The organism is Streptosporangium canum, assembly GCF_900113865.1.
Lineage (GTDB): Bacteria > Actinomycetota > Actinomycetes > Streptosporangiales > Streptosporangiaceae > Streptosporangium > Streptosporangium canum.
On sequence record NZ_FOQY01000003.1, the window covers coordinates 1 to 227921 of the forward strand.

The 227921-nt window shown below is 70.9% G+C and carries 213 protein-coding genes, 1 tRNA gene, 3 pseudogenes and 2 riboswitches (1 of these 219 running past the window's edge); of the genes and pseudogenes, 87 read left to right on the plus strand and 130 right to left on the minus strand.

Annotated elements, in window-relative coordinates:
- Positions 1 to 519: 519 nt before the first annotated feature.
- On the plus strand, positions 520 to 1572 hold the full coding sequence (locus BM085_RS04615; RefSeq protein ID WP_093885784.1) for an AI-2E family transporter: 1053 nt from the start codon (positions 520 to 522) through the stop codon (positions 1570 to 1572).
- Here the strand turns inward: BM085_RS04615 and BM085_RS04620 are convergent.
- Positions 1535 to 2152, minus strand: a complete 618-nt coding sequence (locus BM085_RS04620; RefSeq protein WP_093885785.1) for a LuxR C-terminal-related transcriptional regulator — start codon at positions 2150 to 2152, stop codon at positions 1535 to 1537. The genes BM085_RS04615 and BM085_RS04620 overlap by 38 nt on opposite strands.
- Positions 2149 to 3243 carry a sensor histidine kinase gene (locus tag BM085_RS04625; protein WP_093885786.1) on the minus strand — a complete coding sequence of 365 codons (1095 nt, stop codon included), beginning with the start codon at positions 3241 to 3243 and terminating at the stop codon, positions 2149 to 2151. The genes BM085_RS04620 and BM085_RS04625 overlap by 4 nt, the downstream gene beginning before the upstream one ends.
- A gap of 140 nt (positions 3244 to 3383) precedes the next feature.
- Between BM085_RS04625 and BM085_RS04630 the strand changes: the two genes are divergently transcribed.
- From BM085_RS04630 to BM085_RS04640, 3 genes are all read left to right on the plus strand, one after another.
- Positions 3384 to 4379 (plus strand): ABC transporter permease, encoded by a 996-nt coding sequence (locus BM085_RS04630; protein WP_093885787.1) that lies wholly within the window; start codon positions 3384 to 3386, stop codon positions 4377 to 4379.
- Entirely contained in the window at positions 4376 to 5086 is a 711-nt protein-coding gene (locus BM085_RS04635; RefSeq protein WP_093885788.1) for an ABC transporter ATP-binding protein, read from the plus strand. Before BM085_RS04630 ends, BM085_RS04635 begins: the two co-directional genes overlap by 4 nt.
- Before the next feature lie 136 nt (positions 5087 to 5222).
- Positions 5223 to 5933 carry a DUF6597 domain-containing transcriptional factor gene (locus BM085_RS04640; protein ID WP_093885789.1) on the plus strand — a complete coding sequence of 237 codons (711 nt, stop codon included), beginning with the start codon at positions 5223 to 5225 and terminating at the stop codon, positions 5931 to 5933.
- A 178-nt stretch (positions 5934 to 6111) separates the two neighbouring features.
- On the opposite strand, the gene BM085_RS04645 is transcribed toward BM085_RS04640, so the two are convergent.
- Together BM085_RS04645 and BM085_RS04650 are read right to left on the minus strand one after the other, a co-directional pair.
- On the minus strand, positions 6112 to 6954 hold the full coding sequence (locus tag BM085_RS04645; RefSeq protein WP_245789128.1) for a PhzF family phenazine biosynthesis protein: 843 nt from the start codon (positions 6952 to 6954) through the stop codon (positions 6112 to 6114).
- Between the two features lie 200 nt (positions 6955 to 7154).
- On the minus strand, positions 7155 to 8504 hold the full coding sequence (locus BM085_RS04650; protein WP_093885790.1) for a hypothetical protein: 1350 nt from the start codon (positions 8502 to 8504) through the stop codon (positions 7155 to 7157).
- A gap of 125 nt (positions 8505 to 8629) precedes the next feature.
- Between BM085_RS04650 and BM085_RS04655 the strand changes: the two genes are divergently transcribed.
- A complete protein-coding gene (locus BM085_RS04655; protein ID WP_093885791.1) occupies positions 8630 to 8881 on the plus strand; it encodes a lipopolysaccharide assembly protein LapA domain-containing protein in 252 nt (83 codons plus the stop codon).
- Here the strand turns inward: BM085_RS04655 and BM085_RS04660 are convergent.
- A complete protein-coding gene (locus BM085_RS04660) occupies positions 8838 to 10037 on the minus strand; it encodes an MFS transporter (protein ID WP_093885792.1) in 1200 nt (399 codons plus the stop codon). The genes BM085_RS04655 and BM085_RS04660 overlap by 44 nt on opposite strands.
- A gap of 50 nt (positions 10038 to 10087) precedes the next feature.
- On the opposite strand from BM085_RS04660, the gene BM085_RS04665 reads away from it, so the two are divergent.
- From BM085_RS04665 to narI, 4 genes are all read left to right on the plus strand, one after another.
- Complete coding sequence (locus tag BM085_RS04665; RefSeq protein WP_093885793.1) at positions 10088 to 13633, plus strand: nitrate reductase subunit alpha; 3546 nt, start codon at positions 10088 to 10090, stop codon at positions 13631 to 13633.
- A gap of 43 nt (positions 13634 to 13676) precedes the next feature.
- Complete coding sequence (gene narH / locus BM085_RS04670; protein ID WP_245789161.1) at positions 13677 to 15296, plus strand: nitrate reductase subunit beta; 1620 nt, start codon at positions 13677 to 13679, stop codon at positions 15294 to 15296.
- Positions 15293 to 15871 carry a nitrate reductase molybdenum cofactor assembly chaperone gene (gene narJ, locus BM085_RS04675; protein WP_093885795.1) on the plus strand — a complete coding sequence of 193 codons (579 nt, stop codon included), beginning with the start codon at positions 15293 to 15295 and terminating at the stop codon, positions 15869 to 15871. Before narH ends, narJ begins: the two co-directional genes overlap by 4 nt.
- Before the next feature lie 76 nt (positions 15872 to 15947).
- The gene (narI, locus tag BM085_RS04680) at positions 15948 to 16673 is read left to right on the plus strand and encodes a respiratory nitrate reductase subunit gamma (protein WP_093885796.1); all 726 of its coding nucleotides are present in this window, start codon (positions 15948 to 15950) and stop codon (positions 16671 to 16673) included.
- A gap of 47 nt (positions 16674 to 16720) precedes the next feature.
- Here the strand turns inward: narI and BM085_RS04685 are convergent, their stop codons facing one another.
- From BM085_RS04685 to BM085_RS04710, 5 genes are all read right to left on the minus strand, one after another.
- Complete coding sequence (locus BM085_RS04685; protein WP_093885797.1) at positions 16721 to 17611, minus strand: glycoside hydrolase family 19 protein; 891 nt, start codon at positions 17609 to 17611, stop codon at positions 16721 to 16723.
- 104 nt (positions 17612 to 17715) lie between these two features.
- Positions 17716 to 19503, minus strand: coding sequence for a chitinase (locus BM085_RS04690; protein WP_093885798.1), 1788 nt, complete (start codon positions 19501 to 19503; stop codon positions 17716 to 17718).
- Positions 19504 to 19585: 82 nt separating this feature from the next.
- Positions 19586 to 21271, minus strand: coding sequence for a fibronectin type III domain-containing protein (locus tag BM085_RS04695; protein WP_093886141.1), 1686 nt, complete (start codon positions 21269 to 21271; stop codon positions 19586 to 19588).
- An 8-nt stretch (positions 21272 to 21279) separates the two neighbouring features.
- A complete protein-coding gene (locus BM085_RS04700; RefSeq protein ID WP_143120803.1) occupies positions 21280 to 22857 on the minus strand; it encodes a chitinase in 1578 nt (525 codons plus the stop codon).
- An 872-nt stretch (positions 22858 to 23729) separates the two neighbouring features.
- Positions 23730 to 24401 (minus strand): nitroreductase family protein, encoded by a 672-nt coding sequence (locus BM085_RS04710; RefSeq protein ID WP_218158615.1) that lies wholly within the window; start codon positions 24399 to 24401, stop codon positions 23730 to 23732.
- 128 nt (positions 24402 to 24529) lie between these two features.
- On the opposite strand from BM085_RS04710, the gene BM085_RS04715 reads away from it, so the two are divergent.
- Together BM085_RS04715 and leuE are read left to right on the plus strand one after the other, a co-directional pair.
- Entirely contained in the window at positions 24530 to 25027 is a 498-nt protein-coding gene (locus tag BM085_RS04715) for an Lrp/AsnC family transcriptional regulator (RefSeq protein WP_093885801.1), read from the plus strand.
- 118 nt (positions 25028 to 25145) lie between these two features.
- The gene (gene leuE, locus BM085_RS04720; RefSeq protein WP_093885802.1) at positions 25146 to 25796 is read left to right on the plus strand and encodes a leucine efflux protein LeuE; all 651 of its coding nucleotides are present in this window, start codon (positions 25146 to 25148) and stop codon (positions 25794 to 25796) included.
- Between the two features lie 56 nt (positions 25797 to 25852).
- Here the strand turns inward: leuE and BM085_RS04725 are convergent, their stop codons facing one another.
- Positions 25853 to 26197, minus strand: coding sequence for a luciferase domain-containing protein (locus tag BM085_RS04725; protein WP_093885803.1), 345 nt, complete (start codon positions 26195 to 26197; stop codon positions 25853 to 25855).
- Positions 26198 to 26513: 316 nt separating this feature from the next.
- On the opposite strand from BM085_RS04725, the gene BM085_RS04730 reads away from it, so the two are divergent.
- Positions 26514 to 27155 carry a VC0807 family protein gene (locus BM085_RS04730; RefSeq protein WP_093885804.1) on the plus strand — a complete coding sequence of 214 codons (642 nt, stop codon included), beginning with the start codon at positions 26514 to 26516 and terminating at the stop codon, positions 27153 to 27155.
- 161 nt (positions 27156 to 27316) lie between these two features.
- Here BM085_RS04730 and BM085_RS04735 read toward each other — a convergent pair whose 3' ends face one another.
- Together BM085_RS04735 and BM085_RS04740 are read right to left on the minus strand one after the other, a co-directional pair.
- On the minus strand, positions 27317 to 28207 hold the full coding sequence (locus tag BM085_RS04735) for a hypothetical protein (RefSeq protein ID WP_143120804.1): 891 nt from the start codon (positions 28205 to 28207) through the stop codon (positions 27317 to 27319).
- The gene (locus tag BM085_RS04740; protein WP_093885806.1) at positions 28200 to 28523 is read right to left on the minus strand and encodes a hypothetical protein; all 324 of its coding nucleotides are present in this window, start codon (positions 28521 to 28523) and stop codon (positions 28200 to 28202) included. Before BM085_RS04740 ends, BM085_RS04735 begins: the two co-directional genes overlap by 8 nt.
- A gap of 192 nt (positions 28524 to 28715) precedes the next feature.
- Here BM085_RS04740 and BM085_RS04745 point away from each other — a divergent pair, with 192 nt between their 5' ends.
- Entirely contained in the window at positions 28716 to 29189 is a 474-nt protein-coding gene (locus BM085_RS04745; RefSeq protein WP_093885807.1) for a TspO/MBR family protein, read from the plus strand.
- On the opposite strand, the gene BM085_RS04750 is transcribed toward BM085_RS04745, so the two are convergent.
- Together BM085_RS04750 and BM085_RS04755 are read right to left on the minus strand one after the other, a co-directional pair.
- Positions 29157 to 29837: a response regulator gene (locus tag BM085_RS04750; RefSeq protein ID WP_093885808.1), complete on the minus strand. Its 681-nt coding sequence runs from the start codon at positions 29835 to 29837 to the stop codon at positions 29157 to 29159. The two genes, BM085_RS04745 and BM085_RS04750, sit on opposite strands and share 33 nt — an antisense overlap.
- Complete coding sequence (locus BM085_RS04755; protein WP_245789162.1) at positions 29834 to 31018, minus strand: sensor histidine kinase; 1185 nt, start codon at positions 31016 to 31018, stop codon at positions 29834 to 29836. Before BM085_RS04755 ends, BM085_RS04750 begins: the two co-directional genes overlap by 4 nt.
- A gap of 257 nt (positions 31019 to 31275) precedes the next feature.
- On the opposite strand from BM085_RS04755, the gene BM085_RS04760 reads away from it, so the two are divergent.
- Positions 31276 to 31905, plus strand: coding sequence for a DedA family protein (locus tag BM085_RS04760; protein ID WP_093885810.1), 630 nt, complete (start codon positions 31276 to 31278; stop codon positions 31903 to 31905).
- A gap of 12 nt (positions 31906 to 31917) precedes the next feature.
- Here BM085_RS04760 and BM085_RS04765 read toward each other — a convergent pair whose 3' ends face one another.
- On the minus strand, positions 31918 to 32319 hold the full coding sequence (locus BM085_RS04765; protein ID WP_093885811.1) for a lipocalin-like domain-containing protein: 402 nt from the start codon (positions 32317 to 32319) through the stop codon (positions 31918 to 31920).
- 212 nt (positions 32320 to 32531) lie between these two features.
- Between BM085_RS04765 and BM085_RS04770 the strand changes: the two genes are divergently transcribed.
- Genes BM085_RS04770 through BM085_RS04785 form a run of 4 tightly spaced genes read left to right on the plus strand, consistent with a single transcriptional unit; the run spans position 32532 to position 36252 of the window.
- Complete coding sequence (locus tag BM085_RS04770; protein ID WP_093885812.1) at positions 32532 to 33362, plus strand: DMT family transporter; 831 nt, start codon at positions 32532 to 32534, stop codon at positions 33360 to 33362.
- A 55-nt stretch (positions 33363 to 33417) separates the two neighbouring features.
- Positions 33418 to 34626 carry a glycosyltransferase gene (locus BM085_RS04775; protein ID WP_093885813.1) on the plus strand — a complete coding sequence of 403 codons (1209 nt, stop codon included), beginning with the start codon at positions 33418 to 33420 and terminating at the stop codon, positions 34624 to 34626.
- Entirely contained in the window at positions 34623 to 35354 is a 732-nt protein-coding gene (locus tag BM085_RS04780; RefSeq protein WP_093885814.1) for a DUF998 domain-containing protein, read from the plus strand. The genes BM085_RS04775 and BM085_RS04780 overlap by 4 nt, the downstream gene beginning before the upstream one ends.
- Entirely contained in the window at positions 35320 to 36252 is a 933-nt protein-coding gene (locus BM085_RS04785; protein ID WP_093885815.1) for an acyl-ACP desaturase, read from the plus strand. The genes BM085_RS04780 and BM085_RS04785 overlap by 35 nt, the downstream gene beginning before the upstream one ends.
- Positions 36253 to 36375: 123 nt before the next feature.
- On the opposite strand, the gene BM085_RS04790 is transcribed toward BM085_RS04785, so the two are convergent.
- The 6 genes from BM085_RS04790 to BM085_RS04815 all read right to left on the minus strand — a co-directional run bounded on the left by BM085_RS04790 (position 36376) and on the right by BM085_RS04815 (position 42792).
- Positions 36376 to 37143, minus strand: coding sequence for a sulfite exporter TauE/SafE family protein (locus BM085_RS04790; RefSeq protein ID WP_093885816.1), 768 nt, complete (start codon positions 37141 to 37143; stop codon positions 36376 to 36378).
- Positions 37140 to 37745, minus strand: a complete 606-nt coding sequence (locus tag BM085_RS04795; protein WP_093885817.1) for a rhodanese-like domain-containing protein — start codon at positions 37743 to 37745, stop codon at positions 37140 to 37142. Before BM085_RS04795 ends, BM085_RS04790 begins: the two co-directional genes overlap by 4 nt.
- A 229-nt stretch (positions 37746 to 37974) precedes the next feature.
- Positions 37975 to 39315 carry an MBL fold metallo-hydrolase gene (locus BM085_RS04800; RefSeq protein ID WP_093885818.1) on the minus strand — a complete coding sequence of 447 codons (1341 nt, stop codon included), beginning with the start codon at positions 39313 to 39315 and terminating at the stop codon, positions 37975 to 37977.
- A 324-nt stretch (positions 39316 to 39639) separates the two neighbouring features.
- Entirely contained in the window at positions 39640 to 39909 is a 270-nt protein-coding gene (locus tag BM085_RS04805) for a metal-sensitive transcriptional regulator (RefSeq protein WP_093886142.1), read from the minus strand.
- 119 nt (positions 39910 to 40028) lie between these two features.
- Positions 40029 to 41246: an MFS transporter gene (locus BM085_RS04810; protein WP_093885819.1), complete on the minus strand. Its 1218-nt coding sequence runs from the start codon at positions 41244 to 41246 to the stop codon at positions 40029 to 40031.
- 310 nt (positions 41247 to 41556) lie between these two features.
- Positions 41557 to 42792, minus strand: coding sequence for an NAD(P)/FAD-dependent oxidoreductase (locus tag BM085_RS04815; protein ID WP_093885820.1), 1236 nt, complete (start codon positions 42790 to 42792; stop codon positions 41557 to 41559).
- A 76-nt stretch (positions 42793 to 42868) separates the two neighbouring features.
- On the opposite strand from BM085_RS04815, the gene BM085_RS04820 reads away from it, so the two are divergent.
- From BM085_RS04820 to BM085_RS04845, 6 genes are all read left to right on the plus strand, one after another.
- Entirely contained in the window at positions 42869 to 43552 is a 684-nt protein-coding gene (locus BM085_RS04820; RefSeq protein ID WP_093885821.1) for a pentapeptide repeat-containing protein, read from the plus strand.
- Positions 43553 to 43968: 416 nt separating this feature from the next.
- Positions 43969 to 44619, plus strand: coding sequence for a hypothetical protein (locus BM085_RS04825; protein WP_143120805.1), 651 nt, complete (start codon positions 43969 to 43971; stop codon positions 44617 to 44619).
- Between the two features lie 320 nt (positions 44620 to 44939).
- Positions 44940 to 47879, plus strand: coding sequence for a PEP/pyruvate-binding domain-containing protein (locus BM085_RS04830; RefSeq protein WP_093885823.1), 2940 nt, complete (start codon positions 44940 to 44942; stop codon positions 47877 to 47879).
- Between the two features lie 536 nt (positions 47880 to 48415).
- Positions 48416 to 50149, plus strand: a complete 1734-nt coding sequence (locus BM085_RS04835) for a choice-of-anchor P family protein (protein WP_093885824.1) — start codon at positions 48416 to 48418, stop codon at positions 50147 to 50149.
- 229 nt (positions 50150 to 50378) lie between these two features.
- Positions 50379 to 51320, plus strand: coding sequence for a carbohydrate kinase family protein (locus BM085_RS04840; protein ID WP_093885825.1), 942 nt, complete (start codon positions 50379 to 50381; stop codon positions 51318 to 51320).
- 193 nt (positions 51321 to 51513) lie between these two features.
- On the plus strand, positions 51514 to 53385 hold the full coding sequence (locus BM085_RS04845) for a propionyl-CoA synthetase (protein ID WP_093885826.1): 1872 nt from the start codon (positions 51514 to 51516) through the stop codon (positions 53383 to 53385).
- A gap of 31 nt (positions 53386 to 53416) precedes the next feature.
- Here BM085_RS04845 and BM085_RS04850 read toward each other — a convergent pair whose 3' ends face one another.
- The 3 genes from BM085_RS04850 to BM085_RS04865 form a co-directional block, all read right to left on the minus strand.
- A complete protein-coding gene (locus tag BM085_RS04850) occupies positions 53417 to 54628 on the minus strand; it encodes a cation:proton antiporter (RefSeq protein WP_093885827.1) in 1212 nt (403 codons plus the stop codon).
- A gap of 564 nt (positions 54629 to 55192) precedes the next feature.
- Positions 55193 to 56314 (minus strand): N-acetylglucosamine kinase, encoded by a 1122-nt coding sequence (locus BM085_RS04860; protein ID WP_093885829.1) that lies wholly within the window; start codon positions 56312 to 56314, stop codon positions 55193 to 55195.
- 2 nt (positions 56315 to 56316) lie between these two features.
- Positions 56317 to 57318 (minus strand): alpha/beta hydrolase, encoded by a 1002-nt coding sequence (locus tag BM085_RS04865; protein WP_093885830.1) that lies wholly within the window; start codon positions 57316 to 57318, stop codon positions 56317 to 56319.
- A gap of 55 nt (positions 57319 to 57373) precedes the next feature.
- On the opposite strand from BM085_RS04865, the gene BM085_RS04870 reads away from it, so the two are divergent.
- Positions 57374 to 57922 (plus strand): RNA polymerase sigma factor, encoded by a 549-nt coding sequence (locus tag BM085_RS04870; protein WP_093885831.1) that lies wholly within the window; start codon positions 57374 to 57376, stop codon positions 57920 to 57922.
- A complete protein-coding gene (locus BM085_RS04875) occupies positions 57919 to 58875 on the plus strand; it encodes a hypothetical protein (protein ID WP_093885832.1) in 957 nt (318 codons plus the stop codon). The genes BM085_RS04870 and BM085_RS04875 overlap by 4 nt, the downstream gene beginning before the upstream one ends.
- Before the next feature lie 65 nt (positions 58876 to 58940).
- On the opposite strand, the gene BM085_RS04880 is transcribed toward BM085_RS04875, so the two are convergent.
- The 6 genes from BM085_RS04880 to BM085_RS04905 all read right to left on the minus strand — a co-directional run bounded on the left by BM085_RS04880 (position 58941) and on the right by BM085_RS04905 (position 66077).
- Positions 58941 to 60335 (minus strand): NAD(P)/FAD-dependent oxidoreductase, encoded by a 1395-nt coding sequence (locus tag BM085_RS04880; protein WP_093885833.1) that lies wholly within the window; start codon positions 60333 to 60335, stop codon positions 58941 to 58943.
- A 175-nt stretch (positions 60336 to 60510) separates the two neighbouring features.
- Positions 60511 to 61344, minus strand: coding sequence for an ABC transporter permease (locus tag BM085_RS04885; protein WP_093885834.1), 834 nt, complete (start codon positions 61342 to 61344; stop codon positions 60511 to 60513).
- Positions 61341 to 62192, minus strand: coding sequence for an ABC transporter permease (locus BM085_RS04890; RefSeq protein ID WP_093885835.1), 852 nt, complete (start codon positions 62190 to 62192; stop codon positions 61341 to 61343). The genes BM085_RS04885 and BM085_RS04890 overlap by 4 nt, the downstream gene beginning before the upstream one ends.
- 6 nt (positions 62193 to 62198) lie before the next feature.
- Positions 62199 to 63440 carry an ABC transporter substrate-binding protein gene (locus BM085_RS04895; RefSeq protein ID WP_177244955.1) on the minus strand — a complete coding sequence of 414 codons (1242 nt, stop codon included), beginning with the start codon at positions 63438 to 63440 and terminating at the stop codon, positions 62199 to 62201.
- An 8-nt stretch (positions 63441 to 63448) separates the two neighbouring features.
- Positions 63449 to 64594 (minus strand): ABC transporter ATP-binding protein, encoded by a 1146-nt coding sequence (locus BM085_RS04900; RefSeq protein WP_093885837.1) that lies wholly within the window; start codon positions 64592 to 64594, stop codon positions 63449 to 63451.
- 25 nt (positions 64595 to 64619) lie between these two features.
- Positions 64620 to 66077 carry a gamma-aminobutyraldehyde dehydrogenase gene (locus tag BM085_RS04905; RefSeq protein WP_012888613.1) on the minus strand — a complete coding sequence of 486 codons (1458 nt, stop codon included), beginning with the start codon at positions 66075 to 66077 and terminating at the stop codon, positions 64620 to 64622.
- A gap of 194 nt (positions 66078 to 66271) precedes the next feature.
- On the opposite strand from BM085_RS04905, the gene BM085_RS04910 reads away from it, so the two are divergent.
- The gene (locus BM085_RS04910) at positions 66272 to 66766 is read left to right on the plus strand and encodes an Lrp/AsnC family transcriptional regulator (protein ID WP_093885839.1); all 495 of its coding nucleotides are present in this window, start codon (positions 66272 to 66274) and stop codon (positions 66764 to 66766) included.
- Between the two features lie 66 nt (positions 66767 to 66832).
- Here BM085_RS04910 and BM085_RS46715 read toward each other — a convergent pair whose 3' ends face one another.
- Positions 66833 to 67294 carry a DivIVA domain-containing protein gene (locus tag BM085_RS46715; protein WP_281249818.1) on the minus strand — a complete coding sequence of 154 codons (462 nt, stop codon included), beginning with the start codon at positions 67292 to 67294 and terminating at the stop codon, positions 66833 to 66835.
- A gap of 255 nt (positions 67295 to 67549) precedes the next feature.
- A pseudogene (locus BM085_RS47325) lies at positions 67550 to 67789 on the minus strand (DivIVA domain-containing protein); the annotation flags it as partial.
- Between the two features lie 53 nt (positions 67790 to 67842).
- On the opposite strand from BM085_RS47325, the gene BM085_RS04920 reads away from it, so the two are divergent.
- The 6 genes from BM085_RS04920 (at position 67843) to BM085_RS04945 (ending at position 72603) form a co-directional block, all read left to right on the plus strand.
- Complete coding sequence (locus BM085_RS04920) at positions 67843 to 68538, plus strand: ABC transporter ATP-binding protein (RefSeq protein ID WP_245789130.1); 696 nt, start codon at positions 67843 to 67845, stop codon at positions 68536 to 68538.
- A 156-nt stretch (positions 68539 to 68694) separates the two neighbouring features.
- Entirely contained in the window at positions 68695 to 69366 is a 672-nt protein-coding gene (locus BM085_RS04925) for a hypothetical protein (RefSeq protein ID WP_093885842.1), read from the plus strand.
- A gap of 207 nt (positions 69367 to 69573) precedes the next feature.
- On the plus strand, positions 69574 to 70677 hold the full coding sequence (locus BM085_RS04930; protein WP_093885843.1) for a hypothetical protein: 1104 nt from the start codon (positions 69574 to 69576) through the stop codon (positions 70675 to 70677).
- Between the two features lie 193 nt (positions 70678 to 70870).
- Entirely contained in the window at positions 70871 to 71218 is a 348-nt protein-coding gene (locus tag BM085_RS04935; protein ID WP_093885844.1) for a YbaB/EbfC family nucleoid-associated protein, read from the plus strand.
- A 6-nt stretch (positions 71219 to 71224) separates the two neighbouring features.
- The gene (locus BM085_RS42700; protein WP_143120807.1) at positions 71225 to 71515 is read left to right on the plus strand and encodes a hypothetical protein; all 291 of its coding nucleotides are present in this window, start codon (positions 71225 to 71227) and stop codon (positions 71513 to 71515) included.
- Between the two features lie 2 nt (positions 71516 to 71517).
- Positions 71518 to 72603: a hypothetical protein gene (locus BM085_RS04945; protein ID WP_143120808.1), complete on the plus strand. Its 1086-nt coding sequence runs from the start codon at positions 71518 to 71520 to the stop codon at positions 72601 to 72603.
- A gap of 370 nt (positions 72604 to 72973) precedes the next feature.
- Here the strand turns inward: BM085_RS04945 and BM085_RS04950 are convergent, their stop codons facing one another.
- Both BM085_RS04950 and rlmN read right to left on the minus strand, forming a co-directional pair.
- A complete protein-coding gene (locus tag BM085_RS04950; RefSeq protein ID WP_093885847.1) occupies positions 72974 to 74248 on the minus strand; it encodes an ATP-binding protein in 1275 nt (424 codons plus the stop codon).
- Positions 74249 to 74433: 185 nt separating this feature from the next.
- Positions 74434 to 75558, minus strand: a complete 1125-nt coding sequence (gene rlmN / locus BM085_RS04955; protein ID WP_093886143.1) for a dual-specificity RNA methyltransferase RlmN — start codon at positions 75556 to 75558, stop codon at positions 74434 to 74436.
- Between the two features lie 64 nt (positions 75559 to 75622).
- Between rlmN and BM085_RS04960 the strand changes: the two genes are divergently transcribed.
- Positions 75623 to 76705: a suppressor of fused domain protein gene (locus BM085_RS04960; RefSeq protein ID WP_093885848.1), complete on the plus strand. Its 1083-nt coding sequence runs from the start codon at positions 75623 to 75625 to the stop codon at positions 76703 to 76705.
- 4 nt (positions 76706 to 76709) lie between these two features.
- Here BM085_RS04960 and BM085_RS04965 read toward each other — a convergent pair whose 3' ends face one another.
- The 6 genes from BM085_RS04965 to BM085_RS04990 all read right to left on the minus strand — a co-directional run bounded on the left by BM085_RS04965 (position 76710) and on the right by BM085_RS04990 (position 81896).
- Positions 76710 to 77534, minus strand: a complete 825-nt coding sequence (locus tag BM085_RS04965; RefSeq protein WP_245789131.1) for a phosphatidate cytidylyltransferase — start codon at positions 77532 to 77534, stop codon at positions 76710 to 76712.
- Between the two features lie 70 nt (positions 77535 to 77604).
- On the minus strand, positions 77605 to 78162 hold the full coding sequence (gene frr / locus BM085_RS04970) for a ribosome recycling factor (RefSeq protein ID WP_093885850.1): 558 nt from the start codon (positions 78160 to 78162) through the stop codon (positions 77605 to 77607).
- Between the two features lie 99 nt (positions 78163 to 78261).
- Positions 78262 to 78960, minus strand: a complete 699-nt coding sequence (gene pyrH / locus BM085_RS04975; RefSeq protein ID WP_218158617.1) for a UMP kinase — start codon at positions 78958 to 78960, stop codon at positions 78262 to 78264.
- 124 nt (positions 78961 to 79084) lie between these two features.
- Entirely contained in the window at positions 79085 to 79918 is an 834-nt protein-coding gene (gene tsf, locus BM085_RS04980) for a translation elongation factor Ts (protein ID WP_093885852.1), read from the minus strand.
- Positions 79919 to 80061: 143 nt separating this feature from the next.
- Entirely contained in the window at positions 80062 to 81018 is a 957-nt protein-coding gene (rpsB, locus tag BM085_RS04985; RefSeq protein WP_093885853.1) for a 30S ribosomal protein S2, read from the minus strand.
- Between the two features lie 278 nt (positions 81019 to 81296).
- On the minus strand, positions 81297 to 81896 hold the full coding sequence (locus BM085_RS04990; RefSeq protein ID WP_093885854.1) for an ArsR/SmtB family transcription factor: 600 nt from the start codon (positions 81894 to 81896) through the stop codon (positions 81297 to 81299).
- Between the two features lie 103 nt (positions 81897 to 81999).
- On the opposite strand from BM085_RS04990, the gene BM085_RS04995 reads away from it, so the two are divergent.
- A complete protein-coding gene (locus BM085_RS04995; RefSeq protein ID WP_093885855.1) occupies positions 82000 to 83241 on the plus strand; it encodes an MFS transporter in 1242 nt (413 codons plus the stop codon).
- Here the strand turns inward: BM085_RS04995 and BM085_RS05000 are convergent.
- Entirely contained in the window at positions 83180 to 84541 is a 1362-nt protein-coding gene (locus BM085_RS05000; RefSeq protein WP_245789132.1) for an APC family permease, read from the minus strand. The genes BM085_RS04995 and BM085_RS05000 overlap by 62 nt on opposite strands.
- 257 nt (positions 84542 to 84798) lie before the next feature.
- Here BM085_RS05000 and BM085_RS05005 point away from each other — a divergent pair, with 257 nt between their 5' ends.
- The gene (locus BM085_RS05005) at positions 84799 to 85476 is read left to right on the plus strand and encodes a murein hydrolase activator EnvC family protein (protein ID WP_245789133.1); all 678 of its coding nucleotides are present in this window, start codon (positions 84799 to 84801) and stop codon (positions 85474 to 85476) included.
- Between the two features lie 217 nt (positions 85477 to 85693).
- On the opposite strand, the gene dprA is transcribed toward BM085_RS05005, so the two are convergent.
- The 12 genes from dprA to rpsP form a co-directional block, all read right to left on the minus strand.
- Positions 85694 to 86884, minus strand: a complete 1191-nt coding sequence (dprA, locus tag BM085_RS05010; protein WP_093885857.1) for a DNA-processing protein DprA — start codon at positions 86882 to 86884, stop codon at positions 85694 to 85696.
- Positions 86881 to 88464 carry a YifB family Mg chelatase-like AAA ATPase gene (locus BM085_RS05015; RefSeq protein ID WP_093885858.1) on the minus strand — a complete coding sequence of 528 codons (1584 nt, stop codon included), beginning with the start codon at positions 88462 to 88464 and terminating at the stop codon, positions 86881 to 86883. Before BM085_RS05015 ends, dprA begins: the two co-directional genes overlap by 4 nt.
- Before the next feature lie 51 nt (positions 88465 to 88515).
- Positions 88516 to 88869, minus strand: a complete 354-nt coding sequence (locus BM085_RS05020; RefSeq protein WP_012888570.1) for a YraN family protein — start codon at positions 88867 to 88869, stop codon at positions 88516 to 88518.
- A 109-nt stretch (positions 88870 to 88978) separates the two neighbouring features.
- On the minus strand, positions 88979 to 89302 hold the full coding sequence (locus BM085_RS05025) for a DUF2469 domain-containing protein (RefSeq protein WP_012888569.1): 324 nt from the start codon (positions 89300 to 89302) through the stop codon (positions 88979 to 88981).
- Between the two features lie 39 nt (positions 89303 to 89341).
- Positions 89342 to 90028, minus strand: coding sequence for a ribonuclease HII (locus BM085_RS05030; RefSeq protein WP_093885859.1), 687 nt, complete (start codon positions 90026 to 90028; stop codon positions 89342 to 89344).
- Positions 90029 to 90102: 74 nt separating this feature from the next.
- Positions 90103 to 90741, minus strand: a complete 639-nt coding sequence (gene lepB / locus BM085_RS05035) for a signal peptidase I (RefSeq protein ID WP_093885860.1) — start codon at positions 90739 to 90741, stop codon at positions 90103 to 90105.
- Between the two features lie 9 nt (positions 90742 to 90750).
- Positions 90751 to 91635, minus strand: coding sequence for a signal peptidase I (gene lepB / locus BM085_RS05040; RefSeq protein WP_093885861.1), 885 nt, complete (start codon positions 91633 to 91635; stop codon positions 90751 to 90753).
- Between the two features lie 155 nt (positions 91636 to 91790).
- Complete coding sequence (gene rplS, locus BM085_RS05045) at positions 91791 to 92144, minus strand: 50S ribosomal protein L19 (RefSeq protein ID WP_031158865.1); 354 nt, start codon at positions 92142 to 92144, stop codon at positions 91791 to 91793.
- Positions 92145 to 92412: 268 nt separating this feature from the next.
- Positions 92413 to 93180 (minus strand): tRNA (guanosine(37)-N1)-methyltransferase TrmD, encoded by a 768-nt coding sequence (gene trmD / locus BM085_RS05050; protein WP_093885862.1) that lies wholly within the window; start codon positions 93178 to 93180, stop codon positions 92413 to 92415.
- A 1-nt stretch (position 93181) separates the two neighbouring features.
- Positions 93182 to 93697 carry a ribosome maturation factor RimM gene (gene rimM / locus BM085_RS05055; protein ID WP_031158869.1) on the minus strand — a complete coding sequence of 172 codons (516 nt, stop codon included), beginning with the start codon at positions 93695 to 93697 and terminating at the stop codon, positions 93182 to 93184.
- Between the two features lie 91 nt (positions 93698 to 93788).
- Positions 93789 to 94031 (minus strand): RNA-binding protein, encoded by a 243-nt coding sequence (locus BM085_RS05060; protein ID WP_012888562.1) that lies wholly within the window; start codon positions 94029 to 94031, stop codon positions 93789 to 93791.
- Position 94032: 1 nt separating this feature from the next.
- Entirely contained in the window at positions 94033 to 94494 is a 462-nt protein-coding gene (gene rpsP, locus BM085_RS05065) for a 30S ribosomal protein S16 (protein WP_093885863.1), read from the minus strand.
- Between the two features lie 269 nt (positions 94495 to 94763).
- Here rpsP and BM085_RS05070 point away from each other — a divergent pair, with 269 nt between their 5' ends.
- Positions 94764 to 95672, plus strand: coding sequence for a hypothetical protein (locus BM085_RS05070; RefSeq protein WP_143120809.1), 909 nt, complete (start codon positions 94764 to 94766; stop codon positions 95670 to 95672).
- Between the two features lie 293 nt (positions 95673 to 95965).
- On the opposite strand, the gene ffh is transcribed toward BM085_RS05070, so the two are convergent.
- The 5 genes from ffh to BM085_RS05095 form a co-directional block, all read right to left on the minus strand.
- Positions 95966 to 97516, minus strand: coding sequence for a signal recognition particle protein (ffh, locus tag BM085_RS05075; RefSeq protein ID WP_093885865.1), 1551 nt, complete (start codon positions 97514 to 97516; stop codon positions 95966 to 95968).
- A 118-nt stretch (positions 97517 to 97634) separates the two neighbouring features.
- Positions 97635 to 98228, minus strand: a complete 594-nt coding sequence (locus BM085_RS05080) for a GTP-binding protein (protein ID WP_231509359.1) — start codon at positions 98226 to 98228, stop codon at positions 97635 to 97637.
- On the minus strand, positions 98209 to 98565 hold the full coding sequence (locus BM085_RS05085; RefSeq protein WP_231509361.1) for a DUF742 domain-containing protein: 357 nt from the start codon (positions 98563 to 98565) through the stop codon (positions 98209 to 98211). Before BM085_RS05085 ends, BM085_RS05080 begins: the two co-directional genes overlap by 20 nt.
- Before the next feature lie 126 nt (positions 98566 to 98691).
- Positions 98692 to 99105: a roadblock/LC7 domain-containing protein gene (locus BM085_RS05090; protein ID WP_197048434.1), complete on the minus strand. Its 414-nt coding sequence runs from the start codon at positions 99103 to 99105 to the stop codon at positions 98692 to 98694.
- Between the two features lie 43 nt (positions 99106 to 99148).
- Positions 99149 to 102307 carry a sensor histidine kinase gene (locus BM085_RS05095; RefSeq protein ID WP_177244958.1) on the minus strand — a complete coding sequence of 1053 codons (3159 nt, stop codon included), beginning with the start codon at positions 102305 to 102307 and terminating at the stop codon, positions 99149 to 99151.
- A 494-nt stretch (positions 102308 to 102801) separates the two neighbouring features.
- Here BM085_RS05095 and BM085_RS05100 point away from each other — a divergent pair, with 494 nt between their 5' ends.
- From BM085_RS05100 to BM085_RS05120, 5 genes are read left to right on the plus strand one after another with little or no spacing between them, the layout of a single operon-like run.
- On the plus strand, positions 102802 to 103785 hold the full coding sequence (locus tag BM085_RS05100; protein WP_093885868.1) for an ABC transporter substrate-binding protein: 984 nt from the start codon (positions 102802 to 102804) through the stop codon (positions 103783 to 103785).
- Positions 103782 to 104570 carry an ABC transporter permease gene (locus tag BM085_RS05105; RefSeq protein ID WP_093885869.1) on the plus strand — a complete coding sequence of 263 codons (789 nt, stop codon included), beginning with the start codon at positions 103782 to 103784 and terminating at the stop codon, positions 104568 to 104570. The genes BM085_RS05100 and BM085_RS05105 overlap by 4 nt, the downstream gene beginning before the upstream one ends.
- Positions 104570 to 105361, plus strand: a complete 792-nt coding sequence (locus BM085_RS05110) for an ABC transporter permease (RefSeq protein ID WP_093885870.1) — start codon at positions 104570 to 104572, stop codon at positions 105359 to 105361. Before BM085_RS05105 ends, BM085_RS05110 begins: the two co-directional genes overlap by 1 nt.
- Positions 105362 to 105370: 9 nt before the next feature.
- Positions 105371 to 106156, plus strand: a complete 786-nt coding sequence (locus tag BM085_RS05115; protein WP_093885871.1) for an ABC transporter ATP-binding protein — start codon at positions 105371 to 105373, stop codon at positions 106154 to 106156.
- 31 nt (positions 106157 to 106187) lie between these two features.
- Positions 106188 to 107192 carry a methyltransferase gene (locus BM085_RS05120; protein WP_093885872.1) on the plus strand — a complete coding sequence of 335 codons (1005 nt, stop codon included), beginning with the start codon at positions 106188 to 106190 and terminating at the stop codon, positions 107190 to 107192.
- A 66-nt stretch (positions 107193 to 107258) separates the two neighbouring features.
- Here BM085_RS05120 and BM085_RS05125 read toward each other — a convergent pair whose 3' ends face one another.
- Positions 107259 to 107549, minus strand: coding sequence for a Rossmann-fold NAD(P)-binding domain-containing protein (locus BM085_RS05125; protein WP_143120810.1), 291 nt, complete (start codon positions 107547 to 107549; stop codon positions 107259 to 107261).
- A 255-nt stretch (positions 107550 to 107804) separates the two neighbouring features.
- Here BM085_RS05125 and BM085_RS05130 point away from each other — a divergent pair, with 255 nt between their 5' ends.
- The 3 genes from BM085_RS05130 to BM085_RS05140 are packed head-to-tail and all read left to right on the plus strand — an operon-like array spanning position 107805 to position 110063.
- Positions 107805 to 108770, plus strand: a complete 966-nt coding sequence (locus tag BM085_RS05130) for an ABC transporter substrate-binding protein (RefSeq protein ID WP_093885874.1) — start codon at positions 107805 to 107807, stop codon at positions 108768 to 108770.
- A gap of 49 nt (positions 108771 to 108819) precedes the next feature.
- Positions 108820 to 109590 (plus strand): ABC transporter permease, encoded by a 771-nt coding sequence (locus tag BM085_RS05135; protein ID WP_093885875.1) that lies wholly within the window; start codon positions 108820 to 108822, stop codon positions 109588 to 109590.
- The gene (locus BM085_RS05140) at positions 109587 to 110063 is read left to right on the plus strand and encodes an ABC transporter permease (protein WP_093885876.1); all 477 of its coding nucleotides are present in this window, start codon (positions 109587 to 109589) and stop codon (positions 110061 to 110063) included. The genes BM085_RS05135 and BM085_RS05140 overlap by 4 nt, the downstream gene beginning before the upstream one ends.
- A 110-nt stretch (positions 110064 to 110173) precedes the next feature.
- Here the strand turns inward: BM085_RS05140 and BM085_RS05145 are convergent, their stop codons facing one another.
- The 6 genes from BM085_RS05145 to BM085_RS05170 form a co-directional block, all read right to left on the minus strand.
- Positions 110174 to 110713 carry a GTP-binding protein gene (locus BM085_RS05145; RefSeq protein WP_012888545.1) on the minus strand — a complete coding sequence of 180 codons (540 nt, stop codon included), beginning with the start codon at positions 110711 to 110713 and terminating at the stop codon, positions 110174 to 110176.
- Positions 110714 to 110720: 7 nt separating this feature from the next.
- Positions 110721 to 111002 (minus strand): DUF742 domain-containing protein, encoded by a 282-nt coding sequence (locus BM085_RS05150; protein WP_031158898.1) that lies wholly within the window; start codon positions 111000 to 111002, stop codon positions 110721 to 110723.
- A 129-nt stretch (positions 111003 to 111131) separates the two neighbouring features.
- Positions 111132 to 111554: a roadblock/LC7 domain-containing protein gene (locus tag BM085_RS05155; RefSeq protein ID WP_012888544.1), complete on the minus strand. Its 423-nt coding sequence runs from the start codon at positions 111552 to 111554 to the stop codon at positions 111132 to 111134.
- Positions 111551 to 114433, minus strand: coding sequence for a nitrate- and nitrite sensing domain-containing protein (locus tag BM085_RS05160; RefSeq protein WP_218158618.1), 2883 nt, complete (start codon positions 114431 to 114433; stop codon positions 111551 to 111553). Before BM085_RS05160 ends, BM085_RS05155 begins: the two co-directional genes overlap by 4 nt.
- Before the next feature lie 195 nt (positions 114434 to 114628).
- Positions 114629 to 116035, minus strand: coding sequence for an aminobutyraldehyde dehydrogenase (locus tag BM085_RS05165; protein ID WP_093885879.1), 1407 nt, complete (start codon positions 116033 to 116035; stop codon positions 114629 to 114631).
- 34 nt (positions 116036 to 116069) lie between these two features.
- Positions 116070 to 117341 (minus strand): glycosyltransferase, encoded by a 1272-nt coding sequence (locus BM085_RS05170; protein WP_093885880.1) that lies wholly within the window; start codon positions 117339 to 117341, stop codon positions 116070 to 116072.
- 126 nt (positions 117342 to 117467) lie between these two features.
- Between BM085_RS05170 and BM085_RS05175 the strand changes: the two genes are divergently transcribed.
- Entirely contained in the window at positions 117468 to 118076 is a 609-nt protein-coding gene (locus BM085_RS05175) for a TetR/AcrR family transcriptional regulator (protein ID WP_093885881.1), read from the plus strand.
- Here BM085_RS05175 and BM085_RS47330 read toward each other — a convergent pair.
- The 4 genes from BM085_RS47330 to BM085_RS05195 are packed head-to-tail and all read right to left on the minus strand — an operon-like array spanning position 118070 to position 122292.
- Entirely contained in the window at positions 118070 to 119527 is a 1458-nt protein-coding gene (locus BM085_RS47330) for an ATP-binding cassette domain-containing protein (RefSeq protein ID WP_093885882.1), read from the minus strand. The two genes, BM085_RS05175 and BM085_RS47330, sit on opposite strands and share 7 nt — an antisense overlap.
- Positions 119527 to 120300 (minus strand): ABC transporter permease, encoded by a 774-nt coding sequence (locus BM085_RS05185; RefSeq protein WP_093886145.1) that lies wholly within the window; start codon positions 120298 to 120300, stop codon positions 119527 to 119529. Before BM085_RS05185 ends, BM085_RS47330 begins: the two co-directional genes overlap by 1 nt.
- Complete coding sequence (locus BM085_RS05190; RefSeq protein WP_218158619.1) at positions 120293 to 121168, minus strand: ABC transporter permease; 876 nt, start codon at positions 121166 to 121168, stop codon at positions 120293 to 120295. Before BM085_RS05190 ends, BM085_RS05185 begins: the two co-directional genes overlap by 8 nt.
- Positions 121165 to 122292, minus strand: a complete 1128-nt coding sequence (locus BM085_RS05195) for a polyamine ABC transporter substrate-binding protein (protein ID WP_093885884.1) — start codon at positions 122290 to 122292, stop codon at positions 121165 to 121167. Before BM085_RS05195 ends, BM085_RS05190 begins: the two co-directional genes overlap by 4 nt.
- Positions 122293 to 122435: 143 nt before the next feature.
- On the opposite strand from BM085_RS05195, the gene BM085_RS05200 reads away from it, so the two are divergent.
- Positions 122436 to 123590 (plus strand): aminoglycoside phosphotransferase, encoded by a 1155-nt coding sequence (locus BM085_RS05200; RefSeq protein ID WP_143120812.1) that lies wholly within the window; start codon positions 122436 to 122438, stop codon positions 123588 to 123590.
- Positions 123591 to 123705: 115 nt separating this feature from the next.
- Positions 123706 to 124674 (plus strand): SIS domain-containing protein, encoded by a 969-nt coding sequence (locus tag BM085_RS05205; RefSeq protein WP_093885886.1) that lies wholly within the window; start codon positions 123706 to 123708, stop codon positions 124672 to 124674.
- Between the two features lie 45 nt (positions 124675 to 124719).
- Here BM085_RS05205 and BM085_RS05210 read toward each other — a convergent pair whose 3' ends face one another.
- Positions 124720 to 125043, minus strand: coding sequence for a DUF742 domain-containing protein (locus tag BM085_RS05210; RefSeq protein ID WP_218158633.1), 324 nt, complete (start codon positions 125041 to 125043; stop codon positions 124720 to 124722).
- 150 nt (positions 125044 to 125193) lie between these two features.
- Positions 125194 to 127893 carry a sensor histidine kinase gene (locus BM085_RS05215; RefSeq protein ID WP_245789134.1) on the minus strand — a complete coding sequence of 900 codons (2700 nt, stop codon included), beginning with the start codon at positions 127891 to 127893 and terminating at the stop codon, positions 125194 to 125196.
- A 374-nt stretch (positions 127894 to 128267) separates the two neighbouring features.
- Here BM085_RS05215 and BM085_RS05220 point away from each other — a divergent pair, with 374 nt between their 5' ends.
- The 5 genes from BM085_RS05220 to BM085_RS05240 all read left to right on the plus strand — a co-directional run bounded on the left by BM085_RS05220 (position 128268) and on the right by BM085_RS05240 (position 135909).
- Complete coding sequence (locus BM085_RS05220; RefSeq protein WP_093885889.1) at positions 128268 to 129347, plus strand: quaternary amine ABC transporter ATP-binding protein; 1080 nt, start codon at positions 128268 to 128270, stop codon at positions 129345 to 129347.
- Positions 129344 to 131290, plus strand: coding sequence for an ABC transporter permease (locus BM085_RS05225; RefSeq protein ID WP_093885890.1), 1947 nt, complete (start codon positions 129344 to 129346; stop codon positions 131288 to 131290). The genes BM085_RS05220 and BM085_RS05225 overlap by 4 nt, the downstream gene beginning before the upstream one ends.
- A 13-nt stretch (positions 131291 to 131303) precedes the next feature.
- A complete protein-coding gene (locus tag BM085_RS05230) occupies positions 131304 to 132296 on the plus strand; it encodes an ABC transporter substrate-binding protein (RefSeq protein ID WP_093885891.1) in 993 nt (330 codons plus the stop codon).
- A gap of 16 nt (positions 132297 to 132312) precedes the next feature.
- Positions 132313 to 133239, plus strand: coding sequence for an ABC transporter substrate-binding protein (locus BM085_RS05235; RefSeq protein WP_093885892.1), 927 nt, complete (start codon positions 132313 to 132315; stop codon positions 133237 to 133239).
- Between the two features lie 204 nt (positions 133240 to 133443).
- A complete protein-coding gene (locus tag BM085_RS05240; protein WP_093885893.1) occupies positions 133444 to 135909 on the plus strand; it encodes an excinuclease ABC subunit UvrA in 2466 nt (821 codons plus the stop codon).
- A gap of 148 nt (positions 135910 to 136057) precedes the next feature.
- Here the strand turns inward: BM085_RS05240 and BM085_RS05245 are convergent, their stop codons facing one another.
- The 7 genes from BM085_RS05245 to BM085_RS05275 form a co-directional block, all read right to left on the minus strand.
- On the minus strand, positions 136058 to 136645 hold the full coding sequence (locus BM085_RS05245; protein ID WP_093885894.1) for a GTP-binding protein: 588 nt from the start codon (positions 136643 to 136645) through the stop codon (positions 136058 to 136060).
- Positions 136626 to 136988, minus strand: a complete 363-nt coding sequence (locus tag BM085_RS05250; protein ID WP_031158931.1) for a DUF742 domain-containing protein — start codon at positions 136986 to 136988, stop codon at positions 136626 to 136628. The genes BM085_RS05245 and BM085_RS05250 overlap by 20 nt, the downstream gene beginning before the upstream one ends.
- 27 nt (positions 136989 to 137015) lie before the next feature.
- Positions 137016 to 137438 (minus strand): roadblock/LC7 domain-containing protein, encoded by a 423-nt coding sequence (locus tag BM085_RS05255; protein WP_093885895.1) that lies wholly within the window; start codon positions 137436 to 137438, stop codon positions 137016 to 137018.
- Positions 137435 to 140287 carry a nitrate- and nitrite sensing domain-containing protein gene (locus BM085_RS05260; protein WP_177244960.1) on the minus strand — a complete coding sequence of 951 codons (2853 nt, stop codon included), beginning with the start codon at positions 140285 to 140287 and terminating at the stop codon, positions 137435 to 137437. The genes BM085_RS05255 and BM085_RS05260 overlap by 4 nt, the downstream gene beginning before the upstream one ends.
- A 221-nt stretch (positions 140288 to 140508) precedes the next feature.
- Positions 140509 to 142794 (minus strand): [protein-PII] uridylyltransferase, encoded by a 2286-nt coding sequence (locus tag BM085_RS05265; protein WP_093885897.1) that lies wholly within the window; start codon positions 142792 to 142794, stop codon positions 140509 to 140511.
- A 3-nt stretch (positions 142795 to 142797) separates the two neighbouring features.
- A complete protein-coding gene (locus tag BM085_RS05270) occupies positions 142798 to 143136 on the minus strand; it encodes a P-II family nitrogen regulator (RefSeq protein WP_012888521.1) in 339 nt (112 codons plus the stop codon).
- Positions 143133 to 144452 (minus strand): ammonium transporter, encoded by a 1320-nt coding sequence (locus tag BM085_RS05275; RefSeq protein ID WP_093885898.1) that lies wholly within the window; start codon positions 144450 to 144452, stop codon positions 143133 to 143135. Before BM085_RS05275 ends, BM085_RS05270 begins: the two co-directional genes overlap by 4 nt.
- 263 nt (positions 144453 to 144715) lie before the next feature.
- Between BM085_RS05275 and BM085_RS05280 the strand changes: the two genes are divergently transcribed.
- Positions 144716 to 145645, plus strand: a complete 930-nt coding sequence (locus BM085_RS05280) for an ABC transporter substrate-binding protein (RefSeq protein ID WP_093885899.1) — start codon at positions 144716 to 144718, stop codon at positions 145643 to 145645.
- A 173-nt stretch (positions 145646 to 145818) separates the two neighbouring features.
- The gene (locus BM085_RS05285) at positions 145819 to 146343 is read left to right on the plus strand and encodes an RICIN domain-containing protein (RefSeq protein ID WP_093885900.1); all 525 of its coding nucleotides are present in this window, start codon (positions 145819 to 145821) and stop codon (positions 146341 to 146343) included.
- Positions 146344 to 146363: 20 nt separating this feature from the next.
- Here the strand turns inward: BM085_RS05285 and BM085_RS05290 are convergent, their stop codons facing one another.
- From BM085_RS05290 to BM085_RS05310, 5 genes are all read right to left on the minus strand, one after another.
- Positions 146364 to 147302: a sigma-70 family RNA polymerase sigma factor gene (locus BM085_RS05290; protein ID WP_012888517.1), complete on the minus strand. Its 939-nt coding sequence runs from the start codon at positions 147300 to 147302 to the stop codon at positions 146364 to 146366.
- 213 nt (positions 147303 to 147515) lie between these two features.
- On the minus strand, positions 147516 to 148664 hold the full coding sequence (hutI, locus tag BM085_RS05295) for an imidazolonepropionase (RefSeq protein ID WP_093885901.1): 1149 nt from the start codon (positions 148662 to 148664) through the stop codon (positions 147516 to 147518).
- Positions 148665 to 148696: 32 nt separating this feature from the next.
- The gene (locus tag BM085_RS05300) at positions 148697 to 150055 is read right to left on the minus strand and encodes a formimidoylglutamate deiminase (protein ID WP_218158621.1); all 1359 of its coding nucleotides are present in this window, start codon (positions 150053 to 150055) and stop codon (positions 148697 to 148699) included.
- Entirely contained in the window at positions 150043 to 151206 is a 1164-nt protein-coding gene (locus tag BM085_RS05305; protein WP_093886147.1) for an allantoate amidohydrolase, read from the minus strand. Before BM085_RS05305 ends, BM085_RS05300 begins: the two co-directional genes overlap by 13 nt.
- Before the next feature lie 60 nt (positions 151207 to 151266).
- Positions 151267 to 151953: an SDR family oxidoreductase gene (locus BM085_RS05310; RefSeq protein ID WP_093885902.1), complete on the minus strand. Its 687-nt coding sequence runs from the start codon at positions 151951 to 151953 to the stop codon at positions 151267 to 151269.
- A 135-nt stretch (positions 151954 to 152088) separates the two neighbouring features.
- Here BM085_RS05310 and BM085_RS05315 point away from each other — a divergent pair, with 135 nt between their 5' ends.
- From BM085_RS05315 to BM085_RS05325, 3 genes and pseudogenes are all read left to right on the plus strand, one after another.
- On the plus strand, positions 152089 to 152619 hold the full coding sequence (locus tag BM085_RS05315; RefSeq protein WP_093885903.1) for a PadR family transcriptional regulator: 531 nt from the start codon (positions 152089 to 152091) through the stop codon (positions 152617 to 152619).
- A 112-nt stretch (positions 152620 to 152731) separates the two neighbouring features.
- A complete protein-coding gene (locus BM085_RS05320; RefSeq protein ID WP_177244961.1) occupies positions 152732 to 153691 on the plus strand; it encodes an ATP-binding cassette domain-containing protein in 960 nt (319 codons plus the stop codon).
- A gap of 31 nt (positions 153692 to 153722) precedes the next feature.
- Positions 153723 to 154358 (plus strand): annotated as a pseudogene (locus BM085_RS05325) (ABC transporter permease); the annotation flags it as partial.
- Here the strand turns inward: BM085_RS05325 and BM085_RS05330 are convergent.
- The 5 genes from BM085_RS05330 to BM085_RS05350 form a co-directional block, all read right to left on the minus strand.
- The gene (locus BM085_RS05330) at positions 154316 to 155290 is read right to left on the minus strand and encodes a MurR/RpiR family transcriptional regulator (RefSeq protein WP_245789135.1); all 975 of its coding nucleotides are present in this window, start codon (positions 155288 to 155290) and stop codon (positions 154316 to 154318) included. The pseudogene BM085_RS05325 and the gene BM085_RS05330 sit on opposite strands and share 43 nt — an antisense overlap.
- A gap of 105 nt (positions 155291 to 155395) precedes the next feature.
- Positions 155396 to 157051: a urocanate hydratase gene (gene hutU, locus BM085_RS05335; RefSeq protein WP_093885905.1), complete on the minus strand. Its 1656-nt coding sequence runs from the start codon at positions 157049 to 157051 to the stop codon at positions 155396 to 155398.
- A gap of 340 nt (positions 157052 to 157391) precedes the next feature.
- Positions 157392 to 159125, minus strand: coding sequence for an ABC transporter ATP-binding protein (locus BM085_RS05340; protein ID WP_218158622.1), 1734 nt, complete (start codon positions 159123 to 159125; stop codon positions 157392 to 157394).
- 476 nt (positions 159126 to 159601) lie between these two features.
- On the minus strand, positions 159602 to 160816 hold the full coding sequence (locus BM085_RS05345) for a beta-ketoacyl-[acyl-carrier-protein] synthase family protein (protein WP_093885907.1): 1215 nt from the start codon (positions 160814 to 160816) through the stop codon (positions 159602 to 159604).
- Positions 160813 to 161061 carry an acyl carrier protein gene (locus tag BM085_RS05350; RefSeq protein WP_031158965.1) on the minus strand — a complete coding sequence of 83 codons (249 nt, stop codon included), beginning with the start codon at positions 161059 to 161061 and terminating at the stop codon, positions 160813 to 160815. The genes BM085_RS05345 and BM085_RS05350 overlap by 4 nt, the downstream gene beginning before the upstream one ends.
- Before the next feature lie 137 nt (positions 161062 to 161198).
- Here BM085_RS05350 and BM085_RS44190 point away from each other — a divergent pair, with 137 nt between their 5' ends.
- Complete coding sequence (locus BM085_RS44190; RefSeq protein ID WP_177244962.1) at positions 161199 to 161348, plus strand: hypothetical protein; 150 nt, start codon at positions 161199 to 161201, stop codon at positions 161346 to 161348.
- A 112-nt stretch (positions 161349 to 161460) separates the two neighbouring features.
- Here the strand turns inward: BM085_RS44190 and BM085_RS44195 are convergent, their stop codons facing one another.
- On the minus strand, positions 161461 to 161658 hold the full coding sequence (locus tag BM085_RS44195; RefSeq protein ID WP_093885908.1) for a CsbD family protein: 198 nt from the start codon (positions 161656 to 161658) through the stop codon (positions 161461 to 161463).
- Between the two features lie 200 nt (positions 161659 to 161858).
- On the opposite strand from BM085_RS44195, the gene BM085_RS05360 reads away from it, so the two are divergent.
- A complete protein-coding gene (locus BM085_RS05360) occupies positions 161859 to 162110 on the plus strand; it encodes a hypothetical protein (RefSeq protein ID WP_093885909.1) in 252 nt (83 codons plus the stop codon).
- A gap of 43 nt (positions 162111 to 162153) precedes the next feature.
- On the opposite strand, the gene BM085_RS05365 is transcribed toward BM085_RS05360, so the two are convergent.
- From BM085_RS05365 to BM085_RS05385, 5 genes are read right to left on the minus strand one after another with little or no spacing between them, the layout of a single operon-like run.
- Entirely contained in the window at positions 162154 to 162396 is a 243-nt protein-coding gene (locus tag BM085_RS05365; RefSeq protein ID WP_093885910.1) for a hypothetical protein, read from the minus strand.
- A 54-nt stretch (positions 162397 to 162450) separates the two neighbouring features.
- Positions 162451 to 163149, minus strand: a complete 699-nt coding sequence (locus BM085_RS05370) for a nucleotidyl transferase AbiEii/AbiGii toxin family protein (protein ID WP_245789136.1) — start codon at positions 163147 to 163149, stop codon at positions 162451 to 162453.
- A complete protein-coding gene (locus BM085_RS05375; RefSeq protein WP_093885912.1) occupies positions 163149 to 163469 on the minus strand; it encodes a hypothetical protein in 321 nt (106 codons plus the stop codon). The genes BM085_RS05370 and BM085_RS05375 overlap by 1 nt, the downstream gene beginning before the upstream one ends.
- A 22-nt stretch (positions 163470 to 163491) precedes the next feature.
- Positions 163492 to 164244, minus strand: a complete 753-nt coding sequence (locus BM085_RS05380) for a hypothetical protein (RefSeq protein WP_242675944.1) — start codon at positions 164242 to 164244, stop codon at positions 163492 to 163494.
- 39 nt (positions 164245 to 164283) lie between these two features.
- Positions 164284 to 165024: a FadR/GntR family transcriptional regulator gene (locus BM085_RS05385; protein ID WP_386439427.1), complete on the minus strand. Its 741-nt coding sequence runs from the start codon at positions 165022 to 165024 to the stop codon at positions 164284 to 164286.
- Between the two features lie 65 nt (positions 165025 to 165089).
- On the opposite strand from BM085_RS05385, the gene BM085_RS05390 reads away from it, so the two are divergent.
- From BM085_RS05390 to BM085_RS05425, 8 genes are all read left to right on the plus strand, one after another.
- Complete coding sequence (locus tag BM085_RS05390) at positions 165090 to 166433, plus strand: glutamine synthetase family protein (protein ID WP_093885914.1); 1344 nt, start codon at positions 165090 to 165092, stop codon at positions 166431 to 166433.
- Positions 166434 to 166435: 2 nt separating this feature from the next.
- Positions 166436 to 167782 (plus strand): aldehyde dehydrogenase family protein, encoded by a 1347-nt coding sequence (locus BM085_RS05395; RefSeq protein WP_093885915.1) that lies wholly within the window; start codon positions 166436 to 166438, stop codon positions 167780 to 167782.
- A gap of 5 nt (positions 167783 to 167787) precedes the next feature.
- On the plus strand, positions 167788 to 168552 hold the full coding sequence (locus BM085_RS05400) for a 3-oxoacyl-ACP reductase (protein WP_093885916.1): 765 nt from the start codon (positions 167788 to 167790) through the stop codon (positions 168550 to 168552).
- 138 nt (positions 168553 to 168690) lie between these two features.
- Complete coding sequence (locus BM085_RS05405) at positions 168691 to 169386, plus strand: gamma-glutamyl-gamma-aminobutyrate hydrolase family protein (protein WP_093885917.1); 696 nt, start codon at positions 168691 to 168693, stop codon at positions 169384 to 169386.
- Positions 169387 to 169618: 232 nt separating this feature from the next.
- Positions 169619 to 169717: riboswitch (glycine riboswitch) on the plus strand.
- Positions 169718 to 169812: riboswitch (glycine riboswitch) on the plus strand.
- Between the two features lie 33 nt (positions 169813 to 169845).
- The gene (gcvT, locus tag BM085_RS05410) at positions 169846 to 170934 is read left to right on the plus strand and encodes a glycine cleavage system aminomethyltransferase GcvT (protein WP_093885918.1); all 1089 of its coding nucleotides are present in this window, start codon (positions 169846 to 169848) and stop codon (positions 170932 to 170934) included.
- A complete protein-coding gene (gene gcvH, locus BM085_RS05415; RefSeq protein WP_093885919.1) occupies positions 170931 to 171320 on the plus strand; it encodes a glycine cleavage system protein GcvH in 390 nt (129 codons plus the stop codon). Before gcvT ends, gcvH begins: the two co-directional genes overlap by 4 nt.
- 79 nt (positions 171321 to 171399) lie before the next feature.
- Positions 171400 to 172776: an L-serine ammonia-lyase gene (locus tag BM085_RS05420; protein ID WP_093885920.1), complete on the plus strand. Its 1377-nt coding sequence runs from the start codon at positions 171400 to 171402 to the stop codon at positions 172774 to 172776.
- A gap of 105 nt (positions 172777 to 172881) precedes the next feature.
- Positions 172882 to 174570 carry a hypothetical protein gene (locus tag BM085_RS05425; RefSeq protein ID WP_093885921.1) on the plus strand — a complete coding sequence of 563 codons (1689 nt, stop codon included), beginning with the start codon at positions 172882 to 172884 and terminating at the stop codon, positions 174568 to 174570.
- 185 nt (positions 174571 to 174755) lie between these two features.
- Here the strand turns inward: BM085_RS05425 and BM085_RS05430 are convergent, their stop codons facing one another.
- A complete protein-coding gene (locus BM085_RS05430; protein WP_093885922.1) occupies positions 174756 to 175373 on the minus strand; it encodes a DUF6286 domain-containing protein in 618 nt (205 codons plus the stop codon).
- Between the two features lie 151 nt (positions 175374 to 175524).
- Here BM085_RS05430 and BM085_RS05435 point away from each other — a divergent pair, with 151 nt between their 5' ends.
- Positions 175525 to 176718 carry an amino acid deaminase/aldolase gene (locus BM085_RS05435; RefSeq protein WP_093885923.1) on the plus strand — a complete coding sequence of 398 codons (1194 nt, stop codon included), beginning with the start codon at positions 175525 to 175527 and terminating at the stop codon, positions 176716 to 176718.
- A gap of 64 nt (positions 176719 to 176782) precedes the next feature.
- On the opposite strand, the gene BM085_RS05440 is transcribed toward BM085_RS05435, so the two are convergent.
- Positions 176783 to 177121, minus strand: a complete 339-nt coding sequence (locus BM085_RS05440) for a DUF3618 domain-containing protein (protein WP_093885924.1) — start codon at positions 177119 to 177121, stop codon at positions 176783 to 176785.
- A gap of 111 nt (positions 177122 to 177232) precedes the next feature.
- On the opposite strand from BM085_RS05440, the gene bcp reads away from it, so the two are divergent.
- The 3 genes and pseudogenes from bcp to BM085_RS05455 all read left to right on the plus strand — a co-directional run bounded on the left by bcp (position 177233) and on the right by BM085_RS05455 (position 178313).
- Positions 177233 to 177697: a thioredoxin-dependent thiol peroxidase gene (bcp, locus tag BM085_RS05445; RefSeq protein ID WP_093885925.1), complete on the plus strand. Its 465-nt coding sequence runs from the start codon at positions 177233 to 177235 to the stop codon at positions 177695 to 177697.
- 371 nt (positions 177698 to 178068) lie between these two features.
- Positions 178069 to 178209, plus strand: a pseudogene (locus BM085_RS47335) (HNH endonuclease); the annotation flags it as partial.
- Positions 178210 to 178237: 28 nt separating this feature from the next.
- Positions 178238 to 178313: transfer RNA gene (locus BM085_RS05455), tRNA-Leu, on the plus strand.
- Positions 178314 to 178641: 328 nt separating this feature from the next.
- Here BM085_RS05455 and BM085_RS05460 read toward each other — a convergent pair.
- Complete coding sequence (locus BM085_RS05460) at positions 178642 to 179385, minus strand: SAM-dependent methyltransferase (protein ID WP_093885926.1); 744 nt, start codon at positions 179383 to 179385, stop codon at positions 178642 to 178644.
- A 448-nt stretch (positions 179386 to 179833) separates the two neighbouring features.
- Here BM085_RS05460 and BM085_RS05465 point away from each other — a divergent pair, with 448 nt between their 5' ends.
- The 4 genes from BM085_RS05465 (at position 179834) to BM085_RS05480 (ending at position 185629) form a co-directional block, all read left to right on the plus strand.
- On the plus strand, positions 179834 to 181030 hold the full coding sequence (locus tag BM085_RS05465) for a sensor histidine kinase (RefSeq protein WP_245789138.1): 1197 nt from the start codon (positions 179834 to 179836) through the stop codon (positions 181028 to 181030).
- A 304-nt stretch (positions 181031 to 181334) separates the two neighbouring features.
- Positions 181335 to 181988: a response regulator gene (locus BM085_RS05470; protein WP_245789139.1), complete on the plus strand. Its 654-nt coding sequence runs from the start codon at positions 181335 to 181337 to the stop codon at positions 181986 to 181988.
- Positions 181989 to 182340: 352 nt separating this feature from the next.
- A complete protein-coding gene (locus BM085_RS05475; RefSeq protein WP_093885928.1) occupies positions 182341 to 183111 on the plus strand; it encodes an ABC transporter ATP-binding protein in 771 nt (256 codons plus the stop codon).
- A gap of 1 nt (position 183112) precedes the next feature.
- Complete coding sequence (locus tag BM085_RS05480; RefSeq protein WP_093885929.1) at positions 183113 to 185629, plus strand: ABC transporter permease; 2517 nt, start codon at positions 183113 to 183115, stop codon at positions 185627 to 185629.
- A gap of 147 nt (positions 185630 to 185776) precedes the next feature.
- Here BM085_RS05480 and BM085_RS05485 read toward each other — a convergent pair whose 3' ends face one another.
- The 3 genes from BM085_RS05485 to BM085_RS05495 form a co-directional block, all read right to left on the minus strand.
- Positions 185777 to 186046: a hypothetical protein gene (locus BM085_RS05485; RefSeq protein WP_031159003.1), complete on the minus strand. Its 270-nt coding sequence runs from the start codon at positions 186044 to 186046 to the stop codon at positions 185777 to 185779.
- Positions 186043 to 186783 (minus strand): toxin glutamine deamidase domain-containing protein, encoded by a 741-nt coding sequence (locus BM085_RS05490; protein WP_245789165.1) that lies wholly within the window; start codon positions 186781 to 186783, stop codon positions 186043 to 186045. Before BM085_RS05490 ends, BM085_RS05485 begins: the two co-directional genes overlap by 4 nt.
- 84 nt (positions 186784 to 186867) lie before the next feature.
- Positions 186868 to 187344: a MarR family winged helix-turn-helix transcriptional regulator gene (locus tag BM085_RS05495; RefSeq protein ID WP_031159006.1), complete on the minus strand. Its 477-nt coding sequence runs from the start codon at positions 187342 to 187344 to the stop codon at positions 186868 to 186870.
- An 82-nt stretch (positions 187345 to 187426) separates the two neighbouring features.
- On the opposite strand from BM085_RS05495, the gene BM085_RS05500 reads away from it, so the two are divergent.
- A complete protein-coding gene (locus tag BM085_RS05500) occupies positions 187427 to 187993 on the plus strand; it encodes an NADPH-dependent FMN reductase (RefSeq protein ID WP_093885931.1) in 567 nt (188 codons plus the stop codon).
- Between the two features lie 55 nt (positions 187994 to 188048).
- Here BM085_RS05500 and BM085_RS05505 read toward each other — a convergent pair whose 3' ends face one another.
- From BM085_RS05505 to BM085_RS05530, 6 genes are all read right to left on the minus strand, one after another.
- The gene (locus BM085_RS05505) at positions 188049 to 189737 is read right to left on the minus strand and encodes a molybdopterin-dependent oxidoreductase (RefSeq protein ID WP_093885932.1); all 1689 of its coding nucleotides are present in this window, start codon (positions 189735 to 189737) and stop codon (positions 188049 to 188051) included.
- Between the two features lie 215 nt (positions 189738 to 189952).
- Complete coding sequence (locus BM085_RS05510) at positions 189953 to 190591, minus strand: XTP/dITP diphosphatase (protein WP_093885933.1); 639 nt, start codon at positions 190589 to 190591, stop codon at positions 189953 to 189955.
- Positions 190588 to 191304, minus strand: coding sequence for a ribonuclease PH (gene rph, locus BM085_RS05515; RefSeq protein ID WP_093886150.1), 717 nt, complete (start codon positions 191302 to 191304; stop codon positions 190588 to 190590). Before rph ends, BM085_RS05510 begins: the two co-directional genes overlap by 4 nt.
- Before the next feature lie 5 nt (positions 191305 to 191309).
- The gene (locus BM085_RS05520; protein WP_093885934.1) at positions 191310 to 192062 is read right to left on the minus strand and encodes an MBL fold metallo-hydrolase; all 753 of its coding nucleotides are present in this window, start codon (positions 192060 to 192062) and stop codon (positions 191310 to 191312) included.
- Between the two features lie 222 nt (positions 192063 to 192284).
- Positions 192285 to 193106 (minus strand): glutamate racemase, encoded by an 822-nt coding sequence (gene murI, locus BM085_RS05525; RefSeq protein WP_093885935.1) that lies wholly within the window; start codon positions 193104 to 193106, stop codon positions 192285 to 192287.
- 68 nt (positions 193107 to 193174) lie between these two features.
- Positions 193175 to 193966, minus strand: coding sequence for a thioesterase family protein (locus BM085_RS05530; protein ID WP_093885936.1), 792 nt, complete (start codon positions 193964 to 193966; stop codon positions 193175 to 193177).
- 152 nt (positions 193967 to 194118) lie between these two features.
- Here BM085_RS05530 and BM085_RS05535 point away from each other — a divergent pair, with 152 nt between their 5' ends.
- Positions 194119 to 194454, plus strand: a complete 336-nt coding sequence (locus BM085_RS05535) for a hypothetical protein (RefSeq protein WP_093885937.1) — start codon at positions 194119 to 194121, stop codon at positions 194452 to 194454.
- Positions 194455 to 194557: 103 nt separating this feature from the next.
- Positions 194558 to 196402 carry a DUF3352 domain-containing protein gene (locus BM085_RS05540; protein ID WP_093885938.1) on the plus strand — a complete coding sequence of 615 codons (1845 nt, stop codon included), beginning with the start codon at positions 194558 to 194560 and terminating at the stop codon, positions 196400 to 196402.
- Between the two features lie 124 nt (positions 196403 to 196526).
- Here the strand turns inward: BM085_RS05540 and BM085_RS05545 are convergent, their stop codons facing one another.
- From BM085_RS05545 to clpS, 6 genes are all read right to left on the minus strand, one after another.
- Entirely contained in the window at positions 196527 to 197474 is a 948-nt protein-coding gene (locus BM085_RS05545) for a PLP-dependent cysteine synthase family protein (RefSeq protein WP_031159022.1), read from the minus strand.
- A gap of 84 nt (positions 197475 to 197558) precedes the next feature.
- Positions 197559 to 197837 (minus strand): MoaD/ThiS family protein, encoded by a 279-nt coding sequence (locus BM085_RS05550; protein ID WP_012888463.1) that lies wholly within the window; start codon positions 197835 to 197837, stop codon positions 197559 to 197561.
- 85 nt (positions 197838 to 197922) lie between these two features.
- Complete coding sequence (locus BM085_RS44200; protein ID WP_177244963.1) at positions 197923 to 198060, minus strand: hypothetical protein; 138 nt, start codon at positions 198058 to 198060, stop codon at positions 197923 to 197925.
- 62 nt (positions 198061 to 198122) lie between these two features.
- On the minus strand, positions 198123 to 198539 hold the full coding sequence (locus BM085_RS05560; protein ID WP_093885940.1) for a M67 family metallopeptidase: 417 nt from the start codon (positions 198537 to 198539) through the stop codon (positions 198123 to 198125).
- Positions 198540 to 198548: 9 nt separating this feature from the next.
- The gene (locus tag BM085_RS05565) at positions 198549 to 199073 is read right to left on the minus strand and encodes a DUF2017 domain-containing protein (RefSeq protein ID WP_093885941.1); all 525 of its coding nucleotides are present in this window, start codon (positions 199071 to 199073) and stop codon (positions 198549 to 198551) included.
- A 96-nt stretch (positions 199074 to 199169) separates the two neighbouring features.
- Entirely contained in the window at positions 199170 to 199439 is a 270-nt protein-coding gene (gene clpS, locus BM085_RS05570) for an ATP-dependent Clp protease adapter ClpS (RefSeq protein ID WP_031159029.1), read from the minus strand.
- Positions 199440 to 199503: 64 nt separating this feature from the next.
- Here clpS and BM085_RS05575 point away from each other — a divergent pair, with 64 nt between their 5' ends.
- The 3 genes from BM085_RS05575 to BM085_RS05585 all read left to right on the plus strand — a co-directional run bounded on the left by BM085_RS05575 (position 199504) and on the right by BM085_RS05585 (position 202202).
- Complete coding sequence (locus BM085_RS05575; RefSeq protein WP_245789140.1) at positions 199504 to 200787, plus strand: nicotinate phosphoribosyltransferase; 1284 nt, start codon at positions 199504 to 199506, stop codon at positions 200785 to 200787.
- Positions 200788 to 200792: 5 nt separating this feature from the next.
- A complete protein-coding gene (locus tag BM085_RS05580; protein ID WP_093885943.1) occupies positions 200793 to 201365 on the plus strand; it encodes an isochorismatase family protein in 573 nt (190 codons plus the stop codon).
- A 294-nt stretch (positions 201366 to 201659) separates the two neighbouring features.
- Positions 201660 to 202202: a hypothetical protein gene (locus BM085_RS05585; protein WP_093885944.1), complete on the plus strand. Its 543-nt coding sequence runs from the start codon at positions 201660 to 201662 to the stop codon at positions 202200 to 202202.
- A gap of 114 nt (positions 202203 to 202316) precedes the next feature.
- Here the strand turns inward: BM085_RS05585 and BM085_RS05590 are convergent, their stop codons facing one another.
- Positions 202317 to 203633, minus strand: a complete 1317-nt coding sequence (locus BM085_RS05590; RefSeq protein ID WP_093885945.1) for an MFS transporter — start codon at positions 203631 to 203633, stop codon at positions 202317 to 202319.
- Entirely contained in the window at positions 203630 to 204889 is a 1260-nt protein-coding gene (locus BM085_RS05595) for an aminotransferase class V-fold PLP-dependent enzyme (RefSeq protein WP_093885946.1), read from the minus strand. Before BM085_RS05595 ends, BM085_RS05590 begins: the two co-directional genes overlap by 4 nt.
- Between BM085_RS05595 and BM085_RS05600 the strand changes: the two genes are divergently transcribed.
- Positions 204888 to 206279 (plus strand): aminotransferase-like domain-containing protein, encoded by a 1392-nt coding sequence (locus BM085_RS05600; protein ID WP_093885947.1) that lies wholly within the window; start codon positions 204888 to 204890, stop codon positions 206277 to 206279. The two genes, BM085_RS05595 and BM085_RS05600, sit on opposite strands and share 2 nt — an antisense overlap.
- A 146-nt stretch (positions 206280 to 206425) precedes the next feature.
- On the opposite strand, the gene BM085_RS05605 is transcribed toward BM085_RS05600, so the two are convergent.
- From BM085_RS05605 to BM085_RS05630, 6 genes are all read right to left on the minus strand, one after another.
- Positions 206426 to 208180, minus strand: coding sequence for a DEAD/DEAH box helicase (locus tag BM085_RS05605; protein ID WP_177244964.1), 1755 nt, complete (start codon positions 208178 to 208180; stop codon positions 206426 to 206428).
- A gap of 218 nt (positions 208181 to 208398) precedes the next feature.
- Complete coding sequence (locus BM085_RS05610) at positions 208399 to 209184, minus strand: hypothetical protein (protein ID WP_093885948.1); 786 nt, start codon at positions 209182 to 209184, stop codon at positions 208399 to 208401.
- Between the two features lie 99 nt (positions 209185 to 209283).
- On the minus strand, positions 209284 to 210672 hold the full coding sequence (locus BM085_RS05615; RefSeq protein WP_093885949.1) for an MFS transporter: 1389 nt from the start codon (positions 210670 to 210672) through the stop codon (positions 209284 to 209286).
- Positions 210669 to 211505 (minus strand): zinc metalloprotease, encoded by an 837-nt coding sequence (locus tag BM085_RS05620; protein ID WP_245789141.1) that lies wholly within the window; start codon positions 211503 to 211505, stop codon positions 210669 to 210671. Before BM085_RS05620 ends, BM085_RS05615 begins: the two co-directional genes overlap by 4 nt.
- A gap of 180 nt (positions 211506 to 211685) precedes the next feature.
- On the minus strand, positions 211686 to 211940 hold the full coding sequence (locus BM085_RS05625; protein ID WP_031159042.1) for a DUF3039 domain-containing protein: 255 nt from the start codon (positions 211938 to 211940) through the stop codon (positions 211686 to 211688).
- A 10-nt stretch (positions 211941 to 211950) separates the two neighbouring features.
- Positions 211951 to 212442, minus strand: coding sequence for a hypothetical protein (locus tag BM085_RS05630; protein ID WP_143120813.1), 492 nt, complete (start codon positions 212440 to 212442; stop codon positions 211951 to 211953).
- A gap of 192 nt (positions 212443 to 212634) precedes the next feature.
- Between BM085_RS05630 and BM085_RS05635 the strand changes: the two genes are divergently transcribed.
- Positions 212635 to 214053: a cellulase family glycosylhydrolase gene (locus BM085_RS05635; protein WP_093885952.1), complete on the plus strand. Its 1419-nt coding sequence runs from the start codon at positions 212635 to 212637 to the stop codon at positions 214051 to 214053.
- A 55-nt stretch (positions 214054 to 214108) separates the two neighbouring features.
- Here the strand turns inward: BM085_RS05635 and BM085_RS05640 are convergent, their stop codons facing one another.
- Positions 214109 to 215701, minus strand: coding sequence for a DHA2 family efflux MFS transporter permease subunit (locus BM085_RS05640; RefSeq protein ID WP_093885953.1), 1593 nt, complete (start codon positions 215699 to 215701; stop codon positions 214109 to 214111).
- Positions 215702 to 215851: 150 nt separating this feature from the next.
- Here BM085_RS05640 and BM085_RS05645 point away from each other — a divergent pair, with 150 nt between their 5' ends.
- A complete protein-coding gene (locus BM085_RS05645) occupies positions 215852 to 216478 on the plus strand; it encodes a TetR family transcriptional regulator (protein ID WP_177244965.1) in 627 nt (208 codons plus the stop codon).
- 4 nt (positions 216479 to 216482) lie between these two features.
- On the opposite strand, the gene BM085_RS05650 is transcribed toward BM085_RS05645, so the two are convergent.
- From BM085_RS05650 to BM085_RS05675, 6 genes are all read right to left on the minus strand, one after another.
- The gene (locus tag BM085_RS05650; protein WP_093885955.1) at positions 216483 to 217061 is read right to left on the minus strand and encodes a YqgE/AlgH family protein; all 579 of its coding nucleotides are present in this window, start codon (positions 217059 to 217061) and stop codon (positions 216483 to 216485) included.
- 346 nt (positions 217062 to 217407) lie between these two features.
- On the minus strand, positions 217408 to 218820 hold the full coding sequence (locus BM085_RS05655) for an NAD-dependent malic enzyme (RefSeq protein WP_093885956.1): 1413 nt from the start codon (positions 218818 to 218820) through the stop codon (positions 217408 to 217410).
- A gap of 82 nt (positions 218821 to 218902) precedes the next feature.
- Positions 218903 to 219532 carry a cytidylate kinase-like family protein gene (locus tag BM085_RS05660; RefSeq protein WP_093885957.1) on the minus strand — a complete coding sequence of 210 codons (630 nt, stop codon included), beginning with the start codon at positions 219530 to 219532 and terminating at the stop codon, positions 218903 to 218905.
- A gap of 49 nt (positions 219533 to 219581) precedes the next feature.
- Positions 219582 to 220514 carry a tetratricopeptide repeat protein gene (locus tag BM085_RS05665; protein ID WP_093885958.1) on the minus strand — a complete coding sequence of 311 codons (933 nt, stop codon included), beginning with the start codon at positions 220512 to 220514 and terminating at the stop codon, positions 219582 to 219584.
- A gap of 46 nt (positions 220515 to 220560) precedes the next feature.
- Positions 220561 to 222228 (minus strand): coenzyme B12-dependent isobutyryl-CoA mutase large subunit, encoded by a 1668-nt coding sequence (gene icmA / locus BM085_RS05670; protein ID WP_093885959.1) that lies wholly within the window; start codon positions 222226 to 222228, stop codon positions 220561 to 220563.
- A gap of 215 nt (positions 222229 to 222443) precedes the next feature.
- A complete protein-coding gene (locus tag BM085_RS05675) occupies positions 222444 to 222977 on the minus strand; it encodes a MarR family winged helix-turn-helix transcriptional regulator (RefSeq protein ID WP_086572774.1) in 534 nt (177 codons plus the stop codon).
- 282 nt (positions 222978 to 223259) lie between these two features.
- Between BM085_RS05675 and BM085_RS05685 the strand changes: the two genes are divergently transcribed.
- Together BM085_RS05685 and BM085_RS05690 are read left to right on the plus strand one after the other, a co-directional pair.
- Positions 223260 to 224720, plus strand: coding sequence for a hypothetical protein (locus tag BM085_RS05685; protein ID WP_245789142.1), 1461 nt, complete (start codon positions 223260 to 223262; stop codon positions 224718 to 224720).
- A gap of 55 nt (positions 224721 to 224775) precedes the next feature.
- A complete protein-coding gene (locus BM085_RS05690; RefSeq protein WP_093885961.1) occupies positions 224776 to 225450 on the plus strand; it encodes a DUF4230 domain-containing protein in 675 nt (224 codons plus the stop codon).
- 484 nt (positions 225451 to 225934) lie between these two features.
- Here the strand turns inward: BM085_RS05690 and meaB are convergent, their stop codons facing one another.
- Positions 225935 to 226873 carry a methylmalonyl Co-A mutase-associated GTPase MeaB gene (gene meaB / locus BM085_RS05695; protein ID WP_093886153.1) on the minus strand — a complete coding sequence of 313 codons (939 nt, stop codon included), beginning with the start codon at positions 226871 to 226873 and terminating at the stop codon, positions 225935 to 225937.
- Between the two features lie 47 nt (positions 226874 to 226920).
- A protein-coding gene (locus BM085_RS05700; protein WP_093885962.1) for an acetyl-CoA C-acetyltransferase crosses the window boundary here: on the minus strand, positions 226921 to 227921 show its 3' portion. Its footprint extends 187 nt past the window's final position; the window shows 1001 of its 1188 coding nt (coding positions 188-1188); its start codon lies off the right edge, out of view; the stop codon is at positions 226921 to 226923.

Consider the following 227921-nt stretch of genomic DNA (forward strand, 5'->3'; position numbering starts at 1 on the left):
TTTCCCGACTGAAAGCACCCGGACTCTCATCCGGATGTATCAACCAAAGGAATCCGTCCCCCACCAGAGATGGGTTGGACGGGGTTGTGCTTCATGCACTGGCTTTTAACACACTGTTGAGTTCTCAAGAAACGGACGCGTTCTCCGTCGCCGTGACCGTGGTCCCGGCTTCAGGGCGTTCCATTCCGTATCTCTATCTTACCAGATCCGCCCGGTCCGTGTCAAACTGTCGCTTTTCGCTTCAGCCGATCCGAACCCGCCGAATCCGTTAGGATATCGACCGCCCCGTTTCCGGAGCAACCCTTCTAACTTACTCCGACATCCGGCTCTTGTCGAATCGGATCCTGCCGAGACGCACGCGTCCCAGTAGGGGGATGTGATCAGAAGGGGTTCCCGGGGCCTTGGCGATCTCCGCCAACCCCCTCGGGCCTGTGAACTCTATGTACGCCGTCCCATCCCGTCAAATCGATGGCTCCGTGGCGGGGGACGTGTTTACGTCCTGGTGGGTAGGGACTCGATATGACGGACCAAAGATCGGTACCCCGGGCCCTCATCGTGCTGCTCTGCACCGCAGGTGCCGTGGTCACGCTGGCCGGCATCAGAGAGGTCGGGTCGATCGTCGGCCCCGTGCTCCTGGCCCTGGTGCTCGTCCTGGCGGTCTCCCCCGTCCGGACCTGGCTGCAGAGACGCGGCGCCCCCGGATGGACGCTGGTCGCGGTCCCACTGGCCCTGGTGCTGCTCCTGCTGTTCGGCATGGTGGCCATCCTGACCGTCGCGGTCGCGGAGACGGCGAACCTCGCCTCGACCTACGGTTCGGAGTTCAACCGGCTCGTCGCCGGGCTGCAGAACCTCGCGACGAGGTTCGGCGTCGGCACCGACCAGGTGAACCAGACGATCAAATCGTTCGACCTGGGCAAGGTCCTCACACTCGTCCAGGGATTCGCCAGCGGGCTGCTCGGCGTGTTCACCAGCCTGATCCTCATCGTCGTCCTGCTGCTGGCCATGTGCCTGGACGCGCAGCCCCTCTCCCGGGTCCTCGCCGCCGGCGCCGCCTCCCGCCCCCTGCTCGTCCGGGCGCTCAGCGACTTCGCCCACAAGACCCGCCGCTATCTCATCGTCTCGACCGTCTTCGGCCTCATCTGCTCCGTGCTGGACGTGGCCGCGCTGTGGATGCTCGGCGTGCCGCTGCCCCTGCTCTGGGGCGTGCTGGCACTGATCACCAACTACATCCCGAACCTGGGGTTCATCCTCGGGCTCATCCCGCCCGCCCTGCTCGGCCTGCTCGAAGGCGGGCCCAAGACCATGCTCCTCGTGATCGCCTCCTACCTGGCGATCAACTTCGTGGTCCAGTCGCTGATCCAGCCCAAGTTCCTCGGCGACGCCGTGGGCCTGTCCACGACCATGACGCTGCTCTCCCTCCTGGTGTGGGCGTTCGTGCTCGGCCCACTGGGCGCGCTGCTCGCCATCCCGCTCAGCCTGCTGGCCCGCGCGCTGCTGATCGACAGCGATCCCGACGGCCAATGGGCAGCGGCTCTCATCTCCGGAGAAGTCCCCGCCGACGAGCGACCTTGACCGCTCCGGTGCGGTTGTCCACCTCCAGCTTCGCGTAGATGTGCACCAGGTGGCTCTTCACCGTGGCCTCGCTGATGAACAGCTCGCGGGCGATCTGCCGGTTCGACAGGCCGTCGGCGACCAGCAGGACGATCTCCACCTCCCGCGGGGAGAGCGACGCCCGCGGTGACCGCATCCTGGTGACCAGCCTGGCCGCCACCGGTGGAGCGAGGATGGTCTCCCCCCGGGCCACCGCCCGGATGGCGTCGAGCAGGTCGTCGGTGGGGGCGTCCTTCAGCAGGTAGCCCGCGGCCCCGGCCTCGATGGCGGCGAAGATGTCGCCGTCGGTGTCATAGGTGGTCAGCACCAGGACCCGGGGTGGACGCGGCAGGCCGCCGATCAGCCGGGTGCTCTCCGCGCCGGACATCCCGGCCCCCAGGCGCAGGTCCATCAGCACGACGTCCGCACCGGGTGCCAGCCGTACCGCTTCCTCGCCGGTGGCGGCCTCGCCGGTCACGGCCATGTCGCCGGCCTGGTCGAAGACCGCGCGCAGGCCCTTGCGGACGACGGGGTGGTCGTCGACGAGCAGCAGGCGGATCACGGCACGGGGAGGGTGACGGCCAGCGCCGTACCGAGGCCGGGGGCGGACTCGACGGTGACGGCGCCGCCGAGTTCGGCGGCGCGGTCGCGGATGAAGCCGAGGCCGTTGCCCGATCGGGTCAGCGGGTCGAAACCGCGCCCGTCGTCCACGATGTCCATCGCCACCTCGTCCTCCATGTAGGTCAGTGTGAGCGCGGCCCTGGCCGCCTCCGCGTGCCGGGAGACGTTCGCGAGCCCGCCCTGGGCGATCCTCAGCAGTGCGACCTCGGCCCGGCGGGGCAGCGTGTACGGCTCACCGTCGAGCTGGAAGGCGGCTCCCTCCCGGGAGCAGAGGCGGCGCAGCGCCTCCTCCAGGGAGCCGTCCAGGCCCGGGGGGGTGAGGGCGTGGACGAAGCGGCGGGCCTCGGCGAGGTTGTCCTCGGCCGCGCGCATCGCCTCCTCCACGTATCCGGCCGGGTCCGGCGGGGCGGCGCGGAGCAGCAGGACGATGCTGGACAGCCCCTGGGCGAGGGTGTCGTGGATCTCCCTGGCCAGCCGCTGGCGCTCGGCGAGCACCCCGGCCTCGTGCTGGGTCTCGGCCAGCTCGGCACGTGTGCGGGTGAGCTCGTCGATGAGGCTCCGGCGGCGCTCGCTCTCCCGGTACAGGGCCGCGTAGCCCGTGACCATGAGGACCGCCGCCATCGCGCCGATGGCCGGGCCGACCACCTGGGCGGGGTTGAGCGCGGGGCCGTGCGCGGCGAGCGTGCCGACGGTGACCGCGGTGACGGCGATCACGGCGGGGACGCCGGCGCGCGGCGGCAGCAGGTGCATGCAGAGGAAGAACAGCGGGAACGCCAGCCAGACGAAGTCCGTGGTGAGCACGCCGAGCAGCGTCCAGACCACGACGACGGCGGCCAGCCAGACCAGCGACGCCGTACGGCGCCGGCCGAGGGTGAGGCCGGCCGTGTAGACGGCTCCGAGCAGAGCGCCCCCGGACAGTGCCGCCCATGAGCCGGACACGCGGGTCAGGCCGATCGCGAGCAGCACGTAGAACACGCCGTGCAGGCCGGCCCTGAGCGTCCGCATCGCGGGCACCTCGAATTCCCCTCCCATATGTCCAGGTTAAGAGGGGTGTGAGGGGTGCTCGTATCCATCCTTCGGTTGATTCACGGGCCGACCGGAGTCGCGATGCCCCGGGTGGGCCGGACCGGAGAGCCTGGCGGAAGTCACCAGGCAACCGACCGGAGATCCACTTGTTCATCGCACTGAGAGACATCCGTTTCGCCAGAGGACGGTTCGCCCTCATGGGGTCCGTCGTGGCGCTCATCACCTTGCTGGTCGTCCTGCTGTCCGGGCTCACCGCCGGACTCGCCGGGGAGAACATCTCCGCCGTCGAGAACCTGAGAGGCGACCGGATCGCGTTCGGCAGCGAGAAGATCTCCTTCTCCGGCAGCACGGTCACCGCCGCGCAGTGGAAGGGCCTGGGCGGGCAGCCGCTGGGGATCACGCAGACCCGGCTCACCCATGACGGCACGGACCAGGCGGTCGCGGTCTTCGGCTCGGAGTCCCTGGGTCCGGTCCGGCAGGCAGACGGCGAGCTGGCCGTCTCACCGGACCTCGGCCTGGCCGTCGGGGACACCGCGACGATCGGCGGCCGGCCGTACCGGGTCACCGCGCTCGGCCCGGACGACTCCTACGGGCACACGCCCGTGGTGTGGTCCACGCTCACGGACTGGCAGCGCATCGCGCACGCCGGGGCGGACACCGCGACCGTGGCCGTGCTGAGCGGCGACGCCTCCGGGCCCGTGCCGGGCACCTACCCCGTCACCAAGGAGGAGTCGCTGGCCGGGATCGGCTCCTACACCTCGGAGAACGGCTCGCTGACGATGATGCGTGGACTGCTGTTCGCCATCTCGGCGCTGGTCATCGGGGCGTTCTTCACCGTGTGGACCGTCCAGCGCCAGGGCGACATCGCCATCATGAAGGCCCTCGGCGCGTCGAGCGGCTATCTGATGCGCGACGCCCTGTCCCAGGCGCTGATCGTGCTGGCGGCCGGTGGCGGGATCGGCGGGGCCGCCGGGCTCGGGGCCGGGGCGCTCGCCGGACGGGTCATGCCGTTCACGGTGGACGTCTCGACGACGTTCGTGCCGGTGCTTGCCATGATCGCCCTCGGTATGGCGGGGGCCGTGCTCGCCGTCCGCCGCATCACCTCCGTCGACCCGCTGATCGCCCTGGGGAGCGCCCGATGAGCCTGGAACTGACTGACCTGCGCCTGACCTACGCCGACGGCGACAGCACGCTGGTCGCGCTCGACGACGTGTCGCTGACCGTCGGGCCCGGTGAGCTGGTCGCGGTGGTCGGCCCCTCGGGGTCCGGCAAGTCCAGCCTGCTGGCGGTCGCCGGGACCCTGCTGCGGCCCGACTCCGGCCGGGTGCTCATCGGCGGGACCGACGCCTCGCGGCTCGGTGACAGGGAACGTACGGCGCTGCGCAGGCAGCGGATCGGCATCGTCTTCCAGCAGGCCAACCTGATCTCCTCGCTCACCGCGCTCGAACAGTTGCAGGTCATGGACCACATGCGGGGCGGGCGGTCCGGCAAGGCCGCGGACCTGCTGCGGGCGGTGGGGCTGGACGGCAAGGAGAACCGGCGGCCGCACCAGCTCTCCGGGGGCGAGCGGCAGCGGGTCAACATCGCCCGCGCGCTGATGAGCGATCCGGCCGTGCTGCTGGTCGACGAGCCCACCTCCGCCCTGGACCACGCGCGCGGCACGGAGGTGATGCGACTGCTGGCGGAGCTGACCGGGGAACGCGCCGTGGCGACGCTGCTGGTCACCCACGACGTCGCGCAGATCGGCCACGCGCATCGGGTGACGGAGATGGATGACGGCCGGCTGTCGGAGCGGCCGCCCGGTCTCACACCGGGGGTCCCGGCGACGTCACGGTCGGGAGGCCGGTAGCGCGCCGGCGCGCCGACGCGACGTCACGGCATGACGTCACGGCATTACGCCATTGCGGCGTCGCGGCGTCGCGGCCGGGGGACGGTGGCGCGCCGGTCGCGCACCGCCGGGTCCCGGCCGGTCATAGCCTGGGAGGATGTATCGAGAGTGGGCTCCGGATCTGGCGATCGCCGGGCGAGTGACCTGCCTCTGGACGTCGACGGCGACCTCGGCGGGGACGAAGCTGGTGCTTCCCGACGGTTCCGTCGATCTGATCTGGGGGCCGGACGGGCCGCGGGTCGCCGGCCCCGACACAGGGCCGCAGCCCGTACGGATGTCCCCCGGTGACCGCTACGTCGGGATCCGCTTCCGGCCGGGCGCGGTGGGCGAGGTGTTCGGTGTGCCGGTCGAGGCCCTGCGTGACCTGCGGGTGCCGCTGGCCGAGCTGGGCGTGCTGCCGGAGCTGACGGCCGGCACCATGCGGAATGCCCCGGGTGTGCTGCCGGGGCTGACGGCCGGCACCATGCAGGAGGCCCTGGCCGTACGGCTGCGCGCGACGCCCGCGCCCGACCCGGCCGCGCCGGCGATCGCGGCGGCGCTGGGAGCCGGGAAGAGCGTCGCGGAGGTGGCCTGGGATCTCGGGCTCGGCGAGCGGCAGCTCCACCGGCGATCACTGCGGGCCTTCGGGTACGGGCCCAAGGTGCTGCAGCGGGTGGTCCGGTTCCAGCGGGCGCTGCGACTGGCCCGGCGCGGGACCGCGCTGGCCGAGGTGGCTGCGGCCAGTGGATACGCCGACCAGGCGCACCTGGCCAACGAGGTCAGGCGGCTGGCCGGGGTCCCCCTGGGCCGGCTCCTGGGCCGGACGTGACGGAGATCCGGCGGGGCCCGCGGTCCACGGCCGTCTCAATCGCCTGACCGCGGAGGCGCCGGGGGCAGCCGGGCCGGATCGATGCCGGGCCCGATCAGCGTGGCCCGATCAGCGTGGCCCGGTCGCCGCCGGGCCCGATCAGTGCGGACCCGCCGCCCCGTCGGGCCCGGCGCGGGACCTACATCGCGACGGCTCCGCCGCTCACCCTGGTGCGCCCGTCGGCCTCGGCGATGGAGACCTTCAGCTCGCTGGGCTGTCCCATGTCGACGCCCTGGATGATCGTGAACTCGTCCGAGCCGGTCCCCAGGATCCGGAGGTAACCGCCGAAGGCGGCGGCCGCGGCACCGGTGGCCGGGTCTTCGACGACGCCGCCGATCGGGAAGGGGTTGCGCGAGTGGAAGCGCCCGTCGCTCTCCCGCCAGAACAGGTTCACCGTCGTCCAGCCCTCGCGCGTCATGATCGAGCGCAGGCCGTCGAAGTCGTAGTCGAGGTCCGCGAGGCGCTCGCGGGATCCGGCGGCGAGCATGAGGTGATCGTTCCCGGCGAAGGCGACGTGCGGCGGGAACGCCTTGTCCAGGTCGTCGCGGGACCAGCCGAGCGCCGCGAGCGTCTCGTCCAGCACCGGCTCGGCGACCGGCGTGGAACGCGTGGGCACGCTGGTGAGCGTGGCGCGCAGCGTCTCTCCGTCGATGAAGGTGTCCACGGCGATCTCGCCGGCGTTGGTGTCGAACGTCAGCCGTCCGATCCCGATCCGCTCGGCCAGGGCGACCGAGGTGGCGATCGTGGCGTGGCCGCAGAACGCCACCTCCGCCGAGGGCGCGAAGTAGCGGACGCGGAAGGTGCGGCTCTCGTCGTCACGGCTGGTGACGAAGGCGGTCTCGGAGTAGCCGACCTCCGCTGCGACGGCGAGCATCTCGGCGTCGGAGAGCCCCGAGGCGTCGAGGACGACGCCGGCGGGGTTGCCGCCCTGGGGGTCGTGGGTGAAAGCGGTGTAGCGCAAGATTTCCACGTTGTTCGTCACAGTTCTGAACTTATCCGGCGCGACCCGCCCACGCTCGGAACGGCCGCCCTCACCGGCAGCGCCCTCACTCCGGCCCGTCACGGGGAGGAGATGAGGCGGGAGGCGCGGGCGTAGGAGCGGCGCTTCTCCACCGTCGGGACGTGCTCCTCGAACCAGCGGGCCAAGGGTGACGGATCACCCCTGGGGGACGCACCGGATTTTCACGCGGAGGCGGGGAGGGGGACGCGCGGCCCGGCGTCCGGCGGCTCGACGGGGGTCGTGAAGGCGCGGCGGCCCCAGGGCATGGCCAGGGCCAGGATCGGCAGGAGCACGATGGAGCACTGGGCCCAGACCGAGTGCAGCGCCCACCAGGTGTTGGTGTCGAACTGGGTCATGTAGAGGTAGCCGTATCCGGCCCAGAGCGAGACGCCGATGATGGCGGGCCAGGCGAAGCGGGTGGGGCGGGCCACCAGGAACGGCATGAACCACAGCAGGTACTGCGCGCCGAGGCGGGGCGTGACGACCATGAAGGCGAGCAGCAGGGCCGTGGTGAGGTCCACCGGGTCGGCGCGTCGCCAGAGGAAGGCCACCACCAGCATCGTGACGTAGATCAGTCGCGTGCCGAACGTGGCGATCTCGGGGCTGAGCGTCCAGTCGCCGCCGACCATGATCGCGCTGTAGCCCCATTCCCCGACGATCGGCCGGATGTCCTGGATCACATGGATGACCTCGGGGATCTGGCTCAGCGAGGTGCCGGCGAAGACGGGCAGCGTGACCAGGAAGAAGACCGGGGCGACGCCGGTGGCGACGAACGCGACGGCGCGGGCGCGGAAGGTCGGCAGCAGCAGGAGCATGCCGGGGATCAGCCAGATCGGCCAGCTCTTGGCGCACAGGGCCAGGCCCATCAGCAGGCCGGCGAGCAGCGCGCGGCGGAGGGTGGCCCGCTCGCCGGGCGCCAGGGCCTGCCGTACGGCGCCGCCGAGGCCGAGGGCCGACACGCGCTGCCGTACCAGGGCGACCGGGTCGTTCGTGATGCCCGGGCGGTCGGGGGCGCCGGGACCGCGGGCGACCACGAACGCGGCCACGCCGAAGGCCAGCGCGACCGGCTCGACCTGGCCGTGGACCGCGGCGACGAGCATGGCCAGCGGGTTGCAGGCGTACTGGAAGGCGCGCAGCGACGCCTTGGACCCGCCGGCGAGCTTGCCGACCAGGGGGATCAGCGCGATGTCGGCCACCACGGTGACCAGCCGGCCGCCGATCTCCCACGGGATGCCCAGCCAGAGCAGCAGGCCGTACACGTAGGGGATGGTCGGCAGGAAGTGCCAGCCGCCCTCGCTGCCGAGCACGGGGTCCTCACGGTTCAGGATCGCCTCGCCTGCGGGCTTGAAGCTCTCCATGAAGTCGACCGGCTGCCAGGTGTCGATCGCCGAGGTGACCATGATGAGCACCCGGAAGCCGATGCCGACCGCCAGCACGACAAGGAGTGAGGGCCGCCACCCCCTCCACTGGGCGACCAGGGCGAGCACGACACCTGAGACGAGGACGAGCCCCGTGAGAATTGCGTAATCCATGACAGGTAACAGATTGCCGGAACCCACGACCAACCACCCACCCGGTCGTCAAAACGAGACCAGTCTCTCAGCATTTGTAGCATAGAGTGTTTGAATAGTTGCATTTAGTGACATTGGAGGCAGATATGACGCAACCACTAGATGAGGGGCCCAGGTCGTTCGGCGGGCGGCTGGCGGCGATGCCGCCGCGGGTCTGGGTCGCCCTGGTCCTGGCCGCGCTCGGCGTGGTCTTCGTCGCGCAGAACCGGGAGCGCGTCCGGATCCAGTGGCTGATGCTCACCGTGACCTCACCGCTCTGGATCGCGCTGCTGGCCGTCCTGCTGGTCGGCGTGATCATCGGGCTACTGCTCCGCCGCCGGTCGTCGAAGCGGAGGTGAACGCCTTGCGGGTGTAGAGCAGCGCGGCCAGGGCCGTCGCGGCGAGCAGGACGTAGCCGATCACGTAGGCGCCGGTGGCGGAGTAGACGACGCCCATGACCAGCGGCGGGAAGTAGCCGCCCAGGCCGCCGGCCGCGCCCACCAGGCCGGTGACGGTGCCCACCCTGGACGGCTCCACGAGCCGGGCGACCAGGGCGAACACGCCGCCGGTGCCGAGGCCGAGGAAGAGCGCCATCAGCACGAAGCAGGCACCGGCGGGGATCTCCGGCGGCGGGTCGAAGGCCAGGACCAGCGCCATGACCGCGGTCCCGGCGAACGACACCAGCAGCACCCTGGCCGGACCCACCTTGTCGGACAGCACCCCGCCCAGCGGCCGGGCCGCGACGGCGGCGATCGAGAAGCCCGCGTCACGCAGGCCCGCCCCGGTCTGGCTGAAGCCGTAGACGTTCTGCAGCAGGGCGGGCAGGTAGGTGGAGAAGGCGACGAATCCACCGAAGGCGACGGCGTAGAGGAACGCGCACTGCCAGGTGGCCTTGATCTTCACGGCCTCGCGCATGCGGGGCAGCGCCGGAGCGGTGGACGGCTTCCAGGCGGGCGAGTTCCGGCTGAACAGCAGCATGACGACGGCCATCACAGCCAGGGCGGCGGCCATCATCACGTGGGTCTGCATCCGGCCGGCGGACTCGACCAGGCGGGGGGTGAGGAACGCCGAAAGCGCCGTGCCGCCCATGCCCGCGCCGAAGACGCCGGTGGCGAAGCCGCGGCGCTCGGGCGCGTACCAGGCGTTGACGAAGGGGATGCCCACCGCGAACGAGGTGCCTCCGACGCCGAGCAGGAAGCCCCAGAACAGCAGCCATCCGTAGGAGTCCACCCAGCCCACGAAGAGGACCGGCACGATGGTGACGGCGCAGACGATCGCGAACATCAGCCGGCCGCCGAGCCTGTCGGCGAGCATTCCGATCGGTATCCGGCCGAGGGAGCCGACCAGCACCGGGATGGCGACCAGCAGGGAGGTCTGGGTCGGCGACAGACCGAGCTGCCTGCTGTAGCTCCCCGCGAGCGGGCCGATCAGGTTCCACGCCCAGAAGGTGATCGCGAACGCGGCCGTGGCGAGCGCCAGGTTGACCGCCTGCCCTTTGCGAAGTTCATCCGACATATATACCGCCCAGAGCCGTAAATATTAACCGTGTGTGATGAACTGGATACATGGCGTCCGATGCCGAGAATCTACTCCTCAAGACAGGCCGGTTCTTCAGGCGGGTTCCGGCGAACGACGATCCGCGAACGCTGTATCTGGTGGGGGGCCGCGAGGGCGACTCCTTCTACCGGGACCGCTGGAGCCACGACAAGGTGGTCCGTTCGACGCACGGGGTGAACTGCACCGGTTCGTGCTCGTGGAAGGTCTACGTCAAAGACGGGATCATCACCTGGGAGACCCAGCAGACCGACTATCCCAGCGTGGGGCCGGACCGCCCCGAGTACGAACCGCGCGGCTGCCCCCGGGGCGCGGCCTTCTCCTGGTACACCTACTCGCCCACCCGGGTCCGCTACCCCTACGCGCGCGGGGTGCTGGTGGAGATGTACCGGCAGGCCAGGCGCGGCGGCCTCGATCCGGTCGCCGCCTGGGCGGAGATCACCACCGACCCCGAGCGCCGCCGCCGCTACCAGTCGGCGCGCGGCAAGGGCGGGCTGGTCCGCATCGGCTGGCCCGAGGCGACCGAGATGATCGCGGCCGCGCACGTGCACACCATCAAGACCTACGGCCCGGACCGGGTCGCCGGCTTCTCCCCCATCCCGGCCATGTCGATCGTCTCCCACGCGGTCGGCTCGCGGTTCGTGTCGCTGATCGGCGGGACCATGCTGTCGTTCTACGACTGGTACGCCGACCTGCCCGTCGCCTCCCCGCAGGTCTTCGGCGACCAGACCGACGTGCCGGAGTCGGCCGACTGGTGGGACGCCGCCTACCTGGTGCTGTGGGGCGCGAACGTCCCGGTCACCAGGACCCCGGACGCGCACTACATGGCCGAGGCCCGCTACCGGGGGCAGAAGGTCGTCGTGGTCTCGCCCGACTACAGCGACGCGGCCAAGTTCGCCGACGAGTGGCTCGCGATCCGGCCGGGCACCGACGGCGCGCTGGCCATGGCGATGGGCCACGTGCTGCTGAAGGAGTTCTTCGTCGACCGGCAGGTGCCCTACTTCACCGACTACGTCAAGCGCTTCACCGACCTGCCGTTCCTGGTGCGGCTGCGCGAGCGCGACGGCGTCCACGTGCCGGACAAGTTCCTCACCGCGGCCGACCTGGGCGACACCGGCGAGGGCGCGGAGTGGAAGACGGTCCTGATGGGCCCCGACGGCGAGCCGGTCGTGCCCAACGGCTCGCTCGGCTTCCGCTGGACCGACTCGGGCAAGGGCCGCTGGAACCTCAGACTGGACGTCGACCCGCTGCTGACCCTGTACGGCGGGCGGTCGGCCACGGTCGACCTGCCCCGTTTCGACGACGGAGCGGGCGCCGTCCGCCGGGGCGTGCCGGTGCGGCAGGTGGGCGAGCACCTGGTGACCACGGTCTTCGACCTGATGCTCGCCCAGTACGGCGTCGCCAGGGACGGCCTGCCCGGCACGTGGCCGAGCGGCTACGACGACCCGGCCGAGCCGTACACGCCCGCCTGGCAGGAGCCGATCACCTCGGTCCCGGCCGGCAGGGCGGTGCGGATAGCACGGGAGATGGCGGAGACGGCCGCGAAGACGGAGGGCCGCTTCATGATCGTGCTCGGCGCGGGGACCACCCAGTGGTTCCACGGCGACACGATCTACCGGGCGTTCCTGTCGCTGCTGCTGCTCACCGGCTGCCAGGGCGTCAACGGCGGCGGCTGGGCGCACTACGTCGGCCAGGAGAAGTGCCGGCCGCTGGCCGGCTGGGCGCAGCTGGCGGGCGGGCTCGACTGGTCCCGGCCGCCGAGGCAGACGCCGGGCACGCCGTACTGGTACCTCCACACCGACCAGTGGCGCTACGACCGGTTCGACGCCGGGGAGCTGTGCTCTCCGCTGGGGCCGGGCGCGTTCAACGGCCTGCACACCGCCGACCTGGTGGCGCGGGCGGTGCGCAGCGGCTGGATGCCGATGGCGCCCGCCTTCGACCGCAACCCGCTGGAGCTGGGCGAGGCCGAGGACCCGGTGGAGTTCACCCGCCGGGAGCTGCGGGAGGGCAGGCTGAGGTTCGCCGCCGAGGCCCCGGACGATCCGCGCAACTGGCCGCGGGTGCTCACCGTGTGGCGCTCGAACCTGCTCGGCTCGTCGGCCAAGGGCAACGAGTACTTCCTGCACCACCTGCTGGGCGCCGGCTCCAACCTGCCGCAGCCCGACCCGGACGCCCCGCGGGGCAAGCTCGACCTGCTGCTGTCGCTGGACTTCCGGATGACGTCCACGACGCTGTTCTCCGACATCGTGCTGCCGGCCGCGACCTGGTACGAGAAGCACGACCTGTCCTCCACCGACATGCACCCGTTCGTGCACGCCTTCAACCCGGCGATCGACCCGCCCTGGGAAACCAGGACCGACTTCGACGCCTTCCACGCCATCGCGGCCCGCTTCTCGGAACTGGCCGCCGAGCACCTGGGGGTGTGCCGGGACGTGGTGGTCGTCACCCCCCAGCACGACACGCCGGGAGAGACCGCGCAGCCCGGCGGCCGGGAACCGGACGGGCCGGTCGTGCCGGACCTGGCCGTGGTGGAGCGCGACTACGGCGCCGTCGCCGGGAAGATGGCCACGCTCGGACCGCTCGCCGAGAAGCTGGGGCTGCCGGTCAAGGGAGTGGTGTTCAGGCCCGACGCCGAGGTGGAGTGGCTCGGGCACAGCAACGGGCTGGCCCACAACGGGAGCACCCGGGGGCGGCCGCTGCTGGACACCGAGGCCAAGGCGTGCGAGGCGGTCCTGGCGCTGTCGGGCGTCAGCAACGGGCGGCTGGCCCTGCAGGGCTTCGCCCAGCTCGCCGAGCGCACCGGGACGGACCTGTCGGAGCTGGCCCACGGCGGCCACCGGATCGTGTTCTCCGACACCCAGGCCAGGCCGGTCCACGTGGCCTCCAGCCCCGAGTGGTCGGGCAAGGAGGCGCACGACCGGCGCTACTCGCCCTTCACCATCAACGTCGAGAACGGCAAGCCCTGGCACACGCTCACCGGGCGCATGCACTTCTTCCTCGACCACGACTGGATGCACGAGTACGGCGAGGCGCTGCCGGTCTACCGCCCGCCGCTGGACATCGCGGCCCTGTTCGGCGAGGACGGGCAGGTGCAGGGCGGGATCGTCGTCCGCTACCTCACCCCGCACTCCAAGTGGTCGATCCACTCCGAGTACCAGGACAACCTGATCATGCTGTCCCTGTCGCGGGGCGGCCCGACCGTCTGGATGTCGGTCGAGGACGCCTCGGCGATCGGGGTGGCCGACAACGACTGGGTCGAGGCGGTCAACCGCAACGGCGTGGTCGTGGCCCGGGCGATCGTGTCGCACCGGATGCCCGCCGGGACGGTGTACGTCTACCACGCCCAGGACCGCGTGGTGGACGTGCCGCTCTCGGAGCGGACGGGCCGGCGCGGCGGCATCCACAACTCGCTGACCCGGGTGCTGATCAAACCGACCCACATGATCGGCGCGTACGGGCAGCTCTCGTTCGCGTTCAACTACCTCGGCCCCACCGGGAACCAGCGCGACGAGATCACCGTCATCCGCCGGCGCTCCCAGGAGGTGCGTTACCAGTGACCAGGCGGCGAACGAGGGAGGTGGGCGAGCGGTGACCAGAGTCATGGCCCAGATCGCCATGGTGATGAACCTCGACAAGTGCATCGGCTGCCACACCTGCTCCGTCACCTGCAAGCAGGCGTGGACCAACCGGAGCGGCGTGGAGTACGTCTGGTTCAACAACGTCGAGACGCGGCCGGGACTGGGCTACCCGCGCCGCTACCAGGACCAGGAGAAGTGGAAGGGCGGCTGGGAGCTCGACCGGAAGGGGCGGCTGACGCTCAAGTCCGGCGGGCGGCTGCGCAGGCTGCTGAGCATCTTCGCCAACCCGATCATGCCGTCCATCCAGGACTACTACGAGCCGTGGACCTACGACTACGAGAACCTGACCTCGGCGCCGCTGTCGGCGGACACCCCGGTGGCCCCGCCGCGCTCGCTGATCAGCAACGAGCCGATGGCCGTGCGATGGAGCGCGAACTGGGACGACGACCTCGGCGGCGGCCCCGCGCTGGCCTCGCGGGACCCGGTGGTGGAGCGGATCGGCGACCGGGTGCGGCTCGACTTCGAGAACGCCTTCATGTTCTACCTCCCCCGGATCTGCGAGCACTGCATCAACCCGGCGTGCGTCGCGGCGTGTCCCTCCGGGGCGATGTACAAGCGCTCGGAGGACGGGATCGTCCTGGTGGACCAGGACCGGTGCCGGGGCTGGCGGATGTGCGTCACCGGCTGCCCGTACAAGAAGGTCTACTTCAACCACAAGACCGGCAAGGCCGAGAAGTGCACCTTCTGCTACCCCCGCGTGGAGGTCGGCCTGCCGACGGTCTGCTCGGAGACGTGCGTGGGGCGGCTGCGCTATCTCGGGGTGATCCTCTACGACGCCGACCGGGTCACCGAGGCCGCCTCCGTGCCCGACGACCGCGACCTGTACGAGGCGCAGCTCTCGCTGTTCCTCGACCCCCGGGATCCGGAGGTGGCCGAGGCCGCGGCGCGGTCGGGCATCCCCGACGACTGGATGGCGGCGGCCAGGAGATCGCCGGTCCACGATCTGATCATGAAGTACCGGATCGCGCTGCCGCTGCATCCGGAGTACCGGACGATGCCGATGGTCTGGTACGTGCCGCCGCTGTCCCCCGTGGTGGACGCGCTGGCCGGCAGCGGGCACGACGGTGAGGACGCCGGGAACCTGTTCGGCGCGATCGAGACCCTGCGCATCCCGGTGGAGTATCTGGCCGAGCTCTTCACCGCCGGGGACCCGGCGCCGGTGACGGCCTCGCTGCGGCGGCTGGCCGCGATGCGCGCCCACATGCGCCGGATCAACCTCGGTGAGGAGCCCGACCCGTCGATCGGCGCGCGCGCCGGACTGACCGGCGACGACATCGACGGCATGTACCGGCTGCTGGCGCTGGCCAGGTACGACGAGCGGTACGTGATCCCGACGGCCTACGCCGCCCAGCCCGGATCGGTCGAGGAGATCGGCTGCAGCCTCGACTACGACGGCGGCCCCGGCATGACGGGCCCGTTCGGCGAGGCCTCGGGGCAGCCGGTGCCGGTGGCGATCGAGACCTTCCACTCGCTCAAGCAGCGCCAGACGAGCGAGGACGTCACCCACGAGCGCGTCAACCTCCTCAACTGGGACGGGAAGGGCGTGCCCAAGGGCATGTTCCCGGAGAAGGAGGACCGGTGAGCGGCCGTCCGGCCGGCCACGGCACGGACCGCGTGGTGTGGCAGGCCGCCGCGCACCTGCTCGCCTACCCGGAGGAGGCGTTCTGGGCACGGCTGCCGCTGATCCGCGAGGCGGCGGGCGGCAGTTTCGGACCGTTCCTGGACCACCTCGCGCGGGCGGACCGGGGCGAACTCGCCGCGCACTACGTGGAGACCTTCGACTTCAAGCGCCGCTGCTGCCTCTACCTGACCTACTACACCGACGGGGACACGCGACGGCGGGGCGAGTCGCTGGCCGCGCTGAAGGCCCGCTACCGGGCCGGCGGGTGGGAGCTCTGCGGGGACGAGCTGCCCGACTACCTGCCCGTGATGCTGGAGTTCGCCGCGCTGGATGCCGGCGGGGCGGAGATCCTGCGGGAGAACCGGGCCGGCCTGGAGCTGCTCCGGCTGGCCCTGCACGCGTACGCCTCGCCGTACGGGTCGGTGATCGACGCCGTGTGCGCCACGCTGCCGCCGCTCGGCGGGGCCGAGCGGGCGCTGGTGGCCCGGCTGTCCGGTCAGGGGCCGCCGGCGGAGTCGGTGGGGGTCTACAGGTGAGCGGGCCGACGGGAGATCCGCGGACGGGCGGGTCCGGGCGAGGACCGCGGGTGAGCGGGCCGGTGGGGAGTCGCGGGTGAGCTGGACCGAGATCGCCTTCTGGGTGGTCGCGCCGTACCTGACGCTGGTGATCCTGGTCGGCGGGCTGATGTGGCGCCACCGCTACGACAAGTTCGGCTGGACCACCCGGTCCTCGGAGCTGTACGAGAGCCGGCTGCTGCGGATCGGCAGCCCGCTGTTCCACTTCGGGCTGCTGTTCGTGATCCTCGGCCATCTGTTCGGGCTGGTGATCCCGGAGAGCTGGACCGGCGCGATCGGGATGAGCGAGTCGCTTTACCACGTGATCGCGCTGGTCGTGGGGGGTGTCGCCGGGGTGTGCACGCTGGCCGGGATCGCCCTGCTGATCTACCGCCGCCGCACCCGGGGCCCGGTCTTCATGGCGACCACGAGGAACGACAAGATGATGTACGTCGTGCTGGTCGCCGCGATCCTCGCCGGGCTGATGACCACGCTGCTCAGCGCCGCGTTCCAGGCACACGACTACCGCCAGACGGTCTCCCCGTGGTTTCGCGGGGTCTTCGTCCTGCAACCCGACGCCGGGGCCATGATCCGGGCGCCGTGGACCTTCAAGCTGCACACCCTGGTCGGCATGCTGCTGATCGCGCTGTTCCCCTTCACCCGCCTGGTCCACGCCTTCGCCGCCCCGGTGGGCTACCTGTTCCGCCCCTACGTCGTCTACCGCAGCCGCGGCGCGGGCGACCGCCCGGCCGTACGGGCGCCCCGCCCGGGATGGGACCGGTGACCCCGGACGGCTCCGGAGCGGAGCCGGCACCGTCCGGGATCACGCGCTCAGCAGCTCAGGTTGCCGCCGGGGGTGGTGCCCAGGATCTGGACGAACCTCTGGTAGGCGTTGACGCGGCTCTGCACCTGCGCCGGGTTCCTGCCGCCGCACTCCAGGCTGCCGTTGATGCTGCGGATCGTCTCACCGAAGCCGTAGCCGTTGACCATGGCGTTGTGCGCGGTCATCGTGCCCGGCCCGTTCTGGCTCATCCAGTACCAGACGCCGGTCTTCCACGCCACCGCCGGATCGGTCTGCACCAGGTTCGGGTTGTTGAGCAGGTTGATGCCGAGCGCGTCGCCGGCCGCCTTGTAGTTGAAGTTCCAGCTCAGCTGGATCGGGCCGCGGCCGTAGTAGGCGGCCTGGCCCGCGGGGCAGCCGTACGGCTGGCCGGCGTCGCAGTAGTGCGGGTAGTTGGCGGTGTTCTGCTCCACGATGTGGACCAGGCCGCCGGTCTCGTGGTTGACGTTGGCCAGGAAGGCCGCCGCCTCCTGTCGCCTGACGGTGTCGCTGCCCGTCCTCGCGAAGGCGGGGTAGGCGCTCAGGGCTGCGACCAGGCCGTTGTAGGTGTAGAAGGAGTTGCGGCTCGGGAACATCTGGTTGAACTGCGCCTCGCTCACCACGAAGGCTCCGGGGTTCGGCGGGGTCGTGGGGGTCGTGCCGCCGCAGGTCCCCTGGTCCGCCCAGACCGCGGCGGTGCCCGGCGTCTCGTTCTGGGTCCACCACTTCGCCGACCAGTTGTGGCCGTTGTGGGAGGCGACGGCGCCGCCGGTGTAGACCGCCCCGGAGCTCCACGGGGTGGCGCAGGCCGCGGCGGAGGCGGAGGACATCGGCGCGACGACCGCCAGCACCCCCGCCACCGCCAGGGCGGCGAGAGCCGCCATGACGTGTTTTCCGAACATCTGATCCCTCCTTCGTGCGGCACGGGCCGCACCGGATCGGCGACGGAACCGGCTGGTGGGGACCTCGCCGCCGGGAGTCCGTCTCTCCCGGCGGCGAGGGGCTCTCAGCCCAGGCCGTTGAGGTAGGCCCGGTGGCTGCGGGAGAACTCGAAGGAGTTGTACTTGTCCCAGTTGATCGACCAGGTCATCAGGCCGCGCAGGTTCGGGTAGACGCCGCGCGGCTTGTACGGCCCGCAGTTGGTCCCCTTCGCCAGGCAGTCGAAGGCCTTCTGGACCTCGGCCACCGTGGTGAAGCCGTTGCCCGCGTAGGCCGCGGCGGGCAGGCCGATGGCGACCTGGTCCGGGCGCAGGGCGGGGAAGACGTTGTTCGGGTTCCCCGCGATCGGGAAGCCCGCCAGCAGCATGTCCGTCATGGCCACGTGGAAGTCGTGGGTGCCCATGGTGTGGTACTGGTTGTCCAGCCCGGTGATCGGCCCGGAGTTGTAGTCCTGGACGTGGAGCAGGGTCAGGTCGTTGCGCATCGCGTGGATGACGGGCAGGTAGGACCCGGCCCGCTGGTCGGCCGAGCCGTTCGCGCCGGGACCGTAGAACTGGTAGCCGAGCTGGACGAAGAAGGTCTCCGGGGCCATGGTCAGCACGAACTTGGCGCCGTACCTGGCCTTGAGGGTCTTCAGCGCGGAGATCAGGTTGACGATGACCGGGGTGGTCGGGGCGGCGAGGTTGGTGTCGCCCTGGTTGAGGTAGAGCGAGTGGCCCTCGAAGTCGATGTCGAGCCCGTCGAGGCCGTACCTGTCGATGATGGCGCTCACCGACTGGACGAACGTGTCGCGCGCGGCCGCGGTGGTGAGCTGGACCTGGCCGTTCTGGCCGCCGATCGAGATCAGCACCTTTTTGCCGAGCGCCTGCTTGGCCCGGATCGCCGCGATGAAGTCGGCCTCCGGCTCGACGCCGGGGCACTCGGCGACCGGGCACTGCTGGAAGCGGATGTCACCGGAGGTCACCGAGGTCGGCTCGCCGAAGGCGAGGTTGATGACGTTCCACTCGTTCGGCACGTCGGCCATCCGGATGTAGCCGGAGCCGTTGGCGAAGGAGGCGTGCAGGTAGCCGACCAGCACCCGCTTGGGCAGGCTGCCCGGCTGGTCGCCGCCGACCGTGGCGGAGACCTGAGCGGACCTGGCCGACTCGCCGGTCGGGTTGACGGCGCTCACCTGGTAGGTGTGCGTGCCCGCGCCGGGGGTGTCGGTGTAGGCGGTGGTGGCCGGCGAGCCCACCTTGGCGCCGTCGCGGTAGACGTTGTAGCCGGTCGCGTTCGAGGAGGGGTTCCAGCTCAGCGCCACGTTCGCGCCGCCGGCCGTGGCGGTCAGGCCGGTCGGCGCGGCCGGGGGCTGCCCCTGTCCGGCCTCGCCGTCGAGCACGAAGTCGTCGGCCTGGTAGGCGCCCTGGCCGTACCAGCCGTTGACGTAGATCGTCACCGAGGTGGTCGAGGCGCCGGTGGTGAAGGTCCTGGAGAGCTGGGAGTAGGCCGACGGCGAGGAGGTCCACGTGCTCTGGTCGGTCGTGCCGGTGCCGAGCACGCCCAGGAAGACGTAGCCGCCCCGCACCCACGCCGACAGCGAGTAGGAGGAGGACGGCTTGACGCTGACGGTCTGCTGGCAGCGCGCGGTGTCACTGCCGGCCGGCGTGGCCTGCAGCGCCTTCGAGCCGCCGTGCACCGGCGACGACACCGCCGTGGCGCCCGCCGACGCCGAACACGTCCAGCCGGCCAGGTCGCTCTCGAATCCGGGGTTCGTCGCGATGTTTGCGGCGTGGGCGGGCGACGCGGCCAGCATCGTCCCGCTCAGCACCAGTACGGCCGCCGCCGCAAGTTTTCTGAGATTCAATCGATGGTTCATGACCTGCCTCGTGCGGCTGGGTGGGGGGGGTGTCACGGGGGTACGGCCCGCACCCCGGGGGCGGGAATGCGGGCCGTACGGTCTAGAAACCTGCGGTGATCTTGGTGAACTCCCAGTCGGCCTGGGCGATGCCGCTGCAGTTCTCCTGGACGCCGCCGCCGGGGCAGGGGCGGTCACGGTTGACCGACCAGAACGCGAATCGGGTCAGGCCCTTGGACTTGGCCCAGTCGCGGATCTGGGTCCACTGCGCCGGGGAGGTCTGCTCCTGCTGGTCGGACAGGCCGTTCATGCCGGAGATGCCCATCCGGGCGTAGGCCTGCGCGTCGGTCCAGCCGTTGGCCGACTTCAGCGCGTTCTTCAGGCCCTCGGAGGCGTTGATCGTGCTCTGGTACATGTTGGCGCCGCCGCCGAAGTCGAACGGCATGATCGTGTAGTTGTCGATCGGCACGGCGAGCGCCTTGGCCTGGTTGATCAGGCGGATGCCGGGGGCCGTCGGGCCGCTGGTCGAGGTGCCGAAGGTGACGACGACCTTGACGTTCGGGTTGTTGGCCTTGACGATCTTCAGGCCGTTGAGGATCCGGTCCTGCACGGTGTAGTTCTCGAACTCGTCGGTGTTCTCGATGTCGAAGTCGACCACCGCCGGGCCGACGGCGTTGATGACCTGCTGCACGGCGCCGGCGAAGGCCGCCGGGGTGGAGCAGTTCGGGCCGAGCTTGTTGCCCTGCCAGCCGCCGAAGGAGATCTGCACGCTGCCGCCCGCGGCCTTGATCTGGTTGATGGCCGCCTGGTCGGCGCCGCCGGTCAGCGGGCGCTGCCCGTCCCAGGCCGGGTTGCAGCCGCCGCTGGACAGGATGAACGCCATGGTGAAGGACTTGATGCCGGTCGCGTTCATCACCGTGACCGGGCTGGGCGGGTTGCCCCAGCCGGTGTAGAGGTAGGGCGCGCCGTCCATCTTGCCGCCGGGGCTCGGGCAGCCGGTGGTGGTGCCGGTGACCTGGGCGCTGGAGGCGGACTCGCCGACGGAGTTGTAGGCCCTGACCGTGTAGGTGTGCGCCTCGCACGTGCCCAGGCCGGAGACGGTGGCGGTGGTGCCGGTGACCTGGGCGCGCTGGGTGGCGCCCTCGTAGACGCGGTAGCCGGTCACGGTGCCGGACGACGCGCCCCACGACAGGGAGATGCCGCCGTCGGTCGTGCCGGTGACCGACGGGGCGCCGGGCTGGCCGGGCGTGCCGCTGCCGGTGGTGGTGCCGGTGACCGGGCCGCTGACGCCGGAGAGGTTCCCGGCGGCGTCACGGGCGCGGACGGTGTAGGTGTAGGCGGTCGAGGGGGTCAGCCCGGAGTCGGTGTGGGAGGTGCCGGTGGCGGTGGTCACCAGGGTCGTGCCCCGGTAGACGTTGTAGCCGGTGACGCCGACGTTGTCGGTGGAGGCGTCCCACGCCAGCGAGACGGTCGACGAGCTCGTGCCGGTCACGCGGAGGTTGCCGGGCACGCTGGGCGCCGTGGTGTCACCGCCGCCGGTGGCGACCTTCCACAGGGCCGGGACGTTGGACGGCTCCCAGCCGGGCAGGGAGGTGTGGCCCTGGATGCATTCGTAGTCGACGCCGTTGTAGGTCACCTGGGCGCCGGTGGCGTAGGCCGTCCACGCCTGCCACTGGGGGGCGGCGAACATGGCGGCCGCCTGGGGGGCGGCGTTCGCGACGGCGGTGAGCCCGGTGAAGGTCATCGCCAGGGCGGCGAGCACGGCGAAGGCCATGCGACGTAATCTCATGAGCATTCCTAGGGGAGAGTCGCGAGATGCGGCTTGACGGTCCTGGAGAAGTTCCAGTTGTTCGAGGCGTCCCAGTTGATCGACCAGGTCATCGCGCCCCGGATCTCGGGGTAGGCGCGCGGCGGAACGAAGCTGCCGCAGCCGGTCCGGGTGGCCAGGCAGGTCAGCGCCTGGTTGACCAGCGAGGGGGCGACGACGCCGCCGCCGGCCGCGCCGGGTCCGGCGGGCAGGCCGAGCGCCACCTGGTCGGGGCGGAGGCCGTTCTCCAGCTGGATGCAGGCCAGCGCGGTCATGAAGTTGACCGTGCCCTGCGAGTAGGCGGCCATCTGGTCGCAGCCGAGCATCGAACCGGAGTTGTAGAACTGGGTGTGGACGACCGTGAGGATGTCCTTGATGTTCAGCGCGAGCTTGAAGTACTCCGCGCCGGTGGACTGCATGTCGATGGTCTGCGGGGCCATCGTGATGATGAGTCCGGCGCCCGCCTTGGCGCGCAGCGCCCGCAGCGCCTGGCCCATGTAGGTGGAGTTGAGGCCGTTCTCCAGGTCGATGTCCACGCCGTCGAAGCCGTAGCTCTGCATCAGGGCGTAGACGGTGTCGGCGAACTTCGTCGCCGCGGCGGCGCTGGCCACCTGCACCCGGCCGAGCTCGCCGCCGACCGAGAGGATGACCTTCTTGCCGCGCGAGTGGAGCGTCTGCACGTCGGCCTTGAACTGGGCGTCGGTGTAGCCGCCGAGGGAGGACGACAGGCCGGGGTCGACGCTGAAGACGACCTCACCGGGGGTGGCGGTGGACTCGCCGAAGGCGACCGCGACCAGGTCGTACTCGTTGGGGACCGCCGACAGCTTGAGCTCGACGGCGGGGTTGTCGAAGTTGTGCCAGTAGCCGGTGAGGAAGTGCTTGGGCAGCTGGCTGACGGGGCAGCCGGTGGTGGTGGCGCTCGCCGGGTCGCTCTTGGGACCCTCACCCGCGGAGTTGTAGGCCGCGACCGTGTAGGTGTGCGCCTCGCACACCCCCAGACCGGAGACGGTGGCGGTGGTGCCGGTGACCTGGGCGCGCTGGGTGGTGCCCTCGTAGACCCGGTAACCGGTCACCGTGCCGCTCGACGCCCCCCACGACAGCGCGACACTGTTCGCGCCACCCGTCGCCGACACCGCACCGGGCCTGCCGGGCGCGGTCTCACCGCTCCCACCGCCGCAGTCGGCGCCGTTGAGCTTGCAGCCCGCCGGTACGGCGGCCGCCCCGCCGGGGGTGCCGAGGAAGCCGAAGCTCACGCTGCCGCCCGCCGGGACACCGCCGTTCCACCCGACGTTGGTGAAGGTGAAGTGCTGGCCGCTGCGGGCCAGCGTGGCGTCCCAGAAGGACCCGACGTTGATCCCCGCCGGGAGGTCGAACTCGACCTTCCAGCCGGTCAGGGCCGTGGTGGAGTCGTTCTTGATCGTGTATTTGCCCTCGAAGCCGGAACCCCAGTCGCCGACCTTGACGAAGGTGGCGGAGGCCGAGGCGGCCTGGGCGGGGACCGCGACCATCATCGCCATGACGAGGGCCGCCAAGGCGACAAGAGATCGAGCGATGACGCGAAATTTCACGTTGACCTCATGAATTCGGTGGGGGGTGGCCGTACGGCCCACGCCCCCTGGGGGGGTGCTCCTCGGGGAGAGCGAGGAGGCGGGGCGCGAGCCGTACGGCGGGCAGGGCGCGGTCCCGGCCCCGCAGGAAGGGCGGGACCGCGCCGTGGATCAGCGCGGACCGTCGCCCGGCGCGGGTGGCGAGGGCGCCGTCACCGGCGGCCCCCGGGGCCTCCGCCCCGAGCGGGTCGCCTGGTCTATGGGTTCGGCTCTCCCGCCGACGGGCCCGGGAGCGTCGCGGATGTACCGCCGGCCGTTGTCGCGGGTGTGGCGGCGGCCGTTGTCGCCGGTGTGACGGCGGGACGGGACGGCGCTCGCGTCAGGGCGGCGGCGGAGCCGTTGGCGGCCGGGTGGTCGCCCTCGCTCCCGGACCTCCGGTCAGAGGTCCCGGCGGTGGCCGTGACAGCGGCGGCGTCGGCGCTGCCGGGCGGGGAGGCCCCGGAGGGAAGGCTTGCCGGCGCAGTCAGGAAGGGTAAAGGAAGGGCACGCCGCATGATCGCTCCCATGAGGGGGGAACCTGGGGGGTGTAGGACGTCCGGGTAATCGGACCTTCATGCAGTGAAGACTGCCGTCGTCGAGTTTCCGCAGCTTAAAATCTGACCGGCCGGAGGCGGGCGGGCCATGCGACCTCCTCTTCGGCATTTCTTTTAGGAAAGTTTCCTAAGAGTTGTCGTGATCGTAGCCTTGACAGACTTCCCCCACAAGGCCCAAAAGCTTCGCATTTCAACGATCCAGCTAGGCACGTTCCAACCCTCGTGCGCGACCGGAGGCGCGGGTGGCCGGGATCGGGGACGGAGGTCTCGCCCGGCCCGCCGCGCGAGACCTCCGCCGCGTCAGGCCATGGCCTCGGACAGGGGTTTGCGGACCAGGTCGGGGACCTCGGCGTCGGCGGCCGCGTACCCGATCGGGAACAGGATGTAGGGGCGCTCGTTGCCCGGACGCCCGCAGATGCCGGTCAGGAACGCCATCGGGTTCGGGGTGTGGGTGAGCGTGGACAGGCCCATCGCGTGCAGGGCGGCGATGAAGAAGCCGCAGGCGATGCCGACGCTCTCGTTGACGTAGTAGTGCTTGACCCTGGTGCCGTCGGGGCGCACGCCGTACTTCTCCGCGAAGCAGACCACCAGCCACGGCACCGTTTCGAGGTAGTCCTTGTCGGAGCCCGTCTCCAGGTGGGCCAGGGCCGAACGCCACTCCGGGGTCAGCCGCCCGCCCTCGTAGTTCTGCCGCTCCTCGACCTCGGCCGCCTCCCTGATCCGCCTCCTGGTCTCCGGGTCGCCGATCACGACGAACTTCCACGGCTGCTGGTGGGCCCCCGAGGGCGCGGTGTTCGCCGTCCTGACGGCCAGCTCGACGCACTCGCGCGGCACCGGCTCGTCGCTGAAGAACCGCACGCTCCGGCGCCGGTCCATGTGCTCGTAGAACTCCCGGCCCCGCGTCACCATCTCCGCCTCGGGATAGCGCACGGGCCGGTACGGGATGAATGGATGGGAATGTTCCCGTGCCACGTTTGCCTCCATTGTTGGCATATATGCAGGCGTAGTCTGAATTGCGGCTACAGACGAGGCAACACCGTGGTCGATCCACTGTCAGATTGACAGCGCCGGATACGGCCCGCACTCCGGAGGTGGACAGATTGGCAGCGCGGAGAGACGGGCTGGACGAGCTCGACCGCAAGGTGCTCCATCTGATCAGGGAACGTCCGCGGACCGGCCTGCTGGAGATCGCCCGCCTCCTCGGCGTCGCCCGGGGCACCGTCCAGGCCCGCCTGGACCGGATGGTCGCCGACGGCGTGATCACCGACTTCGGCCCCAACCTCTCCCCGCGCGCCCTCGGCTACCCGGTGCAGGCCTTCACCACCCTTGAGGTGGAGCAGATCACCCGCCCCGACATCTCCGCCGCCCTGACCGCGATCCCCGAAGTCCTCGAAGCCCACATCGTCACCGGCCCCGGCGACGTCTGGTGCCGCATCGCCGGACGCGACCACGAGCACATCCAGCAGGTCATCGACCAGACCCTGGCCATCCCCGGAGTACGGCGGAGCAGCACGGTGATCACCCTGTCCACCGTGGTCGCGCACCGGGTCCAGCCCCTGGCCGACGCCCCTCGGGCCGCCGATCGCCGATCGCCGTGAGCCGGTCCGGGGGGCGGGGTGAACCGCCCCCGACGGGGCGTCCGGGCCCGGCAGAGCGGCGGGCGCCTTCCGGGGAGTACGGTGATACGGATCCCGTACCGCCCCCTGGAGCACCGCTATGTTCTTCGGCATCACCGATATATGGACCTATGTCCTCGGCGCCTTCTTCATCATCCTGCTGCCCGGCCCGAACTCCCTCTACGTGCTCGCCACCGCCGCGCAGCGCGGCGTGCGGCAGGGATACCGCGGGGCGGCGGGGGTCTTCCTCGGCGACACCGTCCTGATGGTGCTCGCCGCCGCCGGGGCCGCCTCGCTGCTGCGCTCGACCCCGGTCCTGTTCAACGTCGTCAAGTACGCCGGAGCGGCCTACCTGGCGTGGATCGGGTTCCAGATGCTGCGGGGGGCCTGGCGCTCCTGGCGGGCGGCCGGGACCGCGGAGGCCGTCGCCGCGCCGGAGACGACCCTGGAGGACCCGTTCCGCAAGGCCCTGGTGATCAGCCTGATGAACCCGAAGGCGATCCTGTTCTTCATCTCGTTCTTCATCCAGTTCGTGGACCCCGCCTACGGCACGCCCGTGCTGCCGTTCCTGATCCTGGGCGCGATCTGTCAGCTTTTCAGCGTGCTGTACCTGTCGGTACTGATCTTCGGCGGGACCTTCCTGGCCGGCCAGTTCCGGGCGCGCCGCAAGCTGTCGGCCGGGCTCACCTCGGGGGTGGGCGCGCTGTTCATCGGCTTCGGCGCGAGGCTGGCCACCGCGACGCTCGGCTGACCTTGATCGCGACGCCGGCTACCGCGACGCCTGATTGACCTTGATCGCGACGCCAGCTACCGCGACGCCTGATTGACCTTGATCGCGACGCTGACGAGCGAGAGGAACAGGTCGGCGTCGGCCTTGCCCTCGATCGTCATGGTCACCCACCCGGCGTCCCTGCCGGGGGTGACCCGCCGGCAGTCGGTGAGCACCCGGGCCCACCGGTCGATCACGGCGGTGGTGAGCAGCAGCTCCACGGTGTGATCGCCCGGCATCCGGACGATCTCCCGGCCGCCGGACCGGAACCCGAGCCCCCTGCGGGTGCGTTTCAGTGCCAGATCGGGCCAGCGGATGAGCTGGGCCGCCACATTCGCGACACCCTCGGTCGACCGGTCGGACGTGTGCGCGCGCACTGCCATATTCGAATCGTCGCGGACCGGACGCCATCGGGAAAGCTCCCGTTTCCGAACCGTTACGGGCAGGCCGTTCTTCCGGGCGGGACGGCCGTCCCCCGGCCTCCCGGACCGCCCCTCCTCTCGAACGGCGGCGGGCGGGTCATGCGACATCGGAAGGTTATAGAGAAGGCATGCATTCGGTTCGGGTACGGTAAGTGGCCCGTGCACACCGGAACCACCTTCCTGTGAGCATGTATGACAAACCCGATATGTCTGGCAGCCCCCTGTCGGGGTAGGCGCGGAGCACAGCGCCGGTCATTCCACCGTCCCGTGGAGCATCATGAGCCATGCACCCGTCGTCCTCCCCCGTCTCACCGCTCTGGCCCGGCAGGCGGTGCCGAAGATCCTGGAGGGCGTCGTCGCCCCCCTCGCCGTCTTCTACGCCGCGCTGGCCGTCCTCGGTCTCACGGGCGCCCTGATCGCGGCGGTGAGCTGGGTGTACGTGGGGGTGGGGTGGCGGCTGGTCCGGCGGGTCCCGGTGCCCGGGACGATGATCCTCGCCGCCATCGCGATCACCGTGCGGGCGCTGCTGGGGCTGTGGAGCGGGAGCGCGGTGATCTACTTCCTCCAGCCCGAGCTGGGCACGATCTGCATCAGCATGGTCTTCCTGGCCTCGGTGCGGCTCAACCGCCCGCTGGTGCAGAAGCTCACCCTCGACTACATCCATCTGCCCACGGCGGTGCTGAAGCACGAGCGGGTCCGCCGGTTCTTCGCCCGGATCACCCTGCTGTGGGCCTTCGTCCTGCTGGCCAACTCCGCGGTGAGCATCTGGCTCCTGCTGCACCAGTCGATCGGCACCTATCTGCTGGTCCGCACCTCGGTCGTCGCGCTGATCAGCGGCCTGGCGGTGGCCGTCTCCCTCTACGCCTTCCGCCGCGTCCTGCGCCGCCTGCACCACGACCCGGCTCCCGCCCCCGCCTAGAAGTCCACTATGGCCTGGGCGAGGTTGGCCGCGCCGGTCAGGTGCGGGGCGCCGATGGCGAGGTCGGGGAGGGCGGCCGCGTTACGGGGGGCCGACCACGCGGCTGCCATCTCCGCGAACCGGACATCGGGCCCGTCAACGCCACTGTGCCGAGGCCCTGCCTAGATCCCGAGGACTGTGCGGATGACGTCGCGATCTTTCTCCTTCTCCGCCTGGGAAAGCAGTTCGTAGGGGCGGCGCTGTTCCTCGCTGGCCCAGGAACCGTTGCGGGCGAGCCACTTGTCGTGCACTACCGAACTCGCCTCCTCCATGAACCGCTCGCTCCGGACGTTCACGCCGCTCGCACGTGCCTCGTCGACGAGCTGGACGCCGATGCGCGCGGACTCCCGGTTCTCGCGCTGCCAGTCGGCGGGCAGGGAGCGGTAGCGGGTGTTGGCGATGTCGACCTGATCGGTGCTGTGCTTCTTGATCCAGGCTGAGTCCGTGGTGGTCTTCACCCTGGGTTCGTAGGTGTTGCCGGAAAGCTTGCGTGGCGCACGCCATCTGTCGTGGAAGCGGCTGGCGATCTTGTCGACCCTGCGGTTGGTCAAGGTCGTGGACATGCTGCGCATCAGTGCGCCGATGCGAGCGATGATCTCACGCAATCTGAACGAGAATCTGGCGGCCAGCATTCTCAGCCTGGGCAGGAGCTGGGGCGCGTGTACGGCGGCTGCGACGGCGAGCAGTCCCAACCCGGCCAGCGATCCGCCGACCCAGACCAGTACGCCTCTGGTGGACCGCAGGGTGCCGGCGGTGACCGACAGGCGGTGGGCGAGGTCGTCAGCGGTGGCGGCGGTTCCGTCGCGGCCGGTCACGTGGGCGTTCGCCGCGTCGGCGGCCGGACCGCTGTTCGCCGAGGCGAGCCGGAGGACTTGCCTGCTCTCGGTGGCGAGTGCCTGGTGACGTGCGGCGGCCCCGTCCAGTTCGGTGATGTGCCGATCGATGGCGTCCAGGTCAGGCAGGGGCGGGACACCCAGCAACGCCAACCCGCTTGCTACGGCCTGCTCAGTCACGCGTGCCCGCCGTCGCGCGTGAGCTGTCGATGAGCTCGCCGTTGGCGAGTTCGGTTCCCGTGTTGACCACCGCCATGGCGATCTGTCCGGCTCCGGCGTGATCGAGCGAGTCGGCGAGCTGTTCGCACGAGGCGTGGAGACTTGCCGTGAGCTCGCGGTAGCCGGCGGCGAATTCTTCGTACGGCAATGGCGCCTCGCCGGCGAAGCTCAGCCCATTGACATACGCCGTATGTTCGCCGGCCAGTCTGCTCATCGCCCTGCCGGAGGAGTCACGCCCGTCCGCGTCGATCGTGATTCCGGTTGTGCTCCCGGTCATCCCGCGATCCTCTTGAGAACATCCCAGTTCGTTGAAGGGGCACCGCCTTTCAGCATGATCGCAGCGAGTGTAGACGAGCGAGGGGTCACAGTCGATGGCGGGTGGTAGTGAGCGGCCGATCCCCCGCAGCGGGATCGGCCGGACGGAAACCGCTGGGCGGTAGGGACACGAAGAGGAGGGCAGGGAGGTGTCATGGTCATCGCACAACAACCGAAACGCTGGGCGGGGCTTCCGGTCTTCGCCGTCGCGCTCGTCCTGGTGGCAGTGGTCGGATCGCTGTCGGCGGTCAACGCCGGCGGCGAGTACCTGGCGCTGGAGCGCCCGCCGTGGGCGCCGCCGCAGTGGCTGTTCGGCCCGGCCTGGACGGTGCTCTACATCATGATCGCCGTCTCCGGCTGGCTCGCGTGGTCGGCACGGGGCTGGACGCCCGCGCTCGGCGTCTACGCCGCCCAGCTCGTCCTCAACGCGGCCTGGACCCCGCTGTTCTTCGGCGCCGGCCGGTACGGCCTGGCCTTCGCCGAGATCGTCGTGCTGTGGGCGGCGATCGCGGCCACCATCGTCCTGTTCCGGCGGATCAGCCGGGTGGCCGCCTGGCTCCTGGTGCCCTACCTGCTCTGGGTCACCTACGCGGCCTCACTGAACTTCGCCATCTGGCGGCTCAACTGAGTCGAGCAGCCCGGCCTCGTGGGCGAGGATCGCGACCTGGACCCGGTTCCGCGCCCCGAGCCGGGTGAGGATCGCGCTCACGTGGGCCTTGACGGTCCCCTCCACCAGGTAGAGGCGGCGGGCGATCTGCCCGTTGGACAGCCCCGCCCCCACCAGGGCCAGCACGTCGCGCTCCCGCGGGGTGAGGGCGGCCACCTGCTCGCGGGCGGCCACCACGCGGGTCATCCGGCCGCCGGTGAGCTGGGTGATGACCCGGTGCGCGACGCGCGGCGAGAGATAGGCGGCGCCCTCGGCGACGGCGTGGATCCCGGCCAGCAGCTCGCGCGGGTCGCCGGACTTGAGCAGGAACCCGCCGGCTCCCTCGCCCAGCGCCCGGGCGATGTAGTCGTCCTCGCCGAAGGTGGTCAGCATCACCACCGCGGTGCCGGGCGCGATCCGGCGCAGCTCGGCGAGCGTCGCGAGCCCGTCCATCCGGGGCATCCGGATGTCGAGCAGGACGACGTCGGGGCGATGGCTCAGGACGAGGTCGATCGCCTCCCGCCCGTCGCCCGCCTCCGCGACCACCTCGATCTCCGGGTCGGCGGCCAGGATGGCCCGCACCCCGGCCCGGATCATGGTCTCGTCGTCGGCCAGCAGCACCCGGATCATGTCGCCCCATCCTCGCAGGGGAACCGGGCGACGACCCGGAAGCCACCGCCGCTCGATCCCGATTCAAACGTGCCGCCCGCCAGCCGTACGCGCTCGCGCAGCCCTATCAGCCCCAGCCCGCCGCCCCGGGGGCGGCCGGCCGGCGCCTGGGCCGCCTGGTTGGTCACGGTCACCGTGATCCCGGCGGCGGCCCGGAGAACCTCGACCGCCACCGCGGAGCCGGGGGCGTGCTTGGTGGCGTTGGTCAGCGACTCCTGCACGACCCGGCAGGCCGTACGGTCCCGCAGCGACTCCAGCCCGCGCAGCTCCACCCGGAGGCCCGACTCCCGGGCCCGGTCGACGATCTCGGCGACGCTCTCCTCCGGCGGGGCCAGCGGCGCCCGGTCGTCCTCGCGGAGCACGCCGATGACCCGGCGCAGGCGCTCGGTGGTCTCGGCGGTGGCCTCGCGGAGCTCTCCGGCCGCTTGGCGGTGCCGTTCGGCCAGGTCGGGCGCCATCTCCAGGGCGGCGGCGCGCAGGGCGATGAGCGCGAGGTCGTGGCCGAGGGAGTCGTGCATGTCCTGGGCGATGCGGTTGCGCTCGCGGAGCTGCGCCTGGGCGGCGACCAGGCGCCGCTCGCGGGCGTGCTGCCCGGCCCGCTGCCCTGCCAGCCTGCCGATCAGCCACGGCAGGAGGCTGGAGAGCAGGACGCCGGACAGGGCGGGGATCCAGAGCTCCGTGGTCGTGACATCGGGTCGCGGACCGCAGGAGGAGACGAGGGCCAGGGCCGTGCCCGTACCCAGGATCGCGGTGAACGCCAGCTTCGCGGGACGCGGGTCCGCCGCCCGGCGACCGGCCTGGTAGGAGAACACGACGATCCCGAGGGTGAGCCCGTTCAGCGGGCCCAGCTTGGTCATGCCGTCGAGCCGCCAGAGCTGGGCGGTGGCCAGGCCGTCGGCGACGCTCCACGAGCCCAGTGCCAGGACCAGCAGCATGGCGGCCAGCGGGGCCTGGCGGCTCACGAGCACGGCGAACCCCAGTGCGATCACTCCGGCGACGGCCACCAGCAGCGACACCAGGCCGGTGGCCGGCTCCCACCAGGGGGGGACGGCCGGGGCCAGGAACGCCGGCAGGCAGAGCAGTGCCCAGAGCAGCAGATCACGCCGGATCTCCCGCCGGCCCGGCCGCCTCGTCAACCTCATCACGACTGTGACGGTACAAGGACACCCGGCCGAGCGTCTCCGCCGGAGGTATCGGACCTCCCCTGACGAAAGTAGGGGGGTGGGACAGCCGATCGCGTGATGTGACGGCCCCTGCCCGGTTCCTAGGTTCGTCGGGACGGATCCCTGAGGCCTCTCAGGGGCGGCGTCCACCGGTTTCCGGGGCCTCCCCCGATGCCCGGAGCCCGGTGGGTCGCCAGCGTGCTGTCAGAGATCCCCGACACCATAGGAGCGCGGCTGTGACACAGGCCATTTTGGACACCCTGCACGATGTGATGACCTCACCCTGGATCTATCTGGCGCTGTTCGCGCTGGCGATGCTCGACGGGTTCTTCCCCGTGGTGCCCGCCGAGACGTCCGTCATCACGGCGGGGGTGTTCGCCGCCTCCACCGGCGCGCCGAACCTCGCGCTGGTGATCGTGGTGGCGGCGGTGGGCGCGTTCGCCGGTGACCACATCTCCTACGCCATCGGGCGCACCACCAACCACCGGCTGCGCGGCGGCAGGCGGAGCGGCAAGGCGTTCGCCTGGGCGGAGAGGGCGCTGGCCGAGCGGGGCGGGCTCGTGCTGGTGGTGGCCCGCTACATTCCCGGCGGCAGGACCGCCTGCACCCTCACCATGGGCGCGGTCGCCTACCCCCGGCGCTCGTTCGCCCTCTTCGACGGCCTCGCGACCGTCTCCTGGGCGCTCTACTCCGCGCTGATCGGCTACGTGGGCGGCGCGGCCTTCGAGAACGACCCGGTCAAGGGCCTGCTGCTCGGCCTCGGCATCGCCCTGTCGATCACCGCGGTGGCCGAGACCGTCCGGCACGTGCGGCGCCGCCGTACCACCGGGGAGCGGGAGGCGGTCCTCGCCGGCTCGCGTGGCTGACCGCCGCGTGGCTCACCCCCGCCGCCAGATCAGGGTGTGCCATCCGCCGTCCTCGACGGCGGCCAGGATGAGCCGGTCACCCTCGAAGTTCAGCTCGTGGATCTGGATGGTGCCGCTGACGGCCGGATCGAGCGCCATCTCGACGTCGTGGGCCACCTGGCCGTCACGGGCCTCGTACCGGCCCGAGCAGCAGAAGAACGACGCGAACGCCTCGGCCCGCTCCTGGGGACACGCCTGCCGGGGGCCCCCTCCGCGCAGCGGGGGGCGTCCGGCCCGCGCGACGGTCGCGCTCATGTAGCCGTCGGAGGTGTAGCAGAGCAGGCCCGTCGCGTCGCGGCCGAAGGGGTGGGAGATCCGACCGCCCGCGTGGGCGATCCGCCACTCGACCAGCCGCCAGGCTCCGACCAGATCCATGCCCGCGAAACTACGATAATCGAAGCCAGCAGGTCAACAGCCCCGACCTTGATATCAGGGATTTCCCGTCCAAGTCAGGGAGATCCCCTATGGCTCCGGCACTGACCGGCACGGGACGCTGCCACTGGCCCACCGCACGACCATCCCCGGATGCCTCCGCGAGGCGTCTCGGTCATCTCGCCATGTCTTGATCTGCTCTGAGAGGAGTGCGTATGACTGTCTTGGCAGCCGGCCTGGCATTGCTGGGATCGCTGTTCTTCGCACTCGGGGCCGCACTGCAGCAGTTCGAGGCCGCGAGCGCGGCCCCGGCCACCCTGCGCCGCCTGGTCAGGCGTCCTCGCTGGCTGCTCGGCGGCCTGGCCGTCGCGGCCGGCACCGCCCTGCACGTCGTCGCACTGAAGTACGGCCCGCTCACGGTGGTCCAGCCGATGGGCGTGGCCAGCCTCCTGTTCGCCCTGCCCTGCGCCGCCGCCCTGCGGCGCCGCAGGCCGCAGCCCGGCGAGCTCGCCGCCGCGGCGGTGATCGCGATCGGGCTCATCGGCCTGGTGCTGGTCGTGCCCGAACACACCGGCGAGCCGCGCCTCGGCACCGGAGGGGCGGTGGCCCTGCTCGCGGGGGCGGCCACCGCCGCCCTGGTGCTCTGGGCCGCCGCCCTGCAGGCGCCCCCGGCCAGGCGGGCCGGCCTGCTGGCGATGGCGGCCGGGGTGCTGTACGGCGCGACCGCCACGCTCACCCGGGTCCTGGTCGACGGGGACTGGGAGCCGTGGTTCCTGCTCGCCGTCCCGCTGCCCGCCCTGATCGCGCTGGCCCTGCTGCAACGCGCCTACGCCGTCGGCCACTTCGGCGTCGCCTTCGCCGCCCTCCAGGTGGCCGACCCTCTCACCGCCGTCGCCTTCGGGGCCCTCCTGCTCGGCGAGCCCCTGCCGACCGGCGCGGCGAGCACGCTGACCGCGCTGGCGGCGGGCGCGCTGACCGCCGCCGGAACCGTCGCCCTGGCCCGCACCACACCGATGTCCCCCATCTCCCTGCCGGCCGGCCGATGAACGTCGCCCCGCCCCCTCCCCCGCGCCTCCCGGCCATCCGATGAACGGAGCCCCCATGGTCATGTCAGCCGCGCCCGCGCTCGCCCCGGCCCCGCTCGCCACCCGGCCGCGCCGGGTGCTGATCGGCACCGACACCTACCCGCCCGACGTGAACGGAGCCGCCTACTTCACCCACCGGCTGGCCGGCGGCCTGGCCGAACGGGGCAACGAGGTCCACGTGGTCTGCGCCTCCGAAGAGGGGGCGGCCAGGACCGAGCACGTGAACGGCGTGACCGTGCACCGGCTCCGCTCGGCGCCGGTGCTGGTCCATCCGACCATGCGGATCTCGGTGCCCACCCGGCTGGACCGGCTCATGGCCGCCATCGCCCCGGACGTGGTCCACGTCCAGGGACACTTCGTGGTCGGCCGCGCCGCGATCTCGGCCGCCCGGCGCGCGGGCGTCCCGGTTGTGGCGACCAACCACTTCATGCCGGACAACCTCTTCCAGTTCGCGCACATCCCCGGCCCGCTCCGCGAGCGGGCCGGCGACCTCGCCTGGCGGGACTTCCGGCGCGTCTTCTCCCGGGCGGACCGGGTGACCACACCGACCCGGATCGCCGCGGGGCTGCTCACCGGGAAGGGCTTCGCCCGTTCGGTGGAACCGGTCTCGTGCGGCATCGACCTCAGCCGGTTCCAGCCGCACGCCGAGCCCAAGGCGTGGGCGCGCGGGGCGTTCGGCCTGCCCGACCGCGACACCGTGCTGTTCGTCGGGCGGCTGGACGAGGAGAAGCGGCTGGACGAGCTCGTCCGCGCCCTGCCGTACATCCTCAACGGGACCGACGCGCAGCTCGCGCTGGTCGGCACCGGGGGGCAGCGGGCGGCGCTGGAGAGGCTGGCGGCCCGGATCGGGGTCGGCGACCGGGTGTTCTTCCTCGGGTTCGTCCCCGACGAGGCGCTTGCCCAGGCATACGCCGCCGCGGACGTCTTCGCCATGCCCGGGGTCGCGGAGCTGCAGAGCATCGCCACCCTGGAGGCCATGGCCACCGGGCTGCCGGTGGTCGCCGCCGACGCGATGGCCCTCCCCCACCTGGTACGGCCCGGCGAGAACGGCCGGCTGTTCCGGCCGGGTGACGTCCAGGGGCTGGCCCGCCACCTCAACGACCTGCTCTGCTCGCCCGGCCTGCGCGGCGCGATGGGCGCGGCGAGCCGCGCGATCGCACTGACCCATGACCACCAGGCCTCCCTGGCCCGGTTCGAGGCGATCTACCAGGAGGTGACCCGATGAGCGCGGGCCCGATGTGGCGCTGGCCCGGGATGGCGGGGGCGGCTGCCGCTGTGGCCTCGACGGCCTACGCGCACGTGGTCGCCGCCGACGCGGTGGACCCGATGAAAGGCCTGATCAGCGACTACGCGCTGCTCGACACCGGCGCCTGGGCCATGGTCGGCGGCACGATCATGCTGGCCATGGGCTCCCTGTGGGTCGCGTACGGCCTGGCGCGGGCCGACCCGGCGCGCAGCGCCGCGCCGCGCGTCCTGTTCGTCGCCGGAGCGCTGGGACTCCTGCTCACCGCGGCGTTCCCCACCGACGCGGCCCCCGGTGTCACCTCGGCCGTCGGGGAGATCCACCGCTGGTCGGCGGCGGTGGTCTTCACCGCGCTGCCCTGCGCGGGCTGGATGATGGGCCGCCGGTTCCGGAACCGGGCGCTGTCGGCCGTCAGCGTGCTGGCGGCGGTGCTGCTGGCCGCGTTCCTGGCGGCCCACCCGGGATCGCTGACCGCAGACCTGATCGGCGGCCCGGCCTACTACGGCCTGATCGAACGCCTGCTGCTGCTGAGCGAGATGGCACTGGTCTTCCTGGCCGCCCAGGGTATGGACAACCTACCAGACAGTAATAAAAGAGACATATCCCCGCTTACTGACTCCCCCCTTACCTACGCTAACGTAGGTTACGGTTCCGTAGTGAGTGAGGGAGAGCCTTATGCGAGAGTTCAGTCAGACCGAGCTGCTGCTTGAGCTTGAGCCCGTTGTCGCCGGAGAGCTGGACCGGCACCACAAGGTGGCCAAGGAGTGGTTCCCGCACGAATACGTCCCGTGGTCCGAGGGCAGGGACTACGACGGCCTTTTCGGCGGTGACGCGTGGGTCGAGACCGACTCGAAGATCCCCGAGGAGGCGCGGGTCTCCCTCATCGTCAACCTGCTGACCGAGGACAACCTCCCCAGCTACCACTACGAGATCGCCACCGCCTTCGGCCGCGACGCCGCCTGGGGCACCTGGGTGCACCGGTGGACCGCCGAGGAGGGCCGGCACGGCACCGCCATCCGCGACTACCTGACGGTCACCCGCGCGGTCGACCCGGTCGCCCTGGAGCGGGCCCGCATGAACCACATGGGCGAGGGCTTCACCAACTCCTACGAGGGTGTGCTCCACTCGCTGGCCTACGTCTCCTTCCAGGAGCTGGCCACCCGCATCTCCCACCGCAACACCGGCAAGGCCTCACAGGACCCGAACTGCGAGCGCCTGCTCGCCAGGATCGCCGCCGACGAGAACCTGCACATGCTCTTCTACCGCAACCTGCTCGACGCGGCCTTCAAGCTCACCCCGAGCCAGACGATGCGCGCCGTCACCGACGTGGTGACCACCTTCCAGATGCCCGGCACCGGGATCGAGGGCTTCACCCGCAAGGCGATGACCATCGCCAACGCCGGAATCTACGACCTGCGCCTGCACCTCGACGACGTCCTCATGCCGGTGCTGCGCCAGTGGGCCGTCTTCGACATGAAGGACCTCGACTCCGAGGGCGAGAAGGCCCGCGAGGAGCTCGCGGCGTTCCTCGCCCGCCTGGAGGTCTCCGCCTCCCGCTTCGTCGAGCGCCGCGAGGCCCGCCGCGCCCGCCAGGCCGCCGGCGCCTGATCCCTTCACCGAGGGACCGGCACGTGCGGTCCCTCGCACCCGTCCCACCGTGCCCGCGTGACCGCGGTTCTTCCGTCCCCGCTCCCGGGGGTCGGCGGCGCGGCGCGACGGCACCCGTCCAGGTCACATCAGGGCGGGGACCTGCTGGGCGAGGACGAAGATCCCCATGACCAGGACGAACCAGCCGAAGGCGCGGCGCAGCCGGTCGGGGTTGACATGGCCGGCCAGGCGTCCGCCGAGCAGTCCGCCGACGGCCGCGGCGGCGCTGACGACGAGCGCCACGCGCCAGTCGATGGTGACGGTGTGCAGGTAGCCGGCCAGCCCGGCCAGCGACTTCATCGTGATGACCAGCAGGGAGGTGCCGACGGCCGCAACCATCGGCATGCCTCCGAGCAGGACCAGGGCGGGCACGACCAGGAAGCCGCCGCCGGCGCCGACTGTGCCGGTGACCAGGCCGACGAGGACGCCGTCGAGGAGGATCTTCCCGATCGGCATGTCGGTCCGGGATGGGCCGGAGATCCGGCTACGGCCTCTGACCATGGCGACGGCCGTGGCCACCATCATGAGGGCGAAGCCACCGAGCAGGATGGTTTCCGGCAGATAGGGGCCGATCAGTCCGCCGGCGTAGGCGCCTGCCATGCCGGCGGCACCGAAGATCAGACCGGTGCGCCAGCGGACGCGCCCGGCACGGGCGTGGGAGACGAGGCCGGCGGCGCTGGTGGCGGCAACCACCAGCAGTGACATCGCGATCGCGGTCTTACCTGGCACATGGGCGATGTACATGAGCATGGGCACCATGAGGATGGAGCCGCCACCGCCGAACAGGCCGAGGGTGCCGCCGACCGCGACGGCGGCGAGCACCGTCGCGGTGAGCGTCCAGGTGATGATCATGCCCGGGCCTCGCCGCCGCGCAGCCGGGCGATGACGGCGTCGATGTCGAGGTCCCGGGTGCGGTTGTAGGGCAGTTTGGCCAGGGCCATGCCCATCGCACAGGTGTCGGTGACAGCGGCGAAGGTCAGCCCGGCGCCGACGAACCCGGCGATGAACCGGGCCGGCGGCCACCAGATGCTGGCCAGGACCGAGGCGGCGACGATGCCGCCGGCCACCAGCCGCACCTGGCGCTCCAGCCCCCAGCGCTGGGCCCGGGTACCGGGAATCGGACATGACGCGGAGGCGGTGGGGGCACCGGCACCGGTCCAGGCGTTCATCCCGCCCTCCAGCACCACCACGTCGGTCAGGCCGGCGCGGGTCAGCGCGGTGTGCGCCTGGGTGGCCCGGCCACCGGACTGGCAGATCAGCAGCATCGTGCCGCCGGCGTCGGCGACGATGCGCCGCAGGTGCGCGTTCACCTGGTCCAGGGGCAGGTTGACGGCGCCGGAGATGTGGGCGGAGGCGAACTCACCGGGAGTGCGCACGTCGACGACGAGCACGTCGGGGTCGGCCGCGATCAGAGCGCGGGCGGCGGGCACGTCGACACTGGTCTTCATACTCATGATCAAGAAAAGCCTGTTCTTCGGGAGTGGGTGGAGGTGGCCGGATCGGGGTGATGGCCGACCGGCGGGGACAGGTCGGGCCGGGGCCGGGTGCCGGAGCAGCACGGTGACCGGCCCGCAAGGGGCGGGTCAGTCCGCGGCCCGGTGCCGGAGCAGAACGGTGACCGGCCAGGGGCGGGTCAGTCCGCGGCCGGATGCCGGAGCAGGACGGTGACCGGCCAGGGGCGGGTCAGTCCGCGGCCGGGTGCCGGAGCAGGTCGGTGACACCGGCGCCGGTCAGCACGACCGGCCGGTAGCCGGCGGCCAGCAGCAGGCCGGCGGCGATGCTCGCGCGGCGGCCGGAGCCGCAGGCGACCAGGACCGGCCGGGAGGCGTCCAGCTCGGCGGGGACGCCGTGAACGGCCAGGTCGGCCAGGAAGCGGTGGACCGCGCCGGGCAGCGCGGCGGCGGCGTGTTCGCCGGGCATCCGCACATCCAGCAGCTGGGCGCCGGGCTGGGCCAGCCGGGCGGCGAAGGCGGGCAGGTCCAGCAGCTCGAAGGTCTGGTCGGCGGCCGGCCCGGGGTCGGTGACGACGCCGCGCACGGTGTCGATGCCGATCCGGGCGAGCTGAGTGACGGCCTCGGCGACGTCCTGGCCGGGGTCGGCCACCAGGACCAGGGGCGCCCGGTAGGGCAGCAGCCAGCCCGCCCAGCTGCCGAAGTCGGTGTCCAGCTCGATCCCGACCGCTCCGGGGAGCAGGCCGCCGGCCTGCCGGGCACGCGGGCGGATGTCCACCACGCGGGTGCCCTCGGGCTGGTCGGCCAGATCCGCGACGCTCAGCGTGGGCACGCCCAAGGGCGGCATCGGCGGCACGCCCATGGTGTTGGCCGGCCCCATGTACGGGTAGAACGCCGGGATCGGCATCGGAGCGGCGAGCAGCTCATCGGCGAAGTCCTCGGCGTCGCCGATGGCCAGCAGCGGGTTGCCGGCCACCTCCTCGGCGATGGTGGAGGTGTAGCGGCCGGCGCCGGTGGAGGTGCAGAACGACCCCTCACCATGGGTGGGCAGCAGTTCCACCCCGCCGGGCAGGCCGGCCAGGCGGTGCAGCGAGCCGTGCTGCAGCCTGGCGAGGGTGCGGGCCCGCTCCGGGCCCAGCAGGTCCGGGCGTCCGGCCGAAGAGACCAGCAGGCTGCCACCGGAGAACACCGCGACCGGCTCGCCGTCGACGAGCACCAGATAGCTCGTGTGCTCAGGTGTGTGGCCCGGGGTGTGGATCGGGCGGATGCTCAGCCCCCGCCCGCCGGGGATGTCCTCCATGTGGAAGGCGGGGGTGTGCGGGTAGGCCGCGGCGGCCGCGGCGGGAAGCACCAGTTGCGCGCCCGTGGCGAGCGCGGCCTGCTCCCCGCCGGAGACGTAGTCGTTGTGCAGATGGGTCTCCAGCACGAACCGCAGCTCCACATCCCGCTCGGCGGCCTTGGCCACGAAGCGGTCGATGTCGCGCTGGGGGTCGACGAGGACGCCACGGCCCTCGTGGGTGAGCAGGTAGCTCTGGTCCCCCAGGCCGGGGGTGCGGAACGAGATGATCTCCATCGGGAGTCCTTTCAATCAGGTAAAAATACCCCGGGGGGTATACGGAAGGCAGAGGTGTGCCCCTTCCGACCCCCCGAGCCGGAGGGCGGGCATGGCTCTATGGCGGCGACGCCCTCACGGGCGGACCGCGTGGTGCGAGGCCGGCCGAGGCGGCCGAGACCGGTGCGGCGGGAAGGAGCACCGGCACCTCTCGGCCACTACGGTGATCTCTCCGCGAGGGAGATATACCCCCGGGGGTATACAGGAGACATGGGAATGCGACGCCGGGTCGGCGCCACAGGCCCATGCCGTCCGCCGTCCACGTCAAGCCGCAGACCCCACCCCTTACGCCAGGGACAGGAAGAGCTTCTCCAGCTCCTCGACGCTCATCGGGGCTTCATCGCCACGGGCCTGGGCGGCCTGGCAGTGACGCATCCCACTAGCGACGATCTTGAACCCCGCGCGGTCCAGCGCCTTGGAGACGGCCGCGAGCTGGGTGAGCACCTTCGAGCAGTCCTCGCCGGCCTCGATCATCCCGATCACGCCGGCCAACTGCCCGTGGGCCCGGCGCAGGCGGGTCACCGCGTCGCCGACCATCGATTCATTCATCTCCATGCCGCCAATATACCCGGGGGGGTACCCTGGGGCAAACGGCGCCGCCCCGTCGGCCCTCGCCACGCGCCTGCGGGCGGACCCCGGCCTCAGGGGCCGTGACCTGCGGGCGGACCCCGGCCTCAGGAGACCGCGACCGGCCGGCGGACCTCGGCCGCGCCCGCTTCCGGGCGCAACCTGCGCAGGAAGAGCAGCACCAGCAGCGCGGCCAGGCCGGTGGTGACCGGCGGGACCAGGAAGGCCAGGGCCGCTCCGGAGCGGTCCACGAGCTGGCCGGCGACGGCCGCGCCGGTGGCGATGCCCAGGCCGATCGATCCGTTGAGCCAGGTGAAGGCCTCGGTCCTGACCTCGGCGGGGATCAGGGTCTCGACCAGGGTGTAGCCGGTGATGACGGCGGGGGCGATGACGAACCCGGCCATGGCCGCCCCGCCGTACAGCAGGGGGATGGAACCGGCGAGTGTCAGGGCGGCCGTCGTCGCGCAGAGCAGGCCGACGGTGGCCGCCAGCCGGACCGGGGCGCCGATCCGCCAGCGGACGACGCCGTAGAGGATGCCGCCGGCGAAGCTGGCGCCGGAGAAGGACGCGTAGATCGGCCCGGCCGCGGCGGCCTGGCCGAGCGCGGCGGTGTAGGAGGTGATGCCGACCTGGAGGCTGCCGAAGACGGTACCGAGCGCGACGAAGGCCACCGCCAGCACGGCCACACCGCGCAGCCGGAGCACGCCGCCCTGGGAGCGGACCCGGACCGGCATCGGCTCGGGGGCGCCCCTGCGGACCACGGCGAACACCAGCGTTCCCAGCACGACCATGACCAGTGCCGCCAGCAGCGCCCAGACGGGCGAGAACCCGGTCGAGACGGCCACCAGCAGCACCGGGGCGAGAGTGAAGGTCAGCTCGTCGGTGATGGACTCGACGGCGAAGGCGGTGCCCAGCTTCTCCGAGCGGCCCAGCAGGTGCGCCCAGCGGGCCCGGACCATCGAGCCGACCTGCGGCATCGAGGCGCCGGCCAGTGCCGAGAAGACCACCAGCGGGACGGCCGGGGCGTGCGCCGAGGCGAGCGCCAGCAGGACGCCCAGCGCGGCGGCGTGCAGGACGACCTGCGGGAGGAGCACCCTCGGCTGGCCGTACCGGTCGGCGAGCCGCCCGGTCTGCGGGCCGACCAGCGCCTGCGCCACGGCGGCGGCAGCGGCGGCGATCCCGGCGGCGCCGTACGAGCCCGTGGACCAATGCACGAGCAGGAGGATGCCGAGCTGCAACATGGCGTACGGCAGGCGCGCGAGGAACGCGGGAACGAGGAAACGCCAGGCGCCGGGGGAACCGAGCACGGCGAGGTAGGACTTCATCAGTCTCCGTCCGAGTCCAGACGGAGCGCTGCCCGGTCCGGGAGCGCACCGTCATGGTGGGCTTCGACCGGGGTAGATACCGCTCATAGCGGCCGCCGTGCGGTCATCGCATGCATTCGTTCAGAACGCAACAATCATCCATCTTAAGCCACGAATCGGACTCGAAGTGAGCCCACAGCGGGGCCGCACCCGCACGCCGAGCAGCCACCGCCCCGCCGTCATCGTCGTCGTGACCTCGATCGGGCCGCGCCGGGGACCCGCCGGGGCGGATGCCCGACGGACGGCCCCGGCGGAGGTCGCGCGGCGCCGGTCAGCCCGCCGTGAGGTCGGCCAGCGGCACCGAGGGATCGGCGAGCCGGTCGGGGTCGACCCGCGCGCCGGCGCGGATCAGCTCCTGCGCCGGCGCGATGCCCTCGTCCCACTGGTTGACGTGCATTCCCGCCACGACACGGCCGCCGGAGAGCCAGAAGGCGTGGAAGGCCCGCGCCTCCAGGTCCCCCCGGACCACGACGGAGTCGTAGCCGCCCGGCGCGAACCAGCCGGAGAACTCCATGCCGACGTCGTACTGGTCGGTGAAGAAGTACGGTGGCCGGTCGTAGACGACCTTCTGGCCGAGCATGGACCTGCCGGCGGCCAGTCCCCCGTTGAGCGCGTTGGCCCAGTGCTCGACGCGGATCCGGGTGCCGTACAGCGGGTTGAAGGCACTGGCCACGTCACCGGCGGCGTAGACGTCGGGGTCCTCGGTGCGCAGGGCCGCGTCGACGACGATCCCGTCGTCGACGGCCAGGCCCGCCCGCTCGGCGAGTTCGGTGCCGGGGCGCACGCCGACACCGACGATCACCACGTCGGCCGGGATCTCGCCGCCGTCGCCGGTGGCCACCGCCCGGACCCGCCCGGTGCCGAGGAACCCGGTGACCTCAAGGCCGAGCCGTACGTCGACGCCCTGCCCGCGGTGCACGTCGGCGAAGAAGGCGCCCATCTCAGGACCGAGCGCCGCCCGCAGCGGCACCGGCTGGGGCTCGACGACGGTCACCTCGCAGCCGTATCCGCGGGCGGCGGCCGCGGTCTCCAGCCCGATCCACCCGGCTCCCACGACGACAACCCTGCCCCCGCCGCCGATGGCCTCGCGCAACCGCTCGGAGTCGCCGAGGCCGCGCAGGTAGTGCACGCCGTCCAGGTCCGCGCCGGGCACGTCGAGGCGGCGCGGGGACGAGCCGGGGGCGAGCAGCAGCTTGGCGTATCCCAGCCGCCGGCCGTCGTCGAGCTCAACCTGGTGAGCGGCCCGGTCGAGGCCGGTCACACGGCGCCCGAGCAGGAGTTCCACGGAGTTGCCGGCGTACCAGCCCTCGTCGTGGACGTAGACCTTGGCCTTCTCCTCCTTGCCGAGCAGGTAGCCCTTGGAGAGCGGGGGCCGCTCGTACGGGCGTTCGGTCTCGGCCCCGATCAGCGTGATCCCGCCCGTGAAGCCCTCCTCCCGCAGGGACTGCGCGGCCTTCGCCCCGGCCAGGCCCGCTCCGACGATGACGAACGTCTGCTCGGTAGTCATGGATCCCTTCCTATCCGATTCCCTCTCCCGTTCCAATGAGCGGCTCACGGCCTGCGACCTGACTAGGCTCCCCCGCATGCCTTCTCGCACCCCTGCCGCCGGGCCACCGCGGCCGAAGGAACCCCGCTCCCCCAAGCTCACGGCGTCGCTCACCGCCGTGGAGCTCTTCGAGCATGATCTTGAGGATGACGGCGTCTACAGGTCGATGGAGTTCAGAGGCGTCGACCTGTCGTCCCGCGACGCGGACGCGGTCGAGTTCGAGGGCTGCCGGTTCGTCGACACGCGCCTGTCGGGTACGGCGATGCGCCGGGGCGGTTTCTCCAACGTGGAACTGGAGCGCTGCGACCTGTCGGGCATGGCGGCCAGGGCGTCGTCGATGCACCGCGCCCGGGTGTCCGCCAGCCGGCTGACCGGCATGACGTGGTCCGAGTGCGGGTTCAAGGACGTGACGTTCGACGCCTGCCGCGCCGACCTGACGGGGTTCCGGTTCTCCACCTTCAAGAACGCCGTCTTCCGCGACTGCGCCCTCCCGGAGGCGAACTTCCAGAACGCCGACCTGAAGGGGGTCCGGTTCGAGCGCTGCAACCTGACCGGCGCCCAGTTCTCCGGCGCGGAGATGGAGGGGGCCCGGTTCGCCGACTGCGTGCTGCTGGGGATCGGCGGCGTGACCAGCCTCAGGGGCGTGACCATCAGGAGCCGGGACGCCCAGGGGCTGGTCTACAGCCTGGCGAGTGCCATGGGGATCACCATCGAGGAGTAGGACGGCCGGCGCCGGTGGCCGATCCCGCGCCGCCCTCAGGCACGAGGCCCTGCGCGGACCGGCCGAGGGGGCGCGGCCGGGCTGCGCCCCCATTACGGCCCGGAATGCGCGGGAAACGTGCGCACACCGGTCGGAGAAAGCCGTCCCGGCCCGCCGGGGTTCCGCTGCGCACAAGTGAGACGGAGTGCCGGGCGGCCCGGAAAAGGATGCGGAATCACACACGCCCGCGACACGCAAGATACTCGATCGCCAAAATGGGGAAACTTTCGTTTACTCCCGCTAAAACCAAATCCTGCACTCCGCGAAAAGGGGTTCTATATATTGCCTACGCCTTCAAGATCGCGCCACGGACGGGAATTACCACGAGCCCCGCCCGTGGTACACCATTTCGCATAGGAGCATGCCGTATGCCATTGATGAGACGATCTGTCCGAGCCGCGGTGAGCTGTGCCTTCGCAGCGGCTGCCGTCGTGAGCCTCGGGGCCTCCTCCTCCGCGCAAACCAGCATCCCGGACACCCCGCCCACACCGCAGCTCTCGGTCGCGGAACCGCCCCCCACGCCCAAGGCTCGCGCCCTGACGGCCGACGAGATCCGCAGCAAGGGGCTGGCCCAGTACATCGACATGTCCCGCCAGAAGGAGATCGCCCCCACCCTGATCGACGGCTCTCAGGGTAAATTCGCCGCGAGCGTCCCCACTCCCGTCAAGAAGCCCGCCAAGGCCAGCAGCAGGACCTACGCGTCAGGCTGCTGGTACCTGGAGACGCAATCCGGTTCCGCCACTTACCCGGGAGTCGCCTACCACACATGGTGCGGCGACGGCGTCCAGATCACATACACCTCGGCGAGCTGCACCGGGAGCACGAGCGGGCCCACCCGCAGGTACGAGGGCTGCCAGAACATCCAGAACTACGGGCTGGGCTGGAACGTCTGGGACGTCACAGATAAGTGGCATTTCTGCACGGCCTACAATTCCTACACAGGCGTGTGCTCCGCACGGATACACCCGTGGCAGAAGAACCGCTACGACGCGAACGGCCAGGTCTGGCTCCTTGGATGGGGCAACTGAGGACTGACCTCCCGAACGCGCACTCCATCCGAACGCGCACCCCATGCCACGGCGACGGCGCCGGCCTCACCACGGCCGGCGCCGTCGCCGTCTCCGCACACGGCGGCCGCCGGGGAACCCGGCCCTCCGGCCGCGCCTCCCGGACACGTGACCACCGCCCGCACACCGTCGCGCGGCGGGCGAGGCACCACCGCACATCGCCGCCCGAGCCGGAGAACGAACGGGCCCCGGCAGTAATTTCATCACTCGTTGACTTTCTGGATGGCCCGCCTTAACGTTTCAGGCACGCATTGGTTGCGGAGCAGCAAGGAGACGCGCCGATGTACGACACCCCACTGATCCTGAAATTCGATGACATCGATGCGGGGATGCTGCCCCTCGTCGGCGGCAAGGCCGCGAACCTCGGCGTGCTCACCGCCGCCGGCCTCCCCGTCCCTCCCGGACTCTGCGTCACCACCGAGGCCTACCGGCGGGTCACCGAGCAGGCCGGGCTGGAGGAGGTGCTCGACGCCCTCGCCGTCACGGCCGCCGGGGAGAGCCGGGCTCTGCACGAGCTGGCCGGCCGGGCCCGCGAGCTCGTGCTCTCCGCCCCGGTGCCCGCCGACATCGCCGACGCCGTACGGCGGAGCGCGCACGGCCCCGTCGCGGTCCGCTCCTCGGCCACCGCCGAGGACCTGCCGCACGCCAGCTTCGCCGGCCAGCAGGACACCTACCTCAACGTGATCGGCGCCGACGCCGTGCTGGACGCGGTCCGGCGCTGCTGGGCCTCGCTCTGGTCCGACCGGGCCGTGGCCTACCGCGCCGCCAACGGCATCGACCACCGGGCCGTGCTGGCGGCCGTCGTGATCCAGGAGATGGTCCAGTCGGAGGTCGCCGGGGTGATGTTCACCGCCAACCCGGTCACCGGACGGCGGCGCGAGGCGGTCATCGACGCGAGCCCCGGTCTCGGCGAGGCCGTGGTGTCCGGCGCGGTCAACCCCGACCACTTCGTGGTGGACACCGCCACCGGGCGGATCACCGAGCGGCGGCTGGGCGACAAGCGGCTGGCCGTACGGTCCCTGCCCGGCGGCGGCGTCGAGCACATCGAGACCGGCATGGAGGGCGCCTGCGTCACCGACGCCCAGATCCGGGCGCTGGCCGAGCTGGGCGGCCGGGTCGAGGACCACTACGGCTCCCCGCAGGACACCGAGTGGGCCGTCGACGCCGACGGCGCCCTCTGGCTGACCCAGTCGCGGCCGATCACCACCCTCTTCCCGATCCCCCGGCACGCGCGTCCGGCCGGAGCGGCCTCCGCGGTCGCCGGAGCCGGTCGCCGGACGGACCGCGCCGCCCACCTCCGCCCCGGCGGTCACGGAGAGCCGGGGGGCTCCGGCCCGGCCGGCGGGGAGCCGGGCGGCGCGCGGATCTACTTCTCCTTCAGCGTGGCCCAGGGCATCTACCCGCCGATCACCCCGATGGGCATGTCGGCCTTCCGGCTTCTGTCGTCGTCGGCCGCCGCCCTGCTGGGCGCCCCGGTCGCCGACCGGCTGGACGGGGCGCCCCAGTTCGCCGAGGCGGCCGGCCGGATGTTCATCGACGTCACGGGGATGATGCGCAGCCGGGTGGGCCGGGTGGGCCTGCCCCGGGTGCTCGACGTGATGGAGGCCAGGTCGGCCACCGTGCTGCGCGGCCTGTTCGACGATCCCCGCTTCAGCGTGACCCAGCGCTCGGTGCGCCCCGCCCTGCGCCGGCTCGTCAAGAACGCGATCCGCTTCCGCATCCCGGCACGCGCCGCGCAGGCCCTCCTGAAGCCCGAGAAGGCGCACCGGCGTGCGGAGCGGCTGGGAGTACGGCTCCGGACACAGCTGGCCGCTCCGGCGGGCGCCACCGCCCTCGAACGGCTCGACCACGTCGAACGGATCCTGGGCACCCGCGCCGTCCCCCTGCTGCCGACCGTCCTGCCGGGGCCGCTGGCCGGGTTCGCCATGCTCGGCCTGGCCTACCGCCTCCTCGGCGACCGCGCCCGGCCCGGTGAGCTCCAGACCGTCCTGCGGGGACTGCCGCACAACGTGACCACCGAGATGGACCTGGCGCTGTGGCACCTGGCCACCCGGATCCGCGCCGACCGGGAAGCCGCCTCCCTGCTGCTCGGCACACCGGCCGCCGAGCTGGCGGACCGCTTCGGCGACGGGACGCTGCCCGGTGTGGTGGACCGGGGCCTGAAGGAGTTTTTGGCCGTCTGCGGTGTCCGCGCGGTCGCCGAGATCGACCTCGGCGTGCCCCGCTGGTCGGAGGATCCGACGCACGTCATCGGCGTCCTGGCCAACTATCTCCGGCTGGAGGACCCCGCGCTCTCCCCCGACGCCCTGTTCGCCAGGGGCGCCGCGGAGGCCGTTCTCATGATCAAGTCTCTGAGCGCCCGCGCGGGGGGCGTCCGGGGCCGGATCGTCCGCTTCGCCCTGAGCCGGGCCCGGGTCCTGGCCGGCGTACGCGAGCTGCCCAAGTTCTCCATGGTGACCATCCTGGCCGCCATGCGTGCCGAGCTGGTGACCATCGGCACCGGCCTGACCACCCGCGGCCTCCTCGACTCGCCCCAGGACATCTTCTTCCTGACCATGGAAGAGGTCCGCACCGCCCTCACGACCGCCCCCGGGAAGACCGCCCCCGGAGAAAGCGCACCGGCCGCCCCCGAGGCAAGCACACCGACTTCCTCCAGCCAGAGCACACCGGCCGCCCCTGGAGAAAGCGCACCGGCCGTCTCCGGAGGGAGCGCACCAGCCATCCCCGGAGGAGGCACACCGGCCGCCCCCGGTGACGCGGCGCCGCCGTACCTCGCGACGCTGCGGGTGCTCGTCTCCGAGCGGCGCGAGGACGCCGCGCGTGAGCGGCGCCGCAGGCACCTGCCGCGTGTCCTGTTGTCGGACGGCACCGAGCCCGAGGCCGTCGCCACGTCGGCCCCGGTGGAGGGCGCGCTCACCGGTACCCCGGCCTCGGCGGGCAGTGTCACGGGGATCGCCAGGGTGGTCCTCGACCCGGTCGGCGCCCACCTGGAGCCCGGTGAGATCCTGATCTGTCCCTCCACCGACCCCGGCTGGACCCCGCTGTTCCTCACCGCGGGAGGACTGGTCATGGAGATGGGCGGCGCCAACTCCCACGGCGCCGTGGTCGCCCGCGAGTACGGCATCCCAGCCGTCGTGGGAGTCGCCCGCGCGACCGAGCACATCGTCACCGGCCAGCGGATCACCCTGGACGGCACGTCAGGCATGGTGATCACGGCCTGAGGCCGGGCCCGGCTCCGGCTCCGGCTCCGGCTCCGCAGCGAGAAGCACGGTGAGAGCGTCCCAACGGGCCGGATCCCGGCTGTAGCGGCACGCCGGGCCGGACCGCTCCGCAACCGCGTGCGCCGATAGACCGTGATACGGCTGCCCCGCGACCGCGACCGCCCGGCATCCCGGAACGCCGGTCGCCGAACACACCGCCGCCCGGAAACCTGGGTCGCCGAATCGGAGTGATAGATATGCGACCTATTTTACGCCGTTCCGGAAATGCCCGGCAATCGACATGCCCGCCCCCTACTCCGGTGCTGCTCAGCGAGGGCCTCATCCACTATTGGGCAAATACGGGTAAAGAGGAATCACCATTGACAGTCTTGGCAAGGTAGGCCATTTTATCGGGGAAGGTGCCGACAATTCGCCTCCCGATATTCGCCTTGCCGCCCGCCCGGCAAAACGAACCGCCAGGCCCATCGGGATATACGCGATGTTCGAGCTCTTTCCAGTTTCAGCGGCGTCATGGATTTACTGGGAGGAATTCACTGATGAAGTATTCGCATGCGCGTTTTCATGTGCCCGGCGCGCTCAGGCGGGCCCTGGCCGGCGCCACCGCACTCGTTCTGGCGGCATCGGCCGTGGTCGCCCAGAGCGGCGCCGCGACGGCGGCCCCCGGCACCCCGGGGGTGCCGCAGGCTCCGACGGTCGTCTTCGCCGAGAACTTCGAGAACGGCCAGGGGGCCACGCCCATCCTGGTCACCGGCTACACCGGGGCGGCTCCCGCCAACCAGACCTACACCGCCGACCCGGCATGGCTGACCGCCTGCAACGGCTGGATAGCCTCGCAGCGCAACCCGGCGACCGAGCCGGCGAACGGCGGCTGCGGCGGGTGGTGGGCCTCGGTCAAGCAGCTGGCCGGCACGCTGGGCCAGTGGGCGGGCGGCGATCCGGCGACCAACCACGCCGTCACCGCCTACACCAGTGGCGACCCCGGCTCGGGCAAGACCCAGCTGGAGGCCGTCAAGCCCGTCGGCATCGGCGCCCCCAACCGCTTCCTGACCTTCTCGGTCGACGCCGCCGAGGTCAACTGCCACGCCAACCACGCCAAGCTCGGCTTCTACCTGCTGGACGGCTCGACGGCGGTGCCCACCTTCACCACCCCGATCGAGCCGTGCGCCCACCCCAGCACGACCATCAACGGGATCGGCGTGGGCACCTACACCAGCAACAGCCCTGTGCTGTTCGGCGGCTCCACGGTGGGGCTCCGGCTGGTCAACTTCCAGGCCAGCGGCTACGGCAACGACGCCGCGTTCGACAACGTGCGGATCCTGGACGTCACACCCCGGCTCGACGTCGGTTACGGTCCCGCGTCGGTCGAGGTGGGTGCCCACTCGACGCTGACCTTCACCGTCACCAACACCAGCGAGCTGGCGGTGAAGAAGGGCTGGTCGTTCAAGGAGAAGCTGCCCTCCGGCCTGACCGTCGCGGCGACCGCGCCGGTGACCGACTGCGCGGACGCGACGGTGACGGCACCGGCGGGCGGCGGGCAGATCGGCGTGACCGGGACACTGGCCGCCGGCAAGGCGTCCTGCACCGTCAAGGTGGCGGTGACGTCCGCACGGGCCGGCACCTACACCACCTGCGCCGACGACCTGACCGCCCATGCCGGGATCATCCCGCCGGGATGCGCCGAGGTGAGGTTCGTCCCGCCCGTCCTGGTGTTCGACGCCCACGCGCACGGCGGCCGCGTCACCACCCCGCTGCTCGGCGTCCCGCCGCTCGCGCCGTCCGACATCACCTGCACCAAGACCGCGGGCACCGACGACGCCACGCTGGCCAGTGCCGCACTGGCCGGCCTCGGCACGCTGGGGGTCATCACCACCACGGCCTCGGGCGTGGTCGACGCGGCGGGGCTCCGCACCGCCACGGCCACGGCCACGACGGCCCGCCTCAGCCTGCTCGGCGGCCTCGTCACCGCGGACGAGATCACCTCGATGGCGAAGGCCCACGGCGACGACTCCGGAGACGTGAGCACCACCGGCCGAGTGGAGCTCACCAACCTGAAGGTCAACGGCGTCGCGATCGTCGATCCCGCCGCCGGCCTCACGATCGACCTCCCGCTGGTGGCCAAGGTCGTGATCAACGAGCGGGTGGCGACCGCCGGCGGCAACGGCGTCGCGGTCAACGCCATCCACATCCGCACCGTGGCGGGCGCCGAGATCGTCGTCAGCCATGCCAGGGCCGCGCTGACCGTGCCCGGAAAGCCCTGCCCGACCGCCTGACCGCGTCACCCGCCGGGGGCCGGGGTGCGACTCCCCGCCCCCGGCCCTCACGGGGAACAGCGCGCCCACGGACCGCGAATCGTCGATGAAAAGGGGCCTATATGTCAACGTTGACATCAGTTGCCCTGAGCGATGAACTCCCCGGGAAGAACCCTCAATGGCCCCGCGCGGTGAAGGGGCCGGTGACGTCACCGGAGCGCCTCCTGTCACGTCCGAGAAAGGCGGGCCCATGCCCCACACTCAGGTAGCCGTGCTCGGTGAATGCGTCGCCGACGCCTTCGCGACCGGGAACGCGCCGCAGGGAGAGCTCGCCCTGCGCGTCCTCCCCGGCGGGAGTCCCGCGAACACCGCCGTGGCCCTCGCCCGCCTCGGCACCCCCACCCGCTTCCTCGGACGGATCTCCACAGACGCCTTCGGCGCCCTGTTCCGCGCCCACCTCGGCGCCTCGGGGGTCGACCTGACCGGCTGCGTCACCGCCGACGAGCCCAGCACCCTGGCGGTGGCCACCCTGGACGAGTCGGGACAGGCCGGCTACACCTTCTACGCGGAGGGCTCGGCCGACTGGCAGTGGAGTACGGCGGAGCTGACCGCCGAGCGGCTCGGCGACGTCTCCTGCCTGCACACCGGCTCCATGGCCCTGGTCGGCGCCCCCGGCGCCGAGCACATCGAGGAGCTGCTGGCCAGGACCGCCGTCCACGCCACCGTCTCGATCGACCCCAACGTGCGCGCCGCCTTCGTCGACCTGGCCGTCTACCGGGAGCGGATGCCCCTGTGGTGCGCGCTCGCCGACATCGTCAAGCTGAGCGACGACGACCTGGGGCAGATCCACCCCGGCGAGTCTCTCGAAGAGGTCTGCGACGCCTGGCACGCCGCGGGCGCCCGCCTGATCGTGGTGACCCGCGGCCCCCGGGGCGCGACCGTCTCCCTCGACGGCGAGCGGGCGACGGTGCCCGCACCCGCCACGGAGGTCGTCGACACGGTCGGCGCCGGCGACTCCTTCACCGCCGCCTTCCTGCACCGGCTGCACTCCTCCGGCCTGCTGGGCGGGCGGCTCGACGTCCTCGGGCTCGACGGGGCCACGGAGGCGGCGGCCTTCGCCACCCGTGCCGCCGCGCTCACCTGCTCGGTGGCCGGAGCCAACCCGCCGTGGGCGCGCGACCTGGACGGCTGACGGGACCGGCCCGCCATGGGCGCGACCTGGACAGCTGACGGGATCGGCCAGGGCGCGGGTCGTGATCTGACCGGCCGGCGGCGGGAAGTGCGGCCTGCCGCGGGCAGGTGACCCGGACCGGCCCGGCGCGGGGACGCGCCCCCCGCCGGAGCGGTGTCTCGACCAGGCGCTCGCGGGAGAGCATGATGGTCTGATGTCGTATGTCGACGCCTTCGCCCGCAGCCTCGCCGATCCCGAAGGGTTCTGGTCCGAGGCCGCCGGGGCCGTCGCCTGGACCCGGACGCCGGGCCGGGCACTGGACGACGGGGATCCGCCGTTCTACCGGTGGTTTCCGGACGGGGAGCTGAACACCTGCTTCAACGCGCTCGACCGGCACGTCGAGGCGGGGCACGGCGACCGGGTCGCGCTGATCTACGACAGTCCCGTCACCGGGACCCTCCGCCGATACACCTACGCCGAGCTGCTCGGCGAGGTCGCCCGGTTCGCCGGGGTGCTGCGCTCGCTCGGTGTGGAGAAGGGCGACCGGGTGGTGGTCTACCTGCCGATGGTCCCGGAGGCGGTGATCGCCATGCTGGCCTGCGCGCGGCTGGGGGCGGTGCACTCGGTGGTGTTCGGCGGGTTCGCGCCCAAGGAGCTGGCGGCGCGGATCGACGACGCGCGGCCCAAGGTCATCGTGTCGGCCTCCTGTGGGATCGAGCCCAGCCGGGTGGTGCCGTACAAGCCGATGCTGGACGCCGCGCTGGAGCTGGCCGGGCACCGGCCCGCGCACTGCGTGATCCTCCAGCGCGAGCAGGCTCCGGCCGAGCTGGTGCCCGGCAGGGACGTGGACTGGGCGAGCGCGGACGCCGAGCCGGCCGGGTGCGTGCCGGTGCGGGCCACCGACCCGCTCTACATCCTCTACACCAGCGGGACCACCGGCCTGCCCAAGGGCGTCGTGCGTGACAACGGCGGGCACGCGGTGGCGCTGCTGTGGAGCATGACGAACGTCTACGGCATCGGGCCGGGCGAGGTGTTCTGGGCGGCCTCCGATGTCGGCTGGGTGGTCGGCCACTCCTACATCGTGTACGGCCCGCTGCTGCTCGGCGCCACGACCGTGCTCTACGAGGGCAAGCCGGTCGGCACCCCGGACGCGGGCGCCTTCTGGCGGGTGATCGCCGAGCACGGGGTGAACGCGCTGTTCACGGCGCCGACCGCGTTCCGGGCGATCAAGAAGGAGGATCCGGAGGCGGTCCTGCTGGGCGACTACGACGTCTCGTCGCTGCGGACGCTGTTCCTCGCCGGAGAGCGGCTGGACCCCGACACCTACCACTGGGCGTCGGACAGGCTCGGCGTCCCGGTGGTCGACCACTGGTGGCAGACCGAGACCGGCTGGCCCGTCGCCGCCAACCTGCGCGGCCTGGAGCCCATGCCGATCAAGCCCGGCTCCCCCACCGTGCCCGTCCCCGGCTACGACGTGCGCGTGCTCACGCCCTCGGGCGCCGAGTGCGCCCCCGGCGAGGAGGGCGCGATCTGCATCCGGCTGCCGCTCCCGCCCGGCACGCTCCCCACGCTCTGGCAGGACGACGAGCGCTATGTGAAGTCCTACCTGTCGGCCTTCCCCGGCCACTACCTGACCGGCGACGGCGGCTACGTGGACGAGGACGGCTATCTGTTCGTGATGGGCCGCACCGACGACGTGATCAACGTGGCCGGGCACCGGCTGTCCACCGGGTCCATGGAGGCGGTGCTGGCCGCGCATCCGGCGGTGGCCGAATGCGCGGTGATCGGGGTGACCGACGAGCTGAAGGGCCAGGTCCCGCGTGGCTTCGTGGTGCTGAAGAGCGGGGTGGAGACCGACCCCGCCGCGCTACGGGCCGAGCTGATCCGGGCGGTCCGCGATCAGGTGGGCGCCGTGGCGGCGTTCAAGGAGGTGGACGTGGTCCCGGCACTGCCGAAGACCCGGTCTGGCAAGATCCTCCGCAAGACCATGCGCGGCATCGCCGAGGGCTCCGACGAACCGGTTCCCTCGACCATCGAGGACGCGGCGGTGCTGGACACCCTCCGCTCGATCGTGACTCCGCACTGATCCCGCCGGACACGCCGGCCGCCGAAGCGGTTCAGGGGACGGAGTCCCCCTCCTGCGGCTCCCCGCGCCCTGGCCGCTTCCTCCCTCCCGGGAGTAGGCGGGCGATCGGCTCCGAACGGCTGGCGATCAGCGGTCCGAGCAGGGCGAGCACGAGCACGTACCCCGCGATGAACGGCGCGAGCCTGGTGTCCAGTCCGGCGGCCAGCGCCATGGTCGCCAGGACGAGGGCGAACTCGCCGCGGGACAGGACGGTGAGCGAGATGTTGACCGCCTCCATCCTGCCGAAGGAGTTCAGCTTGGCGGCCAGCACGCCGGCCACGACGTTGAGCAGCACCGTGATCGCCACTGCGATCACGATGGGCCAGGCCACCGAGAGCATGTCGCCCGGCTCGATGGACAGGCCGAACGCGAAGAAGAACAGCGCGGCGAAGGCGTCCCGGAGCGGGTGGACGAGCTGGCGGATGCGCGGCGCGGCCTTGGTCGAGCTCAGAATGAGTCCGATCATGAAGGCTCCGATGGCGTCGGAGACGCCGAGCTCCTCCGCGACGCCGGCGGTGAAGATCGCCAGACCGGTGAACATGACCACGAGCAGCTCGTCGTCCCTGGTCGTGACGAGCGTGTTGACCAGCCGCGTCCCCCAGCGGGCCAGCGCGGTCAGCACGATCAGGAAGGCGAACGCCTTGCCGAAGGAGATGGCGGCGGCGGCGAAGGTGTCGGCGCCGCTGAGCACCGGCTGCAGCACGGCCAGGTAGAGCGCGAGGAAGACGTCCTCGACCACGATGATGCCGAGGATGAGGCGGCTCTCCGGGTTGCCGAGCCGCCCGAGGTCGACGAGCAGCTTGGTCACGATGGCCGAGGAGGAGATGCCGATGACGCCGGCCAGGACCAGGGCCTCCCTGCTCCCCCAGCCGACGGCGAATCCGAAGGCCAGTCCGCCGCCGACGTTGAGCAGGATGTACAGGACCCCCGCCAGCACCAGCCGCCTGCCTCCTTGGACGAGGTCGTCCAGGGAGAACTCCAGGCCGAGGTAGAACAGTAGGAAGATCAGGCCGAGCGCGGCGATGACCTTCAGGTCCGCCGGGTTGTCGACCAGGGCGAGACCGGGCGTGTGCGGGCCGAAGATGATGCCCGCGAGCATGAACAGGGGGATGGTCGGCAGCCCGATCCGGGTGCCGAGCCTGGCGATGATCCCCGCGGCGAGGAAGGACCCGCCGAGGGCGATGAGAGCGTCACCCAGTGCCACGATGTCCCCTTTCGGGGCAGATTCCGGGCATGGTGAACGCGCATTCGTAGAACATGAAAACCTCCGTCGAGCGATCCGGTGTCAGGGCGTCACAGATCGCCGGACGGAGGCGCCCGGGGTTCGGCGCTTTCGTGTACGGCCCGCGCGACGGGAGCCGTCCGGGGTCGTGGGGGCGGAGTCCGTGTCCCCTGCCCCGGTCCGGCCGCTTCCGTGTGCGGCGGGGGCAGGCAGCGGTCCGCCTGATGATGGACGGACGGGGGGAGCAGCGCGCCCCCCGCCAGCGTGATCGCGAGTCCAGGCTCGTGATGGCGTCCGTGGGGGGCCGGAAGCGGCGCGTGGACGAAGGCGAACAGAGCCAGCAGCAGGGCGGCGACCGTACCGACGACCCTCCGCGACAAACCGGACCCTAACGCTTGATGGAATTGTCCATTACTTTATCATTTGTCCGCAGATGGGATTGGGATGCCGTAGCGGCCGGCCCCGCCCGCCCCGGCCATCGGCGGCAGACGGTCCCGCCCGCCTCACGCCTCCCGCAGGATCCTCCGGTGGAACCGCGCCGCCGTCTCACGCCTCCCGCAGGATCCTCCGGTGGAACCGCGCCGCCGCCTCCCGGTCCAGGCCGAACGCCTCCTTCGCCGCCAGCCAGGCCGCCGCCGCGGCCCCGTCACCGGCCAGGGCCGTCGGCGCGCCGAGCCCGTCCCGTACGGCGGAGCACACCGGCCCCTCGCTGGTCAGCACGCTCCCGGCCAGCACGATGGGGGTGTCCTCCCCTTCCTGGCGCACCTCGGCCACCGTCGCGCAGAGCAGCCCGGCCGCCGTCGCCACGATCTTCATCGCGTCGAGGTCGCCCGCGGCGGCGGCCCGGCTCACCAGCGGCGCCAGCCTCGCCAGCTCCAGCGGGGAGTGCCCCTGGGCGTGGACCACAAGCCGGATGGCCTCCGCCCTGCCGTCCACCGGCGGCCACCCGCCCGCGCGGCCGTCGCGGCCGGATGGACCGTCCTGGCCGTCGCGGATATCCCGACCGTCCTTGACATCGCGGCCGTCGCGGACATCCCGACTGTCCTGGCCGTCGCGACTGTCCTGGCCGTCGCGACTGTCCTGGCCGTCGCGGACGTCATGGCCGTCGTGGTTGTCGCTGTCGCGGATCTCCTCGGCGACCAGTCGCGTCAGCAGGCCGTCGCTCTCGCCCCGGCTCAGCGCCCGGACGGCCGCGCGGGCCGCCTCCCGCCCCAGCCAGAAGCCCGATCCCTGGTCCCCGAGCAGCCAGCCGAGCCCGTCGGAGACCGCCGTCGGCTCGCCGTCCTCGATGCGGGCGGCGATGGCCCCGGTCCCCGCGATGAGCACGGTGCCGCGCGGCTCCGCCGTACCGGCGGCGAAGGCGACGCCGAGATCGCCCGCCACGGCGGGGACGCAGCGCAGCCCGGCGGAGGCCCACATCCGGTCGAAGACGGCCCGGTCGAGCGCCCCGACCCCGGCCATCCCGATGACCGCCCCCGCCACCTCCGCCGGATCCACCCCGAGGAGGGCGGGCTCCAGCGCCCGCCGGATGTTGGCGGCGGCCGTGCCGGTGCCGTGGGCCGCCGGATTGCCCCCGGCGGCCTTGCCGTACCCGATCCGCCGCCCCGAGGCGTCGATGAGGAGCGCGCGCGAGGAGGTGCCGCCGACGTCCAGTCCGAGAACGTACATCGTCACAGGTGCTCGCCGAGGAACGCCACCGTGGCCTCGACGGCCCGGGTGACGTGCGGCTCGGTGTCGTAGAGGTCGATGTGGAGCCGGGTGTCCAGCCAGACGATCTTCTTGGGGCCGTCCATCCGCTTGTACGCCTCCTCGGCGCCCTCCGGGGAGCAGAACCGGTCGACCACGCCGTGCACGATCAGGCCGGGCTTGGGGGACAGGAAGTCGGCTCCGGTCATGTTGTCCACGGTGATCAGCTCGCGGAGGGAGGCCCTGGTGACCTCGTTGCGCCAGTGCGCCGAGCCGCCGCGCTCGGTGCCGTAGTAGGCGAACGGCTCGTCGCCCGGCATCGCGGCCTCCCCCTCGGCGGCCACGGCGGGCAGATACGCGACCTCGCCGCCCCGGTCCTGGCGCTCCAGCACCTCGGTGAAGGAGGCCAGCGCGTCCTGGTAGCCGCCGGGCGACATGCCGGCCCGCATGCCGTAGGGGTTGTTGTAGGCCCCGGCGATGCCCGCGAAGACCTTCACCCGGGGGTCGAACGCGGCGAACCTGAGCGCGTAGCCGGCGCCCAGGCAGATGCCGACCGCGCCGATCCTGCCGCCGTCGACCTCGGGCCGCGAGCGGAGCAGCGAGACCGCGGCCCGCAGGTCGTGCAGCTTGCCCTGCGCGTCCTCGTGGCAGCGCGGTATCCCGCCCGACTCGCCCCAGTTGCGATGGTCGAAGGCCAGCGTCACATATCCCGCCTCGGCGAGTCTGGCCGCGTACAGCCCGGCGACCTGGTCCCGCGTGCCGGTGAACGGCCCGGTGAGGACCAGCGCCGGACGCGGGCCCGCCGTGGCCGGCACCCGCAGGTCGCCGGCGAGCCTGACCCCGTCGACGTCGAACTCGACTCTCTCGATCACGCCCCCAGTCTGTACGGCTCCCGCCCCGGAAGCGAGCGGGAGGGACGGCCACACTGTCCGGGTGCGCGGAAAATCGCCGTGTTCCGCCGGAAATGATGGACGCCCTCGGCGCATGTAAAGAGTGTCCGCATTTCACACCGACGAGGGAGACCTGCCATGGGAACCGCCCGTGGATGACGAACGGCCGGCCAGATTCGAAGCCGTCTACCGGGAGACATACGGCCAGATCACCGCCTACGTCGCGCGCCGCTGCGGGTCGCCGCAGGACGCGGCGGACGTCGTGGCGGAGACCTTCGCCATCGCCTGGCGGCGGATGGACGACATGCCGCCGGGGCAGCAGGCCACCCTGTGGCTGTACGGCGTGGCCCGCAAGGTGCTGGCGGCCCACCGCCGCGGCGAGGTCCGCCGTCAGGCGCGCAGCGCCGAGCTGGACGCCGAGCTGGCCGACCTGTACGGAGACTCCCCCGACAGCAGGGTCGAGCTGGGCGCGATCGCCCAGGCGCTCGGAACTCTGCCCGACGACGACCGCGAGCTGCTGGCGCTGGTCGCCTGGGAGGGCCTGGACCGTGCGGAGATCGCCACGACGCTCGGGCTGTCGCGCAACGCCGTACGCATCAGGCTCTACCGCGCCCGCAGGCGCCTGTCCCGCGCGCTCGCCGAGGCGGGCGTCCGGTTCACCGCGGAAAGCCGGCTGGTCCCGGCGGAAAGGACATCATGAAGAACATCGACGGGATCGAAGCGATGAGACCGCTGGCCCGGGTCGAGCCCGGAAAGCCGGGAGGCCGCCCGTCCGGCGCGGGGGCGCGGACGCTGCTGGCCTCGATCACGGCCGAGGAGCCCGGCGCGGCCGCCGCCGAGCCGCACCGCGCCCGCCGGTACGGCCCCCGGCGCCTCGCCCTGGGCCTGGCCGCCGTGGCGGTGCTCGCCACGGGCGTCGTGGTCGGCCCGAGCCTGCTGAAGGACGGCCGCGGCACCGACCCCGCCTACGCCGTCACCAAGGACGCCAATGGGATCGTGTACGTCAAGGTCCGCGATTTCCATGACGCCGCCGGGCTGACGAGGCAGTTGAAGGACCTCGGTGTCCCCGCTGTCGTCGACTACGTCCCCGAGGGACAGCAGTGCCGGGAACCGCGTGCGACATACGTGACCGATGTTCCCCGCGGCCTGTACTACGCGCCGACGAACATTCCCGGCGAAGAGGGCGGCCCCGGCTGGCAGATGCAGATCGACACCAGACGCTTCAAGGACGGCCAGACCTTCGTCTGGACCATCGGGGAGAGCGGCACCAGCACCATCCTCATGAACGACCCGGTGGCGCCCTGCGTACTCGTCCCCGCCGACCCCCCAAAGCCGAGACCCGACTTCCTCGACTACCGTGTGGCAACCACCGAGGGCCACTCGCTCGCCGGGTACCGGGTGGAGGGGAAGACCGTGGGCGAGGTGGTGCCGGAGATCGAGAAGCGCGGGTTGAAGGTCACCTACATGATCATCGAACCCTACCCCGGGAACCCGGGCGGCTACAGCATGGACCCGGCCAGGCAGGACATTCCTGTCGGCAAGGACTGGGTCGTCTGGGAAGCGCGGGAACCCCGCCGGAGTCCCGGGGAGGTCCGCCTGGTCGTCACCGACAAGCGCTACGACAGGAGCCCGCTCGGCAGCCCCGAGGACTGACCGCGGACCCCGCTCCCTCACCGCGGGTGGTCCCGGCGAGGACCGGGACCACCCGCGGGCACCGCCTACGAGTCGAACCCGAGGCCCATCCGGTCCAGGGTGCGCAGCCAGAGGTTGCGGCGGCCCTGGTGGAGGTCGGCCTGGGCGATCGACCAGCGGGTCATCTGGATCCCGGCCGAGCGGACCGGCTCGGGCGGGAAGGGGAGCGGCTTCTCCTGGACCATCCGCAGCTCGGTCCGCTCGGTCCGCTCGCCGTTGAGCAGGTCGAGCATGACGTTCGCCCCGAAGCGGGTCGCGCCGACGCCCATGCCGGTGTAGCCGACGGCGTAGGCGAGGCGCCCGCCGTGCGACTGGCCGTAGAAGGCGCTGAACCGGCTGCAGGTGTCGATGATCCCGCCCCACCTGTGGGTGAAGCGGAGCTCGGAGAGCTGCGGGAACGTCGTGGAGAAGTGTTCCGCCAGCTTGACGAAGGTCTCGTCGCGCTGTTCGTACTCCGGCTTGATCTTGCCACCGTTGTAGTAGACCGCGTCGTAGCCGCCCCAGAGGATGCGGTTGTCGGCGGTCAGCCGGTAGTAGTGGAACTGGTTGGCCGAGTCTCCGACGCCCTGCCGGTTGTGCCAGCCGACGGAGGCCAGCTGGGCGTCGGAGAGCGGCTCGGTCATCAGCGCGTAGTCGTAGACCGGCACCAGGAAGTGCTTCAGCCGCCGCAGCAGCGGCTGGAACACGCCGGTGCCGAGGGCGACCTTGGCCGCCTTGACGGTGCCGTGCGGGGTGAGCAGCTCCATGCCCGTCCCGACGTCCTTCATGTTCCTGACCGGCGTGCGCTCGTAGATGCGCACGCCCAGGGAGAGGCAGGCCTGCCGGAGCCCCCATGCCAGCCGGGCGGGATCGACCATGGCGCAGCCGTCGCGTTCCCAGTGTCCACCGATGTAGGTGGGCGAGTTCACCTCCGCCCGGACCTGGTCCTGGTCGAGGGCGTCGAAACGGACTCCCAGCTCGCGGGCGACCTGCACGCTCTCGTGCATCTCCGCGAGCTGCCAGGGCTCGGTGGCCACGTGCAGCTCGCCGGTGCGTTCGTAGCCGCAGTCGATGTCGTAGCGGGCGACGGTCTCGCCGATCTCGTCGAGGTTGGCGCCACCCAGCCGTTCGAGTGTGGCGATCTCCTCGGGCCAGCGCTCCAGCCCGTTGGCGATCCCGTGGGTGAGCGTCGCCATCGCGAAGCCGCCGTTGCGGCCGGATGCCGCCCAGCCGATCCTGCGTCCCTCAAGCAGGACCACGTCGAGCGACGGGTCTCGTTCCTTGGCCATCAGGGCGGTCCACAGCCCCGAGAAGCCTCCGCCGACCACCGCCAGATCGGCGGTCGTGTTTCCGAAGAGCCGCGGTCGCGGCTCGGGTTTCGCCGGACTGTCGAGCCAGTACGGCTTGCGCTCCGCATCAGCAAGAGCCTTCAGCGGATCCACAAATCTCACTTCCCTACGGTGAGTCAAATTATTTTTGTGTGTGTATCGCGTGGTCATGAGGACCACACGCGGGTTCCCCCCGCCTGAATCCGATCTCGCCTCCCTGTTCTCTGCCGAGGATCTGGATACACCGAAGCCCCGCGCCACCCGGTGATGGCACGGGGCTTGACGGCAGCTAGGTGCGGCGGCGCGAGAGCACCGTGTTGAACACGGCGATCGCGACACCTACCGCGAATATAAGCGTTCCCAGGATGTTGACCTGCGGCGGCACCCCGATACGGGTGGCGCCCCAGATCCACAGCGGGAAGGTCTGGGTGGAACCGCTGGTGAACTGGGTGATCACGAAGTCGTCGATGGAGAGCGCGAAGGCCAGCAGCGCGCCCGCGACGACGCCGGGCAGGATCATCGGGAACGTCACCCGCCAGAACGTCACCCACGTGGACGCGCCCAGGTCCCGGGCCGCCTCCTCGATCGAGGGGTCCAGCCCGATCACCCGGGCCCGCACGGTGATGGCGACGAAGGACAGCGAGAACAGCACGTGCGCGATCACCACGGTCGCGAACCCGGTCTGCACGCCGCTGCTGATGAACAGCGACAGCAGCGAGGCGCCCATGACCAGCTCCGGCGAGGCGATCGCGGCGAACATCACCAGGTTGGTCGCGCCCTGGCCGCGGAACCGGTAGCGGCCCAGGGCCAGGCCCATGAGCGTGCCGAGCAGCGTCGTGATCACCGTGGCGAGCACCGCGATCTGGATGGAGTTGAGCACCGCCTCGGTCAGGTCGGGGTAGTCGCCCAGCCGGCCCCACCACTTGAGGGTGAAGCCCTGCCAGGTCACGTTCGACTTGCTCTGGGTGTCGTTGAAGCCGAAGGCGACCATGACCGCGATCGGCAGGAACAGCCAGACGAGGATCAGCCAGACGTAGCCCTTGAGCAGCCGGTCACCGAGCCGGGACCTGCCCCGCACCCGCTTGGCGGGCCCGGTCGCCCGCTGTGTCGTCACCGTGCTCATCGGGCCGCCGCCTCCAGCACGTTCTCGGTGCCGAGCGCCCTGGCGTAGGCGAAGATGCCGACCAGCATCGCCGCCATCAGCGTGAACGACAGCGCGGCGGCGGTCGGGTAGTCGTTGTTGACGAGATACTCGGTCTGGATGATGTTGCCGATCATCGTGTTCTCCGGGCCGCCGAGGATGCCGGCGTTGACGTAGTCCGCCGTCATCGGGACGAACGTCATCAGCACCCCGGCGAACACGCCCGGCAGCGAGAGCGGCAGCACGACCTTGGTGAACGCCTCGCGCCTGGCCGCGTACAGGTCCTGGGCGGCCTCGACCACCCGGGGGTCCACCCGCTCCAGGGCCACGTAGATCGGCAGGATCATGAACGGCAGGTAGTTGTAGACCAGGCCGCCGATCACCGCCACCGTCGTCTGCAGCACGTGGAAGTCACCGGGCACCAGGCCCATCGACTTCAGCGGGGACAGCAGCATGCCGTCGTCGGCCAGCAGGAACTTCCACGACACCGTGCGCAGCACGAACGAGACGAAGAACGGCAGCAGCACCAGCAGCAGGTAGGTGGACTTGCGGGGGCCGCCCTTGAAGGCGATCCAGTAGGCCATCGGATAGGCCAGCGCGACGGAGACGACCGTCGCGACCAGGCCGTAGCCGGCCGACCGCAGGAACTGCGTCCGGTACTGGACCAGGGCGTCGCCGTACACCGAGAAGTTGAACGTCTGGACGAACCCGTTCACCACGTCGCCCTCCTGGGTGGAGACCGAGGCCATGAAGACCATCGGCACCACCAGGAAGATCGCCAGCCAGAGACCGCCCGGCAGGATGAGCAGGTAGGGGGCGAGGCGTCTCATCTCCGGTCAGCCCTGGGTGACGGGTTGGAAGATGGACTCGAAGACCTTCTCCTCGGCCGTGGTCAGCGTCTGGTAGGAGCGCAGCTTGGCCATGTCGGTCTCGGAGGGGAAGATCAGCGGGCTCTTGGCGATCTGCTCCAGCGAGGCCTTGTCGTCGCCCTTGGCCTTGGCGGCGTCGGCGAGGATCAGATCCTTGGTGGCGGGCACCGGGGTGATGTAGTTGATGTACTCGACCAGCATGGTGGCGATCTTGGGCTGGTAGACGTAGTCCATCAGCATCAGGGCGTCCAGCGGGTTCTGCGCGGTCTTGGGGATGCACATGTTGTCGGTCCAGATCGTGCCGCCCTCCTCGGGCACCACGAACTTGAGGTCCTTGCCCTCGGCGACCTGCTGGAAGATGTCACCCGACCAGGCCATCGTGATCCACACGTCGCCCCGGACGAGGGCGTCGACGTAGTCGTTCTCGTAGTACTTGCGCACGAGCCCCGCGTCGCGCTGCTCCTTGAGCTTCTCCCCGGCCTTCCGCCAGTCGGCCTCGGTCGACTTGTCGGGGTCGATGCCCAGGGAGAACAGGCCGAAGTTGGCCACCTCCTGGGTGTCGAGCATCATGCCGACCTTGCCCTTGTACTTGGGGTTCCAGAGGTCCTGGATGCTCGTGACCCCGTCCACGTACTTGGGGTTGTAGGCGATGCCGGTCAGGCCGACGGTCCACGGGATCGTGTGGGTGTTGTTCGGGTCCCAGGTCGGGTTCTTGACCTTCTGGGCCGCGTTGGCCGCGAAGTTCGGCAGCTTGGAGTGGTCCAGCGGGACCAGGTAGCCCAGGGCGATGGCCTTGCTGAGCTGGAGGCCGTTCGTCAGGACCATCAGGTCGTAGCCGATGTCGTTGTCGGCGGCGAGCAGCGGCTGCATCTTGCCGAAGAACGTGGTGTTGTCCTGGATGGCCTCCTGGTAGGTCACCTTGATGCCGGTGTCGGCGGTGAACATCTCCAGGGAGGGATACCTCTTGCCGTCCTTGTCGATGTAGAGGGGCCAGTTGGCGAAGCGCAGGAGGTCGTTCTTCTTCTGGGAGGCCCAGAAGTCGGCGACGGCGTCCACCTTGGGCGGCTCCACCTTCTTGCCCTGGACGCCGCAGCCGGCGAGGGCCAGGCCCGCCGCGGACAGGCCGGCCAGGCGGAAGGCGTCACGACGGGTGATCGAGCGGCTCTGCGTCATACCCCGCAGGAAGGCCGGGTCATGTGAGTGGTGCATGGCGGTAGTCAACTTCCGATCGCGTACGAGTGGCGCGGCTGCCACGACAACCAGACGGCGTCACCGCGTTCTGCCGTACTCGTGCTGTCAAGCGCGTTCTGCTGGAACACGGTGACCTCGGCACCGTCTGCCAGGCTCACCGCGTAACTGTTGTAAAGGCCCAAGTAGACCACTTCGGACACGATGCCCGGCACGACGCTGAGGTCACCCGCCGGCTCCTCGGTGGAAATGGTGATCTTCTCGGGGCGCACGGTGACCGCGAGCGGGTCCGCGACCCGGAAACCGTCCCCCGCCACCAGGACCCGGCCCTCCTGCCCCAGCTTCAGTACGGCGGAGCCGGAGACGATCCGGTCCACGGTGCCGCTGAGGAGGTTGGAGGTGCCGATGAAGCCCGCCACGAACGCGGTGGACGGGCTCTCGTAGATCTCGCGGGGCGAGGCGAGCTGCTCGACCAGGCCGTCGTTCATGACGGCGATGCGGTCGCTCATGGTGAGCGCCTCGCTCTGGTCGTGCGTGACGTAGACGAACGTGATGCCGACCTCGCGCTGGATCCGCTTGAGCTCGATCTGCATGGCCTGGCGGAGCTTGAGGTCCAGGGCGCCGAGGGGCTCGTCCAGCAGGAGCGCGCGGGGCTTGTTGACGAGGGCGCGGGCCAGGGCCACCCGCTGCTGCTGGCCGCCGGACATCTCCCGGGGGCGGCGCTTCTCGCGGCCGGTGAGGGCCACGATCTCCAGCATCTCGCCGACGCGCCGCCTGATCTCGGCCTCGCCGATCTTCTTGCGCCTGAGACCGAAGGCGACGTTCTCCCAGACGTTCATGTGCGGGAACAGCGCGTAGGACTGGAAGACCATGTTCACGTCGCGCTTGTTGGGAGGGACGTCGGTGACGTCCTGGCCGTGCAGTCGCACCGTGCCGCGCGACGGATCCTCGAACCCGGCGATCATGCGCATCGTGGTGGTCTTGCCGCACCCGGAGGGCCCGAGGAGCGAGAAGAACTCGCCCTCTGTGATCGTCAGAGTCACTCCCTTTACCGCCTGGACGACTTCTCCGTGGGCGAGGTACTCCTTGACGACTCCGTCGAGTTCGATGGCGGGCACCTGGGCGGAGGTGGAGGCGGCGGCTGCCGCCTCCGTACCCGCCTGGATATCGGTCATACCAGGCTTATCCCTCTGTTCGCGGCTATTCGCCGATGTAGTGCATTACATGCTTAACGCGGAGATAATCATGCAACCCGAAAACGGAAAGATCCTTGCCGTATCCGGAGTGCTTGAAGCCACCGTGCGGCATCTCGGAGACAAACGGGATATGCGTGTTGACCCATACGACGCCAAAGTCGAGACGCTTCGACATCCGCATGGCCCGGCCGTGGTCGGAGGTCCACACCGAGCTCGACAGGCCGTACCTGACGCCGTTGGCCTTGGCCACCGCGTCGGCCTCGTCGGAGAAGGTCTGGACGGTGATGACGGGCCCGAAGACCTCGTTCTGCACCATCTCGTCGTCCTGCTGGAGGCCGTCGACGATGGTGGGAGCGAAGAAGTAGCCCTTGTCGCCGACCTGGTGGCCGCCGGTCAGGACCTTGGCGTGGCCGGGGACCCGGTCGAAGAAGGCCGCGACGCGGGCGAGCTGGCCGGCGTTGTTGAGCGGGCCGTACAGGGCGTCCTCGTTGGACAGGTCGCCGGTCACGGTGCCCGCGGCCGCCTCGGTGAGCGCGGCCACGAACTCGTCGTGGACGTCCTCGTGGACCAGCACGCGGCAGGCCGCGGTGCAGTCCTGGCCACCGTTGTAGAGACCGGCCGTGGCGATGGCCTCGGCGGCGGCCTTGAGGTCCTTGACGTCGTCGAAGACGACGACGGGGGCCTTGCCGCCCAGCTCCAGGTGGACCCGCTTGAGGTCCTCGGCCGCGGACTTGGCCACGGCCATACCCGCGCCGACCGAACCGGTGATCGCGACCATCTGCGCGGTCGGGTGGCCGACGACGAGGGCGCCGGTCTCGCGGTCGCCGACGACGACGTTGAAGACGCCCTTCGGCAGGATCTCCCCGAGGATCTCGGCCAGCTTGACCGTGGAGACCGGGGTGGTGTCGGAGGGCTTGAGCACGATGGTGTTGCCCGCGGCGAGCGCGGGGGCGATCTTCCAGACCGCCATCATCATCGGGTAGTTCCAGGGCGTGACCTGGCCCACGACGCCGATCGGCTCGTGCCGGATGACGGAGGTGTGGTCGGCGAGGAACTCGCCCGACGTCGGGCCCTCCAGGGTGCGCGCGGCGCCCGCGAAGAAGCGGAAGTGGTCGGCGGCCACCGGAGTCTCGTCCTCGGCCATGCGGGCACGCGGCTTGCCGGTGTTGAGGCACTCGGCCTCGTTCAGCTCCTCGGCGCGGGCGTCGACGGCGTCGGCCACCTTGAGCAGCAGGTTGGCCCGCTCGCCCGGAGTGAGCTGACTCCACGACTCGAAGGCGGCGGCCGCGGCGGCGTAGGCTTCGTCGACGTCCTCCGGGCCGGAGATCGGCGCCTGAAGGTAGGCCTCTCCGGTACAGGGGTCGATGACATCGGAGAATCGGCCGCTCTTGGCGTCCACGAACTCACCATTGATGTAGTTGCGCAGACGGGTGGGCTCATGGTTCTCAACCGGGGTGGTCAACGTTGACCTCCTTGCACAGTGGGGCCGAGTTGTCGCGACTCTTACAGAGTAGGTGCCTCGCGACAAGGGATTTCGTTGTGAAGATACCAAATTGCTACGAATTCGCTTGACAGAGACCCGAGAACTGACACCATGTCGCATCGGAGCCGCAACATGACGGCAACAGCCCCGCAACACGACGCCAGGGAGCGCGGATGACGACGCCGCCCAAGGTACGCCGCGAAAACGACGCCAGGCCAGGCCCCGTCGTCCTCGACGAGATCTCCAAGCAGATCGTCGAACAGTTGCAGGGCGACGGGCGCAAACCGTACGCCGCCATCGGGAAGGCCGTGGGCCTGTCCGAGGCCGCGGTCCGCCAGCGGGTCCAGCGCCTGCTCGACGCGGGAGTCATGCAGATCGTCGCGGTCACCGACCCGCTGACCCTGGGCTTCCCCCGCCAGGCCATGATCGGCATCAAGTGCGAGGGCGACCTGGAGGTCGTGGCCGACGAGCTGTCGGCCATCGCGGAGATCGACTATGTCGTCCTGACCGCCGGATCCCTCGACATCATGGTCGAGGTCGTCTGCGAGAGCGACCAGCACCTCCTGGAGATCCTCGGCAAGATCCGCGCCATCCCCACCGTGCGCGCGACGGAGACCTTCGTCTACCTCAAGCTCCACAAGCAGACCTACTCCTGGGGCACCCGCTAGCCCCGCGCGACGGCGGTCACGACGGCCTCGGCCCCTCCCCGCGGCCAGGGGCGCGGCCGCCCGGCGTCACCGGCCGAGGTGCGCCTCCAGGACGCCGGCGAGGTCGGTGAGGAACTCGTCCACCTCGCCGACGGCGTAGCCGGGCTTGAGGATCACCGTGGCGAACCTGGCGGCGCGCACGTCGCCGGGGGTGACGGGCTGGTCGGTGGTGCCGCGCAGGGTGGCGACGACCCGGTCGAGGAAGGCGTCCACCTGGTCCTCGTTGTAGCCCATGCCCAGCCGTCCGGCCCGGAAGGCGGCCCGCTCGACCATGGCCGCGTGCTCCTCGAACGCCGCGAGCGTCTCCTCGGACTCCGTGTACTCCGCGTATTCCTCAGCCGCGGGCGGGAGGTCACCGGCCTCCTCAGCCGCGGGCTGGAGGTCACCGGCCCGCGCCCCCTCACCTGTGGGCCGAGGATCGGCTACGGACGGGGAGCCATCGGCAGGCCCATAGGACTCATCCGCCCACCCGTTCTCACCAGCGGACACACGAGGCTCATCGCCCCATCCGCTCCCCCCTGCGGGCGCATGAGGCTCAGCACTCCACCCGCTCTCCCCGGCGGACACACGGGGCTCACCAGCCCTGACGCCCCCTCCGGCGGACGCATGGGGCTCTGCGGACCCCGCACCCTCCTCGGCGGGCGCGGGCGGTCGCTCTCGCCTCGGCCGCGGGCGAGGCGGCACCCGTCTGTGGCTCTCGGCCGGCCGGGTCTCGACCGCCACGATGAAGGCCTCCAGCGCGAAGTCCACGGCCATCTCGTGGTAGCCGCCGAGTTTCGTACGGAACCGGGCGTCGCGGATCTCGTCAGCGGTGATCGGCTCCCCCTCCAGGGAACCCCGGCCGAGGGTGCCCTCGATCCGACGGATCAGGGCATCGACCTGGTCGGGGTCATATCCGGCACGCACTCCCAGCACCCGTGGAAAACGATTCAACCCCGGATCCCTTCTCGTCCCGTTTTCAGTGTCCCCATTCTGATCGGACACGGCCGGTAAAGCGAGTGATCGCGATAGGGTGACGACCTATGCGGCTTTCCCAGGTGTCTTTCCGATACTCACGCCGCGGCCCCTGGATCCTGCGGGACGTCGAGCTCATGCTCCGTCCGGGTTCCGTCATCGAGGTCACCGGCCGCAACGGCGCGGGCAAGTCCACCCTGCTGCGCCTGCTCGCCGGGATCATCCCCCCGTCCCGGGGCACGGTCACCGACCGGCCCCGCGTCGTCGGCTACGCCCCCGATGTCTTCCCCGTGGACCAGCCGTTCACCGTCACCGACTACCTGACCCACATGACCAGGGTCCGGCGCGCCTCCCCCACCGCAGCCGACGAGCTGGCCGTACGGCTGAACGCCACCCACCTGATGGACCAGCCGGTCGGCGACCTGTCCAAGGGCAGCGCCCAGAAGGTCGGGCTGATCCAGTCGCTGCTGGCCCCACCCGGCCTGCTGATCCTGGACGAGCCCTTCGCCGGGCTGGACGAGCAGACCCGCATCGAGCTCCCCGTCATCATCGGCGAGATCGCCGCGGGCGGCGGGACGGTCGTGGTCAGCGACCACCAGAACCAGCTCCAGAACTTCCCCGGAGCCGACCACTGGCTGGTCGCCGCCGGCGCGGTCACCGCCCAGACCGGCGAGCGTCCGCGACAGGCGGTCATCGAGGTGCTCGTGGACGCCGCCGAGGCCGACGAGGTCGAACAGAAACTCCGCGCCGACGGCTACACCACCAGGCGGGCCTCGTGACGGCCGGAGGCACTCCCCCGGACACCCGCGGCTCCGGCTCCGGCTCCGGCTCCGGCTCCGAGAAGCCTCCCACCTGGGTGCACCGGCACCCGGCCGGAGCGCGCCGATGATCTCCCCGCGGCGCACCGGCACGCGGCACATGCCCGGGAGGGGCCGATGACCGCCCTCGTCCGCTTCAAGCTGGCCGCCTACGCCCGGTCGCACCGGCTTTTCCAGCCGCTGATCGGGCTGTTCGCGATGCTGGCCGTCTTCTACTCCTCGGCGGTCCCGCCGGGCAGCGAGCTGTCCTCCTATGCCGACTCGGCCGGGCTGCTCGTCGTCGTCTTCGCCTGGGCCGCCCGGGGACTGCTCGACACCGAGCCGGCGACGCAGCGGCTGATCTCTATGACGGCGGCCGGCAGGCCCGGCCGGGAGGTCTGCGCCGGGCTGCTCGCCGCGCTCGCCGTCAACCTCGGGATGGCGACGATCGCGATCGTGCTGCCGCTGGGCATCGGCTTCGCCGCCGTGCCGTCCCCCGGCGACCTGGCACAGGGCATCGCGCTGCACCTGCTCGGTCTGATCGCCGGGACGGCGCTGGGCACGCTGACCAGCAGGCCGATCCTGCCCTCCCCCGCCGTCTCGATGCTGGTCCTGTTCGGCGGCTACCTGGCCCTGCTGCTGATCAGCCTCACCCCGGTGGGCCGTTTCACGGTGCCGATCATGCCGTGGATGCGCGCGGCGAACGACGGCGCGCTCGGCGAGGCCCTGCCCACGCTCGCCGCCGCGACGCTCTTCTGGAGCGTCGCCGGAGTGGCCGCCTACGTACGGCTGCGCCGTACCCGCCCCTGAACGGCCGGGCATCGGCCGAGCCGGTGCCCGGGGGCCGTCCGTCCGGGACGGCCTGAGGCCCCGCCGCCCGCTTCCGAGAACTTCGACGAGGGAACGGCCGGCCCCGGCGTGTCCCCGGACCTCGCATGATCAATATGTCTCCGCACCGATGGTCAGCGGCGAGACGTGACGATTTAATACCTTTGATTCTGGTGCATCAAAAGCGGCATGTGGGGGTGGGGGCTGACCATGACGGCGGGGCTTGATTCGATCGGTTTCGGTGTGCTGGGCGTTCCGCTGCCGCCGGACACCACCGAGCTTGAGCGGCAGGCCGGCGTGCTGGAGTCGGCGGCGGGCTCGCGGAGATCGCTCGGTGACGACGGCGCCCGCGCCCACCGGCTCGGCGCGGGGAACGCCGGCATCGCCAATGACGCGCTGGACGAGCACGTGACGGGAAAAGCCGGCCTGCTGTCACGGACCACCGCTCAGACGCAGCACGTCTCGGTGGCGGCGAGCGTTTCACAGATCGCGACGACCGTGGTCAAGTGGGCCGGAGGACTGCTCGCCGGACTGGCCGGACTCGCCGGGCTCGCCGCTCTCACCCCGCAGGGACGGGCGATGCTGGTGCTGCGGCTGCGGCCGTTCGCTCACCGGGTGCAGGGGTGGATCCGGGCCGCCATGCAGTCCGTCGGCCGGCTCTTCACCCGCCTGGCGGACCTGGTGCGCGGAACGACGGCCAGGCAGCGGATCGGCCAGCAGCTGACAGCGGAACAACGACTGATGTCCGCACAGTGGCAGCGCACCGTGGCGGAGCGCACCAGGGCCATACAGACCAAGGCCGTACGCGCCAGGATCTCGACGAACCAGGCCACTGCGAGCATGGGTAGGGCCGAAGGCCAGCTGAACAGCGCCGAATCGTCTCTGCGCAATGCCAGGAACACCGTCAACGCCAGGGCCGACGCCGCATACGCTCGCGGGGAGATCGACGCCGCCACCCGGGCACGGCTCCAGGCAGGCCGCGAGGGATGGGCCAACCACCCTTGGCTGGATGACCTGGACAGGATGCACCTCTCCCAGCAGGCGTCGCGGTTGGCGCAGGTCGAAGCACGGCTCGGCAGGCACCCGGCCACGCATCTGACCGACGCGCAACGCCATGTGAACGAGGGGCTCGACATCGCCAGGCGGACCGGAGTGGATGCGTCCGATCTCCACAATCTGCAGCGTGAGGTGGCAGACCTGGCCTTCCGCCGTTCCGAACTGGTCGACAGGGCGTGGACCACCCGTATGGACATCAACGGCCCCTTCAAGATCCAGGACGTGTACCCGGTCTGACGGCCATCCGTCGGGAAACGCTCGCCGGCGCCTTGGCCGGCGCGTCCTTCTCCGCACGGGTCAGGCCATCGGCGTGTCCCCGGACCTCGCATGATCAATATGTCGCCATACCGATGGTCGGCGGATAGATATGGCGATTTAATACCTTTGATTCTGGTGCGTCGAAAGTGGCATGTGAGGCTGGAGTGATGACGTGACCGCGACACCCGAAGGTGGCGAGCTCACCGGCACCGGAGAGGCCGCCGGGGGATTGGTGGGCGCCGTCGTGAGCGAGGACGGCCTGCTGGCCAGGCTGCGGCTGGACGCGCGGGCGATGCGTTTCGGGTCCCAGGACCTGGCGGACCATATCGTCTCCGCCGTACGGGCGGCGCAGCAGGATCGGCTGGAGCGGATGGACGAGCCCACCGCGTCCCCCGAGGAGGGCGTCCTCCCGGAGGAGTTCATGCGCCGCCTGGACGACATGGAGGCTCAGGCCGCCCACGATTTCGCCCGATTGACGGCGAGCCTCGACGAGACGCTTCGCCGCCTGGAGGAAAGGTGATATGTCGTGACAAACGATGAGATCGCGTGGGATGTGGATGGTCGGCAGGCATCCGGCCAGAGATTCCGTACGTTGACAGACGAGCAACAGCAGTCCCATCAGAGCCTCCGAGCACAGATGGGCGACGGAAATCCGCTGCCCTATCCGGAGTTCGCCGGCCCCTATCAGGAATTCATCGGCGCGCTGTGCGGTGGCTCCGAGGAGTTGACCGCTGAGTGGGGCGGGGTCGGAGACGGCCAGGCCCTGATGGCGGCCCGGAACGCGCAGGCTGAGGCGGCGAACAGGGGCGAGGGCTGACCATGACGGCTGGACTTGATTCGATCGGTTTCGATGTGCTGGGCGTTCCGCGGCCGCCGGACACCACCGAGCTTGAACGGCAGGCCGGCGCGCTGGAGTCGGCGGCGGGCTCGCGGAGATCGCTCGGCGACGACGGCGCCCGCGCGCACCGGCTCGGCGCGGGGAACGCCGGCATCGCCAATGACGCGCTCGACGAGCACGTGGCGGGAAAAGCCGGCCTGCTGTCACGGACCACCGCTCAGACGCAGCACGTCTCGGTGGCCGCGAGCGTTTCACAGATCGCGACGACGGTGGTCAAGTGGGCCGGAGGACTGCTCGCCGGACTGGCCGGGCTGGCCGGGCTCGCCGCTCTCACTCCGCAGGGACGGGCGATGCTCGCACTGCGGCTGCGGCCGTTCGCTCACCGGGTGCAGGGCTGGATCCGGGCCGCCATGCAGTCCGTCGGCCGACTCTTCACCCGCCTGGCGGACCTGGTGCGCGGAACGACGGCCAAGCAGCGGGTCGGCCAGCAGCTGACGGCGGAACAGCGGCTGATGTCGACACAGTGGCAGCGCACCGTGGCAGAGCGCGCCAAGGCCGCGGAGCGCGCCAAGATCATAGAGACCAGGACCGTAAAAGCCAAGATCTCGGCAGGCCGGGCCACGGAGAGCATAGATCGGGCCGGAAAGCGGCTGCGCAGCGCCGAATCGGATATACGCAACGCCAGGACATCCGTCAAAACCAACGTTGACGCCGCATACGCCCGCGGGGAGATCCACCCCGGTCACATGGCATACCTCAAGTCAAGCTCCAAGCCCTTGGCCAACAACTTTTATCTGGATGAAATGACCAGTATCCGCCTCTACGAGCAGGCGACGCAGTTGAAGGGGGTCGAAGCACAGCTCGGCAGGCACACGGCCACGCATCTGGACGACGCGCAACGCCATGTGGACGAGGGGCTCGCCATCGCCAGAACGCACAGGATGGATGCGCCCGACCTCTACAGACTGCAGGACGAGGTGGCAGAACTCGCTCTCCGCCGTTCCGAACTGGCCGACCGGGCAAGGACAGCCCGTACGGAGATCATCAGCGGCTTCAGATCCCCGTAGATGCATCCCTGACGGCCATCCGTCGGGAAAAGCTCGCCGCCGCCCTGGCCGGTCGCCGCGCCACCCGCCGCCCTGGCCGGCATGTCCTTCTCCGCACCGGTCCGGCCATCGGCACAGCGACCGTCGTCGAAGCCGGCCAGGGCGGTCCGGTCAAACCTGGTTGCGGTCCTACCGCAGGTGACCTAGGTTGCTGCCAACGCGTCGACGGAGCCGAGTAGTCCGGGAACAGCGCGGGTCAGACAGGCACCGGTAGCTGCGAAGGTGGTCTCGCGCCCCCGGTCGAAGACACTCCCGAGCGCGGGGAGGAACGGCCCGCCGCATGCCGACCGGGTCCAATGCCCCGCCGGCCGGCCGCAGCACCAGAACACCTCTAACGAGGCGCGGCCACCTCCCAGAGAGCGCTCACCGGCATCGCGCGCATACGCTCCCCGAACGGGAGCGTATGTGTCCCGGTGTAAAGGACCACCCCCACCGCGAAGTCGTCACCGAGACGGTCGGCGAGATGTCGTAGCCCTCGGAAATCATCCGGTCGTACCGTCGACGATGCCTTCACCTCGACGCCGACCACCCGACCCTGGCGGTTCTCCAGAACGGCGTCGACCTCGACCTTGTCCTTTGTGCGGTAGTGGAACAGTTCCACGCGTTCGTCGGACCAGGTGAGCTGGCGAGCCAGTTCCATGAGGACGAAGCCCTCCAGGAGCGGGCCGAAGGCGCCGTCGGGACGGAGCAGACTCCTGGAGTCCGCGCCTAGAAGGTTCGCCGCGATTCCCGAATCGACGAAGGCGACCTTGGGCGTTCCGACCGCGCGGCTACTGAGGTTACGTGACCAAGCGGGGATCCGCTTGATCAGGAACACCTCTTCCAGAAGGCTCAGGTAACGATGCACCGTGCTCGCAGAAAGCCCGATCCCATTGCCCAGGGACGCGGCAACCAGCAACTGGCCCGACCGGGCAGCCAGCAGCCGGATCAGAGCCCGCATCTCCGCTGTCCGCTCGATCTCCGCCAACTGGCTCACGTCACGTGCGATGAGATCCGCGACATACGAGTCAAGAAATCGCTCCCTTCTGCGGACGTTGGTCCGCGCGACCGCCTCGGGAAACCCACCTCGGACGATCCGCTCCGCATACTCGGCGCGGCTGACCGCCGACGTGTGGTGGAGGTTCTCGCCTTCGGCGAAGATCGCGTCCATGAACCCATCGGCCGCGCCGTCGATCTCGCCCTGCGAGAACGGCCACAGCTCGATGGTCTCCATCCGGCCGGGCAGCGCATCCGGAAGGACTCGGAGCCCGAGTATCCGGGCCGAACCGGTCAGAAGGTAGCGACCCGGTCTCGGATCGGAGTCCACCTGCTCCTTGATGGCGAGAAGCAGTTCGGGGGCGCGCTGGATCTCGTCGATCACCATGAGTTCGGGGAACGCCACGAAGCCGGCGGGATCCGCGATCGCGGCCTGGCGGGCTGCCGGAGCGTCGAGATTACGCCACTCCCCCGCACGTCCCTTGGCCAGAAGCCGGACCAGGGTGCTCTTGCCACACTGGCGGGCTCCCGTGACGAGAGTCACGCGTGTGTCGGATAGAGCCTCTTCCACGGCTGTTTCGGCGCGCCGCGGCAGAACCTTGCCGAGAGGAGTCTGTGCGCTGCTGACCATTGGTTCAGGATGGCACAGTCGGTAGTCGACTGACAGAATGGTCGCCGGGTTGCTGACAGATTAGTCGCTGTGCTGCTGACGTTTAGGTCGCGTGATGCAACCTCAGCGGGGCGATACCCCGTTCCCGACTGACGCCGTAGAGGTTCTTCGCCCGCCGTACGGCCTCCGTACGGCGGGCGGGAGGGCTACTCGGCGGCGGCGAGCTGGCCGCAGGCGCCGTCGATCTCGCGGCCCCGGGTGTCGCGGACGGTCACCGGGACGCCGTGGAACTCCAGACGGCGGACGAAGGCCCGCTCGTCCTCGGGACGGGAGGCCGTCCACTTCGAGCCGGGAGTGGGGTTGAGCGGGATCAGGTTGACGTGCACCAGCTTGTTCTTGATGAGCTTGCCGAGCAGGTCGGCCCGCCATTCCTGGTCGTTGATGTCCTTGATCAACGCGTACTCGATGGAGACCCGGCGCTTGGTCGTGGCCGCGTAGTTCCAGGCCGCGTCGAGGACCTCGGCGACCTTCCAGCGGGTGTTGATCGGCACCAGGGTGTCGCGGAGCTCGTCGTCGGGCGCGTGCAGGGAGAGCGCCAGCGTCACCGGCAGGCCCTCGGCGGCGAGCTTGCCGATCGCGGGGACCAGACCGACGGTGGAGACCGTGACGCCCCGGGCGGAGATGCCCAGGCCGTCCGGCGAGGGCTCGACCATCCGGCGCACGGCTCCGATCACGGCCTTGTAGTTGGCCAGCGGCTCGCCCATGCCCATGAAGACCACGTTGCTGACCCGTCCGGGGCCGCCGGGGACCTCCCCGGCGGCCAGGGCCCGCGCACCGGCGACGACCTGCTCGACGATCTCTGCGGTGGTCATGTTGCGGGTCAGACCGGCCTGGCCGGTGGCGCAGAACGGGCAGTTCATACCGCAGCCCGCCTGGGAGGACACGCACATGGTGGTGCGGTCGCTGTAACGCATGAGGACCGACTCGACCAGCGCGCCGTCGAACAGCCGCCACAGGGTCTTGCGGGTGGTGCCGCCGTCGGTCGTCATCTCCCGGACCGAGGTCAGCAGCTTGGGGAACAGCGCGGCGGCGAACTTCTCCCTGGCCGTGGCCGGCAGGTCCGTCATGAGCTCGGGATCGCCGTTGAGCTTCTCGAAGTAGTGCCGGGAGAGCTGGTCGGCGCGGAACGGCTTCTCACCCAGCTCGGCGACGACCGCCCGGCGCTCGGTCATGGTCAGGTCGGCCAGGTGGCGCGCGGGCTTCGCCCTGCGGGGCGCCACGAAGGTGAGCTGGCCGGGTGCGGGGGCCCCGGGCGGGCTGACAGTCGACAAGTCCAACGCCTTCTCTCGACGGTTACTCGAAGCGGTACTCGACTCTGATCTAGAGTCCGGAGGTATGGCGACAATCCGCCCCTCAGGCGAGCGGGGAGACGGCGTCGAGGTCGTGCTCACCGACATCAGCCCCTACGGGAGCCGCACCCTGGTGGTCGAACGCGACGAGACCTCCTCGGTAGCTTACCTGTGCGGGCCCGGAGGCATGGTTCACGGAGCGGTATGGCTGGCCAACCACGGCGCGGCCCCGGAGGCGATCGATCGCAGACGCCTGACCTCCGAACTGCCTCCGGCCGCGCCCCGGGCGAACACCCGGCACCCCGACGGCCGGCCTCCGCTGGGCACGCTGCGACCGCTGTGGTTCGAGGAGGGCGACGGCGTCGCCCTGTACGAGAACGACGAACTGCTCGCGGTCATTCCTGGCTGGGCGGACATGGGCAGGGGTATGCCGGGCTACTCCCGTGACGCGGTGGGCGAGTCGCCGTTCGCCTGGTCGCTGGAGGAGGCCCACGAGGGGCTGGCTCCCCGCCTGGCGAAGGCCCGCGCCTACTGGGACTGGCGGGGCGGCGACGGCGCCTGGGCCTCGTTCCAGCAGTTCATAATGGGCCACCTGGACCGGGCGGCCGGGACGGCGGGCCGGTTCTGGGACGCGGGCGGCGACCGGCTGCCCACGGTCGGCATCACCGAACGGCCGCCGGAAGGGGAGCGGGAGCACACGATCCTGTCCACGGTGGGGATGAGCTGCCAGCGGATGCCCACCGTGGAGCAGTACATCGACCGGCCGGACGCCTACGCCCGGGTGGAGCTCGCCGTCGCCACCCCCGGTGACGCGCGGGACGCGGCACGGCTGTTCCTGTGGCTGGGCCAGTACCCCTGGCATTCGGTCACCTGGCTGGGGCACGGTCACACCGCGAAGTGGTATCACCGGCCGGAGACGTTCCCGCTCGGCTCCGCCTACAGCGGCGTCATCATGCTGACCGGGCTGCCCGGCCTGCCGGACCTGTCGGGCTTCACCTTCGGCGGGGACGCCGTGCAGTGGCTCTGGCTGGTCCCGATCACCGCCGGCGAGCTGCGCCTGGTCGCGGAGAACGGCTACCGGACGCTGCTCCCCCGGCTGTCGGCCGACCGGCTCACCCGGCCGGGATGAGGCGTCAGACGAGCAGGGTGAGCAGCACCCAGACCGGGATCAGCGCGGCGACGAGGGAGTCGAGCCGGTCCATCAGACCGCCGTGGCCGGGCAGCAGGCTGCCCATGTCCTTGACGCCGAGGTCCCGCTTGATCACCGACTCGACGAGGTCGCCGAGGGTGGCGAAGACCACCACGACGGCACCGATCAGCACGCCCTTCCAGACGTCGTCCTCCAGCCGCCACGCCACCAGCCAGCCGCCCACGGCCATGCACGCCAGCGCGGACCCGGCGAAGCCCTCCCAGGTCTTCTTCGGGCTGATCAGCGGGGACATCTTGTGCTTGCCCAGGGAAATTCCTGCGAAATATCCGCCTATGTCACTCGCGACCGTGGTGGCGATGAAGACGACCACCCGGTCGGGGCCGTCGAGCGGATGCGCGAGCAGCAATGCCACAAAAGCGGCGAGCAACGAAGGGTAGACCGTGACCAGGATGGTCGCGGTCGTGTCGCGGACGTAGCCCTCGGTGCCCTGGAACATCCGCCACATCATCAGCACGAGCACCGTCATCGCGAAGACACCGACCAGCCAGGCGGGACCGCCGTAGTAGGCGCCCACCACCATGGCGGCCATCCCGGCCAGGACCGGGATCAGCGGGACGGTGATGTCCCGGGCGGCGAACGACCTGACCAGTTCGGTCACGCCGACGCCCACCGCCGCGATCACCACGGCCAGGAAGAGCTCTTCGACGAAATAGAGGGAGCCGATGGCCAGAGCTCCCAGACCGGCACCCACCGCGATCGCGACGGGAAGATTCCGGCCGGTACGGCTACCGCCCGCCGCAGATTCCAAGGGGTCCTACTCTCATGCACAAAATCCTTGTCCCGCGCGGGCCTCCCGCGCGAGACAAGGATGAGGGGGCTCAGACTTCGAGCAGCTCGGCTTCCTTGTGCTTGAGCAGCTCATCGATCTTGGCTACGTGCTTCTGGGTGAGGTCGTCGAGCTCCTTCTCCGCACGACGCACCTCGTCCTCGCCCGCCTCGCTGTCCTTGACCATCTTGTCGAGGGTCTCCTTGGCGTTGCGGCGGATGTTGCGGATGGAGACCCTGGACTGCTCCGCCTTGTTCCGGGCGACCTTGATGTACTCCTTGCGGCGCTCCTCCGACAGCTCCGGGAAGGCCACACGGATGACCTGGCCGTCGTTGCCGGGGTTGACGCCGAGGTCGGAGTTGCGGATCGCCTTCTCGATCGCGGCCATCGAGCCCTTGTCGAAGGGCTGGATGATGACCATGCGAGCCTCGGGGACGTGGAACGAGGCCAGTTGCTGAATGGGAGTGGGCGTCCCGTAGTACTCAGCGCTGATCTTGTTGAACATCGACGGGGTGACGCGGCCCGTGCGGATACCGGCGAAGTCGTCCTTCGCCACCGACACTGCCTTGTCCATCTTTTCCTCGGCTTCGAGGAGGGTATCGTCGATCACAGCGGCTCCCTGTCTTCTCGGTCACTCACCATTGTTCACGCGCTTCGCGGAACGCTCCTACGTCGCGTACCACTCCGCCCGCTACGTCAGGTTCGCTCCCTATTTCCCTGCCGGACTCACCAGCGTGCCGATCTTCTCACCGTGCACCGCCCGCAGGATGTTGCCCTCACCCATGAGGTCGAAGACCACGATGGGCAGGCCGTTGTCCATGCACAGGCTGATGGCGGTGGCATCCATGACACCGAGACCGCGGGTCAGCACCTCACCATATTCGAGGTGGTCGAACCGGACGGCGTCGGGGTTCTTCCTGGGGTCGGAGTCGTAGACGCCGTCCACCTGGGTGCCCTTGAGCAGCGCCTCGGCACCGATCTCCAGCGCGCGCTGCGCGGCGCAGGTGTCGGTGGAGAAGAACGGCGAACCGAGCCCGGCCCCGAAGATGACCACGCGCCCCTTCTCCAGGTGGCGGATGGCGCGGCGGGGCAGGAAGGGCTCCGCGACCTGCTGCATGGTGATGGCCGTCTGGACGCGGGTCTCGATGCCCCGCTTCTCCAGGAAGTCCTGAAGGGCCAGACAGTTGATCACTGTGCCGAGCATGCCCATGTAGTCGGCCCGGGCGCGGTCCATGCCGCGCTCGGACAGAGCGGCGCCACGGAACATGTTGCCCCCGCCGACCACGACCGCGACCTGCACGCCCTTGCGGACGGCCTCGGCGATCGAGTCGGCCAGGTGACCGACGACCACGGGGTCGATGCCCAGCGGCTCTCTGCCGGCGAACGCCTCGCCCGACAGCTTCAACATGACCCGCTTCCAACGGAGCGGGCCCGAATACGACGAAACCGCCGGCGTAGCGGGTTCTGAGTTCTCCGACACGGCGGCGGCCTCCTCGTTTAGTGCCCTGCTGCTGAGAGAAGCTGGGTCAAGATTAAGCCTGGCCGACCTTGAAACGGACGAAGGCCTCGACCTTGACGCCGTTCTCGTCGGCGAACTTCGCGATGGACTTCTTGTTGTCCTTCACGAAGGCCTGCTCAAGCAGGGTGAAGTCCTTGTACCAGCCGTTGATGCGACCATCGACGATCTTGCCGATGGCGGCCTCGGGCTTGCCCTCCTCGCGGGTCATCTCCTCGAAGAGCGCGCGCTCCTTCTCGATGACGTCGGCGGGGACCGCATCCGGGTTGAGGTACTTCGGAGCCATCGCGGCGGCGTGCTGCGCGATGTCCTTGGCGACCTGGGCATTGGCGGCGTCGAGCTGCACGAGCACGCCGACCGCCGGCGGAAGCTGCGGGTCGGTCTTGTGCATGTAGGAGCCGATGAAGCCGCCCTCGAGCACCGCGAAACGGCGGATCTCGATCTTCTCGCCGAGCGCGGCGTTGGCCTCGTCCAGGTGCTCCTTGACGGACTTGCCGTCGAGGACGGACTCAAGCAGAGCGGGCACGTCGGCCGGCTTGCTGTCCAGGATGTGCTCGACGACCTGGGCGGCCAGCTCCTGGAAGCGCTCGCCCTTGGCGACGAAGTCGGTCTCGCAGTTGAGCTCGAGCAGCGCGGCGGCGGAGTCGCCGTCCTGCTTCAGGGCGACCAGGCCGTTGGAGGCGGTGCGAGCCTCACGCTTGCCGACGTCCTTGGCGCCCTTGAGACGCAGGAGCTCGACGGCGCGGTCGAAGTCGCCCTCGGACTCCTCAAGAGCCTTCTTGCAGTCCATCATGCCGGCGGCGGTCAGCTCACGAAGCCGCTTGACGTCGGCCATGTTCACGGAAGCCATTGTCTTTTCCTCGCGGGGATCATCACTGATCTCAGAAGTCGGCATGAGATCAGGTGGCTGGGTGGATCGGGTGGGTGCGCTCGTCTGAGCGCACCCACCCGGAAGGGTCTTGCGGGTCGTACGGCTGGGCCGTACGGAAGGGCCTAGGCCTGCTTCTCGGTGCCCTCGGCCGGGACCTCAGCCTCGGCGTCGTTCTCGGCGACCGGAGCCTCGACCTCGGCCTCGGCGGCCGGGGCCACAGCCTCGGCGGTCTCGGCTTCGGCGGGAGCCTCGGCCTCGGCCTCGGCGGCGGGAGCCTCGGCGGCCGGAGCGGCCTCGCCACCGGCGAGGAGCTCCTGCTCCCACTCGGCGAGCGGCTCGGCGCCACCGGCGACGGCCGGCTTGTCGTCGCCGCGGTTGGCGCCGGCGCGGGCCATGAGGCCGGCGGCGACGGCGTCGGCGACGACGCGGGTCAGCAGGCCGACGGCGCGGATGGCGTCGTCGTTACCCGGGATCGGGTAGTCGACCTCGTCCGGGTCGCAGTTGGTGTCGAGGATCGCGACGACCGGGATGTTCAGCTTGCGGGCCTCGCTGATCCCGATGTGCTCCTTCTTGGTGTCGACGACCCACACCGCACTGGGAACGCGGGACATGTCGCGGATACCGCCGAGGGTGCGCTCCAGCTTCTCCTTCTCACGACGGCGCATGAGGAGCTCCTTCTTGGTGAGCCCCGACGCGGCGACGTTGTCGAAGTCGAGCTCCTCGAGCTCCTTCAGACGCTGAAGCCTCTTGTGCACGGTGGAGAAGTTGGTGAGCATGCCACCCAGCCAGCGCTGGTTGACATACGGCATGCCGACACGCGCCGCCTGCTCGGCGATGGCCTCCTGGGCCTGCTTCTTCGTGCCGATGAACATGATCGTGCCGCCGTGCGCGACGGTCTCCTTGACGAAGTCGTAGGCCCGGTCGATGAAGGCCAGCGACTTCTGCAGGTCGATGATGTAGATGCCGTTGCGCTCGGTGAAGATGAAGCGCTTCATCTTCGGGTTCCAGCGACGAGTCTGGTGACCGAAGTGAACGCCGCTCTCGAGCAGCTGTCGCATGGTGACGACGGGGGTGGACATGTGATTGTCCTCCAGGTCGGGGCGCCCGTCCGGGCGCTGTTCTCGGTTGACGCGGCAGCCTGCGGCTGTCGCCCTGATGCCCCGAACCGGCTCCAGCCGGGCTCTCACCCGGACCGAGGGAACGATTCTCGACGGGGCATGCGAAGTCGGCCTGTGAGTGACAGGCCATCGAAAAGTGTACCCGTAGCCGGGCCTCGCCCTGACCTCAGCGCGTCAAGAGCGCCTTATCGTTCCCGGCCGTTTCCGGAGGGATCCATGGTGGCCGCCATCGTTTCGGATCACTCGCGGGGGAGCCCGTGCGGCCGGCGCTCGGCACGGGGGAAGAGGCTCACCTGCGCCTCGGAGAGCCGCGCCCCGGCCGGCGCCTGGGACCGCTGCCGGACGGTCGCGCGATAGGGGGAGAGCAGCTCGTCGATCTGCTCGTTCAACCGTCCGAGCTCCTCGGCGTCGACCAGCAGGACCTGGCGGTTGAACATCGAGGCCTTCCGCCACTCGGGAGGCTCGCGGTCGTAGTTGCCCAGGGCCCGGGTCAGCTCGTCGGCCGCCTGGTCGCGCACAGCCTTGATCAGCAGATCCTTGGCCGCCCGGACCTCCGGCCGGTCATCGGGTTCGTTGCTGACGGTGAAGCCGCCCGGAGTGGACCTCCACAACCTCTCCCTGCCGTCGCCGCGCGCCGGCGCGTCCTCGGCGAAGCCGTACTTGGCGAGCATGCGCAGATGATAGCTCGCCGCGCTCGGCGTGACCCCGACGACGTCGGCGACCTCGGTCGCGGTGGCGGGCCCCTCGGACTGGAGCCGGTTCAGGATGGCGAGCCGCGCCGGATGCGCCAGCGCGCGCATCGCCGTGGGGTCGGTGAGCGGCCTGCGTGCCTCGGTCATGTGCAAACCGTACCCACTTCCGGTCTGAAGTATTGCCTTCACAACTATGAAGGATTATCTTCATAGTTGTGAAGCGTTCCCTTCAGAAAGCGGTGTGACGCACATGTTCCAGCCCCTCCCCCTGCGCAGACAGCGCGACTACCGGCTGCTGCTGTCCGCCCGCGCCGTCTCCGAGACCGGAGCCGAGGTCACCCGGCTGGCCGTGCCGCTGACCGCCGCCACCCTGCTCGGCGCCTCCCCCTCCCAGATGGGCGTGCTCACCGCCGCCGCCTCGCTGCCCTACCTGCTGATCGGGCTCCAGGCGGGCGCGGTCGCCGACCGGCTGCGACGGCACCGCCCGGTCATGATCGGCTGCGAGCTGGCCTCGGCCGGCGCGATCGCCACGATCCCCGCGGCCTGGATCGCCGGGCTGCTGACCGTGTCGTGGCTGATCGCGGTGACGTTCGTCGTCGGCACCTGCTCGGTGATCTTCCGGGCCTTCAGCTTCCCCCACATGGCCGTGGTGGTCCACGAGAGCCAGCGCCCCCAGGCCCTGGCCGGATTCCAGTCGGCCCACTCGCTCGCGGTCGTCGGCGGGCCCGGTCTCTCCGGTCTGCTGGTCCAGGCCGTCACCGCGCCCTTCGCGATGCTGATCGACGCGGTGTCCTTCCTGGTCTCGGCGCTCCTGATCCGCGGCATCAAGGCACCGGAGACCCACACGCCCGCTCCCCCGCGCGGCATATGGGCAGAGATCCGTGAGGGCCTGCGCGCCGTGGTCGTGGACCCGACGCTGCGCGCCCTCTGCGGCTCCGGGATCACGATCAACTTCTTCGGCAGCGCCTACATGGCTCTCTTCGTGATCTACGCGCTCACCGTCCTGGGCCTGCCCGCCGGGCTGGTCGGCGTGATCACCGCGTGCTTCGGCGTCGGCGGCCTGCTGGGCGCCCTCATCACCTCCCGTCTGGTCAAGCGGCTCGGCGAGAACCGGATGCTGACCTGCTCGGTGCTGCTGTTCCCGCTCGACTTCGTGGTCGCGGCCCTCGCCTCCGGACCGGTCTGGGCCAAGTTCGCCCTCATGTCCGCCAGCGCGCTCATCAGCGGCGCGGCCGTCATCTCCTTCTCCATCTGCTTCGGCGCGATCACCCTGAGGGAGGCCCCCGCGGAACTGCGCGGCCGGATCAACGCCACGATGGGCTTCGCCATGCAGGGCGTCCTCACCCTCGGCGGACTGTTCGGCGGCGTCATGGGCGAGCTGCTGGGTCTGCGCCCGGTGCTGTGGATGGGCGCGGCCGGGGTGGCGCTCATCATGATCCCGATGATCTGGCTCTCCCCGCTGCGCCGCTCCTCCGCACAGCGAACACGATGAGCCCGGCGACCAGCCAGCCCAGACCGACGAGCTTGGCGAGAGGACTGGCCAGGGCGATGATCCAGATCGCGACCAGCCCGCCGGCGACCGGCACCAGCAGGTGCCGCAGCCAGTCCCGGCTCCCTCGCCGGATCCGGAAATACCCGATCACGGAGGCGTGCAGCATCGCGAACGCCGACAGCGCGCCGATGTCCACGATCGACACCAGCACGTCGAGGCCGTTGTCCCGGCTCGCCGCCCAGACGGAGACCACCAGCGTGACCGCCCCGGCGCTGAGCAGCGCCACCTGGGGCGTCCCCGACCGGGGATCCACCGACGACAGCGCGCGGGGCAGCCCGCCGCCCCTGGCCATGCCGTACAGCAGCCGTCCGGCCGCCGCCACCGCGGCCATCGCGGCGAACGCAGGGCCCACCGCCTTGGCGATCTTCATGAGGGTGGCCAGCCAGGGTGAGACGGCCACGCCCGTCACGTCGTAGAAGGCGGTGCCCTGCGCGGCCGGGTGCGCGGCCAGTTCCGCCGGGGGCACCGGGTCCAGCACCCCGGCCAGGTAGGTCTGGACCGCGAACAGCGCACCGGCCACCCCCAGGCAGAGCAGCACCGCCCTGCCCACCTGGCGGGAGTCACCGCTCGTCTCCTCGGCGAAGGAGGCGATGGCGTCGAACCCGAGAAACGACAGGACCGCCACCGAGACGGCCCCGATCACCGCCGCCACCGTGGTCCCCCCGACCCCGGTGAACGGCGACAGCCACGGCCTGGCGGGCCCCTCCCCGACCAGCACGGCCACCGCCATGACCACGAACACGGCCAGCACCGTCACCTCGGCGAGGAGCACCACGAGGCCCACCCGGGCGGCCAGCCGTACTCCGGAGACGTTCAGCGCGGTGGTCACCGCGAAGGCCAGCGCCGTGAAGGCCCAGGCGGGAACGGCCGGGAACAGCGCGTGCAGCGCGATCCCGGAGAACAGGTACGCCACGCTGGGGATGAGCAGATAGTCGAGCATCACCAGCCAACCGGCCAGGAACCCGGCCCCGGCCCCCAGCCCCGCCGACGCGTAGGCGAACACCGACCCCGCCTCCGGCACCACCCGCGACATCTGCGCGTAGGAGATGGCGGTGAAGGCCATGGCGACCGTGGCGACGACGTAGACGAGCGCCACCGCGCCGTTGCTCTTGGCGTCGAGCACCCCGAACACGCCCACCGGAGCCAGCGGCCCGATGAACAGCAGCCCGTAGACGATCAGATCCCGAGCCGAGAGCGTACGGCGCAGGGCCCCCTGCTCCTTCACCCCGTGTTCTTCCACGTCAGTCCCCTTGTCCGAGGCTACGGGGAACCCCCGGCCACCCGGAGAGCGGGTGCTCCACCTCGCCTTCCGCCGCGAGTTCCCCCAGCGGAACGGGGCCGGCGGAGGCGGCGGACCCGGGGTGCCGCGAAGGGCGGGGACGGGGAAGATGAAGGACCTGAGCGGGAAGAGGGTGGTGTCCACAGCGCCGGATCACCTGTCCACAGAATGCCGCTCGGTGTGCTCCGGCCCGCTGGAGATCTCCCATCCTCGGGGAGGTGAACTCCCTGCGGCCCTTCGGGCTCCGAGCCTTGTCGCCCGCTCCGCTGCCCATGCTGATGGCCGTCCTGCTGACCGCCGTGCCAGGGAGCGCGGGCACCCACAGCACGATCGACCTGATCGACCGACGCACGCCCCCGGGATCCTCGCCCCACCAGCACACAGCACCCGCACCCCCAGCCCACCAGCACACAGCACCCGCACCCCCAGCCCACCAGCACACAGCACCCGCACCCTCGGCCCGCTGGGACTGGCCACTCGCCGGGCGGCCTCACGTGCTCCGTGGGTTCGCGCCCCCGGCACAGCCCTGGCTGGCCGGGCATCGGGGGATCGACCTCGCCGCTCCGCCCGGCACGGAGGTCCGCGCGGCCGGAGCCGGGACGGTGGGATACGCGGGACCGCTCGCGGAGCGGGGGGTGGTGACCGTCCTCCATGCCGACGGCCTGCGGACGACCTACCTGCCCGTCCAGCCGTCGGTACGGCATGGCCAGACGGTGGGCCGGGGCGAGGCGATCGGTGTGGTCCAGGACGTTCCCGGGCACTGCCCGGCCGCCTGCCTGCACTGGGGCCTGCTCCGCGACCGCCTGTACCTCGACCCGCTGCTTCTGCTGGGCCGGGGCCAGGTCCGGCTGCTCCCCGTCTGGCCCGCGCACCCCGGACACACCGGCCGCCGATGAGACGCAGGACCACCGGAGGCCGCTGACGGGTCCGCTCTCCGTCAGGCCCGCCCCGGGGACGGCCCCAGCCCGCCGATCATCAGCCAGGAGCCCACCGGAGGAATGCGCCCCGCCCGCCGGTGACCCGTCCAGGGGTTCGCCGAAGGGATGGATCCCGCCCTCCGATCACCGGCCGGGGATCCGCCGGAGGGCCGGAGCGAGGGGCCCCGCCTGCCGGTTACCGGTCGGGGGATCCGCCGGGGCGTAGGCGCCAGCCGCGGGGGACGCGTTCGACGTATCCGGCGGCGGCCAGGGCACCGAGACAGGACAGCACGGTGTCCAGGTCGACGCCCGCCGCCACCGCTACCGTCGCCGGGCCTGTCCCGGTCCGGGCGGGCACGGCCTCGAGAACCCTGCGGATCTCGGGACTCAACCGGTCACGCGGGAGCACCGGGCCACGTGGTTCGGGGGCCAGGTCGCCGCCCATCGCACCGACGAGCTCGATCATCTCCTCGGGGGTGGTCACGCAGACGGCTCTCCCCTGCCGGATCAACCGGTGGCACCCCGCGGAGGTCTCCGAGGTCACCGGCCCCGGCACCGCGGCCAGATGGCGGTTCAGCGAGACCGCGTGTCCCGCCGTGTTGAGCGCCCCGCTCCGCACCGCCGCCTCGATCACCACGGTGCCCCGCGACAGCGCGGCGATGAGCCGGTTGCGGATCAGGAAACGCGGCCGGGTCGGGGTGGCGCCCATCGGGCACTCGCTCACCAGCACACCCTGGGAGCGCACGGCCGCGAACAGCGAATGGTGCGCGCTGGGATAGGCGACGTCGGCGCCGCAGGCCAGCACCACGACGGTCGGCGTCTCACCCGCGAGGGCGCCGCGATGGGCCGCCCCGTCGATGCCGTAGGCGCCGCCCGAGATCACAGCCCAGCCCCGTTCGCTCAGCCCGGCTCCGAACTCCGCCGCGACATGCGTGCCGTACGGCGTGGCGGCCCGGGAGCCGACGACCGCGACGGAGCGCAGGCAGGAGAAGCGCAGGTCGGCCTCACCGTGGAGCCACAGGGCATGAGGGCGGGACTCGCCGAGGTCGTCCAGCTGGGTCGGCCACTCGGAGTCGCCGGGGACCACCAGCCGCGCCCCACGTCGCTCCCCCTCGGCCAGGTCGCGGACGGGGTCGGCCGTCTCCAGCCGGGCCGCCCAGGAGGCGAACATCCGCCCGAGCCTGGCCGTGAGCCGCTCGTGCCGCGATCCGGCCGGCTCCCGGTGCGGAGAGTCGGCGAACCACCCGGCGAGCCCCGGCTCCGGGCGTCCCTCGCGAATGCGCGCGACGGCCGCCTGCGGGCCGTGAGCGGCGACGAGCCTGCCCATCATGGCGTCGCCGGGCTCGGCCACCCGCATCAACGCGACCCGCGCGAGCCGGTCGCTCACCGTTCCTCCCCCAGCCACAGCCCGAGTGCGGCGTTGGTCTCCGCGACTCCGGGCCCGTCCTTGCCGCCGAGGTCGGCCAGCGTCCAGGCGACCCTGAGCACCCGGTCCAGCCCGCGGGCACTCAGCTGACCGCTGTCGAGGCAGCGGAGCAGGGGCGCCATCGCCTTCGGCGGCGGACGGTATTCGGCGTGGAGGGCGCGGGTGGGCATCTCCGCGTTGGACCGCCACGGCCTGTCCGCGAACCGCCTGGCGGCATGTCCGCGGGCGATGAGCACCCGTTCGGCCACCACCCGGCTCGGCTCGATGAACCGGCGGTCGGCGAGGAGCTCGCGCCGGGTCGACCGGTACAAGGTGACCTTGACGTCGATCCGGTCGAGCAGCGGGCCGGAGAGCCTGGCCAGGTAGCGGCGGCGGACCGCGGGGGTGCACCGGCACGGGTCCTCCGGGCTGGAGGGCTGCGCGCAAGGGCACTGGTTGGCGGCCAGCACCAGCATGAACCTGGCGGGGAACGTGACCGATCCCACCGCCCTGGAGACCGTCACCCGGCCCGACTCGATCGGCTGCCTGAGCGAGTCGAGAACGGTCGTCGGATATTCGGGGGCCTCGTCCAGGAACAGGACGCCTCGATGGGCGAGTGACACCGCGCCCGGGCGGATCGCCCCGCTGCCCCCGCCGATGACGGCCGCGACGGTCGCGGTGTGGTGGGGCGCCACGAACGGCGGGCGGGTCAGCAGCGGCCGGTCGACGGGCAGCACCCCGGCGACGGAGTGGATGGCGGTGACTTCGAGTGCCTCATCCCGCTCCAGGGACGGGAGCAGGGTGGGCAGCCGCTCGGCGAGCATCGTCTTGCCGGTGCCGGGCTGGCCCAGCATCCAGAAGTTGTGGCCTCCGGCGGCGCAGACCTCCAGCGCACGGCGGGCGAAGGGCTGACCGGCCACGTCGCCGAGGTCGGGGACGAGCTCGCCGGAATCGGCCGGAGCGAGCAGGCGCGCGCCGCCCGGTCCGCCGACGGACTCGGGCGCCTCGGCGGGCGGGGTGAGCTCGGCCATGGGCAGGTCGACCGGGTCGTCGCTCCGCAGCCGGCTCACCAGCTCGCCCAGCGTGCGGGCGGGGATGACGGTCACATCCGGCACGAGAGCGGCCTCGGCGGCGTTGCGCGCGGGGACCACGACGGTGTCGGCACCGGCTCCGGCCGCCGCCAGCACGGCGGGGAGCACGCCCCGCACCGGTCTCAGCGAGCCGTCGAGGCCGAGCTCGCCCAGGAAGAACGGCTCGGCGACCTTGGCTCGGGGCACGATCCCCGCCGCCGCGAGCAGGGCCACGGCGATCGCCAGGTCGAACACGCTTCCGCGTTTGGGCAGGCTGGCGGGGAACAGGCTGACGGTGATCCGCGCGTCGGGCCACCCGTAGCGGCTGTTGACCACCGCCGAGCGGACCCGGTCGCGCGCCTCGCTCAGCGCGGTGTCCAGCATGCCGATGAGGTGCAGGCCGGCCATTCCGGAGCCGACGTCGGCCTCGACGTCGACGGGGTGGCCGGTCACGCCGACCAGCGCGATGCAGCGCGTGCGTGCGACGGCCACTCACGCCACCCCCCGGGCGGGGCGGATGATCCAGGACAGTCCGGGAGGCATCTAGCACACCCCCCGCTCGTGGCGGATGACGAGGTCTCCGGCGAACCGCTCCAGGGCGATGACGTCGATGCGGACGGAGTCGAATCGCTCACGGCGCTCGGCCAGCCATCTGCCCGTGAGCCTGCGCAGGCGGGCGAGTTTCACCACGGTCACCGCCTCGAAGGCGGTCCCGTGGGTGCGGCCGGAGCGGGTCTTCACCTCCACCACGACGAGCGCCCGCCCCTCACGGGCGACCACGTCGATCTCACCGTCCGGGCATCGCCAGTTGCGATCCAGGATCTGCATGCCGTGCGCCAGCAGATAGTCGACGGCGACCTGTTCGCCATGTCTGCCGAGCTCGTCCTTCGCGGCCATGGAACCACCTCCGGTTCCCGACCTTCGCGCAGCTCACCCTGGCCTCAGAGGGCCGAACCCGATTCTGTGGACACCCGTTCAGGCACGGCCCGCCTCTGTGGAGAACACCTCAGTTCGAGAACCCCTCCTTGGGCATCTCGAGGTCGGGCTTGGCCAGCTCCTCGACGTTGACGTCCTTGAAGGTGACGACGCGGACGTTCTTCACGAACCTCGCCGGACGGTACATGTCCCAGACCCAGGCGTCCTGCATCTTCACGTCGAAGAACACGTCACCGTTCTCGGCCGTGCGGACGTCCAGGTCGACGGAGTTGGTCAGATAGAAGCGCCGCTCGGTCTCGACGACGTAGGTGAACAACCCGACGACGTCGCGGTACTCACGGTAAAGCTGCAGCTCCATCTCGGTTTCGTATTTCTCGAGATCCTCTGCGCTCATACCGATCCTCCTGATTGCACGCCTTCCCGGCCCGCCCGATCAGGCGGGACCGGCCCCCACTTCATTCTCACTCATCACCTCACCCGGCCCGGACCGCGCCACCGTCGCGAACGAGAATCGGTGGGCCGGACACGGGCCGTACATCTCGAGTGCCCTGCGATGACCCACGGTGCCATACCCCTTGTGCACGGCGAAACCGTACTCGGGATGACGCTCACCGAGCGCGGTCATCATCCTGTCGCGTGTCACCTTCGCCACGATCGAGGCCGCCGCGACGCAGGCCGCGACCTGGTCCCCCTTCCAGACGCCGAGTGACGGCACGGGCAGGCCCGGGACGGGGAACCCGTCGGTCAGCACATAGCCGGGGTCACAGGCCAACCGGGCGACGGCCCTGCGCATTCCCTCGATGTTGGATTTGTGCAGGCCGCGCGCGTCGATCTCGGCCGGGTCGATCACCACCACGCTCACCGCCCCCGCGGTCGCGGCGATCCGCTCGTAGAGCGACTCACGCCGGGCGGCGGTGAGCAGCTTGGAGTCGCTCAGACCGTCGATCCGGCGGCCGAGCACGACCGCGGCGACCACCAGCGGCCCGGCACAGGCGCCCCGGCCGGCCTCGTCGACTCCGGCCACGGGCCCCAGCCCGCGGCGCGCGAGAGCCCGCTCGTAGCCGTACAGTCCCGAATCCCGCCGGACCACGCTCGGCGTGGGGCGAAACGCAACCGTCATGGCACCACGGCAGACATAGCGACCATGAGCAGAGAGTACGCCCGATCCGGACCGTTCGGTACCGCTGTCTCACCTCAGCGGAGCTCTCCCCGTCCCGCCCCGGCGAAGATCTCCGGCTTGGTGAAGATCTCCGGCGTCGACAGGACGCCCACACGGGAGAGCGGCCAGTAGATGGCGAAGGCCCGGCCGATCACATCGTCCTCCGAGATGGTGCCCTCCCCCTCCATCTCCTCGTGGGTGCGCGAGTCGCCGGAGGCCGAGCGGTGGTCGCCCATGACCCACAACCGCCCCTCGGGCACGACCTTCTCGAACTTGTCGCCCGAGGCGAAGTCGTCGGGATGCAGGTAGGCCGTCTCGTCGAGCGGGACCCCGTTGACGGTGATCCGGTTCTGGGCGTCACAGCACTTCACGGTGTCGCCGCCGACCGCGATGACCCGCTTGATGGTGTCACCTCCCGGCCAGCCCTCGAAGACCACCACGTCGCCGCGCTCGGTCGCGCCGTGCAGTTTGTTGACGACCACGCGGTCGCCCTCCCGCAGGGTGTTCTCCATCGACTCCGACGGGATCCGGAAGGTCGGGAAGACGAATGCCTGCAGCAGCAGCGCCACCACCACTCCGGAGACGATCAGGGTGACCGTCTCGCGCAGACCGCCCTTGCCGGACGGCTTCCCCTTCCCGGCTTCCTCGGGCTTGCTCTCGGGTTCCGCGGTCATGAGGTACGGCTACCGCCTTGAGTTCCGGCGACGACGCCACAGCACCAGCGGCACGGCCCCCGCGAGACCGCCGACGAGCGGGGTGGCCTCCGCCAGGGCGGCGGCGACCTTGAGGCCGGGCTGCTGGAAGGTGTCGGGGATGGGGAGGATCTTCGCCCTGGAGAACGGCCACACGATCACGAAGGCACGGCCGATCACCTTGTCCACCGGGATCGTCCCGTTACCGGGGTCGCCCGTGTGGGAGCGGGAGTCGAGGGAGACCGAACGGTGGTCGCCCATGACCCACAGGCGGCCCTGCGGGACCTTGACCTGGAAGGGCGCATCGGACGGCTTGTCCCCCGGGTAGAGGTATGCCTTCTCGTCGAGGGGAGCCCCGTTGACGGTGACCCGGCCCTGGGCGTCGCAGCACTTCACGGTGTCGCCGGCGACGCCGATGACCCGCTTGATGTAGTCCTTCTCGCCGGGGACCACGCCGAAGGCGGTCCCGATCCAGCGGAAGAACGCGGAGACCGGGTTGGACGGCTCCTCGAACTGGACCTCGCCGTCCCAGGAGTCGACGCCGGAGAAGACCACGACGTCACCGCGCTCGATGTCACGGACCCGGTAGACGAGCTTGTTCACCAGGACCCGGTCGTTCGTCAGGAGGGTGTTCTCCATCGATTCCGACGGGATGTAGAACGCCTGGATCACGAAGGTCTTGATTATCAGCGCGAGGACCAGCGCCACGACGACCAGGACCGGGAGCTCCTTCCAGAAGGAGCCCTTCTTCTTGTCCTTGCCGTCCTTGCCCTTGCCGTCCGTGGCGGTCTTCTGAGTGTCTTCGGCGACCACGTCCACCTCGTCCTCGACAGGTCGACGCGAGGCTGCGCCGTACTCCCGGTCTTCGCTAGTCATCGTTGACGAGCCTAGATGATGGCCGACACCGTCCGGCTGCCTGCCGGGTCACCATAGCTATGCGTCTTTGCCATAGGAGGTCAAACCTCCTTGCACGCGACTGGCCCGCCCCCCGGAAACGGGTGGCGGGCCAGGACGGCACGGCACGAGAGGCTCTAGCGGGCGTCGCGCTTCTCGCGGATACGGGCGGCCTTGCCGCGCAGGTCACGCATGTAGTAGAGCTTGGCGCGGCGGACGTCGCCACGGGTCACCAGAGTGATCTTCTCGATGACCGGGCTGTGCACCGGGAAGGTGCGCTCCACGCCGACGCTGTAGCTGACCTTGCGGACGGTGAAGGTCTCGCGGGCGCCACTGCCCTGGCGACGCAGGACGAAGCCCTTGAAGACCTGGACACGGGAGCGGGTGCCCTCGATCACGCGGACGTGAACTTCGAGGGTGTCACCGGGACGGAAGTCCGGGACATCGCTGCGGAGCGTGGCCTTCTCAAGCTCGGTGATCAGCGTGTGCATGGCAGTGGTACCTCATTTACGCGAGCACCCGGAGGTCCATCCGGCCGCGATGGGCGGCGCCGTGATGGACACGCGTGCTGAATTGGACGGTGTCTTGGGAGTCAGGCCCATCTGCCCGACAGCGCGCGCCGACCAGAGGACAGTCGGCGGCAACGGTTCAGTCTGCCATATTTTCGCGACCGACCGGAAATCGACCTGTCAGAGCGGGCCGGCGGACGGGTCCGGGGGCCGGGGAACGGCGGGGACTCCCCCGCCGCGACCGTCCCGGTCAGGCGGGGAAGCCGAGCTCCGACAGGAGCTTCCGGTCGTGCTTGTCCAGCGTCTCCGGATCGAGCGCGGCCAGCAGTTCGAGACGGTTCCGCGCGGTACGGCGGAGCGCCTCGTCCCGCCGCCATCGGGCGATCTTGCCGTGGTGCCCGGAGAGCAGGATCTCCGGAACCTCGTGCCCCCGCCACTCGGGCGGCTTGGTGTAGACCGGCCCCTCCAGGAGGTTCTCCATCGCCCCCGGGGCGAACGAGTCGTCCACGGCGGAGTGGGCGTTGCCGAGCACGCCGGGCAGCAGCCGGCCGACGGCCTCCACCATCACCAGCACGGCCACCTCTCCGCCGGCGAGCACGTAGTCGCCGATGCCGACCTCGTCCACGCGCATGCGCGCGCCGTACTCGGCCATGACCCGGGAGTCGATGCCCTCGTAGCGGGCCGGGGTGAACAGCAGCCACGGCTCGGCGGCGTACTCCATGGCCAGCTTCTGGGTGAAGGGCACTCCGCTGGGGGTCGGCACGATGATCCTGGGCTGTGCGGCGGGGTCGGCGGCGAGGACGGCGTCGATCGCCTCGCCCCACGGCTCCGGCTTCATGACCATGCCGGGCCCGCCCCCGTAGGGGGTGTCGTCCACCGTGCGGTGCACGTCGCGGGCCCAGTCACGGAGCTGGTGGAGGTGGATGTCGAGGATGCCGCGCTCGCGGGCCTTGCCGATGAGGGAGACGTCGAGCGGGGCGAAGTACTCGGGGAAGATCGAGATGACGTCGACGCGCATGTCAGGCGATCTCGTCCGGGTCGAGCAGGCCGGCGGGCCCGTCCACGACGAGGATGCCCTTGTCCAGGTCGACCACGGGGACCAGCGCCTTCACGAACGGCACGTAGACCTCGGTCCCGCCCCGCCGTACGACGAGCAGGTCCTGACCGTGGTGGAGGACGTCGGAGACCTCTCCCACCCGCTCGCCGTCGGGGGTGACCACGGCGAGGCCGATGAGCTGGTGGTCGTAGAACTCGTCGGGGTCGTCGGAGGGCGGGATGTCCGCCGAGTCGATGACGAGTGTGGTGCCGCGGAGGTCCTCGGCACGGTTGCGGTCGTTGACGCCCTCGAACCTGACCAGCAGGACCCCGGAGTGCCAGCGCCGGGACTCGATGACGAGCGGACCGGCCGACGCGGGGTCGGTGGCGACGGCCGTCCCGGGGGCGAAACGCCGCTCCGGGTCGTCGGTGCGCACCTCCACGGACACGTCGCCGCGGAGTCCGTGCGGGCGGCCGATCCGGCCTATGACAAGCTGCACGCCCGCCTCCCAAAGTAGTCGTGTGTGGCAGAAAGCAAACGGGTCACCCACAGCGGTGGGTGACCCGTTCACTCGATGAATCTCGTGTCGGCTAGCGGGCCTCGTTCAGGTCGAGCAGATCGACCCGAACGTATTTGCCGTCGCCCAGGGCGTTCACGACAGTGCGCAGCGCCTTGGCCGTACGGCCACCACGGCCGATGACCTTGCCCAGGTCCTCGGGGTGGACCCGGACCTCAAGCACACGCCCGCTGCGGATGCGGCGGGCGTGAACCTGGACCTCGTCGGGATGCTCGACGATGCCCTTCACCAGGTGCTCGAGGGCCTCCTCGAGCATCTCAGGCCTCGCCTTCCGGCTTCTCCTCCGCAACCGGCGCAACCGGGGTCTCAGCGGCGGGCTCGTCGGCCTTCACGGGCTTCTTGGCCGACTTCTTCGCCGTGGTGGCGGCGGCGTCCAGGGACAGCGCCTCCTTGGCCGCGGCCTCGTAGGCGGCGTGACGGTCGGCCTTGGGCTCGGCGACCTTGAGCGGAGCCGGAGCCGGCTCGCCCTTGAACTTCTGCCAGTCACCGGTGAGCTTGAGGAGCTTCAGCACGGGCTCGGTCGGCTGCGCGCCGACACCCAGCCAGTAAGCCGCCCGCTCGGCATCGATCTCGATGCGCGAGGGGTTCTCCTTCGGGTGGTACAGGCCGATCTCTTCGATCGCCCGGCCGTCACGCTTGGTGCGGCTGTCGGCGATGACGATGCGGTACTGCGGGTTGCGGATCATGCCGAGCCGCTTGAGCTTGATCTTGACTGCCACTGGTGTGGTCTCTCCTGCATTAGAGCGTGGGCGAGCGGCGTCTCATCGAGTGGGGCACGAGGAGAGGACCGTTCATAGGGACAGGCGTGGCACGCGGGGGTGAGAGGGCACCCACGTGGTCACGATGTTCCAACATGTCATTGTGCCAGACGTACGGGAGTGCCCAGCCAAACAACCTCCATCTCGTACGGCCCGCAGAGGGCAAATCTCGGTAATCCTCGTGTGTCCGAGATGCTGGGCGGTTCGCGCTGCTGCGCTAAATGGCCGCCGTGGCAACCACCCTGAGGTCTCTGCTGTTGACCGCGACCGGCTCCGTCGCCGTTCTGGGCGCCGTGCTCGCCATGAGAGCGACCGCCGCCACAGGCGAGTTCGTCCTGGCCAGAGGCGTCGAACTGGAGATCCGCGGCATCCCCGCCCTTGGCCAGGAGGCGTTCACCGGCAGCTGGGGCCGCGCCTCCATGGGCCCCTCGGGGGGTGAGGACGGCGGCGACTGGACCGATCCCGACGGCGTGCGGGCCTTCGTCTCGCTGGCGGGCAGGCGGCTCCGGGCGAGGGTCGCCGCGCCGGTCTCGTGGGAGGCCGGCGGCCGGTTCAGGGTCAGGCAGCTCAGACTCAACCCCCGGGCCGGCCTGCCGCTGCTGGTCACGGGCACGGTGCGGACCGGCGTCAGCTGGAGGCCGTCCGGTCCGGCCGGCGCCTCGGTCGTGGCCGCCCCCGGCTCCGTGGCCGTGCTGGGCCAGCCGGTCGAGGCCGGGACGACGAGCGTCCCGGCGACGGGCGTCCAGCTCGGTTATCCCGGGGTGACGGGGGCGGTGCTGACCGTCGTCAGAACCGACGTCCGGAAGACCTCCCCGCATGCCGGGGGCGGGGGCCGGACGGCCGAGGCCGGGATGATCCTCGCGATCAGCGGGCGCATGTTCGACGCCTCGGGCGCCGTCGTCTACGACGGGCCGCTCGCCGAGGTGACTTTGGGCGAGGCCGGCATCGACTGCGCCGGGGGCGCCACGAGGCGGGGGCCGGGCCTCATCCCGTCTCCGGTGCCCGCTCCCACCCCGTCCGGGACGCCTGCCTCGGCGCCGCCCGCCACAGGCGACGGCCCGGACGGCACGCCGACGTTCGCCGAATCGCTGCTGAGCATGCCGGCCGTACCAGCCGGCTGTTCACGGCCTTCGGCGTGACCACTCCCTCCCGGGGCCCCGGGAGGGAGCCCGCGAGGCGGAGAGCGGGCGGGACTTCACAGGACGCAGGGGTGACGGAGACGGGACAGAGGTGTCGGCCACGGGACAGAGCGGGGGGCGGAACAGAGGTGACGGGGACGGAACAGAGCGGGGGTGGCGGATCCGTCCGCCACCCCCGCTCTCCATGCCCTACCTGGGCCGCACTCCCAGCAGTTCCAGAACCGCCACGGCGATGAAACCCACCATGATGGCCAGCCAGACCCACCGGGCCCGCCCGTGGAACCTGTCGTCGCTCACTTCTGCCCGGGGAACTTGAACTTCGAGGGGTCGAAGCCCGGCGGCAGCTCGAGGCCGGGCGGGAGCTGACCGGCTCCCAGGTTGCCGAGGGCGCCTCCCGGAGCGGCGGGGGCGTCGGCCGGACCGGAGGAAGCCTTGCCCAGTGCCGCCTTGCGCGGGTCACCACTGACCCGCCGCCCCTTGGCCGCCTTCTTCTGCGCGGCCTTGTTCGCCTTGCGCCCGCCGGGCATGCCGGGGATGCCCATCCCGCCGGCCATCTTCTTCATCATCTTCTGCGCGTCGAAGAAGCGGGTGACCAGGCCGTTCACCTCGGTCACCGTCACGCCGGAGCCCTTGGCGATGCGGGCCCGGCGGGAGCCGTCGATCATCTTGGGGTTCTGGCGCTCGCCCGGGGTCATCGAGCGGATGATCGCGGCGATGCGGTCCAGGTCGCGGTCGTCGACCTGGTTGATCTGCTCGCGCATCTGCCCCATGCCGGGCATCATGCCGAGCAGGTTCTTGATGGGGCCCATCTTCTGGACCATCATCATCTGCTCGAGGAAGTCCTCCAGCGTGAAGCCCTCGCCCGAGGCGAGCTTGCCCGCCATCTTGGCGGCTTCCTGCTCGTCGAAGGTCTTCTGGGCCTGCTCGATCAGGGTGAGGATGTCACCCATGTCGAGGATGCGGGAGGCCATCCGGTCCGGGTGGAAGGCGTCGAAGTCCTCGAGCTTCTCGCCGGTGGACGCGAACATGATCGGCTTGCCGGTGATGTGGCGGACCGACAGGGCCGCGCCGCCCCGGGCGTCGCCGTCGAGCTTGGTGAGCACGACGCCGTCGAAGCCGACGCCCTCCATGAAGGCCTGGGCCGTGGAGACGGCGTCCTGGCCGATCATGGCGTCGACGACGAACAGGACCTCGTCGGGCGATACCGCGTCGCGGATGTCCGCGGCCTGCTTCATCAGCTCCTGGTCGATGCCCAGGCGACCGGCGGTGTCGATGATGACGATGTCGTGCTGCTGCCGCCTGGCGTGGTCGATCGACTGGCGCGCCACCTCGATCGGGTCGCCGACGCCGTTGCCCGGCTCGGGCGCGTAGACCGCGACCCCCGCCCGCTCGGCCATGACCTGGAGCTGCTGGACCGCGTTGGGACGCTGAAGGTCGGCGGCGACCAGCATGGGCGCGTGGTTCTGGTCACGCAGCCAGCGGGCGAGCTTGCCCGCCAGGGTGGTCTTACCGGCACCCTGGAGGCCCGCGAGCATGATGACGGTCGGCGGGGTCTTCGCGTAGCGGAGCCGCCGGGTCTCGCCGCCGAGGATCTCGATCAGCTCGTCATTGACGATCTTGACGACCTGCTGCGCCGGGTTCAGCGCCTGGGAGACCTCGACGCCCCGGGCGCGCTCCTTGACCTGCGCGACGAACGTCTTGACCACGGGCAGCGCGACGTCAGCCTCGAGCAGCGCGATGCGGATCTCGCGGCAGGTCGCGTCGATGTCGGCCTCGGACAGCCGACCCTTGGAACGGAGGGAGGAGAAGACCGATGTGAGCCGGTCGGAAAGCGTCTCGAACACGTGATTGGCCAGCCTCTGCGCTACAGGTCTGCGACTCGACCCCCCAGCCTATCCGTTGGGAGGCGTGACTAACGCCCCGACGGTCGGCGTCCCCGTCCGGGAACGCCCGGCCGCGTGGTCAGCGCCCCCACCCGGGAACGGCCATCCGCATGGTCAGCGCGTGCTCCACGAGCGTGATGAGCGTGGCTTTCACCGCGTCGCGCGAGCGCGCGTCGGTCCGTGAGATCGGGATGTGCGGCGCCAGCGTCAGCGCCTCCCGCACCTCTTCCTCACCATGCAGGTAGGTCCCGTCCCAGCCGTTGACCGCGACCACGAAGGGGAGCTTGGCCTCCTCGAAGTAGTCGATCGCCGGGAAGCTGTCGGCCAGCCGGCGGGTGTCGACCAGCACGATCGCGCCGATGGCGCCGCGCACGAGGTCGTCCCACATGAACCAGAACCGGTGCTGGCCGGGCGTGCCGAACAGGTAGAGGATCAGGTCCCGGTCCAGCGATACACGGCCGAAGTCCATCGCGACCGTGGTGGTGGTCTTGTTCGGGGTGAGACCGAGGTCGTCGATGCCGGCGCTGGCGTCGGTCATCACCGCCTCCGTGGTCAGGGGGAGGATCTCCGACACCGCCCCCACGAACGTGGTCTTACCCACACCGAATCCACCGGCGACGACGATCTTCGTCGATGTCAGGCCGCCGCCGCGGCTAGAGTCTGCGAAGTCCACTGAGCACCCTTTCCAGCAGGTTGAGATCCGGCTTGCCCGCGTCCAGCTGCGGCTGATGCAGCTGGACCAGACCCTCGGCCGCCATGTCCGCGACCAGGATCCGGGTCACGCCGAGCGGGATGCGGAGCATCGCGGAGATCTCAGCGACCGAACGCACTTGGCGGCACAGGGCGCTGATCGCCTGATACTCCGGAGTGCGGGTGGACAGATCATGATGTACGGACGTCGCCGAGGAGACGAGTGCCTCCATGGCGAGCTGGGTCCGGGGGGCGGTCCGCCCCCCGGTCACGGCATACGGCCGGACCAGGGAGCTCTGCTCCGCCGGTGCCGGTTGCATGAGATGTGAAGGACCACCCTGTTGCCGATAAGGGTCGTCCATCGACTGATAAGGCGACCCGCCTAGCGGGTCACCTTCACCAGTCCAGCCGCGGCCTGCCACGGCACCCTCCTAGGATCATCGTCCTCACCTGGGGTGGGAGGCCTGGAGTTCGGCGCGGACGGCCGGCGTCAGCACCTGCCCCGCTCGTTCGACGAGCAGGGTCATCTGATAGGCCACCAGACCCATGTCACAGTCGGCGGCGGCCAGTACGGCGAGGCAGGAGCCGTCACTGATCGACATGATGAGGAGCAGCCCTCGCTGCATCTCCACCACCGTCTGGGTGACGGCCCCGCCCTCGAAGACCCGGGAAGCCCCCTGGGTCAGGCTGATCAGACCGGCCGCGACCGCCGCCAGCTGGTCCGCCCGGTCCCGGGGGAACCCGTCGGAATACGCCAACGGCAGACCGTCCGCCGACACCACGACCGTGTGCGCCACGCCTGGGACGTTGTTCACAAAGTCGGTGATCAGCCAATTGACCCCCCGGGCGGCCTGGCTCATTTCGCGCACGTGTCATCCTCCTTGGCGACCATGATGAGCTCGCTCACCGGTCCTCCTTGTTTCCTTCAACGTCCCGACCGAAGTCGGGATACGGCTGCCCGTCACCGGCCTCGCCCCTGGCCGCCGCACGGCCCTGCCGTACTCCCTGCTGGAAGCTCGCCAGCCTGTTGCGCACCGCCTCGGGAGAGACGGTCGGCCGGAGTACGGGGGTATGGGGGGCCGCGCCCGCATCGGGTGCGGCCGTGCCGGGCACCAGGTTCGCCTTGGGCACCCGCTTGGGGAGCCCGGAACCGGTGATCCCGCCGAGCGAGGGTTCGCTCGCCGCCTGGGCGGCCTGCCAGCCCACGTCCGCGGGTGAGGACCAGGCGTCGGCGGCGGGCGCGGGCGGGGGGGAGGCCGCGTCCTTGAGCTCCTCGGTCAGGTCCTGGACGGGCGCCGCGGGGTCGACCTTCCTGAACCAGTCGGACTCGACCGCGGCGAAGATCGGCAGGAACTCCTCCTTCGCCTCTTCCATGGGCGAGGAGTCGCGGACCACGGGCAGCGGGCCGGTGCTGTCGGCCGGTTCGAAGGCGCGCCGTTCCAACGATCCCAGGTCGCCGGCGGACGGCCATCCTCCGGAGCCGCCCTCGCGGGACGGCGGGTCCGGCCAGGCTCCGGCCGCGCCCTCGCGGGAGGGCGGGGTGGGCCATATCCCGGAGTCGCCGCCCTGCATCGGCGCGTTCGGCCATATCCCGGAGTCGCCCTCGCGGGAGGGCGGGCTCGGCCAGGCCCCGGAGTCGCCGCCGCGCATCGGCGCGTTCGGCCACACGCCGGTGTCCGTCTGGGAGGTGTTCGGCCAGCCGGAGTCGGCGCCCGGTGGCGGCACGTGGCCGGGCCAGGGGGTGTCGACCGGCGCCTGCCCGAAGTAGCCGCCGCCCGGGGCGGGCTGCCCGGCGTCGAAGGAGCCGAACTGCTGCCCCATGTCGAAGGAGCCGAAGGAGTGGGCGGCGTCGAACGAGGCGAACGCCTGCTGCGCGGGGTCGAGCGAGGTGGGGCTGGCCAGCACGGGCGCCCGGTCCATGGGGCTCATCGACCCGGCGGCCCAGTCGCCGCCCTGCGCCGCGGCCGCGCCCCCCGGGGCCGGGCGGGCGCCGGAGGCGGCGAGCAGGGTCTCGGGGAGCAGCACCATGGCGGTCAGGCCGCCGCTGTCCTGCTGGCGGAGCTGCACGCGGATGCCGTGCCGCAGGGCCAGCCGGCCGACCACGAACAGGCCCATGCGGCGGGAGACCGAGACGTCCACCACCGGCGGGTTGGCCAGCCGCCAGTTCGCCTGCCCGAGCTCCTCGGGGGTCATGCCGATGCCGATGTCGGTGACCGAGACCATCACGCCGCCGCCGTCGATGCGGTTGCTGGACACGACGACCTTGGTCTCCCGGGGGGAGAAGGAGATGGCGTTCTCCACCAGCTCGGCGATGAGGTGCACGACGTCGTTGACGGAGGTGCCGACCACGGCCACGCCGGCGGAGAGCCGCAGGTCCACCCGCTCGTAGTTCTCGACCTCGGAGAGCGAGGCGCGGACCACGTCGATCAGGGGGATCGGCTGGCTCCACCGGCGCGCGGGCTCCTGACCGGCGAGGACCAGGAGGTTCTCGCTGTTGCGGCGCATGCGGGTGGCCAGGTGGTCGAGGCGGAACAGGCTGCCGAGACGGCTCTCGTCCTGCTCGCCCTGCTCCAGGCTCTCGATGAGGGACAGCTGGCGTTCGACCAGGGTCTGGCTGCGCCGGGAGAGGTTGACGAACATCGCGTTGACGTTGCTCCGCAGCGTCGCCTCCTGGCCGGCCAGCCGTACGGCTTCGCGGTGCACCTCGTCGAAGGCGCGGGCGACCTGGCCGATCTCGTCGTCGGAGGCCACCCCGATCGGGGTGACGTCCTCGGCCGCGGCCTCGCCGCTCTCGCGCATGCTCTGCACGGTGTCCGGAAGGCGCTGGCCGGCGATGGACAGGGCTTCGGTGCGCAGCGTGCGCAGCGGCCTGACCAGCGACCGCGCCATGATCGCGGTGATGGCGAGAACGAGGATGAGGAGCAGCACGCTCAGCCCGCCGGCGATCAGCGCACCCTGCTGCTCGGACTCCTGGAGGACGCGGCTCTGCGTGATCAGGGTGTCGGCGATCCGCTTCTCCACCACGCGCATCCGCTCGATGGTGTCGGAGGAGGCGTCGAACCAGGTCGTCTGGTCGCCGGCGCCGGTCCTGGAGACGTCGACGCGGACGAGCGGGGCGCCCTCGACGGCCAGCACGAGGGCGCGGGCGCGCATGGACTCCGCGCGGTCCTTCTTCTGGCTGCTCACGGTGTCGTCGTAGAGCTGGCGCTGGGCGACCGACGCGTCGGAGCGGAAGGTCGCGAGCTCGCTGTCGCGCTGTGCCCGGGCGGCCAGCATGGCGTTCAGGCCTTCGGAGGTGAAGGTCCTGTCGGCGAGGGCGACGGCGAGGTTCGCCCGTTCCCTGGACGCCTGCTCCTTGGCCCTGGACAGCGCGCCGAACGCGGTCGCGCTGCCGGCGAGCTCCTGGTCGGCGACACCCTGGATGATCTCGTCGTGCAGGGCCAGCAGGTCGGCGATCGTCCGGGAGTACATGGCGATCGTGGGCTGGGCGGGGAGCTGGGTGCCGACCGCGGTCTTGCGGACGCTGTCGAGCTCGTCGATGCGGCTGCGCATCTGGGCGAGTTCGGTCTTGCCCCGCTCGCCGAAGCCCTCGGCGGCGTTGCTGCCGATGATGAGGTCGATGCGGTCCCTGGCCCGCTTGGCCACCTGGTCGACGGCCCGGTACTGCTCCTGCAACCTGGCCTTGCCGGTGTTGCCGCGGCCCTGGGCGACGAGCCGGGCCGACAGGTCGCGCTCGGTCTCCAGGTTGTGCGCCAGGTCGCTCAGCTCGGCGACGAGCTCGGCGCTGGTGCGCACGCGCTCGTATTCGGCGGCGGTGCTGATCGACGTGGTCACCCGCAGGCCGCCCAGGACGATCGCGGCGGCGGTGGGGATGACGATGAGCGCGATCAGCCTCGTCCGCACGCGCCAGTTCTTGAGCGCGAGCTTGCTGCCGTTCGTCTCGGGTCCACGACCGTCGAGGTCCGGAGCCTGGCCGCCTTCCGGCGGCACCCCCTGGGCGTCGAACGCCGGGGGGGATGCCGCCCCGGATTCGCGTTCGCTGGGGATTGACGCTGTCCTCACTGGCCTCCGCTGCCTCTCCTCGGATCGTCTGCTTGGAGGGGATCGCGTCACGCAAATGATGTGCAAGTGACGCCGACGCATCCATGGGGTAGGGGTTATTGGAGCACAGCCGGATGAGTTCAGCCAACAGCACATAACTCGCGTTTTATGCGTAACCGGCACACATGGCTCGTAACCGGACAGTCACTCTCCGACTAAACGTGCAAACTTTCACAAAGCAGCGAAATACCTTTCTTGACACCCTTGACTGCGACGACTAGACAAATCCCAGCCATCGCGATTCACGGGCACAGGGCAAGAAAGTCCGATTATGACCCTTTTGGCCCTTTAGGCCGATATTTGTAATTTGGGCGATCTACTCCGCTACTCTGATCCGCGGTCGGCATACCCCCCTTGATCACGTGCCTCCCGGGACATCTTCATGTCGCTCGCCAGCTTCCAGTAGCTTCCAGCGAGTTCCGGCCGGGGCGGTCAAACGCAGCTAAGGAGACCCCATGAGGTTCAGACTTGCGGGCCGGGCGGTCGTCGCAGGGCTCGCCGCCGTGCTGACCCTGAGCGCCTGTGGTGGTTCGGACGCCAAGACCGACACCGCCAGCGCGAGCGGGCTTGAGAAGACCAAGATCACGATTGGCGCGCTGCCCATCCCCGACTCGGCCGCGCTCTACATCGCCAACAAGAGGGGCTTCTTCCAGAAAGAAGGCCTGACGGTCGACATCCAGGTGGTCCAGGGTGGCGCCCAGGCACAGCAGGGCCTGTTCGGCGGCTCCCTCGACGCCACGCAGACCAACTACGTCTCCACCTTCCTGGCCGCGTCGGCCGGCAACAAGCCGAAGATCATTTCCGACCTCTACCAGGCGACCCCGAACTCCTTCAACCTCATGGTGGCCAAGGACTCCTCGATCAAGTCCCCGGCCGACCTGAAGGGCAAGAAGATCGCGGTCAACAGCCTCAGGAACATCGGCACCCTGTCGGTGACCTCGGTGCTCAAGACGCACGGGCTGACCGACAAGGACGTCGAGTTCCTGGAGTTCCCCTTCCCCGACATGGCCGGCAAGCTGGAGCAGGGCGTGGTCGACGCGGCCTGGATGACCGAGCCGCACCTGACCGCGGTCCAGAAGAACATCGGCGCCCAGAAGCTCGCCGACACCATGGTCGACTCGACCGCCGACTTCCCCATCGCCGGCGTGATCGTCACCGAGGACTTCGCCAACAAGAACCCCAAGACCGTCGCCGCCTTCCAGCGCGCGGTCGCCGAGGCCCAGAAGATCTCCGCCTCCGACCGCAAGGCCGTCGAGGAGATCCTGCCGACCTACACCAAGGGGATCGACGCGGCCACCGCCGCCGTCATCACCCTCGGCACCTTCCCCACCAGCCTTGACGCCACCCGCCTGCAGCGGGTGGCCGACCTGATGCTCGAGCAGGGCCTGCTGAAGAGCAAGATCGAGGCCAAGTCCCTCCTCCTCGGAAACTCCGGGTGATCGGACGGCGCCTGCTCGACAGCAAACCGCTCTGCGGCGCCCTCGGCGCCGCAGGGCTGTTCTGTGTCCTGGAGGCAACCGGCCGGACCGGGCTGATCAGCCCGATCGTTTTCCCGCTGGCCTCGACGGTGCTCGGCCGCGCGGTCGAGCTCGCGACCGACGTGGACTTCCTCCTCGACGTCGTCTCGACCCTCGGCGCCTGGGCGCTGGGGCTCCTGCTCACCGTCGTGATCGCCGTGCCCGCCGGGTTCGTGCTCGGCACCCTGCCGCGCGCGGAGAGCGCGCTCCGGCCCATCCTGGAGTTCCTCCGCCCGATCCCGTCGCTGGCGCTGATCCCGCTGGCGCTCGCCCTGTTCTCCGACAAGTTCGACATGAAGATCACGCTGATCGTCTACGCCGCCACCTGGCCGGTCCTGATGAACACGCTGTACGGGCTCAAGGACGTCGACCCGCTCGCCAAGGAGACGCTGCGCAGCTTCGGGTTCGGCCCACTGGCCGTGCTGTGGCGGGTGTCACTGCCGAGCACCGCGCCGTTCGTCGCCACCGGCGTACGGCTGGCCTCGGCGATCGCGCTCATCGTGGCGATCAGCGTGGAGCTGCTCGCCGGAGGCTCCGACGGCATCGGCGTCTTCCTCATCGAGGTGGGCGGCAGCCCCGACGCGATGGTCTACATCATCGCCACCGCCATCTGGGCCGGAGTCATCGGCCTGGTCTCCGACAGCCTGTTCGTGCTGGCGGAGCGGCGGATCTTCCGCTGGCACACCGCCCGGACCGAGGTGGTCTGATGAAACGCGTCCTGCGCGCCGCCGGCCGCCTGTGGGCGGTGCCGGTGGTGCTGGTGGTCTGGGAGCTCGTCACCCGCGCCGCGGAGAATCTCTCCTTCCCGCCGCCGACCACGATCGCCGCGAGCATGTACGAGATGTGGCTGACCGGCCCGCCCGAGCGGCTCTGGCTCACCGACGCGGCGCTGGAGAACATCCCGGCGAGCGTCGGCCGGCTGCTGGCCGGATGGGTGCTGGCCGGAGTGATCGGGACCGCCGTCGGGCTCGTTCTGGGCCGCCGACCGCTGTACTTCCGGTTCGTGGACCCGCTCGTGCAGTTCGCCCGTGCCATCCCCCCGCCCATGCTGCTGCCGTTCTTCATGGCGCTGTTCGCCATCGGCCCGCAGATGCAGATCAACGTGATCGTGTTCGGCATCATCTGGCCGGTGCTGATCAACGCGGCCGAAGGGGCCCGGCACATCGACCGCCAGTACGTGGACACCGCCAGGGTCTTCGGGCTGTCGCTCAAGCAACGGCTGTTCCTGCTCGTCCTCCCCGCGGCGATGCCGAAGATCTTCGCCGGTCTGCGGGTCAGCCTGTCCCTGGCGTTGATCCTGATGGTCATCTCCGAGCTGGTGGGCAGCACCGACGGGATCGGCTTCCAGCTCCTGGACGCCCAGAGGTCTTACGATCTCCCCGGCGTGTGGGGGACCATCGTGGTACTCGGTGTCCTGGGATATGTGCTCAACTCGGCGTTCCTCGCGGCCGAACGACGCGTCCTGTCCTGGCACCGGACCGCCAAGCAGACGACCTGAGGACCTGCTGTGCTTGAGATCTCCAACCTGACCCACACCTACGGCAGCGGACCGAGCGCCCACAACGCGCTGGACGGCATCGATCTGACGGTCGCCGAGGGGGAGCTGGTGTGCATCGTCGGCCCCTCGGGGTGCGGCAAGTCCACCCTGCTGCGCTCCATCGCCGGGCTCCTGCGGCCCACCGGCGGCCAGGTGGTGCTCAACGGCTCTCCCGTCGAGCAGACGCCGGACAACCTGGCCGTGGTCTTCCAGGACTACAGCCGCTCCCTGTTCCCCTGGATGTCGGTGGCCGACAACGTCTCCCTCCCCCTGCGCCGCAAGGCAATGGACAAGAAGCAGCGCAAGGACGCGGCGCTGGAGGCGCTGGAGCAGGTCGGCCTGGAGAGTGCCGGGGCCAAATACCCGTGGCAGCTGTCCGGAGGCATGCAGCAGCGGGTCTCCATCGCCCGCGCCCTCGCCTACCGTCCCGCCCTGCTGCTGATGGACGAGCCCTTCGGCTCGGTGGACGCCCAGACCCGTGAGGAGCTGGAGGACCTGACCCTGCGGGTCCGCGGCCACCACAACATGACCATCGTGCTCATCACCCACGACATCGACGAGAGCGTCTACGTCGGCGACCGCGTCGTGGTCCTGTCCAAGGCCCCGGCCGGGATCGTGGGCGACCTCCGCGTGGACCTGCCCGGACCGCGCGACCAGATCACCACGCGGGAGCATCCCGACTTCGTGCACCTGCGCGCGGAGGTCGGCCGCCTGGTCCGCGGCATGCGGAGCCAACCGGCCTCCGCCTCCCAGTAAGACCAGTAAGACCAGTAAGAGAGGACTGCCAATGAGCGACCCACAGGCACCGGTCTGGGATGCGATCGGCGGGGTCTCCCGCTTCGCCGCCCTGGCCACCATGGCCGAGTTGGGCTGCGCCGATCATCTGAAGGACGGGCCGCTGAGCGTCGAGGAGCTCGCGCTCCGATGCGGGGCGGACCCGGCGGCGCTCGGCCGGGTGCTCCGCCAGCTCGCCGCCATGGGCATCGTGGCGACGGCGACGGCCGGGACCTACCAGCTGACCGAGGCGGGCGCCACGCTCCGCGGCGACGTGCCCGACTCGCTGCGGTCCGCCGTACGGATGATCGCCGAGGAGGGCTTCTGGTACGGCATGGGCACGGTCGCCCGGACCGTGCGGACCGGCAGGTCGGCCTTCGTCGAGCGGCACGGGCCCCTCTACGGATACCTCGGGGACAACCCCGAGGCCGGGCGCCTGTTCGACGACTACATGGTGGCCAGGGCCCTGCCGTTCGCGGAGGCCGTGGCCTCCCGCTACGACTTCTCCGGCGTGCGCACCCTGGTGGACGTGGCCGGCGGCAAGGGACACATCCTGGCCGCCGTCCTGAAGGCCCATTCAAACGTGCGAGGAGTCCTGTTCGACCTGGAACAGGTGGTCCCGGGGGCACGGGAGTTCTTCGCCGAGGCCGGTCTTGAAGATCGGTGCAAATGCGTCAGCGGGGACTTCTTCGCCGCGGTGCCCGCCGGGGCGGACGCCTACATGCTGGGCAGCGTGATCCACAACTGGTCCGACGAGGACGCCGTGCGGATCCTGCGCAACATCCGGGACGTCATCGCGGACGACGGCCGGGTGCTCCTGGTCGAGTTCGTCGTGCCGGACGACGACAGCGCCCACATCAGCAAGGACGTGGACATGCGGATGCTCGCCCTGTTCGGCGAGGGCATGGAGCGCAGCGCCTCCGAGTACGGCGAGCTGCTGGCCAAGGCCGGTTTCCGGCTCAGCCGCCAGGTGGAGCTGCCGGGCGGCTCCAGCGTCGTCGAGGCACTGCCGATCTGATCCGGGCAGAAGGCCGGTGACGTGGAGATCCGCGTCACCGGCCTTCGCCGTTTCGGGGTGCCCGCGTCACCGGCTCCCCGCGCTCCGGGAGGTCCTCCCCCGGGGCAGCGCCAGGATCGTGCCGCCGGAGCGGCCGATGCGGGTTTGGAAGCCGGTGCGGACGCCGACCTCCGCGAGTCCGTCACCCCGCCCGAGTCCGGCGAGTTCCCCGGCGGCGTGGGGCCGGAGATCGATTCCCGCACCGGGCGGGCGCAATTCCACGGCCGACTCGGCGGCCACGCATTCGATTCCCGCGGCGTGCCGGCCGGGTGCGGCGGTGCGGCCGCCGATTCCTCCGCCGGCGATCAATACACGCATGCGTATCCGCCCCCGGCCGCCATTCCCCGGACCGACCTCCATTCAAGATCATAACTCGTGAATTTATGTCTCGTCTTAATGGTTTATTTCGGACGCTTTTCCTCTGGCGCACCCCGATGCAATCCCATGGCCGAGCGGAATTCCCTCCACTAGAGTCGCTGTCGCTTCAAAGGCCGCCGGGACGGATGACTTATCAGCCGCACCGGCCGTTCCGATTACGCGCATGAAATTCGGAATCCACTCGAAGGAGAGTTCATGGGAGTCAGACGTGCCTGCCTGGCCGGGCTGGTGGCCGCGCTGGCGCTCAGCGCGTGCGGGGCCGGGGACGGCGCCGCCGCCCGCCCCTCGGCCGGTGGGCCGGAGAAGACGGAGATCACCGTCGGCGTGGTGCCCGTCCCCTCGGCGGCGCCGCTGTTCATCGCGATCGAGAAGGGCTTCTTCAAGGAGGAGGGGCTGACCGTCCGGACGGAGACCATCCAGGCGCCCCAGGCCGTCATGCCGAAGATCCTCAACGGTGGCATCGACACCTTCCTGACCAGCTACGTCTCCCTGATCGCCATCCAGGACTCCGGGGTGGCCAAGCTCAAGATGCTGGTGGAGTCCCAGCAGGGCGCGCCGGGCGTCAACGGCGTGCTGGTCACCGGCGACTCGCCGCTGCGGGAGATCGGCGACCTCAAGGGCAAGAAGATCGCGGTGAACGTGGTCAAGGCGCTGGGCGAGGTGGCCACCAGCGCCCATCTGAGAGCCGCCGGGCTCAGCCCCGCGGACGTGAGCTTCGTGCCGGTGCCCTTCGCCGAGCAGCTCGCGGCGCTGCGCGCGGGCCGGGTCGACGCGGCCTGGACGACCGAGCCCTACATCTCGGCCGCCAAGAAGGACCTGTCGGCCCGCGTGCTGGTGGACACCCTCACCGGCCCCACCGAGGGACTGCCCCTGGACGGCTGGGCGGCCGGCGCCGACTGGACGGCCAGGAACCCGAAGACCGCCGCCGCCTTCCAGCGCGCCCTGGGCAGGGCCCAGAAACTGGCCGCCGCCGACCGGTCCGAGGTCGACAGGGTGATCCCGTCCTTCACCAAGATCCCGGCCGACGTGGCGGCCACGATGACCCTGGCCACGTTCAGCACCTCCCTCGACGCCGCCCGGATCCAGCGGGTGGCCGACCTGATGTCGGAGTCCGGGCTGACCAGGACCAGGATCGACGCCACCGCCCTCGTGGCGGGGTGACGGCCCGCATCCGGATGACGAGCCGCCCGCCCTCTCAGGGGCCTGACCGGTGAGCCCGCGCGAGGCCCGCCGCGGCGTCGCCGGCGTCGCGGTGTGCCTGGCCGTCCTGGAGACGCTCGGCCGCACCGGGCTGATCGACCCGCTGCTGCTGCCGCTCGCCTCCACCGTGGTGGCCGGGGCGGCCCGGCTGGCGATCGACCCGGACTTCCTGGCCGACGCGGGCCACACCCTCCTGGCCTGCGGCTGCGGGCTGCTGATCGCCGTGGCGGTCGCCGTACCGGCCGGGCTGCTGCTGGGCACGGTGCCCGCGGTGGAGAGCGCGCTGCGCCCGCTGATCGAGTTCCTCCGGCCGATCCCGTCGGTGGCGCTGATCCCGCTCGCCCTGTTCCTGTTCACCGACGGCACCCAGGCCAAGGTCGCGCTCATCGTGTTCGCCGCGTCCTGGCCGCTGCTGATCAACACGATGTACGGCCTGCGGGAGGTGGACCCGGTGGCCAAGGACACCCTGCGGAGCTTCGGATTCGGCCCGCTGGCCGTCGTGGTCCGGGTCTCGCTGCCCAGCGCGGCCCCGTTCGTCGTCACCGGCGTGCGGATCTCCGCCTCGGTCGCCCTGATCGTGGCGGTGAGCGTGGAACTGGTCGCGGGCGGCGCCGGGATCGGCGCCTTCCTCGGCGACGCGGCGGCCGGCAACCAGCGGGACGCGATGCTCGCCGCCGTGGTGTGGACCGGTGCCATCGGCCTGACCGTCAACACCCTGCTGGTCGCGGCCGAGCACCGGCTGTTCGGCTGGCGTCACGCCGGGGCCGGGGAGGTCCGGTGAGAGGCCTGCCGGCCCGGTGGTGGAGCGTGCCCGTCGCGCTCGCGGGCTGGGAACCGCTGACCCGGTGGGCCCGGGCGGTCTACTTCCCGCCGCCCTCGGTGATCGCGGCCCGGCTGCACGAGATGTGGTTCTCCGGACCGGCCACCCGCCTCTTCCTGACCGACGACGCGCTCGGCGACGTGCTGCCCAGCCTGGGCCGGCGGCTGCTGCTGGTCGTCCTCCCGGCCGCGGCCCCGAAGATATTCGCGGGCCTGCGGCTCAGCGTCTCGCTCGCCCTGATCATGATGATCGTCTCGGAGCTGGTCGGCAGCACCGAGGGCATCGGCTACCGGATGCTGGTCGCCCAGAGCGAGCTGGACATCCCGTCGATGTGGGCGGCGATCACCCTGATCGGGCTGCTCGGCTACGGCCTGAACACGGTGTTCCTCCGGGTGGAGCGGCGCGTGCTCGCCTGGCACCCGGCCGGCACCTGACCCGCCGGCCTCCCGTGGGGCCTTGCCGGGGCCGCGCCCCGGCGGAGGCGTCGAGGACGGTGACCATGGCGTGGGTCTCACCTGTCGAGGACGAGACCCACGCCATGACCTCAGACCCGGAGGGTGAGGACGTGCTCGACCAACGTGATCAAGGTCGACTTCACGGCGTCACGGGACCGGGCGTCGGTCCGGACGACGGGGATGTGCGGGGAGATCGTCAGAGCCTCCCGCACCTCCTCCTCACCGTGGATGTGCGATCCGCCGAAGCCGTTGAGGGCCACGACGAAGGGCAGTCCGGCCTCCTCGAAATAGTCGATCGCCGGGAAGCTGTCGGCCAGCCGCCGGGTGTCGACCAGCACGATCGCACCGATCGCGCCCTTCACGAGGTCGTCCCACATGAACCAGAACCGGTGCTGACCCGGCGTACCGAACAGGTACAGGATCAGGTCCCGGTCCAGCGAAACCCGGCCGAAGTCCATGGCCACCGTGGTGGTCCGCTTGGTCGGGATGTGCGAGAGGTCGTCGACCTCCGCACTGGCCTCTGTCATCACCGCTTCCGTGGTCAGCGGCATGATCTCGGAGACCGCGCCGACGAAGGTCGTCTTGCCGACACCGAATCCTCCGGCGACAACGATCTTCGTCGACGTCATTCCGGCGTCAGAGCCTGCGAAGCCCACTGAGCACCCTTTCAAGCAAGTTGAGATCCGGCTTTCCGGCATCCAGTGACGGCTGGTGGATCTGCACCAGGCCCTCGGCCGCCATGTCCGCGATCAGGACCCGGGTCACGCCCAGCGGCATGCGCAGCAGGGCTGAGAGCTCCGCCACCGAACGCACTTGCTGGGACAACGAGATGATCGCCTGATACTCCGTAGAGAGCGTGCCCGTATCCACGCTCACGAATGTCGCCGAGGAGACCAGCGCCTCGAGTGCGAGCTGCATCCGAGGGGCGGTCCTTCCCCCAGTCACAGCGTACGGGCGAATCAGACGATCTCGCCCGCTCTTGGCCTGAGACGTGTTCGGGGGATCCTCCCCCGGCCCACGCCAACCTGGTGCGTCCATATCACCTCCCTATCGCTGAGCCGACTGCAGCTCGGCCCGGAGCGCAGGCGTGAGCGCCTGTCCGGCACGCTCAGCCAGCAGTGTCATCTGGTAGGCCACCAGGCCCATGTCGCAGTCCGGCGAGGCCAGTACGGCGAGCGCGGAACCGTCGCTGATCGACATCGTCAGCAGAAGGCCCCGTTGCATCTCGATCACGGTCTGGGCGACGGGACCACCCTCGAAGACCCGGGAGGCCCCCTGGGTCAAGCTGATCAGACCGGCCGTGATCGCGGCGAGCTGGTCGGCGCGGTCCTTCGGGAAGCCCTGCGAGTAGGCCAGTGGAAGGCCGTCCGCGGAGACGATCACCGCGTGGGCGACTCCGGGCATCTCCTTGACGAACTCGGTGATCAGCCAATTGAAGCCGCGGGCGGCCTGACTGAGTTGGTGGTTCACTGCTTCTCTCCCTCGACGGCGTTGGACCGCTCGCTCATCTCAGCGCGGCCCTGCCGTACGCCTTGCTGGAAACTGGACAGACGACTGCGCACCCGCTCCGCCGAGATCGGGGGCATCGGGGGTGGCGGCGTCGCCGGCGCCGCGGAGGCGGATCCGGGGACGAGGTTCGCCTTGGGCACCCGCTTGGGCAGACCGGCTCCGGTCGTGCCCCCCTCCACGGGCTTCTTGGCCACCTCGGCGGCGGCCCAGCCCTGGTCGGCGGGAGTGCTCCACGGCTGCCTCTCGGCGGGAGGCTGGCTCTGCCGGGGCTGGCGCACCGGCAGCGGCTCGGCCTCCTGCGCCGGCTGGAGCGGCTGGAGCGGCTGCTCCAGCGGCCGGGGTCGGGGCCGGACCGGGAGCTCGGGCTCGGGCTCGAACGGGGACTCGGCCTCGGCCTCGGGCTCGGGCGCGGAACTGCTGCGGAACCAGTCGGATCCCACCGCCGCGAAGATCGGCAGGAACTCCTCCGGCTCCGGCTCCGTCGCCGACACCTCGACCACGGGCAGGTTCTGGGTGTTGTCCGCCATGTCCTGCCGCGGGTCCTGCCGCGGGTCCTGCCGCGGCGGCGTCCACGGGTCGACCGGCGGCGGCTCCGGCCAGGACGACGGGAACGACGGCTGCGCGGCCGGGACGGGCGGCGCGGCGGGGGGCGGCGACGAGGCCGAGGTGAACGGCGACGACCACAGGTCCTCCACCGCGGAGGCGGACACCACCGGCGCCGACCAGAGGTCGGCCGCAGCCGGAGGCGGCGGGGCGGAGAAGTTCGGGGCCGAGGGCGGCCCGCCGGCGGCTCCCCGCCCGGGGGCGAGGCCGAACGGGTTCGGGTTCGGCCCGGCCCCGAACGGGTCCGGGTTCGACATGCTGCCGAACGACGGCTGGGGCGTACCCTGCCCGGCCATGGCCAGCTCCGGCAGCGCGGACTGGGCCACCACCTGCACGGGGAGCAGGACGACGGCGCTCAGGCCGCCGGTCTCCGGGCGGCGGAGCTGGACCCGGATGCCGTGGCGCATGGCCAGGCGGCCGACCACGAACAGGCCCATCCGGCGGGAGACCGACAGGTCCACCGCGGGGGGCTCGGCCAGCCGGCGGTTGGCCTCGGCCAGTTCCTCGTCGCTCATGCCGATGCCGGCGTCGGTGACCGCCAGGATGATGGCGCCCGTCTCGTTGCCGTTGCTGCTCACCGTGATCTTGGTGTCCTGCGGCGAGAAGAAGATGGCGTTCTCGACCAGCTCGGCGATCAGGTGGACGATGTCGTTGACGGCCGAACCGATGATCGAGGTGCCGGACTCCACACGGAGGGACACCCGCTCGTAGTTCTCGACCTCCGACAGCGAGGCGCGGACGACGTCGCTCAGCGGGACCGGCTCACTCCACCGGCGGCTCTGCTCCTGACCGGCGAGGACCAGGAGGTTCTCGGAGTTGCGGCGCATGCGGGTGGCCAGGTGGTCCAGCTTGAAGAGGCTGGCCAGCCGGCTGTCGTCCTGCTCGCCCTGCTCCAGGTCGTCGATGAGGTCGATCTGGCGTTCCACGAGCGACTGGGTGCGCCGGGAGAGGTTGACGAACATCGCGTTGACGTTGTTCCGCAGCCGGGCCTCGTCGCCCGCCAGCCGGATGGCCTCGCGGTGGACCTCGTCGAAGGCCCGCGCCACTTCCCCGATCTCGTCTCGGGAGACCACTCCGATGGAGGGCACCTCGACGTTGGGGGCCAGGTCTCCGGACTCCCGCAGCACGCGGACGGTCTCGGGCAGCCGGGTGTCGGCCACTTCGAGCGCCTCGCTGCGCAGCCTGCGCAGCGGGCGGACCAGCGTGCCGGCCACCCAGGCGGTGATCAGCAGGATCAGGATCAGCAGGACGAGGATCGCGGCGCCGGAGATGATGGCGCTGCGCTGCTCGTTGCTCTCCATCTCCCGGCTGCGGGCGACGACCGCGGCGGACAGGCTGCGCTCGACGGTCCGCATGCCGTCCACCGTCGCGCTGGAGGAGCCGAACCAGCTCTCGATCTCGGCGCGCCACGTTCTGAGGTCGTCCCTCATGAAGGGCAGCGACTTGGACTCGCGCATCCGGGACATGACGAGGGCGCGCGTGGCGTCGGCCCGGTCGATCTTCTGACCGCTGAGCGAGTCGTGGTAGCTCTTGATGGCGCTCGAAGAGGCGGTCGCCTGGAAGGCGGCCACCTCGCTGAGCTGGCTCTGGTAGGCGCCCAGATACTCGGCGGGGTCGTCGAAGTCGAACTTCCGCTCCACCAGGCCGACGAGCAGGATGCCTCGCTGCTTGGCGACCTGTTCCTTGGCCCGGGTCAGCGCGCCCAGCGCGAGCGCGTCACCGATCAGGCGCTCGTCGCCGCCGCTGCGGCCGAGGTCGTCGTGGAGGGTGATGAAGTCGCTGATCATCCGCGAGTAGGCGATGCGGGCCGCACGCGGGAACACGTCCTGCTCCATGGGCCTGCGCAGACCGCGCAGTCCCTTCAGCCAGCGGCTCACCTGGGAGGTCTCGGCGAGAACCCGGGACGCCTGCCCCCTGTCGAGGCTCTCGATCGACTTCTGCACCCGCGCGCTGGCCTGGTCGACCACTTCACGCTGCTGCTTGACCTTGGCGAACCGCTGCTGCTTGGACTTGGGCAACCGGAAACGGCTGCGGCTGTCGGCGATGTACCAGGCGGTGAGGTCGCGCTCCTCGGCCATCTCGTGGGAGAGGGTGCCGAGCTGCTCGACGAGCGAGGCGACCTCGGTCATCTTGCGGTACTCCCCGGCGCTGGCCAGCGAGCTGGTGAGCTGGAGCCCGGACAGCACCACGGCTGCCGCGGTGGGGAGCAGGATCAGTGCGACCAGACGGGGGCGCACGCGCCAGTTCGACGGCAGGAGTCGGCTACCCACCCCTGACGCACGGTGGCTCCGGCGGTCTTGTGTCATCACTGGCCTACGTAACCCCTCGCCGGGTGCGGATGCGGCGAAAGCAATTTGAGCACATCCTTTATGTCACTTCGAATGGAGTAAGTGTCGACAAATCCCCGCAAAAGGGATATACGCCCCAGAATTTCAGGCCGGCCGGAAGGAATCTCTGGCCTCGGGAGCCTGGTGTTTGATCATCAGATGGCGCGTCACGGAGTACTCCTGGACGGCCTCCTGGCTCATGTCCTTGCCGAAGCCGCTCCCCTTGACCCCGCCGTGCGGCGCCTCGGAGGCGATCGGCAGGTGGTCGTTGACCCAGGTCACGCCCACGTCGAGGCGGTGCGAGACGCGCAGCGCCCTGGCCACGTCACTGGACCAGACCGAGGAGGCCAGGCCGTAGGGAGTGTCGTTGGCCAGCCGTACCGCCTCGTCCTCGCCGTCGAACGGCAGCGCCACCAGCACCGGCCCGAAAAGCTCACCCTGAACGATCTCGCTGTCCTGGCGGGCGCCGGCGATCAGCGTCGGCGGGTAGTAGAACCCGGGGCCGTCGAGCGGGGCACCGCCGCAGAGCACCGAGGCGCCCGAGGCGGCGGCACGCTCGACGAAGCCGTGCACGCGGTTCCGGTGCGCCGCGGAGATCAGCGGGCCGATGTCGGTCGCCTCGTCCCAGGGGTCACCCGCCTTGATCTGCTCCAGCGTCGCGTGGAGCGCCTCGACGGCCTCGCCGTACACCTCGCGGGAGATGTAGACGCGGGTCGCGGCCGTGCAGTCCTGGCCGGTGTTGTAGGTCGCGCCCATGGCCACACCCCTGGCCATCTCGGCCAAGTCCGCGTCGCCGAAGACCAGCGCCGGAGCCTTGCCGCCGAGCTCCAGGTGGACCCGCTTCAGCGAGCCGGCGGCCCCGCGCATGACGGCACGGCCGGTCTCGGTGGAGCCGGTGACGCTCACCATGTCCACGCCTGGGTCGGTGACCAGGGCCTCGCCCACCTCGGCGTCGCCCAGGACGACCTGGAGCAGCCCCTCGGGCGCCCCCGCCCCGGCGAACAGCTCAGCCAGCCGGAGCGTGGTGCCCGGCGTCTGCGGGGCGGGCTTGACGACCACCGCGTTACCAGCCGCGAGGGCGGGGCCGATCTTCCAGACGGCCATCACGAGCGGGAAGTTCCACGGCGCGATCGACCCGACGACGCCGACCGGGCGGCGGACCAGCACCGAGGTGTAGCCGGAGCTGAGCACCCCGGCCCCGGTGCCGTCCAGCGAGCGGGCCGCCCCGGCGAAGAACCGGAGGTTGTCGGCCGCGAACGGCAGCTCGCCGTCACGGAACACCGCGGCGGGCTTGCCGGTCTCGGCGACCTCCAGCCGGGTGAGCTCCTCGGCGTCGGCCTCGACGAGGTCGGCGAAGCGCAGCATCACCTTGGCCCGCTCGGCCGGGGTGGCCCTGCTCCACTCCTCGTAGGCCGCCCGCGCCCGCCGTACGGCGGCCGCCACCTCGGCGACCGGGGTGTCCGGCACGTCCCTGAGGAGTTCGCCGTCTGCCGGGTTGATCAACTTGCCCATGGAACTTCCCTTGTGATGGTGGTGCTGGGAGCCTTCAGGCGCCGGCCTGCTCGATCAGGTCGGCGGCCTTGCGCAGGCCGTCACGGCGGCGGATCTCCTCGCCGGCGGCGGCCAGGCGCTCACGGAGCCCCGCGTCGCCGAGCAGCCTGTCCAGCGCGCCGGTCAGCTCCTCGTCGGTGAAGGTGTAGGTGGCCAGGCGGACGCCGTAGCCGAGCTCGTGGATCCGCTGCGCGTTGTCGTACTGGTCCCAGAACAGGGGCAGCAGGATCATCGGCTTGCCGAAGTGCAGCGCCTCGGTGGTGGTGTTGTTGCCGCCGTGCGTGATCACCAGGTCCGCCATGGGGATGATCTTCGTCTGCGGGACGAACTCGGCTCCCCACATGTTGTCGGCGAGCTTGATCTCCTCGTGCAGCGGGCCCTTGGAGACGATGAAACGGTGCGGGGTGGTGCCGAGCACGTCGATGACCCGCTGCATCAGCGAGACGTCCGCCGAGCCGAGCGAGCCGAGCGAGAAGTAGACCAGCGCGCCGTCCCGGTCGGCCAGCGACGCGGGCAGCTCGAAGCCGCCGTCGGTCTCGCGGACCGAGGAGTCCAGGCGGTGCCAGGAGTCGCCCAGCGGCCGGGCGTCGACGTAGTCGGCGATCTCCGGGAAGACGTAGAGGTTCAGGTCGCCCTCGTGGATGAAGTCCAGCTCGGGCAGCGGCCGGGCGCCCTGGGCGACGACCCACTCGTTGAAGGCGGTCCAGATCTCGCGGTGGGTCCGGTCGTACTCGGCGCGGAAGGCGTCCCACTCGGACCGGTCGTCGGCGGGCAGGCCGGAGAAGACCGGGGCGACACCCTCGCCGCGCACCTCCAGCGGGTTGCAGGAGACGATGCGGACGAACGGCTTGCCGGCCGTGAGCAGCGCCGGGAAGGTGATGACATTGTCCTCGACGATCACATCCGGCTGAACACGCTCGATAATCGCCTTCAGCTGAGGCTCGCAGTACTTCGCGCCGTCGATGAGCGCGTCCCAGATCGGCTTGGTCACCGTCTCGAGCTGAGCCGAGGTCGACTTACGGTATTCCGGCGCGGTGTCCCGGATGAAGTCCTTCCAGAACTGTCCCGGGTCCTGCTCCTCTTCGGCCGGCGGCGCGAGATCCACCAAGTCCTCTTCGAATCCGAGCGCCTCCAATTTTCCCTTCCAGGAGGCTTCAGCTGCGAAGACGACCCGGTGGCCGCGCTTGCGGAGAATGTCACCGACGCCGATGCAGTTGTTCGTCGGCCCGTAGGCGCTCTCCGGCATGAACAGGATCGTGAGAGACATCATGCCTCCAAGTGAGAGGGAATTCTGGCGTTGAAGAATGGTTCAATTCTTAGATCTAGCTAAAGCGCCGGAAAGCGGTCACTATGGACCCCGGCACAGAGCGTGGTTTTCGACGAGCGGGGAATTATGACGCGCAAGAGGCGGGCGGATCGTCGCCTGGATCTCATCGCAGCCGCACACCGGGCGATCATCCGGCACGGCACCGAGGGAGTGCACCTCAACCACGTCGCCGAGGAGGCCGGTCTGACCTCCGGGGCCGTGCTCTACCACTACCCCAACCTGAGCGAGCTGCTGGTGGACGCCCACCACGCCGGGATGGAACGTTTCTACGAGCAGCGTCTCAAGCGGATCAGCGGCATGCGCGACCCCGCCGAGAAGCTCGTCGTGACCATCCGCTCGGGCCTGCCGCACGGGCCGGACGACCCGGACGTGCGGCTGCTCAACGAACTCGGCGGCGCCGCCGCCCGCAACAGGATGTACGCCCTCCTGCTCACCACGCTCTACGACCGCCAGGTCTCCATGTACCAGAGCGTCCTGGAGACCGGCTCCGCGCTGGGGACCTTCACGCTGTCCGGCGACTCCCTGCTCATCGCGCGCAACCTCGTCGCGCTTGAGGATGCGTACGGTTATCGCATAACGGCCCGCCACCCGGTGATCGGCCCGCAGGAGGCGGCGGAGCTGATCCTGACCTACGCCAGGACCGCCACGAACAACCCGCTCAAGACGTCTCATTGAGGGATCAGCACCCCGTCCTCGGGCGCCCAGGTGAGGGCGACCGAGGAGCCCGCCTGGACCTGGGTGGCGCCTTGCGTGGCCACCAGGACCGGCACCGGGCGTCCGGCCACGAGGACGGAGATGTGCGAGATGCCACCGTAGAAGCTGACGTCGGCGACCTCTCCCCGCAGCACCCCCTCCCCGGCCACCGGGTCCACGGCACCCGCCGCGTCCCCAGCGTCCTCGACGTCCTCAGCCTTCTCAGCGGCTACCGCGTCCTCGGCGCCCTCAGCGGCTACCGCGTCCTCAGCGTCCCCGCCATCCGCCGTACCCTCGACGTCCTCAGCCTTCTCAGCGGCTGTCACATCCTCAGCGCCCTCAACGTCCTCAGCGCCCTCAGCGGCTACCGCGTCCTCGGCGTCCCCGCCGTCCGCCGCGCTCTCTGAGGTCTCGGTCTCCGCCACGTCCTCGGCGACCTCGCCGCCCACCGCGCTCTCGGAACTTCCGGTGTCCTCGGTGTCCGCCTCGACCTCGGTGTCCGCCTCGACCTCGGTGCCCGCCTCCGCCTCGGCCGCCTCGGCTTCCTCGCCGGCGACGGCCGCGCTCTCCCCCTCCGCCGGCCCGTGGCCGAGGCTGATCAGCCTCAGCCGCTCAGGCCGTACGGCGAGCAGCGCGGACGTGCCCTCTTCCAGGTCGGACAGGCCGGGCAGGACGCCGAGGCCGTCGCTGGACAGACCGTCCGCGCACGCCTTGCCCTCGAAGAGGTTGTTGGCGCCCACGAAGTCGGCCACGAACGGCGTGCGCGGCCGCTCGTACAGCGTCACCGGCGCGTCCACCTGCTCCACCTTGCCCGCGCTGAAGACCGCGATCCGGTCGGCCAGCGACATGGCCTCCTCCTGGTCGTGGGTGACCACGACGAAGGTGATGCCGACCTCGTTCTGGAGCCGCTTGAGCTCCAGCTGCATCTCCGCGCGCACCTTCTTGTCCAGCGCGGACAGCGGCTCGTCCAGCAGCAGCAGGCGCGGCCGCTTCACGATCGCACGGGCCAGCGCGACGCGCTGCCGCTGGCCGCCGGAGAGCTGCTGCGGCTTGCGCTTGGCCATCGCGGCCAGACCGACCTTCTCCAGGACCTCCTCGACCCGCTCGCGGATCTCGGCCTTGGGCAGCTTCTCCCGCTCCAGGCCGTAGGCGACGTTCTTCGCCACGGTCATGTGCGGGAACAGCGCGTAGGACTGGAACATGAGGTTGACCGGGCGGCGGTGCGCCGCCTGGCCGAGCAGGTCCTCCCCGTCGAGCGTGACGGTGCCCGAGTCGGGGGCCTCGAACCCGGCCAGGATCCGCAGAAGGGTGGTCTTGCCGCAGCCGCTGGGGCCCAGCAGCGCGAAGAACTCCCCCTGCCGGATCTCCAGGGAGATCTCCGACAGCGCCGTGACGTCGCCGAACCGGCGGCTGACACCTGTGATCTGCAGCATTAGGACAGCGACTCCGTCAGTCGGGTCATCCGCTGGGCCACGATCACCACGGTGAAGCTCACGGCCAGCAGTAGTGTCGCCAGCGCGTTGATCTCCGGGGTGACCCCGAAGCGGACCATTGAGTAAATGACGATGGGCAGGGTGGGCGTGGTCGGGGCCGCCGTGAAGAAGGCGATCACGAACTCGTCGATGGAGAGCGTGAACGCCAGCATGGCGCCCGCCGCGATACCCGGCATGAGCTGGGGCAGCGTGACACGGAGGAACGTGGTGAGGGGGGTCGCGCCGAGGTCCCTGGACGCCTCCTCCAGGGAGGTGTCGCTGTGGGTGAGCCGGGTGCGGACCACCGCGGTCACGAAGGCCATGCCGAACACCGTGTGCGCCAGCAGCACCGAATGGAGGCCGAGGGTCATCTTGACCATGGCGTAGAACACCAGCAGGCCGATGGCCAGCACCAGGTCCGGCAGTACGGCCGGCAGCACGCCGAGCCCGTCCAGCAGCCGCGACTTGGTGTGGCGGGCCAGGCCCACCGCCAGCAGGGTGCCGAGCATGGTGGCCAGCGCCGTGGATCCGGCGGCCACGATCAGCGTGTTGACCAGGCCCTCCGCGACGGTGGCGTTCCCCGCCAGCTTGCCGTACCACTTCAGGCTGAGGCCGTCGAAGGAGTAGGGCGACTTGCCGGCGTTGAACGACATGACGACGAGCACCACGATGGGTGTGTACAGGAATACGTAGGTCGCCCAGAAGGGGACGTACAGCAGGCGTGGTTTACGCACGGCGGGCACTCCATGCCTGCAGGAGCAGCAGGACGATCAGTACGGCGAGCAGCGCCAGGGTGAGGGCGGAGCCGAACGGCCAGTCACGCGCCTTGAGGAACTGGTCCCTGATCAGGTTGCCGACCATGATCGAGCGTCCGCCGCCGAGCAGCTCGGGGATGACGAAGTTGCCGAAGCTCGGCACGAAGACGAACATGCATCCGGTGACGACGCCCGGCAGGGTCAGCGGCAGCGTCACCGAGGCGAACGTGCGGGCGGGTCTGGCGCCGAGATTGGCCGAGGCCTCGCGGAGCTGCGGGTCCAGCTTCTCGATCGCCGCGTACAGCGGGAGCACCATGAGCGGCAGGTAGGAGTAGACCAGGCCGGTGACGATCGTGCCCTGGTTGTAGAGGAACTCGAACGGCCCCAGGCCGAGCTTGCCCAGAACCGTGTTGACCAGCCCGGGGCCGCTGAGTAGAACGATCCAGGCGTAGATGCGGATCAGGAAGTTCGTCCAGAAGGGCATCACGATCGCGATCAGCGCGATCGTCTTCCACCTCGCGGGGAGCTGGGCGATCAGGTAGGCCGTGGGGTAGCCGACCAGCAGGGCGATCAGCGTGGCGGCCGTGGCCAGCTTCAGCGAGTCGAGCACGACGTCGAGGTAGATGGGGTCGAGCAGCCGGGTGAAGTTCTCCCCGGTCAGCTCGTAGACGACACCGCCGAACCGTCCCCTGCGGAAGAACGCGTAGCTGATGATCAGCGCCAGCGGGATCAGCATGAGCGCGATCAGGTAGGCCAGGCCGGGACTGAGGAAGGCCAGCCGTCCGAGCACACGCGACCGGCGCGACCGCTGTTTCGCGGTCGCGCCGGAGACGGTAGAGCTTGTCACTTCGCGGCCTGAACCTCGGTGGCCAGGCGGGTGAACTTGGTGGAGTCCTCACCGAGGTCGATGATCGACTCGCCCTCGAGCAGCTGCGCCGGGCTCATCTGGAGCGGCTTGTTCTTCTCCTTGAGGTCCGCGGGGAGGGCGTCCATGGCGGCCTTGTTGGGGACCTTGTAGAGGATGTTCTGCGCGGCCCAGCCGTGGATCTCCGGGTCCAGGATGAAGTTGACGAACGCGTGCGCGGCTTCCTTGTTCTTGGAGGACTTCAGCACGACCATCGTGTCCACCCAGAGGTCGCTGCCCTCCTTCGGCACCACGAACTCGATGTTCTTCTCGCTGGTCGGGCACCAGCCGTCCCACGCCTCGACCATCACGGCCTCACCGCTGACGAGGCGCTTGCCGAAGTCGACGTCGTCGTAGCGGAGCAGGTTGGGCTTGGCCTCGATCAGCTTCGCCTTGATCTTGGCCAGATCCTCGTCGCTCTTGGTGTTGACCGACAGGCCGAGCGCCTTGACGGCGGGCAGGGCCAGCCAGCGCTCGGTGGTCATCATGGTGACCTTCTTCTTCGCATCGGCCGGCGGGTTGAGGATGTCGTTCCAGCTCGTCGGCGCCGTCTTCACCAGGTCGGTGCGGTAGCAGATGCCGGTGGTGCCCCAGGTGTAGGGGACGGAGAAGACGTTGCCCTTGTCGTAGGAGAGCTCCTTGGCCTCGGGGTAGAGGTTGGCCAGGTTGGGGATGAGCTCGGGGTGGAGCGGCTCCAGCAGCCCGGCCTCGTTGAGGGCCTGGGCGTACTGGCCGGAGACGAAGGCGACGTCGAGGCCGGTGTCGGCCCCGGTGGTCAGCTTGCCCATGATGATCTCGTTGGTGTCGTGCAGGGTGACCTTGAGCTCGGTCTTGAGTTTGTCCTTTACCCTCTTGGGCAGGTCTTCAGGGGTGTAACCCGGCCAGACCGAAATGGTGAGGCTCTGCTTGGACAGGTCCATGTTCGGGTCGAGCTGGGCGGACGAGGCGCTCGCGGCGGGCGCGGCGGCGGTGTCCGTGGACCCTCCGCCACAGGCCGAGACGGCGAGAGCGAGACCGGCGACCAAGGCGGCGGCCGGAAGACGACGGGTGTACCGGGCACGGGACACGACCGCTACTCCTTCAAATTTCAAGTGTAATTAGGGTAGACCGGCCGTTACGGACACGGCAGACCGAAACAGGAGTGTTGCAGCCAAGAATAACTTGGGCAAGACTTTGCCGGACATCACCCCTGGGAAGTTTGGTCTGTTTGTTGAATCCACCTTCAATATGGGATCGGCTCGACACCGTGCCGCACGCCGGCGACGGACGGACCGGCGAGTTCCTCGCTGCCCTGAACTGCGAGGTCTCCAGCCCGTTCACGGTCCGCCGGTTCCACCCGCTGCCAGACCCGTCGGCTCCCGGTTTTTCAATCGACGTTCAACTGTTACCGGCTGACAGCGCTCCCACGGCCACCGAACGCGGCTTCGACGTGGACCAGACCAACCACTCGGTCGTCGTCGGCGAGAGCGTGGTCGTCAAGTGGCTCACCCCACCGGCGCCGCTCCCCCAGCCGACCCCGGACATGTTCGCCCACCTGACCTCGGTCGGCTTCACCGCGACCGCCACGCCGTACGCGGCCGTCTCCCGCCGCGGGGACGACGGCGTCGAACTGCTGCTCGCCCTGGTCACCGCCTACCTTCCCGACGCCAGGGACGGCTGGGAGTGGTGCGTGGACGAGGCCGTCTCCGGCGGCACGGAGTTCGCCGCCGACCTGGGCGTCCTGGCCGCCGACCTGCACGCCGCGATGGCCACCCCGTCCGCGACCTTCCCCGACCCCGTACGGCGGGCGCCCGCCCCGAAGACGGGGGCGACCGCCTGGTCCGTCCGCGCCGGAGCGGCCCTGGAGGAGGCGCTCGCGCTGACCGGCGGCGAGGACGGCGACTGGCTGGCCGCGCACGCCGACGCGCTCCGCGCCGAGCTGGCCCCCCTGGCCTGGGCGGACGCCACCCCGGTGATCCGCATCCACGGCGACCTGCACGTGGGCCAGACGCTCCGCTGGCGGGACGGCTACGCGGTGATCGACTTCGACGGCAATCCGACGGTCACCGGCGGCGACCCCTTCCAGCCCGCCGCCCGCGACCTCGCCCAGCTCATCACCAGCCTGGAGCACGTCGGCCAGGTCGCCGTCAAACGCCGCGACGCCCACCCCCTCGTGATCGCCGCGTGGGCCGTCGCCGCCCGCGAGGCGCTGGAGTCCGCCTACCTCGCCCGCCTCGCCGAACACGGCCACACCGACCTGCTGGACCGTTCCCTGCTGCGCCCCTTCGAGATCGAGCAGGAGTGCAGGGAGCTCATCTACGCCGCCCGCCACCTGCCCCGCTGGCGCTACGCCCCCATGGGCGTCCTACGGTCCTGGTACCGATAGACAGGCCCCCTCCGGCAGCCGTGACCGCACCGGACATCGGGTCCGGACCCGATGTCCGGCCCCCGTGCCGGCCGGCGGAACCCGGGCGCCGGCCGACTGACCCCAAGGAGAAAAAGTGAACCCCGAGCTGTACCTCGCCGATCTGGAGGCCAAGCCCGCCGCGCTGGCCGATCTGGCGAGCGCCCTGGAGACCGGCGACCCGTTCGAGGGGCTCCCGACCGGGATCCGGCGGGTGCTCTTCCTCGGCATGGGCAGCTCCCGGTACGCCGCCGGGGTCGCCGCGCTGCGCCTGCGGTCCGTGGGCGTCGACGCGGTCGCCGAATACGCCTCGGCCTCCGTCTCCTACCCGGCCACCCCGGACACCCTGGTCGTCGCGGTCTCGGCCACCGGCGGCAGCAGGGAGACCCTCGACGCGGTCGCCCGCTACCGCGGCCGGTCGCCCGTCCTGGCGATGACCAACAGGCCGGGCTCGGCGATCACCGAGGGCGCCGACCTGGTGGTGCCGATGGTCGCGGGCGAGGAGCGCGGCGGCGTGTCCTGCCGGACCTTCCAGCACACCCTCGGCCTGCTCCTGGCCCTGCAGAACCACCTCACCGGCGCGTCCGGCGCCGGGGCGGATGTGCCCGGCCTGCTCCGCCGTACGGCCGAGGCCACCGCCGACCTGCTGGATCGCCGGGGCCGGTGGCTGGACCCGGCGATGACCCTGCTCGACGGCCCGGCCGGGGTCTACACGATCGCCCCGGCCGAGCGGCTGTCCTCGGCCGAGCAGTCGGCCCTGATGTTCCGGGAGGGCCCCCGCCGCGCCGCCGACGCCTGCGAGACCGGCGACTGGTCCCACGTGGACGTCTACCTCACCAAGACCCTCGACTACCGCGCCGTCATGTTCCCCGGCTCCCGCTACGACGACCAGGCCATGGACTGGATCCGCCGGCGCGGCTCCACCGTGCTCACCGTCGGCGGCGAACTGCCGGACGCCAGGGCCTCCGTCCGCTACCTCCACGACGACGACGCCGACGTCGCCCTGCTCACCGAGACCCTGGTGGCGGAGCTGGTCGCCGCCCACTGGTGGCTGGCCCAGCGCTGACCCCGCCCCCTCCCGGAGCCCGTACGGCCGCCGGCCGCGCCGCGGTCACAGGCGGTGCAGCCCGCTGAGGACGCGTTCCAGCAGGTGCAGGCCGGGGCCGTCCTGGTCGATCTGCGGGTGGTGGACGCGGACCAGTCCCTCGGCCTCCATGTCCGAGACCAGGACGCGGGCCACGCCGAGGGGGACACCGAGGAGGGCGGAGATCTCGGCGACGGACCGGATCTGGCGGCAGAGATCGCTGATGACCCGGTATTCGCGGATGTAGGACAGGCCGAGCTGGGCGGAGGTCGCGGAGGAGACCAGGGCCTCCATGGCGAGCTGGGTGCGCGGAGCGGTCCGGCCGCCGGTGACGGCGTACATCCGGACCAGCGAGCTCTCCTCCTCGGGCGGTTCACCGTACGGCGAGCCGTCGTACCCGGGAGGTTCCCCCTGCGGCCCCCCGTACCCGGAGGGCTCGTCCCACGACGGGCCGTACCCGTCTCCCGGCCCCTGTGCGCTCCGGTATCCGTCCCGCACGGCTCAGCTCTCCCGCTTCGGGAGTTCGTTGCGGGCCTTGCGCACGCCCCGCTGGAAACTCGACATCCGGCTGCGGACCCGCTCCGCCGAGATGGGGACCGCCGGCTGCGGCGGCCGGAGCGGGCCGGGGGCCGGGTTCACCGAGCCGGGCACCAGATTGGCCTTGGGAGTCCGTTTGGGCAGGCCCGAGGTGGTCGTCCCGCCGAGCGCGGGCACGCTGGCGGCCTGGGCGGCCTGCCAGCCGGTGTCGGCGGGGGACGACCAGACCGCGGGCTCGGCGGGCTCGGTGGCCTCGGTGGCCTCGGCGGGGTCGGTGGGGTCGGTGGCCTCGGCGGGGCCGGGCTCGCCGGGCTGTCCGGCCCCGTCGGCGGGAGCGGGGGTGACGATGCGGAACCAGCCCGACTCCACCGAGGCGAAGATCGGCAGGAAGTCCTCCTCCGGATCCAGGGCCGAGGTCTCCACCCTGGGCAGCGACCCGGTGGCGTCGGCCTCCGGCGGGGCCGGAGGACCTCCGGGCGGGCCGGACGGCGGTTGGAGGGACCGGCCCTCGGGTGCGGGACGCGAGCGCGCGGGTGGGCTCCACACGTTCGGCCCGGTCGCCCATCGGGCCCTGGCCTGCGACGGCACGGCCACCGCGTCCGGTGCGACGGGCGCCGCCAGCAAGGGGGTCGCGGGCGCCCCGGTCCCCGCGGGGGCGGGCATCGCGGGCTGGAGCGGCACGGCCTGCTGGGGCGAGGCGGGCGGAGGCGAGGCGGGCAGGGAGGCCAGGAGTGCCTCCGGGAGGAGGACCATGGAGGTCAGGCCGGTGTCCTGGGGGCGGAGCTGGACGCGGATGCCGTGTTTGAGCGCGAGGCGGCCGACCACGAACAGGCCCATGCGGCGGGCGACCGAGGCGTCGGCGGCCTGGGGGTTGGCCAGGCGCCAGTTCGCCTGGGAGAGCTCCTCGTGCATCATGCCGATGCCCTGGTCGGTCACCGAGACCATCACGCCGCCTCCGTCGATCCGGCTGCTGGAGACCACGACCCTGCTGTCCTTCGGCGAGAACGAGACCGCGTTCTCCACCAGCTCGGCGAGCAGGTGCACCACGTCGCTCACCGCCGGGCCCGCCACGGCGACCTCGGACTGGACCCGGACCGTCACCCGGTCGTAGTTCTCCACCTCCGACAGCGAGGCCCGGACGACGTCCATCAGCTCCACCGGCTGCCGCCAGCGCCGCGCCACCTCCTGCCCGGCGAGGACGAGCAGGTTCTCGCTGTTGCGGCGCATGCGGGTGGCGAGGTGGTCGAGCTTGAACAGGTCGGCCAGGCGCTGGTCGTCGCGCTCGCCGCGTTCCAGCCGCTCGACCAGGGTGAGCTGGCGTTCCACGAGCGTCTGGCTCCGGCGGGAGAGGTTGACGAACATCGCGTTGACCGTGTTGCGCAGCTTGGCCTCCTCACCCGCCAGCCGTACGGCCTCCCGGTGGACCTCGTCGAACGCCCGAGCGACCTCGCCGATCTCGTCGCGGGACATGACCCCGATCGGCGGCACCTCGGCGAGGATCTCGCCGTCGCGGGACTCGCGGACCTGCTGGACGTATGCGGGCAGCCGCTCTCCGGCGACCCGCAGCGCCTCCCGGCGCAGCCGCCGCAACGGCCTGACCAGCGAGCGCGCCACCCCGGTAGTGATCAGCAGCACCACCAGCAGGAGGCCGGCGACCGATCCGGCGACCAGCAGGGCGCGGCTCTGCTCGGCGTCGCCGAGCTCCTGGCTGCGGGTGACGATGTCCTGGGCGTGACGCTGCTCGACGTCACGCATCCGGTCGATCGTGACCGTCACCGCGTCGTACCACTGCCCGGCGTCGTCCGCCTCGGCCAGATCCAGGCCCTTGAGCGAGGCCCCCGAGGCCGCGCGGAGCAGGACCAGCTCCCGCAGGAACTCGGCCCGGTCGGCGGTCCGGCCGTTGACGGTCTCGTCGAAGAGGCGGCGCCGCTCGCTTCCGGCCTCGGCGGCGAAGGTCCTGCGTTCGTTGCGTTCGGAGGAGAGCGCGCCGAGGAACCTCTCCATCTGCTCCTGCTCGAACCGGCCCGCGACCAGTACCACCGCCAGCAGGGCCCGCTGGAGCGAGGCGGCCTCCTTGGCGCGGGCGAGCGCGTCCAGGGTCAGCGCCTGGCCGAACAGCACGTCGTCGGCAATGCCCTTGCCGAGCTCGTCGTGGAGGGAGAGCAGGTCGGCGATCACCAGGGAGTAGGCGTCGATGGCGGCGTCGGGCAGCAGCGTCGACTTCAGCGCCTGCTCCCGCAGCGGCCCGAGGTCGTCCAGCCGGGTGATCACGGTGTCGACCTCGTCCCTGGTCCGGCCGGTGACCGCCTCGCGCAGCAGGGTGCCGCTGTCGCGGACGTGCGTCACCGCGGCGTCCACCGCGTTCATCCGGGCGCGTACGGCCTCCGCCTCGCGCTCCGGGCGGCCGAGGGCGATGAACCAGGCCGTGCGGTCGCGCTCCTCGGCCAGCTCGTGGGTGAGCGCGCCGATGCGGTCCGACAGCCTGGCCAGGTCGTTGACCTGCTGGTAGTCGGCGGCGGCACGCATGGAGGCGAAGACCTGGACTCCGCCGAGCAGCACCGCCGCGGCGGTGGGGACCAGGATGAGCGCGACCAGCCTGGAGCGCACCCGCCAGTTCCGCAGGCGCAACCCGCTCCCCGCACCCTGGATGTTGTGTGTACTCACCGAACGCTGCCTCTCGGTGGACGAACCCGCTGGCCGAATTTCCCTTGGTTCCCGGTAATTCGAGCACATCTCGACCTATGGGGCCAATCGAACACAGCTCCACAAATGATTACTTATGAGGCAGGAGGGATGGAATCTGGAGCTCCATTTGCAGGCTGGAATCCCTATTACGGACACCCAAATACTCTTATTAAGTATTTCTCGTGCCTATATGGCCGTTTGCACCGTTCCAGAATGGCGAGCAGGCGATAACGCGGCAGAAGTGCGACGACCCCAAAAAGATCACATGATTGTGATTCGTGATATTTCCCCCATATCTTGACTCCTTACGTCCGTAGCCCCCCGAATCCGGGCGTCGAGTTTTGGAGGAGACAGTGGCCCCATCCGACGGTGCCGCGATCGAGGTCCGTGGGCTGTGGAAGATCTTCGGCCCCCGGGCGGAGCGCGTTCTCGGCGGCCCCGACGCGCTGCTCGACCCGGTCGCGCTCCGGGACAGGACAGGCTGCGTCGCCGCCGTCAGGGACGTCGGCTTCTCGGTACGGCCCGGCGAGGTGTTCGTCGTGATGGGCCTGTCCGGGAGCGGCAAGTCCACCCTGGTCCGCTGCCTGACCCGGCTGATCGAGCCGACCGCCGGGGAGATCTCGATCGCCGGCCAGGACGTGCGGGCCGCCTCCCCCGCCCAGCTCAGGGACCTGCGCAGGCACCGGGTCAGCATGGTCTTCCAGCACTTCGGCCTCCTGCCGCACCGCAGGGTCCTCGACAACGTGGCCTACGGGCTGGAGGTCCAGGGCGTGCCCCGGGCGCGACGGCACCGGCGGGCCCGGGAGATCCTCTCCCTGGTCGGCCTGGAGGGCTCCGACGACGCCCGCCCCGACCAGCTCTCCGGCGGCATGCAGCAGCGCGTCGGCCTGGCCCGGGCACTGGCCGCAGACCCCGAGGTGCTCCTGTTCGACGAGCCGTTCAGCGCGCTGGATCCGCTGATCCGCCGGGACATGCAGGCGGAGGTCGTCCGCCTGCACCGCGAGGTCGGCAAGACCATGCTGTTCATCACCCACGACCTGTCCGAGGCGCTCAAGCTCGGCGAGCGCATCGCGATCATGCGGGCGGGCTCGATCGTCCAGCTCGGCACCGCGGAGGAGCTGGTCGGCGCCCCCGCCGACGACTACGTGGCCGACTTCGTCAGGGACGTGCCCAGGAGCGAGGTGCTCTCGCTGCGCTGGATCTGCCGCCCCCCGCTGCGGGAGGACCACCTCGACGGTCCCGTGCTCGCGGCGTCCACCGTCATCCGCGACGCGGTGCCGGCCGCCATGGAGTCGGCCCGGCCGATCCGCGTCGTGCGGGACGGGGAGCTGATCGGCGTGGTCGACCGCCTCGACATCCTCGGAGCCATGGCCGGCGGCCCGGCGCCGGCCGTACCGGGATCCCGCCGGCCGGCGGCCGGAGCCGGCGCGTGACCTCGCCGCCCGCCGCGCTCTCCCCTGCCCGGGCGGCCCCGCCCGCCCGCCGCTCCCGGAGGCCGCTGCCGCCCTGGCTGGCGCCGCTCACCGGCGCGGCCGTGGCCGTGGCCGCCTATCTGCTCTTCCGGGGCACCGCGCCGCTGCCCCACGACGACGACGCCGCGCAGTTCGGGGCGGTCAACGACGTGCGGGACTGGGTGGACGCCAACCGCAACGAGAGCCCGGTCTTCCTGTTCTTCGTCAACTACGTGCGACTGGCCGTCGGCGGGCTCCACGACGCCCTCCACCTGGTGCTGGACGGCCTCGGCTGGGTGGGGCTGATCGGGGTCGCGGGCGCGCTGGGCCGGCTGGCGGGCGGCCGCCGGACCGCGCTGGTCGCCATGCTGGGAACCGGCTCGTTCGGGGTGCTGGGGCTGTGGGAGGCGAGCGTCGACACGCTCGCGCTCGTGCTCGCGGCGGTCCTGCTCTCACTGCTGATCGGCCTGCCGCTGGGCGTGGCCGCGGGTCGTTCGGTACGGCTGCGCCGCCTGCTCACCCCGGTCCTCGACGTCATGCAGATCATGCCGACGTTCGCCTACCTGGCGCCGATGGTGCTGTTCTTCCAGATCGGGCCCGCGTCCGCCGCGATCACCACGATGATCTACGCGATCCCTCCGGCGATCAGGATCACCGCGCTGGCCGTCGAGCAGGTCTCCCCGGCCGCCGTCGAGGCCTCCACCTCGCTCGGCGCCACCCGCCGGCAGACGCTGCGCAAGGTGCACCTCCCGATGGCGCGCGCCACGATCGCGCTGGCGATCAACCAGACCGTCATGATGGCGCTGTCCATGGTGGTGATCGCGGCGCTGATCGCCGCGCCGGGGCTGGGCTCGGACATCATCCGCGGGCTCTCCCGGGCCGACGTGGGCGTCATGCTCCCGGCGGGCATCGCCATCGTGGTGATGGCCGTCGTGCTGGACCGGATCACCATGGCCGCCGCGACGCGCGGGCCGGTGCCGCCCGGCGTCTCCTCCGCCTGGCTCCGGCTCGCCGCCCCGGCGGTGATCCTCCTGGTCGCCGGGATCGCGGCCCGCCTCCTGCCCGCCGAGTTCCCCCGGGAGTGGGTGCTCCGCTTCGCCGGACCGGTGAACGAGGCCGTGAACTGGGCCAAGTTCTCCTGGTACGGCGCCACCGAGGCGATCAGGAACGGCGTCACCGAAGCCCTCCTCAACCCCCTGCAGACCGTGCTCACCACCGCCCCCTGGTGGCTGGTCGCGGCGGTCGTGCTCGCGGCCGGATGGCGGGCCGCGGGGGCGCGTCCCGCGGCCGTCGCGGTGGGCTGCCTGCTCGCCACGGCCCTGCTCGGGCTCTGGCAGCACACCATGGAGACGCTCACCACCGTGCTGGCCGGGGTGGTGCCGGCCCTGGCCGCCGGGCTCGCGCTCGGCATCGCGGCGGCCCGCTCCCCCCGGTTCGCCGCCGTGCAACGCCCGCTGCTCGACACCGCGCAGACCATGCCCGCCTTCGTCTACCTGCTGCCCGCGCTGGCGCTGTTCGGCGCGACCCGGTTCACCGCGATCTTCGCCTCGGTGATCTACGCGGTGCCGCCGGTCGTCCGGCTGGTGGAGGACGGGATCAGAAACGTGTCCCCGGTCGCCGTGGAGGCCGCGCGCTCCTGCGGCTCCACCGACCGGCAGCTGCTGTGGAAGGTGCGGCTGCCGATGGCCCGCCGGGCGATCCTGCTCGCCGCCAACCAGGGAATCGTCATGACGCTCGCCATGGTCGTGGTCGGCGGCCTGGTCGGCGCGGGCGGCCTGGGCTACGACGTCGTCTCCGGATTCTCCCAGCGCACCGACTTCGGCATGGGCTTCGCGGCCGGGGTCGCCACGGTGCTGCTGGGGATCATGCTCGACCGGATCACGCAGGGCGCCGATGGGCGCCCTTCCCCCCGAAAGTCCCCCTAAAGAAGAGGATCGCATGAGGATCGGACGCAGGGTCCGCCTGCTCGCCGGCGTTCTGGCACTTGGACTGGCCGCCGCGGGCTGCGGTGGCGCCAAGGTGGAGACCGGCACCGGCACGGCACGGACGTCCGCGGGCGCCGCCGGATCGTCGGCGCCCGCCGCGGGCGGCACCGTGAGGATCGCCATCAACCCGTGGGCCGGCTACGAGGCCAGCGCCGCGGTGCTCTCCTATCTGCTGGAGAAGGAGCTCGGCTACAAGGTCGAGAAGAAGGAGCTCGCCGAGCAGGTCTCCTGGGAGGGGTTCGAGAGCGGCGACGTCGACCTCATCGTGGAGAACTGGGGCCACGACGATCTGAAGAAGACCTTCATCGAGGAGAAGAAGGTCGCCGTCGAGGCGGGCTCCACCGGGAACAAGGGCGTCATCGGCTGGTACATCCCCAAGTGGATGACGGAGAAGTATCCCGGCATCACCGACTACAAGAACCTGAACAAGTACGCCGCCCTGTTCGCGACCTCGGAGTCGGGCGGCAAGGGCCAGCTTCTCTTCGGCGACCCGTCCTACGTCAGCAACGAAGAAGCGATCATCAAGAATCTCAAGCTGGACTACAAGGTGGTCGTGGGCGGCAGCGAGGCGGCGCTGATCGAGTCCGCCACCCAGGCCCAGCGGCAGAAGAAGCCACTGCTCTTCTACTTCTGGGACCCGCACTGGCTGTTCGACCGGGTCGATCTGGTCCGCGTCAACCTGCCGCCCCACACCGACGGCTGTGACGCCGACCCCAAGAAGGTCGCCTGCGACTACGCCGCGCTGGATCTCGACAAGATCGCGAGCAAGCGGTTCGCCGACACCGGCGGCAAGGCCTACGAGCTGGTCAAGAACTTCTCCTGGACCAACGAGGCGCAGAACGCGGTGGCCAACGGCATCACCAACGACGGGCTGAGCCCCGAGGACGCGGCCAGGAAGTGGGTCGAGGCCAACCCGTCCGTCTGGGCCTCCTGGATCCCCCAGTAAACGATCGGCCGATTCCGTGAGAAGACAACTCGCCGGGGTCGCCGCGGCGCTCCTCCTGCTCACCGCGTGCAGCGGTGAGCAGGAGGCGCCCCCGCCGACCGGCGGCACCGTGAGGATCGCCATCAACGGGTGGGCGGGCTACGAGGCCAGCGCGGCCGTCCTCGGCCGGCTCCTGGAACAGGAGCTCGGCTACGAGGTGCGCAGGGTGGAGCTCAACGAGGCCGAATCGTGGGAGGGGCTCGAAAAGGGCACGGTGGACGTCATCGTCGAGAACTGGGGCCGCGAGGCCGAGAAGAAGACCTACATCGAGGAGAAGAAGGTCGCCGTCTCCGCCGGAAGAAACGGAAACAAAGGGGTGATCGGCTGGTATGTCCCGCAGTGGATGGCCGACCGGTACCCGGACATCACCGACTGGCGGAAGCTCAACAAGTACGCCCATCTATTTAAGACTGATAAATCAGGTAATTTCGGTCAGCTCCTCGACGGGGACGCCTCCTACGTCACCAACGACGAGGCGCTGGTCCGCAATCTCGGGCTCGACTACAAGGTCGTCTACGCGGGCAGCGAGAAAGCCCTGATAAGGGCCGCGAAACTGGCGACCCGGCGGCGCACTCCCCTGCTGATGTATTTCTACGAACCGCAGTGGCTGTTCACCCAGATCAAGTTGGCGAAGATCAATCTCCCTCCCTATGCGATCGGCTGCGACGCCGACGCCGCGAAGGTCGCCTGCGACTACCCGCCCTACCTGCTCGACAAGATCGTGAGCAGGAGGTTCGCCGACACCGGCGGCCGGGCCTACGAGCTGGTGCGCAACTTCACGTGGACGAACGACCAGCAGAACGCGGTCGCGGACGACATGACCGGCGGCCTGAGCGCCGACCAGGCGGCCCGCAAGTGGATCGAGGCGAACAAGATCGTGTGGAAGGACTGGATGCCCGCCTGACACCCCCCGGACCTTCACAACAAACATAGGGTTGCTGCAAATTTATAGCAACCCCAAAAATATCGTCTAGGGTGGTCCGTGACTCCGGCCGCAGCCCCGCGCCGCCGCGGAAGTCCGGGCCGCGCCACTCCTCGGCGACGTTCCCCGGCTTCGCGCGTCCGAGTCCGTCCGCGATCGACCTCCGAAGGAGCACCGGTGAGCCACATGGACGGCACCCCCGACGGCGACGTGATCACGGTCGTCGGGGCCAGGACCCACAACCTGCGGAACGTCAGCGTCACCTTCCCCAAAAACAGGATCGTCGCCTTCACCGGTGTCAGCGGCAGCGGGAAGACCTCACTCGCCATCGACACGGTGCACGCCGAGGCCCAGCTGAGGTATCTGAACGGCGTCTCGCTGTTCTTCCGCCAGTTCATCTCGCCCAGAAACCGCCCGCAGGTCGATCGGATCTCCGGACTGGGCGCGACCCTGGCGGTGGACCAGCGCCGGCTGAACCGCAACCCGCGCTCCACCCTCGGCAGCGTCACCGGGGTCGACGACTTCCTCGGCCTGCTGTTCGCCCGCATGCCGGCGCTGGGGCCCGAAGCCCGGGAGTTCCCCGAGCTACGCGGGCTGACCAGTGCTTATTTCGACAGGTACAGCATGGAAGGCCGGTGCAAGACGTGCGGAGGTATGGGCGTCGAGGTCCGCCCGGCCGAGGATCGGATCGTGACCCGGCCGGACCTGCCGTTGCTCGCGGGCGCCGGGACGTGGTTCGACCGGGCCAACTCCGGGGAGTTCTGGGCGCTGCCCGCCCTCGCCGAGCGGTACGGCGCGGACCTCGCTCTGCCCTGGCGCGAACTGCCGGAGGAGTTCCGGCGGGCGGTGCTCCACGGCACGGGTGACGGGCCGATCACCTACAAGATCACCACCAGGCAGCGGAAGGCGGGCGCCGAGGTCACCGTCGAGCGCAGCGTGCCGTTGAGGGGAGCGGTCTCCGAAGTCTCCAGGCTCCACGACGCCGCGGGCACCGACGCGGCCAGAGAGCACTACGCCCGGTTCATGCGCCGGACCGAGTGCCCCCGCTGCGGCGGCACCGGCTTCGGCGAGGTCGGCCTGACGGTCAGGCTCGCCGGCCTGACCTACCCCGAGGTGATCAGGCTCCCCGTCGAGGATCTGCGCGGATGGGTGGACACGATCGAACCGACGCTCACCCCGACGCAGCGGAAGGTGGCCGGCGACATCCTGCCCGGCCTGGCCCGCCGCGTGCGGCTGATGGTCGAGCTGGGGCTCGGACACCTCCAGGTCACCCGCAGTGCCCCGTCGATGTCGGGCGGCGAGCTCCAGCGGGCGCGGATCACCGCCCAGCTGAACACGGACCTGACCGGGATCGTCTTCGTCCTCGACGAGCCGGGGGCGGGCCTGCACCCCGCCGACAAGCACCCGCTGCGCGAGATCCTCCACGACCTGCGCGACGCGGGCAACACCGTCCTGCTCGTGGAGCACGACCCCGAGCTCATCGCCCTGGCCGACTGGGTGGTGGACCTCGGCCCCGGAGCGGGGCGCGAGGGCGGCAGGCTCGTCGCGTCCGCTCCGCCGTGGGAGCTGAGCCGCGACGAGCGGTCGATCACCGGCGCCTATCTCGGCGGACGCGGTCCCCGTGTCCGCCGGACCCGGCGCTCCGACCCCGCCACGACGCCCCGGCTCGGCCTGATCGGCGTCCAGGCGCACAACGTCCGCCTGGACCGGGTGGACATCCCCCTCCACGCGCTCACCTGCATCACCGGGGTCAGCGGCAGCGGCAAGAGCAGCCTGCTGCACGAGGCGCTCGGCGCGAGCCTCGAGGCCGTGCTCCGCGGCGAGCGCCCGCGGGCCGTCGCCCGGATCGAAGGCGCCGGGCTGCTCGACTGGGTGACGGTCGTGGACCAGAACCCCATCGGCCGCACACCGCGTTCCAGCCCGGCCACCTACACCAAGGCGTTCGACACGATCCGCAGGCTCTACGCCTCCACTCCGGAGGCCAGGAGCCGCGGGCTCGGCGCGGGGGCGTTCTCCTTCAACTCCCGCGGAGGCCGGTGTGAGGCGTGTGCCGGCTACGGCAGACGCCAGGTGGACATGCACTTCATGCCGGACATGTGGGTCGGGTGCGACGTCTGCGAGGGACGCCGCTTCACCCCCGAGCTGCTCGCCGTCACCTACCGCGGCAAGGCCGTCGACGAGGTGCTGGACATGACCGTGGACGAGGCGGCCGAGTTCTTCGGCGAACGCGCCGACCTAGCCGCGACACTGCGCGCCGCCCAGCAGGCCGGTCTGGGCTATCTCCGGCTCGGCCAGAGCGCGACCGAGCTCTCCGGAGGCGAGGCGCAGCGCCTGAAGCTGGCCAACGCGATCCTGCTGGGCGGCGGGAGCCGCGGCCGGGGCCTGGTGATCCTCGACGAGCCGGTCACCGGTCTGCACCCCTCCGACGTGCAGCGTGTGGTCGACGCGTTCGACACGCTGCTCGCGGGCGGCAACTCGGTCGTCATCGCCGAACACGACCTGCACGTGGCCGCCTGCGCCGACTGGATCATCGACATGGGACCGGGCGCCGGCGACAGGGGCGGGCGGATCGTCAACGAGGGCCCTCCGGCGACGATCGCGGCGGGGCCCGGTGTGACCGCGGGGTATCTGCGGCCCCTCCTCGCGGGCTGAGCGCCGGCGGCACGGCGACGGCCGGGTGAACGGCACCGGCCACCATCGCGAGGGACGTGCCACGGCCGGATGACCGGTGACGGCTCCTGCCACGAGGAGCGTGCCGGAGCCGGGCGCCCCCGTCCCGGTGAGATCCGGGGGCGGGGGCTCAGACCGACGTGCCGTGGGTCGCGCGGACCCGCAGGACGTGCTCGACCAGCGTGATGAGCGTGCCCTTGACGGAGCCGCGGGAACGGGCGTCGGTGCGCACGACGGGAACGTGCGGGGCGAGGGCCAGGGCCTCCCGCACCTCCTCCTCCGTGTGCTGGAACTGCCCGTCCCAGCCGTTGACGCCGACCACGAAGGGGAGATTCGCCTCCTCGAAGTAGTCGATCGCCGGGAAGCCGTCGGCCAGCCGCCGGGTGTCGATCAGGACGACCGCGCCGAGCGCGCCGCGGACCAGGTCGTCCCACATGAACCAGAACCGGTGCTGGCCGGGCGTGCCGAACAGGTAGAGGATCAGGTCCCGGTCCAGCGAGAGGCGCCCGAAGTCCATCGCGACCGTGGTCGTCGCCTTGTTCGGGGTGAGACCGAGGTCGTCGATGCCGGCGCTGGCGTCGGTCATCACCGCCTCCGTGGTCAGGGGGAGGATCTCCGACACGGCGCCCACGAACGTGGTCTTGCCGACGCCGAACCCGCCCGCCACGACGATCTTCGTCGAGGTCAGGCCGCCATGGTTAGAGCCTGCGAAGTCCACTGAGAACCCTTTCGAGCATGTTGAGGTCCGGTTGTCCCTGGTCGAGGCGTGGCTGGTGGAGACGGACGAGACCTTCATCGGCCATGTCCGCCACCAGCACACGGGCCACCCCGAGCGGGACCCTCAGCAGCGCCGAGATCTCGGCGACCGACCGGAACGAACGGCACAGCCTGATGATGGCGTCCTGCTCGGGGGTGAGCAGGGCCAGCTCCTCCTCCATGATGAAGGAGGAGGAGACCAGCGTCTCCATCGCCATGTGATACCGGGGCTCGGATCGGCCGCCGGTGACCGCGTATGGACGGAACAGGGGCTCTTCGTCCCCGGTTCCGTCACTCCCGAGCACGTCTCTCTCCCGTGAAGAGCTCGGCCACTACCGCCCCCGGGAGGACTGCAGTTCGGCCCGGAGGGCCGGGGTGAGCACCTGGCCGGCCCGGTCGACGAGCAGGGTCATCTGGTAGGCCACCAGACCCATGTCACAGTCGGCGGCGGCCAGTACGGCGAGGCAGGAGCCGTCACTGATCGCCATGACCAGCATCAGGCCGCGCTCCATCTCGACCACCGTCTGGGTGACGGCCCCACCCTCGAACACGCGGGACGCGCCCACGGTCAGGCTGAGCAGCCCCGCCGCGACGGCGGCGAGCTGGTCCGCGCGGTCGTCCGGGAACCCCTCCGAGCTGGCGATCCGCAACCCGTCCGCCGAGACGCACACCGCGTGCGCGACGCCGGGGGTGGCGCGGACGAACTCGGTGATCAGCCAGTCGAACCTGCGCGCCTCATGGCTCAGGGTCGTCACGAGCCCTCCTCCCTATCCGCCAGGCTCCTGGCGGTGTCCTCGTTCAGTTCGGCACGGCCCCGCCGTACACCCTGCTGGAAACTCGACAAGCGGCTACGTACCCGTTCGGGCGAGAGAGACGGCATCGGGGTGGACGGCACGCTGGCCGCGGCGCCGGGCACCAGGTTGGCTCTGGGAGTCCGCTTGGGCAGGCCCGCCGAGGTGATTCCGCCGAGGGTGGGGTCGCTCGCCGCCTGGGCCGCCTGCCAACCGGCGTCGGCCGGGGTCTGCCAGCCGCCCGCCTCCCGGACCTCCACCGGCTCCCCGACCGGCTCATGGACCGGCTCATGGACCGGCTCATGGACCGGTTCATGGACCGGCAGGCCGTCCGGAGGCGTGGGGGCCTCCTCGATCTCGGAGCCGAGCGGATCGGTCAGCGGGGAGCCCGCGTGCCGCGCGGCCTCCCCGGCGGCGACGGCGTGCTCACCGGTGTTCTCGGCCCGGCGGAACCAGGCCGACTCGATGGACGCGAAGATCGGCAGGAACTCCTCCTGCTCGGATTCGAGCGGGGAGACCCGTACGGCCGGCATCGACGCGGTCGCCGGGTCGTCCTGGGAGTTCTGCCCCCAGGAGGAGAAACCCGGGCCTGGAACGCTCCCGGCGGCGTTCGTCCCCGGGACCGGACGTTTGGGGAGGGGGTAGTCGGCGGCCGACGCCGGAGCGCCGGGCGGGCCCGCGGGGAGCGGCTGCCTGCGGCCCGGGGCCGGCTGGTCGCCGGGGAACGATGTCGAGCCGGACGGGAGGGCCTGCGGGCCGGGAGCGCGCCCGAGCGAGGTCTGCCCGAACGAGGAGGCCGGGGGGATCGAGGCCGGGGGGATCGAGGCCTGCCCGAACGACGTCTGGCCGAAGGAGGTCTGGGCGAAGGGGTTCTGGTCCGGGGCAGGCTGCGGGGCCCGCGACTGGGCGCCCCACGACGGGGTGATGGACGGCGGCTGGATCGCCTCGACGATCAGCTCCGGCGGGAAGAGGACCATGGCGATGAGGCCGCTGGCCTCCTGCGGGCGGAGCTGGACGCGGATGCCGTGGCGCAGGGCCAGCCGGCCGACCACGAACAGGCCCATCCGGCGTGACACCGAGACGTCGACGACGGGCGGGTCGGCCAGGCGGCGGTTGGTCTCGATCAGCTCCTCGGTGGTCATGCCGATGCCGGCGTCGCTGACCGCGAGCAGCGCGCCGCCGCCCTCGATCATGCTGCTGGAGACCACGACCTGGCTGGACCGGGGCGAGAACTGGATGGCGTTCTCCACCAGCTCGGCGACCAGGTGGACGATGTCGTTGGCGGCGCTCCCGGCGACCGAGATCGTGCGGTGCACCTTGACCTGGACCCGCTCGTAGTCCTCGACCTCCGACAGCGAGGCGCGCACGACGTCGACGAGCTTGGCCGGCTGGCTGCGCCTGCGCGCGGGTTCGTGACCGGCGAGGACCAGCAGGTTCTCGGAGTTGCGGCGCATCCGGGTGGCGAGGTGGTCGAGCTTGAACAGGTCCGCCAGGCGGCCGCCGTCCTCCTCGCCCTTCTCCAGGCCGTCGATCAGTGAGATCTGCCGCTCGACCAGGGTCTGGGTGCGGCGCGACAGGTTGACGAACATCGCGCTGATGTTGGAGCGGAGCTCGGACTCCTCGGCGGCCAGCCGTACGGCCTGCCGGTGGACCTCGTCGAAGGCCTTGGCGACCTCCCCGATCTCGTCCTTGCCGTCGACCGAGATGGGGGCGATCTCGGGGGTCTGGGAGTCTCCGGAGACCCGGAGCCTGCGCACGACCTCGGGGAGGGTGAATCCGGCGACGTCCAGCGCCTCGGCGCGCAGGCGGCGCAGCGGCAGGACCATCGAGCGGGCGATGAGGACGGTGAGACCGAGGACCAGGAGCAGCAGCAGGAGGATGAGCCCGGACGCGATGATCGCGTTGCGCTGCTCGGTGTCCTCCAGCATCCGGGCCCGGGTGATCACGTCACCGGCGACCTTGACCTCGACCTTCCGCATCCGGTCGAGGATCGCGCCGTTGTCCGAGAACCACTGTTTGACCTCGTCGAAGTCGGAGAGCAGGCGTCCCTCGTTCCGCGGGTCGCCGGCCAGCACGATCGCCCTGGCCTTGGTCAGCTCGGCGCGGTGCACCTTCTCGTCGATCATGGCCTTGACGAGCAGCTGACCGTTCGCCGGGCTCGCCTCGACGCCGAAGTCCGCCTTGTACTCCTCCATGCGGGACCGGGAGGCGATGAACTTCTCGATCTCCTGGGCGTTGACCAGGGAGGGCACGTAGTAGCCGGCCAGCAGGCGGGCCCGCTGCTTGGAGACCTCCTCCTTGGCGTAGGCCAGCGCGCTGAGCGCACGGGTGTTGCCGATGATCTCCGGGTCGTCGCTGACCAGCGTGAGCTCCTCGTGGAGCTGGAGCAGCGGGGCGATCAGGAGGCCGTACCGTTCCGTGCGGTTCGTCCCGGGTATCTGGCGCAGTTCCTTCAGGCCGGAGAGCTGGTAGCCCACGTCCCTGGCGGCCTCGGCCGTCCGGACGCCGTAGGAGTCGTCGATCGCCTGCAGGTCGAGCCGGACCTTGCCGATCAGCGCGTCGACGGTCTTCATCTGCGCCTCGGCGCTGTCCTTCAGCCCCTTGTTCGAGGTCTGGAAGGAGGACCACGCGCTCCGGTCACGTTCCAGACCGAGGGCCTGGGCCAGGTCGCGGATGTCACCGGAGTACTCGGCCGCCGAGGCGGTCCGCTGGTAGCCCGCCACGCTGTCGACGGAGGCGACCACGCGGGTGCCCGCGAGCACGACGCCCACCGCGGTCGGTACCAGGATCAGAGCCGTGAGGCGCGACCGCACACGCCAGTTCCGCAAGCCGAACCGGGCGGCAGGCCGCTTGCCGCGGTCGTGTGCCGAAGCACCGCCGCTCTCGGATGTCGCCGTCGTCACCGCTCTCGCTACCCCTCACCATCACGACATAAGTGGCCAACATCAGACCACAAGGTCACGGGACATAATCGGCATAACCGACAAACCGGACTTAATCGTTACGAAGGTGACAAGAGAACGATGGTCGATGGTTATCGCAGCGCGGCGAGCACCTGGTCCCGCACCTGTGCCCGCTGGGCCTCGTCGGTCAGAGGACGTCCAGCCCTGTCGACAACGTAGAAGACGTCCACCGCCTCTGCGCCGAGAGTCTCCACACGCGCGGCGCGTACGTCAAGACCACAGTCCCCAAAAGCTCTGCCGATCCGCCACAGCAGTCCGGGGCGGTCGTGCGCGCGCACCTCCACGACGGTCGCCGTGTTGGACGCGTCGTCCACCAGGGAGACCCGCGGCGGCGCCACCGGCACCCGGGCCGGGCGCAGCGACCGGGTCCTTCTGGCCAGGCGTTGCTCGATGTCGAGCCGGCCGGCCAGGACCAGCCGCAGATCGGCCTCCAGCGTCGCCGGATCGGGCGGCGAACCGTACTCGGGCACCACCGAGAACTCGATGACGGCGGTCGACCCCGCCGAGGCGGCCGAGGCCGCGCGGACCACCATCCGGTGCGCGGCGAGCACCCCGGCCGCGCGCCAGAGCAGCCCCGACCTGTCCGGCGCGACCACGGTGACCGCTCCCCCGTTGACCCGTACGGCGCCGCCGCCGTGCCGGGCCAGGGACGCCTGCGCGGCCGAGAGCGCCGGCGCGGGCGGCAGCGGGGTGCCGGACAGCACCGAGCGCACCCGGCGCACGAGGTCGGTGACCAGCGAGGCCTTCCAGGAGTTCCAGGCGGCCGGCCCGGTCGCGTTGCCGTCGGCCACGGCGAGGGCCGCCAGCAGTTCGAGGACCTCACGCGAGCCGACGGCCTCGGCCACCCGGGAGATCGTCACCGGGTCGTCCAGGTCGCGGCGGGTCGCCGTCTCCGGCAGCAGCAGGTGGTGGCGGACCACGGTCTCCAGGGTGTCCACGTCCGCCGGGGACAGGCCGATCCGGGTGCCGATGTCGCGGGCCACGACCGCGCCGGTGGTCGAGTGGTCACCGGGCCAGCCCTTGCCGATGTCGTGCAGGAGCGCGGAGATGAGCAGCAGGTCGGGCCGGGACACCTCGCGGGTGAAGGAGGCGGCTCCGGCGGCGGCCTCGATCAGGTGCCGGTCCACGGTGTAGCGGTGCACGGGGTTGCGCTGCGGGCGGTGCCGTACCCGCTCCCAGTCGGGCAGGAGCCGCACCAGCACTCCCGCCTGGTCCAGCTCCTCCCAGACCGGTACCGCCGCGCGTCCCGCGCCGAGCAGGGCGACCAGCGCGTCGCGGGCGCCGTCCGGCCACGGGACCGGGAGCGGCGGGGACTGGGCGGCCAGCGCGTTCACGGTGGCGGGCGCGAGGGGCAGCCCCGCCTCGGCGGCGGCCGCGGCGGCGCGGAGCACGAGCACGGGGTCCTTGCGCGGGTCGACCCCGCGGGCGAGCACGACCTCGCCGCCGTGCTCGACGACGCCGTCGGCGAGCGGGCGGCGGCCCCTCGGGGCGGGGCCCGACAGCAGCCGGTCGACGGTGCGCCAGGTGGCGTCGAAGGCGTGCGCGACGGTACGGCCCGCCTCGGCGAGCCTGCGCATCAGCGCCTCGGCGTCGAGCAGGCCCAGCGTCCCGGCGACCGCGTCCTGTTCCTGGAGCACCAGCCGGTCGGCGCCCCGGGCGGTCACCAGGTGCAGGCCGTGCCGTATGTCGAGCAGAAGTTCGTAGGCCTCGCGGACCCGGGGGCCCGGGGCCGAGGCGACCCAGGCGGCGGCCACGGCCTGCATCGCCTGCACGTCGCGGATCCCGCCGCGTGAGTCCCTGAGGTCGGGTTCGAGCAGGAAGGCCAGCTCACCGCTCGCCTCGGCACGCTTGTCGGCGGCGTCGCGCAGCTCGCCCAGGCGGCGCCTGGAGTCGGCCCGCCATTCGGAGAGCACGCTCTCGCGCGCCGCGCGCGTCAGCTCGGGGTCCCCCGCCACGTGCCGGGCCTGGATCAGCCCGAGCACCGCCTTGAGGTCGCCCCGCGCGACCACGGCGGCCTCCTCCACGGTCCGCACCGAGTGGTCGAGGCCGACGCCGGAGTCCCAGACGGGGTACCAGACGCGGTCGGCGATGCGCGCCACGTCGTCACGGCCGTTGTGCAGCAGGACCAGGTCCAGGTCGCTGCCCGGGGCCAGCTCCGCGCGGCCCAGGCTCCCCACCGCGACGAGCGCGACGCCGCTGAGGGCGCCGCGCTCGTCGGTGTTCCTGTGCTCCCCGTTCTTCCCGGTGCGCCCGTACGGCGTGCCGCAGGCGGTCCTGAGCAGGTCCGTCAGCCACCGGTCGATGTCCGCGGCCCGTTCCCTACGGGCCGCGGCGTACGAGCGGGTGTCGCCTCTCACCGGTCAGAGCGCCTCGGGTCCGCGTTCTCCGGTGCGGACCCGGACGACCGTGTCCACCGGAACGGACCAGACCTTGCCGTCGCCGATCTTGCCGGTCTGCGCGGCCTTGACGATGACGTCGATGACGTCCTCGGCGTCGTCCTCCTCGGCGAGCACCTCCAGCCGGACCTTGGGCACCAGGTCCACCTGGTACTCGGCGCCCCGGTAGACCTCGGTGTGACCGCGCTGGCGGCCGTACCCGCTGGCCTCGCTGACCGTCATGCCCTTGACGCCGAACTGCTCCAGGGCTGCCTTCACGTCATCGAGTTTGAAGGGCTTGATGACCGCGGTGATGAGTCTCATGCGCCGACCTTCTTGGACGCCGGGACGGCGGCCGTACCGTTGACGGCGGCCACGCCCGAGGAGTGGATGGTGCCGAGGTCGTAGCCCGTCTCGGCGTGGGAGGTGATGTCGATGCCGGTGATCTCTTCCTCGGCGCCGATCCTGAAGCCCATCGTCTTGTCGATGACCTTGGCGATGATCCACGACACGACGAAGGAGTAGAGGCCGACCGCGACCGGACCCAGCACCTGCACGCCGAGCTGGGAGAGCGGGCCCCCGAGGAGGATCCCCTTCTCCTGGCCGTCGGCGAACGGGTAGGCCGCGACGAAACCGAGCGCCACCGCGCCGACGACACCGCCGACCAGGTGGACGCCGACCACGTCGAGGGAGTCGTCGTAACCGAGCCTGTACTTCAGGCCGACCGCGTAGGCGCAGGCGACACCGGCGATCGCGCCGATGACGAACGCCGCCCAGGGGTCGACGAAGCCGCAGGCCGGGGTGATGGCGACCAGGCCGGCGACGGCGCCCGAGGCCACGCCGAGGCTGGTGGAGTGACCGTCACGGAGCTTCTCCACCAGGAGCCACGCACCGGCGGCGACCGCGGTGGCGATCTGGGTGTTGATGAACGCCAGGCCGGTCGTCCCGTCCACGGCGAGCTCGGAGCCGGCGTTGAAACCGAACCAGCCGAACCACAGCAGACCGGCGCCCAGCAGAACGAGCGTGAGGTTGTGGGGCCGCATCGGGTCCTTGCCCCAGCCGACGCGCTTGCCGATCACGAGCGCGACCGCCAGGGCGGCGGCGCCGGCGTTGATGTGGACGACCGTGCCGCCGGCGAAGTCCTCGATGCCGAGGCTGCTCAGCCAGCCGCCGCCCCACACCCAGTGGGCCACGGGGAAGTAGACGAGGCTCACCCAGACGATCCCGAAGACGACCCAGGCGCCGAACTTGACGCGGTCGGCGAGCGCGCCGCTGATCAGAGCCACCGTGATGATCGCGAAGGTCATCTGGAACATGGAGAAGACCAGGCTCGGCATGCCCGTGCCGTCATCCTTCGTCGCGGTCTCCACCATCCCGGCCAGGCCGATGTTGTCAAGACCGCCGATGAACTTGTTGACGATGCCCGTGCCGTCGCCGACGGCGTCGAAGGCCAGCGAGTGGCCGTAGAGAACCCAGGTGATCGTCACGACGATGATGCTGACCCACGACATCATCATCATGTTGAGAACGCTCTTGGCCCTGGTCATGCCCCCGTAGAAGAACGCGAGCCCAGGAGTCATCAGCAACACCAGCGCGGTGGCTGTGAGCATCCAGGCAGTGGTGCCGCCATCGATCTTCATTCGACGCGACCCTCCCTTACAAATGGCGTGTGGCCGATTTCACGGTCGCAGTGAACGCTTCCTGGGCTCCGTCGACCGGCCGCGCACTGACGTTGCGCCAAAGCGTGTTCTTCCGCCGTTTCAGGTCTTAACCGTGCGTGTTTCGCATCTGTGAATCTCGGCCACATGGTGTTTCGAGGGTGTTTCGGATGGGGTGGCTCTTGGCCTGGAGATGACCATAACTATGCTTAGGTATGCCTTACCTAAACCTCTAAGGGGATTCGATGACCATCCGCCTGGCCAAGGCCGCGGCTGCCGTTCTGCTGTCCACCGTCGCCCTCGCGGCCTGCGGCGCCGTAGGCGATGACCAGGCCGCCGCAGGTCCAACCCGCACGATCAAGCACGCGATGGGCGAGACGAAGGTGCCCGAATCTCCCAAGCGGGTCGTCGTTCTCGACACCGACAAGCTCGACACCATGGCCTCGCTGGGCCTCACACCGGTCGGTGCGGCGCAGGCAGCCGAAAACCAGGCCTGGCCGAAATACCTGGGTTCCGCGCTGGACGCCACCAAGCCGGTCGGCACCCTCCAAGCCCCCAACCTGGAGGCCATCACCGCGCTCAAGCCGGACCTGATCCTCGGCACGAAGTTCCGGCAGGAGCAGTTCTACGACAAGCTCAACCAGATCGCGCCCACCGTGTTCACCGAGAAGGTCGGGATCACCTGGAAGGAGAACCTCCTGCTCGACGCCGACGCGCTGGGCAGGAAGGCGCAGGCGGAGAAGCTTCTCGCCGACTACCGGACCCGGGCGCGGTCGCTGGGCGGCTCCGACGCGGTCGAGGTCAGCATCGTGCGCTTCATGCCCACCCAGATCCGGATGTACGGCCCCGAGTCGTTCAGCGGCATCGTCGTCGGCGACGCCGGTTTCGGCCGCCCCGAACCCCAGCGGCTGGCGGACGCCCAGGACAAGCGCTTCGGCGAGCTGAGCCAGGAGAACCTCTCCCAGGCGGACGGCGACGTGCTCTTCTACAGCGCCTACGGCGACCAGGCGGCGCAGAGCCAGGCCGCGGTCACCGGGGGCCCGCTCTGGAAGAACCTGCCGGCGGTCAAGGACGACAGGGCCCACGGCGTGGACGACGAGACCTGGATGCTCGGCATCGGCGTCACCGCCGCCGGGAAGATCCTCGACGACCTGGAGAAGTTCGCCAAGCCGTGACGGCCGGCACGGCTCCGGGCCGCAGGGGGCGCGGGGGCCGGCCGCGGAGACGGCGGACGGCCACGCGGCGGCGACCGTCACCCATGGCACCGATCTCACTACTATGAGTGACGGTGGCGCGGGCCTCACCACGCCACTCGCCATGCCCGCGCCCCCGACGACCAGGAAGAGCGATGATCCGTTCCCTGCGTGCCGCCGTGCCGCTCGCCGCCGCCGGCCTCCTGCTGCCCGCCGTCCCCGCCCACGCCGGGGTCCTGCCCGCCGGGCAGTTCCAGATCTTCCTGTCGACGGACCCCACCCGCTGCGTGGGCTGGTCCCAGGACAGCCCGCTCACCCCGCTGTCCACTCCCAAGAACCGGGCGTGCGACAGCGATCCCACGACCGTGTGGCGCTACGACGCCCTCACCCGGCACCTCGTCACCGGCGACGGGCGGTGCCTGGACGTCTGGGACGGTGCCGGAATCCTGGAGATCAAACCCTGCGACGCCGGCCGCGCCACCCAGATGTGGGAGGCCTCCCCCACCCGCGTCAGCTGGAACAGCCTCCCCGACGGCTACAACAGCATCCACCACCCCGGCCGGCCGGGCCGCAACCTGCAGCTCTACGCGGGCGAGGGCAACAGCCTGGTGATCAGTGAGGGCGACGCCGGCGCCCCGGGCGAGGGCGACCGGCGTTTCGGATTCCGCGTGCTGCGGTAGGCCTCGGGTGCGATGACCGGTCAGGCCGCCGTGGCCATCTTCCGCAGCCGGGCCAGCGCGTCGCGCTCGATGCGCCGGGCGCGGTCACGGCCGATGCCGTAGCGCTCGCCGACCTCGGTCAGTGTGTGCTCGCGGCCGTCCATCAGGCCGTAGCGCCAGCGGAGCATCTCCCGGGTCTGGCCCTCCAGCCCGGTCAGCCACTGCTCCAGGCGCTCGCGCTCCAGGATGTCCATGGCCTGCTGCTCGGGATCGGCCCACGTCTCGTCGGCGATCATGTCGCCGAGCTCGGTCTCGTCCTCGTCGCCCACGCCGAGCTGGAGGGAGACGGGGTCGGAGGCCCAGCGGCGGAGCTCGCGGACCCGCTCGATCGGCAGCTCCAGCACCGCGGCCAGATCCGCGTCCGTCGGCTCCTGGTCGAACTCGGCCAGCATGTCGCGCCTGACCCGCATCAGCCGGGTCATCTGCTCACCGGCGTGGGTGGGCAGCCGGACCGGCCGGGCCTGCTCGTGAATCGCCCGCCCCACCGACTGGCGGATCCACCAGGTGGCATATGTGGAGAACTTGTAGCCGCGCCGGTAATCGAATTTCTCGACCGCCCGCACCAGGCCCAGGTTTCCCTCCTGGACCAGATCGATCAACGGCATTCCCCGGCCGGAGTATTTGCGCGCGACCGCCACCACAAGACGTAGATTGGCCTGGATGAATTCATCTTTGGCCCGCTGCCCCGAAACAGCAAGCCGTTCGAGCTCCTCGTCGGCGGCGTCCGCGATCCGCGGCTCCGCCAGCCCGCCGTCCAGCAACTGCTCCGCGAAGAGGCCCGCCTCGATCCGCTTGGCGAGCTCGACCTCCTCCTCCGCGGTGAGCAGGGGGACCCGCCCGATCTCAGCCAGGTAGGTCCCGAGCAGGTCTCGATCCGAGACGTGCTGATCCTGCGTCCGATTCCCCGTCGGCCTTGCCATCCGATGGCACCTCGCTCCGCCTGCTTATGGCATGCCCGCACGCTCGCCCAAAGCCCCGCGCGTGCGGACCTGCCGCTTGCCTAATCAACGCTCGGATCAGGGCAAAGATTCCCTAAAAAAGTACGCCCGGAGAACGGTTTGAATTTCCTCCCCAAGGAGGATGTCTCCGAACGTGACGTCACAGGCAATGCGGCTGCCCCCGTTACCGGGGTTTCAAACCAGGCGCCGCCCCTCCTTCCACACCTGCGCCACCAGCGGTACCCCCGGCCGGTAGGCCAGATGGACGTAGGACGCGGCGTCCAGGATCACCAGATCGCCGCGGGCCCCCGCCCTCAGCGTGCCGACGTCGTCACGGCGCAGTGCCATGGCTCCGCCGTACGTGGCGGCCCTGACCGCCTCCAGCGGTGTCATCCGCATCTCCCGGACGGCCAGCGCCAGGCAGAACGGCATGGACGAGGTGAAGGAGGAGCCGGGATTGCAGTCGGTGGCCAGCGCGACGGTCACCCCGGCGTCCAGCAGCCGGCGCGCGTCCGGGTACGGCGAGCGGGTGGAGAACTCCGCGCCGGGCAGCAGGGTGGCCACCACCCCGGCCGAGGACAGCGCGGAGACGTCCTCGTCGGTCAGGTGGGTGCAGTGGTCGGCGGAGGCGGCGCCCATCTCGGCGGCGATCCGCGCGCCCGGCCCGTTGCCCAGCTGGTTGGCGTGGATCCGGGGCAGCAGCCCGGCCTTGGTCCCGGCGAGCAGGATCTCCCTGGTCTGGTCGGCGTCGAACGCTCCGCGCTCGCAGAACACGTCCACCCACCTGGCGTACGGCGCGCAGGCCGTCAGCATCTCCCCGGTGACCGTGCGGACGTAGTCGTCGGCGGAGGGGGCGTCCGGCGGGACGACGTGCGCGCCCAGGTAGGTGGTCTCCCGGGTGAACCGCCGGGCGATCTCCAGGGACCGGCGCTCGTCCTCGACCGTGAGGCCGTAGCCGCTCTTGATCTCGACGGTGGTGGTCCCCTGGGCGAGCATCTCGGCGACCAGGGCGGCGGTCCGCTCCGCGAGGAGGGCGTCGCCGGCCGCGCGGGTGGCCGCGACCGTGGTGCGGATCCCGCCTGCGGTGTAGGGCCGCCCCGACATGCGGGCGGTGAACTCCGCGGTGCGGTCGCCGGCGAAGACCAGGTGGGCGTGGCTGTCCACGAAACCGGGGATCACGCACCGACCGCCCACGTCCACGCGCTCGTCGGCGCCGGGGTCCGCGCCGGCGGACCCGGCCCACGCCACCCGGCCGTCCTCGACCACGACGGCGGCGTCCTCGATCTCCTCCCGCTCCGGATCGCCGGTGTAGAGCAGTCCGATCCGGTCGAAGAGCGTGCTCACCGCTCCCTCACCCCTCCCTGTCCGCTCCGCGCTCACACGCTCTCCCCACGGGCCTCGGCGATCGCCTCGCCGAGCAGCGCGCCCACGTCGCCGAGGACGTGCCGGCCCTCGGCGACCACGTGGCGTCCGCCCGACACCACCGAGTGCACGTCGGCGGCCGTCGCGGCGAAGACCACCGTCTCGGCGGCGCCGCTCCGGGACGCGCCCGCCGTACGGACCGAGTCCAGGCGCACCGACACCAGGTCGGCCCACGCGCCCGGCACGAGCGTGCCTGCGTCGGGGAAGCCCAGGCAGGCGTGCCCGGCCGCGGTGGCGGCCTGGAGCAGCTCGGCGGCCGTCCAGTGGCCGCGCCGCTCGGTGGCCAGCCGCTCGTCCAGCTCGACCGCGCGGGCCTCCTCGAACAGGTCGATGACCGCGTGGCTGTCGGAGCCGAGCGTGATCGGCGAGCCCGCCTCGGCCATCGTCCTGGCCGGGCCGATGCCGTCGGCCAGGTCGCGTTCGGTCGTCGGGCACATGCAGACGCGGGTGCCCGACTGGCCGAGCAGCGCGATGTCCACGTCGGACACGTGCGTGGCGTGCACGGCGGTGGTGCGGGGACCGAGCACGTCGTGCTCGTTCAGCACCCGGACCGGGCTGGCGGCGTACATCTCCACGCAGGCGGCGTTCTCGGCGCGCTGCTCGGACACGTGAACGTGCATCGGGAGCGCGTGGTGATGGGAGAACCTGCTGACCGTCGGCATCTGCTCGGAGGGGACCGCGCGGACCGAGTGGACGGCCACGCCGATCTCCACGTCCTGCGCGCCGCGGTAGGCGGCCGCGAGGGCCTCGACCCGCACGGCCCACCTGTCGGCGTCGCCGTCGCCGAAGCGGAGCTGGGTGCCGGCCAGCGGGGTGCCGAAGCCGCCGCTCAGGTAGCAGGCGTCCAGCAGCGCGATGCGCAGGCCGGCCTCCCGCGCGGCCTGGACGAGCGCGTGCCCCATGACGTTCGGGTCGTCGTACGGCCTGCCGCCCGGCCCGTGGTGAAGGTAGTGGAACTCCCCGACGCTGGTGACCCCGGCCAGCGCCATCTCGGCGAACGTGGCTCTGGCCAGCCTGAGGTAGGAGTCGGGGTCCAGCGTCGCGGCCACGCCGTACATCTGCTCGCGCCAGGTCCAGAAACTCCCCTTCTCCCGCTGCGTCACCCCGCGCAGGGCCCGGTGGAAGGCGTGGGAGTGCGCGTTGGCCAGTCCGGGGACGGTCAGCCCGTCGAGCCGGACGGCCCCGGCGGGGGGCTCGGCCATGCCGGGGGTTATCTCGGCGAAGCGAGAGCCCGAGACCCGGACGAGCACCCCCGCGACGACCTCGCCGGGCGGTAACCAGGCCAGCTCGCACCAGTAGTTCAGCTCCGGCACAGCTCCTCCAGGGCGGTGGCGAGGGCGGCGACCCCCGCGTGACAGTCGGACATCTCAGCGTGTTCGTCCGGGGAGTGTGAGATTCCCGTTGGATTGCGGACGAACACCATCGCGCTGGGCACACCTGCGGATGCCAGGATTCCGGCGTCGTGGCCGGCCCCCGTCGGCAGGACGGGCACGCCCCCCAGGACCGCGGCGAGCCGCTCCCGCAGGACCTCGTCGAAGTCGACGACGGGGGTCCACGACTCGGCGCTGACCTCGGCCCCGGAGAACTCGGTCAGCTCGGCGACCAGCGCCCGGACCGCGTGCTCGTCGCCGCCCCGGGCGTCCAGCCAGGCGCTGACCAGGCCGGGGATGGCGTTGGCGTTGTTGGGCGACACGCGGAGCCTGCCGAAGGTTGCCACCACACCGCCCCGCTCGGCGGCCTGCCGGGCGTGCAGCACGGTCCGGGCGAAGGGCAGCATCGGGTCGTCGCGGTCCTCCAGCCGGGTGGTGCCCGCGTGGTTGGCCTGGCCGCGGAAGTCGAACCGCCAGCGGCCGTGCGGCCAGATGGCGGCGGCCACGCCGACCGGCGCGTCCCGGTGGACCAGGTCCTGGCCCTGTTCGACGTGGAGCTCCACGAAGACGCCGACATGCTTGAGGGTCTCGTCGTCGCGGCCCAGCTCACCGGGGTCGCGTCCGGCCCGGCGCAGCACCTCGGCCATCGAGTCGCCCCCGTCGTCGGTCAGGCCGCGGGCCCGGTCGGGGTCGAGCGCGCCGGTGAGCAGCCGGGAGCCCATGCAGGGGACCCCGAACCTGGCGCCCTCCTCGTCGGTGAAACAGGCCACCCCCAGCGGGCGGGCAGGCTCGAAGCCCCCGGCCCGCAGCGTGTCGAGGGCGGCGAAGGCGGACACGACCCCGAGGGGGCCGTCGAAGGCGCCGCCCTGCCGTACCGAGTCCAGATGGCTGCCCGTGACGACGCCCGGTCTGTCCGACGGGTCGCCCCACCAGGCCCACAGGTTGCCGTTCCGGTCTTCGCGCAGGTCGAGGCCCCGTCTGGCGGCCTCCTGGCGGAACCACTGACGGAGCTCCAGATCGGCGGGCGACCACGCGTCGCGCAGGTAGCCCCGGGTCCGGCCGTCACGTCCGAGGTGCGCGATGGCACCCCACATCTCGTCGAACACCCCTCCATTATGTGAATGGAGTCATTCATTGGCGAACCCGTGCCACCGTCAGCTCGCGGGTCCGCCCATCGAACGGACGGTGATCTCGGTGATGTGGGCGTCGGGGGAGGCCGTCACGGCCGCCAGCACCGCACGGGCCACCGACTCGGGGGCCAGGTATTTCTCCGGCTCGTAGGAGCCGTTCTCCTGGGCCCGCACCCCGCGCTGCATGTCGGTGTCGACCCGCCCCGGGTAGACCGTGGTCACCCTGAGGTCGGGCTCCTCCAGCCGGAGCGCGTCGGCGAGGGCCCGCAGCGCGAACTTGCTGGCCGCGTAGGAGCCCCAGCCCGGGTTGGCCCGCTGCCCCGCCCCCGAGTTGATCATCACTACCTGGCCGTGGGCCGCGCGCAGGGCGGGCAGCAGCAGCCGGGTCAGCTCGGCCACCGCGATCACGTTGATGTCCATCGTCCGCCGCCAGACCTCGGCGGGGGTCTCGGCGATCCGCCCCAGGGTCACCGTGCCCGCGCTGTGCACGAGCACGTCGAGCCGGTCGATCCCGGCGACGTCGGCCTCGGTGACGGCGGTGAGCTCCACCGGCCAGGGACGCGCACCGGGAAGGCCGGCGGCCACCTTGGCCAGGGCCTCGGCGTCCCGGCCGCCGAGCAGCAGGTCGTGGGTGGGTGCCAGGGCGTGCGCGACGGCGGCCCCGACCCCTCGGGAGGCTCCGGTGACCAGCGCGGTCGGTCGTGCGGACATGCGGGTCACCTTACTCCGACCACTCCAGCCGGAACGTGGCGGACCCCGGCCGAGGGAAGCCCGGCGGGGCGCCGTCGTCACGTCTGATCTCTCGCACGATTGACACCATATACAAATTTTAATAAAAATTTGCACATGTCTTCCACTCGTGTTCTGCTTCTCGGTGTGCTGCTCGACGGCCCGCTCCACGGCTACGAGGTACGGCGCCGCCTCGAACTCATGGGCACCCAGCACTGGGCCAACGTGGCCTACGGCTCGATCTACCACGGGCTGGGCAAGATGGCCGACGAGGGCCTGCTGGAACGGATGGAGGAAGGCAAAGGTGGCAAGACCCTCTACGCGATCACCGACGTCGGCCGGGCCGAGTTCGGGCGGCACCTGCTCAGCCACTGGTGGGAGATCAAGCCGATCGTGGACCCGTTCCAGGTGGCGATCACCTTCATGGACCGGCTCTCGTCCGCCGAGCTGGCCTCGGCGATGGAGGCCAGGATTGCCCAGCTCCAGTTCGCCATCGGGATGACCGAGCGCGCCATCGGCGGCAAGCGGGCCTACGGCGCCCCCCGGCACATCGACGAATGCCTGCGGCTCAACATCCTCCAGCTCACGGCTCAGCTGACCTGGGTCGGCGAAGCCGCCGAGAAGGTCAAGAACGGCGACCTCCCCTGAAAACCGGTTGACCTTCCCCCTGCGGAAGGGTTCAGCCTCTCCTTCCGGACACCCCTCTCGGAGCACCCCCGAACTCGCCGGACCCCCGGCCCCCCTTCAGGAACGGAGAACGATGATCATCGAAGCGCACGGCCTGCGCAAGACCTTCACCGCCAGACGTGGGCGGGGCAGGACAGAGGAGGTCGAGGCCGTACGGGGCATCGACCTGAGTGTCGGGGAGGGCGAGATCTTCGCCGTCCTCGGCCCGAACGGCGCGGGCAAGACCACCACCGTCCGGATGCTGGCCACCTTCACCGCCCCCACCGCCGGCACCGCGCGGGTGGCCGGGCACGACGTGGTGAAGGAGGCCGCGAAGGTCCGGGAGCGGATCGGCTACGTCAGCCAGGCCGGAGGCGTGGACGACAACGCCCCCGGCCGCGAGAGCCTGCTGCTGTCGGCGCGCCTGTCGGGGCTCTCCCGGAGCCAGGCGCACGCCCGCGCGGACGAACTGCTGGAGACCTTCAGCCTCACCGAGATCGCCGACCGCCCGGTGAGATCGCTGTCCGGCGGGCAGAAGCGGCGCTTCGCGCTGGCCATCGGCCTGGCGAACCGGCCGCCGCTGGTCTTCCTGGACGAGCCCACCACCGGCCTGGACCCGCAGAACCGGGCCAATCTCTGGGACGAGGTCCGCAGCCTGCGCGACCAGGGCACCAGCGTGCTGCTGACCACCCACTACCTGGACGAGGCCGACGCGCTCTGCGACCGGCTGATCATCGTCGACCACGGCCTGATCGTCGCCGAGGGCACCCCGGACAGGCTCAAGCAGGAGGTGGCGGGCGACGTCGTCACGCTCAGGCTCGACGACCTGGCCGCCGCCGGGGAGCTGCTGAACGCCCAGCCCTACATCAAGGAGACCCGGCCGGAGGACGACTGCCTGCGCGCCTACCTCGACGACGGCGAGCACAACCTGCCCGCCCTGCTCCGCGCCCTGGAGGCCGGCGGCATGGCGATCCGGTCGATCTCCCTCGACCGGGCCACGCTCGACGACGTCTTCCTGCGGCACACCGGCCGCTCCCTCCGCGACGCCGCCTGACCCCTGAGGACCCCCCATGTTCCGACACACCATGCTGTTCCTCGGCTACGAGCTCGGCAACGTCCGCCGCAACCCGGTCTGGCCGCTGTTCGGCATCCTGCAACCCGTGCTCTACCTGCTGCTGTTCGCCCCGCTGCTGACCGGGATGGTCCCGGGCGGGACGCTGGTCGACGCGCTGAGGATCTTCACGCCCGGCGCGATGATGATGATCGCCCTGTTCGGCTCGCTGTTCACCGGCTTCAGCATGATCAACGAGACCCGCAACGGGGTGCTGGAGCGGCTCGCGGTCAGCCAGGCCTGGCGTCCGGCGATCATCCTCGGCCGCGTGATGAAGGACATGCTCGTCCTCGTCCTGCAGGCGCTCCTGGTGATGGGGGTGGCCGTGCTGATGGGCCTGCGGCTGCCGCTGCCGGCCCTGGGCCTGATGCTGCTGCTCATGGCCGCGACCGGCCTGTTCGCCGCCAGCCTCTCCTACGGCCTGGCGCTGGCGATCCGCGACGAGAACGGCATGTCGCAGCTCGTCCAGTTCTTCGCGCTGCCGCTGACCCTGCTCGCCGGGATGATGCTGCCGGTCTCGCTCGGGCCGGAGTGGCTGCAGACGGCCGCCCGGTTCAACCCGCTCTACTACTCGGTCGAGGCGGGCCGCTCCCTGTTCGCCGGCGACCTGTCCGACAGCACGGTCCCGGTGGCCTTCGGCGTCTTCCTCGTGCTCGGCGCGCTCTCCCTGGCCTGGTCGGTCCGCTCGCTGCGCAAGCTCGCCGGCTGACCGGCCGGCGCGTGCGGCCGGTCGACGAAGACCCCGGCCTGGTCGATCATCCGTTCGTACTCCTCCAGCCGGGCCTGCGTCCGCAGCGGCGCCGCGTCCGCCATGGCCTCCACCAGCACCATGGCCAGGGCGAGCGGCGCCGCGTGCGAGTCGAACACCAGCCGCTCGCCGACCGGGGCGTCCAGGATCACGTCGGCCTCGAACGGCACGTCCGGCCGGTCGGTGATCACCGCGGTCCGCAGGCCCAGCTCCCTGGCGCTCCGCAGGGCCTGTACGGCTTCGGCCGGGTAGCGGGGCAGGATCACCGCGACCAGCCAGCCCGCTCCCGCCCGCCGGGCGGCGTGCAGGCCGTCGGCCAGCTCGGAGCCGCCGTGGGCCAGCAGGCGGACGTCAGGGTGGATCCGGCGCGCGAAGTAGGCGAACGTGGTGGCCAGCCCGCTCGACACCCGCAGCCCGAGCACCGGCAGCGGCTCGCACCCGGCCAGCCTGGCGCCCAGCTCCGCGACGGTCGAGGGGTCGGCCAGGCCGTCGCGGACCTTCCGCAGGTTCTCGATCTCCACGTCGATCGCGGTCTGCAGGTCGTTGGCCCGCGACGAGCTCCGGTCGCCCACGACGAAGGGCCGCAGCGCCTGCCTGAGCTCGGGATATCCCGCGAAACCGAGCACCATGGCGAACCTGGTCACCGACGGCTGGCTCACCCCGGCCCGGTCGGCCAGCTCCACGCTGGACAGGAAGATGGCCTCGGCGAGGTTGTCGTCGAGGTAACGCGCGATCCGCCGCTGCACAGGCGACAGCCGCCGGCCCTCCACAAGTCGATCGAGTGCGTCCCCCACGTCACCTCCAACCGCCCGATCGTCCGCGGGCATTCCCGTCCCCGCCGCCCGCCCCGGCGCGCCGTCCGCGTGAGAACGGGCGCACCGGGGCGGGGACGGCGTCTTTCAGGACTCGCGCATCGGGACGCGGACGCCGCGCTCCTGCGCCACGGTGACGGCCCCGTCGTAACCCGCGTCGACGTGACGGATCACGCCCGTGCCCGGGTCGTTGGTGAGGACCCGGTTGAGCTTCTCGGCGCTGAGCCTGGTGCCGTCGGCGACGGTGACCTGGCCGGCGTGGATGGAGCGGCCGATGCCGACGCCGCCGCCGTGGTGGATGGAGACCCAGGCGGCGCCGGAGGCCACGTTGAGCATGGCGTTCAGCAGCGGCCAGTCGGCGATCGCGTCGGAGCCGTCGGCCATGCCCTCGGTCTCCCGGTACGGCGAGGCGACCGACCCGCAGTCGAGGTGGTCGCGGCCGATCACCAGCGGGGCCTCGATCTCGCCGGAGGCCACCATGTCGTTGAACCGCTCACCGGCCAGATGGCGCTCGCCGTACCCGAGCCAGCAGATCCGCGCGGGCAGGCCCTGGAAGTGGACCCGCTCCCGGGCCATCCGGATCCACCGGGCCAGCGGCTCGTTGTCGGGGAACAGCTCCAGGATCGCCCGGTCGGTCTTGGCGATGTCCTGGGCGGATCCGGACAGCGCGGCCCAGCGGAACGGGCCCTTGCCCTCGCAGAACAGCGGCCGGATGTAGGCGGGCACGAAGCCGGGGAAGTCGAACGCGCGGGCGTAGCCGGCGAGCTGCGCCTCGCCCCGGATGGAGTTGCCGTAGTCGAAGACCTCGGCGCCCGCGTCCTGGAAGCCGACCATGGCCTCGACGTGCCTGGCCATGGCCTCGCGCGCCTTCGTCGTGAACCCGGCCGGGTCCTTCTCCCGCTCGGCGGCCATGTCCTCGAAGGCCACGCCGATCGGCAGGTACATCAGCGGGTCGTGCGCCGACGTCTGGTCGGTGACGATGTCGATCTCGGCGCCCCGGCGGAGCAGCTCGGGCACCGCCTCGGCCGCGTTGGCCTCGACGCCGATACTCAGCGGTCTGCGCAGGTCACGAGCCTCGTAGGCCAAGCGCAGCGCCTCGTCGAGGTCCTTGGCCCGGACGTCCAGGTAGCGGTGCTCGATCCGCCGGTCGATCGACCTGGGGTCGCAGTCGACGCAGATCACCACGCCGTCGTTCATGGTGACGGCGAGCGGCTGGGCGCCGCCCATGCCGCCGAGCCCGGCGGTCAGGGTGATCGTCCCGGCCAGGGTGCCGCCGAACCGCTTGGCGGCGACGGCCGCGAAGGTCTCGTAGGTCCCCTGCAGGATGCCCTGGGTGCCGATGTAGATCCAGGACCCGGCCGTCATCTGCCCGTACATGGTCAGGCCTGCGGCCTCCAGGCGGCGGAACTCCTCCCAGTTCGCCCAGTCGGGCACGAGGTTGGAGTTGGCGATGAGCACCCGCGGCGCCCACTCGTGCGTGCGGAAGACCCCCACCGGCCGGCCGGACTGCACCAGCAGCGTCTCGTCCCCCTCCAGCGTGGTCAGGGTGCGGGTGATCGCGTCGAAGGACCGCCAGTCGCGCGCCGCCCTGCCCGAACCGCCGTAGACGACGAGCTGCTCCGGATGCTCGGCCACCTCGGGATCCAGATTGTTCTGGATCATGCGGAGCGCGGCCTCCTGCGGCCACCCCTTGGCGGTGAGCGTGGTGCCGCGCGGCGCGCGCACGATCCGGCTGCCGGTCATGGCCGAGCCTCCCCATCAGGACTGAATGAATGCATTCATATTTGTCACCTGGAGGCTACCGGTCAACCCGGAGGAGGTGGGCATCCCGGACAGTACGTCCGGGATGCCCGTTTTCCGGTTGCCGGTCCGACCCTCATCCTGGCCCTCGTCCCGCACGGACTGGACCGGAGATCGGATCCGGCGAGCGCCCGATGGACGCTCCCGAACGAAGGAGAGGCTTCGCACAGGCCGGGATGCCCGGTTTCCTGGACGGCCAACCAGCCAGCAGAGCCGGTGCCCGAATTATCCCGTTATGTTCCGCGCGAATTTGCGTCCGGAGGCACAGACCGCGAGCTCGGATCTACGTCGGCAGCAGGAACTGGGTGGCGGCGAGCTCACGGTAGAGATCGTCGTCGTCGAGGAGCTCCCGGTGCGTCCCGACGGCCCGCACCCGGCCCGCCTCCATCACCACGATCCGGTCGGCGGTGGTCACCGTGGACAGGCGATGGGCGATCACCAGCACGGTCGTCTCCCTGGCCACCTCGGCGATCACCTCGCGGAGTCGCAGCTCGTTGACCGCGTCGAGCTGGGAGGTGGCCTCGTCGAGCAGGAGCAGCCGGGGACGGCGCAGCAGGGCACGCGCGATGGCGACCCGCTGGCGCTCGCCGCCGGAGAGCATGATCCCGCGATGGCCGACCTTGGTCTCCAGACCTTCGGGGAGCCGGGCGACCAGGTCCTCCAGCCGGGTCAGCGCGAGCACCCGCCGGATGTCGGCCTCGCCCACCCCCGGCGCCGCGAAGACGAGGTTCTCCCGGAGCGAGCCGTCCAGCACCGGCGCGTCCTGCTCGACATAGCCGAAGGAGGCGCGCAACTCGCCCAGCGGCCACTGCCCGATGTCACGGCCGTCGACGGAGATCGTCCCGGACTGCTGCTCGTAGAACCGTTCGAGCAGGGCGAAGACCGTGGACTTGCCCGCCCCCGACGGGCCGACGAGCGCGGTCATGCCGCCCGCCGGGACCGTGAAGGAGACGTCGTGGTGGACGACCGGCCGGTCGTCGCCGTAGCGGAAGGCCACGCCCTCGAAGCTCACCCCCGCCGGAGCCGTGCCGACCGCGCCGGCCGCGCCGGCGGCCTCCTCGGCGGGGAGCTCCTCGATCTCGCGGATCCGCTCCGCCGCCGCCAGGCCGTTCTGCATCTGGGTGACGCCCTGGACCATCTGGCCGATCGGGGCGACCAGGTAGAACAGGTACAGCAGGAAGGCGATCAGCGAGGAGACCTCCAGCGCGCCGGAGGCGACCCGCGCGCCGCCCACGCCGAGCACGGCCACGAAGGCGAGCTGCGCGGAGACCCACGCGGAGATGCCGGCGATCGAGGTCCACCAGGCGACCGCGACGCCCCGGTCCCGCGCCTCGCGGGCCGCCGCTCCCACCGTGGCGATCTCGCGGTCCTCGGCGCCGCTGGCCTTGACCGTGCGGAACGCCTGCAGGACCCGGTCGAGCACCGCGCCCATCTCGCCCACCGCGACCTGCGCCTGCGTCGAGGCCCGCCGGATGCGCGGCATGACCAGGCTCACGAGGGAGCCGACCAGGATCAGGACCGCCAGCGTGATGAGCAGCAGCGGCCCATCCATGATCGCCATCATCACCACGGCGCCCACGAGCATGAACACCGCACTGACCGTCTCGACGACACCGTCGGTGAACACGGCCCGGAGCAGGGTGGTGTCCGAGGTCACCCGCGACAGCAGGTCGCCGGGCTTGAGCCGGTCCACCTCCGAGACCCGCAGCCGCAGCATCCGGTCCACCAGGCTCCGCCGGGCGGAGAACACGACGCCCTCGCCCATGCGCTCCAGCACGTATCTGCCGAGCGCGCCGACGGCCGCGCCCAGGAGCACGGCGGCCGTCAGGCCGAGCACCGGCCCGACCAGGGAGCGCTGCTCGCCGAAGGCGTCGATGACCACCTTCGCGAGAAGCGGCATCGCGAGCCCGGCCAGCGAGCCGACGAGGCTGAGGACACCACCGAGGAGCAGGGCCCGTCTGTGCGGGCGGACGTAGGCGACCAGAAGTCGCCAGGAGGCGGTCTCGGGCAATTTCATCTCCTCTGAGCTGACGTGACCGGCCCCCGGCCGCCGCCCTTCCTATCTACCGCACGCGCGCTCGCGCCGAGCGCTCCGCCTGGATCCGTAGACGAAAGTCGATGACGTCAACATAAGTTGACATCAGATCACCTGTCAACCCAAGTTGACCTCAAAGGAGATTCGGCGAGCCCTCCGGGACACCTGGAAAAGAATCCGGCGAGCTCTCCGGGACGCCGCAAAAAAGGTCCGGCGAGCCGGCCGCCCGGTGGGACCTGGAGATCGTCGAGGCCGTCACCCGCGGCGGCACCTCGCGGACCTTCCAGGTACGGCGGGCGGACGGCACCGGGTCCTTCCTGAAGCTCACTCCGGAGCCGGCGATCTGCGCGAGCGAGGCCACGGCCCTGCGGCCTCCTGGAGACGGCCCTGCGGCGACCCCGCGGCAGCGCGGCCGCCGTGACGAGACCCCTTGGGCGGGGGTCAGGACCGGGCAGGCGCTACGCGGGGGTCAGGACCAGGCACGCGTTGCTGCCGCCGAAGCCGAAGGAGTTGGACAGGACGGGGGCGGCGGCGATGGGGCGGGGCTCGCCGTGGACGATGTCGACCAGCTCGGCGGCCGGGCCCCCGGTGAAGTTGGCGGTCGGGGGGACGAGCCCCCGGCGGGCCGACAGCAGCGCGATGACCGCCTCCAGCGCCCCGGCGCCGCCGACCAGGTGGCCGGTCACGCCCTTGGTGGAGGTCACCGGGGGCGTACGGCCGCCGAAGCAGTCGTGCAGGGCGATGGCCTCGGCGCTGTCGTTGTGCGGGGTGGAGGTGCCGTGCGCGTTGACGTGGCCGACGTCCCCGGAGGCGAGTCCCGCGTCGAGCAGGGCGGCGCGCATGCAGTCGGCCGCGACGGAGCCGTCCCTGAGCGGCGCCACGATGTGGTTGGCGTCGCAGTTGGCCGCGTAGCCGCTGACCTCGCCGTAGACGCGGGCTCCCCGCGCCTCCGCGAGGTCGGCGCGCTCCAGGACGAGGAAGGCGGCGCCCTCTCCCATGACGAAGCCGTCCCGCTCCTCGTCGAAGGGCCGGCACGCCTCCTCGGGCGAGTCCATCCGCTCCGACAGCGCCCCGACCCGGGCGAAGGCGCACATGGCCAGCGGGGAGAGCAGCGCGTCCAGGCCGCCGGCCACCGCGGAGCCGACCAGGCCGGAGCGGATCGCGCGCAGCGCCTCCCCGATCGCCGTGGCCCCGCTCGCGCAGGCGGTGTTGAAGGTCAGGCAGGGGCCGCGGCAGCCGTACCGGATGGCGATGCGCGCGGCCGTCGAGCTGGACATCAGCGTCGGCACGGCATGGACGGGCACCTTCTCCCTGCCGAGCGTGTGGCCCACGATCAGGCTCTCCAGCGCGGCGAACCCGCCGCCGCCCGTCCCCACGTAGACGCCGCAGCCGTCCCCCGCGGGCAGGCCGCCCGCGTCGGTGACGGCGTCGGCCGCCGCCGCGAGGCCGATCTGGGAGGTGCGGTCGAGCGTCCTGAGCTCGCGTCCGGTGAAGTAGTCGAGCGGCTCGAACGGGGCCAGCGGGCAGCCAATCGACACCGGCGTCTCCTCCACGGCGAGTGCCGGGATCACGGTCGCGAGCGACTTGCCCGCCAGGACCGCGGCGAACGCGTCCCGGACCGTGTTGCCCGCCGGGCTCTTGACTCCCAGACCGGTGACGACGACGCGCGTCACCGGGCCGCCAGCGCGGCGTGCAGGATTCCCGCCATGTCGGCGACGGTCCGCGCCCCCGCGAAATCGCTGGGTTCGAGCTGGATGCCCAGCTTCTCCTCGATGATGACGGCGATCTCCACCCACTCCAGGCTGTCGATCTGGTGGTCGGCGATGGTGGCGCTGGGCTTCACCTGATCGCTGGGCACGCTGAGCACCTCGGCGATCGCGGACCGGACTACGGATGTGGCTGAATCGAGGGTTGCCATTCGCCCGCCTTTAAAAGTAAAGGGATCGATCCACTCGGGTCCCCGCAATGCTCGGACTATAGCGAAACAGACACAAGTTCTGTCTATGTCCTACCAGGCTAAATTCTCGAAATTTCCGCTCATTTAGCGATGATTCATTGCTCGAAAAACCCGCCAATCCGGAGGCGGTCCAGGTGTCGTCCCTCGCCTCGATCGGCACCGCCGTCGTCGCGCTCGGCCTGGGCCTGACCGTACGGGGCCTGGCCGTACGGGACCTGACCGTACGGGGCCTGACCGGTGCCGGGTGAGGGGCGGCCTACGCACGGGCCGTGCAAGGAACGGTCTACGCCGGGTGCCCCGTCTCGCGGATCGGCTCGCCGTACATCCGCGAGACATCGGGGCCCGGGAACCTCCGGCGGGTCAGCGGCGGCGGACGCCGTACTCCCGGCGCATCTCGGCCACGGTGTCCAGGATCTCGTCCTGGGTCCTGAGCAGCTTCGCCTCGGCCTCCTCGGTCCGCCCCTCGGCCACCAGCCGGCGGTTGCCGGTCCGGTTGCCCAGCTTCCGCTTGGCCCTGGCCTTCATCTCACGCAGATTGAGCTTCTCGATGAGACCCACGATCCACACTCCTTCGGCAGGCAGGACCGTCGACTGCCCGGCGGATCCCCGAATATGCGTCCCAGGATTTTTCCGCTCCCTCTTGTCACAGCCGCGTCACAGGCTTGATCTCAGCCGTCCGATCTGGCGACGAGCACACGCGGAGGCCCTTGACCGGCCCGTGGACAAGCGGGTGAGAGGACACCCGCCCGAGATCCCGGATGAACACGATCGAGATGGGCCGGGGCTTCCGGAGTCGCCCGACGATTATTTCTTTCGACTACGACGCACCCCAGGGCCCAGATTACTTCGAGGTCGGGGACTGCCTTCCTCGCACGCTGGACATTTCCGAAAACGTCGAGGGCAGCGTCTACCCACTCAACCCGCACATCCTCGCCTCCGGCGATGAGCGGGAGGCGTGGTATCTCGACACCACATACATACTCGACGCGATCCGCTTCCGGTCATTCTGATATCTGATGGAAGACGCGGCCTCCGGTGGCGTGTTCCGCCCCTTTACTCGCCGTGCCACGAGCGCCTGGCTTCGTCCAGATCCGCTTCGGTCAGAGGAGCGACCCTGCTCTCGTGGTCCTCCACGATCTCCTGAGCTTTCAGAAGCGCGAGTCCGTACTCGACCGCCTGATCGACGAAGTGGGAGAACCCGCGAGGGCCTGTCCGGGTCTCGACCTCCTCAGCCACAGATCGGCGCAGAGTCACCGACTTCTTGATCGTTGGATCCGCGGGCTGAGGTAGGGCCATGTCCCGACAATGCCACCGCCAGTGGCATAGCCGGCGTCTCTTTCCGGTCTTCCGTCAGTCGGGGTCGGGGACGTCGTCGTAGTCGGCGCCGTACTCGGCGTCGCCCTCGTCGGCCCGGCGGAGCTTGATGTCCTCCACCCAGGCGTAGGAGAACCGCCTGATCTCGGCGATCCGATCCTCGTCCACCCCGTAGGCCTCGAACTCCTCGTCCGCGATCAGGTCGACGAACTCCAGCCGCATCACCAGCTCGGCGAGGGAGAACTCCTCGTTGTGCAGGCGGGCGAGATGCTCGAACTCGCGGAAGCCGTACAGGTGGGAGACCGACGCGATGTCGATGACGTCGCGGGCGAGGCTGCGCTCGTGCAGGGCCCGCATCTTCAGCCCCACCGCGTCGTCCAGGGAGACGACGGACAGGTCTCCGACGATCACGGGCTGCTGCTGGAAGGCCTCCCGCAGCAGGTCGAACTCGCAGCTCTGCTCGGTCACCGGATCGCTGACCACCAGGCGGCCCATCCGCGGCGTGACCTCGACCACGGTGACCTCCAGGCCGGCCGCCCCCAGCGCCTCGGCGACCCCGTCGGCGACCTCGGGCAGCGGCGTCTCGGCGGCGGTGGCGAAGTCGAGGTCGTTGCTGGGGCGGTGGGTGAAGCCGTGGGCGTTCATGGCGTAGCCGCCGGCCAGGACCAGGCCGAACCGGGCGCAGACCGGCAGCACGGCCTGGAGCATCCGCTGCTGGAAGGGAGGCAGGAGCATCATTCCCACCCCAGCGCGGCGATCTTGCCCTCCCAGGCTCTGCGGTAACCGGGCCCGAGGCCCCGGCGCAGGGTGGGCCAGTCGGCGACCAGGAGCCCGGCGTTCAGATAGGACTCGGCGTCGCTCCGGCCGCCGCCGGTGATGACCGCGCGGTACAGGCTCATCCGCAGCAGCGGGTCCAGCAGGTCGAACTCGGTGAGCCCCGACCAGCCGAGGTGGACGGGCAGGGTGACCACTCCCGTGGCCGGGCCGCGCAGGTCCGCCAGGGAGTCGGGGACCCGTCGCTCGACACCGTCCCAGCGGGATGGAAGGGCACTCACGCCTCCCAGTATGCCCGTCCGCTCACCGCCGGATCCTGCGGCGGGTGGAGGGCAGGTCGTGGCGTCCGGAGACGAACTCCTGGAAGGCGATCTTGGCGCGGATCACCGGGCGGCGCCAGCGCTCCTCGCGGCGCTCGGCCCTGGCCATCTGGCGGGGCCGGGGACGCCGGGCGCCGGGCGCCATGAACCAGTGGGCCCAGGGCGATCCCGGGCGGGCCAGCCGCAGGGCGCCGGGGATCAGCAGGACGGGGACGAACAGGCCCGCCAGGCCGGTCCAGATCTTCCCCTTGAGCAGGGTGACCACCGCGAGCGCGAGGTTGAGCACGATGACCCCGGCCGTGAGCCACGTCCCCTGCGGCGTGCCGTCGGAGCGTTCCCAGCCGAGCGGGCGCAGGCCGAGCAGGAGCAGGCCGGTGATCGCGATCGCGATGAACACCGCGTCGACGGACGTGCGGCCCTCCGCCTCCCAGTAGACGTCGTGCAGGTGCAGGATCAGCGCGAACTCGTCCAGGATCAGGGCGGCGCCGATGCCGAAGACGGCCGCCGTCACGGCGTACCAGGTCTGCGAGATGCCCGACACGATCAGCCCCGACACCCCGCCGAGCATGGTCAGCACCACGCCGAACACCACGTGGTGGATGTGCATCTCACCGACGTTGACGTTGCGGAACCAGCCGATCTTGGCTCGGATGAGCCGGACGTTGATCCGGGTGAACACGAAGGCGCCGATCAGCGCGACGAAGAAACAGAACAGCGGAAGCCGCCCTGTGTCCACGATTCTTTGCCGTAACAGATCCCCCACTGTTCCACCAGATTATGCGAGAAACCCTCGCAACAAGGCTGCTGTCCCCTCAAGATGTTCGGCGACCGCCCGTCGCGCGGCCTCGGGGTCCCCGGCCAGGATGGCCGTGACGATCGCCTCGTGCTGGGCGGCGGCGTGCTCGATGTTGCGCTGCAGGACGGGGATCGCGTTGAGCAGGTCGGTGACCCGGAGTCTGGCGTCGGCGCAGGTCGCGGCGAGCAGCGCGGAGCCGGTCAGCTCGGCGATGGCCAGGTGGAAGGCCGTGTCGAGGCGGCGGTAGTCGTCGGGCCCGGCCGAGTTGACCTCGCGCAGGCGCTGCCGCAGCGCGTCGCGCCGCGCCGCGTCCAGCTCCGCGGTGGCCAGCACCTGGGCGGCGCCGCACTCCACGGCCATCCGGAAGGTGAGCGCGTCGGCCAGGTCGTCGTCGCCCATGTCGGCCACGGCCCTGCGCAGGTCCCCCTGGCGCGGGCGGGGCGGGGCGTAGGTGACGAAGGCGCCGCCGTACCTGCCGCGCCGCACGGTGAGGTAGCCCGCCTCCTGCAGCGCGCGGATGGCCTCGCGCAGGGTGACCCTGCTGATCCCGAGCTGCACCGCCAGCTCCCGCTCCGGCGGCAGCTTCTCGGTCACCACCCCGAGTTTGATCGCCTGGAGCAGGCGTTCCACGGTCTCCTCGAACGCGTTCCCCGCACGCACCGGCCGCAGCACGGTCGTCAGTCGCGGCGACTCGTCCAATCTCACCTCCACCCTTGACAAAGGATCCTCACATAGAACTCAATGGTCTGACACTAGCCCAATAAGGCTCCGGCGAGGAGGGCGGCGTGGAGGTCAGCGAGCTTCGCGACGAGGTGGGGGCGGGACGGATCGACACCGTGCTGCTGGCGATCGTCGACATGCAGGGCCGCCTGCAGGGGAAACGGCTGTCCGCGCGCTATTTCCTGGAGGAGGTGCTGCACCACGCCTCCGAGGGGTGCAACTACCTGCTCGCGGTGGACGTCGACATGAACACCGTGGACGGCTACGCGATGTCGTCGTGGGAGCGGGGATACGGCGACTTCGTGATGCGGCCCGACCTGTCCACCCTGCGCCGGGTGCCGTGGCTGGAGGGCACCGCCCTGGTGATGGCCGACCTGCGGTGGGAGGACGGCTCGGACGTGACCGCCTCGCCCAGGCAGATCCTGCGCCGGCAGCTCGCCAGGCTGGACGAGCGGGGCTGGGGCGCGTTCGTCGGGACCGAGCTGGAGTTCGTGGTCTACGACGACACCTACGAGGAGGCCTGGCGGCGCGCCTACCGGGACCTGACCCCGGCCAACCTCTACAACGTCGACTACTCCCTCCTCGGCACCTCCAGGGTCGAGCCGCTGCTGCGCAGGATCCGGCTCGGCATGGAGGGCGCCGGGATGTACGTCGAGTCCGCCAAGGGCGAGTGCAACCTCGGCCAGCACGAGATCGCCTTCCGCTTCGCGGGCGCGCTCACCAGCTGCGACAACCACGCCGTGTACAAGAACGGCGCCAAGGAGATCGCCTCCCAGGAGGGCATGTCGATCACCTTCATGGCCAAGCCGAACCAGCGCGAGGGCAACTCCTGCCACATCCACATCTCCCTCCGCGACGGGGCGGGGAAGCCGGTCATGGCCGGGGCCGGGCCGTACGGGCTGTCGAAGACCGGCGAGCACTTCATCGCCGGTCAGCTCGCCCGCATGCGCGAGCTGACCCTGCTCTACGCCCCCAACATCAACTCCTACAAGCGGTACGTGCCGGGCAGCTTCGCCCCCACCGCGGTCAAGTGGGGCGTGGACAACCGCACCTGCGCGCTGCGGCTGGTCGGCCACGGGCCGTCGCTGCGGATCGAGAACCGGGTGCCCGGCGGCGACGTCAACCCCTACCTGGCGGTCTCGGCACTGGTCGCGGCCGGGCTGTACGGCATCGAGAACGAGCTGCCGCTCGAGGAGCCGCTCACCGGGAACGCCTACACCTCGGGCGCGGAGACCGTGCCGCACACGCTCCGCGACGCGCTGGAGCTGTGGGAGGGCTCCAAGACGGCCCGCGACGCCTTCGGCGAGGACGTCGTGACGCACTACGCGAACAACGCCCGGGTCGAGCTGACCGCCTTCGACGCGGCGGTCACCGACTGGGAGCTGTTCCGGGGATTCGAACGGATGTGAGCATGAAGATCATCAATCCCGCGACCGAAGAGGTGCTCGCCGAGGTCGGGTCCGCGGACGCCGCCGAGGTGGACCGGGCGGTGGAACGCGCCACGCGCGCCTTCGCCACCTGGCGGAACGTCGGCCCGGGGGACCGTGCCCGGCTGCTGCGCGCCTTCGCCTCCCTGGTGGAGGAGCACGCCGAGGAGCTGGCCCAGCTGGAGATCGCCAACGCCGGGCACACGGTCGGCAACGCCCGCTGGGAGGCGGGCAACGTCCGTGACGTGCTGAACTTCTACGCCGGGGCGCCCGAGCGCAACCACGGCAGGCAGATCCCGGTGTCCGGCGGGCTGGACGTCACCTTCCGCGAGCCGCTGGGCGTCGTCGGCGTCATCGTGCCGTGGAACTTCCCGATGGTCATCATGACCTGGGGGGTGGCCCCCGCGCTGGCCGCGGGGAACACGGTGATCGTCAAGCCCGCCGAGTGGACGCCGCTGACCGCGCTGCGGCTGGCGGAGCTGGCCCTCGCGGCCGGCCTCCCCGAGGGGGTGCTCCAGGTCCTGCCCGGGGCCGGGGAGGTCGCGGGGGCCCGGCTGGTCGACCACCCCGGCGTGGCGAAGATCGTGTTCACCGGCTCGACCGAGATCGGCAAGGAGATCGCCGCCAAGTGCGCCGCGCAGGTCAAGCGGATCACGCTGGAGCTGGGCGGCAAGAGCGCCAACGTGGTCTTCGCCGACGCCGACCTGGAGAAGGCCGCCGCGACCGCGCCGTACGCGGTGTTCGACAACGCCGGCCAGGACTGCTGCGCGCGCTCCCGCATCCTGGTCGAGCGCACGGTCTACGACGACTTCCTGGAACGGCTCGCGGCGGCGGTGCTGAAGGTCAGGGTCGGCGACCCGCGCGAGGAGGGCACCGAGATGGGCCCGCTGATCAGCGCCGAGCACCGGGACCGGGTCGCCTCCTACGTCACCGGGCCGGTCCACCTGCAGGGGCCGTGCCCGCCGGGTCCGGGCTTCTGGTTCCCTGCGACGGTCCTGACCCCCGGCCGCCTCGACGACCCGGCCTTCACCGAGGAGATCTTCGGGCCGGTGGTGTCGGTGGTCCCGTTCGACGGCGAGGCCGACGCCGTACGGATCGCCAACGACACCAGGTACGGCCTCAGCGGTTCCATCTGGACCAGGGACGTCGGCCGCGCGCTGCGGGTGGCGCGGGCGGTCGAGGCGGGCAACCTCAGCGTGAACTCCCATTCGAGCGTCCGCTACTGGACGCCGTTCGGCGGCTTCAAGCAGTCCGGGCTCGGCCGCGAGCTGGGCCCCGACGCCCTGTCCGCGTTCACCGAGACCAAGAACGTCTTCATTTCGGAGGATTGACAGCCATGCAGCGTTTGCAGGACCGGGTCGCCGTCATCACCGGCGCGGGCAGCGGGATCGGCCTGGCCACCGCCCGCCGGTTCGCCGAGGAGGGGGCCCGCGTCGTGTGCGTGGACCTGGACGAGGCGAGCGGGCCGGCGGCCGCGGCCGAGGTGGGCGGCCTGTACGTCAAGGCCGACGTCACCGTCGAGGAAGACGTCGTCCGGGCGTTCCGGACGGCGTTCGACACCTACGGCAGCGTGGACGTCGCCTTCAACAACGCGGGCATCTCGCCGCCGGAGGACGACTCGATCCTGGAGACCGGCATCGACGCCTGGCGCAGGGTGCAGGAGGTCAACCTCACCTCGGTCTACCTGTGCTGCAAGCACGCCATCCCCTACATGCGGCGCCAGGGCAAGGGGTCGATCATCAACACCGCGTCCTTCGTGGCCGTGATGGGCTCGGCCACCAGCCAGATCTCCTACACCGCCTCCAAGGGCGGGGTGCTGGCCATGTCCCGCGAGCTCGGCGTGCAGTTCGCCCGGGAGGGCATCCGGGTCAACGCCCTGTGCCCGGGACCGGTCGACACGCCGCTGCTGCGGGAACTGTTCGCCAAGGACCCCGAGCGGGCGCAGCGCCGCCTGGTGCACATCCCCCTCGGCCGGTTCGCCGAGGCCTCCGAGATCGCCGCCGCGGTGGCGTTCCTGGCCTCCGACGACGCCAGCTTCGTCACCGGGTCGGAGTTCCTGGTGGACGGCGGCATCTCGGGCGCCTACGTCACACCGCTCTGACCGCTCCGTCCCCACCTCTCAGCCGGTGGGACGGACAGTGGGCAGTGCCTCCCGTTGCCCACGCCATACCTTGTCGTCGATAACGTGCCGGGAGGCGGGTACGGACCCCGCGTCCCGGCATCCGGCAAGAAAGAGATCATGTCCCGCCCCGTCATCGGCATCACCTGCTACGTCGAGCCCGCGAAGTTCACCGTCTGGGAGATGACCACCGCGCTCCTGCCGTACGACTACGTCGACCACGTGGTCCGCGCGGGCGGGCAGCCGGTGATCCTGCCCCCGGCGGGCGACCCCGCCGCGCTGGCGGGACGGCTGGACGGGCTGATCCTGGCCGGCGGCGGGGACGTCGACCCGGCCCGGTACGGCGCGGCCCCGCACGAGCGGACCGGCCACGTCCGGGGTTTCCGCGACGACGCCGAGTTCGGGCTGGTACGGGCGGCCCTGGAGCGGGGCATCCCGTTCCTGGGGGTCTGCCGGGGCCTGCAGGTCCTGAACGTCGCCCTCGGCGGCAGCCTCCTCCAGCACCTGCCCGACGTGGTCGGCCACCACGAGCACGCCCCCGCCCCCGGCGGCTTCGGCCGGATGCCGGTACGGCCGGTGCCCGGCAGCCGGCTCGCCAAGATCCTCGACGTCGAGACCGCGGACGTGGCCCACTACCACCACCAGGCCGCCGACCGGCTGGGCGCGGGCCTGACCGCGACCGCCCACGCCGACGACGGCGCGGTCGAGGCGGTGGAACTGGAGGACCACCCGTTCGCCCTCGCGGTCCAGTGGCATCCCGAGGCCGACGCCGAGAGCCCGCTGTTCGAGGAGCTGGTACGGCGGAGCCGCCCCTGAACGGCCCGGCCGTCCGCGGGCCGCCTCCCGATCGCCTCCCGGCCGCCCCTGGTCGCCCCCGGAATCCCCCGAGCCGCCCAGACCCGCTCCGCACCCCTCGAACTTCTCCGAACCACCCTGAACCCCTCCGGACCGCTCCGAACGACTCCGAACGGCTCCGAACGGCGAGAACACGCCGTCCGGGGGATTTCGCTCGGCCGGTGCGGACGGTTAGGCTGGCTACGACACCGATGAATCCCGTGCGGGAGAGCGTCCTGACATCCAGACCAGGACCCCTGAAGGAGCAAGCCCTCCCCGCGAACCTCTCAAGGCAAAGGACCGTGCGGGTAGGTGCTCTCTGGAAAGTAGGCCTGGCGGCCTCGCCGAAGGTGAAAGTCCGGCAAAAACCGGGCGAAGCTCTCAGGCATCGATGACAGAGGGGGAGGATGCTCTCATCTGTCCCCTGCCTGAGGTGCGAACATGTCCCGACCTACGCCGCTGCGCGGTGTCCACGAGACCCTCGGCGCGACGCTGACCGACTTCGCGGGCTGGCTGATGCCGCTGCGCTACGGCAGCGAGTCCACCGAGCACAACGCGGTCCGCCAGGCGGCGGGCCTGTTCGACCTGTCCCACATGGGTGAGATCTTCGTGACCGGCCCGCAGGCCGGCGAGGCCCTCGACTACGCGCTGGTGGGCCACCTCTCCGTTCTCGAACCGGGCCGCGCCCGCTACACGATGATCGTCGACCCCTCCGGCGGCGTGCTGGACGACCTGATCGTCTACCGCCTGGCGGACGAGGAGTTCATGGTCGTCGCCAACGCCTCCAACTACCCGCGGGTCGCCGCCGAGCTCACCGAGCGCGCCAAGGCCTTCGACGCCGCCGTGGAGGACCGCTCCGAGCAGTACGCGCTGGTCGCCGTCCAGGGCCCGCACTCCCGCGCCATCCTGGGCGAGCTGACCGACGCCGACCTCGACGGGCTCAAGTACTACGCCGGCCTGCCCGCCACGGTGGCCGGCCGCGAGGCCCTCCTCGCCCGCACCGGATACACCGGCGAGGACGGCTTCGAGCTGTTCGTCGCGGCCGGCGACGCCGAGCCGCTCTGGGCCGCGCTCACCGAGGCGGGCGAGCCGTACGGGCTGCGCCCGGCCGGGCTGTCCGCACGCGACACCCTCCGCCTGGAAGCGGGCATGCCGCTGTACGGAAACGAGCTGTCGGCCGACCTGACTCCGTTCGACGCGGGGCTCGGCCGTGTGGTGAGGTTTGACAAGCCGGGCGACTTCGTCGGCCGGGCCGCCCTGGAGCCTCTCAAGGACGTCCCGCCGAGCCGTCGCCTGGTCGGACTGGTCGCGACGGGCCGCCGGGTCCCCCGGCACGGCTATCCGGTGGTCTCCGCCGACGGCGCCGTCGTCGGCGAGGTCACCAGCGGAGCGCCCTCCCAGTCCCTGGGCAGGCCCATCGCCATGGCCTACGTGGACGAGGGGCCGTCCACCGGCCTGGCTGTGGACATCCGGGGCAGTCGCGAGCCGGTCGATGTGGTCGAACTGCCTTTCTACAGGAGGAAAAAATGAGCAGCATTCCCGATGACCTGCACTACACCAAGGAGCACGAGTGGATCTCGGGCATCGATGACGGTCTGACCCTCACCGTGGGCATCACCGCCTACGCCGCCGAGGCGCTGGGTGACGTGGTCTACGTGCAGGTCCCCGAGGTCGGGGCGACGGTCAGCCCCGGTGACGCCGTCGGCGAGGTCGAGTCGACCAAGTCGGTGAGCGACATCTTCGCCCCCGTGGGCGGTGAGATCGTCGAGGTCAACCAGGCGGTCGTGGACGACCCGTCCCTGGTCAACAGTGACTCCTACGGGGAGGGCTGGCTGTTCCGCGTCCGTCTTGAGGGCGACGCCGACGACCTGCTGTCCGCCGAGGAGTACACCGCTCTTACTTCAGGCGAGTCCTGAAATTTCTCCTCTTGCGCCGTGATCATGCGCGTCACCGGGCGCGCATGATCACGGCGATGTGAAGGCAGGGACCAGATCAATGGCGATCAGCGTCTTCGATCTTTTCAAGATCGGAATCGGCCCGTCCAGCTCGCACACCGGCGGGCCGATGGCCGCCGCGCACAAATTCGCCCGCGGCCTCGACCAGGACGGGCTCCTGGAGAAGACCGCCGGAGTCGAGGTGATCCTGTACGGCTCACTCGGACTGACCGGCAAGGGCCACGGCAGCGACAAGGCCGTCCTCCTCGGCCTGTCCGGCGAGAAGCCGGAACTCGTCGACGTCGACACCGTCGACGACCGGCTGGCCGCCATGCGCGACTCCGGGACGATCTCCCTGTACGGCACGCGCGAGATCCCCTTCGTGGTCGGCGAGCATCTCGTCTTCGAACGCAAGATCTCGCTGCCGCACCACCCCAACGGCATGCGCTTCACCGCCCTGTCCGAGACGGGCGAGCCACTCCGCGAGAAGGTCTACTACTCGGTCGGCGGCGGCTTCGTCGTGGACGAGAACGCCACCGGCGCCGACCGGATCAAACCCGACGACACCGTCCTGCCGTACCCCTTCACGACGGCCGCCGAGCTGCTCGCCCACTGCGCCGAGACCGGCCTGTCGATCTCCGGGCTGATGCTGGAGAACGAGAAGGCCTTCGGCCGCTCGGAGCAGGAGATCCGCGACCAGCTGCTGACCCTGTGGCAGGTCATGTCCGAGTGCGTCCGGCGCGGCACCGCCAAGGAGGGCGTGCTGCCCGGCGGTCTGAAGGTCAGACGCCGGGCCCACCAGCTCTACCGGCGGCTGCAGAGCGAGTCCCCCGAGAAGGACCCGCTCCAGGCCATGGACTGGGTCTCGCTGTACGCCCTCGCGGTGAACGAGGAGAACGCGGCGGGCGGCCGGATCGTCACCGCCCCGACCAACGGCGCCGCGGGCATCATCCCGGCCGTGCTCACCTACTACGACCGCTTCACCCCCAAGTCCGACGACGAGGGCGCGGTCCGCTTCCTGCTCACCGCCGGGGCGATCGGCGTGCTGTTCAAGGAGAACGCCTCCATCTCCGGCGCCGAGGTCGGCTGCCAGGGCGAGGTCGGCTCGGCCTGCTCGATGGCCGCCGCCGGGCTCACCGAGGTGCTGGGCGGCACCCCGGAGCAGGTCGAGAACGCCGCCGAGATCGGCATCGAACACAACCTGGGCCTGACCTGCGACCCCATCGGCGGCCTGGTCCAGATCCCGTGCATCGAGCGCAACGCGGTGGCCTCGATCAAGGCCATCGCCGCGGCCCGGATCGCACTGCGCGGCGACGGCCGCCACTTCGTCTCCCTGGACAAGGCCATCAAGACGATGCGCGACACCGGCCGCGACATGCTCGACAAGTACAAGGAGACCAGCCGGGGCGGCCTGGCCGTCAACGTCATCGAGTGCTGAACGGGACGCCCGGCGCGGACGCCGGGCATCCCGCCTATGCTGGGGGGCTTGTCGCGGAGGCTCCCGTCGCGGAGCCCTCCGGTCGCGGAGACTCGGGAGGTTCTGGTGTCAGCGGGAGTACGCCCGGCGAGCCGATTCCTCCGCGCCCACTGGCTCTTCCTGGCCGCGCTGCTGGCCGGCGCCGGACTCAGGACCCTGGCCGTGCTCGGCTACCGGCCCGCCCTGTGGTTCTGGGCCGACTCCTTCGTCTACCTCAACGCGGGACTCGACCCCCGCCCCCTGGAGTCGCGCCCCTCGGGCTACTCGCTGTTCCTGTGGGCGCTGCAACCGCTGTCGAGCGTCCAGGCCGTGGTCGTGGTCCAGCACCTGCTCGGCCTCGCCGTCGCCGCCTGCGTCTACCTCCTGCTGCGCCGCCTGGGCCACCTGCCCGGATGGGGCGCGACGCTCGCCGCGCTGCCGGTGCTCCTGGACGCCCACCAGATCCAGCTCGAACACCTCGTCATGGCCGACCTGCTCATGGAGTTCCTGGCGGTGCTGGCGGTCACGCTGCTGCTGTGGTGGCGGCGACCGCCGATATGGGTCGCCCTCCTCGCCGGGTTCCTGCTCGCCGCCGCGACCGTCACCCGCACGATCGGACTGCCGCTGATCGCCGTGGTGCTGGTCGGCCTGGTCATCGGCCGCGCCGGCTGGAAGGCGGTCACCGCCACCGCGCTGGCCGCCGCGATCGGCCTGGGCTCCTACGCCGCCTGGTTCGGCTCCGAGTACGGCACCTACGGGCTGACCCGCGGCAACGCCTTCCTGTGGGCGCGCACGGCGACCTTCGCCGACTGCGCGAAGATCAAACCGGCCGGGCCGGAGGCCGCCCTCTGCCCCACCGAACCGCTCAGCGAGCGCAAGCCCCCACCGGTCTACATCTGGGACGGCGCGTCACCGCTCAACAAGATCAAGGGCACCTGGGCCGAACGCGACAGGCTCGCCGGCGACTTCGCCACCCAGGCCATCAAGGCACAGCCCCTGGACTTCCTCCGGGCGGGCCTGACCGACGTGGCCCACATCTTCGCCTGGGACCGCAGGGTCTACCCCACCCCCGGCCCGCAGAGCGCCTACGTCTTCCCCGAGACGGCCAGACCCTTCCCCAAGGGGACCGCCTCCCAGGGGAAGACCGCCCAGGAGCTGACCATCGCCTACCAGGGCGCCTCCGGCGCGCCCTCCCTGGTCGAGCCCTACGCCGGCTGGCTGCGCGCCTACCAGCAGTACGGCTTCCTCCGCGGCCCGTTCGTCGCCGCGATCCTGCTGATCGGCCTCGCCGGCGTCCTGCTCCGCCTGCGGCGGCTCGGCGGCCCCGCGCTGATGCCGTGGGCCGCGGGAACCGTCCTGCTGGCCCTGCCGCCCTTCATCGCGGCCTTCGACCACCGCTACGTGGTTCCCGCCCTGCCACTGGCCTGCCTGGCCGCCGGACTGGCCTTCAGCGCCCGGCGGCGCTCAACGACGCCGGACGTGCAGCCGGACGACCGCTCCGAGCCCGTCGTCGCCGACCGTCCTGCGGACCTTGCCGACGGCGTCCTTGTTCAGCCGCGCCACGAGTTTGGCGACGTCCGTCTCTGGCCCGCAGGCGACCCCGATCCGCAGCCGGTCGCCCGCCACCGACCTGACATGAATGCGCCTGAGCCCTTCGACTTCTTTAAGCGCGACCCCCAGCATCGCGGTCCCGCTCCCCGTCCGGCTCCCCCACCGCCCCCACCCCACGGCGCCCAGCACCCACCGGATCGCCAGCAGCGTCAGCGCCATCAGTAGCAGCGCCGCCAGCCAGCCCACCAGCGGATGCTCGGCCAGATAGCCGGGGATCCCCCTGTTCAGGATCCGGTCCCCACGCGGCTGGGGAAGCTTGCCGTGCCCCCGCAGGAACCCGTAGAGCCCGGCCCCGGCCAGCACCGCTCCGGTGACGGCCAGACCGATCCGGTTGCCCAGGTACGCCCTCATCAGATCCCCCGCCTGCGCAGCCGTACCACGACCTCACCCCCGCACATCGCGCCCAGACCCGCCATCCGGTCGCCGACCGCCGTACCGACCTGACGCAGCAGATGCCCGGTCCGGTCCGCGTCGCTGACCACCGTGATCTCGATGTTCCGCCATCCGAGACGGACCCGCGCCCTGCCCACGTCATTGACCGACTCGGCCGCCGCCCGCAGCGTACGGCGGAGCCCCGACCTGGTCAGGCCCATCACCGTCCGGGGGTCGGCGGCCTCCAGCGGCACCAGCCGGGTCCGCCCCGGCAGCACCGCGAGCCCGAGCAGCAGGGCTCCGGCCGCCATCGCGAGCAGCGCCAGCGCGAGCGGACCGGCGTCGGACCATCTCGACTCACCGGCCCAGGCGGCGAGCTGCCGGTACGGCATCCGCCCGAACGGCGAGCCCGTCACCAGGCCGACCGTCGTCCCGGTCGCCGCCGCCAGCGCGACGGACACGGTCAGGGCCACCACCACACCGGCCGGGGTCCTGCCCGGCCTCAGCAGCCGCAGCGACCGGCGGCGGACCGCTTGCAGGCTCTCACCGCCCGCCGTGCCGCCCGCGCTCGACATGATGTCCTGGAGAGTGCTCATCACCCGGTCAGGTTTACGCGGCCCCGGCAGCCCGGGGACGGTCTGACCGGCCACTTTCACGATCTCGGGACCGCCCTGGCAGGAGAATTTACCGCCACGGCATCAACATGAGCAATATTCATATTCGGTTGGATCAGGTTATCCTGCCGTCATGGATGACCGCCAGCGCTACGACCGGGCCACCGCACAACTGGATCCCCCCTTCGCCGTGCTCGACCTGGCAGCCCTGCGCTCCAACGCCTCCGGCATGACCCGGCGCGCCGGCGGCAAACCCATCAGGGTCGCCAGCAAATCGATCCGATCCCGCCCCGTCCTCGAACGCATCCTCGCCATGGACGGCTTCGCCGGCATCATGGCCTTCACCCTCCCCGAAGCCCTCTGGCTCGCCTCCACCGGACTACGCGACATCCTCCTCGCCTACCCCACCGCAGACCGCGCCGCACTCACCGCACTCGCCGCCGACACCCGCGCGGCACAGGAGATCACGGTGATGGTCGACCGGACCGAACACCTCGACTTCATCGAATCGGCCGTCGCCGACGTCCGCGACCGCCACGAGATCCGGATCTGCCTCGACATCGACGCCGGATACATCGCCCTCGGCGGCAGATTCCGCGCCGGCGCCCGACGCTCCCCCGTCCGCGAAGCCGACCAGGCCGCCGACCTGGCAGCCGACGTCGCCAAACGGCCCGGCTTCCGCCTCGTCGGACTGATGGCCTACGAAGCACAGATCGCCGGAGTCGGCGACAACCCCCCGGGCAACACCACCCTCACCCAGGCGATCCGCCTGATGCAGGCCAGGTCACGGCGCGAACTGATCACACGCAGAGGCCGCATCGTCCAAGCCGTCACCCAGGTCGCCGACCTGGAGTTCGTCAACGGCGGCGGCACCGGCAGCATCGAGAAGACCACCCGAGAGAAAGCCGTCACCGAAGTGGCCGCCGGATCAGGCTTCTTCCACCCCCGCCTGTTCGACTTCTACCGCAACTTCACCGGCCGCCCGGCCGCCCTGTTCGCCCTGCCCGTCGTCCGACGCCCCGCCCCCGGAGTCGTCACCGTCCTCGGCGGCGGCTACCACGCCTCCGGCGCCCCGGGCCCCGACCGCCTCCCCCAGCCCTACCTGCCCTGCGGGCTGCGCTACGACCCCGACGAGGGCGCCGGCGAGGTCCAGACCCCCCTCCTCGGCCAGGCCGCCGAAGACCTCCGCGTCGGCGACCGCGTCTGGTTCCGGCACGCCAAGGCGGGCGAACTCTGCGAACGCTTCGCCACCCTGCACCTGATCGACGGCGACGAGATCGTGGACCAGGTCCCCACCTACCGCGGCGAGGGCCGGACCTTCCTGTAGAACACCGGCGGCACCCTGACCACGGGCCGCCGGTGCCGACCCGGCACCGGCGGACACCCCGGGATCAACGACGCCGGCGCCGCCACAACATGACCATCGCGCTGACCGCCAGCACCGCGCCCACGCCGATCAGGACCGGCGCCAGGTCCGGCTGCTCGTCCGCCCACAGATCATCGGGCTCGTCCCCCAGCCTGACGGGCCGCGGCGCACCACCCACCACCTCGCCGACCCTGTCTCCCACCGAGGCCAGGAACTGCTTCGCACTCAACTCCGCCTTGCCGACGGTCCGCCGCGCGACATTCTTCGGGCTCACCCGATCGGCGATGGCGTCAACCGTCTGGGCCAACTCCGCACGGGTCCGCTCGATCCGCCGTTCCAACTCCGCGGGATCGGTGTCCGCCATGGCTCTCCTCTCATCGCCCTTGACATCGATCAGTCTGTCAGGTCCGGCCCTCCCACGACACTTCGGGCAGGCCGGTAAGTTGACCCGGGAACGATTCCTCGGAGGAGCCGAATGAAACTCGAACCGGGCGACGCCGCCCCGGACGTCACACTTCCCGCCGCCGACGGCACGACCGTGTCCCTCGACACCTACCGCGGCAAGCGGGTCATCCTCTACTTCTACCCCGCCGCGATGACCCCCGGCTGCACCAAGCAGGCCTGCGACTTCCGCGACAGCCTCGACTCCCTGACCTCCGCCGGCTTCGTGGTCCTTGGTGTGTCGAAGGACACCCCGGCGAAGCTCGCCAAGTTCGTCGAGCACGACGCCCTGACCTTCCCCCTGCTGTCGGACCCGGGCCTGGAGGTCCACAAGGCCTACGGCGCCCACGGCGAGAAGACGATGTACGGCAAGACCACCGTCGGGGTCATCCGCTCCACCTTCGTCATCGACGCCGACGGCAAAATCGAAAAGGCCCTCTACAACGTGAAGGCAACCGGCCACGTGGCCCGCCTCCGCCGCGAACTCGGCCTCGATTAAATACCTTTTTTCACTATTTAGCATGACCCGCGCATGCCCCAGGAATTGTCAGTGCCATTACTTATCCTTGGGGCATGCCAACCAAGTACAAGTACACCCCCGAAATGCTGGCCGAGGCCGCGGCGGAGTCCCTCAGCATCGCCGACGTCCTGCGCCACCTCGGCATCACCATCGCAGGCGGCAACCACGCCCACATCAGCCGCCAGCTGAAGCGTTTCGGGATCGACACCTCCCATTTTCGCAGGACCGCTCCGAACAAGGGCCAGCCCTCACCGAGACGCCGCCGACCAGAACAGGTCCTCGCCATGCGCCCCCAGGGGAGCCCTCGGCCGAATCCCGCCCAGCTCCGACGGAGCTTGACGGCAATCGGGATGCCATACCAGTGCGCTGGATGTAAGATCGAGGGCGTCTGGCTAGGGCGAGACCTGACTCTGCACGTTGATCACATCAACGGCGACTGGCTGGACAACAGAAAAGAAAACCTGCGATTTCTCTGCCCGAATTGCCATTCACAGACAGAGAATTTCGCAGGCAAAAATAGGGGTCGTAGCCCAACGGTAGAGGCAACGATTTTAGGTGTCGTCCAGAGCGGGTTCGAATCCCGTCGACCCCACCAACGTCTCAAGAATTACGCGATTGACCTCAAGTCGATAGACACCAGCGTCACCCTTTCGGGCCAAGACGCATTCTTCATCGAATACTACCAAAATCAAAAGGGCGCCAAATCGAGGTCCGCAGTAATACGTAAAGGGCTTCAACTGCTACGCGAATTCACCCTCGAAGAGGACTACGCCGCCGCGTTCGGCGAGATGGATGGGACCGGTGGAGCAGACCCCCGGGACTCCATGGCGGGAGACCGCGTCGACGAGCCTCAGGGGTGAGGCCAGGCCGGTCGGCTGCGGTGGCTGTGAGCGCGCCGCCGCCGACCGGTCGCGGGATCCGGCTCAGTCGGTGCGGCGCATCAGCAGGGTGACGAAGCCGAGGATGTCGCGGTAGCCGTCGAGCCACATGTCGCGGTGGTCGCGGGCGGCGGCGAGGGCGGCGTCGCCGTCGGGGCCGGGGTGGTCGAGGGCCCAGTTGGTGAGGGTGCCGATCCAGGACCATTCGTATTCGTGCCATTCGGCGAGGTCGCTGGTGTGGCCGTAGACGGTGGCGTATCCGGCGTCCTCGGCCTGGGCCACGGTCGCGGAGAGGTCGCCGTAGTCGTCGAGGTCCGCGCCGAGCTTGGTCAGTGCCTCCGGGGTGGGGGGTGTCTCCCAGAAGCACTCTCCCACCAGTGCGAGTCCTCCGGGGCGTAGGTGGCGGCGGATGTTCTGCATGGTCGCGGTGAGCCCGTCGAAGGCGTGGGTGGAGCCTACGCAGAGGACGAGGTCGTAGAGTTCGGGGCCGGTGAAGTCGGCGGCCGGGATGTGGTGGAGGCCGAGCCGGTCGGACAGTCCGCGTTGCTCGGCGTCTTTCTGGGCGGCGATCAGTGCGTGTTCGGAGATGTCGACCCCGTCGGCGAACGTTCCGGGGTGGAGTTCCAGTGCCCGCAGTGTCCAGGGCGCCTCTCCGCAGCCGAGGTCGAGGATGCGTGCTTTGGGGGCGAGTTTGGCGCGGGTGAGCAGGCGCTCCAGGTTCTGCTCGCTCACTGGGGCGGCGATCGGGTGATCGTAGTGGGCGATGTGACTGATCAGCTGGCGTTCCATCGGAGGGAATATGCCGGAAGCCGGGGAAGGGTCGCCACCGAATAAGCTCGGTGGCCGGCCGGGTATGGGGGCTCCGGAGAGCTGCGGGGCGTACTGGGGCTGCGGCTGGGGCCGGGTGGTCCTTCGGCCGGCTCAGCGGTGTGGGGCGGTCAGCCGGTGGCGGTGGCGGACGCTCAGCCCGTCACGGTCATGGTCGGCCGGCGGACGGTGGCGGTGGCGGACCGTCGGGTCGCGCGGTGCATCCTCTTCACCGCGCGACCCGGCGTGATTGTGATCCGCCATCACAAACATTCTCCCTTTACTCACCCCGGAGGGTGCTCCCGGAAACCATGATGCCCAACAGAGGGTAAAGAACACGTAAGCCGTGCGCGATGTGCGACCTGGGTCGTAGGCGGGACTCCCCCTTGAGGGGGAAGGGCATTGATCTGCGGATACGTATTGTGGTGGTGTGTTCGGCAGATTGCGCGCCCGGAGCCGGCGCCATCCCGGTGTCGTGGACGCCCTGTGGCTGGCGCCGTTCATGCTGGCCTCTCTGGGCACTCTTGCCATGATCGCCTTTGGTCCGGACAGCTATAAGGGCGGGCTGGGTTTCTGGGTTTATCCGGTGATGGGCCTGGTGTTGGTGGCGCCGCTGTTCTGGCGGCGGAGCCGGCCGCTGACGGTGTTCGCGATCGTCTCGGTGGCGAGTTTCGGCCAGTGGCTCGCCGGTGTGGATCCGTTGCCGTTCAACGTGGCCGTGCTCATCGCGATGTACGCGGTGGCGTCGCTGCGGTCGCTGCCGTGGGCCGTCGCGGCGGGTCTGGTGGCCGAGCTGGGGTTGGCTCTTTCGTTCGGCCGGATGACGACGGATCCGGATCCGACGTCTTTCGCCAGTGCGTCGGTGTTCGTGGTGGCGATATGGATCGCGGGGATCTACGCCAACACGCGCCGTCGCTATCTGGAGAGTCTGGAGGAGCGGGCCGAGCGGGCCGAGCATGAGCGGGATCAGCAGGCGCGGCTGGCGGCGGCGGCGGAGCGGGCCAGGATCGCCCGTGAGTTGCACGACGTGGTCGCGCACAACGTGAGTGTGATCATTGTTCAGGCGGATGGGGCGGGTTACGCGATCGACAGTGATCCCGAGCAGGCCCGGATGGCCATGCAGGCCATCGCCGCGACGGGCCGGCAGGCGCTGGCCGAGATGCGCAGGATGGTGGGGGTGCTGCGGACGGACGGTGTCGCGGTCGAGGAGTATGCCCCGCAGCCGAGTCTGTCGCAGTTGGACGAGTTGGTAGCGCAGGTGCGTTCTTCGGGGTTGCCGGTCGATCTGCGGGTGGTCGGGGTTCCGCAGGAGCTGCCGGAGGGTGAGCAGTTGACGGTGTATCGGATCGTTCAGGAGGCGCTCACCAATACCCTCAAGCATGGTGGTCCGGGCGCCAGTGCCAGGGTCGAGATGGAGTACGGCGTGCGTGAGCTGCTTTTGCGGGTGACCGATGACGGTCGGGGGGCCGCCGCTCCGGGGCGTCCGGGGGGGCATGGTCTGGTCGGTATGCGGGAGCGTGCCGCGATGTTCGGCGGGAGCATCGAGGCCAGGCCCCGGCTGGGTGGTGGGTTTCAGGTGACCGCGCGGCTGCCGATAGGTGAGACCGGGCGGAGCCGGGCCGCGTGATGGGGCGGGGCGGGGGTGGTGCGCGGGGCCGTCTGGTGGGCGGGGATCGTCCGTGGAGCGCGTGGGGTGGTCAGGTGCCGGGCAGGGATCGTCCGTGGAGCGCGCGGGGTGGTCAGGTGCCGGGCAGGGATCGTCCGTGGAGCGCGGGGGGTGGTCAGGTGCCGGGCAGGGATCGTCCGTGGAGCGCGCGGGGTGGTCAGGTGCCGGGCAGGGATCGTCCGTGGAGCGCGCGGGGTCGCCGGGTGCCGGGCGGGGGCCGTTCGCGGGGTGTGCTGGGGGCGGTGAGCGGCTGGTGATCCGGGTCATGCTGGTCGATGATCAGGCGTTGTTGCGGGCCGGGTTCCGTATGGTGCTCGGGGCGCAGCCGGATATCAGGGTGGTCGCGGAGGCGGGCGACGGGGCCGCGGCGGTGGAGGCCGCGCGGTCGGCCGAGGTCGATGTGGTGCTGATGGATGTGCGGATGCCGGTCATGGACGGGGTGGAGGCGACGCGGCTGATCTGTGCGGCGGGTGAGCGGCCCCGGGTGCTGATCCTGACCACGTTCGACCTGGACGACTACGCGTTCGCGGCGTTGAAGGCGGGTGCGTCGGGGTTCCTGTTGAAGGATGTGCCGCCTTCGGATCTGATCAGTGCGATCCATTCGGTGCACAGTGGGGACGCGGTGGTCGCGCCGAGTACGACGCGGCGGCTGCTGGAGCGTTTCGCTGTGCATCTGCCGTCTCCGGGGGTGGTGGAGCAGGCGGCGTTCGGGGGGTTGACGGCGCGGGAGCGGGAGGTGCTCGTGCTGGTGGCCAGGGGGTTGTCGAACATGGAGATCGCCGATCGGCTGGATCTGGCGGAGGCGACGGTCAAGACGCATCTGGGTCGGGTTCTGGCCAAGTTGAGCCTGCGGGATCGGGCTCAGGTGGTGGTGTACGCCTATGAGGCCGGGCTTGTGACCCCTCATTCGGCGGGTTAGCGGGCCGCACGGGCGAGGCGCCTCAGAGCTAGCGGGCCGTGTGGGAGGCGCCTCGGGGTCAGCGGGCCACGAGGGAGGGCACCTCAGAGCTAGCGGGCCGCGTGGGAGGCGCCTCGGGGTCAGCGGGCCACGCGGGAGGGCACCTCATCGCGCGGGAGACGCCTCGGAGGCAGTGGGCCGCGCAGGGTCCTCGGCCGAATGGCTGAGGCGGGGGTACCCCGGAGGTGGCAGTGGTCGCTTCGCGAGGGCCCTGCGGTGGATGGGGAGTCCGTCCTGTAGCCCGATGGCCTGGGCTTTCTCCGGCAATAGCGTTTGTCTCGTCATTACGTGCATGTTGCCGAGGAGAGTTGACGTGACCATCACCGGAGAGGTCGGCGCGTGGAACGCGCGGGGGGACGCGGCGGCCGCCGTGGTAGCCAGGGGCCTGACGAAGGTGTACGGCCAGGGGGATGCGGCCGTGCATGCTCTGCGGGGGGTGGACATCTCTTTCGCGACGGGCGCCTTCACCGCGATCATGGGTCCTTCCGGGTCGGGTAAGTCCACGCTGATGCACTGCCTGGCCGGGCTGGACACGGTCAGCGGCGGGCAGGTCCACATCGGTGACGTGGAGCTGACGGGGCTCAACGACAAGCAGCTCACCCTGCTACGCCGTGAGCGGATCGGCTTCATCTTCCAGGCGTTCAACCTGCTGCCGACGTTGACCGCGGAGCAGAACATCCGGCTGCCGCTGGAGATCGCCGGGCGTCAGGCCGATCGGGATCTGTTCGATCGGGTCGTGGAGACGGTGGGGCTGCGTGACCGGCTGGGTCACAAGCCGGCCGAGCTGTCGGGTGGCCAGCAGCAGCGGGTGGCGGTGGCCCGTGCTCTGATCAGCAAGCCGCAGGTCATCTTCGCCGACGAGCCGACCGGCAATCTGGATTCGCGCAGCGGTGCCGAGGTGCTGTCGTTCCTGCGCACGTCGGTGCATGAGCTGGGCCAGACGATCGTGATGGTCACCCATGATCCGGTGGCGGCCTCCTATGCCGATCGGGTGGTTTTTCTCCGTGACGGTCTGCTGGTCAGCGAGCTGGTCAGGCCGACGCCGCAGTCCGTGCTCGACACGCTGATGAAGCTGGAGGCCTGAGTTGCTGAAGACGACTCTGGCCGGGTTGCGGGCGCACAAGCTGCGCCTGTTGCTCACCTCGCTGGCGATCGCGCTGGGGGTGGGTTTCATCGCGGGCACGTTCGTGCTCACCGACACCATCGACGCGGGTTTCACTCAGAAGTTCTCGGCGGCGGCCGACAGGATCGATGCGGCCGTGACGCCGGCGCCGGGTGAGCGGTCCCGTGAGGAGCCGCTGGTTCCGGCCGCCGTGCTGGAGAAGGTCCGCGCGGTCGGCGGGGTCGCCGACGCTCAGGGGCTCGTGCAGGGCACTTCGGCGCTGATGGGCAAGGACGGCAAGGTCGCGGGTGACTATCCCACGGCTGGTGTCTCCATCGTGGAGGGTTCGCTGAACCGCACCCTGATCACCAGTGGTTCGGCCCCGAAGACTCCGGCGGAGGCGGTGCTCGACGAGAACACCGCCAGGATCCGTGGTTTCGCGGTGGGTGAGACCATCACGGTGCTGGACTCCGAGGAGGTCAAGCACGAGTTCACGCTGGTGGGCCTGTTCGATGTGGGTCTCAACCAGGAGCTCGGCTTCACCGGCGCGGTCGGTTTCACCACGGGTATGGCCCAGTCGATGACGGGGGAGAAGGCTTTCCGGGAGATCGATGTCGCCGCGGCCGAGGGCGTCACGCAGGAGGCGGTGCGCGATTCGATCGCCGCGGCTCTGGGGCCGGATTATCAGGTCAAGACCGGCAAGGACTATGCCGACGCCCTGGCCAGGCAGAACGGCGCGGACACTCAGATGATCACGATGGGTCTGCTGATGTTCGGCCTGGTGGCGATGTTCGTGGCGGCGCTGGTCATCTACAACACCTTCAACATTCTGGTCGCCCAGCGGACCCGGGAGATGGCGCTGCTGCGCTGTATCGGCGCGACCCGTGGGCAGGTGTTCGGTTCCATCGTGCTGGAGTCGGTGGTGGTCGGTCTGCTGTCGTCGGTGCTGGGCCTGCTGCTGGGTTATGGCCTGGGGGCGGGGGCGCTGGCCGTACTGACCTCGGTCGGTGCGCCGTTGCCGTCCGCGACGGCCGCGCTGGCGCCGCGCACGATCGTGCTCGGCCTGCTCATCGGCCTGGTCGTCACGGTGGGGGCGGCTCTGCTGCCGGCCCGGTCGGCGACGAGGGTCGCGCCGATCGCGGCGTTGCGCACGCAGGTCGAGGAGCACACTTTCAGGGCCGGGCTGATCCGGGTGGTCTTCGCTTCGCTGTTCCTGGTCGCGGGGGTGGGGGCGACGGTGGCCGCGCTGGGTATGGAGCCCGGTCAGGCCGCGCTCATCGTGGTCATGGTCGGAGGGTCGCTGGTCTTCCTCGGGGTGCTGACCCTGGGCCCGGTGATCGTCAAGCCGCTGGGGGCTTTCGTGGGCTGGTTGCCGGCCCGGCTTTTCAAGGTGCCCGGCAGGCTGGCGGTGGACAATTCGCGGCGTAATCCCAAGCGGTCGGCCACCACGACGGTGGCGCTCACCGTGGGGGTGACGCTGATGACGCTGATCGCCGTTCTGACCGGCACCATGCGGGCGACGTACACCCAGAAGCTCGACGACCAGTTCCCCGTGGACTACATGGTCCAGCCGCAGGCCCGTGATTCCGGGCTGCCCCGCGCGCTGGCCGAGGATCTGCGGAGCAGGCCGGAGTTGACCGGTGTCGCCGCGTTCCGCCAGACCATGGCCAAGGTCGGAAAGGGCGAGGACGAGTACGAGGTCGGGACGTTCGTCGCGCCTGCGGATTTCAGGCCGGAGCTCGTCACGGGTTCGATCGACGTGCTCAGGCCGGGGACCGCGGTCGTCGCCGACTATGTCGTCAAGGGGCTCGGTCTCAAGGTCGGCGACCGGGTGGCGGTGCGGACGGCCAAGGCCGGCGCGGTGGAGCTGACGGTGGTGTCCACCTTCGATCCGGAGGTCGCCGACCTGGCGGGGGTGACGGTGCCCGAGGAGGATTTCGAGCGCTATTTCGGCGCGGTCGGTGACAGCCGGGTGCTGGTCAACGCCAGGGACGGGGTCAGTCCTGAGCGGGCCCGCGAGGTGGTCGAGGCGGCGGCGCAGCCGTATCCGACGGCGAAGGTCGCCAGTTCGACGGAGGTGCGGGGCGAGTTCGACGAGGCGCTCGACATGATGTTGATGATCATCACGGGTCTGCTGGGCCTGGCGGTGCTGATCTCCCTGCTGGGTATCGCCAACACGCTGTCCCTGTCGGTCCATGAGCGGACCCGCGAGTCGGCGCTGCTGCGGGCGCTCGGGCTGACCCGGCCGCAGTTGCGGTGGATGCTCTCGGTGGAGGCGTTGATCCTGGGGCTCATCGGCGCGCTGGTCGGTGTGGTGCTCGGTGTCACGTTCGGCTGGGCCGCGGCGCAGACGATGACGGAGGAGGTCGCGTTCCGGCTCCCGGTCCCGCAGATCCTGGCGTTCGTGGTGCTGTCCGGCCTGGCCGGGGTGCTCGCCGCCGTGCTGCCGGCTCGCAGGGCGGCGCGTGCCTCGATCGTGGGGTCGCTCGCCTCCGGTTGAGCGGGGTTTCCCGCCGGTGGCCGGGGCGTCTTCTATCGGGGGCGGCGCCCCGGCCACTGTCTCGGGGTCGAGCAGGGCCGGGGCGTCTTCTGTCAGGGGCGGCGCTCCCGGCCATCGTCTCGGGGTCGAGCAGGGCCGGGGCGTCTTCTATCGGGGGCGGCGCCCCGGCCACTGTTCCGCGACCGTCTCCGGGTTGAGCAGGGGCCGGATGACGACTTCGCCGGTGGCTCTGTCGATCACGACGCAGCCGGAGCCGACGGTGTCGGGCAGCACGCTGGGGTCGTCGGGTTCGGGCTCCTTGGACCAGGCGACGTAGCCTTCGTTGAAGGTGTATATCCTGATCTCCGCTGCGGAGCCGGGGCTGCGGACACCGTTGAAGTATTCCTCGGCGACGGCCCTGGCCTGGTCGAGGTTCACAGTCGGCGCCCTTCCCTGTCGATGACCACGCAGAAGACGCCCGTCACTGATTCGTAGGGCGGTTCGACCGCCATGTGGCCGCGCTGCGCGTCGATCCAGATCACTTCTCCGCCGGAGTTGACCGCGTTCCAGGCGTGGCTGCCACCGGCCGGCCAGCGGTTGATGATGATCGCGGCGGCTCCGTGTCCGCCGGCCAGCAGGGCCTGGGCGATCGGGATGTAGGCGTGGCGCCCCTGTCCCACGTACTGGAAGCGCTGTCCCAGCCACCGCTCGGCTCGGGCGACTCCCCCGGCCTCGCCGGTGAGCAGCGGCTTGCCGACCCGGTCGTACTCGGGCCGCCGGGGGGCGGCCACGGTCGGCGCGCCGTACCAGGTGCAGAGCACCGCCAGGGCGCAGTCCACCGCGTTGGTCGCCCGGAACGGGTCCTCCGCGGCCCCGGCTCCGTTGATCAGTCTGATCCACATGCCCCGGGGGTCGGGAAAGCGCCGGGGTATCCCCTGCTCCGTCACCGGCACGGCCCGCACCATGTCTTCCTGGGTCTGCGGATCGGGCCGCGCCAGCCCCCCGGCCACGCCGTACGGCCTGCACCGCTCCAGCCGCAGCGGCCGCCACTGCCCCCGCTCGGGCTCCCGTGGCGCCGCCACCACGACCGACCCGTGAGCCTCCAGCTCGAAGTCGCGCCATCGCTGCCCGTCCGCGGTCACGACGGGGTTGTAGACCCCCGCGGGTAGGAACATCTGAGCCACACGGTCCCCCTCGCCCATCCGCCTCGTGCCCGATGCTAGGGCGGCCATCGGCGCGGCGCGGGCGAGTTGACCAGTTCAAGGGATGGCGTCGCCCTGGTCGTCGGCGAGGTGCTCCAGGACGGTGTCCGCGATGTCACCGAGGGTCTCGATCTGCTCCGGGGTGAGCAGGTCGATCAGGTGGCGGCGGACGGACGCGACGTGGTCGGGGGCGGCGGCCTCGATGGCGCGCAGCCCTCCGTCGGTGAGGACGATGTCGGCGCCGCGGGCGTCGGCGGCGCACTCCTCGCGGGTGACCAGGCCGCGCTCCTCCATCCGGCTGATGTGCCGGGACAGGCGGCTTTTGGACCACAGCATGTGCGCGGCCAGCTGGTTGAGCCGCCAGCGGCGGTCCTTGCTGGAGGACAGCGCGGACAGCACATCGTAGTCGGGGTCGGACAGGCCGGAGTCCCGGTTGAGGTCGCGGACGATCTGGGCGTCGAGCAGCAGGCGCATCCGGCGGTAGCCGAGCCATGCCCGGAACTCCCGCTCGTCGAGCCACCGTGGGTCGGCCATGCTTCCACCCTAGCCGTTAGTTGACATGTAACCCAAATAGCGGCACGCTCTGTTTACACGTAAACAAGTTGTGGAGGGCATCATGCCGCTGCTGAAGGTCATCGTCACCAGCACCCGGCCGACCCGGATCGGGCGGAACATCGGCGACTGGTTCACCCGGCACGCCGTCGAGCACGGCGGCTTCGACGTGGAGCTCGTCGACCTGGCCGAGGTGGGCCTGCCGTTCCTGGACGAGCCCGAGGACGCGACCACGGGCACCTACGTCCACCAGCACACCAGGGACTGGAGCGCGACGATCGACGCGGCGGACGCGTTCGTCTTCGTCATGCCGGAGTACAACTACGCGTTCAACGCGCCCCTGAAGAACGCCCTGGACTTCCTCTACCGGGAGTGGGCCCACAAGCCGGTCGGGTTCGTCAGCTACGGCGGGCTGTCCGGCGGCCTGCGCGCGGTCGAGCTGCTCAAGCCGGTGGTGTCCAAACTGCGCATGGTCCCGGCGGGCGAGGCGGTGACCGTCTTCAGGCGCAGGAGCATGGACGCCGACGGCCACCTGATCGTCGACGACACCCTGAGAGGGTCGGCGGACGCGATGCTGGCGGAGCTCGACCGGCTCACCCGGGCGATGTCCGCGATGCGCAGCCCGGTCTAGACGGTCCCGCCCCCGGGCCCCGGCTCCGGCCCGGCAGATCGGGGAAGACGCCCCGTCAGGCGACGTCGACGCTGACGGTGTGCCAGCCGGTGGCCCCGTCGGGGGCCACCGGGGCGAGGTCGGGGGTCTGGGTGTAGCCGGTGGCGTCGGTGGCCCGCACCTCGATGGTGTGGCTGCCGGGGGTGGCGTCCCAGTCGTCGACCACCCACTGGCGCCAGGTGTCGGCGGTCGGCGCCACGGCCAGGCGCGCCTGACGCCACTGCCCCCGGTCGATCCGCACCTCGACGGCTTCCACCCCCTTGTGCTGCGCCCAGGCGACGCCCGCGATCACCGTACGGCCCGGCGCGACGCGGGCGCCGTCCCTCGGCAGGTCGATGCGCGACTGCGTCTTGACCGGCCCCATGGCCGACCACCCCTTGGGCGTCCAGTAGGCCTCGTCCCGGTCGAACCTGGTGACCTTGATATCCGTCACCCACTTGGTCGCCGAGACGTAGCCGTAGAGGCCGGGAACCACCTGGCGGACCGGGAAGCCGTGCTCGACCGGGAGCGCCTCGCCGTTCATCCCGAAGGCCAGCAGCGCGTCGCGGCCGTCGAGGACGACGTCCACCGGGGTGCCGCAGGTCCAGCCGTCGGCGGAGGTGCTGAGCAGCATGTCGGCCCCCTTCCGCACCCCCGCGTCGCGCAGGACGCCGGCCAGGCTGGTGCCCAGCCAGCGGGCGTTGCCGACGTACGGGCCGCCGACCTCGTTGGAGACGCAGCACAGCGTGATGTCGGCCTCCTCCAGGGGGCGTTTCATCAGGTCGGCGAAGGTCAGCTCGACGGGCCTGTCCACCATGCCGTGAATCCTCAGCGTCCAGCTCCGGGGATCCACCTGGGGCACCACGAGGGCGGTGTCCACCCGGTAGAAGTCGTGGTTCGGGGTGACGAACGGCGAAAGTCCCCTGATCCTCAGATCGACGCCGGCCGGGAGCGGCGCGGCGGGGACGGCGGGGCGGGGCAGTGCCATGCCGACCCGGGCCGCGGCCACCTCCGCCCGGCTCGACAGCATCCGCCCGGCCAGGCCGGCCACTCCGGCGACGGCGACTCCCCCCAGCGTCCCGATCAGCAGCCTGCGCCGGTCGAACGGGTAGGGGCCGTTGCCCGCCCGCATGACCGGCGGGACCGGCGCGCCGTACCGCTCCTCCCCTCCGCCTCCCCCTGCGGACCCCCCGCCGTTCCGCTCCTCCCCGCCGCCTCCTACGGCGACCCTCCCGCCGTGCGGGCCGGCATCGTACGGACCGGCCTCACGCGGGCCGGTCTCCGGGGCCAGGGCGCGGGCGACGAGGCGGTGCAGGGCGAACATGGCGGCGGCGACGCCCGCCACCGTGGGGACGACGTCCACGGCGGCGGCGCCGGGACGGGTCAGGACGGCCAGGACGCCGACGACGCCGAAGGCGGCCAGGCCCGCCAGGCCGTACCGGATGTCCCGGACCGCCAGGACGCCGACGGCGGCGGCGATCACGGCGAGGACCAGGAAGATGCCGGTCAGCAGGACCGTCTTGTCGTTCTCGCCGAAGGTGCGGATGGCGAAGTCCTTCAGCGCGGCCGGGGTGAGGTCGACGGCGGCGTTGCCGACCGCGACGACCGGGAAGGCCGAGGCCTTCACCAGGCCCGCGACCAGCAGGGAAACCCCGACGGCCACCGCACCGGACACCAGGCCGATCAGCGCCGCCGCCCACAGGGGCACGCGCCTGTTGCTCTCCATCCTCCGACGCTACGCCCATCGGAGGGCGCAGGATCTTACGCCCCGGTTACGGGACCGCCGGCCCCGCTCCGGACGTCGGAGGAGAGGGGCGGGGTGGGCCGGGGACGCGCCGATCGCTCCACGGACCAGCCGGACTCGTCACGCCGGCCGTCCCGGTCCACCGGAAGCTCCCCCGGCTGCGGCTGCCGCCGTTCGCCCTCGGCGCTCGGGGCCTGCTAGGAGATCACTTCGGCGAGGATGGGCGCCAGGGCGCGGAAGGCGCGGCCCCGGTGGCTGATGGCGTCCTTCTCCTGCGCCGACAGCTCGGCGGTCGTCCGGCTCTCCCCCTCGGGCAGGAAGATCGGATCGTAGCCGAAGCCGTTGGTCCCGCGTGGCGCGTCGATGATCAGGCCGCGCAGGGCCCCCTCGGCGACCCGCTCCTGCCCTGAGGGCAGGGCCAGCGCCGCGGCACAGGCGAAGTGGGCGCCCCGGTGCTCGCGCGGCACGTCGGACACCTGTGCGAGCAGCAGCTCCAGGTTCGCCCGGTCGTCTCCGTGCCTGCCGGACCAGCGGGCCGAGAAGATGCCCGGCATGCCGTTCAGCGCGTCGACGCACAGGCCCGAGTCGTCGGCGACCGCGGGCAGGCCCGACGCCTGGGCGACGGCGTGCGCCTTGAGCAGGGCGTTCGCGGCGAAGGTCAGACCTGTCTCGGCGACGTCGCCGATCTCGGGGAACTCCTCCAGCCCGACGATCTCCACCGGCACCGAGGCGTCGGCGAGGATGCGGCGGAGCTCGACGATCTTCCCCATGTTGCGGGTGGCCAGCACCACCCGGCCGGCGGGCGCGCCGGGGCCGCCGGTCCGTTCCGCGCTCACGCCAGCGACTCCCGCTGCAGGCGGGTGAGCTCCGCGCAGCCGGCGACACCCAGATCGAGCAGCTCGTCCAGGGCGCCGCGGTTGAACGGCTTGCCCTCGGCCGTGCCCTGCACCTCCACGAACTCGCCGCTCCCGGTCATCACCACGTTCATGTCCGTCTCGGCGGCGACGTCCTCGGTGTAGCACAGGTCCAGCAGAGGCGTGGAACCGACGACGCCGACCGACACGGCCGCGACCGAGTCGATCAGCGGGTCGCCCTTGCACATCTTGCGCTCGCGCATCCAGGCGACCGCGTCGGCCAGCGCCACGTAGGCGCCGGTGATCGCGGCCGTGCGGGTGCCGCCGTCGGCCTGGAGCACGTCGCAGTCGATGACGATCGAGTTCTCGCCGAGGGTCTTGTAGTCGACGCAGGCCCGCAGGGACCGGCCGATCAGGCGGGAGATCTCGTGCGTCCGGCCGCCGATCCTGCCGCGCACCGACTCCCGGTCGTTACGGGTGTTCGTGGCCCGGGGCAGCATGGCGTACTCGGCGGTGACCCAGCCCTGGCCGCTCCCCCGGCGCCAGCGCGGCACGCTGTCCTGCACGGAGGCGGCGCAGAGCACCTTGGTGCCGCCGAACTCGACGAGCACCGACCCCTCGGCGTGGGCGAGCCAGCCACGGGTGATGGTGACAGGGCGGAGCTGATCGGGAGAACGTCCATCTGCACGAGCCATGAAACTCACCCTAGGTCATATAGGGCCCCACTCCGCGCGAGTTCGGTCCGTCCCCCGAAACCGCCCAGGGACGCCTCCTGGAGAATCTGCTCGCGGTCGTACCAGGGCACGAGGTGGGTCAGCACCAGCGTGCCCACGTCCGCCCGCGCCGCGTGCTCGGCGGCCTGGCGGCCGGTCAGGTGCAGGCCCGCGGGGAGGCCGGGCCGCTCCAGGAAGGAGGCCTCGCACAGGAGCACGTCCGCCCCGGAGGCGAGTTTGACCAGCTCGGCGGACTCGCCGGTGTCTCCCGAGTAGGCCACCGAGCGCCCGCCGTAGGAGACCCGGAACCCGTAGGTCTCGACCGGGTGGTTCACCCGCGCGGCCGTCACCTGGAACGGGCCCACCTCGAACACGCCCGGCGTCAGCCGTACGAAGTCGAAGGCCGTCTCAAGCCCCGGCTCGTCGGGCATGCCGTAGGCGGCGGCCAGGCGGCGGGGCGCGTCGGCGGGGGCGTGCACCGGCACCCTGGGGAGCGGCCCCTGCGGGGAGTAGGTGCGCACCACATGGTAGGGACAGAGGTCGAGGCAGTGGTCGGCGTGCAGGTGGGACAGGCAGATGGCGTCCACGTCGTAGAGGCCGATGTGCCGCTGGAGCGCGCCCAGCGCGCCGTTGCCGAAATCCAGCAGCATGCGGAACCCCTCGGCCTCCAGCAGATAGCAGGAGGAGGGACTGTCCGGGCCGGGAAAGCTTCCAGAGCACCCGATGATCGTCAATTTCACGGCGGCCTCCTCCTTCTTACGTTGCCTTCTCACGTCGCGGTGCCGCACGTCACGGCCCGGACGGCGGTCGCCGCCGTCTTCACGGGCGCCGCCCGGATGTCGGGGATCGCCGTCTTCACGGGTGCTGTCCGCATACCGGTGGCCGCCGTCTTCACGGGCGCTGTCCGTTGCCGGTGGCCGCCGTCTTCACGGACGCCGCCCGGATACCGGTGGCCGCCGTCTTCACGGGTGCTGTCCGTTGCCGGGGACGTCGCCCACCGGTGCGAGCTCGACCGCTTGGATCTCCGGCCCGAGGAAGCGCCGGCCGAGCTGCTCGAACAGGACGGTGTCGCCGGTGGCGCCGAACCGGTGGCGGGGGGTGCCGCCCGCCGCGGCCAGGCCCCGGTCGTGCAGGATGCGGTAGACGTCCTTGGCGGTCTCGTCGGCGCTGGAGACCAGCGTGACACCGTCTCCCGCGACGTAGGAGATGGGCGCGGTGAGCAGCGGGTAGTGCGTGCACCCCAGGATCAGCGTGTCGCACCCGTCGTCCAGCACCGGCCTCATGTAGCCGCGGATGACCTCGATGAGCTCCTCGCTCATCGTCTCCCCGCGCTCCACGAACTCCACCAGCCGGGGCGCCGCCACCCCGGTCAGCATGACGTCGGGGGCGGCGGCGAACGCGTCGTGGTAGGCCATCGACTCGATGGTGGCCCGGGTCCCCATCACCCCGACCCGGCCGTTGCGGGTGGCCTGTACGGCCCGGCGCGCCGCCGGCTGGATCACCTCGACGACCGGCACGTCATAGCGTTCGCGCGCGTCCCGCAGCACCGCCGCGCTGGCGCTGTTGCACGCGATCACCAGCATCTTGACGTCGTGCTCGACGAGGTGGTCCATCACCTCCAGCGCGTAGGCGCGGACCTGCGCGATGGACTTGGGGCCGTACGGCTGCCGCGCCGTGTCGGCCACATAGAAGATCGATTCATTGGGCAGCTGATCGATGATCGCCCTGGCCACCGTGAGGCCGCCCACACCGCTGTCAAAGATTCCGATACTCGCTTGCGACACGGTTCCCAAGGTTAGGCGACCTGGGACGACCGCTCACGGTAAGAATCCTCACAACGCTGATTCGTGGCTCAGCCTCTGCCCACCCGGGCGAGCTGGCGGGACTGGGCCACCAGGCGGCCGGCGGAGTCCCAGACCTCGACCTCCTCGTCGAACCAGCCGTCGCTGATCATCCGGCCGCTGCCGAGCAGGGTGAGCCAGCCGGGGGCGGGCAGGGCCCGCAGGTGCCAGGTGAGGTCCACGGTCGGAGCCCAGCCGCGGGCTCCGGCGGAGAAGACCACCGGCGGCAGGGCGTCCACGGCCAGCGCCAGCACGTAGGGGTCGGGGTCCTGCGGCTCGGCCATCCGGAAGTAGGCGCGGGCCTCGGGCCGGCCGGTGGGGTTGCCGTCGAGCCAGCCGACGGTGGGCGGGTCGAACGCCATCTCCATCTGCGCGTTGAGCGTCATGTTCGACTCGGGTTTGGGGGCGGGCAGCACGACGCACTGTTCGACGGGCGGCATGACCGCCGAGGGGCGGTCGGTCCAGTCGGGGGTGACGTCGCCCAGGGTCGCCGTCGTGACGAGCGTCTCGATGAAGGACCTGCCGTCCTGGATCAGGGTGGCCCGGGTCATCGCGGCGGTACGGCCGGCTTTGATCTGCTCCAGCCTGACCTGGGCGGGGCCGGGCCGGGGGGCGCGCAGGAACTGCGCGCTGGTGGTCACCGGATGGCCGTGCGGCGAGGCGTCCACGACGGCGCGCAGGAGCACGGCCATCAGGTATCCGCCGTTGAGCGGCCCGCCGATCGAGTATCCGGGGTCCAGGCACACGTCATAGGTGGTCTCGTCCACCCGGATGGCCTGCGTCGCCTCGTCGAACTTCGTCATCCATGCTCCCGAACCTTGTTCTAGAGCGCTTACTTTACCCAGTCCTCGCCGCTTGCGCCGCACCGACCTCCAACGCGTGCCGCTACCTGGGAAAACGTGATTTCACTGAAAGACTGATAACCATTTTCCGGAGATTTCGCAGGAGGTCGGGGATGGCGGGAGTCGGTGACCTGATCGGTCAGTCGGTGTGGGATTCGGAGGGCGTATGGGTGGGTCAGGTGGTGGACGTCCGGATGGCGAGGAACCGCAGGGCCAACTTCGGCATGCAGCAGCAGTTCACGGTCTCCGGCCTGGTCGTCTCACACCGGCGGGCCCCGGTGATGCTGGGGCTCACGCGTGACCCGGACAACCGGACGAGCTGGCTGTTCAGAATGGCGTTCCGGCTGCTCTACACCGGCAGCAGCCTCGTCTCGTGGGACGCGGTGGCCTCCACCGGCAACGGCGAGATCATGCTGAGAAAACCCGTCAAAACGCTGGAACGAGTCTGATTCCCCTTAGATAGAGCAATCTCCTGGTTAGTTCAATGCAAGCCGCCTGCTACCAATGTGCACTAACTTCTGTATATCCGAGAAGTCCACATTGTGAGTGAGCATGCCTGCCAACAATCCCCCCGACCAGTCGCCTACACCAGGTCAGCAGCCTGACAGGACGATCGCCTACCGTTGGAACGAGGGTGCGCAGCAGAACAGCCAACCGCACGCCCAGGGCCACCCCCAGCAGGGCGGTTATCCGCAGCAGGGCCAGCCCGGCTACCAGCAGCAGCCTGGATACCCCCAGCAGAACTACGGCCAGCAGCAGGGCCAGCCCGGTTACCAGCAGCAGCAGCCGAACTACGGCCAGCCGCAGGGCGGTTACCCGCAGCAGGGCCAGCCGGGCTACCAGCAGCAGGGTCAGCCCGGTTACCAGCAGCCGGGCTACCAGCAGCAGAACTACGGCCAGCAGCCCGGCTGGCAGCAGCAGGGCCCCGATTTCCTCGGTACGGGACAGCCGGCCCCGCCCGCCCGCAAGGGCGGCAAGGGCTGGCTGATCGCGGTGGTCGCCGCCCTGGTCGTCGTCCTCGTGGGCGGCGGCGGCGCCTTCGCGGTCAACCTGCTCAGCGGTGGCGGCACCCAGCCGCACGACGTGCTGCCCGGCAACGCCATCGGGTACGTGCGCCTCGACTTCGACCCGGCCGCCAACCAGAAGCTGGCGCTGTTCAGCATCGCCCAGAAGTTCACCGTCACCAAGGACTCCTTCACCGGTGACGACCCGCGCAAGGCCATCTTCGACCTGGCCAAGAAGAGCGGCTTCGACAAGATGGACTACGCCGCCGATGTCCAGCCGTGGCTCGGCGACCGCGTCGGCCTGGCCGCGCTCCCCCCGGCCAAGAAGGGCGCCGAGCCCGGCTTCGTGGTCGCCGTCCAGGTGACCGACGAGGCCAAGGCGAAGGCGGGAATCGCCAAGCTGATGAACGAGGAGAAGTACGGCATCGCGTTCCGTGAGGACTACGCGCTGCTCACCGCCACCCAGCCGGAGGCCGACCAGGCCGCCAAGGCGGCGCCGCTGTCCGACGACGCCAACTTCTCCGACGACCTGAGCGCCCTGGGCGAGACCGGCGTGCTCTCCTTCTGGATGGACGCCGGCAAGCTCGCCGACCTCGCCTCCGAGATCGCCCCCCAGGATCCCGCCACCCTCGCGCAGATCAAGAACGCCCGCGTGGCCGGCGCGCTCCGCTTCGACGGCCAGTACGTCGAGCTGGCCGGCATCAGCCGCGGGGCGAAGGCCCTGGAGGGCATGGGCGAGCCCGAGCCCTCCAAGATCGGTCAGCTCCCGGCCTCCACCGCCGGCGCGATCTCGATCTCCGGTCTCGGCGACGTGATCGGCAAGCAGTGGGCCCAGATCATGAAGTCGGCCGACCAGGCCGGCGGCGGCGGCAGCTTCCAGCAGTTCGCCAACGAGGCCCAGCAGAAGTACGGGCTGGCGCTCCCCGCCGACCTGGCGACGCTGCTCGGCAAGAACCTCACCCTGGCGGTGGACGCCAACGGCCTCGACGGCGACCAGCCCAAGTTCGGGGCCCGGATCACCACCGACCCGGCCAAGGCGCAGGAGGTCGTCGGAAAGATCGAGAAGTTCCTCGCCGACTCGGGCACCTCGGTCCCGCAGCTCGCCAAGGTCCCCGGTGACGGCACCTTCGTCCTGGCCAGCTCGCAGGACTACGCCGCCGAACTCGCCAAGGACGGCAGCCTGGTCGACGACGAGACGTTCCAGCTCGCGATCCCCGACGCCGGCGCGGCGACCTTCGCCGCCTACGTCGACCTCAACAAGGTCGAGAAGTTCTACCTGGAGAGCATGCAAGGCGACGACAAGGCCAACCTCCAGCAGCTGCGCGCCGTAGGGATCAGCGGAACGCAGTCCGGCACCGACGCCTCCTTCTCCCTGCGGGTCCTGTTCGACTGAGTCCCGTCCGGCCGGGCACCGTCCCCGGCCGGACACGGACGGAGAAGAAGGCGGGCGCCCCGACAGGGCGCCCGCCTTCTCCGTCTACGCCCAGAGTTCTCCGTCTACGCCCAGAGTTCTCCGTCTACGCCCAGAGCTGGCCTTCGAGCCGCTCCTCGGCCTCGTCCAGGGTCCCCTCGTAGGCGCCGGTGGACAGGTATTTCCAGCCGCCGTCGGCCACCACGAAGGCGATGTCGGCCCGCTCCCCGGCCTTGACGGCCTTGGCCGCCATGCCGAGCGCGGCGTGCAGGGCGGCCCCGGTGGAGACCCCGGCGAAGATGCCCTCGGTGGCCAGCAGCTCTCTCGTGCGGCGGAGCGCGTCGCCGGAGGAGACGGAGAATCGGGTGGTCAGCACGTCGGGGTCGTAGAGCTCCGGGATGAAGCCCTCGTCGACGTTGCGCAGGCCGTAGACCAGCTCGCCGTAGCGGGGCTCGGCGGCCACGATCCGCACATCGGGGACGCGCTCGCGCAGGAACCGGCCGACGCCCATCAGGGTGCCGGTGGTGCCGAGACCCGCCACGAAGTGGGTGACGGACGGCAGGTCCTCAAGGATCTCCGGACCCGTCGTCTCGTAGTGGGAGCGCCAGTTGGCCGGGTTGCCGTACTGGTAGAGCATCACCCAGTCGGGGTGCTCCGCGGCCAGGCCCTTGGCGACCCGGACCGCCTCGTTGGAGCCGCCGGCCGCCGGGGAGGAGATGATCTCCGCGCCCCACATCCGCAGGAGCTGGCGGCGCTCCTCCGAGGTGTTCTCCGGCATCACGCAGATCAGCTTGTAGCCCTTGAGCCCGGCGGACATCGCCAGCGAGATGCCCGTGTTGCCGCTCGTGGGTTCGAGGATCGTGCAGCCGGGCCGGAGAAGGCCGTCCTTCTCCGCCTGCTCGATCATCCACAGCGCCGGGCGGTCCTTGATCGAGCCGGTCGGGTTGCGGTCCTCCAGTTTGGCCCAGATCCGCACGTCCTCCGACGGGGACAGCCGGGGCAGGCCGACCAGGGGGGTGCGGCCTACGGAGTCGATCAGTGAGTCAAAGCGCATGGTGTACGGCTTCCGCCTCGTGTCAACAGACAAGGAACATCGGCGGGCGCCGCCGGCCGGTCGGGGCGCGGCGGCGCCGCGCCCCTAGCGGGAGCCGCCGGCCACGGCCGGCAGGACGGTGACCGTGTCACCGTCGGAGAGCGGGGTCTCCAGGCCGCCCAGGAAACGGACGTCCTCGTCGTTGAGGTAGACGTTGACGAAGCGGCGCAGCGCGCCCTTGTCGATGAGACGGTCCTTGAGCCCGGGGTGCCGGGACTCCAGGTCGCCGATCAGCTCGTCGAGCGTCGCGCCCTTGGCGTCGACGGCCTTGGCGCCGTCGGTGTAGGTGCGCAGGATGGTCGGAATGCGAACCTCGATGGCCATCGCGGTCAATCTCCTTGTGTCGTCATGGGAGTACCGCCCCCGGATCAGAACACCGGTGGGTACGGGAGGATTCCAGAACTGCCGGTCAGCGACAGTCGTAGACGACGACGGAGGGGGTGTGCGCGAACAGGAAGCTCTGCACGGCCGTGAGACCCGCGCGCCGGGCCCGTGCGCCGGTACGTGGGATCACGACGTCCTCCAGGCTCGGGTCAACGGTCGACATGGGCATCAGCTTACCCAAGGGGACGATTCCCCTCACGGCCGTATCGGCCACTGGGACGCCGGTCACCCCGGGGTGACCGTCACCTCTTCCTCGGACACCACGCCGTCGACGATCCGGTACGAGCGGAACTCGGCCTCCTCGCCCAGCTCCTCACGGGTGGAGACCAGCACGTAATGGGCGTTCGGCTCGGAGGCGTAGCTGATGTCGGTCCGTGAGGGGTAGGCCTCGGTCGCGGTGTGGGAGTGGTAGATGACCACCGGCTCCTCGTCGCGGTCGTCCATCTCGCGCCAGACCCGGAGCTGTTCCATCGAGTCGAAGCGGTAGAAGGTGGGCGACCGCTCGGCGTTCTCCATCGCGACGAACCGCTCGGGGGAGTCGGAGCCGACCGGCCCGGCGATCACGCCGCAGGCCTCGTCCGGGTGGTCGGCCCGGGCGTGCGCGATGATCTTGTCAACCAGTTCCCGGGAGATCGTGAGCATGTCAGGAAGTTACCAAAGGGCACGGACCAGGGTGTCCTGGAGGTAGGTAAGCCAGTCGTAGGTGACGTACGCCGGATAGCGGGGATCGTCCTCCGTCATCTTGGCGAGCTCGTCGTGGACCTCCTCGGTCACCTCCAGCCGGGTGCCGAGTGCGAGCCGTACGTCGTTCAGGGCGCGCATCCACGCCTGCGCCTGCTCCTGGGTGAGCTCGACCCGTCCGGGCTCGGCGCTGTCGAGCATGGTCTGCGCGTCGGCCCGCTTGCCGTCGCGCAGGGTCGCCTCGGTGTAGCGGCGGAACTCGGCGGACTGCTCGGCGTCCTCGTAGGCCGAGGGGAACAGCCGGGCCAGCACCGGATCCGCGGACTGCTCGGAGGGGCCGATGCCGAGCGCGCGCTCCAGCGGGTCGTCCCCGGTCTCGCCGGGCTCGATCAGGCCGAGGATCTGGGAGACCAGCGAACGCAGGATCGAGACCTCGGCGGCGTCGAAGACGGTGATCACGCCGCCCTTGCGCCCCCGCTTGAACCCTGAACTCACCGCTCGCTCACCGCTCCTCGCCCGTTTCCGGCAAAACCCGCTCCCCCGCCGCCCCGGGGGAGACCGCGGGACGGGCGGCGGCGGATCCGCCGCCGCTCATGAATCTCGCTGCACGGTGGCCCAGAGACCGTAGGAGTGCATGATCTGCACATCGCGCTCCATCTCCTCGCGAGTGCCGCTGGACACCACGGCTCTGCCCTTCTGGTGCACGTCGAGCATCAGTTTCTCCGCCTTCTCCTTCGAGTAACCGAAGACGGACTGGAAGACATACGTGACATAGGACATCAGGTTGACCGGGTCGTTCCAGACGATGGTCAACCATGGCAGATCAGGCCGGACGTCGATCGACGGACGCTCGACCTCCATTGGAGCGGTGCTACCCACATACACCAGTCTGCCCTACGGCGGGCTTAGTCTTCGACTCGTGATGATGAGCATGAGCAGTGCGTTGCTGACAGATCACTATGAGCTGACGATGGTGCAGGCGGCGTTGCGCAGTGGAGCCGCGTCGCGACGCACGGTCTTCGAGGTGTTCGCCCGGCAGCTCCCCGGCGGACGGCGCTACGGGGTGGTCGCCGGCGCCGGCCGCGTGCTGGACGCGCTGGAGGACTTCCGGTTCGGCGACGAGGAGCTGGCGTTCCTCCGGGACAACCAGGTGGTCGACGCCCCCACCCTGGACTTCCTCGCCGGCTACCGCTTCTCCGGCGACCTGTACGGCTACCCCGAGGGCGAGTGCTACTTCCCCGGCTCCCCCATCCTGACCGTGGAGGGCACCTTCGCCGAGGCCGTACTCCTGGAGACGGTGATCCTGTCGATCCTCAACCACGACTGCGCGATCGCCACCGCGGCCTCCCGCATGGCCCGCGCCGCCGGGACCCGGCCGCTCGTCGAGATGGGGTCGCGCCGCACCCACGAGGCGGCGGCCGTGGCCGCCGCGCGGGCCGCCTACCTGAGCGGGTTCGCCTCCACCTCCAACCTGATGGCCGGCCACCGGTACGGCGTGCCGACCGCCGGCACCGCGGCCCACGCGTTCACCCTGCTGCACGACTCGGAGAAGCAGGCCTTCCAGGCCCAGATCGACTCGCTCGGCGAGAGCACCACGCTGCTGGTCGACACCTACGACGTGGCGGAGGCCGTACGGACCGGCGTGGAGCTGGCGGGCCCCGACCTGGGTGCCGTCCGCCTCGACTCCGGCGACCTGGCCGAGGTCGCCCACGAGGTCCGCGCGCAGCTCGACGCGCTGGGCGCGGACAAGACCCGGATCCTCGTCACCAGCGACCTGGACGAATACACCATCGCGGCGCTGTCCGCCGCCCCCGTGGACGCCTACGGCGTCGGCACCTCGCTGGTCACCGGCTCCGGCGTGCCGACGGCCGCGCTGGTCTACAAGCTCGTCGCCCGGGAGGACTCCAACGGGATCATGCAGCCGGTGGCCAAGAGATCGGTGGGCAAGCCCAGCCGGGGCGGCCGCAAGGAGGCGTTCCGGCAGCTCGACCCCGCGGGTACGGCGGTCGCCGAACTGGTCACCGTCTCCGGCGAGCGGCCCGAGAGCTCCCGTCCCCTCCAGGCCGAACTGCTCCGCGACGGCGAGATCGTCGGCCGGGAGGGGCTGGACGCGGCCCGCCTCCGGCACCGCCGGACCGTCGCCGAGCTCCCCGCCGAAGCCCACCAGCTGTCCCGGGGCTACGCCGCCATTCCGACCGTGTTTGACTGACTTCCATGGCAACCGCACTGATCATCGTCGATGTCCAGAACGACTTCTGCGAGGGGGGCAGCCTGCCGGTGGGCGGCGGCGCCGAGGTCGCCGCGGCCATCTCCCGGCACGCCGCCTCGCACGACTACGACCACGTCGTGGCCACCCGTGACTTCCACGTCGACCCCGGCGAGCACTTCGCCGCCGAGCCCGACTACCTGAGCTCCTGGCCCGCCCACTGCGTGGCCGGGACCCCGGGCGCGGAGTTCCACCCCGCCTTCGACACCGCGAAGGTCGAGGAGGTCTTCAGCAAGGGCGCCCACGCCGCCGCCTACAGCGGCTTCGAGGGCAGTGCCCCCGACGGCACGGCCCTGGCCGACTGGCTCGCCCGGCGTGGGGTGAGCGCGGTGGACGTCGTCGGCATCGCCACCGACCACTGCGTGCGCGCCACCGCCCTGGACGCGGTCGGCAACGGCCTGGCCGTACAGGTGCTGCTGGACCTGACCGCCGGGGTGGCCAGGTCCACCACGGACGCCGCGCTGGCCGAGCTCGGCGCCGCCGGAGCCCGGCTCAGCGGCGAGCCGGTGGTCCGCGGCTGAACCCGCGGCCCCGGCTCCGGGCGCCCCGGACCGGCCGGTGAACCGTTCCGGCACCGGCCCGGTTCACCGACCGGTCATGACATCCTCCCCTCCCTGAGGGGAGGGGATTCCCACGGTCGCCCGTGAGACTTCCTGTCCCACCGCCGGATCGCGCGCCGCGTTTCCTCCTCCGCCCGAGGACGGGGCTGTCCACGCCCAAGAAGATTTGATGAAACCCCCAAGATGGCAACTACCTCACGTGACAGGAGTATTACGGAGAGTCGTAGTCCTCTGATCTCACGGTGGTGACCGCCCATGCTCGTGCTCGGTGTCTCGTGGCTGATCCTGGCCCCCCTGTGCCTGTGGCTGCTCCTGCGCGGCAACGGCGCGACCCGGCTGGGCAGCGTGGTCGCGCTGGCCGGGCTGGAGGCCGCCACGATCTGGGTCAACGGCACCGCCCGGGTCTCGCCCGTTCCGGTCGCTCGCACTCCGGTCGTGAGCGCCCCGGCGGTGACGACGGCCGGGAGCACGACCTCCTGCACCTCCAGGCTGCCCGCCCCCGAGCGGGCGCTGCTGGACCGGCGGCAGGGCGCACTGCGCGCCGTGACGCTCTTCTGGACGGCCGCCGCGCGCGAGTGCGACCACGCGACCGTCGTCCTGCACCGTGAGCGCCGCGGCGTCAAGGTCTGGCTGCACGAGGGGCCGATGCGGCACCGGCCCGCGGGCGCCCGGACGCTGCCGGTGAGCGTGGCCGGCGGCACGGCCTCCGTGCAGGTCCCTGTGGCGCCGCCGCTGCCCGGCAAGGGCGGCTTCGGCGCGATCGACGGCCGCACCGGTCGCCCGATCGCCTCTCCTTGAGGCGGTTCTGGCCCGCGACGGCCACGCCGCCTTCGCGGCCGGTCCGCGTACGGGGCGCCGGTGCCCCACACGCGGACCTCGCGGGAACCGTCCGCGCCCGATTGACGCTCCTTCTTATCCCCGCCCTTGCGCCGCGCCGGCCACGGGGTCTTGCACCGCCGCCGGCATGTCACGGAGCCGGCTCACCGGGGAGACGACGAGCGCGACCACCACGGCGGCGGAGCCGACGGCGGCCACGGTCAACGCGGCCTTGGGGCCGATCTCGCCGGCGAGCAGGCCGGCGGACAGTCCGCCGAGGGCGCCTCCGCCGAACAGCAGCGTGCGGAACACCGCCGTCATCCGGCCCATCATCGACTGAGGAGTGCTGGTCTGGCGCAGGCTGACGATGATGACGCCGGCGACGCCGAGTCCCAGGTAGGTGACGAAGAAGGACAGGGTGAACATCCCCACCATCACCGGCCTCGGGCCCGCCGACAGGACGATCAGCGCCGGGCCCAGGAGAAGAGCCGACTGCGCGACGGAGTAGACCGTCCCGAGTGGGAACCGCCCGATCAGCTTCCGGGAGATCACGGCGCCGAGCAGGCCTCCCACGGAGGCCGTCGCGAAGATGCCGCCGAGGGTCGTCGAGGCCAGGTTCAGGTCGCGCGTGCCGTACAGCAGGAACATGGTCCAGACGGTGACCATGGAGAAGTTGCAGCAGAACCCGACGAGTGCCAGCGCCCGCAGGATCGGGTTGCCGAAGACCCAGCGCAGGCCGTCGCGCAGTTCCGTCGGCAGGTGCCGCTCGGCGGGGGGCTCCGGGCGCGGCTCGCGGGTCCGGATCAGCAGGAACGAGACCACGGACACCAGGTAGGAGAACGCGTCGACGATCAGCGCCACCGGTGCCGTCAACACGCCGACCAGGACGCCGGCGAGCCCGGGACCGGCCACGTCGGCCGCCGAGGAACTGATCCCCATCTTGGAACCGGCCTCGACGTAGTGCTTGGGATCCTTTACGAGGGTGGGCACATAGGACATCCAGCTCACGTCGAACAGCACCGATGCGACGCCGACCGCGCACGCGATGACCAGCAGCGACCCGATGCCGAGGACTCCCAGCCAGTGCAGGATCGGGATGAGGGCGAGCAGGACCATCCGGGTGAGATTGGCCGCGAGCATGACCCGCCGCCGCCGGACGCGGTCGACCCAGACCCCGAACAGCAGGGCGAGCCCGATGTAGGGGGCCAGTTGCAGGAACCGCAGGACGCCGACCTGCTCGTCGGTGGCATGGAAGGCGTAGATGGCGGTCAACGGCAGCGCGAGGCTCGTCACCTGGGCTCCGAGCAACGACAGGGTTTCGCCGAGCCAGAACCTGAGGAAGTCGCCGTTGCGCCACAGGCTTTCCCGCGGCGACGGGGCCGCCGCCTCGGTCCGAAGTCCGGCGCTCGTCACCGATCGCCCTCTCGGCGCCGGGCGTGGCCGTCGGCGCCGCTCAGGTCCGCGACCGCGGCGGCGACCTCGTCGACCTCCTCCTCGGTGTTGTAGTAGTGCGGCGACAGCCGCAGGCACCACTCGACGTCCTTGTCACCGAAGTCGAACTGGGCGAACTCGCGGAAGCTGAGTGCCGAGTTGACGCCTCGCGCGTCCATGGCGGCCTTGAACGGCTGCGGCTGCCAGCCGTCGATCGCGAAGGTGACGATGGCGCCCAGTCGCGGGCCGCGGTCGAGCACCCGTACGCCGGGGACGGCGGCGAGCCGGTCGCGCAGCCGGGCGGCGAGCAAGGGGGAGCGCCGCGCGATGGCCGCGACACCGACCTGGCGGGCGTAGCGTGCGGCGGCGGCGCAGCCGAGCACGGCGGCGTAGGGGAACTCCCAGTCCTCGAACCTGGCGGCGGAGTCGACGGGCCGGTAGCGGTCCGGTTCGACCCAGCGGGCACCGTACATGTCGATGAACAGCGGTTCGTAGCCTTCGCGCAGGACGCGGTCGGACACGTACAGGAAGCCCGAGCCCCGAGGGCCGCGCAGGAACTTCCTGCACGTGGAGGTGAGCAGGTCACAGCCGATCTCGGCCACGTCGACCGGATACTGGCCGACCGACTGGCAGGCGTCGACCAGGTACAGCAGGTCCAGTTCGCGGCAGTGCCGGCCGATCTCGGCGACGGGCTGGACCAGGCCGGAGTTGGTGGGGATGTGGGTGGCGGCCACCAGCCGGGGCCGGTGCTCGCGCATCAGCGCGGCCATCGCCGCCACGTCCACCCCGCCCTCCGGCGCGTCGGGCGCGTGCACGACCCGTACGCCGAACCGCTTACCCAGGGACAGGAAGGCGATCTGGTTGGAGATGAAGTCGTTGCGGGTGGTGAGGATGACGTCCCCGGACTCGAAGGGGATCGCCGACAGCGCGGTGGTGTAGGCGTGGGTGGCGCTGCTGGCGAAAGCGATGTTGCCGGGTCCGCAGTTGATCAGGGCGGCGATCTCCGTGTAGAACCCGCGCACCTCCTCGGCGCGGGCGGCCGACGCCTCGTAGCCGCCGATCTGAGCTTCCAGGTTCAGGTGGTCGATCATCGCGGCCAGCACCGGGGTGGCCGGCAGGCCGCAGCCCGCGTTGTTGAAGTGCACGACCCGGCCGCAGCCAGGGGTGTCGGCCCGCAGCGCCGCGACGTCCAGTAGTGATTCCGGGAAAATGTCAGAAGTGCTACTGTTATCTATCATGAAAGACGGTAGCACTTCTGGCGAGCTGGCAGCCATCCTGCGCGCGTCGCTGGCCCGGATGTCTCCTGGCGATCGGCTGCCGAGCAGCCGCGAACTCATCCAGCGCCACCGGGTCGGCCCGGGGACCGTGTCACAGGCGATCGCGCTTCTGGCGGCCGAAGGCGCCGTGATCACCCGCCCCGGCATCGGCACGTTCGTGGCGCCGCGCGCGCGGACGGGCGGCCAGGTCGCCGACACCGTCTGGCAGACGGTCGCGCTCACCGACCGGGCCGTCGACACCGGCTCGGTCACCGACGCGCTCGGACCGCCGCCCGCTGGGACGATCATGCTGGACGGCGGCTACATGCACGGCTCCCTGCAGCCCACCCGGGCCCTGAGCGCGGCGCTGGCGCGCGCGGCGCGCCGCCCCGGCGCCTGGGACCGTGCCCCCCTCAACGGTCTGGCCCCGCTGCGAGCCGTGTTCGCCCGCATGGCCGGCGCCGGCGTGACGCCGGAAGACGTGCTGATCACCGCGGGCGGGCAGAGCGCCCTGTCGATGGCGGTGCGGGCCATCGCCGGGCCGGGCAACCCGATCCTGGTGGAATCGCCCACCTACCCGGGAGCGATAGCCGCGGCCCGAGCGGCGGGGCTGCGCCCGGTCCCGGTACCGGTTGACGATGACGGTCTACGGCCCGACCTGCTGGCCGAGGCGTTCGCCATGACCGGCGCGCGGCTGCTGTACTGCCAGCCGACCTACCACAACCCGACCGGAACAGTGCTGGCGCCCGAGCGCCGCCGCCAGGTCGTCGACGTGGCCCGAGCCGCGGGCGCCTTCGTCATCGAGGACGACTTCGCCCGGCATCTCGGCCACGGCGGACCGGTGCCGCGGCCGTTGGTGGCCGACGACCGCGACGGCACGGTCGTCCACCTGACCTCGTTCACCAAACCCGCCGCACCGAGTCTGCGCATCGGGGCGCTGGTGGCCCGCGGGCCGGTGATGGAGCGGATGCGCGCGATCCGCCTGGTCGACGACTTCTTCGTCACCCGCCCCCTCCAGGAGGCGGCGCTGGAGCTGGCCGGCTCCCCGTCGTGGGACCGGCACCTTCGCGCACTGGCCACCGCGCTGCGAGAGCGCTGCGCGAACCTGGCGGCCGCCGTCGCGCGCGACCTTCCCGACTGGACCGTCACCCGGTTGCCCTCCGGCGGCCTGCACCTGTGGCTCCGCCTGCCGTCCGGCACGGACGACACCGTGGTGGCCGGCGCCGCCCGGCGACACGGCGTCGCGGTCAGCGCCGGCCGCCGCTACTTCGCCACCGAACCACCGGCGGCCCACCTGCGGCTCGGCTTCGCCGCCACCAACGACCTCGCCGAACTGGCCGAAGGTGTGCGCCGGCTGCGGCAGGCCCTGTGAACGAGCGACACCCTCCGGTCCCGGCGGCCTCATGACCCCGGACGACGTCCCCGTGCCTTCGCCGGGGCCGGGGGCTTCCGGCGCGGCGATCGAGGACACGCGCCCGGCCGCCTCGGTGAACGGCGGCCGGTCCGGTGAACGCCCCGCTACTGGCGGGACCGCTGGGTGGCCCATTGACGGATCTTGTCGATCCGCTCCTGGACCTGCTCGGCGGTGGCCTGCGCGATGGCCGGGCCGCCGCAGGCCCGGCGGAGCTCGGCGTGGATGACGCCGTGGGGCTGGCCGGTGCGGTGGTTCCAGGCGCCGACCAGGCCGTTGAGCTCCTTGCGCAGGTTGGCGATGAGCTCGTGCGGGGCGAGCTGGGGCTCCTTGGGCTCGGGCCGGTTCCGCTGGGCCTTGAGCTGGTCGGACTGGCGCTTGCTCAGCAGCGTCCGCACCTGGTCGGGCTCCAGCAGGCCGGGCAGTCCGAGGAAGTCCTCCTCCTCGGGCGAACCGGGCTCGGCGGCGGTGCCGAACTCGCCGCCGTCGAAGAGCACCCGGTCGAAGGTGGCGACCGCCTCCAGCGTCTCGAAGGGCAGCTCGTCACCCAGGACGTCGGGGTTGTCCTTCGCGCGCTGGGCGTCTTCGAGGAGGAAGTCGTCCAGGCCCTCCTCGGGCAGGCTGCGGTCGAGCACGTGGTCGCGCTCGGCCTCCATCTCACCGGCCAGCCCCATCAGGGTGGGCACCGAGGGCAGGAAGACCGAAGCCGTCTCGCCTCGCTTGCGCGCCCGGACGAAGCGGCCGACGGCCTGGGCGAAGAACAGCGGGGTCGAGGTGCTCGTGGCGTAGACCCCGACGGCCAGCCGGGGGATGTCGACACCCTCGGAGACCATCCGGACCGCGACCAGCCAGCGGTCGTGGGACGCGGAGAACTGCTTGATCTTCTTTGACGCCTCGGGGTCGTCGGAGAGCACGACCGTGGCGCCCTCACCGGTGATCGCACGGATGTGCTTGGCGTAGGCCCGGGCGGTCTCGTGGTCGGTGGCGATGACCAGGGCGCCCGCGTCGGGCACGACCCTGCGCACCTCGGTCAGCCGCCTGTCGGCCGCGTGGAGCACCTGGCGGATCCAGTCGCCCTTGGGGTCGAGCGCGGCCTTCCACGCCTGACCGAGCTGGTCCTTGGTGAGCGGGGTGCCGAGGGTCGCGGCGATCTCGTCGCCGGCGCGGGTCCGCCAGCGCATCTCGCCCGCGTAGGCGAGGAAGATGACCGGCCGGACGACGCCGTCGGCGAGCGCCGGGCCGTACCCGTAGGAGTAGTCGGAGACGCTGCGCCGGATGCCCTCGCCGTCCTCCATGTAGGTGACGAACGGGATCGGGTTGACGTCGGACCGGAAGGGCGTGCCGGTCAGCGCCAGGCGCCGCGCGGCGGGCTCGAACGCCTCCCGCACGCCGTCGCCCCAGGACTTCGCGTCGCCCGCGTGGTGGATCTCGTCGAAGATGACGAGCGTCTTGCGCGCCTCGGTCCGGGCGCGGTGCAGCGCCGGGTGCATCGAGATCTGGGCGTAGGTGACGGCCACTCCGGCGTAGTCACGCGAGGTCGCGCCCTGGCTGTTCTTGAATTCGGGGTCGATGGCGATGCCGACTCTGGCCGCGGCGTCCGCCCACTGCTGCTTGAGGTGCTCGGTGGGTGTGACGATCGTCACAGCCCTGATGATCCCTCGCGACAGGAGGTCGCTGACGATGCGCAGCGCGAAGGTCGTCTTGCCCGCGCCGGGCGTGGCGACCGCGAGGAAGTCACGTGGCTCACGCCTGGAGTACAGGTCAAATGCCTCCTGCTGCCAGGCACGGAGCTTCGGCGCGGTGCCCCAGGCGGCACGGTCCGGATACGAGGGGGACAGGTGGGATGCGGCGGAAGTGCTCACAGTGTCCCCAGCGTAATCTGAGTCGCCGACAAGACGTGCCGATCCGCCGAGATCCTCGCCAAGATCGCCTCCGCGTGCTAGAGGTCCCCCCGCCCCCGTACGGCTGCGCCCCCGGCGCCTCCCGGCGCCCGCGGACCACCCCGCCGAGGGCGCTCACCGGGCCTTCCGGGCAGGCCGCCACGGGCGCCCGGCAGGCGTTCCCGGCCGGCCCGCCGCGTCTAACGGACTCCGGCGATCACCGTGTCGATCTCGGCCCGCCGCCGGGGATCGTCCGGCTGAGCCATCCCCACCACGACGACCGGCCGCTTTCCGGCACCCGTGAGAAACACCACACGGAGATAGGCCGGCCGGTTGACGACGTCGCGGTACTCCGCCCGCAGGGAACGGCTGTGGCCGGTCCGTCCGCCCACGGTGACCGCCCGGTCGTCGACGACCTTCACCTCGTCGCCGTGGAGCAGCAGCCGGGCGTACAGGTCGGTGAGCTCCACCGTGGCCTCGCGCACGTCGGCCACCGGCTCGGCCGGCCTGGACATCACGGTCACCGCCCCGTCGCTGCCCGCCACCGAGGTGAACTCGGTGACCGGCGGCATCGTGCCCGTCCGCCAGCCCTCGGGCAGCGGGTACGCCACGCCCGCGAGGGGATCGCTCACGCCGGCGGGCGGCGGGGCGGCGGGCAGGAGCCGGGGGGCCAGCAGGACGCCCCCGGCGACGACGGCCGCCGCGCCGGCCGCCAGAGCGGTCGCCCCGAGCAGGCGGCGGCGCAGCCGGTCCGGGATCCGGCGGCGGCGGGGCGGGGCCGCGGGCGTGCCGTACCAGCGGGCCGAGGGCGGCAGGTCGTCTTGTGGCGGGTCCGCGGCGGGCTGCCGCCCCTCGCCCCCGGCCCCCTCCGGAGGCCACGCTCCGCGCCCGCCGGGGCGCTCGGGCTCCGCCGCCGGCCGCACCCGGCCCCCGGCCCCGCGCCCGGGGTCCTCCGGCTGCCACGCCTGGTGAGGGCGCTCGTCCACGACGCCTCCTCCCGGCGGTCACGGTCCTATCCGTCCTACCATGCCTTCCGGGGCGCGGTCCGGCTATAGGTGATCGTCGTTATGGGAGGGGCCGATGAGTCAGGAGGCGTCTCGCATGCGTCCGGCCACGATCACCCCGAGCAGTCCCACGGCGGCCATCAGGACCACGATCGTGGTGTAGCCGGTGGCGATGTCGTCGTGGCCGATCAGGTTGATCAGGACGCCGCCGAAGCCGATCGTGAGCGCGCCGCCCAGGGTGTCGACGACCTGGAGGGCGGCGGAGTTCGCGCCCTGCTCGGCGTCGGGCGACTGGCGCATCGCGGTGACGTTGACGCTGGTGATGCCGATGCCCATGCCGAATCCGGCGACGACCCAGGCCGGCACAGCGACCCAGGCGGTGAGGGCGGGCACGAGCGCGAGCAGCGTCAGCAGGATGCCGGTGGTGACGGCCGTGGCGCCGAGCCGCACCAGCCGGGGCCGGTCGTAGGCGCGGCGGGTCTGCAGGTAGGAGCCGGTCGTCCAGCCCAGGGCCCCGATGGTGAGCGCGACCCCGGCCTCGATGACCGACAGGCCGCGCACCTGGGTGAGGAGCAGCGGGATGAACGCGTTGACCCCGAAGAACGCCGAGGCGAGGATCCCGCGCATCATGACCGTGGTGGGCAGGCCGCGGCCGAACCTGAGCGCCCGGGGAGGCAGCAGCCTGGGCAGGCCCACGGCCAGCGCGACCAGTCCGGCGGCGGTGGCGATCCCGCCGGGCACCGGGGTGTCGTGCAGCCGGTCCACTCCGTACAGCAGCACCCCGGCGCCGCCCGCCGTGGCCGCGGCCGCCAGGGTCATCGCCAGCGGCCGGGAGCGGGGGCCGGTCGCCGGCTCGGGCGACGGGCCCTCCCCGGTGCGCAGCGCCGGCAGCAGCATCAGCAGGGCCGGGATCACCAGCGGCACGATCCCGTAGAAGACCCAGCGCCAGCCGACCGTCTCCGCGATGATCCCGCCCAGGCCGGGGCCGACCAGCGCGGGCAGCACCCAGGCGGCGGACAGGGCGGCGAACACCCTGGGCCGCACCTCGGGAAGGTAGACCCGGGCGATCATCACGTAGATCGCCACGATGACCGCGCCGCCGCCCAAGCCCTGTACGGCGCGCGCCACGATGAACAGTTCCTTGGAACCGGCCGCGCCGGCCATGGCCATGCCGACCACGAACAGGCCCACGCCGAGCAGGAAGGGCAGCGCGTGACCCCGCCGGTCGGACCAGAGGCCCGCGACGACGTTGGCGAACAGGCCCGAGATGAGGAAGGCCGAGAAGCTCATGCCGTACAGGTCGAGCGCGTCGAGGTCCTCGGAGACCGCGGGCATCACCGCGCCGATGGACATGCCCTCGAAGGCGATCAGGGTGACGACGAGCAGGATGCCCAGGGTGGCCGTGCGGTAGTCGGAACCGAAGATCCGGGGAGGTTCGTATGGAGCGTCAAGCGTCTTCGGTGCTGTCACCCATCAAGGGTAGTGTCCGGCGCCGGGGCGCGGTAAGCGGCCCACATCTCGTGCATCCGGGCCGCCTGACCGGTGGTGAACTCCGACATGCAGCGATCGTGGGAGTAGTCCATGAAGTTGTGGATCGGATCGGGTTCGCCGCCCCTGCAGGTGTCCATGCGGGCCGGGCAGCCCTCGGTGGGCTTGCCCTGCGGCGGGGTGTCGGCGACCCCGTCGCCCGGCGCCTCGCAGCCCTTCTCGAAGGTGTGCAGCAGCCCGAGCCAGTGGCCGATCTCGTGGACGCCGGTGAACCCCCGGTCGAAGTTGCGCAGGGACCCGCCGGGCAGGCTGCGCCAGTCGATGACCACGCCGTCGCGGCCGGGCTCGGTCCGGTACCAGTAGGGGTAGGTGGAGTAGCCGAGCACGAGCCGGCTGAGCTGGGCGATGTAGAGGTTGAGGGTCTCCGCGCCGCCCTTGCGCCCCCGTTTGATCGACGACTCGTAGGTGACCGGATCCCGGAACCAGGTCACGTTGTCGGTCCGGGTGAGGCCGTCGAGGCGGAACTGGATCCCGGTGTCCACGCCGCCGAGCCGGCCGGAGTAGGCGGCGTTGAGCGTGTCGATCTGGCGGCGCACCGCGGTGTCCTGCGCTCCCAGGGGGCCGGCGGAGATGACGTGCACCCAGGTGGAGACCGTGATCGGCGTCCAGGGCCCGAGGCGCATGGCGGACTGGCGCCGCGCCAGGTCGGCGAGCATCTCGGCGGCCTGCTCCGGGCCCGGCGCCCGCGGCTCGGGCACCCGGCCGGGGGCCGTGACCCGCACGGCCGCGGCACACCCCGCGGGGGGCTCGCTCACAGCGGACGCCGAGGCGGGGACGGCAGGAGCGGCGCCCGCTGTGAACAGGCACGCCGATACAGCGGCGATCGCACGCCGAGCCATGCACTCCCCCGACAGGTCACATCTGCTGGTCGATTGCCGCGGCCCCGCGGCATCCCGACCGTAACCTCATCGGCGGCGATCACCCATGAACAACACTCATTCGTTGTTGTTGTTGTCTTCGCCCTTGGGCAGCCCCTCGTAGATCTCCTTGCACTCGGGGCAGACCGGGAACTTCTGGGGGTCCCGGTTCGGCACCCAGACCTTGCCGCAGAGCGCGCGCACCGGGGTGCCGCTGAACGCGCTCTCCATGATCTTGTTCTTCTCGACGTAGTGGGCGAACCGCTCGTGGTCGCCGTCGCCGTGCGACAGGTCCGGCCGGATGTCGCTCTCAGGGAGAATCTTCGTGCTCACCCTGACGATTTTATGCCCGTGCCGGCGCGGTCTCCGCGCCGACGCTCGCCAATGTCGCGATCCCGGCCGTCCAGCCCAGGATGACGCCCCAGATCAGCCCGGCGGCCAGGGCGCCCAGGACAAGACCGGCGTAGGCCCCGAGACCGGCCTCGACGGTCTGGGAGACGGCCACCGCGCGCAGCAGGCCCGCCGCGGCGGCGCCCAGCGCGAAGGCGCCCCAGCCCGCGAAGAAGGCCCGTACGGCTCCGCCCCTGCGGCGGGTGGTCACCCGGGCGACCACGCCGGCCAGGACCAGGGCGGCGAGGTTCTCGGTGAGCGTGAAGGCCCAGCCGGTCTCGCCGAGCGGGACGAGCCGCAGGCCGGGCAGGCCGTACGGCAGGCCCACCGCGGAGGGCACGGCGAGATAGCCGGCGGCGGTGGCGAGGCCGGTGCCGAACATCCCGAAGGCCGAGACGATCAGCAAGGTGACGACCGTCGGCAGGCTATTGCGAACGATGCTCATGTTCGGCAGGCTAGCGCCCAACCGATTTCCACGAAAGACCCGGATCCGGAGCCCGCCGCACCTCGCGCGCCGGGCTTCGCCGCGCCCCCGCCCGCTCTGACGGCACGCGGGGAAGAGCCCCGGAAGACGGCGGGGAGATGGAGGCATCCTGTTGAGACACCCGCGTGCGGACGCCGTACGGAAGGCGTCCCGTTGAGGCGCCCGCGCCTGGCCGCCGCCGGGCTGGCCCTGGCCGTCGTCGCGGCGGGAGGCTTGGCCTCGGCAGCCCGGGGCGACGCCCCCGAACGGGTCTCGCGGTACGTCACCGACGACCGGGGGCGGGTGCTGACGCTGCACGGTTTCAACACCGCGAGCAGCGCCAAGAGCACTCCGGACGCGCTGCCCGAACTGACCGAGGCGGACGTCGAGACCGAATACCGGGCGATGGGCACGAATTTCGTCAGATTCCTGATGCAGTGGCGGGCCGTCGAGCCGTCCCCCGGCGTCTATGACACGAAATATCTGGAAAAGGTGGCTGAGCGGGTCGGCTGGTACGCCAAGCGGGGCTACCACGTCATGCTCGACATGCACCAGGACCTGTGGGGCAACCGGATCACCCCCGACGGGCGCGCGGGCAACGGCGCCCCCGGATGGGCCACCCACCTGGACGGCCTGCCGGTCGCCGGGGAGCACGACACCTGGGAGCTCTACTACCTGGACCCCGGCGTCATGCGGGCCTTCGACCACTTCTGGAACACCACCGGCGAGCACCCCGAGCTGATGGACCACTACGCCAGAGCCTGGCGGGCGGTGGCGGACCACTTCAAGGACGACCCGGCGGTCATCGGCTACGACCTGATGAACGAGCCGTGGGGCGGCTCTGTGCAGGGCGCGGCGTTCGAGAACGGCCCGCTGGCCGAGCTCTACCGTCGCACGATCGCCCAGATCAGGAGCGTCGACCAGGACAACTGGATCTTCGTGGAGCCGCAGGCGGTCGGGGTCAACTGGGGCCTGCCCAGCGGCCTGCCCCGCTTCGACGACCCGCGGGCGGGCGAGCCCCGGATCGGCCTGGCCCCGCACGTCTACCCGCTCCCGCTGGACCTCGGCGAGGACTACGTGGGCGCGTCTCGCGAGTGGACCGACACCACGCTCGGCTGGTGGCGCTCGAACATGCTCCGCCTGGCCGAGCGTCAGGGCGGACCGGTCATCCTGGGCGAGTTCGGCCTCGACACCACCCGGCCGGGCGCCACCGAGCTGGTGGAACGGATGCTGGAGATGACCGACGAGGTCGGCATGGGCCGGGCCTACTGGTCGCGTGATCCCGGGCCGTGGGGCCCCTATGACGGCGAGGGCAGACCCGGCCCGCTCGTCCCCGTCTACGCCAGGCCGTACCCGAGGGCGATCGGCGGCGTCCCCCGGCAGATCGCCTACGACCGCGCGACCCACGCGCTGACGGTGCGCTTCGACGCCAATGGGAGCGGCCCGACCGAGATCTACCTGCCCGCCGACGAGTTCCCCCGCGGCGGCAGGGTCACCGGGGCCCTCTCCTCCTCCTGGGACCCGGACAGGCGGATCCTCACCGCGACGACCGCCGCCTCGGGCGTCCAGACGCTCACGGTCACCCCCTCGTGAAACGCGGTACGGCTCCCGCCGGGCGATGGCGGGAGCCGTACGGCGACGGGCCGGGTCAGCCCATGTGGATCGGAGCGTCCTCGGACTTGCGGCCCGCCTTGACGAACAGGGCGAGCACGGCCGCGAGGATCGCGACCCCCGTGCTGACCACGAAGCCCAGGTGCATGCCGTCCAGGAAGGACAGGTGCGACACGTTGGCGATGCCCTGAACGATCTGCTCGGGCACGCCGGGCATCTGCTCGGCGGTGGGCGCCCCGCCGAAGGTCGCCGCCTCCTTCAGCCCCGCGACCTGCTCCGGCGGGAGCGGCGGCAGCTTGGCCTCCGTCCAGTGGCCGGAGTAGACGTCCGCCACCCGCGCCGACACGATCGCGCCGAGAATGGCCGTGCCGAGCGCGCCGCCGACCTGCATGGCCGACTGCTGGACGCCGCCCGCGACGCCGCTGAGGTCCTCGGGCGCGTTGCCGACGATGATCTCGGTGGCGCCGACGAAGACCGGCGAGAGCCCGAAGGCGAGCAGGACGAACGGGATCGCGCTGTCGACGAACGACGCGTCGAGGCTGAGCCGGGACATCAGGAACATGGCGGTGGCGGTGACCAGCATGCCGCCCGCGATCGTGAACTTGGTGCCGAACTTGCTGAGGAGCACGGCGGCCAGCGGCGAGGCGACGATCATGCCCGCGCTCATCGGCAGCATCCGGAGGCCCGACTCCAGCGGCGTCAGCCCGTGCACGCCCTGGAAGAAGAACGTCAGGAAGAACATCGCGCCGAACATGGAGAACGCGACGAGCATCATGAGGCCGGTGCCTATGGAGACCGAGGCGTTGCCGAAGAGGCTGAGCGGCAGGAGCGGCTCGGAGGCCCGGGCCTGCCACCACACGAACACGGCCCCCATCACCACGGTCGCGGCCAGGAAGCCGATGGTCTTGGCGTCGCCCCAGCCCCACTCCGGAGCCTTGATGATGGCCCAGACCAGGGAGAACATCACGCCCGACAGCAGCACGACGCCCAGCCAGTCGATCTTCGACAGGGTCCGCGCCTTGCTCTCGGTGAGCACCCACAGGCCCATGGCCAGGGCCACGACGCCGACGGGGACGTTGATGAAGAAGACCGACTGCCAGCTCACGTGCTCCACGAGCAGGCCGCCGACGATCGGGCCGGCGGCGCTGGACAGGCCGATGATCGCACCCCAGGCGCCCATCGCCATCTTCAGCCGCTCGCCGGGGAAGGCCGCCCGCAGCAGCGCGAGGGCGGCGGGCTGGAGCAGCGCGCCGAACAGGCCCTGAAGCACGCGCAGGCCGATCAGCATGCCGATCGAGGAGCTGAGGCCGATCGCGAGCGAGGTGAGCGCGAAGCCGGCCACGCCGATCAGGAAGATCAGCCGGTGTCCGAACAGGTCACCGAGCTTGCCCGCGGTGATCAGGAACACCGCGAGCGCGAGCAGGTAGCCGCTGGTCACCCACTGCAGGTCGGAGAGGGAGGCGTTGAGGTCCTGGGCGATCGCCGGGTTGGCGATGCCGACGACGGTGCCGTCGAGCATCACCATGATCACGCCGAGCGACACCGCGACGAGCGTGAGCCACGGATGCGCCTGTTTCGCCGCGCCCGCGCCTGGTGGCGGCGCCGACGCCACCGTCTTGGTGTCTGCCATGGAAGGTCCCCTCGTACGTTCACTCCGCCCCGTATGAGGCGCCAACCTGAGGTAATTTATGGCAGTCGCTGACATGTGACAAATCCTTTTATAAGGCAGCCCATGACTTATGGCAGACTGTGAACGGCGTGTTTCGAAGGGATGACATCCATGGACCGGCTCGGCCTGCGCGAACGCAAGAAGCAGAAGACGCGGCTCGCACTGGTCGACGCCGCCCTCGACCTGTTCGCGACGCAAGGGTACGAGGCCACGACCGTCGACCAGATCGCGGCCGCCGTGGAGGTCTCCCCCCGCACGTTCTTCCGCTACTTCGCGACCAAGGAGGACGTCGCCCTCAGCCTGCCCCTCGACGGCCTTGAGATCCTGCTCGCCGAGCTCGCCGCCCGGCCCGCGCAGGAGCCGCCGTTCACCGCGCTCGGCCATGCCCTGCGCGCGATGGTCACCATGTTAGAGGAAGGCGATCTCGCCGACCGGACCAGGTTCCTCAAAGCGCACGAGGTGATCGACGACACCCCGGCGCTCTTCGCCGGGAGCGTGCGGCGGATGATGGACAACGAGCGTCGGCTGGTCGCCGAGATCGCCCGGCGCGAGGGAGCCGAGCCCGACGACCTGCTGCCCCACTTCGTCGTCGCGCTCTTCACCACCGTGACCCGGCTCGGCTTCGAGCACTGCGGACCGGGCGGCGTCCACGACCTCACCGCCCTGGCCGAACGCCTGGAGGCGACCCTGACCCTGGCCGAACGCTCGCTGTGCCCCGGCTGGGACCGCGCGCGCTAGCGGCTCAGTTCATCGAAGGGTCGTCGGGACAGGTCGCCACGTAGGCGAGCTCGCCCCGCTGGCGGCGGAGCACCGCACGCCACAGCGATCCGGGGTCATGGTAGAAGGTGTCGCCGGGCTCGGCGTCCACGACGTACCACGCGCCCTCGCCGATCTCGGCCTCCAACTGCCCGGCGGTCCACCCGGCGTATCCCGCGAAGATCCGCATCTGGGCGATCTCCCCGGCGAGGATCTCCGGCGGGGCGTCGAGGTCGACGGTGCCGAGCCGGGACACCGCCGCGGTGCCCGCGTGCAGCCGCCGCCAGCCGAGGGGCTCCTGCCCGCTCGGGACCGCGGCCAGGGCCAGGGCGCTGTCGGTCTGCACGGGCCCGCCCTGGAACAGCACCGGCGGACCGGTCACCAAGGCATCCCAGGTGGGCAGCACCTGCGTCACCGAGATGTCGCTGGGCCGGTTGAGCACCACGCCCAGAGTGCCGCCGTCGAGATCGTGCTCCAGGACCAGGACCACGCTGCGCCGGAAGTTGGGATCGTCGAGTTGCGGTGCCGCCACCAGCAGACCGCCGACGTAGATCGCCTCCGCCATACCTCCATCATGAGGGGTGGGCCCCGTATCGCGCTGCTCCACCCCACTCTCAGATCTTCAAGATCTCACGGAATGTTACTAAAAGCACACAAATGGGAACTCTAGGCAACAATAACCGTTGATCGGGAGGCCCGACGGGGAGGATCAGCCACGCGTCCGTCCTGACGCCCGCGATGCCCCTCGCCGCGATCCTCCCGCCCGCCGGAGCGCCCACCGGCCTGATGGGCACGGCCGCCACAGCCGGCGGCCCGGTGCTGACCGGCGCCCCTCCCCGGCCGGACAGGACCGCAGGACAAGCAGGACGGCCCGGACGCGTCGCGTCCGGGCCGTCTCGCGTCCGCGGCCGTCAGGCCTCGGTCATGCCGCTGCGCACCCGGCCGCCGGCCGACTCGCGTACGGCGGCCGCGACGGCGCCCGCCACGTCGGCGTGGAACACGCTGGGGATGATGTAGTTCGGGCCGAGCTCCTCGTCGGTGACCACGGCGGACAGCGCCCTGGCCGCCGCCAGCAGCATCTCCGGGGTGACCACGTTGGCCTGGGCGTCCAGCAGACCTCGGAAGACGCCGGGGAAGGCCAGCACGTTGTTGATCTGGTTCGGGTAGTCCGAACGGCCGGTGGCGACCACGGCGGCGTGCTCGCGGGCGTCGTCCGGTGAGACCTCCGGCTCCGGGTTGGCCAGCGCGAAGACCACCGCGCCCTCGGCCATCGTGGCGATGTCGTCGCCGTTGAGGATGCCGGGGGCGGAGACGCCGATGAACACGTCGGCGCCCTTGACCGCGCCGCGCAGGTCACCGGAGTAGCCGTCGGCGTTGGTGTGGTCGGCGATCCACCGGAGCGAGTCGTCCAGGTCGTCACGTCCGCCGTGCACCGCGCCCAGGTAGTCGCAGACGATGACGTTGTGCGCGCCGGCCGCGAGCAGCAGCCGCAGCACGGCCGTACCGGCGGCTCCGGCGCCGGCGAGGGCGATGCGGACCTCGCTCAGGTCCTTGCCGACCACGCGCAGCGCGTTGGTGAGCGCGGCGAGCACGCAGATCGCGGTGCCGTGCTGGTCGTCGTGGAAGACCGGGATGTCCAGCAGCTCGCGCAGCCGCCGCTCCACCTCGAAGCAGCGCGGCGCCGAGATGTCCTCCAGGTTGATGCCGCCGAAGCCGGGGGCGATGACCTGGACGGTGCGGACGATCTCGTCGACGTCCTGGGTGTCCAGGCAGATCGGCCAGGCGTCGATGTCGGCGAACCGCTTGAACAGCGCGGCCTTGCCCTCCATGACGGGCAGCGCGGCGGCCGGGCCGATGTTGCCCAGGCCCAGCACGGCCGAGCCGTCGGTGACCACCGCGACGCTGTTGCGCTTGATGGTCAGGCGGCGGGCGTCCTCGGGGTTGCGGGCGATGGCCATGGAGACCCGGGCGACGCCGGGGGTGTAGGCCATGGACAGCTCGTCACGGTTGCGCAACGGCACCTTCGACTTCATCTCGATCTTGCCACCGAGATGCATGAGGAAGGTGCGGTCGGAGACCTTGTGGATGACGACGCCCTCGACGGCGTCGAGCTTGTCGACGATCGCCTGGGCGTGGTCGGTGTCACGGGCGGCACAGGTTACGTCGATGCGCAGGGTCTCGTGTCCGGCGGTGGTCACGTCGAGTGCGGTGACCACACCTCCCGCGGACTCTACGGCGTGGGTGAGCTGGCTGACAGCTTTGCCACCCGCCGGCACCTCCAGGCGCACGGTGATGGAGTACGACACACTCGGCACGGTGGCCACAGTCAATCCGCTCCTTTGCGACTGACTTGGTTGGGATGCCTCCATGGTGCCACCACCAGACGGGTGTCCGGGCCGGGCCGGCTCAGCTCAGCGCTGTCGATGCGGTCACAATCAGCTCCACGCACGTGTCGATCGGGATGCTCGTGCTGTCCAGCACCAGGTGGTACAGGAGCGGGGAGGCCGGGTCCACGTGGTAGAAGTGGCGGACGTAGGCGGCCCGCGCCCGGTCGTTGTCCTCCACGAGCCTGCGGGCCTGGCGCTCGGTCACCCCGGTCAGGGTCGCCGTCTGCAGCACCCGGCGCTTCGAGGGCGCGTCCAGCCGCACGTGCAGCGCGCCGGGGTGGTCGGCCAGGACCAGCGCCCCGGCCCTGCCGAGGATCACCCCGCCCTGGCCGCGCGCGGTCTGCCTGATCACCCGCTCGGTGTGGGCGACGAAGTCCTCGGCGGGCAGGGGCATGTTCCCCGGCAGGTATATGTCCACGCCGCCGAAGGTGACCGTCGGGAGCCGCATGGCCTCCGCCAGCAGCCGGGCGAGCCCGTGCTCGGCCCGGTCGTCATGGGCGAGCGCCTCCTCCAGCGTGCAGCCGAGCTCGTCGGCCACCGCGCCGGGGATCGCCCGGTCCATGAAGGGAACCCCCAGGCGTCCGGCCACCGCCGGGCCGATCACACTGCCGGCGGTGCCGTACGTCGCGGAGATGGTGACGACCCGCATGCCCTGTTCATGCCCTCGAAGCGGGTCGTTCAGAGCAGGGGACCGTATTTCAGAACAGGGCGTTGGCCAGGTTCCGGCGAGCGCGCACGATCGACGGGTCGTCGCCGGGAAGGGTGTCGAAGAGGCCGATCAGGTGCACCCTCGCCTTGTCGCGCTCGTCGCCCGAGGTCCGGCGCACCACTCCGATGAGCCGGTCGAAGGCCTGGTCCACCTCGCCGGCGAGCATCTCGAAGTCGGCCGCCAGGAGCTGGGCGTCGATGTCGGCGGGGTCGGTCAGACGGCTCTCCACCTCGGCCGGGTCGACGTCCTGGGTCCGCCGGATCAGGCCGAGACCGGCCAGGCCGAGCTTGGCGTCCTCGTTGTTCGGGGAACGGGCCAGCAGCCGCTCGTAGGCGGCCACGGCGCCGTCGAGATCGCCGGCGTCGATGGCCTGCTCGGCGGCGAGCACGTCCGGATCGGCCGGGGGCTCCTCCGGCTGCCCCTCCGCCGGGGCGCCCGCGGCGTCCGGCGGCAGATACTGGGCCAGGGCCTCCATGAGCTGCGACAGCCACTCGCGTAGCTGCTGCTCGGTGGCGATGCCGGGGGCGACCGCCACCGGCTGGCCCTGGAAGATGGCGTACAGGGCGGGCACGTTCTGCACCCGGAGCGCCTGTGCGATCTGCGGGCTGGCCTCGACGTCCACGCGGGCCAGGACCCACCTGCCGGTGTTCTCGGCGGTGAGCTTCTCCAGCAGCAGGCTGTATTCCTTCGCCTGCTCCGCACGGGTCACCGTGAGCTCCAGCAGCACGAGGCTGTTCATGGAGCGTTCGACGACTTCCGTCGCGAAGTTGGCGTCATCGACGTAGACGACCTGCACCGGGGTGCCGCCGCCCTCCTGCGCCGCGGTCTCCCGCCGCGCCTGCGCGTCCAGCGCCTGCTTGCGCGCGCCGAGGTCCACGGCACCGTAGAGCGATCCGGGTCGAGTGAAGTCCGCTGGGCTCATACCTCCAATCCTGCCGTATCCCGATTACTGCACTGACTCGCCACCGCTAGAAACGGGCCGGCTCGATGTGGACGCCCCACTCGCCGCGGAGCGCGTCGCAGATCTCACCGAGCGTGGCCTCGGCGCGGACGGCGTCGAGCATGGGCGGAACCAGGTTGCCCGCACCCCTCGCGACCTGCACCATCGCGGCCAGCGCGCCGTCCACGGCCCCCTGGTCGCGCTCGGCCCGGCGGGCGGCCAGGACCCGGTTCTGCTCGCGTTCGACCTCGTGGCCGACTCGGAGGATCTCCAGCGGCTCGTCGACGGAGGCCGTGTGGCAGTTGACCCCGACGATCCGCTTCTCCCCCTTCTCCAGCTTGCGCTGGTAGTCGAAGGCGGCCTCGGCGATCTCGGACGTGAACCAGCCGTCCTCGATGCCGCGCAGGATCCCCGAGGTCATCGAGCCGTCCCGCCCCATGTCCCGGATCTTCGCGAAAACCGCCTCGGCCTCGGCTTCGAGCCGGTCCGTCAGCGCCTCCACGTACCAGGACCCGCCGAGCGGGTCGGCGACGTTGACGACCTCGGTCTCCTCCATGATCACCTGCTGGGTGCGCAGGGCGATCTCGGCGGCCTTCTCCGAGGGCAGCGCCAGGACCTCGTCCAGCGCGTTGGTGTGCAGCGAGTTGGTGCCGCCGAGCACGGCCGCGAGCGCCTCCACCGCGGTGCGCACCACATTGTTGTGCGGCTGCTGCGCGGTCAGCGACACCCCCGCCGTCTGGGTGTGGAAGCGCAGCCACTGGGCCCTGTCGGTCCTGGCCCCGTAGACGTCGCGCAGCCACCGCGCCCAGATCCGCCGGGCGGCCCGGAACTTGGCGATCTCCTCGAAGAAGTCGATGTGCGCGTCGAAGAAGAACGACAGGCCGGGGGCGAAGACGTCGACGTCCAGCCCCCGCGACAGGCCGAGCTCCACGTAGCCGAACCCGTCCGCCAGGGTGAAGGCCAGCTCCTGCGCGGCCGTGGAGCCGGCTTCGCGGATGTGGTAGCCGGACACGCTGAGCGGCTTGTAGGCCGGGACGCCGGCGGCGCAGAACTCCATCAGGTCGCCGATCAGCCGCAGGTGCGGCTCGGGGGCGAACAGCCACTCCTTCTGCGCGATGTACTCCTTGAAGATGTCGGTCTGGAGCGTGCCGTTCAGCCTGCCGGCCGGCACTCCCTGCCGCTCGGCGGCGACGACGTACATGCAGAAGATCGGGACGGCCGGGCCGCTGATCGTCATCGAGGTGGTGATGTCGCCGAGCGGGATGCCGTCGAAGAGCAGGTCCATGTCCAGCGCGGAGTCGATCGCCACGCCGCAGTGGCCGACCTCGCCGAGCGAGCGCGGGTCGTCGGAGTCGCGGCCCATCAGCGTCGGCATGTCGAAGGCCACGCTCAGGCCGCCGCCGCCCGCGCCGAGGATCATCTTGTATCGCTCGTTGGTCTGCCGGGCGTTGCCGAACCCGGCGAACTGCCGGATGGTCCACGTCCTGCCCCGGTAACCGGTGGGGTGCAGGCCCCGGGTGAAGGGATACTCCCCCGGCCAGCCGATGCGCGCCATGCGCGGGTCGTCGCCGCCGGGCCCGTAGACCGGCTCCACGTCGAGCCCGGAGAGCGTCCTGAACTCGGATCCGCGCTTGGCGGCGCCGTCGAACCGCGCCTGCCAGCGCGCCCGCCCCGCCTCGATCTCCTCGGCGTCCATGGCCAACCCCCCTGTACGGCTCGCGGCTCCTGCACGACTCGTGGCCTCAGAGAAAACACTAGGACGTCCTACTAATTTTTGGCCAGAGCCGCCACGGGCATGTCCCCGCCAGGCCATGACACGCGTGATCGCGGGCGGAGCGCCCCGCCGCCCGGCCCCGAGGGTCCCGAGGGTCCCGAAAGTTTCCCGGCCCCCTCAGCCCTCGAAGTCCCCCGTCAGTCCTCGAAATCCCCCGCGGCCACCCGCAAGGTCCTGAGCAGGCCGAACATCTGCTCCAGCTCCGCCTCGCCGTACATGGTCATGCCGAAATCGGCGCCCATCAGATCGGCGGTCGCCCGGCTCACGACCTCCCGGCCCCCGTCGGTGATCTCCGCCAGCACGCCGCGGCCGTCCCGGGGGTTGCGCATGCGGCGGACCAGCCCGGCCCGCTCCAGCCGGTCCACGGTGTTGGTCACGCTCGTGGGATGCACCATCAGGCGCTCGCCGATCGTGGACAGCGGCAATGCCCCCGTCTTGCTGAAAGTCAGCAAAACCAACGCCTCGTACCGGGCAAAGGTCAAGTCATGCGGCTTGAGTAGCGTGTCCAGTTGCGAGAGCAGGATCTGGTGCGCTCTCATGATCGACGTGACGGCGGCCATGGCCGAGGAGGGCCCGAACTGAACGCGCCACGTCTCCGCGGCGCGCTCGATGGGGTCGAACGGCAGATTCAGCTGACCTGTAGCCACAGGGCTACGGTAGCGCGGCCTCATCCCGGTTCGCCCATATACGTAGAGTTACCAGATTGATGGCTTCACCAAGAACCCGGGCGCCAAACGTCACGCTCAGTTATGGTTCCCACATCGAATGGTGAGGGCGCGGCCAAATGGCCGCGCGGACTCGCTCCGGCCTGCGGGGGATGCAGACCGGATCGGCGGCCGAGGGGACCGGCTACCGCATTCACGGCACGGGGGGTTTGATGAACGACAACTCAATGGCGTTCAGACGCCACACGGACTTCTGCTCAGCCGACACGGCGTGGATCCACTCCACGCGTGCCGGTGCGTGAGCACAGAGGCGTTTCACGCGAAGAACTCCAGCAGAGCGCGTTGGTGGCGGTCGCCGTCCTGCTCGTGCTCGGCGTGGTCGCGGCGTGGAACGTCCTCATTCCCGGTGTCAGCGCGTGGGAGAACATCATCGTCGCGGTGATCGGCTCGCTCCGGCTCACCGGACCGGTGGCCGCGGCGTTCGCCGCCTGGGTGGCGGTGAGCAGGCGGCGCGGGACCGGCCGGCAGTCGCTGACCACCTGGCAGGCGGTCCGCGCGCCGCTGGCCATCCTGGTGGTGGTCGGGGGCGCCTTCACCGCGACGCTGCTGGTCCTGGCGGTCAGGACCATGCTCACCGAGCAGGCTGGACGGCTGCTGCCCAGCGGCCTCGTCATGGGCGTGGCCGGGCTGGCGCTGTACGTCGCGATCGGCTGGGTGACCGGCTGGCTGCTGCCGTGGACGATCACACCGATGCTCGCCGGGCTCGGCTGCTACGGGCTGTTCGCCTGGATGGCGCAGGGGGCGACCTGGGCCGACCGGCTCATCCCCGCCACGCGGGAGCCGTACGACCCCTTCCGGGGGCTCAACGCCGCCGCCCTGACCGACCAGACGCTCTGGCTGCTGGGCATCAGCGCCGCGCTGCTGCTCGGCTGGGCCGCCGTCGTGACGCGGCAGGCACTCGTGCTGGCCGCCGCGCTGCTCGCGGTGCTGGCCGCCGGGACCGGGGTGGCCCGGCTGCTCACCGAGCCTCGGACGATCTCCGCCCAGCGGGTGGTCTACAGCTGCCAGGAATGGCCGATCATGGTCTGCGTGCACCCGGGGATGCGGACCGGGCTGCCCGAGCTCGGGTCCGCGTTCGTCAAGATCGCATCCCGGCTGGCGGGGACGCCCGGCGAGTTCTCCCGCCTTGAGCAGCACCCCCGGCGTGAGGACATCCCCCTCGCCCCCGGCGCGGTCCCGATCCACGTCGACGACCTGGCCGCCGGCTTCGCCGACGAGGCCGCCGAGGAGTTCGTCGAGAACCTGGCCCAGGAATGCGACGGCACCCCGGCCGGCGGCTACCGCGACATCGTCGTCGCGTGGCTGCGCGGCAAGCCGCTGCCCAGCGGACCGCTCCCCGAGCACCAGTACGCCGCCGCGTGGTTCTCCGGCCTCACCGACGCCCAGCGGAGGGACTGGCTGCGGCTGTACTACTCCGACTTCGCCGGATGCCGGCTACAGAGCACTCACTTCGGCGGCCAGGTCGGTGAGACCGGGCAGACAGGGCAGTCCGGCGTGCCGGGGCAGATCAGCCGGACCCGCCAGGGCGCCGAGATCGGGCGGGGCGTGCCGGACTCGCAGGTCGTGCCGCCCTACCCGGCGCCCGCCACCGCGCCCTCCGCCGCCTCGGTCCCGCCGTCCGTCCCGGGGGACGCCCCGAAGGACGCCCCGGCCGACGGGCCGAGGACGGAAGTACGGTCCCGCGGCTGACAAGATCAGCACAGGTTCGGCGTGAGAAAGCGGCCGCCGAGGGAAGGAGACCGCCGTGAAAGCCCCTCTAGAAGCACCGCCCGAGGCCCCCGCGGCGCCTCGCCGGCGCCGCTGGCGCTTCCTCGCGGGACTGCTCGTCGTCGTGGTCCTCCTCGTCGTGGGCGTCCGCCTGACCTGGTCGTGGCTGAACCCGTTCGGCGAGACCACGATCGACCGCAGCCAGCCCGTGCTGCTGCAGTCCATCCACAACCTCAGCCGCTTCGAGGCGGCCACCGGCAACTTCCAGGTCGTCGTGGACCTGGAGAGAGACGCCGCCTTCCTGCCCGACGCGGTCAAGGGCAGCCGCACGCTCTTCGTCGGCGCGGGCGGCGTCGACGCCTACGTCGACTTCGGCGGCCTGGCCAAGGGCGCGCTGACCGTCTCGCCCGACCGCAGAGAGGTCACGGTGAAGCTGCCGCGCGCGCAGCTCGAAAAGCCCAACCTCGACAACAAGCGCTCCTACGTCTACGCGCAGCAGCGCGGGCTGCTCGACAGGGTCGAGGACTTCCTGTCCTCCTCCCCCGCCGACCAGCAGGAGCTCTACGTGCTGGCCGAGAAGAAGATCGCCGAGGCCGCGCAGGCCAGCGACCTGCGCAACCGGGCCGACCAGAACACCAAGAGCATGCTCCAGGGCATGCTGACCACCCTCGGTTTCGAGAAGGTGACCGTCACGTTCGCCGACGAGCCGTAGCCGCCGCGCCCACCACCGGGCCCACAGCCGCCCGCCGTCTCACGGCGCCCGCCGTCTTGCGACGCCCGGCGAGGACAGGCCGGGCCGGCTCGGCCCGGATCGGCTCCACGGGGACGGGCCGGAATCGGCGCGGCGGGGGCAGGCCCGGATCGGCTCGGCGGGGGCAGGCCGGTCATGGCCTTTGTGGATGCCGGCCGTGGCGGGATTGCGTATGAACGCCGTCACCGGCACGGCATATCTCAGTCGTTATCCGCAGGGCCGGAGTATTTCTCGTCGGCGCCGGCCTGACTCCGCCGGAAGCGAGCGGGTAAACCCGTCGTGTTCCGGCCGCCGCTTCACGGAGTCGCGCTTACGGCCCTTGTCCGGTCGTCCATTCCCAATCGGCCGAACATGCGATTCAGCTTTTTACCCACAGCGAGAACGACTTATGCATCATCGTCGACAGCGACGTCCGTCTTCTTCATGCCGCGACCGTGACATCGGCTCATCCGAGGGCCGCCAGCAGCTCGTCGGCGGCCCGGTAGGGGTCGAGATCGGCGTCCAGGACACGGGTGGCGAGGGCGTCCAGGCGCTGGTCACCGTGGAGGTGGGCGAAGCGGGAGCGGAGAGCGGTCAGCGCGATGGCCTCGATCTCGTCCCGGGCCCTGGCATGGCGGCGGCGGCCGAGCTCGCCCGATCTCTCAAGGTGGGCCAGGTGCTCGTCGAGGGCGCCGACCGCCTCTCCGGCCCCCTCGCCCCGGTAGGCCACGGTAGGCACGATCGGCGGCCTCCAGGCCCGCTCGACCAGCGCGGTCATGGTGCGGAGCTCGCGGATGACCGCCTGGGCCCCGTCACGGTCGGCCTTGTTCACCACGAACACGTCCGCGATCTCCAGGATGCCCGCCTTGGCCACCTGGACGCCGTCGCCCATGCCCGGGGCGAGCAGCACGACGGTGGTGTCGGCCAGCGAGGCGATCTCCACCTCGGCCTGGCCCACCCCGACGGTCTCGACGAGGATGACCTCGCATCCGGCGGCGTCCAGGACGCGCAGTGCCTGGGGCGCGGCCCAGGACAGGCCGCCGAGGTGGCCGCGGCTGGCCATCGACCGGATGAACACCCCCGGGTCGGTAGCGTGCTCCTGCATGCGCACCCGGTCGCCGAGCAGGGCCCCGCCGGTGAAGGGTGAGGACGGGTCCACCGCGAGGACCCCGACCTTCCTGCCCCGCTCGCGGAACACCCGGACCAGCATCCCGGTGAAGGTGGACTTGCCCACGCCTGGGGAGCCGGTGAGCCCGATGACCCGGGCCCGGTACGGCCGGCCCGCGCAGAGCCGCGCCGTGATCTCCCGGAGCAGGGGGGAACCGTTCTCCACCATGGAGATCAGCCTCGCCACGGCGCGGGGCTGGCCGTCCCGCGCCCGCGCCACCAGATCAGAGACGTCCACGGCCTGAGACGGCCCGTCCGGCACGGCCGCGCCGGGCCCCTCCACGGTCAGGCCGAGGGGACGCGGATGATCAGCGCATCGCCCTGGCCGCCGCCGCCGCACAGGCCGGCGGCACCGAGCCCGCCGCCCCGGCGCCTGAGCTCGTGGGCGAGGGCGAGGACGATGCGGGCGCCGGAGGCGCCGATCGGGTGGCCGACGGCGATGCCGCCGCCGTTGACGTTGACCTTGTCGAGCGGGACGCCGAGGTCCTTGGCCGACTGGAGGACGACCTGGGCGAAGGCCTCGTTGATCTCCAGCAGGTCGAGGTCCTCGACCGAGAGCCCCTGCTTGCCGAGGGCGTGCTTGATCGCGTTGGCGGGCTGGGACTGGAGCGAGTTGTCGGGCCCGGCCACGTTGCCGTGCGCGCCGATCTCCGCCAGCCACTCCAGGCCCAGCTCCTCGGCCTTGGCCTTGGACATCACGACCACCGCGCAGGCGCCGTCGGAGATCTGCGAGGCCGATCCGGCGGTGATGGTGCCGTCCTTGCTGAAGGCCGGCCGCAGCCGGCCCAGGGTCTCGACCGTGGTGTCGCCGCGCACGCCCTCGTCGGCGGCGAACATCACCGGCTCCCCCTTGCGCTGCGGGACCGGCACCGCAACGATCTCGTCGTCGAGCACGCCGTTCTTGATCGCGGCGGCGGCGAGCTCGTGGGAACGGGCGGAGAAGGCGTCCTGCTCCTCGCGGGTCAGGCCGAGGCGCGCGTTGTGCCGCTCGGTGGACTCGCCCATGGACACCTGGTCGTAGGCGTCGGTCAGGCCGTCGAAGGCCATCGAGTCCACGATGCCGGCGTCGCCGTACTTCACTCCCCTGCGCAGGCCGGGCAGCAGGTGGGGGGCGTTCGACATGGACTCCATGCCGCCGGCGACCACGATGTCGAACTCGCCCGCCCTGATGAGCTGATCGGCCAGGGCGATGGCGTCCAGCCCGGACAGGCAGACCTTGTTGATCGTCAGCGACGGCACGGTCATCGGGACCCCGGCCTTGACGGCCGCCTGGCGGGAGGGGATCT

What these genes read in the sequence shown, in the direction of transcription:
- BM085_RS04615 (WP_093885784.1), top strand. Translation starts at nt 520, where the DNA reads ATGACGGACCAAAGATCGGTACCCCGGGCCCTCATCGTGCTGCTCTGC.
- BM085_RS04625 (WP_093885786.1), bottom strand. Translation starts at nt 3,243, where the DNA reads ATGGGAGGGGAATTCGAGGTGCCCGCGATGCGGACGCTCAGGGCCGGC.
- BM085_RS04635 (WP_093885788.1), top strand. Translation starts at nt 4,376, where the DNA reads ATGAGCCTGGAACTGACTGACCTGCGCCTGACCTACGCCGACGGCGAC.
- BM085_RS04640 (WP_093885789.1), top strand. Translation starts at nt 5,223, where the DNA reads ATGTATCGAGAGTGGGCTCCGGATCTGGCGATCGCCGGGCGAGTGACC.
- BM085_RS04650 (WP_093885790.1), bottom strand. Translation starts at nt 8,504, where the DNA reads ATGGATTACGCAATTCTCACGGGGCTCGTCCTCGTCTCAGGTGTCGTG.
- BM085_RS04655 (WP_093885791.1), top strand. Translation starts at nt 8,630, where the DNA reads ATGACGCAACCACTAGATGAGGGGCCCAGGTCGTTCGGCGGGCGGCTG.
- BM085_RS04660 (WP_093885792.1), bottom strand. Translation starts at nt 10,037, where the DNA reads ATGTCGGATGAACTTCGCAAAGGGCAGGCGGTCAACCTGGCGCTCGCC.
- BM085_RS04665 (WP_093885793.1), top strand. Translation starts at nt 10,088, where the DNA reads ATGGCGTCCGATGCCGAGAATCTACTCCTCAAGACAGGCCGGTTCTTC.
- narH (WP_245789161.1), top strand. Translation starts at nt 13,677, where the DNA reads ATGGCCCAGATCGCCATGGTGATGAACCTCGACAAGTGCATCGGCTGC.
- BM085_RS04685 (WP_093885797.1), bottom strand. Translation starts at nt 17,611, where the DNA reads ATGTTCGGAAAACACGTCATGGCGGCTCTCGCCGCCCTGGCGGTGGCG.
- BM085_RS04690 (WP_093885798.1), bottom strand. Translation starts at nt 19,503, where the DNA reads ATGAACCATCGATTGAATCTCAGAAAACTTGCGGCGGCGGCCGTACTG.
- BM085_RS04695 (WP_093886141.1), bottom strand. Translation starts at nt 21,271, where the DNA reads ATGAGATTACGTCGCATGGCCTTCGCCGTGCTCGCCGCCCTGGCGATG.
- leuE (WP_093885802.1), top strand. Translation starts at nt 25,146, where the DNA reads ATGTTCTTCGGCATCACCGATATATGGACCTATGTCCTCGGCGCCTTC.
- BM085_RS04725 (WP_093885803.1), bottom strand. Translation starts at nt 26,197, where the DNA reads ATGGCAGTGCGCGCGCACACGTCCGACCGGTCGACCGAGGGTGTCGCG.
- BM085_RS04730 (WP_093885804.1), top strand. Translation starts at nt 26,514, where the DNA reads ATGAGCCATGCACCCGTCGTCCTCCCCCGTCTCACCGCTCTGGCCCGG.
- BM085_RS04740 (WP_093885806.1), bottom strand. Translation starts at nt 28,523, where the DNA reads ATGACCGGGAGCACAACCGGAATCACGATCGACGCGGACGGGCGTGAC.
- BM085_RS04745 (WP_093885807.1), top strand. Translation starts at nt 28,716, where the DNA reads ATGGTCATCGCACAACAACCGAAACGCTGGGCGGGGCTTCCGGTCTTC.
- BM085_RS04750 (WP_093885808.1), bottom strand. Translation starts at nt 29,837, where the DNA reads ATGATCCGGGTGCTGCTGGCCGACGACGAGACCATGATCCGGGCCGGG.
- BM085_RS04755 (WP_245789162.1), bottom strand. Translation starts at nt 31,018, where the DNA reads ATGAGGTTGACGAGGCGGCCGGGCCGGCGGGAGATCCGGCGTGATCTG.
- BM085_RS04765 (WP_093885811.1), bottom strand. Translation starts at nt 32,319, where the DNA reads ATGGATCTGGTCGGAGCCTGGCGGCTGGTCGAGTGGCGGATCGCCCAC.
- BM085_RS04770 (WP_093885812.1), top strand. Translation starts at nt 32,532, where the DNA reads ATGACTGTCTTGGCAGCCGGCCTGGCATTGCTGGGATCGCTGTTCTTC.
- BM085_RS04775 (WP_093885813.1), top strand. Translation starts at nt 33,418, where the DNA reads ATGGTCATGTCAGCCGCGCCCGCGCTCGCCCCGGCCCCGCTCGCCACC.
- BM085_RS04780 (WP_093885814.1), top strand. Translation starts at nt 34,623, where the DNA reads ATGAGCGCGGGCCCGATGTGGCGCTGGCCCGGGATGGCGGGGGCGGCT.
- BM085_RS04785 (WP_093885815.1), top strand. Translation starts at nt 35,320, where the DNA reads ATGCGAGAGTTCAGTCAGACCGAGCTGCTGCTTGAGCTTGAGCCCGTT.
- BM085_RS04790 (WP_093885816.1), bottom strand. Translation starts at nt 37,143, where the DNA reads ATGATCATCACCTGGACGCTCACCGCGACGGTGCTCGCCGCCGTCGCG.
- BM085_RS04795 (WP_093885817.1), bottom strand. Translation starts at nt 37,745, where the DNA reads ATGAGTATGAAGACCAGTGTCGACGTGCCCGCCGCCCGCGCTCTGATC.
- BM085_RS04800 (WP_093885818.1), bottom strand. Translation starts at nt 39,315, where the DNA reads ATGGAGATCATCTCGTTCCGCACCCCCGGCCTGGGGGACCAGAGCTAC.
- BM085_RS04805 (WP_093886142.1), bottom strand. Translation starts at nt 39,909, where the DNA reads ATGGAGATGAATGAATCGATGGTCGGCGACGCGGTGACCCGCCTGCGC.
- BM085_RS04810 (WP_093885819.1), bottom strand. Translation starts at nt 41,246, where the DNA reads ATGAAGTCCTACCTCGCCGTGCTCGGTTCCCCCGGCGCCTGGCGTTTC.
- BM085_RS04815 (WP_093885820.1), bottom strand. Translation starts at nt 42,792, where the DNA reads ATGACTACCGAGCAGACGTTCGTCATCGTCGGAGCGGGCCTGGCCGGG.
- BM085_RS04820 (WP_093885821.1), top strand. Translation starts at nt 42,869, where the DNA reads ATGCCTTCTCGCACCCCTGCCGCCGGGCCACCGCGGCCGAAGGAACCC.
- BM085_RS04825 (WP_143120805.1), top strand. Translation starts at nt 43,969, where the DNA reads ATGAGACGATCTGTCCGAGCCGCGGTGAGCTGTGCCTTCGCAGCGGCT.
- BM085_RS04830 (WP_093885823.1), top strand. Translation starts at nt 44,940, where the DNA reads ATGTACGACACCCCACTGATCCTGAAATTCGATGACATCGATGCGGGG.
- BM085_RS04835 (WP_093885824.1), top strand. Translation starts at nt 48,416, where the DNA reads ATGAAGTATTCGCATGCGCGTTTTCATGTGCCCGGCGCGCTCAGGCGG.
- BM085_RS04840 (WP_093885825.1), top strand. Translation starts at nt 50,379, where the DNA reads ATGCCCCACACTCAGGTAGCCGTGCTCGGTGAATGCGTCGCCGACGCC.
- BM085_RS04845 (WP_093885826.1), top strand. Translation starts at nt 51,514, where the DNA reads ATGTCGTATGTCGACGCCTTCGCCCGCAGCCTCGCCGATCCCGAAGGG.
- BM085_RS04860 (WP_093885829.1), bottom strand. Translation starts at nt 56,314, where the DNA reads ATGTACGTTCTCGGACTGGACGTCGGCGGCACCTCCTCGCGCGCGCTC.
- BM085_RS04865 (WP_093885830.1), bottom strand. Translation starts at nt 57,318, where the DNA reads ATGCGCCGAGGGCGTCCATCATTTCCGGCGGAACACGGCGATTTTCCG.
- BM085_RS04875 (WP_093885832.1), top strand. Translation starts at nt 57,919, where the DNA reads ATGAAGAACATCGACGGGATCGAAGCGATGAGACCGCTGGCCCGGGTC.
- BM085_RS04885 (WP_093885834.1), bottom strand. Translation starts at nt 61,344, where the DNA reads ATGAGCACGGTGACGACACAGCGGGCGACCGGGCCCGCCAAGCGGGTG.
- BM085_RS04890 (WP_093885835.1), bottom strand. Translation starts at nt 62,192, where the DNA reads ATGAGACGCCTCGCCCCCTACCTGCTCATCCTGCCGGGCGGTCTCTGG.
- BM085_RS04895 (WP_177244955.1), bottom strand. Translation starts at nt 63,440, where the DNA reads ATGCACCACTCACATGACCCGGCCTTCCTGCGGGGTATGACGCAGAGC.
- BM085_RS04900 (WP_093885837.1), bottom strand. Translation starts at nt 64,594, where the DNA reads ATGACCGATATCCAGGCGGGTACGGAGGCGGCAGCCGCCGCCTCCACC.
- BM085_RS04910 (WP_093885839.1), top strand. Translation starts at nt 66,272, where the DNA reads ATGACGACGCCGCCCAAGGTACGCCGCGAAAACGACGCCAGGCCAGGC.
- BM085_RS04925 (WP_093885842.1), top strand. Translation starts at nt 68,695, where the DNA reads ATGACCGCCCTCGTCCGCTTCAAGCTGGCCGCCTACGCCCGGTCGCAC.
- BM085_RS04930 (WP_093885843.1), top strand. Translation starts at nt 69,574, where the DNA reads ATGTGGGGGTGGGGGCTGACCATGACGGCGGGGCTTGATTCGATCGGT.
- BM085_RS04945 (WP_143120808.1), top strand. Translation starts at nt 71,518, where the DNA reads ATGACGGCTGGACTTGATTCGATCGGTTTCGATGTGCTGGGCGTTCCG.
- BM085_RS04950 (WP_093885847.1), bottom strand. Translation starts at nt 74,248, where the DNA reads ATGGTCAGCAGCGCACAGACTCCTCTCGGCAAGGTTCTGCCGCGGCGC.
- BM085_RS04960 (WP_093885848.1), top strand. Translation starts at nt 75,623, where the DNA reads ATGGCGACAATCCGCCCCTCAGGCGAGCGGGGAGACGGCGTCGAGGTC.
- pyrH (WP_218158617.1), bottom strand. Translation starts at nt 78,960, where the DNA reads ATGTTGAAGCTGTCGGGCGAGGCGTTCGCCGGCAGAGAGCCGCTGGGC.
- tsf (WP_093885852.1), bottom strand. Translation starts at nt 79,918, where the DNA reads ATGGCTTCCGTGAACATGGCCGACGTCAAGCGGCTTCGTGAGCTGACC.
- rpsB (WP_093885853.1), bottom strand. Translation starts at nt 81,018, where the DNA reads ATGTCCACCCCCGTCGTCACCATGCGACAGCTGCTCGAGAGCGGCGTT.
- BM085_RS04990 (WP_093885854.1), bottom strand. Translation starts at nt 81,896, where the DNA reads ATGACCGAGGCACGCAGGCCGCTCACCGACCCCACGGCGATGCGCGCG.
- BM085_RS04995 (WP_093885855.1), top strand. Translation starts at nt 82,000, where the DNA reads ATGTTCCAGCCCCTCCCCCTGCGCAGACAGCGCGACTACCGGCTGCTG.
- BM085_RS05020 (WP_012888570.1), bottom strand. Translation starts at nt 88,869, where the DNA reads ATGGCCGCGAAGGACGAGCTCGGCAGACATGGCGAACAGGTCGCCGTC.
- BM085_RS05025 (WP_012888569.1), bottom strand. Translation starts at nt 89,302, where the DNA reads ATGAGCGCAGAGGATCTCGAGAAATACGAAACCGAGATGGAGCTGCAG.
- BM085_RS05030 (WP_093885859.1), bottom strand. Translation starts at nt 90,028, where the DNA reads ATGACGGTTGCGTTTCGCCCCACGCCGAGCGTGGTCCGGCGGGATTCG.
- lepB (WP_093885860.1), bottom strand. Translation starts at nt 90,741, where the DNA reads ATGACCGCGGAACCCGAGAGCAAGCCCGAGGAAGCCGGGAAGGGGAAG.
- lepB (WP_093885861.1), bottom strand. Translation starts at nt 91,635, where the DNA reads ATGACTAGCGAAGACCGGGAGTACGGCGCAGCCTCGCGTCGACCTGTC.
- rplS (WP_031158865.1), bottom strand. Translation starts at nt 92,144, where the DNA reads ATGCACACGCTGATCACCGAGCTTGAGAAGGCCACGCTCCGCAGCGAT.
- trmD (WP_093885862.1), bottom strand. Translation starts at nt 93,180, where the DNA reads ATGCGCGTCGACGTCATCTCGATCTTCCCCGAGTACTTCGCCCCGCTC.
- BM085_RS05060 (WP_012888562.1), bottom strand. Translation starts at nt 94,031, where the DNA reads ATGCTCGAGGAGGCCCTCGAGCACCTGGTGAAGGGCATCGTCGAGCAT.
- BM085_RS05085 (WP_231509361.1), bottom strand. Translation starts at nt 98,565, where the DNA reads ATGCAACCGGCACCGGCGGAGCAGAGCTCCCTGGTCCGGCCGTATGCC.
- BM085_RS05090 (WP_197048434.1), bottom strand. Translation starts at nt 99,105, where the DNA reads ATGAGCCAGGCCGCCCGGGGGGTCAATTGGCTGATCACCGACTTTGTG.
- BM085_RS05100 (WP_093885868.1), top strand. Translation starts at nt 102,802, where the DNA reads ATGAGGTTCAGACTTGCGGGCCGGGCGGTCGTCGCAGGGCTCGCCGCC.
- BM085_RS05110 (WP_093885870.1), top strand. Translation starts at nt 104,570, where the DNA reads ATGAAACGCGTCCTGCGCGCCGCCGGCCGCCTGTGGGCGGTGCCGGTG.
- BM085_RS05120 (WP_093885872.1), top strand. Translation starts at nt 106,188, where the DNA reads ATGAGCGACCCACAGGCACCGGTCTGGGATGCGATCGGCGGGGTCTCC.
- BM085_RS05125 (WP_143120810.1), bottom strand. Translation starts at nt 107,549, where the DNA reads ATGCGTGTATTGATCGCCGGCGGAGGAATCGGCGGCCGCACCGCCGCA.
- BM085_RS05130 (WP_093885874.1), top strand. Translation starts at nt 107,805, where the DNA reads ATGGGAGTCAGACGTGCCTGCCTGGCCGGGCTGGTGGCCGCGCTGGCG.
- BM085_RS05145 (WP_012888545.1), bottom strand. Translation starts at nt 110,713, where the DNA reads ATGACGTCGACGAAGATCGTTGTCGCCGGAGGATTCGGTGTCGGCAAG.
- BM085_RS05150 (WP_031158898.1), bottom strand. Translation starts at nt 111,002, where the DNA reads ATGCAGCTCGCACTCGAGGCGCTGGTCTCCTCGGCGACATTCGTGAGC.
- BM085_RS05165 (WP_093885879.1), bottom strand. Translation starts at nt 116,035, where the DNA reads ATGGGCAAGTTGATCAACCCGGCAGACGGCGAACTCCTCAGGGACGTG.
- BM085_RS05170 (WP_093885880.1), bottom strand. Translation starts at nt 117,341, where the DNA reads ATGTCTCTCACGATCCTGTTCATGCCGGAGAGCGCCTACGGGCCGACG.
- BM085_RS05175 (WP_093885881.1), top strand. Translation starts at nt 117,468, where the DNA reads ATGACGCGCAAGAGGCGGGCGGATCGTCGCCTGGATCTCATCGCAGCC.
- BM085_RS47330 (WP_093885882.1), bottom strand. Translation starts at nt 119,527, where the DNA reads ATGCTGCAGATCACAGGTGTCAGCCGCCGGTTCGGCGACGTCACGGCG.
- BM085_RS05230 (WP_093885891.1), top strand. Translation starts at nt 131,304, where the DNA reads ATGAGGATCGGACGCAGGGTCCGCCTGCTCGCCGGCGTTCTGGCACTT.
- BM085_RS05240 (WP_093885893.1), top strand. Translation starts at nt 133,444, where the DNA reads ATGGACGGCACCCCCGACGGCGACGTGATCACGGTCGTCGGGGCCAGG.
- BM085_RS05270 (WP_012888521.1), bottom strand. Translation starts at nt 143,136, where the DNA reads ATGAGACTCATCACCGCGGTCATCAAGCCCTTCAAACTCGATGACGTG.
- BM085_RS05275 (WP_093885898.1), bottom strand. Translation starts at nt 144,452, where the DNA reads ATGAAGATCGATGGCGGCACCACTGCCTGGATGCTCACAGCCACCGCG.
- BM085_RS05280 (WP_093885899.1), top strand. Translation starts at nt 144,716, where the DNA reads ATGACCATCCGCCTGGCCAAGGCCGCGGCTGCCGTTCTGCTGTCCACC.
- BM085_RS05285 (WP_093885900.1), top strand. Translation starts at nt 145,819, where the DNA reads ATGATCCGTTCCCTGCGTGCCGCCGTGCCGCTCGCCGCCGCCGGCCTC.
- BM085_RS05290 (WP_012888517.1), bottom strand. Translation starts at nt 147,302, where the DNA reads ATGGCAAGGCCGACGGGGAATCGGACGCAGGATCAGCACGTCTCGGAT.
- BM085_RS05305 (WP_093886147.1), bottom strand. Translation starts at nt 151,206, where the DNA reads ATGTGGGGTGCCATCGCGCACCTCGGACGTGACGGCCGGACCCGGGGC.
- BM085_RS05310 (WP_093885902.1), bottom strand. Translation starts at nt 151,953, where the DNA reads ATGTCCGCACGACCGACCGCGCTGGTCACCGGAGCCTCCCGAGGGGTC.
- BM085_RS05315 (WP_093885903.1), top strand. Translation starts at nt 152,089, where the DNA reads ATGTCTTCCACTCGTGTTCTGCTTCTCGGTGTGCTGCTCGACGGCCCG.
- BM085_RS05320 (WP_177244961.1), top strand. Translation starts at nt 152,732, where the DNA reads ATGATCATCGAAGCGCACGGCCTGCGCAAGACCTTCACCGCCAGACGT.
- hutU (WP_093885905.1), bottom strand. Translation starts at nt 157,051, where the DNA reads ATGACCGGCAGCCGGATCGTGCGCGCGCCGCGCGGCACCACGCTCACC.
- BM085_RS05340 (WP_218158622.1), bottom strand. Translation starts at nt 159,125, where the DNA reads ATGAAATTGCCCGAGACCGCCTCCTGGCGACTTCTGGTCGCCTACGTC.
- BM085_RS05350 (WP_031158965.1), bottom strand. Translation starts at nt 161,061, where the DNA reads ATGGCAACCCTCGATTCAGCCACATCCGTAGTCCGGTCCGCGATCGCC.
- BM085_RS05360 (WP_093885909.1), top strand. Translation starts at nt 161,859, where the DNA reads ATGAACACGATCGAGATGGGCCGGGGCTTCCGGAGTCGCCCGACGATT.
- BM085_RS05365 (WP_093885910.1), bottom strand. Translation starts at nt 162,396, where the DNA reads ATGGCCCTACCTCAGCCCGCGGATCCAACGATCAAGAAGTCGGTGACT.
- BM085_RS05370 (WP_245789136.1), bottom strand. Translation starts at nt 163,149, where the DNA reads ATGCTCCTGCCTCCCTTCCAGCAGCGGATGCTCCAGGCCGTGCTGCCG.
- BM085_RS05395 (WP_093885915.1), top strand. Translation starts at nt 166,436, where the DNA reads ATGAAGATCATCAATCCCGCGACCGAAGAGGTGCTCGCCGAGGTCGGG.
- BM085_RS05400 (WP_093885916.1), top strand. Translation starts at nt 167,788, where the DNA reads ATGCAGCGTTTGCAGGACCGGGTCGCCGTCATCACCGGCGCGGGCAGC.
- BM085_RS05405 (WP_093885917.1), top strand. Translation starts at nt 168,691, where the DNA reads ATGTCCCGCCCCGTCATCGGCATCACCTGCTACGTCGAGCCCGCGAAG.
- gcvT (WP_093885918.1), top strand. Translation starts at nt 169,846, where the DNA reads ATGTCCCGACCTACGCCGCTGCGCGGTGTCCACGAGACCCTCGGCGCG.
- gcvH (WP_093885919.1), top strand. Translation starts at nt 170,931, where the DNA reads ATGAGCAGCATTCCCGATGACCTGCACTACACCAAGGAGCACGAGTGG.
- BM085_RS05420 (WP_093885920.1), top strand. Translation starts at nt 171,400, where the DNA reads ATGGCGATCAGCGTCTTCGATCTTTTCAAGATCGGAATCGGCCCGTCC.
- BM085_RS05430 (WP_093885922.1), bottom strand. Translation starts at nt 175,373, where the DNA reads ATGAGCACTCTCCAGGACATCATGTCGAGCGCGGGCGGCACGGCGGGC.
- BM085_RS05435 (WP_093885923.1), top strand. Translation starts at nt 175,525, where the DNA reads ATGGATGACCGCCAGCGCTACGACCGGGCCACCGCACAACTGGATCCC.
- BM085_RS05440 (WP_093885924.1), bottom strand. Translation starts at nt 177,121, where the DNA reads ATGGCGGACACCGATCCCGCGGAGTTGGAACGGCGGATCGAGCGGACC.
- bcp (WP_093885925.1), top strand. Translation starts at nt 177,233, where the DNA reads ATGAAACTCGAACCGGGCGACGCCGCCCCGGACGTCACACTTCCCGCC.
- BM085_RS05460 (WP_093885926.1), bottom strand. Translation starts at nt 179,385, where the DNA reads ATGGAACGCCAGCTGATCAGTCACATCGCCCACTACGATCACCCGATC.
- BM085_RS05470 (WP_245789139.1), top strand. Translation starts at nt 181,335, where the DNA reads ATGCTGGTCGATGATCAGGCGTTGTTGCGGGCCGGGTTCCGTATGGTG.
- BM085_RS05490 (WP_245789165.1), bottom strand. Translation starts at nt 186,783, where the DNA reads ATGTTCCTACCCGCGGGGGTCTACAACCCCGTCGTGACCGCGGACGGG.
- BM085_RS05495 (WP_031159006.1), bottom strand. Translation starts at nt 187,344, where the DNA reads ATGGCCGACCCACGGTGGCTCGACGAGCGGGAGTTCCGGGCATGGCTC.
- BM085_RS05500 (WP_093885931.1), top strand. Translation starts at nt 187,427, where the DNA reads ATGCCGCTGCTGAAGGTCATCGTCACCAGCACCCGGCCGACCCGGATC.
- BM085_RS05505 (WP_093885932.1), bottom strand. Translation starts at nt 189,737, where the DNA reads ATGGAGAGCAACAGGCGCGTGCCCCTGTGGGCGGCGGCGCTGATCGGC.
- rph (WP_093886150.1), bottom strand. Translation starts at nt 191,304, where the DNA reads ATGGCTCGTGCAGATGGACGTTCTCCCGATCAGCTCCGCCCTGTCACC.
- BM085_RS05530 (WP_093885936.1), bottom strand. Translation starts at nt 193,966, where the DNA reads ATGACGAAGTTCGACGAGGCGACGCAGGCCATCCGGGTGGACGAGACC.
- BM085_RS05535 (WP_093885937.1), top strand. Translation starts at nt 194,119, where the DNA reads ATGGCGGGAGTCGGTGACCTGATCGGTCAGTCGGTGTGGGATTCGGAG.
- BM085_RS05540 (WP_093885938.1), top strand. Translation starts at nt 194,558, where the DNA reads ATGCCTGCCAACAATCCCCCCGACCAGTCGCCTACACCAGGTCAGCAG.
- BM085_RS05545 (WP_031159022.1), bottom strand. Translation starts at nt 197,474, where the DNA reads ATGCGCTTTGACTCACTGATCGACTCCGTAGGCCGCACCCCCCTGGTC.
- BM085_RS05550 (WP_012888463.1), bottom strand. Translation starts at nt 197,837, where the DNA reads ATGGCCATCGAGGTTCGCATTCCGACCATCCTGCGCACCTACACCGAC.
- BM085_RS44200 (WP_177244963.1), bottom strand. Translation starts at nt 198,060, where the DNA reads ATGTCGACCGTTGACCCGAGCCTGGAGGACGTCGTGATCCCACGTACC.
- BM085_RS05560 (WP_093885940.1), bottom strand. Translation starts at nt 198,539, where the DNA reads ATGCTCACGATCTCCCGGGAACTGGTTGACAAGATCATCGCGCACGCC.
- clpS (WP_031159029.1), bottom strand. Translation starts at nt 199,439, where the DNA reads ATGGAGGTCGAGCGTCCGTCGATCGACGTCCGGCCTGATCTGCCATGG.
- BM085_RS05575 (WP_245789140.1), top strand. Translation starts at nt 199,504, where the DNA reads ATGAGCATGAGCAGTGCGTTGCTGACAGATCACTATGAGCTGACGATG.
- BM085_RS05580 (WP_093885943.1), top strand. Translation starts at nt 200,793, where the DNA reads ATGGCAACCGCACTGATCATCGTCGATGTCCAGAACGACTTCTGCGAG.
- BM085_RS05585 (WP_093885944.1), top strand. Translation starts at nt 201,660, where the DNA reads ATGCTCGTGCTCGGTGTCTCGTGGCTGATCCTGGCCCCCCTGTGCCTG.
- BM085_RS05600 (WP_093885947.1), top strand. Translation starts at nt 204,888, where the DNA reads ATGAAAGACGGTAGCACTTCTGGCGAGCTGGCAGCCATCCTGCGCGCG.
- BM085_RS05595 (WP_093885946.1), bottom strand. Translation starts at nt 204,889, where the DNA reads ATGATAGATAACAGTAGCACTTCTGACATTTTCCCGGAATCACTACTG.
- BM085_RS05630 (WP_143120813.1), bottom strand. Translation starts at nt 212,442, where the DNA reads ATGAGCATCGTTCGCAATAGCCTGCCGACGGTCGTCACCTTGCTGATC.
- BM085_RS05640 (WP_093885953.1), bottom strand. Translation starts at nt 215,701, where the DNA reads ATGGCAGACACCAAGACGGTGGCGTCGGCGCCGCCACCAGGCGCGGGC.
- BM085_RS05645 (WP_177244965.1), top strand. Translation starts at nt 215,852, where the DNA reads ATGGACCGGCTCGGCCTGCGCGAACGCAAGAAGCAGAAGACGCGGCTC.
- BM085_RS05650 (WP_093885955.1), bottom strand. Translation starts at nt 217,061, where the DNA reads ATGGCGGAGGCGATCTACGTCGGCGGTCTGCTGGTGGCGGCACCGCAA.
- BM085_RS05660 (WP_093885957.1), bottom strand. Translation starts at nt 219,532, where the DNA reads ATGCGGGTCGTCACCATCTCCGCGACGTACGGCACCGCCGGCAGTGTG.
- BM085_RS05665 (WP_093885958.1), bottom strand. Translation starts at nt 220,514, where the DNA reads ATGAGCCCAGCGGACTTCACTCGACCCGGATCGCTCTACGGTGCCGTG.
- icmA (WP_093885959.1), bottom strand. Translation starts at nt 222,228, where the DNA reads ATGGACGCCGAGGAGATCGAGGCGGGGCGGGCGCGCTGGCAGGCGCGG.
- BM085_RS05675 (WP_086572774.1), bottom strand. Translation starts at nt 222,977, where the DNA reads ATGAGGCCGCGCTACCGTAGCCCTGTGGCTACAGGTCAGCTGAATCTG.